Below are 187,012 nucleotides of genomic sequence, written 5' to 3' on the forward strand. Positions count from 1 at the left end.
AACACGGCCTCTCTCGATTAGTAGGCAAGTTTGCTGCGGCAGAAGCTGGCTGGTTAACCACCAAAGCCATTCGCGCTTTCATCAAAGCTTATGATATCAATATGAGTGAAGCGAAACTTAAAAATGCCGAAGACTTTAAAACCTTTAATGATTTCTTCACTCGCGAACTCGATGACGGTGCGCGGACAATTGACAATAATAACTTGGCATTATGCTACCCCGTTGATGGAGCTATTAGCCAACAAGGCGATATTGTTGATGGACAACTAATTCAAGCTAAAGGGTTTAATTACAGTTTAACCAGTTTATTGGGTGGAGACTCAGCTACCGCCGCCCCTTTTCAAGGGGGTAAATTCTCTTGTATTTATCTGGCCCCAAAAGATTATCATCGTATCCACATGCCGATGAGTGGCACATTGCGTGAAATGATATATGTGCCAGGAGAATTATTTTCAGTGAATCCATTAACGGCAAACAATGTCCCAGATTTATTTGCTCGAAATGAGCGCGTGGTAACCATTTTTGATACGGAACATGGCCAATTAGCTATGGTATTAGTTGGTGCCACCATTGTTGCCAGTATAGAAACAACGTGGGCTGGCACTATTACCCCTCCTGCTGGAAAAGATATCTTTAAATGGAGTTATCCTGCAGAAGGCATTGATGCGATTCACTTAAACAAAGGTGATGAAATGGGTCGTTTTAAATTAGGCTCAACAGTGGTCGCAACATTTTCGCCAAATATGATCAACTTCAATGAAACTGCAGGCCCTGAAACAGTGACACGTTTAGGCGAGCATTACGCAGACATCGTGGTTGATAAAAACGTATCATGAAAATAATTGCGCATCGAGGAGCAAGCGGTGAATTTCCTGAAAATTCAATACTTGCCTTTGAACAAGCTATTTTACAAGAAGCTGATGGCATTGAACTCGATGTGCATTTTCACTCCCCAAGCCAACAATTTATAGTGCTACACGATCAATATTTGGACGAAATAACCAATGCTAAAGGCCAAATTAATCAATATTCGCTCGAGCAATTAACACAGTTATCTTTAGGTCAAGAACAGAAACTAATCACACTTTCACAGGCGTTAACAACCATTGCAGGACGAACTTTAGTTAACATTGAAATAAAGTCTGCTTGTAGTGATATTTCAATAGTGAATTTACACTTATCCGCCTTGAAATCACAGATTAATTATGCGATTAAACACTTGGGGTTTTCATCACAACAATTTGTATTATCATCCTTTAATCATCACATCATCAAACAAAGTAAGTTAATATTACCCGATATCGAAACTGCCGCATTAATTGCTCATAACCCGATCGAATATGCTAGTTTCGCGCAAAAGTTAAAGTGTTTAGCGATTAATCCAGCGATAGAGTGCCTAGAACAAGCACTTGTGACAAACGCACAGCAACTGGGATTAAAAGTTTGGGTATATACCGTAGACAGGGAAGAAGACATAAATTTTTGTCGACAAATAAACGTTGATGCAATTTTTACTAATTTTCCAAAAAAAGTGAGAGATTACATAAATAATTGTAACGATAGTTAAACATTGCTCGTCGAAAAACACTGTAACCACCTGATATTCATTGAATTAAATGAATAATAAAATAAATTAATATTTATAGTTGCTCATTTTATCAACACGAGATACGATTAAGTTCGTAATATAATTGTAATAAAGCAATTTATCAGAACATGCATTAAGGAATTTTAATGGCTCGAGATAATAGTGATATCAAGCCAACTGAAGCAGAACTTACTTTACTTAATATTCTTTGGAAGTTAGGACCTGCAACAGTTCGACAAGTACATGAAACCGTCAGTGAGACTCAAAAAACCGGTTATACAACTGTACTTAAAATTTTACAAATAATGCATGAAAAAGCATTAGTTATTCGTGATGAAAGTAACCGAGCCCATGTTTATGCTGCAGCAAATAGTGAAACATTTACTCAATCCTCATTACTGAAAGATTTAGTCAGCAAAGCATTCGGTGGTTCAACCTCAAAACTTGTCATGCGAGCATTAAATAACTCGACCAGTAAAGAAGAAATTGCAGATATTCGTCAGTTACTTAACGAGTTAGAAGAACAAGACCAATAAAGTCATCGAACCCTAGACACAATTCTCAAGGAACATAATGGAAAGCGTAATAAGTAGCCCCTTATTATATAATTTAGCATTAACCCTGATCCATTTTTTATGGCAGGGATGTCTGATTGCGCTGGCATTAAAGTTTCTGTTGATCATCACACCACATCAACAATCAAAAACACGGTATACTTTTTCGGCAATCGCGATGATTGCTTGTTTAATTGTTCCTATCATCACTTATATTGCAATATATCAACCAAGTTACGCACAATTGATAGTGCAACCAGATCAAAATGCTTTCATGTTAGAAACAGCAATTTTAACGAATGATGAGGCAATTAATTGGTATCAAGAGGTGTTCGAAGCACTGCCTTACGTATCAATGGTATGGATTAGCATAGTGACTTTTTTAGCCACTAAATTAATCATTGAATTATACAATGTAAATCAATTACCTAAGCAAGGAACCATGCGAGCAGAAGCTGCTTTACAGCGCCGCTATGAAGCTTTAGTTAAAAAAGTTAATTTACGTAAATCACCGCAATTATTAATTTCTCTGAAAACCGATATTCCTATGGCGATTGGTTGGTTAAAACCAGTAATATTAATTCCTGCAGCGATGTTAACGGGATTAACCCCCACTCAATTAGATATGCTTATTCTGCATGAGCTCGCACATATTCGCCGCCATGATTACTTAGTCAATTTTTTCCAAACCATTATTGAAACTTTATTGTTTTTTCATCCAGCGATCGCTTGGATTTCAAAGCAAATGCGGAATGAAAGAGAATACTGCAGTGACGATATTGCGGTTAATCTAGCAGGTAACCCCATTGCGTACGCTCATACATTAGCAGACACCGCTAATTTATGTCGAAATCATCGTCATCATGCAATCCCTACAATGGCAATGGCAGCTTCCGGTGGCGACTTAAAGCAACGAGTTGTTCGGTTAGTTGACCAACATCACTGTTCGTCCAATGATGATTCGGGTAAATTTTTAGCCTCGGTATTAATTATCTTCTCGGTGTTAATTGTCGCCATAAAACCTTATTTAAATAACACAATCATTGATTTTACATCGGGCCGTATTTCATTCTTTAAAACAGCCAGCGATATCATTAAGCAGCAACCGACAAACGCGGCAAATTTATCTGCAACTTCGGTTGCCCAAATGTTGTTGCAGCAAGAGCAAAAAAACGCCCTAGCACTAGAAAACGAGAGTTCTATTAGCGCCCCAAAGGTTAACAGTCGAGTCACTAAAATAACGGTGCCGACGATGAAATTTACTAATATAACGGCAAAAAAATCACCATCTTTGAATAAAGCTGCGGATGAACGCGAATTAGCAAATGATCATACCGTTCAAGAAAACTCTTATCTTGCAAATAACAAAACAAAAAACGATATTACCACAGCGACATCAAACGCAGCGATGAGTCAGCAAAATAATAGTGAATCACAAACAGAAGCGTTATTAGCGAATCATCAAGAAAAATCTATGTCTGAGTTAGCTTTTGAACGCACGGATTCAAACAATACCCAATCAAAAATGAAAAACCCGTACTCTAATCAAGTAGCGGCATTAAATGATGAACCACGACTAGAACATACACAAACTACGACGTCACAAGCGCGCCCAAACCAAGAACAACCTCGACCGCTATATACTATTACTACGGTAGAAAAAACAAAAACAGCAACAAGCAGACCAAAAAGAAAGAGTGCTGAAATTTTAAGATCTCCCGACCCAAAATACCCTTCTACTGCTACGCGAAGAGGTATTGAGATGGATGTAACAGTTAGTTTTGTTATTGATACTGATGGAATTGTTCAAGATATTACTTTCGAACAAAAAAATCGCGTAAGTTATTTCAGAAGTGCAATTAGAAATGCCATGGCAAAATGGCGCTTTCTACCTGCTCAAGTTAATGGCCGACCGGTAGAAAGTAAGATGACAAAAATTTTCTCATTTAGCTTAGCGAAATAAAGGGGCGTGTAGCCTTTGGTTATTAACGACACAAACACTGCCGTAACACCGAAACTGACTCAAGCCCCATTCATAACGAATAAGCAATTATCTTCTATGTTTTCTATTAAACTTCATAAACTTTTCACGCTGCTCTGCCGTTAATACTTGCATAATTGCGTGTTTGCTTTTTGCTTTTTGTAGTGCCATTTCAGTAAAGCTTGTTTGATACTGGCTATGTAGTTCAATAAACGCTTTTTCATCAAATGTCGGAGCAGACATTAAAGATTTAACTTGCTCTTTAAAGCCTTTCATCGTTTCTTTCTGTTCTTTTGCTTTCAGTTTAGTTTGTTCAAAAATCGCCTTTACTTGAGTTTTTTGCTCATCTGTTAACGCTAAATGTTTCGCCATTTTTTTAAATTGACGCATCATCGGGTGTTTTTTCCCCTTTTTCATATGCTCTGTTTGCGCCGTTTGACCTTCTTTAGCAATAACCTCTTGTACAGGAAGGATTGCTAAACTGCTTACTAAAATGGTGCCGATTAATAACATTCGTTTGATATTCATAATAAATCCTTATTGATTTTTAAAAATTAACTTCATGGTTAGAATACAAAATCCAACGAAAAGAAACGCAAAGCAGTGTAAAGGTTTTGTAAAGTTTCTCAGAAGTAAATTTTTGTCAGTTATGATATATAAGTGGCAGTACTAAACATAAGGCGTGACACACTCATGACAACACCCGTAAAAATATTGATTATCGATGACGATAAAGAATTAACCAGTCTTTTATCTGAATACTTAGCCTTAGCGGGTTATCAATTATTTTGTTGTCATGACGGCTTAAGTGGGCTTGAACAAGCAAGAAGTGATGAGTATTCCTTAATTTTACTTGACGTTATGATGCCTAAATTAACAGGTTTTGAAGTATTAAAAGCATTAGGGGGCAAACATACCACCCCGATATTAATGTTAACGGCCAAAGGAGATGAAGCTGATAAAGTTCTTGGCTTGGAATTAGGTGCCGACGATTATTTAGCTAAACCTTTTCAACATCGCGAGTTGCTTGCGAGAATAAAAGCAATATTAAGACGAATTAACATCACTAGAAATCAACAACAACCATCATCTTTGCAAGAAGTGAATTCTGTTTCATTAAATCATGCAACTCGAGAAGTGCATTGTCACGGACACTTAGTAGAATTAACCGGTACTGAGTACCAAATTTTAGATTTATTAATGAAATCTGCTAGCACGATCATTAGTAAAGCTGAGATTTCAGAACAAATCTTAAAAAGGAAACTTAGCCCTTTCGACAGAAGTATTGATATGCATGTCAGTAACATTCGCCGAAAATTATTACCTTTTAGCCCAAATGATAAACTTAAAACAGTGCGTGGTTCCGGCTATATCTTTTTAACTGGCGAAGGGTAAAGACATGTTAGTTAAAATGAAAAAAGCACTTGCTTCCATTGGGGTAAAATTATTTTTATCTTTTTGGTTGATCACACTAGCATCCATTTTCATTACACGATTAGTTTCTTCCCAACTAGAACATCAAAGTATAATTATTCCGACGGTTCAAGAAGATATTTATAAACTAAAAAAGTACGCAAAACGCATCAATAAAAAATTACCTAAAAGCCCATTAGCAATCATTCAGCGGGCGCCATTTCCACCTGGTATGTCTATTTTGATCAAAGATACTAACACGCAAGAAGTTTTTCATAATCATAAACGAGACTCACAAACCATAGCATCTTTTCTAAGCAAAAATAGCTATAGCAACCTAACGACCGTTCAATTTCCTTTTGCACGTTTAATAGGCCCTGAGCACATTCAAATTAATCAGCAAGACTATCAATTATTTCTTGTTGTAAACTCCAAACATCCTCATTTTGGTTCCTTGTTTATGCAGTTACCTTTCTGGGTACGTATCATCATTCCCCTCTTGATCAGCTTAAGTTTTTGTTGGTTATTAGCTAAGACATTAACCCGACCAATTATCGCCATAAAACATGCTGCCACTGAAATAGGCAAAGGCAACTATCAAGCAAGGGTGATAGATGGGGAAAGTCGCAATGATGAATTAGGTGAAATGGCAAAAAGTTTTAATCAAATGGCTGAAAAATTAACCACGAATATTCACGCACATCAGCGACTATTAGCTGATGTCTCTCATGAATTACGATCACCCATGACACGTTTGCAAATAGCAATAGGGTTAATTGAAAGTTCAGCAGAGCAAGGGAAACCTGTCGATAAACATATCAGTCGATGTGAACGTGAAATAGGCCAACTTGACCAAATGATCAGTAATGTATTGTCATTATCTCGTATGGAAAATACTTTCCAAGAAGCTGATTTTGTCTTGTTAGAGGTCACTTCAATTCTAAAGACAGCCATTGAAGACGCACAATATTTAGCGAATGATAAAAACATTCGTATTGTCAATAAAACGAAGATCACCTGTCAGATGTTACTTGATGAGACACAATTACTCAGTGCGTTAAATAATATTTTAATTAATGCCATTAAGCACAGCGAAGAGCAGAGTGATATTGAAGTACAAGCAACCATTTCAGCAGGCCGTTTATTGATTACCATTGCTGACACAGCCACAGGTGTTCCAGAAGAACAACTCCCCTTACTGTTCAATGCCTTTTATCGAGTCTCAACCGCACGAGATAGAGAAACTGGCGGTACCGGCTTAGGACTCGCTATTGCCAAACAAGCAGTAGCAATTCATCAAGGTACAATTTCTGCAGCAAATAACGCTAGCGGCGGCTTAACTATTACCCTAGAATTACCGATAAATAAGGCTAAAAATGTGTAGAGCATGACAACTAAACCGTGGCTGCTATTTGCTTTAATAATAATAGGTTTCAATAGTATATTTATGACAAACGCTTTCGCTTTCACCCAAGAAGATAAGTTATCTAAATTACTAACAACTGATATTGCTGATTTTTGGCGCACGGGTCACTTTTCTTCATTTCAAGGAATTGATAATAAACGCATTAATTACGCGAGTTTTATTGCTGATCAGCCTATCAACTGTTTAGTCATTTCACCCGGTCGTTCAGAAAGTTACTTAAAATATCAAGAATTAGTTTTTGATTTAGCTAGGCTTAATATGAGTATCTTTGTCATTGACCACAGAGGACAAGGGCTATCGGAGCGTTTACTACATAACCCGCATAAAGGTTATGTCAATAAATTTGATGACTATACAGACGATTTACACACCTTTATTGAAACCGTGGTTAACCCGCACTGTGCCACGAACAAACCACCGCTATTACTTGCCCATTCGATGGGAGGTGCTATTGCGACTCGTTTGATACAGAAATATGCACAATCGGTAAAAGCCGTATTATTATCTTCACCCATGATTGCTATTAATAAAGGAGGTCTACCTGAATGGGTAGCGAAAAGTTTGATAACTACAGGTAATATTCTTAATACTTTAATCTCAGATCAAGCTTGGTATTTTCTTGGCCAAGGTGATTACCAAGCAAAAGATTTCGCCAGCAATCACTTAATGCATTCTCAAATACGTTATCAAACATTTATCGACTTATATCAAGCACAGCCAGAACTCCAGCTTGGCGGAGTCACTTTTAATTGGTTAAAACAAGCAGTGCTAGTTCAACAGAAAATATTTGCTGATCTCGATAAAATTTCCACTCCCATCACGATAATGCAAGCAGGTAATGACACCATTGTAGATAACAGTGCCCAAAATAAATTCTGCCAACAACTCAATCAGTACACACCTAGCTTGTGCCAGCAGTCACAGCCATATGTCATTGAAGGCGCTAAACATGAGCTGTTGTTTGAAAGCGATAAATACCGTAATCAAGCGCTTGCTTTCATTGAAAATTGGCTTTTTGAAAACACTGAATAACAAATCGATCAGCCTTTAGGGTGACTCGTTACCACTGAACTTGGATCATGATGGATAAACACTTCACAAGGCGCTAATGCTTGTTCAATGTCTCGCTCTATTGTCTCACCGATACTATGAGCTGCTAACAGAGTTAAAGTATCATCCAACTCTAAATGAAATTGAATAAAACGCTGATGCCCCGCTTGGCGCGTTCGTAAATCATGTAAACCTAAAGCATTAGGATGTGCAGCAACAATCGCGTTAATTTTATTTATTTCCTCGAATGATAATTCATGATCCATTAAGTGCTGAACACTGAGCCACATTATTTTTGCAGCACCATATAATAAGTAAAGCCCCACTAACAAAGTAAAGATCCCATCTGCCCTTGGCCAATAATCTTGACTCAACAGTAAAGCAGCTAGCACGCCTAGGTTCAAAATCAGATCGGATTGGTAGTGCAAAGAGTCTGCACTAATCGCTAAAGATTGTGTTTTAGCAATGACATATTTTTGGATGAAAACTAGCACTAAAGTGAACACAATGGCGATAACACTTACCCAGACCCCCACTTGTGTTTGTACGATTGCTTTTGGAGTAATCACACGTTCAACACCATTTATCATGAGTAATGACGCAGAGCCAAGAACAAAAGCCGCTTGCACTAATCCCGCCAAACTTTCAGCCTTGCCATGACCAAACTTATGTTCTTGATCGGCCGGAGCTAATGCAAAACGTAAAATAATGACATTCATCACGGAAGCAAATAAATCTAACATTGAATCAGTAGCTGACGCTAACATAGCACTGGCATCTGTCACGAACCACGCATAAAGCTTTATGACCACTAAGATCAGTGCGGTGACCGTTGCACTTATCGCCGCCAATCGTACTAAAAAGTCATAATTTTGTTTCGATGCAGTCATACAATACTTATTTATTAAATCTTAATTTAAATGATAGCAAGACTTTTACCACAACCTAAGCTCAGGGTATAATTAAACAGCAAATTCATTATAGAGAAGACTTATGTTAGATGTGGTGCTATTTCAGCCTCAAATCCCACCCAACACGGGAAATATCATACGCTTATGTGCAAATACGGGTTTTAGGCTTCATTTAATAGAACCATTAGGTTTTGATTTTGATGATAAAAAATTACGTCGAGCGGGTTTAGACTACCATGAGTTTGCTGCAACCAAACGTCATAAAAATTTTGCCGCCTTTGTAGAAAGTGAACAACCGAAACGTATTCTTGCAATAACAACGAAAGCCACCAACTATTATGGTGATGTAAAATTCTCTTCAGGTGATTATTTACTGTTCGGCTCTGAAACGGCAGGACTTCCTGAAGATGTGAGACAACAAATTCCTGATCAAGATAAAATTCGTATCCCGATGATAAAAGATAGCCGCAGTATGAATTTATCAAACGCCACGTCTGTGATTATTTATGAAGCATGGCGACAACTGGGTTTTGAAAATTCCGTTTGATAAGCAAAGAGCAAACAATAACGAGAAAAGCTGGAATTGTTTATAAACTATTTTACAATGCAATATTATTCGTAAGTGCGTTCTCGCGAGAGTAAATCTGAAGCGGCTAATTTTGCATTTTTTCCACAGTACAATACTTGGTAAACTTGTTCGACGATTGGCATCTCAACATTCATGCGCTCAGCAAGCATATACACTTCTTTGGTATTGCGATAACCTTCAACTACTTGACCAATATCTTCCATCGCTTGTTCAACACTGGTTCCTTGACCTAATGCTAAGCCAAAACGACGATTACGAGATTGATTGTCGGTACAGGTCAATACTAAGTCACCTAAACCTGCCATCCCCATAAAAGTGGTCGGTTGCGCATTAAGTGCCTCGCCTAAACGAGTCATTTCCACTAAACCGCGAGTGATCAAGGCGGTTCGAGCATTCGCACCAAAACCTATGCCATCAGCCATGCCTGCGCCAATAGCTATAACATTTTTAACTGCGCCGCCTAATTGCACGCCAATAAAGTCGTTATTGGAATATACGCGAAATGTTTTTTCGCAATGCAGTAAATCGGATAATTCAGCAACAAAAGCATCATCGGTAGATGATAAGGAAATTGCGGTCGGCAAACCTGCGGCCATCTCCTTTGCAAACGTAGGACCGGAAAGCACAGCTAGTGAAATTTCATCACCAAGAATTTTTCGCGCAACGTCTTGCAATAAATTACCTGTTTGCGGATCTAAACCTTTTGTTGCCCAAGCAATTTTTGCACTCGCACGTAGATAAGGTTTGATTTGCTTGAGCATGTCACCAAAGACATGGCTCGGCACCACTACTAAAACATTGTCGCTTGCTTGAATGGTCGCTGCTAAATCATTTGATAAAGATAATGATTCAGGAAATTTACTACCGGGTAAATATTTTTCATTACTGCGTGAAGCAGCCATATTACTAATATGTTGAGGATCTCTCCCCCACAATAAAGTTTCATGACCATTGCGCGCAAAGCATATAGCAAGGGCTGTTCCGTACGAACCAGCCCCTATTACACTAATTTTAGCTGAACTTTTCACGGCTAAATATTGCTCGCACTTATTAGTGCGTTTCTGCACTTGCTGGTGCTTGAGCAGCTTGCTCTTTCGCTTTTTGTACGTAGGAAGCAAATAAAGCGTCAAAATTTACAGGTGCTAAATTAATTTGTGGGAAAGAACCACGATTCACTAAATTTGCCACTGACTCTCGTGCATACGGGAATAAAGTAGTTGGGCAGAATGCTCCAATAGTATGAGCTAATTGTGCTTCTGGTAAATTACCAATAGTGAAAATACCCGCTTGTTGAACTTCCGCTAAAAAAGCGGTTTGTCCTTCAACTGTCGCCGTTACTGTTAACGCTAAAATCACTTCATAAGTGTCATCTGATAACTTTGCAGAACGCGTGTCTAAATCTAATTGTAACTCAGGCTTCCATTCTTTTTGAAAAATAGCAGGAGAATTTGGTGTTTCAAAAGAAATATCTTTCGTGTAAACACGTTGAATAGCAAATTGTGGTGCTTCTTGTTTTTGCTCTGTTGCGCCTTCGTTTGTTTGGTTTTCGTCAGCCATGAGTGTACTTCCTATGCTTCATGCAATCTGCATGTTTAAAAATTAATAAAAAAGTAAAAAAACTTGTTATTTTTACTTTGCTTAAGTTGTTTATACTTCACCTTGCAATAAAGTATCTAATTTGTTTTGAGCGTGTAACGCATATAATTCATCACAACCACCCACATGGTGATCGTGAATAAAAATTTGTGGAACGGTAAATGCGCCTTGACTGCGTTGGATCATTTGTTCTCTTAATTGCGCATCATTATCAATTTTTATTTCTGTGTAGTTCACTTGTTTATGATCGAGAAGCATTTTTGCTCTCATACAAAAGCCACAAGTTACTTTAGTATAAATTTCAACTGCCATGATAAACCTTAAAATTAAGAGACTTTACGTTATTTACTTTTTAACAACCGGTAAACCTGCACCCGTCCATGCGTTCAAACCACCTTTAAGCAAACTCGCTTTAGTAAAGCCTGCTTTTAAAAGTTGATCGGCCGCTTTACTTGCAGTAATACCAGCTGCGCATACAACAATAATGGGTTTATCTTTATATTTTTCAAGGGCCGAAAAATCATTATTCTTTAGTTTTTCAGCACTAATATGTTTCGAATCGATGATATGACTGTTTTTAAAATCTTTCTCAGCACGAATATCTAAAACAATGCCGTTGTCACGATTCATAGTAAAAGTGACCTCCTGCGGACTTAATTGTTTGATAGGTGACATTTTAATACGAATAGTTGTCACGATAATCGCTATAAAGATACCCACCCAAGCAGCACTTAACATCGGGTGACTTGCTAAAAATGAACTGAATTGTTCCATAAATGATCTAATATTTATCTACAAAAAATTTCTCGACAGTATACAGATTACTGGCATTTTTTATAGCGTAAAAACGACATTTTTATCAATTTACAGTTAATTATTGTTTAACTCTCGATATGCAATAGAACAATTTTGTCTAGAGCAGTTAGAGAAATTCCCATTTCACATTGATATAATAAACGGAATCTAATATCTAATTTTCATTTATTTGAACTTCGGGAACAGTATGTCGAACAAAAAATCTACCGTACTTATCATTCTAGATGGCTGGGGCTATCGTGAAAATGAACAGTCTAATGCTATTTTTCATGCCAAAACCCCTGTTATTGATAACTTAATGGCTAATTACCCTAACATGCTTATTCAAACATCAGGCATGGCAGTTGGTTTGCCTGACGGTCAAATGGGTAACTCTGAAGTCGGCCATGTGAATTTAGGTGCGGGACGCATTGTTTATCAAGACTTTACCCGAATCACAAAAGCCATTGACGATAATGAATTTCAACAAACTCCAGCGCTTTGTCAGGCGGTCGATAAAGCCGTAGCCAATAATAATGCGGTGCATATATGCGGCTTAATGTCGCCAGGTGGAGTGCATAGTCATGAAGATCATATACTTGCCATGATCGACTTAGCTAAAGAACGTGGTGCAGAGAAAATATATTTACACGCCTTTTTAGATGGTCGAGATACGCCACCAAGAAGTGCCAAAGCCTCCTTAGAAAAAGCCCAAGATAAATTTGCTGAAATAGGCAGTGGTCAAATTGCTTCTATTATTGGCCGATATTTTGCCATGGATAGAGATCAACGCTGGGATCGCGTAGAAACTTCTTATAATTTAATGACTCAAGGTAAAGGCGAATATCAATTCTCAAACGCCGTTGAAGCTTTAGAAGCGGCTTATCAACGTGATGAAAATGACGAATTTGTTAAAGCGAGTGCTATTACCAATCCACAAGGGGAAGTCATTGGCATTAACGACGGCGACAGCGTAATTTTTATGAATTTCAGAGCAGACCGTGCTCGTCAGTTTACTCGCTCATTTGTTGATACTGATTTTGACGGATTTTCTCGTCAAAAAACGCCAAAACTTGCTGACTTTGTTATGTTGACACAATACGCGGCGGACATTAACACGAGTTGTGCCTTTCCGCCGGCACCATTAAATAATGTTTTAGGCGAGTGGTTAGAAAAACACAACAAAACTCAATTACGAATTTCTGAAACTGAAAAATATGCGCATGTCACTTTCTTTTTCAGTGGTGGTAAAGAAGACACTTTCAAAGGAGAAGAACGCATTTTGATTCCTTCTCCACAAGTGGCGACATATGATTTACAGCCAGAAATGAATTCGACTTTACTGACAGATAAACTCGTTGAAGCCATAGAAAGTGGTGAGCACGATTTTATCGTTTGTAATTATCCTAATGGTGATATGGTTGGTCATACCGGTAAATTTGACGCTGCGGTAAAAGCCTGTGAAGCAGTAGATAGCAGTATTGGTCGGGTATTAAAAGCGCTTGAAAAAACCGGGAGTGAATGTTTAATTACTGCCGATCATGGTAATGCTGAGCAAATGGTAGATAACTCGTCTGGCCAAGCACACACGGCGCATACTTGTGAACCTGTACCTTTAATTTATGTAGGCAGAAAAGCCACGCCAGCATCAACGGGAGCACTGAGTGATATTTCACCAACCATTTTAAATTTAATGGCGATGGAACAACCCGAAGAAATGACTGGTACTAATTTGATGGAGCTTGATTCATAATAATATCGAATTCACTTAATTTTAATAAAAGTCTTTCGATAAAAATGAATATGCTACATAACAGATATAAATTTTCAGCACGTGTCACATGCGGTCTCGTGCTGTTTTTATGCCTGTTATTCATAGAAAGCAGCAACCCAAAAGCTTACGCCCAACAAAGCACAAATGAGAAACTCTCTGACGTTAAAAGCGCCATCAGCAAACAAAAAACAACCATTAAACAAGTGGGTAGCAAAAAGCAAAAACTCTTAACACAACTAAAAAATGATGATCTCGCCATTGCAAAAATCGTCAAAGCACTTAATAAAACTCATGCTTCACTCAAACAAACAAAAAAACGGTTAAACGAATTAGTTAAAGAAAAGAGCCAAATAATTCAAGCAAAAAAACAACAAGAAGCGGTACTGGCAAAACAATTACGTACAGCATACTCAACTGGTCATCATGATTATTTAAAGTTGTTATTGAACCAACAAGATCCGGGCAGTGTTCAACGAAATCTGACTTATTACCAGTATTTAAATAAAGCCCGCATCAATGAAATTCAACAATACAAGCAAACCATTGCTCAATTAATTGAAATTACTAACCAGCAACAGCAACAAGCTGCACAGCTGCAATCACTAGAAAGCACACAGAATCAACAAAAGCTTGCTTTAGAGAAAAACAAAAAGCAACGCAAAGCAACCGTTGCACAACTTAATAAAGCATTATTAACCTCAAAACAAAAACTGGCGAAACTCGAACAAGAAGAAGCCGATTTAGTATCAGCTTTAGCAAGAATGGCGGAGTTAAGTAAACAAGAAATTGATTTAAACGGCTTAAGTAAATTAAAGCGCAAATTATCTTGGCCGGTAAAAGGTAAAATCAATCGAAGCTTTGGCTCAAGAAAGCAAGATTATCTTAAATGGAAAGGTGTGTTATTGGCTGCGCCATTAGGCAGACAAGTGAAAACCATTCATAACGGTACGGTGTTATTTGCCGATTGGTTAAAAGGTTATGGTTTAGTCACCGTCATTGATCATGGCGAAGGCTATATGAGTTTATATGGTCATAACCAAGCCTTATTAAAATCAGTAGGAGAACGTGTTGAAACGGGTGAGCCTATTGCTCTTGTGGGACAAAGTGGTGGCCAATCACAATCAGCGCTTTATTTTGAAATCCGACACAACGGCCAAGCGGTTAACCCTAAACTCTGGTGTCGCTAATTGAAAATTGTCGCTAAACACCCACTGTCGGATCTTTTTACACTGCTTTATAACGCTAAAGCTCGATTTGAAAAAACTTACCTGTTACTCTGAACACAAGAAAACTATTGTCATATTAATTGTGCGTTATATATTCCCCCTACTTTTATTATTGTTCACGAATGTCGCTTTTGCTCAACAAGCAAAAGTTGCCATAATAATTGACGATATTGGCTATCGTAAAACAGATAATGCTAGTTTAAATTTGCCCGGCGCCGTCACTTATGCGATTTTGCCTCATACTCCATTTGGCAAAAAATTAGCCGAGTTAGCCAATGCGAAGCATAAAGATGTGATCTTGCATATTCCGATGGAAGCTGAAAACGGTAAAACCCTAGGACCGGGAGCACTAACGGTTGAAATGGATGAAGCATCAATTAGAAGTAGTTTGGCTGACTCATTCGCTGAAATTCCTTTTGCGATAGGCATCAATAATCATATGGGTAGCAAATTAACCAAGTTATATTCTCCGATGGCTTGGACAATGAGATTCCTAAAAGACAATGGGTTAATTTTTATTGATAGTGTGACAACTGAGAATAGCAAGGCAAGGAAGTTAGCCCGTCATTTTGGTGTACCAAATTTAAGTCGACACTTGTTTCTTGATAATGAGCTTAGCCAAGCATATATCAGTGGTCAATTTGCACAGTTAATTAATCAAGCAAAAAAATACAAACGAGTGGTTGCCATTGCGCATCCACACCCGGAAACTATGACGGCATTACAATATTTAATTCCTCAACTTGCCGAACATGATATTCAACTAGTAGGAATATCAAAATTATTGCCTCAATTTTCCGCTGATAATCAAAAGCGAGTTTCAGAATAACTCTGAAATTCAACCACTAGTTTAATGCCTATAGAAGCAAGCGATAAAATTTTAAATGCTTTGTTATTGATACCAACGACAATAAAAATTAACATAAACTGTATATAAGCAATATTTTAGGGAAATTATGAAAGTTACCGTATTTGGAATAGGTTATGTCGGTCTTGTACAAGCCGCTATTTTAGCTTCTGTTGGGCATGATGTGATGTGTGTGGATATTGATGAACAGAAAATTGACAACCTAAAAAAAGGCATCATTCCAATTTATGAGCCAGGATTAACGCCACTGGTTGAAGAAACCTATCAGAACGGCTTATTAAACTTTACCACTGACGCTGAAAAAGGTGTCTCACATGGTACTATTCAATTTATTGCTGTAGGTACTCCGCCTGACGAAGATGGCTCTGCGGATTTAAAATATGTTTTAGCCGTTACTGAAACTATCGCCACTTATATGACAGATGAAAAAATTGTCATTGATAAATCAACCGTTCCGGTTGGCACTGCAGATAAAGTTGCCGCAAAAATAGCGGAAGTTTTAGCGAAAAGAAAACAGAGTATCCCTTACGATGTGGTTTCAAATCCTGAATTCTTAAAAGAAGGCGCTGCAGTTAGCGATTGTATGAAACCTGACCGTATTGTCGTTGGTACAGAAAATGAAAAATCTCGTGTCGCGATGCGTGAACTCTATGCCCCCTTTAATCGCAATCATGATCGCATGATCTTTATGGATGTCAGATCGGCTGAATTAACCAAATATGCTGCAAACTGTATGCTGGCGACAAAAATTTCGTTCATGAACGAAATGTCTAACCTTGCAGAATTACTTGGCGCTGATATCGAAGCAGTTCGCCACGGCATTGGTTCTGACTCTCGTATTGGTTATCAATTTATTTATCCTGGTTGTGGCTATGGTGGTTCTTGTTTCCCTAAAGACGTCCAGGCACTCGTGCGCACAGCTAATGAAATTGATTACAAACCGGCACTTTTAGAAGCAGTAGAATCAGTAAACTATGCACAAAAACAAAAACTATTTACTCACCTGAGTAATCATTTTAAAGGCGACCTTGCCGGAAAAACTATCGCAATTTGGGGCTTATCATTTAAACCACAAACCGATGATATGCGCGAAGCTTCTTCAATCGTATTAATGAAAGCCTTATGGCAAGCCGGCGCTACCGTACAAGCATACGACCCAGAAGCGATGGAAGAATGTCAGCGAATCTTTAATGATAACGACAATTTAGCCTTAATGGGCACCAAAGAGTCCGCCTTAAAAGGCGCTGATGCCTTAGTGGTTTGTACCGAATGGAGTCAATTTAGAGCTCCAGATTTTGATCTTATTGGCAACGCTTTAAGCACTAAAGTGATTGTTGATGGCCGTAACTTATATGATCCACAGTTATTAAATGAACGCGGCTTTGCTTATTACGCAATAGGACGTGGCGATAGTGTCAAAAAGGTCAACGCATAAAATGAAATACTTAGTCACTGGAGCAGCCGGTTTTATTGGATTTCATGTTACGCAAAAATTATGTGCGCAAGGCCATCAAGTTGTCGGTATCGATAATCTCAACGATTATTATGATGTCTCTCTTAAGCATGCACGCTTAAAAGAGCTCGCTCCTTTTGATTCGTTCCGTTTTATCCAATTAGACCTTGCAGATCGCGAAGGCATTGCAACGTTATTTGCTCAAGAAAAATTTGATCGAGTAATACACTTGGCCGCGCAAGCAGGCGTTCGCTATTCAATCGATAACCCAATGGCTTATGCAGATTCAAATTTGATTGGTCATTTAACGATCTTAGAAGGTTGTCGTCATAACAATATTGAACATTTGATCTATGCGTCATCGAGCTCGGTTTACGGACTTAATAATAAAACCCCATTTTCAACCTCAGACAGTATCGACCACCCTATTTCATTATATGCCGCAACGAAAAAATCCAATGAGTTAATGTCGCATACTTACTCTCATTTATACGATATTCCTACTACTGGATTGAGATTTTTTACGGTTTATGGTCCTTGGGGGCGTCCAGATATGGCGCTGTTTAAGTTTACCAAGGCTATCGTTGAAGGAAACCCTATCGATATCTACAATCATGGCGATATGCGCAGAGACTTTACTTATATTGACGATATTGTGGAAGGAATTTTAAGAATACAAGCCATTGTTCCAGAAAAAAATGCCGATTGGAGTGTCGAAACAGGCTCAGCATCGATGAGCTCAGCACCTTATAAAGTGTTTAATATCGGCAATGGTAACCCGGTAAAATTGCTCGACTTTATCGAATCACTTGAAACGTCTTTAGGCATGAAGGCACAAAAGAATTTTATGCCGATGCAAGCTGGCGATGTATATCAAACGTATGCCGATGTTGAAGATTTATATCAAATAGCTAATTATAAACCTTCTGTTTCGGTACCCGACGGTGTCAGTAACTTTGTAGATTGGTATAAAGGCTTTTACAACGTCTAAAGTCATTATTTAAAATAATGATAAGTGGATTTAAGCTGATTAACTTCAGCTTAAATCTATATTTTCATTTCTTGTATAATCATCATATTACCAATCATTACTGCTAATAATTAATATTACTCATAGTTGATATCATTTTTCTCTAATAACTCAATAACATGTTTGACTGGAATAGCATAAGTGATACCACTTGGGTTGCTAATAACCCCTTCTTTGCTCTGCTGAACAAATACTTTATTGATCACGCCAATCACTTTACCTGTTTCAACTTCATATAACGCACTACCACTATTACCTGGATAAGCCGTAGCATCTAATTGATAAACTAAATAAGGATCACGTAACCGCTTTAACATGGCAATATTAATATTGCCTGCATTATCAACCGGTGTGATAGTGGGTGAAACGCTAGCAATAATCCCTCGATGCGTAACCGGATACAATCCCAAAACTGCGCCAATTGGAAAACCAGTGAAAGCAACATAACTACCTTCTGGAACTAAAGATTCACTGGCTAATTGCATTGCAGGCAAAGGTTTACCTTCAATTTTTAAAATAGCTAAATCGTATCTTTTTGACGAATCTAATAATGTTGCTTTACGAACGCTGGCATGATCCCCTGAGCCAACGAATACCACCACAGATTGTAATAAGTTATCATCTAACACTTCAGGTACAACATGATGATTTGTCACAACATATTGACCATTTCCCACGACAAACCCCGACCCCTGTAGTTTGTTTCTCGGTTTGCCTGTCGGCGTATATACACCAATGCCAACAACCGAAGGTTTAATTTTCGCAATTGTTTCAACTAATTGTGCAGAAAGTGCAGAGCAAGAAATACCAACACTGAACAAAATAACTAAGAACCTAAACATTAGTGCGTCCTCAAAATAAAAGGTAACAGGTAAAAGATTTATTTAAAAATTCGCATAAATAGATTTATCTATCATAATTACAATAAGTTAATTAAGCCTTTTATCTATCAAAAGCATTTTACACTTTCGGATAGTACATGAAAAAACAAAAAATTGTCCCCATTTTCGCCGGTGGTGGCACTCGTTTACCCGCTCATGCAGGAATTTTACAAGCGCTAGGCGAATTTGATGTTGAATTTGACGATATCGTTGGTGTATCTGGCGGTAGTATTATTGCAAGCCTTTTTGCTTCAGGGTTAACTCTGCCAGAGGTTAAGCATATCGCGCTAAATACTGACTATAACCAGTTTCGAGAATTTTCTTTAATCAAATTAATTCGAAACGGGGGTTTAAGCTCGGGAGATGTTTTTGAGCGTTGGGTGGACCGTTTATTAGAAGGAAAAACATTTAAAGAGATGGATTACAACTTACATGTTGTTGCCACCGATGTCGCTCACGGAAAACCCGTTATTTTTAATAAAAAAAATACCCCCGATTTAAAAGTCTCACTTGCTGTGCGGTTTTCCATGTCAATTCCTTTAGTATTTAGCTTTAAGAAGTTTGGTAAACATTTAATGGTTGATGGCAGTATTTTATCTGAAGACGCTTTGCACCGTGATTGGGCTGAAGATGGTACGCCTGTAATTTGTTTTCGACTAAAAGGAGATTACGAATACGATGAAATAAAAATCAAAGGTATGTTTCCTATCGTTCAATATATTAGTTTACTGATCCGAACCTTTATGACGACAATTTCAAGAGAATATATCAATGATGCTTTTTGGCATAATACTGTTGTTGTCAATACAGGTCTTTCCTCCGCGGTGGACTTCACCATGAACCCTGCTCAAAAAGAGGCACTGTATTTTAAAGGTTACCATACCGCAAATAAAATTTTACCAATGAAAGTAAAAGCATTATCGACAAACTAAGCATTGATCAGCCATTGATTTCCCCCTCGACTTTTACCAAGAGAGTTAAACCTTAAAGCTAGAAATCTATTAGTAGTTATATCTAGTTAATTTTCTGTATTATCGATACAATAAAAGTGATGTTAGTATTTTGAATAGTCGAAAAAATTAGCGAAACAAGAATAGTTTAACTAAAAATTGATTTAGGATTAGGTTATGGGACAGTTAGTAAGTGCAAAGGTTGCAGTGATTGGTCTTGGGTATGTAGGATTACCATTAGCAGTTGAGTTTGGTAAAAAATTTCAAACTATTGGTTTTGATATTAACCAATCAAGAGTAACAGAACTTAATGAAGGTTATGATCGCACCTTAGAAGTTGATTCTGCTGAACTCAGTGAAGCAACTTTTCTAAGTTGTTCAAGTGAACCTGCTGACATCACAGGTTGTGATTATTATATTGTGACCGTTCCTACACCTATTGATGAACATAAACAACCTGATTTAACACCACTAAAAAAAGCGTCAGAATTACTCGGCAAAGTAATCACCCAAAATTCTATCGTCATTTATGAATCGACCGTTTACCCTGGTGCAACCGAAGAAGCTTGTGTTCCTATTTTAGAACAAGTTTCAGGGCTTACATTTAACCAAGATTTTTTCGTCGGTTATTCTCCTGAACGGATAAATCCTGGTGATAAAACCCACCGATTGCCGTCCATTTTAAAAGTTACTTCTGGGTCAACACCTGAAATTGCAGAAAAAGTAGATGCGCTATATCGCTCAATCATTACAGCGGGAACTTATAAAGCATCCTCAATCAAAGTGGCTGAAGCTGCAAAAGTAATTGAAAATACCCAACGCGATGTCAATATTGCCCTCATCAACGAGCTTTCAATCATTTTTAATCGCCTCAATATTGATACCATTGAAGTATTAGAAGCAGCCGGAACCAAATGGAACTTTTTGCCATTCCGTCCAGGTTTAGTTGGCGGTCACTGTATTGGTGTAGATCCCTATTACCTAACACATAAAGCACAATCGGTTGGTTATCATCCTGAAATGATTTTAGCTGGCCGTCGCTTAAATGACGGTATGGGTCAATATGTTGTCTCGCAACTCGTAAAAGGCATGTTGCAAAAACGTATCCAAGTTGACCAAGCAAACGTATTAGTAATGGGGTTGACTTTTAAAGAAAATTGTCCTGATTTACGAAACACTAAAGTCATAGATATTGTTCATGAATTAAAAGAATACAATGTTAATGTCGATATTGTTGACCCGCTATGCGCTAGCGAAGAAGCCATGCATGAGTATGGTGTTTCACTTATTGCTGAACCCAAAAACAACAATTACGATGCTATCATTTTAGCGGTTGCTCACGATCAATTTAAAGCCTTAGGCATAGATGCTATAAAAGCTTATGGTAAAGATAGCCATGTTTTATATGATTTAAAATGCGTACTTGATAAAAACAATGTCGATATGCGTTTATAGTGGATCGATACCATATAAAAATTACAGGAAGATCTCGTGTCAAAATTTGAACAAGTAAAAACAGAGTTAATTAATACCCCTAAAACATGGTTAGTAACGGGCGTTGCCGGCTTTATTGGTTCTAACCTATTAGAAATGTTGTTGAAACTCAATCAAACTGTCATTGGTTTAGACAACTTTGCCACTGGCTATCAACAAAACCTCGATGAAGTTAAAAGTTTGGTTACAGAAAACCAGTGGCAGACATTTAGCTTTATTGAAGGTGATATTCGCGATTTTGATACTTGTATAAAAGCAAGCAAGGATGTTGATTATGTGTTACATCAAGCCGCATTAGGTTCAGTACCACGGTCAATTGCAGATCCAATCACAACTAACTCAGCAAACATCACTGGTTTTTTAAATATGCTTGAAGCCGCTAAGCAAAACAATGTTGCAAGTTTTGTTTATGCCGCCAGTAGTTCAACTTATGGCGATCATCCCGCACTACCAAAAGTAGAAGAAAATATTGGCAACCCGTTATCACCTTATGCAGTGACTAAATATGTAAATGAATTATATGCCGATGTGTATTCAAGAACTTATGGTTTTAAATGTATAGGGTTACGTTACTTTAATGTCTTTGGTCGTCGTCAAGATCCAGATGGAGCTTATGCAGCAGTTATCCCCAAGTGGACTGCAGCTATGATCAAAGGTGAACAAGTTTTTATAAATGGCGACGGTTTAACAAGTCGAGATTTTTGCTATATCGAAAACACAGTACAAATGAATATTTTAGCTGCAACAGCACAAGACGATGCAAAAGCGCACGTTTATAACGTGGCAGTTGGTGATAGAACCACACTTAATGATTTATTTAGTTCAATTAAATCGGCTTTAATCGCAAGTGATGTCAATGTTGAACAAGATGCTGAATATCGAGATTTTCGTGCCGGAGATGTCCGTCATTCTCAAGCCGATGTTTCAAAAGCAATAAAGAATTTAGGTTATGCACCAAGTCACCGAATTCAAGACGGAATATCTGAAGCAATGCCTTGGTATTTGAAAAATGTAAATTAATCATTCATAAAAATATTTTCGTTTTATAAATAAAACAAAACTATCCTATACTTTAACTAAACAATATATTCTGGATTAATATTTCTTGTTTAGAATCATAATTATATAGAATGGATTCATAGAAATTTAATTGATTAATTTTAAGAGTTATAAATATGGGCTGGACAAAGAAACTACTGAATACTCCAATGGTTGGTGACGTCACTAAGAAATTGGTGTCGATGAAAGTAAATCACGACGCTAAAAGCATTGCCGAACATTTTACTAAGTTTTTGCAGCCCGAACTTGCAAATACTCAAGCATTAAGAGACCAAGTATTTAAAATTCGCCACAATGTGTATTGCGAGGAATTAGCGTTCGAAGAAATTAAAGAGGAAGGGAAAGAAAAGGATGAGTTTGATGATCAATCTATTTTTACCATGATTAAACACAAACCATCGAATGTATACACTAGTTGTGTCAGAGTAGTAAGAGCACAAAATAAAAACGAATTATTACCGATTGAAAAGTATTGTTTAGCATCCATCCAAGATGAATCACTACACCCTAAAAACTTTAAACGCAACGAAATTTGCGAGATATCTCGATTAGCCGTTAAGTCAGATTTTCGTCGTCGTGCAACAGATAATTTTAAAGGTTCTGCCGTCGGTGCAATCAGTGAAGTCACCTACTCAGAAACTGAATTACGTTGTTTTCCTTTTATTGCTATCGGTTTATATATGGCCGCAGCTACCATGGCTATTGATACAGGTATTAATCATGTTTATGTAATGATGGAACCTCGATTAGCAAGAAGCATGAAATTTGTCGGTATTAAGTTTATCCAAATTGGCGATGCGATTGAATATCATGGCAAAAGAGCACCTTATTACATTAATCCACATATTTTTATAGAAAACTTATCCCCAGGTTTTATCTCACTTTATCAATCAATCCGAGATGATCTCAAATCACAACTGCCAGACAAAGATAATTCAGAGAAAGAATAGTTGTAGGGCACTCAAACTATTGCAATAATTTACTTTTGCTCTATTCTCTCAATTATTCTTAAGGTTTTTATTAATGCAAATTTGCATTATTGTCGGATCTTCCTGAAATTATTCATATGGATACGGTTTTCCGAAAACGTGCAATTCTCGGTTATACTTTAATGACTTGTTAAATAATAATCAGTGTTTCCTGCGAGTGAATCAGCAGAAGTTTGTTAAGAACTTAATGTTGGTGTATATATCTTCCCTGCTCGAAAAGTTAACGACCAAAGACCCATTATTGTCACTAACAAATTACTTGAAAGGTTTTAAAATAGATCAGTCCCCACTAATAAGAATATTAAATGTTGCAAATAAAATGAAACTAGATAATTGTAGATAAACATCAATGAAATCTATCTTTAGACATCTTATAAATTCAGGTGTAGAAGTGAAGTTTCATGAACTACACGCTCAAAGTTGGAAATGTGCTAAAGTTGAAGAATTACAAGAATAGGCAAACATCTGTATCATAGATAATAGGCATAATTGTTATAAAATCTATTTGCTTCATACAAATTTAATGACTTATGTGATGTATTTGATGCTTAAACCTCTATCGATATTTCAAAGTTATAATTAACATGGAAAATAAAATGAAAATAAATAACATATACTTTTTGATCATACTTTTATTGATCTTTATATTAAATGGTTGCTCACAAAATAAAACAGTTGATGATTACATTCTCTCCGCAGAAGAATATGTTGAAAAACATCAGGTTTCTTCGGCCATTGTAGAGTTAAAAAATGCTGTACGATTGGACCCCAGACACCCTAAAGTTAGATTTCTACTTGGTTCATTATATTTAAAATCAGGTGAAGCAGCATCAGCTCAAAAAGAGCTTGCTTTATCTTTAGAATTAAATGGAAATGAGCGGCTAATAATTCCTCAATTACTGAAGTCAATGTACATGCAAGGAAAAAATGATGAATTGATTGAGATGGAAAATCGTATTAAAGAATTCAGCTCTGAAAATCAAGTTGTTGTATATATATATTCTTCCATTGCTTTTATGGAACAAAAAAATGATGTCAACGCTAAAATATCATTAGAAAAGGCACTTGATATTTCTAGTGATAGTATATACAAGAGGCTTGGCAAGGCTTATTTTGAATTACATCAGAGCAATTTATCTGCAGCAACTCAAGTTTTAGAAGAAGTGCTGAATCAAAATGATGATTTTTCTGAAGCCATTTTTTTATTAGGTCAATTACAGTACATGGAAGAAAATTATTATGATGCAATTGAGACCTTAAATAAATATAAAACCATTCAACCTTCTGATTTCAGAGTTAACTTTATTATTGCACAAGCAATGTTAAAAAATCGTAATTATTCAGGGGCAGAAGAACAAATTTTACCGATATTAAGTTTGGCTCCAGATCATGCATTAGGTAATAAGATAAAAGGAATAAGTCGTTATTATTTATCCGACTATGAATTGGCGAAATTACATTTGGATAAATCAATTCAAAATGGTTTGAATGATTCTGAAAGTAAATTGATGGCCGGTATTAGTGCTTATCAACTGGGGAAATATGAATCTGCGTATAATTATTTAAATAGTTTAAGTGATCAATTTGATACACAACATCCAATTTATAAACTTACTCAATCACTTAGCTTAATTCTGAGTTACTCTGATAAAAATAAGCAAGCTTTAGCAAGTATAGCTGAGTTAACTCAAGAAGATGCAAAAATTTTAACTTTGACCAGTATTGAATTACTAAAGATTGGTAAAAAAAATGAAGCAAAGCAAATATTTAAGCATGTGAGTAAAGTTAAGGATTTAAACACCTCACTTATTGATAAACATGCCGTTTTGAAAAAAGTGTTTGATATGCCAGGAGCCGATGATGAATTAGATCGTGTACTAATTGACAGTCCAGAAAATATGACTGTAAATATTTTTCATATAACCACTCTTGTTCGAGAAGGTGATTATGATAATGCAATATTAGCTGCAAAAAAATTAGTAGAAGCTAAGCCTGAAGATTTACTTAGTAATTTACTTATAGCAAGTATCTATCGAAAAACAGGTAGTTCTGAAAATGCATTAAAGTATTACTTAAAAGCAGGAAATATTAATTCTAGTAATGTATCGTATTTTCTGTATGAAAGTGAATTAGCAGAAAATAGAGGGGATATTGGAGAGGCAATTATATATATTGAGAAGGCGCTAGAAAAAAGCCCTGACAATATATCACTATTGGCTACACATTTAGAGTTAAGTGTTAAGTCTGGTAATAGTGATAACTCTTTAAAGCCCATAGCTGAAAGTATGAAACGTAGACCATTTGATCCTCACTTAACATTATTATATTCTAAAGCTTTGTTTATAAATAAAAAATATAGTGAGGTCATTGCTCTATTAGCTGAGACCCCTCCAGAAAAAGGTAATAATTACGACCTTAACTATTGGCTTTTTGTTGGAGAAAGTTACTTACGTTTAAATAAAGTTAAAGAAGCAATTGAATTCTTCACTCTATGGACTAAATATGAGCCTTTTAATGATAAGTCTTGGTTAACACTTTCATTAACGCTTGAACGTTTGAAAAATAACGATGTTTTAGATGTGGTTAATAATGGACTGAAAAGAAATGAGCAATCAACATCACTCAAGTTGATGAAAGTTAAGTTACTGCTAGATGGTAAAGCTTATGAAAGTGCAGAAACTTTATTAAGCACCTTTACTAAAAAACAACAGTCATCTGCTAGATACAAAGGACTCTATGGGAGGTTATTACTGAGTAAGGGGGCTAGTATAAACGCTATTGAAAACCTTAAAGCCTATTATGATGTTTATTCAGAGCCTAAATATGCAGTATTTATAACTGCAGCATATTATAGTTTGAAAAAGTTCGACGTAGGAACTGCATTTATGGAAAAACATTTGGTAGAAAATGAAGCTGACTTATCATCACAAATGTTTTTAGCTATGTACCTAACAAAAATTGATAGAGAGCGTGCAATATATCATTATAATAAAATAGTAGATAATCATCCTAAAAATATTATTGCGATAAACAATTTAGCTTGGATACTTTTTGAAGAAAAGCAATATACTAAAGCAGAAGCTCTTATTGAGAGAGCTATTGAAATCGCACCAAATACCCCAGCTATTTTAGATACCGCAGGTATGATAAAGGTTCAACTTGGCAAAAAAAATGAAAGTATAGACTTATTTCGTAAAGCACACCAATTGGATCCAACTAATTCCGAAATAGAAGCACATTATAGAAATATAACTAAATAATTTAATAATATTAGCAAAGCCAAGTATGTTAATTATTTGGCTTTTTCTATCTAATCATCAATTAAACTCATGTTATAAATATTAGTAATATTTCTTTTTCCACTTAATTTCTGAAGTTGATTGCACCTAAAACCTATTTAGGCCTTTACGATGCGACACTTAAATATATGACATTTATCAATAGTTTTTTTAATCACTTCAAAAATCAGCTTGTAAATTGTCTTCTAGCCTATAGGGCTTTATTTATATTTTTATCTTCTGTGATAAACCCACGCCCGAACTTTTTAGCCTTATCACTTGAGAATAATATAGTGACAAAAATCATCGAAATTTAAACGTACAAATATATGTTAAATCTTCAGTATTTCTTTTTGCTAAACCTACAAATTAATAGAGAAGTCAACATTTGATATTAATTTTATGTGGTTTTCGAAAAATGATACTTTTGAATTTTTTAATAGTTAGTATGACTCTAATAAAATTACTTTGATATATGCAAGTTTAATTATATTAATAAAGATTTATATAAGAATTGGAAGGGTAGTTGTAAAGAGTGATTTAAATATTGAATTCAAAATGTAAAATGCCGTTCACTTAACGTAAACGGCATTTTACAAAACTTCATGCTAATTTTATTAGCTAGTTTTTCTTCTTTTAGCACTTGCTAGACCTAAAAGACCTAACGCTAAAACTGCTATAGAAGTTGGTTCTGGTACGTTTTGTGTTAAACGAGAACCTAGTTCGGTTGTACGAGCAAGAATATCATAGTGATTACCTTGACCATCTTTACCAGCCGCTCTAATTGTGTCACGAACTTCACGCCATTTTTCAGTTACAGGACTGAAAGGGATACCTGAACCACAACCAAAGTTACCGTCAGGACAATCATTAGCTGCTTGTGTAATTTCTTGTGTATTTTGACCATAGTACGCAAGAGGGTCGCCATCTGCAATTCCACCATTCTCTGTCCATTGACCAGGGATAGGATAATTGTCACCATCTAAGTGAAGTTGACTTTTTAAAACACCGTTCCAATTAGCACCACCACTTATAGCATCGTTAAGTTCTGTGCCGTTAGCATAAAACATATCATCAATTGCCCAAAGACCTTCAAGAGCCATATCTAATACAACTCCAGAACCTTGGGTTAAACTTGATACAGTGAAGCTTTGTGCTAATTGTTGATTGCCGGTGTGAACGTCTACTACAAAAAGATTCAATAAACCGTCAAGGATGTTTGCAGAAAGCTGCTCATTAGGTACATCTACATCGCCAAAGATAGGGTGATTTTGAGTAGTAGAACCAAAATCATCATAAGCACCATTAGGAGTAGTTCCTGCACCGTTTTCAGTAACTATCGCGTTACCATAGATTAGATAATCCGCTTGAAATATCCAATCAGTTCCGTACCCAGCAGGATATGCACCTGGGGCAAATCCAACAATATCTACGCCTAATCCGAAATCAAATACAAATTCACCATTATCAACAAAGCCAGAGCCATCTTCATCTATATAATATGATGTAGCATCAAACGTATCTGATACAAACTCGTCAATATTGAAGCCATTAGATGGATCTGCATCTGTATCAATATCAATAGTAATTTCTGTTGCAAATACTGAGCTACTTAATAGTAATGCTGCAATACTGCTTATTTTGAATAATCCTTTCATGTCTTTACCCTTAATTTGAGATTTAACCGTTATATTAACTATCGAAAACAAAGCATCAGTCATGCCAACTTTTTAAGTCATTGTTTTTAGAAACTATTTTAAGTGGTGATTTTATTTGAGCTTATATACTGTAAAAAATATAGACACTTACTTCATTACAATTCTCTTTGCTATTTTAAACATGATTTTCGCTATAATGCTTCTATTTCCAAAAGGCCGCCATGTTTTAACGAACTTATTTCTGTATGCATCAAAGTGCAATCCGTGTGGTGCGCAAAGTACGTCGCCTCTATTAAGTAAAATCTTCAAGGCATAAGTCCCAGCAATACCTGCACATAAATTGACTGCCATAGGCGTTGAAGGCCCTTTTTTTTGTTTAAAACTAACTCGAGTTTCGTCAACCAAATAAGAGCGCTGTAACATAGCGGGAGATAGGCCTATCAAGAATTGAATGAGCTGCTCATCTTCTGTTGATTTATCTTTAAACCGAAAATACTCTTCGTAAGACATTTTACCTGGCATGAAGCAGAGAAATGCACATCCCATACCTAAAGGAGCAGCAGTGACAACCGGTATGTTTTTTTCATAACACTTTTGAAAAACAGTTTTTCGCGCGTCTAAAGCAAAAAAATCAAGCGCATCAACATATAAGTCCACGCCATCTAAAAAATCATCCACATTATGAGAGTAAATACCTTCGGGGAATGATTTAATATCGGCATCAGGATTAATATCTTTGGCCATACGCTCCATGACATCAACTTTTTGCTCACCTAATGTTGAAATAAAGGCCCCTGATTGTCGATTAAAGTTATGTACTTCGAAATCGTCAAAATCAGAAATGTTAAAATTAGCTATGCCTAAACGTGCAAGCGTTAAAAGATGAACTCCGCCAACACCTCCTGCACCGGCTATAGCAACTCTTTTATTTCGTAAGCTTTGTTGTTCTTCATTTGTCACCCAGCCTATGTTTCTGGAAAATGCTTTATCGTAGTCAAACATGCGAGATATCCATTTTATCTTTAGATATAAGTGAGCTAAGTATAATGCAATTATTTGAAAATAATAAAAAAGGCCAATATTAATATTGGCCTTTGGCTGGTTTATCATTGTGATTTTAATAATCCACAAGCATCGAATAATGTACTGTTTGGTTGAATATCTTTATATTCATTATGTGCAGTAATTAATACTTGATAGTCAGCCCAGTTATCCATTTCTTCTAGGGTATTAACACGAGGACAATCCCACTGTGCAACATGAGGATCGTGATAGCAGATATCATACCCTAAGTGTTTTAGTGCTTGATATATTGGCTCTGCAGGCGTTTCTCGACAATCGTCGACATTAGGTTTATAAGCCACACCAAGTAAACCAATTTTTATCACGCCTTGTGTTTTTGCTATCTCATCTACTTTAATCGCTATATTTAGTGGGCGTTTATCATTGATACTTCTAGATAATCTAACTAAATCACCGTTTTGAGTATTTTCAACTAAGAACCATGGGTCAATTGGAATACAGTGACCACCTACGCCTGGTCCTGGGGTTAATACATTTACACGAGGATGTTTATTGGCAAGTTTAATCACTTCATAAACATCTACATTAAGTTCTTCACAAATTTCTGCTAATTCGTTCGCAAAAGCGATACCCACATCACGAGAAGTGTTTTCAACCAATTTAATGCATTCTGCAGTGGTTAAGTCTGTTAAGAACACTTCCCCATTGACGAAGCTCTGGTAAATTGTTTTGACTTTCTGTTGAGCTAACTCGTTTGAAGCACCGATAATTCGGTCATTATTAACTAGCTCATGCAAGGTTTGGCCTGGGATTGCACGTTCTGGACAATGTACTACATCAATCTTTAAGTTTAATGCTTGAAAACGTTTTGCTACTGCTAAACTTGTTTGCGGAGATATCGTCGATTCTATTATCACCGTTTGACCGTCTTTTGCTACTTTCGCAATAGCATCGGCAGCGGCGAACACATAGCTCCGATCACAACGATTGTCTTTGTGGGGAGTTGGCACCGCCACTAGGTAAGTATCACTTGATGGAATATCGATAGAGGCCTTTAAAAAACCTTGTGTAACAACATTATTAATTAACTCTGGTAAGCCAATTTCATCAAAAGGACAAATCGCGTTATTAATACTGTCGACTTTAGCTTGGTTTAGATCTACGCCAGTGACGGAATAACCGGCTTGCGCTAATAAACTAGCAATAGGTAACCCCATATAACCCATGCCGATTACTGCAATCGTTTCGTTTTTAGCAATGATTTGCGTTATTTCAGCTGGTTTATTTTTGCCTTCAATGATATCTAAAATGTATTCAGCAACGTGACCATCACCAAATGGATTTACCCATGAATAACTGTCTTTGCTTAACCATTGTTTAGCTGCTGCAACGGCTTTATCTGCATTACGACCAACAAGTTCACTGGCTCCAGCCTCCACCGCTTCAGGGCGTTCAGTATTTTCACGTAATGTTAAACTTGGCACACCCAGTAAACAGGCTTCTTCTTGGATGCCGCCTGAGTCAGTTAAAATTAATTTGGCATGCTTTTGCAATTGAATAAAATCGAGATAGCCAACCGGTGGAATTAACTGTAAATATCTAGGCAGTTCAATATTAAATTCTATTAATTTAGACTGTGTTCTAGGGTGAATTGGCCAAACGATAGTACCTGTATAGTTTTGATGCATTTGCTCAAATAAATTCAATAACTCTAATAAATTTGATGCAATATCAACATTTGATGCACGATGTGCCGTTACAAGAAAGTATTCACCTGCTGTTAGGTTTAACTCGGACAGTATTTGACTTTTTTGTGCGGAAATCTCTAAATGTTGGAACAAAGAGTCTGAAACTGTATTGCCCACAGTATGAATTTTTGAAGAATCAATGCCTTCAGCTTTTAAGATACGTTCTTGATTTGGACCAACGGCGAATAGATATTCACTAATATGATCTGTCATTATTCGGTTTGTTTCTTCCGGCATTGATTTATCATAACTACGTAAACCAGCTTCAATATGACCGACTTTAATGTTTAATTTCGATGCAGCTAAAGCACCGGCTAAAACTGTATTTGTATCGCCTTGAACTAATACAACGTCAGGTTTTTCTTCTAATAAAATAGGCTCCATTTTTATCAGAATATTACCTGTTTGATTACTGTGTAAGCCAGAGCCTACACCTAGGTTATAATGTGGTGTGGGAAGTTGTAACTCTTCAAAGAAAATGCTGTCCATCTCTTTAGAGTAATGTTGATTAGAATGAATGATAAAATAGTCGATTTTTCTTTTCTCACATTCCCTTATTACTGGCGCCATTTTTATTATTTCAGGGCGCGTGCCGACAATGATTCCAATTTTCATTTTAAGTTCCTAACTTCTGAAGTTGATATTTGTTCAAATAATGTTGAACCATCTGCTCAACACTATAATGGTTTTTAACTAAGTCAAATGCAGCATTAATCTTTTGTTCAATTCTTTCATTTAGCTCGACTAATTCCAGCAATTGATTCGAAAACTCTTCCTTATTTTCCGATTCAATAAGCCAGGCTTCTTTTTCTGAAATAAACTGAGAAATCCCACCAACATCTGTACAAATAACAGGGGTTTTATTAGCCATTGCCTCGAGTATAGTCATAGGCATTGCTTCATAAACAGAAGACAATAAAAATACATCAGATTCATTTAAAATATCTGTAATATTGTCTCTATACCCAAGTAATTTAATCGACTGAGTCAAACCTAAGCGCTTTATATGGCTTTCAAGTTGGTGATAAATAGGGCCATCACCAACAATATTCAAAACATTATTTGAAAAATTCTCATCTTTATTAATTGCTTCACCAAATGCCTCAATCATTAATTGTTGATTTTTTATTCTATCTAATCTGCCAACAGTTACATAAGTATTAAATTTCTTATTGATTTTTTTCGGTTTTAGTGGGATATCAACACCATTAAAAATCAATGTAACCTTCCGATTATTTATCTTAAGGGAATTACAGACCCATTCATATAAATCATATGAAACAACGATATATTCGGTTATGAAGTTGGCTACAAACCTACGAAACAGATTATGTAGTTGGTTTTTACCTTGAGGATGGTCTCCACCACGTCCATGATCACTATGTACTCTTACAGGTACTCCGGCTAATTTAGCGGTCAAATGATATTCAATAGTACCAAAGTTATAAGTATTTATTGCTTTCGGTCGTAATTCTTTGAGCAATTTATATAACTTTTTATGACTGATTAGATCATTACCTGCTCTTTTATCCAAAATAATCACTTTTACAGGTAAAGGGATTTGCTCTCTCATAGTAACATCACCTGTTAATGAAACGATAATGTGCTCAACGTCATATTGAGTAGAATATGTGATTAAATTAGCAATAACTTTTTCCAACCCACCGCAGCCAAAGCTATAGACAATATGTACAATACGATTACTCATTTATGCTATCTAACCCTGTGGTTTATTGAATATACTTTACAATAATGCTCTATCGCAACACAATACAGTAAATCATTATCACTATAGAACTTTTCACCAAAGCCAGTATGTTAACTTAACGGATTGATAAATTGAATTCAAAATACAAACAATCACTTAAAAATAGTATTCAAATTAACACACAGCAAATTTTTCAGGATGATTTTCTTAGCCTTAAAAAAACATGGATGAAAATTGAAAAGCGTGCAAAACCATCATTTTTCTTAAGTTGGAAATGGATCGGAAGCTGGTTAAATATAATCAGTAAAAACAAAACTGTCATACTCGTTACCGCACAACAAAATAACACTATAGTTGGTCTCGGTATTTTTGTTGAAAAACTGACCACCAGACATTGCATCTTAAAAAGTAAACAATGGTATCTTCATCGTACTGGTGACGAAAAAGAAGATCAAATTTGGATTGAAAATAATGACTTCCTAATACAAAAAAAAGATAAAACACTTATAAAAAATGTAATGTGGGAACATTTAGTATCTAAACAAAATCAAGTAGACGAATTTATTGTCAATGTTTCAAAAAAAAGCGAATTTAAAGAACTACCTTCATTTTCTAATTACCAATGTATCAAAGAAAATCGAGATATTGGCTATAAAGTCACACTAAATAAAGATCTTACTACAGAGCAATATTTAAATAGCCTTTCAAAAAATACAAGACAACAATTTAGACGGAGTATAAAAGAATTAGAAAGTATAGGAGAGATAAAATTTGATGTAATTCAAGAAAAAGAACAACAGTTAAAGGTGCTTGAAAAAACTCAATTTTGGCATATAAATAAATGGAAAAATACAAAAACCCCAAGTGGTTTTGAAAACCACTTTTTTACGACTTTTCATTCTCTTTGCATTCAAGAAGAACATCCAAATGCTAAAACATATTTAACAACACTTTCCCTCAACAAGGAAATAATAGGCTGTCTATATTTACTTCAACAACAAAATTGTTTTTATTTTTATCTGAGCAATTTAAAACCTATTATTGATAATAAAATTAAACTGGGAATTACATTACATATTCTAATGATAAATTGGATAATTGAGAAATCGTCGGAGACGGCTTATTATGACTTTCTTGCTGGTGATTCACGATATAAAAAGTCTTTATCAACCTCTAAAGATGAATATTTTAAATTAACATTACAACGAAGTGCTATTAAGTTTAAAATTGAAAAAATAATAAACAGAATATACAAACTTTTTTTCAAATAAATGCCCAAGTATTAATATTTATTGAACACCCCAAATTATTGTTAATTTAATACATGGCATGGTTTTACAGAACAGAAAGAGAACCTAAAGCTAAACCTCCTTTTGAAACATTTCATTATTTTGCTTTTCAACCTCACGGACTTGCGGTTCAAATATAAAACAGATAGCTATAACAATCGAAAACTTTCAGGAAAAACTTTAGGCTAAATAGTAATATCTAGCCTAAGGTAAATTTTTAACCAAAAATGGCCCTAGTGTATTGGCAATTGGCAAGGGCAGTTTTTTCCACATTTTAATGGCTAAATCAAATTTAGCATTGCTCGGGGACAAATTAGGTAGCTCGGCACCCCCAGGCACCCAATGATACCAATAACATTGTTGCGGCTCTGACTTCCATTGCTTCTTAAAGCGATAGGTGCCTTCATCTATTGTTGAACGACCAAAATCAAACTCTGTGCAACCTCTTTCAATTGAATATGACAATATTTGCCAATACAAGTACATATTCACAGATATACGATTAGCATAACTTAACGTGCTAGCCCAAGGTATTTCCATTCGCTCTTTATAGCTAATTAAAAAACCTGCCGAGACTGGCTTACCCTGCCAGTAAACAATACAAATAGAACAATTAGTTTTAAACGTTTCTAAAATATTGACAAAAAAAGCCTTTCCATATACTGGCGTACCTAAATCTCGCATATTTTCACAAAACACTTGATAGAAATCATCAAGCAATTCAGCGTTACCTATTTTATGACTAACCCCTTCCTTTATAGGTCGTTTAATTTGTGAACGCCTCTTAGAGCCAATCAATTTACCAAGTGCTTCCGCTGTTTCAGGTAGTTGTAATATCATATTTACCTTACTGGTAGAGACTGGCAATACGTTATCAGTACGCTCTACTGACTCCCTATACTGAATATGACTAACATTTAATAATGCTGCTTGGGTTTGTAAATGCTCATTCAGTTTATTGACTATATTATTATCATCTGCAAGAGCACCGCCATAATTAAAAAAAGGCATGCTCACAACAAAATTACCAAACAACTGACTCTTTAAATTAACGCTAGGTAAAATACCACAAATTTCACCGTTTTCATTCATTGCATAATAATACAAACATAAATGCCCAAAAGTTTTTTCAATAAGCGGCTTCCATGCAGATAAATGATAAACTGATGCTGATTCATGCTGATTAACATAATCATCCCAACGAAGAAAATCATCTGGTGTAATGGAATGGACAGTAATATTCAATTTTATAAACCTCTAAATTTGTTATTATTTTTATAACAGTGTATCGGAATTAATGCTGCTAGAAAAAACACAAACTATTCTCTTATTCCGACTAGACTTATAGAGCTAATAAGTTGCTTAAGCTCTGAAATTTTAGGTATAAATGGATAAGCTTGCAGTTTCGCATTCTCACGACTGATATACCAAGGGTTTTTCTTACTAAATTCATCAGGATATAAAAAATCCCCAACCATAGTATTATCAACTATTTGAACGGTGTTTGCTTGCTTATAAACAATAATGACATTTGCTTTTTCTCTATCTAACAAAAAAAGATTATTCGTGATTTTTATTCGGTTAACCGCAAATACATTTTTTTTATCTTCTAAACCGTAAGCAATTAACTGACTGTTTGAGCTATTATTACCTTGCTGTAAAATGCTGTTTTGTATTATCAATTCACCATAATTAGCAACATCTATTAACCTACTGTCTTTTGCATCCATTGAAGCCAAAACACTATTTTTTACAACGGTTTTTCTGGACCGCGATTTCAAGCCACTGCCTTCTTTTCCTGTAGCTAATACTTGAGAATAATTAAATATAAACTCGCCCACATTAGCATAAATCGCATGCGCGTAGCCTCTGCCACTAGCTTTTCCTCCTAAGTTTTCAAACTTAGAAAATTCTACATGTAAAAAACCATCGTAATTATGACTTGTCATTATTCCTGACTGACTATCATGAGCATATAAATCACGGACGGTTAAATTAACCCCTTCAAAACGAATACAAGCGCCATTTAAGTCCTTAACATAGATATTTCGACATTCAATACTCTCAACTAAAACATTTTTCCCTGAAAGTACGAGCGCCGCCTTTCCATCAACAGCGGCATCATCAAAAATAACATTTTCCTCTCCAATAATTTCAATATTATTGGCTGAAATGTAAAGACCTTCAGTATATACCCCTGATTTTAAATAAATTTTACTGCCATCTTTAATCGCTAATTTTGCTTCTTGTAAAGAAAAGAATTCATTACCATCAACAAAAACATGTTCTGCAACACAATGATGAGCACTAGCAAAAAAACAAATTACAAAAGTAAGAAACCTCATTAACAACCTGCCTTATTTTAAACAATAAATTAATTTTGATCTCATCTAACTACATTAATAAAGTTAGCTATACCTTTGATTGCCTGTTCAATTTCATTTTCTGTATTATATAACCAAAATGATAACCTTATAGAAGCAGGTAAATGGTAAAAATCATGTAAAGGCTGTGCACAATGGAACCCTGAACGTAAACAAATACCATATCTGTCACTTAATCCACGAGTAATAATATGAGGAGAAATTCCTGGTACTGTTAAACTAAAAGGCCCTTGCTGCATTTTAGCGCCTCCAATAATATTTACCAAAGGTAAGTTATCTGACAAGCATATACGAGTAAAATCAGATAATGCTGTAAAATGTGCTTCAACCTTATCCATTCCTAGTTCCAATAAAAATATTAATGCTGCCTGCAAACCAATAACGCTTTCTATTGCAGGAGTACCCGCCTCAAATTTCCAAGGTGCATTTTTAGCTTCAATAACATGTTGAGTGACACTTTCAACCGTTGCCCCTCCAAGCAACCAATAATCCATTTCCTCTAGCAACTCGGCTTTACCAAATAATACGCCGACACCTGAAGGAGCCCCTAATTTGTGGCCACTAAATGCTAAAAAATCACATCCAATTTCCGCTACATCAATTTGGGTGTGAGGTGCTGACTGCGCTGCATCAATCATTACTTTTGCACCAAAAGCATGCGACATATCAACGAGTTTTTTTAGGTCAATCATATAGCCCGTTATATTCGATGCATGTGCAAGACTAACTAATGCCACATCTCCTTTTGATAATTCCTGCTCTAGTTCAAGCCAATTAATATCGCCATTACTTTCAAGACTTAAGCGATGTATATTGTGAGATTGCCAAGGTAAGTAATTTGAGTGGTGCTCACCAACACTAGAAATTATTCTCCCATTACCTAAAAACGCCTTGGCAACTAAGTTTAATGCTTCAGTTGTGTTCCTTAAAAATACAATCTCATTTGGCTCAGCACCAATAAACGCGGAGGTAATCTCTCGGGTGGTTTCATATAACTCGGTTGCTTCATCACCTAAATAGTGTACTGAGCGATGAATGTTAGCTGTTCTGTTGGTTAAAACATCTGTTACGGCATCTATCACACATTGTGGTTTTAGTGCTGTTGCTGCACTGTCTAAATAAATAAGAGGCAGTCCTGTAGGTGTATTTCGCTCTAAAATAGGAAACTGAGCCCTTATATCTTTAATATCTGCTAAGTTCATCTACGCGGCCCTTTTGATAGTTTTAACAGATAAAAACTTTCCGCTTTGCTCTGGCATAATGAATTCATTAATTTTGATACTAGGTGCTTTTGACAGTTCAAGTAAAGATCGTAGGCTTTCTGTTAGTTCTGTGGTATCAAAGTCATTCAAGTAGACAATAGATACTTTAAATATCTTGGCTGTTATTTGCTCTAATTTAAAGTTAATCACATCAGAAAATTGCAAAAAAACATCCTGTATTTCTATAGGCGTTATACATTTACCAGAAGGTAACTCAATGCATTCTTGCTTTCTTCCTAGTATTTTTATTTTACTCGGAAAACCAGTATCTTCGTCATATTTTATAACTTCAGCAATATCACCAATTTCGTATCTTATAATTGGCATTGCAAAATTGTTTAAATCCGTTACAACTACCTTGCCGAGAGTATCCAACTGCACAGCTTCACCAAGCTCATTAAGCACCTCCAAACAAACCATGTCAGCATAAACGTCAATTGTTTGAGGGTCAGAAATAGCACAACCTATTGACCCTACTTCACCTGTACCATACACATTGGTATATTTTGCCTGAAAAGCATGGGTGATAGTTTTGATTAGTTCCTTCCCAGCTAAACCACCATAAGGTAAAAGTGTTTGTACATTAGGAAATGTCAGCTGTCGCTGCTCTGCTCGCTTAGCTAACCATAAAAGAAAGTGTGGTAAAGCTCTAATTATATGAATCTTATCATCTATAATCTTATCTAAATATGTGTCGAGCTGCTCGCACATTTTTTCCCATGGTGCAGAATCAATAGGCATTAGCACTTCACGTTTAAGCATAATTTGACGCTCAAACCTCCCTCGTAAATCTGACAATGTTGTTTGAGTGAATAAGCAATTATTTTTCAATGCCCACATAACGAATTTAACAATAGATTCAGGGCCTTGATCTGCAAAACCACAAACAACATTACAGGCACTTGGAGGAATATCTACAGACTTATAACCTAAGGCTGAGCCTGTCGCTAACTTAAGGTTTAAATGCTCTGCAGCCCTTAAAAAATCTCGCTTCTCAAAATCAACAATAACGGTCATTCTTCCTGTAGTTCCAGCGGACGATAAGTATTGCCAATCGCCTGTATGTTGTTTAACTGTTATTTGATCAGGAAAACCTTGAGTATAAGTGTTTTTTTGAGTGACAGGGGTGGTTTTGAGTAATTGAAAAGCAGTCTTACCTTCGTCGTTAGGTAATTGACTTGACCAAAAAAGTGTATTATTACGTGCATTTAGTAAGATTTGTTTTAACTTACATTCAACTTTATCCTTGTTTGAATTTAGCAAATTGTAATACATAGTTTTGTACATGCTCCAAAACTGCGTTTTGGAGCATTTTTCAAAAGTTGGGATAAAAATATTAGCTAAAAAAAAATTTAACATGTGATACATCCATTTATTTTTCTAATATTCAAAGTTGACTTCCATATACTGTTTTATTTGTCATAAATAACCAAAATGTCAGCTGAGTATCAAATTACCACTGTGTATATAAAACTACAACAGGGACGTTAACAACATCACCATCAACGATAAATACCATAATAATCTTATTTGTTCACAGCAATTGTAAATAATATTTGATAGATTAAACTGGAAGCCAATAAATATTAGAATTGCCAACATTTAAACAGGAAGTTACCTCACCTATGTTAAATTTTCTTTTGTCGATAATATATTGGCGAACTCGAATTAAACTCAAAGAAAACCCTTTAGCTATTCTTTATTTTCATCATGTATTCGAACATAACAATGAATACCACCCAGACGACATCATTGCCGATGAATTTGATCGAAAAATAAAATTTTTAAATAAACATTTCAATATTTTGACCATGTCAGAAGCAATGGAAAAGCTAGAAGCAAAGCAGCTCCCTCCAAAAGCGTTAGTGATTACCTTCGATGATGGTTACCAAGATAACTTTACCATTGCCGCTCCAATACTCAAAAAGCATAACTGTCCGAGCACTTTTTTTATTTCTACTAGCGGTGTTGATAAAGGTTATTTATGGAATGATGAAGTTGAGCAATTGATTTCAAACACATCCGTTAAAAAAATATCAGCCAAAATCATTGGGGAACAAATTCTAATTGAAAATCAGGATGACAAAATAAATGCATTTCAACAATTACTCAGTAAATTAAAATTCTTAAGTCATAATGAAAGAACAATTCAAATAAAACGGCTAAAAGATGAATTAGGTGATGTTGAATTTCAACGCACAATGATGACACATGAGCAAATAAAGCAACTGCATCAAGATGGCTTCACAATAGGCGCACATACACATAGTCATACTATTTTAACAACAGAAACTATTGATATATGCCGTGAAGAGTTATTGAAAAACAAAAATAGCTTAGAAGCTACCATAAACGACTCCATCAAATATATCGCATTCCCAAATGGCTTATTTGAAAGAGATTACCAACAAAAACACTATGGCATAGCTAAAGAAATGAACTTTCAAGCAGGCTTTTCAACCAATGATGGTGGTGCAATTTCGTTAACAAATACTTATACTATCCCGCGATTTATGCCTTATAGAAAGCAACTTTCCTTATTTGCTTTATCCATTGCTAAAATAGCAGGTGAACATGTCTAAAACAATTTTGATGGTAGCGTTTGAGTTTCCGCCCAGCAATGGTGCTTCTGTACCCAGAATAGCAAGCTTTTATCGTTATTTAAAAGCATGGGGATGGAATGTTATTGTTTTAACAGCAAAACCTCATGCATATGTAAATAAAGATAATACTTACCAGGACAATGCTGATGATTTGATCTATAGAACAACTGCTTTAGATGTTCAACGTCAACTATCATTTAAAGGAAAATACCTTGAAATAATGGCGACGCCAGATAGATGGGGATTAACCTGGATACCATCAGCCATTTCAAAAGGAAAAAAACTCGTAGCAGAATACAAGCCTGATATTATTTGGTCTTCTTCACCTATTCCTAGCGCCCATTATATTGCTAACAACTTGTCGAATAAATTTAATATTCCGTGGGTGGCTGATTATCGCGACCCCTATCATTATATGAATGGTAGTGCGGGTAAATGGTTAGATTATTTTCATAAACGGATTGATCAAAACACACTAACCAATGCTAACCATCTAACTTTTGCAACATCTGCCGTTAGAGACTTGTATGAACATACTTATAACAAGCTTATTAGCGAAAAAAACACTGTTATTGAAAATGGTTATGATGAAGTTAATTTCAAAAAACTTGACACATTAACAGATAAAACAACACCTTTTGACCATAAAAAATTCACGTTATATTACAGTGGCGTTTTATACCCTAATGGTCGCGACCCAGTACCTATTTTTGAAGCAATATCAAAATTAAAAACTCAAGGTGATATTACAGAAAATAATTTTGAATTAATTTTTCAAGGGGCAGGAAATGGCGACGAATTTAAAAGCAACATCAGCCAACTTAATATAGAAAAAATGGTTAAGTTTATTAACCCCGTACCGTTTTTGAACGCTTTAAACAACATGATGAATGCCGATGCCTTACTGTTAATTCAAGATAAACGCTTTAACAAACAAATACCGGGGAAAATATATGAATACTTGAGAACTAATAAGCCATTATTAGTCAAGGCAGATGCCGATGGAGAAACCTGTAAATTAGCAGCCCAGTTTCAAAATGTTCAAGTGGGGAATACGCCAGAAAAGATACAAGCTTCTATATTAACTTTACTACAAAAAAACAATGCCACCTTCCAAAGAAACCTTGATGACTACAATAGGGAAGGAAAAGCTCAAGCATTACAGAGTATTCTACTAGAACAAATTAATTAGTAGGCGGTCTCAAATAATAATCAATTATTTTAATATTACTTGTGGGTGCATCATGGCCATCTCCTTTGTTATATGGCCAATTTGTACCAATATGCTCTCCCTTTACAGATACATCTTTTACAGCAAAAAATACCTTGATGTAGTTTTGAACAATATCGCTGGGCAATTCAAATCTTGTCCATACATTTGAATTCCAACCATTTGGTCGCCGAATTAAATGTTCAGCATTTTCTCCTACATACTTAGCGCCATTATAAAACAAGGGTTTTATAACTGATGCTTGCGAAAAGTTTGCATTGGTAATTGGGGATGTTGACCATCTAATTTCAAAGGTTGAATTATTATCATCATTGTAGGTTTGATGAGATTGATCATGAAACCCTATTTCCCACACATTATTTTCAGGCCAATAACCAACCCAAAGAGAAGAAATGGACTCTTCATTCTGAAGAGGTTCCGCCATATCCGTTGAACTATAAAATTTAAGTTCATCTACCCTAAAATTTGTCTTCTGGCTATTTTGATTTCTTATTTCGAAATAGAATCGGCTCAACTGCTCGAAATAATTTTTATTATATTTATCCTTGGTTGGATTATTAGTTAATGTTCTGGTTTTTCCTCGAATATGTTGAGGGTATTGATCTAACAAAACATGAACCCAAGCACCTGGACTAATCCCAAGGTAATGATAATAATGTTGATTTCCTGGTCCCTCGTAAGGGCAACCATCACCTGTTCCATATGATGGCTCTTCAGTATCCCAACATAAATAAGTACCTATATGGAAGTTAGTACCAATGCTTTCTTTACCCCCATCATCATTTAATGGGTTCATTCCTTCCGCTTTTAGGTAAAAACTCATTCGATCTGTTTTAGCATGAGTGATAGCACGTTCAGATAATGGTTTACCGTCATACCACATCCACCACGTACTTCGATGATCCGTACTATCTTCGGTTTCAAAAACTTGCAAACTACCACCAGAATTGGTTGAGGGGCTACGATCTGTAATATCAATTAATGCAGAATTTTGTTTTCCATAATCACCTTTATTAAACGAACGGCCCCCCCACCCCCACTTATATTGTTCTCCACCACCAAGAGGGCCTTCGTCATTAAGTAACCAGCCGGGATTACCATAAGCAATATCGTCATGCCATGTCCAACCGGCTAAATGTTGATCAGAGCCATCATTCCAATTCAATAATGTGTTAAATTCACTTACGATAGCTATGTCATTGTCATATTTAGGAAGTACATCAATAGTAAACTTTTTACTACTTGCTGTGCCGTCGGTACTATTAGCTTCAATTTCAATTTCATGATTTAAAGCCTCCTGCATATTAATTAGGTTACCATCGACAACAGTAACCACACCAGAGTCATTATCAATATTAAAACGCCCTTCGCCATCGTTTAGTAGTTTATAGGCAACACTATCTTTAACATCTACTGCGTTTGCAGTAATACCAACTTCTACTCCGTTATTTTCACGCTCTATCACTTCATTGGGTAATGTATTAATGTCAGTTATTTCACTAATTGCTACTTTTTCAGTTATAACATCAATAGTAAATTCTTTTGACTTTTCCAAGCCACTTTCACTCACTGCCTTGACATTAATAATATGGCTAGAAAACAAATTTGCGTTGAGCATAAGGTAATCAGCTACTTGAACAATTCCTGTTGTTTCATCTACACTAAATCGACCTTCTGCAGAATCTTGCATTTGATAAGTAACCGGGCCTGCCGTGTCTGCTGCATAAACAGTAATACCTACCGCTACGTTATTTTCCATTATTAAATCGCTTATTTGGTTAGGCGACGAATCTTGGTCAACAACCTCACTTAATAAACCAATATTTGGCGTATCATTATTTACCGTTTCAGTGGTGTTTTCACTGCCGCAGGCTTGTAAAAACACACATAATGCTAAACATGTAGTCTTTAAGGTGATATTACTATTTGGCATGGGATAATCTTTCATTTACTTAATCACTGTATTTAGTTTAGTACATTTCATGACTTCTTTAGCGCACCAATCCCAAGTATATTTTTCAAACGATAACGCCTGTTTTTTACGATCATGATCGCTAGCTAACAAATCAATAAGCCGATTGGTTATTTCACTTTGATTTTCATTCTCAACATAAAAACCGAGGTTCTCTTCACTATTCATGATTTCAGGCACACTACCCACATTTGTTGCTACTGCCGGTGTACCACAAGCCAATGCTTCAGTGAGCACATTAGGGCTTCCCTCTCCCCTGCTAGATAAACAAAACACGTCAGCCGCGTTATACCAAGTAATTAACTCACTATTGGCAACAGCACCAACAAAAACCACATGCTTTTGTAATTTATGTTGTTCAATAAACTGATTAAGCTCCTTTCGGTAATCTCCTTCTGGCCCTTGAGAGCCTAATATATAAAACTTTGTTTGTTCTAAACCGGCAGTTGCAATAATTTTTTCTAAGCCTTGAATGACTAAATCAAAACCTTTGCGATGGATAAGAGCACCAACGCCAAGAATTATTTTTTCATGCAATGGGAGATTTAACTTTCCTCGGCATTCATTTTGCTCTAGGTGATAAAACTTATCCGTATCAACACCATTTCTTATTACGACAGTTTTACTTGCAGTATTGGCCAATTCATTTGACTTTCTAGCCATTTCTTCACTAAGGGAAATAACCTTATCCACTTTTTTAAGATAGTGGCTAACAATGTGCTTACGTAAACCAGAGTCTTGAAGATGAAATGCTTCCATGCCACGTAAAGTAACATGAAAAGGTATATTAAATTTTTTCGACAGCCATGCGCCGGTGGGTAAATCAGGAAAGGTCCAATGTAAGTCAATTAAATCGAAATCAGCAGCAGATAACGTGTTAACAACTGACCATACAGCACGTCGGTAACTAATGACTTCTATTGATTTTATATGCCCTGGAATTGAAAAAAATCGCGGATGATAAACATGAACTCCATGAAGTTCTTCTTCTAATGGAATGTTTTGTAAGCCCTTAAACTTATCAATATGCTTATGCAGTGGCGAGTCAGCGATAGGATTAATTACTGTAATATCCGCATAATTACTCATTGCCTTTAAACGGTTTAACACAAAAATACCGTGATTAGGCTGCTGGCTATTTGGGAATAAATAGCTAATCGCTAATATTTTTAATTTAGTAGGCATTTATTCTCTCGGAGAAATTAAGGCATTAAAAGGCTTTGGTATTAAATTATTTTCTATTAATTGCTTACCAAGCTGCCAAGAAGATTGTATTTCAATATGACTAGAATCGAAGTATATAGGTTTCCCACCTTTGTATGGGCTACAATTTTTTTCACATATTACTGAATTAAAATCAACATATTCGACATTATCTATTGATTTAGAAAAATTTAATAACCTAGTGTTTATAGCATCAATTTCTAATTTATAGCTTTGCTTCAAGTTAAAGCAATCCCTCCATGGATAGGTAATACTCTTTGCTAAACAATGACGATCAAAGTCTTTATAAACTGGTGCCTTACCAATGAGTATCACTTGATGGTTATTTTTAACAAGAGAGTTTACCGTTTGTTCAAAATCATCCATAAAGCCAGGCGATTTTCTCGCGTAAGAATCATAAGCAGCCGATATGAATATCGTTTGATACTGTTTAAGTTGAGATCTTACTAAGTCAACAGAAGCTCGGCAATCATCATACCGCTCTACTTTTACGTATGGCTTAACGTCATTAAATATAGGAGGGCATGCAGCATGTGAAACATTTCTAAATGACCATTTTTGCTCTTTCGCTATACTTCCTAATATTCCGATGTAATGAGCGGCATTAGAGTCACCCCACAATAATATATTCGTTTTTTTGTCACTACTTCCAACAACACAGTCAGAATTTGAAAAATGCTTCTCTTCTATACGCCAATATTGGCAGATATAGTCGTAACGGTTTGTTGTTTTTGCTTCGTTTGTTAAACTTTTTAGTGTCATTTAGTATTGTTCATTAATGCTACGGATACCTATGCCATTTGTTTTAATAACTAAAGTCGACAGCAAGATAATAACAGCAGAGGGTATTATAAACTGCTTAACGGTTAGCTGTGTAAATGTGACGTTTACATACCTGAAACGCTCTTCCACATACTTCCAATTTAACCATGAGAGTATTAAAATACATACAAGCAATACCATTGAAACAATGGGGGTTGGTTCCCCATAGCCATAGCGGTAAAACGCTAAAAGTGGCCAGTGTACCAAATATGCTGAATAAGACACCTTACCCAACCACAATATTGGTTTGGCGGTTAAGCAATTAGACAAAACAGATGATTGATTAAATCCAGACCAAATAAATAAAGCAGCTGACATTGTAGGAATTAAGTACAGCCAACCTGGAAAGATCATATCAGGCGTAATGACAATACTAGATGCAATAATACAAATAGTCGCAACGATAAAAAGCACATTATTATTTTTAGGTTTATTGATTATATTAAAATGCAGTAATGCAGCTAAAAGAGCGCCAACTAAAAGTTCACCTGCCCTTGTGGGCAGCATGTAATAAACAAAAGAATGGTGATCTTTTAATAAAAATTGAGCGATAGTCGCAGAAGTAATAATCGTCATAACTAAAAGACTAATAAGCGCGAATTTATTTAGTCTAGGCATTAATAACAGAACAATAAGCGGCCAAAAAATATAGAATTGCTCTTCTACACCTAATGACCAGTAATGCAGCAGTGGAGTTGTATAGCTACCTGCCGCAAAGTAACTAGTATCCTGAAATTTCCAGAAATATACATTTGAAAGGGAAAATGTAGACCAAATGCCAGAGTCAGCTACTTTTTTAGCATCTTCGGGTAAAAATAGAAATTGCGCTAATAGAATAGTAATAAAAATAACAGAAAAAGCGGCTGGCAATATACGTTTTATTCGCCTTACATAAAATTCCTTAATTGAAAATGTATTACCTGAAACTGATTTGAATAGCTGGCTAGAAATTAAGAAACCAGAAATAACAAAAAATATATCCACACCAACAAAACCACCTGGCAAATAGTCATGGTTTATATGAAAGAGAATAACGGTAAATACAGCGATGGCTCTTAACGAATCAATATGTGAATAGTAACTACTATTTTTTTTACTCATGGTGTTAATCAGTATTTTTCCGTAACCACTCTTCAAGTACCACTAGCTGCCACAATGTTTTATGGTGATCATACTTATCATTGTTATGTTCTTGAATAAGCTGTTCAATACGTGCTTTTTTAAAGAACTGATGCAGTTTTGTTTCATCAGATAATAATAAGTTTTCCGCATAACTTCTTAATTCATTTTGAAACATTAGTTTTAATGGCGTTGGAAAACCCATTTTCTTACGATAAATAATATCGTTAGGTAAAATACCTTCCATCATTTTCTTTAATGGATATTTGCCTTCACCTTTTTTTATTTTATGATGGCTTGGTATTGTTGCTGCAAATTCAACTAACCGATAATCTAAAAAGGGCACTCTAAGTTCAAGAGATGCTGCCATGCTCATGCGGTCAGCTTTAATTAATAAATCATCAACCAACCACGTTTTTGTATCAAAATAGAGCATTTTACTTAAGGTATCTTCACCTTTAGTTTTCTCAAAAAGGCTTTTGGTATAATCACGGCTAGATACTTGTTTGTCTTGCTCTATTTCTGCTTTAATCTTGTTCTTAAACTCTGGTTTGTATAATGCCTCTTTTTGATAGTCTGGGTAGGTAGACATGCCTTTATAGCGTTGCTCGATAGGTAACGTTGCCATAGTTAAATACTTAGACACTTTATGACTTTCACCCAATAGTTTATTTGAAACACCCGCAAAAAAGTTACTACCACTTTGGCCAACTACCGAACGATATTTATCAAGTACATTCATGTATTGATATAAATCATAACCGGCAAATATTTCATCTGAACCTTCACCAGATAAAGCAACCGTTACTTTTTCTTTCGCTAACTTTGAAACGAAAAACAAAGAAATAGCCGCGGCTTCGGTTACGGGCTCATCCATCAATGAAATATACTCAGGAATAAATGCTTTAAATTGCGCGGGGGTGATTTTTATTTCGTGATGATCTGTTTTAAATTTATCGGCAATAATTTGTGCATAGGGCGTTTCGTCAAACCCTTTACCAAAATCATAACCAATCGAAAATGTTTTAAGGGGTTCTTCTACTCTCTCGGCAAGTAAACCTACCACGGCACTTGAATCAATACCACCACTTAAAAAAATACCCAACGGCACGTCACTGCGTAACCTTAAATCGATAGCGCTATCTAATAATTTTTTACTTTCCTTAACGTAATAATCAAAACCTTTGTCTTCATTATTAGAAAACGTTAAATCCCAATATTGAGTTACCTGTAACTGGTTATCTTTGAAGACGGCATAATGGCCAGGCATTAAACGTTTAATTCCCTTATGCAAGGTATTTTCACCAGGAATATAACCAAAGCTCATATAACTATCGATTAGTTGCAAATTGAGTGCAGGCTTTTTATCTAACCCTGCCAAAATTGCTTTTGTTTCAGAAGCAAAAATAAATTCATCGTCATTTTGAAAGTAATAAAGCGGTTTTACACCAAGACGATCACGTGCCAAAAATAATTCTTGTTTATTGCCATCCCAAATAGCAATAGCAAACATGCCATTAAAAAACTTTAAACAATCATGGCCGTATTCTATATAAGCCTTAAGCACCACTTCAGTGTCAGAGCCAGTTTCAAATGTATGCCCTTTTTTTTCCAACTCAGCACGAATTTCAAGATAGTTATAAACTTCGCCATTGTATGAAATAACACAATTGTGAGCCGCTTCTACTCTAGGCTGATGCCCTGCGGGTGTTGGGTCAAGAATACTTAACCGTAAGTGCGCTAAGCCTATTTTTTCAGCATCATCAAACCACAAACCATTACTATCTGGCCCCCTATAAGGCATGGTATCGCGCATGGTTTTAAAACGACTTTGGTCGATTGTCCCGTTAACATTAATTTTTCCTAAAATGCCGCACATGATTTCTCAATTTCCTTTAAACGAGGCTAACTTCAATAATTGTTTTTTACAAATTCTATTCGTTGTGTTTTCTACGTACCTATTAATAATTAATGCGATACTAATACTGACCAAAGTAGCGATGATTACCGATATAATAATTGAATGAGAGTATTTATAAACTGATTCGATAATGACATATCCCACTTCTTGGTGGATCAAATAAAGCGAGTATGATATCGCTCCTAATTTTATAAAAATTCGATTTTTTAAAAATTCGATTTTTTAAAAATTCCAACTTATTATTTATGAATAAATAAAACAATAAAAAATACAAAGAAACTAAAGAAGATGAGGTAAAATTAACTCTATTAATTTCAAATAGACACATTAACCATTGAAATAGTAATAGCAGATATATAAAGCAATATGATGCCATTTGATTTAGGTTATTATCATCTTTTCTATATTCCCACATTTTATAAAAAACAATTCCAGCCCAAAATAAATGCAAATGAGGAAATAGTAGCAAGTATTGCAACTTTACATGCATCGGGTATATAAAATTAGTTATCATAAAGACTACAAAAACCAGAAAGGTTAATAGTAATGGCTTTATAGTAATTTTTCCTGATTTACCAAACATAATGGCTATTATGAAATAAAAAAATAATTCATACATTAATGTCCAATATGAACCATCAATGGGTTCTCGCCAAAAAAACTGAGGAGCCATTGTTAAATTAAAGAGAAACTGATCGAAATCAAAAAAACTATTCTCACGAGAAAAATATAGTACCAAGCTAGTAAAGGCTAAACAAAACCAATAAGTAGGAAACAATCTAGAAAAACGTGATATGGCAAACTCAGTAACATTTCGCCCCTTCTCTAGTGTTAATGAAATAACAAAACCACTAATAATAAAAAACAACTCAACACCATAACGCCCTATACTGATCTCTAGCCATTCAGGTGGATATTTTGTAACCCCATATCCATATTTAATACCATAGACAATGATAAAGTGATGTAACACGACTCCTAGTGCAGCTAAACCTCTTAAACTGTCAAGTACAGATAGCCTTGTAGTAACCTTATTATTTTGATGCGTCATCTATAATAATTTCGAAATAGTATTTAAAATTGATTCGGTTCTTTTTTTCCAAGTATTATTTTGTGCTACATCTTTGCGCTGTTGAACATTTTCAGCAGTATCATTATCCTTTAATAATTGATTGATTTCGGTTTTCCATTCTTCTACCCCATCCTTGATTGCTATTACATTTTTAAACTCAAATGCACTATCAATTGGGGAGCAAATAATTGGCTTACCTATAGTTAAATACTCATGTAATTTCAGAGGATATCCAGCATTTGCAAAAGAATTCGGATCTGTTCGATAAGGAATAATATTTATATCCATAGCATTCATATAACTAGGTACATCGGCTAACTGTTGATTCCCTAAAAAGTACACATTTGGGAGAGCTTTGAGTTTCGCCATATCTTCATTTTGAAAGCTATCTATTGTTCCTTCAGAACCAACAACATAAAAATCACAGTGACTTAACAACTTAAACAACTGATATAAAAGTGAAATATCAATCTTTGCATTAATTGAACCTGTATAACCCACTTTAGATCGATTGTTTTTAAAATTAATACCTTTTACTTTATTATTTACTTTACTGAACAATGAAAAATCTACACCATTTGGAACAAAACAAACATTGTTAGGGCAGTGAAAACGTTCTATATAGTTTTTTTGAAGAAGCTTAGATGTAGTAAACATTACATTGGACTTTTTCAATAAAAGCTCCTCTCCTTCTTTAGCAACGCTATCTGAATACAAACTGTTAAAATCATCGTATGGGTGATAGACAAGAAAATCGTGAGGGATATCATTGATATATTCACCATAAATAGGGTTAAAAACATATAAAATGGTGCGACAATTTGGGTCAATACGGTGTTTAAGTTTTTTTATAAATATTTTTTTTACCAAATAATCCCAGAACCTGAGTTTAGTAATACGTAATAAATATTTAGGAAATTCTATGTTGAATACATTATTAACTTTTTTGTCCTCACCAAAAAAGGGGGCTGCTTCATATCGAGTTAATTTTCTATCCCAATGTTTAAAAGGACCATTTGAATAAATTACATTGTGATCTTCACCTATTATTGAGAACAAATGCTGTCTATTCATCCAGACACCTTTCCACCTGTTTGGTGCAAGAACAATAAAATTATATTTTTCCAATTTGTTCCCCTTTAAATAACTTTTAACTTGCTGAGAATCTGCATTTCTATTCCTTGAGGTTTTCCTGCTGCCCACCACAATAATAATATGCTAATAAAGTACCCTACAACCCCCATAAAAATCAGTAACATCAAATTTAGTATACCCACCTCAATGATAAAAAATGTTTTAGTTATCCATATCACCATACTCATGATTAACGAGGATAAAATTGGTCTATATAACACCGCAAGTATACTTCTATAAGAAATATTGATTTCGAATTTCAACCATGTAAATGAAATGAAAAAATTAATTACTGCACTGCAAAGTAAAGCTAATGCTGGGCTGGATATATTATCAAATGATATAACTCCAAATAACATCACTAACAAAACAATAATTCTTATTCCAGAAATTGCCGTTGTTATTTTAGGTTTACCTATGGCCATAAAAATATAACCATTATTTGATGACAATGAGGTAATAAATGCCGCTAGAGATAACAGTTGAATTACCTCGATCGCTCCCATCCATTTCACACCTAAAACAACAGGAACAAAAAAATCGGCAACACTATAAAGACCTAACGAAGTAGGTAATGCCAATAGAGTGATCATTGAGCATGTGTTGTAAAATAAGCGCCTTAACTCTTTAAAATCATTTTTTGCTCTCGAATACGCAGGGTAAGACGCTTTGTTTATTGGTGCGCCTATTTCTGATACAGGCAAGGTAGCCATTTCTTGGCTGATAGAATACAAACCAGCGGCTTTAGTTGATATCATTTTTCCAACAATTAAATCAATACTCTTATTATTCACGTAATAAAAAATATTATTTAGCATTAGCCATTTAGAAAATTTGAATAATTCTTTTCCACCTGTTATGGATAAGGATGGACGGTAGGGCTTCATTATATAGCTTTGAATTACGTTAAAAAGAGAAAGTATCAACATACCGTAAACTAACGCTAAATAACTTCTTAAAGACCATGCTAAATAAAGCGTAACAAAAAAACTAAAAAGTTTAGGTGCCAGTTGTAATATTAATTCTTTTTTAAATTCCATATCTCTCTGGAAATCAACTACTTTAATATTAATCAATGCATTACATAAAAATAGTAACGCAACCCATCTAAAAACCTCTATCAATCTGGTGTCATCAAAAAATTCAGATAAATATGGAGCCATCAAGAACATTAGGCTTGATGCAATTATACCGAAGCCTAAATTAATCGTAAAAGTGGTATCGTAGTCTGATTTTTTGGGGGCAGTTTTCTGGATGATTGCTGCATTAAAGCCAAACAGCCCAAATAGTTCTATAAATGAATAGATTGACATAACAATTGCAATCACACCAAAATCTTCAGGGGTAAGTAACCTGACCAATATAAGAGAACTAATAATTCCCAGGCTTTTTACTGATAACCGTGTAATTAGCATTAAAACTGCACTACTGGTTAGCTTGGATTCTAAATTTGGCATTTTATAAGACTTATAACTAAAGTTTCAAAAAACTCATACACGATTCAAATTTCGCAATAAGCATGTATGTTTACTTTCGTCCATTGCTAACTAGATTTTATGAGTAATCATAAGTACTGGCTATTATCGCAGCTTCTGTTTTGCTTATAACTAAGCCATTTATTATGATGGTATTATCTTGTTCGAAGTCTTTAATTATTAAGCCCTCAATGTACTCTGGTGAACACCTTGCATCGACCCCATTATTGCATAAAAATGTCGAGGCTAAAGTTAATTCATTTTGTTTCCAATAAATACTAATTTGTTCAAAATCACTTATTCTAAGGTTTTCGTCATTTAGCAAACCTAATAAATTAGCGTTACAAGATGAAGAAGTAACTGCAAGACAACCAAGCGCAGATAGAAATTTCCGTCTATTAAACTCTACCATTTTGCTTTTCCTCTTTTAGTTTTTTAGCTAAACGTAACGTTAAGGCAACAATTGTTAATGTTGGTGGTACATGGCCGCCAGTTGGGAACACTGAACAACCTGCAATATAAAAGTTATTTGTACCAAATACTTTTTGGTCTGAATCAACAACCCCCTGTTCCGGTGAATTAGCCATTCTTGTTGTTCCCATATGATGATGACCAAAACCGATTTGATCGCTAAACATTCGTGAAGATTGTTCTCTTAATAATCGAACTCGTCCTAGTGACATCATGCCTGTATCTTTAGCAAACAGTTCTAATGATTTCCATAATCTTGTGCGATCTTCATTTTTTAATTCCCATTCTATTTCCAGCTTAGCAATACCAAATTTATCTTTAGCATTACCCAGTTTTATACGGTTATTTCTATGAGGTGTTTGTTCCATCATTAATGGTATTTGGTAACCAGCAAAATCATTAGCGCTATCAAAAATTTTTGCATCGAAAGACTTTCTAGCGACAGCCTCCATCACCATATCTATGTCTAAAAAAAAGTTAGAAGCATGTTTGCCAAAATCATCTGGAAGCTCAAAATTGCTTAGTTTATCCTTTAAAATATGAAATGATGAAATACCATCAGACAATACATATTCACTTGCTCTATCTAAGGGTAACCTTAAGTTAGTGGTTTCATGGTCTGTCAGTGCAGATTCTTTCAATTGAAAAAAAGCCAATATGAAACGCTGCTTTTCTTGTAGAGATAAGTGTTCAAAACTTTCATCTTTGCTATATAAATTAGCCGCTCGTAACGTTGGGTGATCCATAAAATAACGACCAACATTATCAAATTGATTGCCTAATTTATTTTCATATTTTTGATTGAAGTGTAATAACATGCGCGCATTTTCTATTCCGCCAAAGCACATGATAAATTGTTTTGCTGAAACTTTATGCTCTATATTGGTGTAACTGTTAAAAGTAACTTGCTCAATATTCTTTGTTTGTTGTGAATATAATATATCGGTTACATTGGCATGCTTATAAATAGTCACATTCTTATGATTATTTATTTTATCTCCATGTATAGCATAAAATCTTGTAGGCGGTAATGACGCTTTAGCAATGCCTACTTCTGTAAAACGGCTATTTTTATAAGGGTTTTTTAGTGCTAATTTAGGTAGCCATAAATCTGTACTATAACCATCTGTTCCTGTTTGGCAATATACAGCCGCTTGCTCATAGAATGGTACAACTTCATCATATTTTATAGGCCAACCGCTATTTTCTATCCAATCACGCTTCTCAAAATCTATTCTGGCTAGCGGGGAAGTATTATTACTCCAGTGATTGCTTGCCCCGCCAAGGTACCTTAAACGTGAGTACATTGGGTTGGGGTAAATACCGTGCTCTTTAGCTGGGGCATACAATTCTTGAATATCTTGGCGGTATTCTTCACTACCTGACTCTAAAATTACAATATTGGCAAAATATTCTTTTAATTCATTTGCCAAAACAATGCCTGCTACACCACCGCCCATAATACAAATATCAGCCTCAATATTCTGCTGGGTATTAAAATCAGAACTATCAACTAACATTTTTTTCTTCCATATTTTTAAGTAACAAATGATAAAGTAAAGGTATAATTGAATATAACCAGATATCTATCTCATTAACTTTATGATTTGAAGCAAGGCCTGAAATCATAAAGCAGAGTAACCCTAGAGTAAATCCCGTAAGCAAAAGTTTTAGCTTCTCTCCCTCTTCTGTAAAAACTACCGTCTTTAATTTTCTTAATATTATTAATCGCTTAAGACAGAGGAATATAATCACCCCATACAAGACAGCACCCACTAGCCCATGATCGACCAACAGTCCCATAATAAAGTTATGCGATGCACGACGTGCTTCTCCATCACTTCCTTTTGATGAGTTTGTTCGATAAGTTGCATCAATATAAAATGGGCTTAATAAAAGTGTGCTTCGGTGACCATAGCCTAATATAGGGCTCTCTTTAAACATTTCTATTTGGGCGTTAATTATAACAAAACGTGATTGCGCACTTTTATCATTTAACTCACCAGATGAGTCTTGTTCAAGACTTGTAAATCTCTCTACAATTTGAGGCCCCAACAGCACAGAGAAAGAGATGGCCCCCAAGGTTACTAAAAAGAGAAATTGTTTTTTATATTTTGGTGGCATATAAAATAACGAAAAAATACCAGTAATGACTATCGCCACAATGGCTCCCCTGCTTTCAGTGAGCATGATGGTATTCAGATTTATTAAAATTAATGGTATTAAAAGTAATATTTTCCAACCTAATTTAAAAAACAATAGGTACGCAGAGAAAAATAGAACTACAGCCAAATGTTGCGCTAACTGATTTGCGGCTTCAATTCCAGGTCCGCCTATACCCTCTAGACGTCCACCTCCTGCACTGGTAGCTAAATAACCAAAATAGGCACAGCCTAGTAAATTAGCAATAATAAAACCCACAGCATCTTTGCTTTTTTTTATGCTGTTTTGGATTAAAAAAATAAGAATTAAAAATTTAATAACCAACATTACATATATCATATGAACATCTATATTTAATGCCCATACGCATTGAGCTATGACAAATATTGTAAAAAATAAAAACAGCTTGGTTTCTTTAAATTTAAACCAAATTAAATCTTTCTTATCTGTTTTTATAAAAATAGCTAATAAAGTCACAAGTGCTGCAACAAACGACCAACGAAATTCAGGAAGAGAGTATCCCCACCATCGTGAAACAGGGTGCGCATAAAAAGCAAACAAGTAAGCGTACAGCCCGAAAATTGGTCGTGATACAAAAGCTCTTAAAAGTAAAAAACAATATCCTCCCAAAAAAATTAAAAGGCTTAGAGACATGGTGTGTTACTCGCCTTAAAAGAAATTATTCGGGCTATTTAGCCATATACGATCTAGCTTCATATAGCCTTTAACTGTGCTTCTTGCATGTATTTCTACTTCAATATTTTCAGTTAAGGCTTCCATTGCGGTATGATAAATAAGTGATGTTAAATAGCTATTATCAGGCGTAATTTCAAGAGCAATAGCTTTGCCTGAACTAATTTTATAATTAAATTTCATGGCCATATCAATAGGAATTTCTTTCTCTAGAAAAATCAAAACTAATCCATCATTATTAATATATATTTGTTCAACTTTACCAACATACTTACAATAAGAAGTACTTGTTGCACTGCTTTTACAAAGTGCGATAGCCGCATGTGCTTGTTCAATAAAAAGAAAATGTGCTGTGAGTAAGATCAATAAATATTTCATGAATTTTCCTTAAAAATTTTAATAACATGCTTAGCATTTTCTTGCCAAACAAATTCCTTTTCAATCACGCTACTTTTTACAGCATTACGTAATTCTTTCATCTCATTAATATTTTCAATTGCCTTTACTAATTGTTCAATAAACGATTCTTGGTTATCTTTTTCAAAAAATAATGCTGTTTTATCTGTCAGTATTTCACGAATATTCGGGCAGTCAGGTGCAATTATCACACTACCTACGGCCATATATTCAAACATTTTAAGCGGTGAAGCATACGCAGTAACATCCGGCTGTAAGGCAATATCGAATTGCTCAACATAATCAAGTACTTTGTCGCGTGTTACTAAGCCAGCGAATTCAATTTTATCGGCTATTTCTAACTCTTTTGCGAGTGCTTTTAGCTCAGGTAATATGTTTCCGTCACCCACACATATAAGTTTAAGTGGTAAATTTTTGTGTTCGGCAATTGCTCTAATTGCTTTATCCATGCCATGCCATGGGTGAACAAAGCCTGTAAAACCTATAACGATTTCTTTTTTTTCATTATTTATCGGTTTTGCTAGCATTTCATCTATGAATACTCGGTTTACACCGTTATGAACAACCGTTATGTTTTCTTCTTTCACTCCGACTTTTCGTAGGTGTTCAGCTAAAACATTAGTAACAGGTAAGGTATGTGTTGCATTTTTCCACGTGTAGTTTTCAATCCATTTAGCGAATTTAACTAACGACAAGCCACTATATCGGCTTCGCTCTTCAACTAAGGGAGCGTTCACTTCAAGGAACAATGGTATATTAAAAAGCTTACTCGCCCATATGCCCGCAGGTTGATAAAGGTTGTAACGTTCGTAAATAAATTCAGGCTTAAATTGTTTTATCGCTATCACTAATTTTATGAAAATCCAAAAACTGTAGGATAATTCTAATAATTCGTATAATGCTCTAGGTAGTTGTTTTTTTAATTTAGTAACAAAGCCACCGTCATGACCAAAATCACTATTTTCATTAAGCGATGGGGCGACAAATTTAAGCTCATGTCTCTGCTCTATAAAAGCATTGGTAAGCTCTTCTACATGCACAAATTGGCCGTCTTTTGAGGCAATGCGGTGATGATATAGTATTTTCATAAGCTGGTATTCGTTTTCCTAAAAAATGCTTCCAATATTAGAATTGCCCATATCAGCACACCATTATTTTTTTTGCGTTTATGATGATCAGACAACAATTGCTTTAGATGCATTACATTAAATATATTTTGAGATAAAAGATGTTCTGACAAAATCTTTTTTTCCAGTGACTCTAGCGGTATTTGTCGTATCCATTCATCAAGTGGGGCAGTAAAGCCCATTTTTTTTCGCTTTATTACAAAGCTAGGAATAATATTTTTAAGTGTTTCACTTAATGCTTTTTTAACTTTACCTTTTTTTAAATTTACTGAAGGAGATAACTTTACCGCATATTCGACCAGTTTATGATCAAGGAACGGTACCCGTGCCTCCAAAGACCCCGACATACTAGCTCGGTCAACTTTTGTTAATATATCGCTAGGTAGGTAGGTTTTAAAGTCTATATATTGCACTTGCTTTAATGCAGGTAAGTTTTTAACCTCGTTTGCCATTTTTTTGAAATAACTTAGTGACGTATATTTATTTAGTCGGTGCGAAAAATCAAAGGAATAAAGTGATGCAACTGTATCAGCGTCAGCCAAACACATTGAGTTATGATGACTACTTATACTGTCTAAACTCAATGCTTTTAATGTTGATTTGGCTTTTAAAAAACGAGGGAAATTATTAAGCGTCGGATATAATTTAGCCAACAGAGTAAAAAGAGGTTTTCTGATAGCGTTAGGAAAGCAGTGACGTAATTTCTCTTCAAAATTTAGCATTTGGTAATTACGATAACCTAAGAATAATTCATCACTACCATCACCTGATAAGGCTACTTTTACATTCCGCCTAGCAGCTTTGCTTAATATTAATGTTGGAATAGCAGAATTATCAGCGAACGGTTCATCAAACACATCGATAAGTAAATCAACTAATGACAAATCATTCACTGATACATTGGTCGCAGAATGCGCAGTATTGAATTCTTTAGCCACTAGTTCAGCAAAAATGGATTCATCATATTGTGACAAATCAAAGCCAATAGCACAGGTGTTAATAGGGGTTGAAGCTTGTTCACTCATTAATGCTACAATAGCTGTTGAATCTACCCCTCCTGAAAGGAAAGCACCTAAAGGAACATCTGCTAACATACGTTTTTTAACAGATTCATTTAATAATGTTAATAAATGATCATGATCTACTTGTTTAAGGTCATCTGATATAAATTCTTTTATATTCCAATAACATATTGGTTTAACCGTAGTGTCATCACCGTTAAGTAAAATAAAGTGCCCTGGCTGCAGTTTATGTATGTTTTTATATATCGTTTTAGGTTCAATGACATAACCTAATGTTAAAAAGTCTTCTATGGATTGTGCATTTATGTCTAACTTAATTTGACAATGTTTCTTAAGTGCTTTTAACTCAGACGAAATCACTAAATGATTATTTTCACTAATAGCCCAATGCAAGGGCTTAATACCTAATCTATCTCTCGCAGCAAATAAACTCTTAGATGACTTATCCCACAATACAAAAGCGAACATACCATTGAACTTTTGAACGCAGTCAGTATTCCAAGCCAACCAAGCGTTAACAATAACTTCGGTGTCACTTTCTGTCTGAAAATTAAACCCTAAAATTTCAAGCTCTTGCTTTAGCTCTTTATAATTGTATATTTCACCATTAAAGGTCACTGCTACGGTGTCGGTTGAATCAACCAGTGGTTGTTGCCCTAATTCGATATCAATAATAGATAAACGTGTATGTCCTAAGCCAACATTTGCATTTATGTAAGTACCACTTCCGTCAGGACCTCTATGATGTTGACTAACATTCATCTGCTCTAACATTTTCTCGCTAGAAAAAATGTTATTATCAAATTCATAAATAGCTGAAATACCACACATATGGCTTAATTAAACCTATGCAGTCGTTTATATAAATTATTTAATCCCCAAAAATACTTATGCTTTGACATTAAATAAATCAAACCTTTTAAGTGTGAAAAATGAAACATCGAAAGTTTAAAACCTCGAGATAACTCTTGAGCATCATGAATCACTTCTACCGTTGGTATATAAGTAATTTTGAAACCGCTCTCCCAAACTCTTAGGCAGTAGTCTACATCTTCTGGTGAATAAAATATTTTCTCATCAAAGAAGCCTGTTTTATCTACTGCGCGTCGTGAGAGCATCCAACAAGCAGAAATTGCATAATCAACTGTTACTGGGGTAGTTGCTGATTGTAGAGCATGTGGTTTTGATTCAATTTTTTTGAGGAATAAAAAACGTTTTAATTTGTGAATTAAGGTTGGAAAAACATCACATGACAATTGAAAGTTTCCACTACCGTATAATAATCGTGGAACTGCCATACCACTATCAGGATGAGAAGATAGGTAGTCTTTTAAACTAACCAATGCTTCATTTGTAACATAAGCGTCGGAATCAAGTATCAATACAAACTCACCTGTAGACAACCTCAAAGCAGAATTTCTGGAGTAAGTGGTACCAGTATTTTGATCGAAAAAAATAGGCTTGATTAATTGCGGAAACTTATCATGATATGATTTGATTAGCTGTACGCTGCCGTCTTTGGAGCCATTATCAACGACAAAAATTTCATTATCACAATCAAATGGCTCTAGAGCAGCCAGTAAATCATCTAGACATCGTTTAATAGGGTTCACTGAGTTATACGATAATATGACGACTGAAAACAACATATTCATTCCCTTAAAAAATTCTTTTCATATTTTTAGTATTTTCTCTTAAAACTTGATCAAACATAATTGAGTCCATATGTTCCGTACCGCTTTTTACATTATCAAAAGAAATAACAATTGCAGTTCCGCCAATATCTTGTATAAATAATTTGCTTAATAATTGCGCAAGTTTTACATAAATTTTATTAGCATAAAAGCTTCCGTTCACAATGTATGTTAACCTGATGATTCGTTCTTGCCCTTTAATATTAACAATTCTATATTCAACATAAGGAACTTCAACTCCTTCTTGATTTACTATAATGCCTTTACTAATACTATCAAGCGACCATATATTTTTATCAAAAAGTACATTTTCGCCACTAATTAATTCTTTATTATCATCTTCAAAGAAAAACTCAAATACAAATAGTTCCGCTCTTTTTGTTTTTATTATTTCTTTATAAAAAGCTCTATCAGCATTTTTAAAGTTTGGTGACCAATTAACATTATATTTCTCTACTTTTTCACTTTCGATTAGCTTTGAATACTGATTCCTAATATTTTCTAATTTTGAAGTGTGAAAGTAATTAACTATTGCTCCAACACTCATTGTTAGTAACAGGATAATAAAAAAAGGTAAATTAAGGTTTTTGAAATGATTGTCACTTTTTATTGTTGTTTTTTCCTCACTATTCCCCTTAGAAATAGGCTCAGCAATGTAGTTACCTATAAAAAATAATATCACCATCACAAAACTAAAAAATACCCAACCATACACTAAATGATCAAACCCTACTGCCGCCTGCATGTCTGAAAGATAACCTATCAAAATCATTAAGAATGCTCTTAAACCATTTGCTAATATAGGGATTAGTAAACACAGGATTATAAAAATTATTCGTCTATTGGTACTAGTGATATTTAAATAAGCAAACAACACACCGATAGTAATAGTTGAAATTAAGAAACGTATGCCACTACACGCTTCTGCCACTAAGAAGTTTCCATTAGGGATTTGAATGAACATACCATCTCGATAAACAGGTATATTTAATAATTCGAGAAAAAACACTGATATATCAGCAGTTATAAATTGTAAATAAGGAATTAGAAAATCGCCGACAGGGACAGAAAAAAGCAAGAAAAATAAAGGAAAAGCTAATAACCTTAAACCCGATAGACCCCATATACTCATAACAACAAACGAAGGAGTTATAAAAACTGCAAATTGTTCAGCAACATTAATACCTGATAACTTTGCTAAAAACCAAAATAAACTGACACCTAGAACACCTAACAAACCGATAAACGAGGTTTTAATAGGTAAAGCTTTTATTTGCTCTTTTTTCTTTGATAATAACCAAAGCACAATAGGTACAATAATAAATCCATGTCCATAAGTATTTGAACTGTACCAAACATTCACTAGTTTAGTGAATGTTTCAAAAGATAAAGTAAAAAAGAGTAATGAGGTAATAACTAAAACTAACTTTAAAGATATTTCCTTGACCATTTTTAAAGTCCTAACTCGTTATTATTACTTTGATTACTGAATATTTTAGAATTGATATCATTTCCATCTAAATATACATCTTTCATTGTTGACCAATTAAAGTCGATCAAAAGCTTTTCTATTTTATTTTCCATTCTAGATAAATTTATGTAATGTCTCACTTTAGATTTAAAAGAAGCTCCCTTGACTTTTGGCTGGTTAGGATCAATTTCCCATGGATGAAAATAAAAGCTATAAGGTTGCTTTTCTTCAGCATGAAACTTTTGTATACGTTTTTTTGATAAGAAATATGGATACAACCTAAAATATCCACCGCCACCGATTCCCGTATTTATATCTTTTGAACGAATAGTCGGAATAGGTATTTCTATAATGCCTTCTTTACGTTTATGTACAAACCTAGGCCACTCAGGTGTCCCATATAAGTCATGGACAACAGGGTATGTACTCGAGCTATACAACAAACCTAAATCTGCTAATAACTCATAAGCCCATTCGTTGCTTTTCCCAATAGAAAAACTAGGAGCTCTATAACCAAGAATTTTATTTCCTGTAGATTGCTCAAGAATATCGATACTTTTTGTTATATCAAGCTTCAATTCTTCTCTTGTTTGTGTTGATGCTCTTCGGTGATTTGTGCCGTGACTAGCTATTTCATGGCCTTTTTCAGCAATATCTCTGACTAACTCAGGGAAAGCTTCAGCGACCCAACCTAAAATAAAAAAAGTTCCTTTGATATTGTACTGGTCAAATAAATCTATTAATCGACGAGTATTATAATCTACGGTTGGTTTACAACTTGACCAATCACTAGGCTGAATAACATTTTCAAATGCAGAAACATGAAAGTAATCTTCTACATCCACTGTCATAGCATTAATTATTGGCGAGTGCATTTATAACTACCTTCCCTTACCAAATAAAACAATTTCAACGGTTCGAATTAAAATGAGCAAATCAAGCATAAAGCTTCGATGCTTAATATAATAAAGATCGTATTTTAATTTTTCTAACGAATCTTCTTCCGTTGAACCGTACGGATATTTAAGCTGTGCCCATCCCGTTAAACCCGGTTTAACGTTATGTCTTTCATTATAATAAGGGATGGTTTTTATTAATTGCTGAACAAATTCTGGACGTTCGGGACGTGGGCCAACAAACCCCATATCACCACGCATCACATTATAGATTTGTGGTAATTCATCAACACGATATTTACGAATGAACTTACCTATTTTTGTCGTTCGGTCATCATTTTCTGTCGCCATTTGCGCGCCATTTTTTTCAGCATCAATGCGCATACTTCTAAATTTATAAATATTGAACGCTTGACCATCAAGGCCAACTCTTTCTTGCAGATAAAAAATAGGCGCTTTTATGCCTTCATCTAACTTAATAAGTATTGCGGTAATCAACATCACCGGCCAAGTTAATAAGAATAAGAAAAAAGCAATGCTGGCATTAAACAACCAATCTAAGGTATTTCTTAAATGATTAGATGAAGCAAAGCCATTGGAATAGATCACCCAGCTTGGGTAAATCAAATTAACGGCGATTTGTCCCGTTTCACGTTCAATAAAATCTAAAATTTCTGTAATTTCAACGCCACGAATTTTACAAGCAAATAGCTCATCAACAGGTAAATTGTTTCGTCGTTCGTCACTAGCGACAACAATTTCATCTACATCATGCTCTAACGCATAATTCACTAAAGAGCCGTCTAACTCGATTTTATTTTCATTAACAATACCATTGTCGGCATCACCTTCCATAACAATAAAACCGTGCATGATAAAACCTTGTCTATCTACGCCTCGTCTCATGCGTTTTTCAATAATAGAGGCCCTATCACCAGCACCTAACACTAAAACTTTTCTTTTGTTAAAACCAAATATATCTAACTTTAAGGTGAAATATCTAAAGACACTTAATGAAAAAAAACTCGCTAAACTAGCAGCAGCTAATAATTCGATAGGTAATGCGTTTATGGTATAGAAAGGATTAATCAGCGTTGCGATAAAGAAGCCAATGGCAACCGCCATTAGAATGCGTCGGATAACACCTCGATAGCTTTCACGTAGTTTAGAATTATATAAACCAAGCGCTAATGAAGATAATTGAATTATTAACGCAAAAACAAGCGAGTATACAAAAAGTATATTCGAAGGTATTACTGAATGCGTAATTAAACCTATAAAATTATTACCATAAAAGACAATAAAAAAAGCACTGACTAAAAGCAATAACTCAATAATAACTAATGACTTACTCCCTGAGGACAAGTCACGAAATTTTGGGCTAGACATAAAAAGTGTAGGTTCCCTTACAAACGATCAAAAAAACAAAATTAATAATTATTTATTATTGTTAATTATTAAGGCTGAGCAGACCTAAAATATGCGCGGATAAATAGTATCAAACATAATATTTTTTTAACAGTAATTAAATAAAGTGCATCATTTAAAAAAATCTAATAGAATCTATTCGTTTATTAAATATTTAAGTCAATAACAACTGAAGGTTGAAGCCATGGAAAACCACTTAATTAATAAAGTCAGAATCACTATTTCACTAGTTTTAATGTACATTTTAGCTGGTTGTAGTAGCCCTACACTTCCTCCGGCAACAATACATCAATCAAATACTATCGATGTAAATAGCTATAAGTATTTAATTGGTGCCGGTGACGTATTAAATATTTTTGTTTGGCGTGAAGCAGAAGTTTCAGGCACTTTTGTGGTAAGACCTGACGGAATGATTACAACATCGCTTGTTGAAGATATTCCTGTCGCTGGAAAAACACCTACCGAATTAGCTCGTAAAATTGAAGAAATATTAAGCACCTATTTAAAAGACCCTGTCGTTACTGTAACTGTGAATAACTTCGTGGGACCATTCAGTGAACAAATCAGAGTCATAGGTGAAGCAGCACAACCTCAATCCATTAATTATAATCAACATATGACGCTCCTAGATGTCATGATTCGCGTTGGTGGTTTAACTGAATTTGCAGATGGTAATTCTGCCACATTAGTTAGAGTTGAAAATGGTGTTCAAAAGCAATATGACATTTATATCGAAGATCTAATTAAAAACGGTGAAATTAAGGCCAATGTTGATGTGCTTCCTGGTGATATTATTGTAATCCCTGAAACTTGGTTTTAAATCATGGCTATGAAACATTTATTTTTAAATCCACCCTGTTTTAGAGGTCAGGAATGCAAGAGTTAATCGATCAAGTTGTAGATTATTTAAAAGGAATTTGGCTTAAGCGTAGATATATTATTATGTCTACTTGGCTAATATGTCCTATCACTTGGCTTTACATCGCACAGATGGACAACGTATATGAATCAGAAGCTAGAGTTTATGCAGACACTCAATCACTTTTAAGACCATTGTTAAAAGGTTTAACGGTAGAAACCAATCCAAATGTACAAATAAGCTTAATGATCAAGACATTATTAAGTAGACCTAATGTTGAACGTATATCTCGTATGACCGATTTAGATATACAAGCAGTAAATGAACAAGAATACGAAAAATTAATAGAATCGTTAAAAACTGAAATAATTATTCAAAAATCAGGTAGGGAAAATATTTTTACCATCTCATATGAAAATAAAGATCCTGAAATGGCTAAAAATGTTGTTCAATCGGCACTAACAGTATTTATTGAAAACACACTCGGTGAAAATCGATCCGACACCGATAGCGCAGGAAAATTTTTAGATACTCAAATCAAAGAATATGAAAACAGGTTATTGTCAGACGAAGCTAAACTAACGGACTTTAAACAAAAATATAGTAATGTATTACCGAATCAATATGGTGGTTATTATAACAAATTAAGTATTTCCAAAGAACAACTTAAATCCATTGAATTAAGTTTATCCGAAGTTGAATCTCAATTAGCAAATTCAAAAAGTCAACTAGAGTCCATTGAAACACCTGATGACAAAATTCAGTCAAATATTCAAGATTCAAATACCATAGTAACAAGCTATGACAGTCGTATAACGGAACTACAATCTTTATTAGATTCATTGCAACTAAAATACACTGAACATCATCCTGATGTTAAAGAGGCTCGAAGTCGCTTAGAACACATACAGGCTCAAAGGGAAACAGAAATTCAAGAATATGTATCTGCACGCTCTAATGGTGACTCAAGTCAAAAAATATCCCAAAATCCCGTCATTCAAAATTTACAAATTCAAATAAATCACTTGGAAAATCAAGTTGCGTCTATTAAAGTTCGACGTGACAATTACGCAAAAGAAGTAAAAAACCTTGAAACTAAAATTCATATTTTGCCAGAGATAGAAGCAGAACTGACTGCACTCAATCGTGGTTATGATATTACCAAGAAAAAATACGAAGAATTGTTGAGTAGAAAAGAGACCGCACAGTTAGCTAAACAAGCAGATAAGACCTCTAGTAAAATTAATTTTCGCATCATAGATCCGCCAAGAGCCCCAACAAAACCCACAGGTCCCAAACGCATACTATTTTTGTTAATTAGTACTTTTCTTGGTTTTGGTGTAGGAGTAGGTTTGTCATTCCTTTTTAGTCAAATTAATCCTGTGGTTACATCCAGAAACCAAGTAACAAAAGAGACTGGTATCCCTGTATTTGGCGTAGTTTCTGCGGCTGAAACTTTAGGTTTACAGAGGTGGCACCGCCAAAAAACCTTGATATTTGTGATATCCAATACTTTATTATTATTACTGTTAACCTTTTTCATTTTATATTCAATATTTCCTGAACAAATCAAGTCTCCATTAAGAGGAATGCTTTAATCATGAGTACAATAGAAAAAGCGTTAGCTCGTAAGGCTGCAAAACAATCTTTAGAGAAGAACGCTGAAAGTTCAGAACAAGCAGCTACAACTACTAAAGATCCAATTGTCCATTCTAACGATAGATCACCTGAGATTGCTGAAGATAGAATAGTGCTAACGGTTGACACTACCAGCTTAAGTGAGCGTGGCTATTTAATAGACACAGGTGAACGAAAAAGCATTAAAGACGAATTTAGGCAAATAAAACGAAAACTATTAAATAATGCTTTTGGTAGTGGTGCAAAACTACTACATCACCCGAACCTGATTATGGTGAGTAGTGCTAAACCTAACGAAGGAAAAACATTCGTTTCTGTCAACCTAGCCTTAAGTATCGCGCTTGAACAAGATAAAAAAGTATTGCTTATCGATGCTGATGTATTAAGACCTAGCGTCAACCGTGAACTGGGTCTTGAAAATACAGAAGGCTTAATAGAGTATCTATTACAACCTGAAAAACAAGTAAGTGATGTTCTTTTTGATACCAACATTAACAATTTAAAAGTGATGCCTGCAGGCCAACCTCATCATTTATCGAATGAATTATTGGCAAGTGAGCGTATGGCTGCATTAGCAACCGAATTAGCAACTAGATACCCTGATAGAGTGGTGATATTTGATTGCCCACCGTTGATTGGCGTTACGGAAACGTTAGTTTTAGCTAACCTTGTCGGCCAAGCCATTATGGTTGTAGAGGAATCAAAAACTACAATCGCTAGCATTAAAGCGGCCACAGAATCGCTAAATGAAGATTTAGCTCTTGGTATAGTAATGAATAAAGCAATAAGATCTCATAAGGATTTGTATGGCTATTATGGCTATGGATACGGTGAAAAAGACTAAATTAACAACAATTTGTGCTGCTACACTTTTTTCACAGTGGGCATGTGCTGGGAATTGGCAATTTCAGCCAAGCTTGTTAATTGAAGAAACTTATACCGATAACGTTGAACTGACTCTTTCTAATGAAATTTCGAGTTTAGTCAGCCAAACGGGTATTGAAATTAATACTGCTTATGAATCTCAATATTTACAGTTTAATTTAATATCAAAAAGTGTTTATGCTTTATATAGTCATGATCATGAGTTAGATGATGACTATCATACACTTGCTAGCGATTTTAATTTAAAGCTTGGTAGACAAGGCCTTTCATTAATAGGTAGTGCTAATATCGACAATCGTGCTCGTAATGGTGCACGAAATTCACTTGCTGATATTGTTTCAGCAGATACTACTCGAGTAGAGAGTTACTCTGGCGGATTAGCCTATGATATGGCAAACAGTGATTTTCATGTTAACTCAAGTATTACTTATAACTTAACTGAATCTGAAGATAATATTGGAAATCAAAACGGTTACAGCGCATCTGTTTCAACTAAAAATGGCAATTCAGCAAGATTGCTATTTTGGGATGTTCACAGTACTTATCAAGAAAGAAAAAATAATAATCAAACCAGCAGAGCATATAGTGGTGAAGTAAAGTTAGGTTTGATTACTGACTGGAAAATAAACCCATTTTTAAGATATTATGATGAAGATAACAAAGGCTCCCTTAATCGAGGACAATCAACTGAATCTAACTCATATGGTGCGGGTATTAGGTGGCAAGTCTCTCCTCGTTTACAAATAGACTTTTCATACAATAAGCCTATTGGCAGTGCATTAGATACTGATGGCAATGAACAGAAAGAATATTTTGATACGAAAATAAACTGGCAACCATCTACAAGAACAACATTCTCGGCGAGTTTATCTCAGCGTTTTTATGGAGACAGTTACGGTTTAAGTATTTCCCATCAAAATAAGCGACTTTCTAACAGTATTAGTTATCAAGAAACCGTTCAAAGCTTTACTAGAAATAATTATAACCTAATCCCATTAGGTGCCTTTTATTGTCCTAGAGGTGATTCCTCAGATCTAAATAATTGTTTTGCAATAGATAATAGTAATATTAATATTGAAAACTTTGAATTGATGAATCTCATTGATTATGAACTTATTGAAGATAACTTTTATTCTTTAAATAAAGACTTATCTTGGAATTCGTCACTTTCTTTATCAAGAACAACTTTTTCTATTAGTCTATCATCTTTAAATCGAGAAAATTTAGAAACCAATATTGAAGACCAAAGAGCTTCAGCTGGCTTTACTGCGTCAAGAAAAGTTAGCGGTCGCTCAAGTCTAAACTTTAACGCGTCATATAATGATAATCGGTTTCAAATAAATACTGAGACTGAAAGACAAGATAGATATCGCAACATATCAATAGGTTATCAAAAATCATTAAATAGTAATCTCCATTTTAATTTTGGTTTAGCGCATATTAATCGAAGTTCAAACGCACAAGAGTTTAACTATGAAGAAGGTCGTTTAACTTTCAAAATTACAAAAGATTTTTAATTATGTATGAAAATTATTATGGTTTTACTGAAAAGCCATTCCAACTAAGCCCAGATCCTCGCTTTTTTTTCGCTTCTGATCATCATCAGCGTGCGCTTTCTTATTTGCAATATGGCTTAGATCAAGGCGAAGGCTTCATTGTTATTACAGGTCCAATTGGCACAGGTAAAACAACGATCGCCCGTAATTTACTCAGTCAATTAGGCGATGAGAGTATCGTTGCTGCTCAATTAGTGACCACAAAACTTGACCCACAAGAATTACTAGCACTTGTCGTTTCTGAGTTTAATATTCAGTCAAAAGGTGACAGTAAAGCGGATTTATTACAAGCAATAGAAAAGTTTCTGATTCAGCTTAATAAACAAGGTAAACGGGCTTTATTAATTGTTGATGAAGCACAAAACTTGCCATCTGAAACCGTTGAAGAATTACGGATGTTATCGAACTTTCAACTGGAAAATAAGCCATTAATTCAAAGTTTCTTACTCGGCCAAGAAGAATTAAAACCGATTATTCAAGCGCCGAACATGGAACAATTTAGACAACGTATTATTGCCTCTGCACATTTAAAACCATTGAGCGTTGCTGAGGTAAAAGAATATATCATTCATCGAATTCACCAAGCAGGTTGTGAAAAAGATGAATTATTTTCTGAAAATGCCTTTGAATTGATCCATGAAAAAACTTTAGGCGTACCGCGTAAAATTAATATTTTTGTCGATCGTTTATTATTATTTGGCTTTCTCGAAGAGTTAGACGTTATCAATTCAGAAACTATCATGACCGTGGCTGAAGAAATGGAGATTGAATTAACAGGATCATTAAATTCTTCTGAATTAACCAGTCAAGAGCCAAATCAAAAAACCAGTCAACAAGTTGTAGTTAATTCTACTGAAAACGTTGAGCACATTAAAGAAGTGCTTAGAGATGTTGAGGAAATTCTTGAGTCATCAATTAAGCAAAAAGTAAAAATGGCGCGTTATGTTGATAAGTTATTAAAACATAAGAGCAAGTTATACGCGGAAGAGCAAATAGATAAATAATGTTATTTACACAATAAAAAAACCAGCATCATTGCTGGTTTTTTTATTAAATGTCGCTGTAAGTCAATACCATCAATTCATTATTCTGAATTAATTGCTAAGCCATACTTCTCAATTAACGTATATAGCGTCGGCCTAGTAATACCAAGCAATTCTGAACATTTAGACATATTCCCTTCGGACAACGCATATGCTTTTTGAATAGCAATTGATTCAGCTTGCTCACGAACTTGTCTCAAGTTTAAATTGAGTTCAAGGCTTTTATCTTCATGATCAAAGAACCCTAAGTCTATTGCAGTGACTTGGGTTCCCGTAGACATAATGACAGAGCTTTTCACCTTGTTTTGTAGCTCACGTATATTACCTGGCCACTTATGCGCTTTAATCGCACTTAACGCGTCTTCTGAAAACCCTTTGACATTACTTTTGTATTCCAGTGCATAACGTTGCAAAAAGAACTGCGCTAAAATCAGTACGTCTTCTTCTCGTTCTCTTAACGGTGGTATATTTAAGGTGATTTCACTAACCCGATAAAATAAATCTTCACGAAACTCTTTATTTGCGACCATTTCTTCAAGATTTTGATTCGTAGCACAAACGACTCGAACATCTACTTCTATTTCTTGTCGACCACCTAAGCGCTCAATTTTTTTCTCCTGTAAAAAACGCAATAACTTGGCTTGCAGATTAAACGGCATATCACCAATTTCATCAAGAAATAGCGTGCCGCCTTCAGCACATTCAATTTTTCCTTTCGTGGTCCGAACCGCACCGGTAAATGCGCCTTTTTCAAAACCAAATAACTCACTTTCTAATAATGTCTCTGGAATTGATGCACAATTAATGGCGATAAAGGGTTTTTTACTACGATCACTGGCAATATGTACTGCATTTGCCGTAACTTCTTTACCCGTACCACTTTCTCCTAATAATAAAGCGGTAATTTGAGTTGGGGCAATACGTTTAACCATCATTCGACAACGTTCAATGGCTTCGCTGTTGCCTATAATACCAATATCGTTACCACCAACTGTTCGCATTTGACGGTTTTCTTGTTCGATGGCCGCCACACTAAACGCTCGCGCAACAATAACGTTAATCACCTCTGAGTCAATCGGCTTTTGATAAAAATCGTAAGCGCCTAATGAAATAGCTTTTAACGCATTGGTTCTATCATCATTACCGGTAATGACAATCACTTTAGTATGAGGAGATATCTTTAGAATTTCTTCAAGTGCTGCTAAACCTTCAGAGGCATTGGCTGAATCTGGCGGTAAGCCTAAATCTAATGTTACCACTTTAGGCTCATAGCGACGCACCGCGGCTATTGCGCCTTCTCTATCTGCCGCTAATACAGCCTCATAATCAGACAAGCTCCATTTTAATTGTTTTTGGATACCTTTATCGTCATCTACAATGAGTAACTTTTCCATTAAGCTAAAATCCTTTCATTCATTTTTATTATTCGTATTCAGGTTTTATCGGTATACGGATATCAAAGATAGAGCCCTGATTTTCTCTACTTGTCACTTTAATTGTCCCCGCGATACTTTCAATAAATTGTTTGGCTTCATATACTCCTATTCCCATGCCCGCATTACCTTTAGTGGTATCGAATGGTTTAAATAGGCGAGTTTTAATAAACTCAGCAGACATGCCACTACCGTTATCTTCAATAGTTATTTGTATAAGATCGGTATTGGAGAGCACATTTACTTTAACCCATCCGTCATCATTTGTCGCTTCTTGCGCATTCTGAATAAGATGATTTAACACAGAATGTAATGTGTCTTTATCAACATCGATTAGACTAGGTTGCAACTGCTCTATTTTAACTTCTGGTTTAATAACATTACGCTGCTCAACCACCTTACGAACTAGATCAGCAATGTCAGTTTCTTTGGTCTTCGATTGGGCCACTTGCTTATTTCGCAATTGTGTTAACACTTTAGCTAAGCGGTCTGTAGCTGACTCCACGGTTTCAAATACATCATCTACAAAATCAGTATTATCACGGTGTTTTTCGGCATTGGTGGTAATTAAAGCAAGTTGAGCTTGTACATTTTTTAAATCATGTACCAAAAATGCTGACATCCGATTAAAGGCATCAAATTGTTTTGACTCTGCCAGTTCATCATTAGCTTCATGTAAAGAGATAAAGTTACCTAGCTGTTTTGAGACAGCGAAGAGCAAATCTCTGTCCTCCCAGTTAAGCTGTTTCTTCTCTGCAATGCTTCCCACCACAAACAAACCGTAAAATGCTTTGCCAATAAAAATAGGTACGATGGTTTCAATATTAAAACTGCGACATAAATCAACATCTAAGTTGAGTTCTGAATACATCGACGGTGTTAATTCATATTCATCAACATCGATAATCCACCCCTTCTGCTGACAATATTGACTGATTAACGTTAATTGCAAATCAAACGCTTCAGACAGCACTAATTTTTTGGAATATTTAACATCGAAGTGCATTTCACTTTGTTTTTTAATGATGGCTCCACTGGTTGCTCCTAATTTCGACATCATAATATTAGTGGCCATTTGATAATAACTTTCTGCACTAGTAGTTTCTATTTTTTCAATTAAATTTAACCATTCATCACGATATTCATACCGATTGGCAAAAAAGTTTTTCGCAATAAACACTTTAAGCTTTTTGCGTAAGCTATCAGTAATTAATAATGTCACTAACACAATGCCACTGAAAATTAAAAAACCTATACTGACAAAGCTGCCCCACTCACCACCAATATAATTAATAACATAGCCCGCAAGCGCCATTACTAATAAGTAGATGCCTGCCATCATTAAAATCGAGCTATAAAAAACCACTTGCCGAGAGACAAAAATACGCACTGAGCCATTTTTAACGCGACGCGTACTAATTAATAATAACGGAACAATCGCTAATGCGATGAACCCGCGGCTATACCAAAAATCGAAATCAATCCCACCGACCATAGTCGCTTGTGCATAGAGGACAAAATCAAAAATAGACACACTGGCAAGTGCGATAACTAATGGCCATATCGCCCAGCGTATTTGATCGTCAGCACTTCGATAAAGTTGTTCGATTAAAACCAAAATCCATAAATTTAAAACGATAAACAGTAAAAATAAATATTCGTAAGAGAAATTAAGAAAGTAGGTTGCTACCCAGCACGATAGCATTAATAAACTGCTAATCACGACATATTGGCGAATATGATAATTAGAAAACAGCTTACGTACTGAAGTGAGCTCAGTATTACAAATAAGTACCATCACAGACCAACAAGCTATTTTAAAGCCGTCAGCTATCATCACCCACTGTAAGCTAAAACCCATTTTAATTTGTAAGAAAGATAAACCACTCGCAAAGGTGGTACTTAAGGCAGAGACTATGGTCCATTTCGCTAAAACTGATTTATTGCGAGCGGCAACTATCAATAACGTGAAAACGAGGTAAGCGATGAAACTTAATGAATAACCAATTTGACCAACAAATTCCATAAACGCTTACTTCCAATTCACTTTTATTGAGCTTTTGAACGCGAAAATAGCTCAGTTAAAACTGGCACCAAGATAAAACTCGCAATGGCTGAGACACAAAGCCCTGAAATAATTACCACACCTAAAGGTTGCCACAGTCCGCCACCTAAGAGCGTTAATGGCATTAAGCCACCTATGGTAGTTAATGTGGTTAACAAAATAGGGGTAAAGCGCGTTTTACTTGCGTCTAATATTGCTAATCGCATATCTTTACATTCTAAGAAATTATGATTGGCGGTATCAATTAAAATAATGGCGTTATTGACAACAATGCCAAACAAACTAATCAGCCCAATAAACGCCATCATCGAAAAAGATAAATTAAAAAGATATAAACCAATAACCGAACCTGCAATCGCAAATGGAATAGAAGTGAAAATAACTAAAGGCTGCATAAATGACTTAAATTGCAATACTAATACCGCAAAAATACCTACTGCGGTAATGATCATAATTTGTGACAAGCCCGCGAAATTTTCTTGTCGAGACTCTTCTTCGCCACCAAGCGTATAATACATACCTTGCGGATATTGATAGTTATCTAAATACGTGACGATTTGCTCTGTTAATGCCGTAACTGAATAACCTTTATCGGCATCGGCGGAAATTTTAGCCATTCTTTGTTTTTGATAATGGAAAAATTCGGTATGACCTTTTGCCAATTTCAAAGAAGCCACTTGATTTAACGGCACTAGTTCACCGGCAATATTGGCTATATAAATATCATCAAAAATATCTAAATCAGCTTTCTTGCCTCGCACAACAATGGGGTAACTTTCACCATTTTTATCACTAAAATTGCCAACATAACTACCGGTTAATACTGTTTGTAATGTTAAATCTAATTGATTAATGTCTATGCCATTCATACCGGCTTTTTCATAATCAATATCGAGTACCACCTCACTGTTTGCTTGGCCAATGGGGTTTTCAATATTTATCACCCCCTTGATTTTCATCATCTGTTGTTCAAGCTCATCTGCAACACGTTCTAAATCACTGAGAGATTCACTCATTAAACGCACTGTAATAGGTTTGTCGGTGACAGGGCCTTGCGTAAATTCTTTAATAGTAATATTAGCTTGATGCCAGTTTGAAAGTTCTTTCCTAAGCGATATCACTAGATCATTGGATTTTTCTTCATTAAATTCATGCAAAACAATTAAAAGCTGTCCGTAATGTGCAACCCCACGCTTTGGAATTTCATTGTAGTAAATTCTAGGATTAGAGTTACCAACATTTAAAGCCACTTCTTTTATTAAATCATACTTTTTCAAGCTTTTAGCAATGTCCTGCATCACTTGGTTGGTATAATGCAAAGATGAATTATCAGGAGCTTCAACATCTATCAATATCATAGGTTTTTCGGCTTTTGGAAATAAACTTAACCCTACTTTACCGAAAAGTGAAAACATAAAAACAAGCGCTGCAATAAACACCATCACAACAATCATTTTTCGATTCATTAATACTGTTAAAAACCGAAAATAACTATTAGCGGCAAATTGATTGACGTAATGTTGTAACGTTTTAATTTTACTGGGTTTAACGGTAAACAATTTACTCGCTAATAATGGCGTAAAAGCCAATGCCAATAACAACGACGCTAATAAAACAAAGACAACCGTCACGGGCATTGAACGTATAAAATCACCGGTATCTGAGGCGATCATTAGCATTGGCAGAAAAGCGAATAAAGTTGTTACAGTACCACTAGTGATCGCCCAACCAACCTTACTGGTTCCTGAAGCAGCAGCTTCTTTTAAACTGGCAAACTTACCTTTCTCTCGATGAATACTCTCTGTCACCACAATAGCGTTATCTACCAATAAGCCAAGGGCAATAATTAAACCAACAATCGACATTTGCTGTAAGCCAAAACCAGCAAAATCTAACCAGCCAATCGCGATTAAAAAGGATAAAGGAATTACCGCTATCACCACTAAAGCTTCACGCAATCCTAAAAATAATAATGACATAACACCAACTAAAATAAGGCCCTGCCATAAATTATTAAAAAAGCCATTAACTCTTGATTCAACACTTTCTGCTTGCTCGAATAACACATCAAGTTTGATTTGCTCAGGCAATTGTTTTTTAAAAGAAGCAATCTCAGCATTTAATTGATCCGTTAAATCAAAAATATTCGTACCTTTACGTTGCTCAAGGGTAATAAAAATAACGGGATGTTCATTAAAATAAGCTAAATAGGAAGGTTTACCATCTGCAAAAGCAATACTGGCAATATCTTTTAATTTAATCACCAGCTGATCATTGGCATAAACAACGGTTTCTTTTAATTGCTCAATTTCTTGGAAATTACCACTTGCTTTAACATTAAAGCGCCGAGTACTAGCATCAACAAAACCTGGTGTAATATTTACTGCTCGTTTTTGTAATACTTGATTCACAGTGGTTACGGTAATGCCATAGTGTTGCAATAAGTCAAGATTAAGATCAATCGCTACCACTTGCTGTGGGTAGCCCCAAATATCGGCTTTTTTAACGCTAGCAATTGCTTCTAATCTTTTTTCCAACTTTTTGGCATAAAACTCCATGGTTTTATAGTCAGTGGGCTCAGTCCATAAGGCTAACTGAGCTACTGCAACACTTGTCGGTGTCGCCTTAAGGACTAATATATCTTGTACGCCATCAGGTAGATTTGGCTCGATAGAGGCAACTGCTTGTTTAATTTCATTGAAAGCGGTTTGAGGATCACTGCCATATAGAAATTTAATTTCTATTCTAGCCCCATCATTTTTAATTTGTGCTTCTATACGTTTTATACCCTCAATATTTGAAAATTCTTGCTCTAAAGGGGTCACTATAGAAGTTTCGATATCGTGAGAGGAAGCTCCAGGGTATATAACTTCAATTAAAGTAATAGGAATATCAAATTGAGGATCTTCTGACCTAGGCATAGTGAAGTAAGACACAATCCCTACGAGTACCATTAAAATAACAATCGTCAGCGTAAATTGGGCATTTTTAATCGCGGAGCGCGCTAACTTCATGCGTTATAACTCACTTATGTTCAGTTGCTGCCAACCATTAACCACAAACTCGATAGCATCATTATGACTTTGCGCCCGTAAATAAATAGATTGCGTATCAATATTTAATACATCAAAGGCTTGGCGCATTAGCTTGCCACTGCTTACCTTGGTAAACAATACCGCAGAGCCTTGATCATCAATTTCTATTAAGGCGCTAATAGGCACTTGATAGACTGAATTCTCAGTTGCAAAATGAATGGTCACTTGCGCTAATTGTCCAGCCACCACACCTTGACCAGCTTGAATATCTTCGAGTAACACTTCAATTAAATATAAAGCGCCTTCGGTATTACTAGTCACAGGAATCTTAGAAATAACGCCGTTTATTCGACCAATATTAGGTAAATCGACGGCGACATTTTGGCCTAATTTAACAAAACTAATTTCTTTATCGGTTAACTTTACTTTCACCACTAAATTTTTATTTATTGCCGCAACTTCTAATACTTCTTGACCTGGTGCCTGAAATTCCGCTAAATCAGTGTATCTTGCTAAAACAACGCCATCAAAAGGTGCGTATATCTCTGCTTTTTCAAGGTTATAATAAGATACTTGATAAGCTTCACGCGTAGTTTCAACATTGGTTTGCGCTAATTCTAATGCCTGCTCTGAACTTAATTCTTGTGCCAGTAATTTTTTCGTGCGATTAACTTCGCGTTTCGCTTGTAATAATTGCGCATAGCGGGAGTTTTTCTCCGCGATAAGTTCTTCAGTATTTAAAGAGGCGAGCAATTGTTTCGCAGAAAAAAAATCACCTTCATCGACCGAAAGTGTTTTTAAATAACCACTACTTTTAAAGGACAACTTTAATGTCCGTTTAAATGCAACCTTTCCTGCTCGCTTGACTGACTTTTCAAAAGGGGTAACCGCAACTTGCGCTAGCTCATAATTTTGAGCAGACACAGTTTGGCCAAGAAAAACACTTGCAACGAATATATACGTAAATATTGATTTCATATAATTACAATGAAACTACCTTGTTGATGTAACTAACATTATTATAGGCACTACTTTAATATTGTATGAATTAAAAGTACATTTTTTTCAACGTGTTTCAACGCTAGAGCAAAGCGTTGCATGAATATTGATAACTTAGAGACAAAAGAAAGGGTTAATGGCGCTCTCGGCAGGAATCGAACCTGCGACTTAGACTCCGGAGGTCCACGTGATATCCACTTCACCACGAGAGCTTCATTAAGAGGTTGCGATTCTAGTCAAATCACCGTCGCTTTACTAGTCGTACTCAATAAATTTAAGTAAAAAAGTTAAAATCACTACATTAGTACGTTGAATTAAAACTGTCAGCTTAATTTACAATAATAGTTTTACAAAATGCCAAGTATAAATAATTACATTAATAATCAAGGCATTAAATTTCAGGCACTTAAAATGCATAGATGTTTTATTATCATTAGCAACGAAGCTAAACACGGATATAAAAATGAACAATTTACAAAAACTTTTTAGTTTATCACTGATCTTAGTTTCTCAGTTTTCATTTGGGCAATTGATTGTAACGGGTGATTGCAATGTCAATAATGCCACATTGACAACGGTACAACTCTCAGATTTAGATATTAATAACAACACAGGTGGCCCTACCGGCGCCAATTTATTACAAAATGGTCCTTATAGTGCATCAGAATGCATTGGCATTTATGCGGGTAATGACAGTCAACTTGAAAGCCATTTAACACCTCACTTAAATATTGGTCAATCTGGGGACGGGTTACTTAATGGCGGCGGTCCATTAACTGGTAACGAATTTATTGACGGTTTAGTTGATGGCGTAGCTAATCCTTGGTTTGATGGTGACAAAATAGATATAGATGGCGATGGTAATGCAACTGATCCTGGTTGGATAAATTTAGCAAAATTTGATGTAGATAATAATTCAACAAGTTATAAATCTATTACCAATTACGATGAGACTATCTCACTCTTAATTTCAGATGTTTTAACGTTTACTTTTGAATGTGTAAATGTTGGCGGTGATTGCTCTTCAATTAATTGGACATTAACGACTGATATAGATATCGCTGAGACAGTAGGAACTGTTTTAAACCGATCAACATTTGATCATTTAGCCTTTGTTACTAAAGCAGGTAGTGGCAACCAAAACGGGCAAGGCAACCAAGATGATAAAGGCTGGGCTGTATATGACTTTAACTTTTATGAAATTTTTGGCAGTGAAGCACCAGGTGCCTTTAATTTTGAAACAGCATATTCACTAGCAGGTTCTATTGATGTTAAACCCGGTGATTTTAGTGCCGGCCTTTCACATTTGACCGTTTGGGCCAGAGACCCAATTAATGAGCCAACCACGACAGTTCCAGAGCCATCAACCATAGTACTTTTTGTGTTTTCATTAATGCTTGTTGCATTTAGAAAAAAACGATTTTAATACTTTTATAAAAGAATAAAAACCATCATTGATATGATGGTTTTTTTAGGTCGTAATACTAATAGCAATTAAGTTAATCTGCTTGAACAATTTTTAAGGCTGACGTAATCTCCTAATTAATTCAATCAATTAGAAAACATACATGCAATCAGAACTTCCTCAAAACCACTTATGTAATATTACTCTATTGGGTAATTTAGTGAATAAACCTGAGATTCGCTATCAGGTAAACCCTGTGATTGCTATTGCGGAATTTGTGGTTGCGACTCATTCAAAATGGTTCGATAAAAGAACCAATCAATTTAAAGAATGGACGCACTATCATACGATTAAGATGATAGGCGATGTGGTGGAACGTTCATTATTGCAAGCAGAAAAAGGCGATGTCATTTTAGTGCAAGGGCATATGGTAAACAGTAAAAAAACCAATCGTGAACTTATACACGCTACCTACGCTCATCGTTATCCAAAAGGTTATTCTCGCTCCATCAATCAATTACAGTGTAGCGGAAAAATATCCAGCGAGATTAAACTAGTAAATACAGAAAACAACAAACAATTAGCGGAATTACGCTTGGCGATAAATTTTTATAGCTTTTCACCAGTAACCCAAGAGTTACGCAGCATCAGTGTTGAGCGAACCGTACATGTTTGGGGCAAACAAGCAGCTTACTTAAAAGATAATGCCAATGTTGATGACGAGTTAATTATTAATGGTAGATTAAGTTACTTAAAAGACGCGACTAAATCTCAATTGATTGATGCACAAGACGTTATTTTACAAAAAATCAATTAATGGATATATAATCAAACTAATTAAGGGAATTCTCTACAAGCACAGAGGCTTTTTAACCACTTTCTATGTACTATTTAAGACATTATTTTAACAATAAAAACTTTCTTAAAGTTTGCTTCTCTCTGACAATTCTACTGACTATGTTAGGAAATGTTCACGCAGAAACGGCAGAGACAACGTTAAAGATTGCTCATACATTTAGCAATCAGTCGAATGTGCTGTGGCATGAAATTAGTAAAAATCCTTTGGATAACGAAAGCTATATTGTCCATGACAAATTAGGAAACATTCATTTAGTTAAAGATAATAACTTACATGCTGAACCAATCATTCATTTAAAAAAATATTTTTCACAACTACATTCATTAAATAAAATTGCGCTTCATCCAAGCTTTAAACTCCAACAAGCATACGGCTATTTAACCTTATATACGGCTCATATTGAACCAATCGATAGCAATAAACCGACAACACGTATTCAAGAAAACAACCCATTAAGTCATCACGAATATGAATGGGTTATTAGCGAATGGCAATTTGATAATGAAAAATTGACCTCCTTTGTTCATACTAAAAATCAGCCAAGAGAAGTACTTCGCTTACCCATTTTTTCAGCAAGTCAAACCATTCTTCAATTAAGGTTTAACCCTTTTATGAAATCTTGGAACGAAAACTATGGAAACCTCTACATTGCATTATCCGCCGATGCTAATTATCCAGATTCAGCGTTATATTCAGGTAGTATTTTAAGCATTAACCCTGAAAAATTCGGTTTCAAAAGCTACTCAATTCCGGTAAGAAATCCGTTCATTAATAGAGAAGATATTAATAATGAGATTATTGCCACAGGATTACATTCGCTTTTAGAGATTCACTGGCCAAAAGATGGCAAACAACAGCTTTTTGTAACTCAAAATACTCCAAAAAAGTTTAGTGTGAATACTATCAAATATGGTGAAGACCTCCGCCAAAACAAATCACAATCTAATACTATTCATGCGCCATTCCCTCAACAAAGTAATAGTATTATTTACCGTGGCATGAAGTTCGCTAAATACAGAAATCATATTTTTTATTTAACTTGGGATAATCACTGGAAGTTAATCGCGATAAATAAAGAACCTCCTTTTGAGGTTTCAACCGTACAAGTAATAGATGATAATAGGCTTACAAAAGATAGTGAACTGGCTTTACTCACGGATGAGCATGATGAATTGCTTATTGTCGACAAATCTTCTCATGTCATTTTTACTATTAACTCCTCCACGCCTGATCATCAAAACTCAGATAATACGGTAGATAAAACAACAGCTAGGCAAAAAAATATGAATTTTGCTTGGATATTACTACTCCCGTTATTTATTGTCAGCCTAGTCATAGTTCGTCGCAAGACAAAAACAAATTTACCCAAAGCGTTTTTGAGAAAACAATTTGCAAAATTTGATCTAGACGCTAAGAAAAAATCGGTATTGCTCTATAAGCGACATGAAAAAATAGTAAACACTGAATTAAAGATTGCTGATATTGCACGAAGTGAAATATTCCTCAATAAAAATTCACTTTATAATTTTACTTATGAAGAGCCAGAGAGTCGCTTTACCAATAAAAAAGAACAAATGCTCAACTTAGCTTTTGCAACCGAAAAAAGAGATAAAATGATCGATGATAAAGTCCGTATTATCGAGATGGTTATCACGGACAAATCTTCAAATATTTATCCTATTTGTCTCTATCTACGAAAAGGCAATCAAAGACTGACCCGTGGAAAATATGAAGAAACTTGTAAGCAATTATCTGATTGGTGTTGGTTGTTATCGCAAACAATATTCCCAGAATTAACTGAAGAGCGCATTATTGTAAAACCCGTAGTTCCAAATACGTCCAACCATAAAAAAACCAATAAAAATGAAGCTATTGCGATTCCTTCATCTAATGAAAGTAGTAAAAACAGAGCGACGCCAGATGTGCCAAAACCTTTACCTATAACGCCTACAGAACAAAATAAAGTAGAGGCAGATAACAACGTCGAATTGAGAGATATTTCCCTGATAAATTCTTTAGATAAATTAGGGAAACTGAAACAACAAGGCTTGCTTACTGAAGCGGAATTTAATCAAGCAAAGGCAAAAGTGTTTAATAATCTTAACAAAAACGATTAATCTAACGGTAGATTAATCGTTTGTATACTTCATTACTTCAAGGTCAATAAATACTTCACTAAGTTATTGAAATCTTCTTCTATGTTCGATTTATCAAGATCGTGCGTATGAATCATGTACTTACCATTAACCACAATACTTGGCACACTTTTTAAATCACCACTGTTTGCCAGTATATCTTGATTACTTTTCATTGCTTCAGCCGCTTTAACCACTTCGTCACTATTAATAAGTTGATCAAATTTCTCACCATCTGCGCCGTTAAAGATAAAAACATTTCGAACATCTTTTACCGAAGTAAAGACAGCTCTATGCACATGAATATATTTGAAAATTGCCGCTATTAGGCTTTTTTCGATACCCATTTTTTGAGCTGTAATTAATGCACGTGTCAGGGTTTGTTGCATTTTCTTTGAAGCGCCACCTAAAAAATCGACATGATTTTTGACGAACTTAACGTTTTCAGGCAAGTTTTTCTCGATAGATTTCGCCATAAATTCAAAGTTATAACAATGGCCACAATAAAAAGAAAAATACTCTCTAACTTCCGGAGAATCTACAGGTAACTCTTGTATTTTAACGTAATGTTTGCCTTCTTGATAATCACTCGCATGTGTAAAAAAAGAAAGCGTTGCCACAACGAGTAGACTCAATAACTTGTTCATTCAATTAACCCTTATAAATTTTAAAATGATAAATTCTATATGATTTGTGCGATTTATGGCATTAAGGTGAGCGGTGGTTGTTGTAATGCCGACATTTGCTCTTTCAGCATCAACACTTGCTCTTCCCAATATCTTTGGGTATTAAACCATGGAAAACTATGCGGAAACGCAGGATCTTGCCATCGCTTACAAAGCCAAGCCATATAATTCACTACCCGCATAGTACGCAAAGATTCGATCAAGGCAAACTGTTTTGTATCAAACTCATAAAACTCTTCATAACCCATTAAAAGAGTATCCAATTGCAAAGTTTGCTGTTGCCGGTCGCCTGAGAGCATCATCCATAAATCTTGAATTGCTGGTCCCATACGACAATCATCTAAATCAACAAAATGAGGGCCGTCATCAGTCCATAAAATATTACCCGCATGGCAATCGCCGTGTAGTCTTATTTCATCGGTTGGTTGATATTGCTGACACGCCAGCTCAATCACTTGGTCTAAAATGGTATAAAACGCATTTTCAATATATTGCGGGACAAATGCTGAATTTTTTATGATTTCCCGAGCTTGAATCAACGACTCTTCTTTACTGTAGGTTGGTCGCGTGTGAAAAGGAGCTTGGCCTGCAACGGCATGTATTCTGCCGATAAATCTTCCCATCCATTCTAAGTGGTCTAAATTATCCACTTCAAATATACGTCCACCTCGACAAGGGTATATAGAAAAGTAATAACCTTGATGTTCAAATAAAGATCGACCTGAAAATTTTAATGGCGCAACTATCGGTAACTCTTCGTCAGCAAGTTCAAATGCAAAGTCGTGCTCTTCTTGAATTTGTGCTTTTGACCAACGCTGAGGTCGATAAAATTTCGTAACATATTTGATTTTATCTTCGTCATGAAATTGATAAACGCGATTTTCATAACTATTTAATGCCAGTAAACCGCTATCTACCTGCAAGCCGATACTTTCTATGCCATCAAGGATTAAATCAGGCGATAACGAAGTAAAATCAAATACGGACATAGGCTCTCAATGAATAAAGTCGTTATGACAAATCAATAACATAAACCTCAAGGATACAGGAGTTAATAAAAGTCGAAAAGCTTAAAGCGATGCAAATGCGAATAAAACGATGTTTTAACCATCAGAATAAAAGACGCGTGATGTTTGTATTAATCACGCGTCCAAATAGATAGCCAGGAAACTAAGAGTTTAACGCTTATTAAAAAAGCGACTTTCTTTATCAAGCTTTACGTCATCGTCATCAGAAATGAGCTCAATAACAAAAGAAATATCTGTCATATATGCACCATTTAGCTCATACGGGTCGACTGAAATACTCATAGGTAAGGTATAAACAGAAGCCGCCTTGACCAATACTTCTTGTTCACCATGCCATGTGGTATTTTCAATCCCATTTACTGATAACCGGTATCGATTATCAGTTTGCGATTTATTAAGAATTTTTAAGGTATATACATTTTCAATTTCACCGTTAAAATTTTCTTTTGCAAGTTCAGTTCTATCCCGAATAATATCTAATGAAACCGGTGCCCTATTGACTATTTCGATGATCAATAAACTGCTCATAATCAATAAAACCACAGCATAACCTAATAGTTTCGATCGAATTAAATGAACTTTTTTACCTTCTAGTTCATGCTCAGTAGTGTAGCGAATCAAGCCTTTTTCGTACTTCATCCGCTCCATAACACCATCACAAGCATCAACACAAGCGCCACAGTTTATACATTCATATTGCAAACCATTACGAATATCTATACCGGTTGGGCAAACTTGCACACATAAATTACAGTCAATACAGTCACCTAAACCTAGTTCTTTGGGATCTTGTTTTCTTGAACGTGCTCCTCGATTTTCACCGCGTTTTGCATCATAAGATACCGTAAAGGTATCTTTATCAAACATCGCCGATTGAAAACGGGCATAAGGACACATATGCAAACACATCACTTCACGCATCCAACCAGCATTGCCATAGGTACACAAGGCAAAAAACCAAATGGTACCAGCAATAGCGAAAGAGCTATTGAAAGTAAAAAAGTCGATAAAAACAGTCTGAACAGGAACAAAATATCCCACAAAAGTTAATGCTGTTAATAACGAAAAAAAGAGCCAACAACTATGTTTAAGGGCTTTTCGCCAGAATTTATTGACATTAAGTTTTTGCGAGTCGAGTTTTTTACGTTGGTTTGCCGTCCCTTCAATTTTTTCTTCAAACCAAATAAAAATAAATGTCCACACCGTTTGTGGGCATAAATAGCCACACCACACCCGGCCTAAAAAAGTAGTAACAAAAAACAATAAAAAGGCACTAAGAATAAATAGCCACGCAAGTAAGGTTAAATCTTGCGGCCAAAGGGTTAATCCCCAAAGGGTAAATCGTTGTTCAACAATATCAAAAAGAATGGCTTGATGACCGTTGTATTGTAACCAAGGTAGTACCGCAAATAAGGTCAAAAAGAAAAAGTTCATTTTACGGCGTAATGTTTGAAATACACCGGTCACTTTTCTGACATAAATTTGATCGCGAGGCTTATAATGTTCAACCTGGGCAGGTTGATGAATTTTGATATTTTTAATCGGTATTTTAACGTTGTGTTCTTTTTCTGATTTCACCGTGAATCCTATGCAATAAAACCCGTGAAAAATCGAACCGCGCCATTAAATTAACGACAAATTACTCGTTAATAATTAAAGATGATGTATTGTTGGCGCAAAATTGATTATTCTAATAACAAGTTAACATTATACGACATACTATGAAGAATTTATTGATCTTAATCGTAGCAATTGCAATTTTTTTGCATTTTTATCCGCAACCTGAACTAGAAAGTTGGTTTGAAGAGCAAAAAACTATGGTGCTATCGGAATTTTCAAACGCAACAGATACTAAAGTTCGATTAAATCCTGAAAAAATTTATAAAGATTTACAGCCAAGTTTTGGACAATTTAATGAAGAAGAGCAGGCATTTGTACGAACCATTACCAGTACAAGAGAATCAGTAAAAGAATTTTACAATAAGTATTGTGAAAATAAACGGCCAACTCCAAAACTTCATCAGAAAAATCAACAGTTAATATGTACTAAAATTAGTGCTTATCAATCATTATTTTAAGCAAAGTTTTAGCTGTACTAATCTTGATATCATTTAATACGAGATGAACATTGGAAGGGACTATCTCTCCTTCCAATGCTTGGTTTTGATGTGCTATAGATACAGTTTTACCGCGCTACATTTGGCTTTCAGTCTAGGCGGAAAGTTTTGCTAACATTTCCACAAACGCTAATTGAGCTTTTTGCTCTTGTTTGTGAGAGCCCGCTTTAACAACCCAGCAACCATTTACCATTACATCTTTAACAACATTGGTTTGAGTGGCAAAAATAACACTATCTAATAAATGTTGTTCATCGTGGGCAAATAACGCTAATTTATTATCATCGAGTACTAATAAATCTGCTTGTTTGCCAACCGCTATTTCACCGGCATTACTGTGAGTGCTTTGCGCACCACCTAATGCTGCGCTTTGCCAAAGGTTTTGCCCTACCGATATTTGTTTTTCGTGCGCTAATATTGCTCGTTGTTGTTTAATTAAACGTTGCGCATATTCCAGCCAGCGTAACTCCTCGATTGGGTTAACCGAAATATGACTGTCTGAGCCAATGGCGAAGGTTCCTTGTTCCGCTAAAAACTCAGTCGTTGGGAAAATGCCATCACCTAAATTGGCTTCTGTCGTTGGACAAATACCCGCAATACTTCGAGCCGCGATTATGCCTTGACGCTCTTGTTCATTGATATGTGTTGCATGAATTAAACACCATTGTTGATCCAATGACATATTGTCTAATAACCATTGCACGGGTCTTTTGCCATAGTGGGCTACACAGTCATTCACTTCTTGTTGTTGTTCAGCAATATGAATGTGAATTGGCGCATTGGCATCTAATGCTCGAACATGTTCCACGGCAACAGCAAGTGAAGTTAAATCAACGGCACGTAACGAGTGAGGTGCTATTCCAACATTGGTATTTTCATAGCTTTCGCTTAGCCTAAAACAATCACTGACTAATTGATTAAACTGCTCAGTATTATTAATAAAACGTTTTTGGCCTTCTGTTGCTGCTTGCTGGCCAAAACCACTGTATCGATATAACACAGGTAACAAAGTCAATCCTATGCCAGAGTCTTTTGCGGCATCAAAAATAGCACTCGCCATTGTCGACAGCTCAGCGTAAGGTTCACCGTTAATATCATGATGTAAATAATGAAACTCGGCGACACGGGTATAACCCATTTTAAGCATTTCGATATAGAGTTGCGTAGCGATCACTTGTGCATTTTCAGGAGTTAATTGCGCTAAAAATTTGTACATGACTTTGCGCCAAGTCCAAAAACTGTCTTGCCCTTCACTACCTTGTTCACTAAAGCCTGCAAAAGCACGTTGAAAAGCATGTGAATGACAATTCACCATTCCAGGAATTACAGTCCCAACTTTTTCAGCGCCCGTTTGTTGACCAGTTTCAATTGCTTTAATTATGCCTTGTTCAATGGTCAGTGTTTGCTGCTTTGCCCAACCATCGGATAATAAAATACGCTCTGCAAAAATTTTCATGACTAATCTCTCGTATCTTGTGCAAATTCAATTAAGCATTCAACTAACGCTTTTAATTTTGGTTTTACTTGTGCGGCAAGCGTTTCGTTATATTCTAAACTCGCTTCATTCATATACGTTATTTGCGAAAGTTCAAGCTGTAATGCATGAACTTTATTAGCAGGTTGTCCATACTCGCGGGTTATAAAGCCCCCTTTAAATCGCCCATTACTAATCATGCTATATGGCGAGAAGTCTAATGATTGCACTTTCTCTAGCATCATTTCACTGCAGCTTTTTCCATCTGCATTACCGAAATTAAAATCCGGTAATCGTCCCTCAAAAAAACGTGGCACGTGAGATAAAATAGAATGCGCTTCTAATAACACCGCTTGACCAAAATGCTGCTTAATTTCATCTAAAGTAATGCTAATAGCTTGATGATATGGCTGCCAATACAGGGCTATTCGACGATTAATTTCTTGATCATCCGGCATATACCCGTCTCGATATAAAGGCGACAAGTCAAATGCAGTTGTAGGACATAGCTCTGTAGAATTAGCACCAGGATATAAATCAACGCCATTTGGATCACGGTTTAAATCAATGACGTAACGATTATATTTAGGGATTAATATGTAAGCTCCCAGCTCAACAGCAAAATCATACAACTTATCTTTATACCAATCAGTATCAGGAACTTGCTTTGCCTGCTCTGTCATTTTATTTGCAATATCTTCGGGAATTTCTTGGCCGTTATGCGGCATGCTAATTAATAATGGAACTCGGCCTTTGATCAGTTGATAACTTGTAGACATAAACCCTCGATTAATTGTATATACAACTTTGTTTCGCTAATTTACCATGCCAGAGACGATCCAAGCAATACTAATTCTAGCTTGAAAATATATTTGCTGGATTAACGGTTATCTAATAAGGTTAGTTCAAGAGATTAACTAATTAAAAATACTTAACTTTATGGACAATACCTGTGGTGAGCGATCAATAAAAGACGTTAAAAGTTTTCCGTTGAACACCACGCTAGTTATTGTGTTAGCTTTGCTTACTTTTCTCTCTCAAGCTTTGGTTAATCTTGCTTTTGCTAATACGACTACAGCCTCAATTGAAACAAATAACGTACTTGAAAAAAATCGTGTGATCCGTATTTCTCTTCCTGATCAAGCCAGTATTGATGCAGCGTCACCCGAACCTGTCCAACAAGTGGTAAACTTTCTCAAGGAGTTTTGGCAAATTTGGGCAATTGATAACGAAATCGATGTAAAATTTTATTTTTTACCAACCGTAGAAGCGCTGAAACAACTTAAAGAAGAAAAAATTGATGTTGTGGCATTTAACATTTATCAACCCGAATATAAAAACGTCTTGTACAGCATTCCCTACGCTAAATTTAAACAAACCCTTTTTCAACGCATAAATCACAATAATTCTGACGGATTTCAATTAGCGATACATTCTGAAGATAAAAATACCCTAAGATTTTTATCCGATACAGTTTCTCGCCAGTTTTTTATCGATTTAAATACACTGCTTGATAAGCAAACGAAATTTGATGCGATTTATTCAACAAAACCTTGGTTATTGAAACAAGCACTAGAATCTCGTTCACTGCAAAATCAATTTTATATCAATCAACAAGACATCCCAGATATCACGTTACATTTTACAACTCGTACCAATGACCGAGCATTACTTTCTCTGATTAACAACAACTTACGACAAGTAAAAGCGGCACAAGCTAAATTATGGCAAGATAAATATTTATCCAATGTAGAGAATAATTTTGAGCTTTCACTGGGTCAATATTCGCAAGGACTGACTGAGCAAGAAAAACAATATGTGATAGATCACAACATTATTCAATATCCCATTACTCATGCTGGATTTCCGCCATATATTATCAGCCAAAGTCACAGCAATATTATTGAACGAGGATTTGCAATCGACTTATTGCACCATGCCTCTGCAAAGCTGGGTATTATTTTCAAACCTGTTTATGTCGATAATTTTCAGGATCTTATAGATAAAGTGACAAAAGGTAACGCTGAATTATTAGTCAACATTGAATATGATAAATCACTCGAACCACAATTTAGCTTTAGTATTCCTTACTTAAAAGCGCATTACAGCATAGTTTACAACCCTACTATTCCCCAAGAACAACAATTTTCAAATTTAAACAATCGCACAATTGCAGCGATCAAAAACTTTCAAGCAACTCAATTACTAAAAAAAGCCTATCCTCAAGCAACATTTATGTTATTTGATACCCTTGAATTGGCACTTACCGCTGTATCTCAGGGCAATGCAGACGTTTTTATAGGTCGTTCTTTGGCGACATCTTATTTAATTAAGAAAAATCATCTGTCTAATTTAACTTCTCAACCGTTACCGGACTTTCACAGAGACGCCCAGTTTACTTTCGCCACCACCAAAGCAGAACAAACCTTAGTTGCTTTACTCAATAGAACAATCAACGCACTACCCGCCACTGAGTTTGAAAATTTATACGCTAAATGGAGCCAAGCTTCTTTTCCCGAAGCCAATGTTCAAGCACAAGTAGATGTCATTTATCGAAAAGCTAGCTATCTATTTATTGTCATTGTCATCATTGCTCTGATTGTTTTTTGGGTATATTACCGTCGACTTCAATTAAGAAAAGCCGCTCAAAAGAAAGTAGAAAATGCTCTTGTCATCGCTGAATCAGCACGAAATGAAGCCGAACAATCTGCGCAAGCTAAAATCACCTTTTTGGCAAAAATGAGTCATGAAATAAGAACGCCAATGAACGGTATATTAGGGATGGCTGAAGCGCTCAATTTTACCCCTTTAAATAAAGACCAAACTGAACTGCTTGATACTCTTGAAGGATCAGCTCGTCATTTACTTGCATTGTTAAATGATGTTTTAGATTTTTCTAAAATGGATGCAGGAAAACTTACGCTAGAATCGGTCCCCGTTAATTTTCATTTACTGGCTAAAAATGCCTTGAAAAGTTTTAGAATGGTGAATGATCAGCAAAATATTCAACTGTTATGTCACGTTGATGATGATATTACCCACAGTTATTTTACCGATCCAACTCGCCTCAATCAGGTGCTTAATAATTTGATCAGTAATGCCATCAAGTTTACCGAGCATGGTTCAATTACTTTATCAATAAAACGTATTGAACAAGCGATTAAAAAAGATGGAATTTACGACACCATCAGAATGTCTGTCACTGATACGGGGATCGGTATTTCTCCTAAACAACAATCACAACTTTTCACACCTTTTATTCAAGCCGATGACGACATTACGCGTAAATTTGGTGGTACAGGTTTAGGCTTAAGTATTTGTCAGGAAATAGTGATGGGAATGGGAGGGAAAATCAATATCCACTCCGTTGAAGGTAGTGGCAGTGAGTTTTATTTTGATCTCACATATCAACAAGCCGAATTTGAAAAGGAAATAACAGAAAGACGAAAAAACACCCGCAATGCCATTAAGCCAGAAGATGAGCGCTTTAAAGGTATTAACGTGCTTATTGCTGAAGATAATTTAGTGAATGTCAAAGTATTAACCTCGCAACTATCACGTTTAGGTATAGAAGCCGATGTCGCTTATGATGGCTTAGAAGCGTTAACAATGTATGAACGTAATTCGTATCAATTAGTCATATCAGATTGTCATATGCCAAATATGGACGGTTTTGAATTAGCGGCCAAAATAAAAGCGCTCGCAAAAGAACCCCTGTGGTTGATCGCCGTAACGGCGGATGCATTAAGTGGTGCCGCAGAAAAATGTATATCGGCAGGTTTTGATGATTATATGACAAAGCCATGTACGCAAGAAGAGATCACCGATAAAGTGAATCATGCTTATCGTGCGATTCAGAAAAAACGATTACTTCATTCGCCCCAAGCAGATGAACAGGCTACCTATTTATTATTTAATGCGGCGATACTGTTATCGCATTTTAACCATGATCGAGAACGTAGCGAGTTAGCCATTCAACCCTTTATCACGTCATGGGAACAAGAAAAACAACAGATACTCTCTGCCCTGACACGTTTAAATTTTTCAGCATTGAATAGCCACTTACAAAATTTAAAGGCTCAAATTGAGGCGTTACATCATCAAGAAATGGAAGCGGTTATCAATAACGTTTTACGTGTCTTACATGATCCCGAGACCTCTTTAACAAAAGCCGCGGTTTTGAACGTGTGTAATAAACTCGATTTATTTTATATAGAAATATTGACTTGGCGAAATCAAAGTGACAATGGTTAATCATCACTTTATATCTCGCCTAATTAATCTTGTGTTTTAAAAAGAATTTACACTTTAAACTTAGCAATTAAGCGATTTAAACCACTAAATTCAGCTTGTAAACTATCACAAGCTTGATCCGTTTGTTGAAGGTTTTCAACGCCTTTTTGGTTTAAATCCATCAGCTGAATAATATCTTCATCAATTGATTTAATCACTTCACTTTGCTGTAGCGTAGCTTCGGCAACGGCATGGTTTTCTTGATCAACTTCTTGTAATGCTTGAATGATGGCTTGCATTTTATCATCTGCAATAGTGGCTTTTTCAACACTTTCTGCGCTATTGCGTTGACTTTCTTCCATGGTACTCACGACAGAAATGGTCCCTTGTTGAAGGTTTTCTATCATTCTTTCAATTTCAACCGCAGCCTCTTGCGTGCGTTGAGCCAAATGTCTGACTTCATCAGCTACCACTGCAAAACCACGACCCGCTTCACCCGCTCGCGCGGCTTCAATTGCGGCATTTAATGCTAATAAATTGGTTTGTGAACTTACCCCTTTGATCACATCTAAAATGCTAGCTATATTCTGAGTTTCAGCATTTAACTTTTCAATATCATCACTCGAATTAGCCATAGTGCCAGACAAATGATGAATGGATTCAATATTATCATTTAATGCCAGCATTCCTGCTTGCGATTGATCTTGCATACTACTGGTTAGCTCTGACGCTTTAGTCGCATTGCAAGATATTATTCCGGAAGCATTATTCAGTTGCGTGATGGCATTAGAGACATTTGAACCCCGACTTAACTGTTGTTCCGTCATTTCAATTCCGTGATGCGCACTTTGGCGTACTTGCTCAATTTGCTCGCTCAAGGTATCAGTAGAGGCTTTAACTTGTTGCATTGAACGATGTACCGTCTCAATAAAGCCATTGAAATTTAATGATAATTGACCAATTTCATCTTTCGTATCAACCGACAGTCGTTGTGTTAAATCGCCATCTCCTTCTGAAATATCTTTAATTGCATCGTTTAAATGATAAATAGGTTTCATTAAGTGGCCGAATAAAAAGTGCAACAAAATTATGGTAATTAACAGGCTCACTAAACCGACTAACACTGCGGTATTTCTTGTTGAAACGAGTGATTGATACGCTTTTTCTTTATCAAGCACTACACCAACGTACCAATTCACTGATGCGATACCATTTATCGGCACAAAAGAAACGATATTTGTATCATCAAGTTCATTTAACGTGGAAGTAAAAGCGGGTTGGCTGCCTAACAAATCGCTGACATTTTTATTGACCATCTTGTTATTGGGGTGACTTAAAATTTTGCCTTCTGATGTCACTAAATAGGCATAGCCTAAATCGAGAAAATCTATTTGGTTTAATATTTCAGTGATGTCATCGAGGACGATATCACCGCCGGCTACACCAACAAACTCACCATTTGGCATCACAGGTGCTACAGGCGAAATCACTAATTTATTAATGGTGACATCTAAATATGGTTCGGTAAATGAAGACTTTTTCGATTGTTTAACTTGGGTATACCACGGACGTTGTCTAGCGTCGAAGTCTGCAGGTAACACAAGTGTTTCATCATCTAAAATAAATTTACCGCTGCGTTCAACACCTACATAGGCATTTTTAAATGCGCCCGCTTTCGCTGCTTGTTGTACAACTTTAAGTACTTTTGCTGTTTCCAAGTTTTCTGAGGTACTTTGGGCAATAGAGTCAACGATACGGAGTTTTCCATTTAACCAGTTTGCGATATTTCCTGTCACTGAGTAGCCAATTTCGTCGATGGCTCTATTGAGGTTTGCTTGCGTGTCATTTTTTATCGATATGTAATTAATTGTTGTCGACACTGACAAAGCGATGATTAGTAGCAAGACACTTACTGCTATGATTTTATGGGCAAATTTAAATTGAAACACTCACAACTCACTTATTATTATTAATCCACTTCTACCATATCATCGCCACTGTGAAGTTCCAATATACGGTGAAAATTACATAGATGAATTTTTGTAAAGTATTAGCAACTCTTAACTGGTAAAATAAATTGTCCAACAGAAAATGAGCAAAAACATTGAATAATCAGCCTTATAATCCATTACACGGCATCACCTTAAAAGTATTAGTTACTGAATTAGTTGAATATTTTGGTTTTAAAGCCTTAGGGAAAGAAATTAAAATTAAGTGTTTCACTCATGATCCAAGCATTAAGTCTTCATTAACTTTTTTACGAAAAACACCTTGGGCAAGAGAAAAAGTCGAAGCTTTTTATATCAAAAACAAGCAAAAGCTCCACAACCTGTAATCTTCACTTGTTAAAAAAATGAATATGCTTATTCATTAGTTTTCTAATTAATTTGATAAATTTGATTGTTTATCCCTTTAAAACTGGCAAACTCTTTTCATCATCCCTAAAAATTAACTTCACATGAGTGAAATCAATCATTACATATTAACTTGGCAGTGCCCCGACACCTCTGGTGTGTTAGCAAAAGTAGCACAAAACTTATTTGAGCATGGTGCGTTTATTACTGAAACTGCGCAATATAGTGATCCTGATACCGATACTTTTTTTTCGCGTATTGCCTTTGATGATCGCAACATGACCGTGCCAATGGAAGAATTCAGCCGAGGTATTGAAGAGCTGGCAACGCCACTACATATGCAGCATCAATTACGTAATGTTGAAGATGTTCCAAATATTGTCATTGCCGTTTCAAAAGACGATCATTGTTTAGTTTCACTTCTGACAAAATGGAAAGCCAATGTTTTGCCCGTTAACATTGTTGCGGTTGTTTCAAATCATCTAGATTGTCAGCCTCTGGTTGATTGGCATGATATTCCTTTTCATTATTTGCCGATGGAAGCTGGAAAAAAAGCCCAACAAGAAGCACAAATGCTAAACATCATTGAGGAAACTCAAGCAGATCTTCTGGTATTAGCCCGTTATATGCAAATACTCTCGGATGATATGTGTGATAAATTACGCGGCCACGCCATTAATATCCATCATTCCTTTTTACCTAGTTTTAAAGGAGCTCGTCCTTATCATCAAGCTCATAAGCGTGGGGTAAAAGTAATTGGCGCGACTGCACATTATGTGACAGCTGACCTTGATGAAGGTCCTATTATTGTGCAAGAAGTAAAGCCTATTAACCACGCTTTCACCATCGAACAGATGGTGCATTTAGGTCATGATTTAGAAGCGGTAGCTTTGTGTCATGCCGTAAAAATGCACGCCGAACAACGTATTTGTTTAAATGGTGATAAAACAATTATTTTAACTTAATATCATTTAGTGAAAATTTTTTTGCTATTTCTCATTATGGCGTTATGAATTTCTTTGGCATTAGGGTATAAAAGCCCTAATGCACAATTAGAGTTTAGTCACAATGACAGTTCAATATAAAATATCTCCTTCAAACCTCAACAGTCATTTATTTGATGTAAGTATTCACTTTCAAAGTGAAGCCGATAAAACCTACACGCTTTCGCTTCCTGCTTGGTTACCCGGTAGTTATATGATCCGTGATTTTGCGAAAAATCTGATTGCGATCAATGCAACGGATGAACAAAATAACCGACTTGAGTTACACGCCATCGACAAACAAACGTGGCAAGTTACAGCAAAAAATAAGCAAACTACACTCAACTATCAGGTATTTGCTTTCGACTTATCCGTAAGAACCGCCTATTTAGATAATCAACGCGGATTTTTTAATGGCAGTTCAACATTCTTGGCCATTGAGGAGCTTAAAGAACAAGCCTGCTCTTTACACATATCTTCTCCAAGTGATCATTCACATTGGCGTGTAGCAACGGGATTACCTCGAAGTAAAAATACCGCTAAGTATGCCTTTGGCGAATATTATGCCGATGATTATGCTCATCTTATCGACTGCCCTGTTGCCATTGGCGATTTCGACAGTTTTGAATTTGAAGTGGAAGGCGTGATTCACCATATGGTTTTCACCAGTAAACATTATGGTGACCGTGCCAGAATTTCATCTGATGTGAGTAAGCTTTGCCAACACCATATTAATTTATTTGGTGAAGTTCCTTTTAAAGAATATTGGTTTATCACCCATTTATTAGCCGATGGATTTGGTGGCCTTGAACATAAAAACTCCACCATTTTACAAGCCAGTCGTTTCGACTTGCCTAATCCCAATACTCCACATGAGTTATCAGATGATTATCAAGCATTTTTATCGTTATGTTCCCACGAATACTTTCATGCTTGGAACATATGCCGGATAAAGCCTAAAGCCTTTATTCCTTATCAGCTAGATAAAGAGTCTTACACGGAACAATTATGGGCGTATGAAGGGATCACGTCGTATTATGATGACTTTTCCCTATTTCGTGCAGGGATCATTACTTTTGAAGCCTATTTAGCCATTTTAAGTAAAGCTGCAACACGTGTGTATCGTGGTAAAGGCGAACTTAAACAAAGTGTCACTCAATCAAGTTTTTATACTTGGACTAAATTTTATCAACAAGGTCCTGACGCCGTAAATAATATTGTTAGCTATTACGTAAAAGGCTCTTTAATTGCATTATGGTTAGATTTAACCATTCGCGAAAAATCATCAGGTCAATACAGTTTAGACCATTTAATGAAAGAATTATGGATACATTTTGGTCGTCCAAATATCGGTACTCAGCAAGAAGATTTTATTAATATCGTGAATATATTGTGTAATGAAGATATCAGTGACGATTTTAAAAATTTACTAAATACTGCCAAACGAGTTGAATTGTCTGAATTATTAAGCAAGGTTGGCGTTTCATTCAATACCAGTAAATTCAAAGAACTGAATAAAATGGAGACCACAATTACCACAAACTATGTACCGTACATAGGCGCCCACTATAAGCCACAGTCAATCGGCTTAAAAGTTAGTCAAGTGATTGAAGATTCTCCTGCCGCCAAAGCCAGTTTAGCCGTAAACGATGTCATTATAGCTGTCGATAATATGCATGCTACGGAGAAGTCGATACAACAACTAGCCAATTATTTACCTGAAAATAGTGAGGTGATTTGTCATTATTTACGTGATGATCAGTTATTAACGAGTACATTGCAGTTTACAGACTCACCGTTAACTGGCGTCACTTTATCTGAAACAGACAAGGCACTTAGTCAAAAATGGCAGGTCATTATTTAACGCTGTCGTTATGACTTTGACACTGAGTGTAAATATTAACGAACAATATCGTCAAGACTATGTGTAGGCGAAAGCCGCACAAATTAGTAACAAAAGTTACTTTATATTACACTTAGCCAAAGTAAGACAATAACAGCAGAGATACTAAAATGATCAAAATTGAAAAAGTGCATCACGTTGCTTATCGTTGTAAAGATGCTAAAGAAACCGTTGAGTGGTATAAAGATAAGCTAAACATGGATTTAGTTCTCGCTATCGCTGAAGATGAAGTCCCTTCAACCAAAGCACCTGATCCTTACATGCATATTTTCTTAGATGCAGGCATGGGCAATGTATTAGCTTTTTTTGAACTACCAAACTCTGATGATATGGACCGTGACCATAATACGCCAGCTTGGGTGCAACATTTGGCGTTAAAAGTTGCTGATGTTGATGCTTTAGTTGCCGCAAAAGAGTCATTGGTTGAAAAAGGTGTCGAAGTATTAGGCCCCGTTCATCATGGGGTGTTTAAATCAATTTATTTTTTCGACCCTAGTGGCCATCGTTTGGAATTAGCCGCGGATATTGGTACGCCTGAGCAATATAAACAATTAAATGACGTTGCACATGCCATGATAGATGAATGGGCAGTGACAAAACGTGCCCCTAAACATGCAGCATGGTTACACGAGCACGATTAACGTTACTCTGTAGCAGTTAATTATTTTTATGATGCATCATTGAAAGCCCATATCCTAGCTATGGGCTTTTTTATTACTTGATCAATCTCGGCTTAAAATTCATTAACTTAGCGATGAAAAGATAGCTTTACTATGGTAGACAATCACTAATCCACGAAAATATTCGTATAAAATTCAAACAAGCCTAGCGTAAGATAATGGCTATTAATCTTGTAAGACATTGACCATTAAATAACAAATACGATAACTATTAATAAATTTGTAACATGAATTTAACAAATAAAAACAGTAAGTTAATAAATAAACATCAATTAAATTGTCAATTAATTTTTATTTATTACTTGCTCCATTCGTTCACTTCGGTAAAGTATTTCCAGCTACAAAGTAGCAATAATAAAAAGGATGATGTTGCACGGACAGCAATATGTATTCAAAGAATATGATAAATTCGAATAGGGATGGTTAACTAAAGTTAAGGAAGATCGTTTATTTCTTGTCCAGGGGGACAGTAGGGATAGCCTAAAAAAGTGTCAAGATGACCAAAAAAAATAAAAGACTAGGGAAGCTTAATAACAATACTGGAACATTGTATAAATTACTCAAAATTACAGGGACTGTGCTAATAGGTTAGGATTACCACTTAAGAATTGGACTATAATATTTGCAGTTTAAGTCAAATTTATAATCTCATGAACGACGGCAATGCCGTCGTTTTTTCTTCTTTAAATCGAAAAAAGCGATATATTTTCATTGAATTTCCCTTTTCCTCGCAAACTAACGTAAAATAGCGTTATTGCTCGTTAACCAACTTCGAAAATTATGTCACGTAAGAAAAAATCAAGAAAACCGGGTATTGCTCCTATTAGCGCCAACAAAGAAGATAGAAAAAAAACCGTAGAAGTGAGCAATAAAAGAGTCAAGAAAAAGCACGGTAAGGCGCCAGGCAACCGTCAACAAGAAGCACAAGTTAAGCAAAATAAAAATGCTGCTTCAAAGACGAATAAAGATCCAAGAATTGGCAGTAAAACGCCCATCGTCTTAACCAAAGCCCCGATGGCGGAAAAACAATCCACACCGAAACAAACTAAAGCCTCGCCAATAGCGGCCATCCGAGTTGTTGATAACCAACAAGCGTTAGAAGAAGAGTTATATGAAATCGAAGCGGATGCTCGTATTCAAGAGATTTTACAAAAACAAGACGATGAAATAGCGCTAAGCGAAGAAGAAATTGACTACTTTAATTTAAAAATGGATCGTCATAGCAACCTAAGAGAGCAACTAGGCTTAGATGATGACGATGAATTAGTGTCAACAGAGCAAGCTAATACTGAAGTTGATGAAGACGCATTGTGGGATAAGTTAGACAATAATAAATTTTCAGATTTCGAGTAAGGTATTTAAATGTTTGCAAATCCATGGAGTTACTTAATCGTAATCGCTGTTCTTATTGTTGCATCCTTAGCGTTTTATGCGATTAAACTCTTACGACAATTAAAAAAACAAACCGCACAGCAAGCGCAAGCAGAGCAAGAACGTCAGCGTTCTCTCAATCAGCATGACAAGAAAATACTCGACAGTATTGTGATTATCGTCAGAGCAATGAAAGAAGAACAATGTGATATTTCTGAAGGTTGCTGGCGACTGTCGGTATTGCTCGACTCCCTCAAAACCAGCGAAAATCATCATCAACAATTTCCTGCTATCTTTGAGCTCTATGAAGCGATAAAACATATGCCGATTTTAGAAGCACGTAAAAAACTTGAAAAACGAGAGCGAATGAAACTCGACTTTGAGCGGGTAAAAATTGAAGCGCGATTAGCCGATGCAGTAAAAGAAAATGTAAACACTTTACATCAATATGCTGCTGAAAGGGTCGCCGCTCTTACTTAGTATGTGAGTTACATTAGCTGATATTTTATTTAAGACAATAGTTCACCTAAAGCTTGAGCGTGATCAATAACACAAGCTGTCACTTCATTATAATAAGCTCATAGTTTTTTAGTTTAGTGAACGCTCATGCAAGCCAATCAATTTTTCGACAGTACACTATTAAATAAGTACAACACCAGTGGTCCTCGCTATACTTCGTATCCAACGGCTTTAGAATTTCATGATGATTTTTCAGATCAAGACTTTATCAAAGCAATAAAAAACTCTCCTAATCGTGAATTATCTTTATATGTTCACATTCCGTTCTGCCATAGTCTTTGTTATTACTGTGGCTGCAACAAAGTAATTACCCGCCATCGCAGCAAAGCTGACACTTATTTAGAGTACCTTGCAGAAGAAATTAGTGCGCGCGCCGAATTATTCACTGAATACACAGTAAAACAATTACATTGGGGTGGTGGTACACCAAGCTTTTTAACGCATCAACAAATCACAAAACTAGTGACGTTATTAAAATCGAAATTTCATTTTGCAGAACACGTGGAAATGAGCATTGAAATAGATCCTCGTGAAATTGAAATGAATTTAGCTGAACACCTCTATGACTTAGGGTTTAATCGCATTAGTATTGGTGTTCAAGACATCGACCAAAAAGTACAAGAAACCATCAATCGGGTGCAATCTACCGAATTTATTAGTGATTTTATCGCTCATGCTAAAAAAGTAGGCTTCAAATCCATAAATATAGATTTAATTTATGGGCTACCTCATCAAACCATAGAGACCTTTACCAGAACTTTACATAAAGCTCATGAAATGGATGTTGACCGTATTTCATTATTTAGCTACGCCCATCTTCCGAGTCGGTTTGCAGCACAACGTAAATTACGCGATGAATGGCTGCCGAATGTACAGCAAAAATTTGCTTTAATGAAACTCGCCATCGAAAAACTGTGCGGCTTTGGTTACGACTTTATTGGTATGGATCATTTTGCCAAACCGAATGATGAACTTTCTATCGCGCAAAGAAATGGCACTCTTCATCGTAACTTTCAAGGGTATACCACTCAAGGCAATTGTGACCTTTTAGGGCTAGGAGTATCATCAATCAGTAATATCGGACACTCTTTTTGCCAAAATATTAAAGAGCTTCAAGAGTATTATAAAGCGATTGAATCAAGAAAAAACGCGCAGATTAAAGGAGTAGAATTAAACCAAGATGATGTGATCCGCGGCGAAGTGATCCGTGAATTAATGTGTAATCTTCACCTCAATAAACATACTATTAGTCAAAAGTACGATATCCAATTTGATGATTACTTTTCAGAAGATTTATTGCTGTTAACACCTTTTATTAATGATGGTCTTATTGAGTTAACGGAAGATGCCATTCATGTCGATCAAAAGGCACGTTTACTGATACGTATAATTTGTATGAGTTTCGACGCCTACATGAAACAACACATCAATCAACAACGTTTTTCACGCGTGATTTAATTAAAAAAATCACTCGTGAAACAGTCGAGGTATTTTTAGATAGCATAAATCAGCCTTTACTCTAAATACCCTAAAATAAACTGCTCACTATCACTGGTGATGGCTAAGGCTACCTCGTTTTCTTGATCAACTTCTTGGGCAAAATTAACCCACTGGTAATAAACATTTCGATGGACTTTTGCCATCAAATTTCGGCGAACGGTGACGTAAAGACCGCCATCGTCAGAGATAGTCAACGGATGCTCTTTAGACAAGATAAACGTATCATCTAAATTGGTAGTTAGTTGCATGACGGTTTGTTCATCATCTAACCAAATCCATTGTGTGATCAACAATGGGGCATCTTCTACGGTAATTTTGACTTTTTCTACCGGGGTAACGAGAAAATATTCATCGGCTTCTTTTTTCAATACCGAAGCAAATAGTTTAACTAGAGACATGCGCTTAAAGGCCGTGCCATTATGAAACCACTGGCCATCCGCTTTTATCTGGAGATCTATTTCGCCACAATATGGTGGGTCCCACAACTCAACAGGCGGCATTTTTTGTGTGGCATTTGATTTAAGTTGTTCTGATAACTTATCTAAAGACATGATTTCACCTAACGGTAATAAGCGGTCATTTATAGTAACAAACGATGAGATTTATTGAAAAATAAAGTCAAAGGTACATCTTTTGGACACTTTGGCGATAAAGCAAAGATTTTTCTTGTCAATCGAGATATAAATGCAATATACTCTCCGCGCTTTTCCTGTCACCTATAGGACAAGGCGCCTCAAGTAATATCAGTGGTGGCTATAGCTCAGTTGGTAGAGCCCCGGATTGTGATTCCGGTTGTCGTGGGTTCAAGTCCCATTAGCCACCCCATTCTCATAGCAAAATAGTTACCTTGCAAATTTACCGAAAATCAAATTTTATATTTATTTGGTAATAAATGCTGACGACTCTTTTTCTAATTCAGTGGCTAACCTAGCAAGCTCAACACTTGATTCTGCAATATTATCTGTGGCATGACTGGTTTCGGTAACACCAACATTTAAGGTTTCTACATTTTGTAGAATTTCTTCAACCACAACGGCTTGTTCTTCTGCTGCCGTCGCAATATGTGCACTTAAGTCAGTGATCTGATGCATTTCACTTTCAACCACTTTATTTAATTCCATCACTTCTTTTGCATGCTCTTGCACATCTGTTGCATGTGTCACACTACTTGACATAATTTCAACGGACGAATTTGCACCATTGACTATGGTGTTGATCATATTATCTATTTCTTTGGTTGAATCTTGAGTTCGCTGTGCTAGTTGTCTTACCTCATCGGCTACCACAGCAAAACCTCGCCCTTGCTCTCCCGCTCTTGCTGCTTCTATGGCTGCATTTAATGCCAGCAAGTTGGTTTGATCAGCAATGCCTTTTATTACATCGAGTATATGAACAACTTGGTCAAAATCACTTCTGACGCGTTTAACACTTTGTTCTGATTCTTGAATTTGAGTCGCCATGCTCATAATTGATTGATAAGTTTCATTGAGTTTATTTGAACCATCGAGTACTTTCCCTTGAATGTTATCTACCGCTGTTGATGTGGTTGCTGTACTTTGGGCAATTTCGTTCACCGTAGACCCCATTTCTTGCATCGCAGTAGCGAGTTGTTCAGAAATAGATTGTTGTTCCGCAACGGTTTTATTCGTTTGTGTGGTGATTGCAGCTAATTCCTCAGAGGTGGAAGCTTGTTGTAAGGAAATTCCTGAAATAGTGCTCACCATACTCGATAGGTTTGCCACCATGTGTTTAATGGCCTTTTGTAATTGACCAACTTCATCAGTTGAGGTTTGCTCAATGGTCATCGTCAGGTCACCACTGGCCACTTTTTCTGCAACAGCGGCCACTTCAATGATTGGTGTTGAAATTCGTTTTGCAAACCACAACCCCGTTACCGCAATAATAAGAGTAAAGATGAGCATTAATCCCATCATAAAATAAGTGTTACTTCTAATTGAAGCGAACGCTTCAGGCTCATCTATCTCAGAAATTATCGCCCAATTAAACGAACCAAATTCAATACGGTCAAATGATGACAACACTGGGTTGCCATTATAGTCTTGTATAATATTCGTATTCTTCTCACCTTGTAATGCTCGTTTAACCGCTTCAGTGTTAACACCATTATTGGCAACAGTGCCTGCAAAACTCGCCTTTACTGAATGACCTTTGGGATCAATAAATGAGTTACTTCGCATCCTCAAATCACTACCAACTAAATAGCTTTCACCGGTTTCTCCCATACCTTCTCTGATACCCATAATGGTTTGAATGCCTTCAAGTGGAAGTTGCAACGCAACAAATAACGAAGTTTCCCCATTCGCGCCAAGTAATGGTTGCGCAATAAAAGCGGCGGGCTCATCATTACTTGGCGCATATGGGGCAAAGTCTATGATGTCATATTGTTTCGTTTGGCTCACTTTCTTGATTAATGTTCCCAAATTTGTGTTAGCGTATGTCCCCTTTAAAATATTGGTATTAAAATCAGCTTCTTTAGAAACAGTATAAAAAATATGGCCATCAGGATTAATCAAAAATAAGTCGTAATAACCGTATTTTTCAATATATGTTTTATAAAATTCTTCATTGTTAGACGTCATCGGATTAAACGCTTCGGCAACATCAATTTCAGAAATAATGGCCCACCGAACACCACTGTTAAGCTGAATATAATCCCAGCTACTCACCACCGGATTATCGTTATAATCCATTATAACTTGCGTGCCTTTTTCACCATTGAGTGCGCTATTTGCAGCTTTAGTTTCAACGGTATTTTTATTAGCAAAAGATGCCATAACAGAATATTGACTAGGATTTAAATAAGAATCAGAGCGCATTAATTTATCTTGCCCTACTAAATAAGACTCTCCTGTTTCCCCCATCCCTTCTCTATGCCCTAAAATAGCATTCAATTTATCAATGGGTTGTTGATAGGCAATATAACCAATGCGTTTTCCATTTACTGTAACCGGTTTGACCGCAAATGCAGCTGGGTCGTTATTACTTGGAGGATAAGGAAGGAAGTCACCAAAATGACTGTCACTACCATCATTGTTACTCGCTAAATTAAACGCTTTCTCAAACGAAGTACCGGATAAATCAACGGTGATCTTTTGACCTAAATCACTTTCTCTTGTAACAGAGTAAATAATAGTGCCGCGTTGACTAATGATAAAAAAATCATACCAACCAAAGTTAGTCAGTAATGATTTATACGCTTTGTCGTATTGATCCAATCGAGATCGCCACTTAGGTTTATTTGAAAAATCTTCGGTTAACACCTTAATTGCATCTTGAAGTTCACGGTTGTTGGCGAGCATTTCTAATTGAACGGTATTGTTTGCAAAGTAATCTTCTACTTGTGTTTTCTTAAGGGTGGTGATTGCCGTTAATTGGTTAAATGCCTGATTTTGCATAGTATCAGCGAAATTAACGAGTACGCCCATATCTCCTTTACGTTCGTCAAAATAGTTTATGATAGTTTGTTTTTTAATTTGATTAATGGCTGTTAGCTGATTATAAACTTTCGAAGAAATATCTTCTGAGCTATTCATGGTAGAAATAACACTAATAACAATAGCGGGAATTAGACCCAATAAGATAAACGCCGAAGTAAATTTATTTTTCAACGTATTAAAGTTAAACATATTTTGGTTGCCTATTGGTTATAAATCCATTTTTGTTTGTTTATTGGTAGAAATTTTTGTTAAAAATCTGCGGTTATTGAAAGCGCTTACTTCATTAATAAAAATATAGTAAGCCAAATTAATTAGATCAATTTTCTCCAATAAAGTTTTAATAACAATAAGTGATTAAAACTTTTCCTTATGTCATAAACTGGCTGCTAGCCATCGAAAATAACAGGAATAATACAAAACAGATAAGGTATTGCCTGTTGTATCTTTCAATTCTCCTCTTGCCTTTCACTTAAATAGCACATGATTGTCACATGCTTGTCATATGGTCTCTTTACTGTGAGCTTATGAACATCATAAATAATGTTTACCGACATGATTGTCGGGTTTTACTCTGGTGTGTAAAGTCACATAGTTATCGCCGTTTCATCATGGCGATCAAATGGCTCTCACGATCAGGTGATGGTTATATGCAGCTTTTGATCCCATTGATTTTACTATGCAAAGATGGCCAAGCTGGGTATGACTTTTTCATGATTGCACTTGCCGCATTTGCTGTTGAGCGAAGTGTATATTTCTCAATGAAAAACACTTTAAAACGTCCTCGCCCTCCTGCGGTTATTCCTTATTTTTTTTCGATGGTTACTCCTGCAGACCAATTTAGTTTTCCTTCAGGTCATACCATGGCGTCATTTCTTTTGGCGACATTAGTTATTGCTTACATGGGCAGCGAAGCTTTTTTAATCGTTATTTGGGCAGCAGGGGTTGGGCTTTCACGCATCATTTTAGGCGTTCATTTTCCTACGGATATTCTAGCAGGAGCCAGTTTAGGCACATTCATTGGTTATTTCGCAAGTTGGTGGTTATGAAAATATTATATGGTATTCAAGGTACAGGAAATGGACACATTTCGCGTTCTCGTGTTTTAGCAAAAGAATTAGAAAGTTGCGGCCTTTCAGTTGACTACCTATTGTCTGGTAGAGCCAAAGAAAAATTTTTTGATATGGACATTTTTGGACAATATCAACATAGGCAAGGCTTTACTTTTATTAGTGAGAATGGTCGTATTAATCATTTTAAAACCGCGTTAAATAATAATATATTCCGTTTTATTAGCGATATTATCCATTTAGACTTGGCGGTATACGATCTTGTCATCACTGATTTCGAACCAGTCACAGCATGGGCAGCAAAAATAAAAGGTGTCCCAGTGATTGGCATCGGTCATCAATATGCCTTTGGCGATAATACACCAAAATCTCAAGATACTTGGTTAACTCGCAGTATCATGAAATACTTTGCGCCTGCAAAATACAATATTGGTCTACACTGGCACCCGTATGACAACTCGGTTTTACCTCCAATTGTAGATGTGGACCTAAAACGCAGTACCAACAAACAACATATTTTAGTGTATTTGCCTTTTGAGAATCAAAAAGAGATCACACGCTTATTGAAACGTTTCCCAGCGACCCAATTTATTCAATACTCTCCTGATTTATTTAATGCACAAGCAGGTAATGTTGCATTAAGGCAAACCAGTCACTTAAGTTTTAAGCAAGATTTAACACATGCCGATGGCGTAATATGTAATTCAGGGTTCGAGCTTATTAGCGAATGCTTGCATATTGGAATTCCTATCTTAACCAAAGCTTTACATGGTCAAATGGAGCAACACTCTAATGCCTTAGCGCTTAAGCAATTAAAATACGCTGATGTTATAGATGAACTTTCTGTCGATAACATAGAACATTGGTTAACCCATAAAGCTTCGGCTAATTTACCACCATTGCCAAATGTCGCAAAAGCGATCGCAACCTTGATTGCAAATAATAACTGGCAGGCATTTAACAATAAAACATTAAATTTATGGCCTGAAGGTTTGCAATGTTCTCGCTCAACTTAAAGGTTAGCACAGAGCTTTTTTTCCTTAAAAAGCAGGTTTTATCTTCGTAAGATCTGCGTTAATTTTGTAGAAATTAATTTAAGTTGGGCCGAGGCATAACTCAATTAACAGGCCTCTGTAGCTTGGCTTGTTTCAGGAAGGTATCTTTGACGCTTTTTATCTTTTAAGTAATGTAAATCTAATAAAACCAAGCCATCGATACAATAATTAAAATCAGGATCAACATTAAAATCTAAAAATTTAACTCCACCCGGTTTGCAAAGATCAGCATATTGCTTATATAAGGTCGGGACTGTTGTTCCCATAGTCGCTAGCTTATGTTTTAGTTCTACAAATTCATCTTGATAATTCAGTACTTGGTTTTTATTGGCAATATCTTGTTCAAACTTAAAAGGGTACATAGCTTTAGCCAAGTTTTCATCACATGAGAAATGCCGCTGATAAAACTGAACAATTAACTCTTTTGCCGCTTGAGGATAACTATTACTTAAACTAACAGGCCCTATCATGTAGCGATATTGAGGATTTTTTTGTAAATATGCGCCAATGCCATACCATAAATAATCTAGGCTTCTTTTCCCCCAATATTTAGGTTGAACAAAACTACGACCTAATTCTAACCCTTGCGAGAAATATTGTTGCATTTGAGGATTATATTCAAACAATGTCGCAGAATAGAGCATATTTTCAGCGTAAACTTTAGATGCATTAGCAAGTCGATAAGCGCCGGCTATTTCTAAATCATCTTTATCCCATAAAATTAAATGAAAATAATGACTGTCATAGGCGTCTATATCTCGGCGTTTATTACAACCCTCACCAACGGCTCGAAAAGAAACTTCTCTCAACCGTCCTATTTCACGCATGATCGAAGAACTTTTATTGTGTTGATATAGGTAGATTATTTTGCCGTCTTGCGTTTCGCCTATTACCTGACAATATTTTTTAATCGCTTTGCGAAGTTTCTGACGACCTTCAGGTAAAGCGATAGCTTTCTGACTTTCAAATATTAACGGCTTATTTGTGCCAATTCGATATAAATGCTTTTTAAATAATTTAACTTGCTGATTAATGTGAATACCGTTGTTGGCATACGTTTGATACGCAATTAATTCACCAATCCTCATAGGAAAATGATTACAGCGTTGTTTAAACATTTCTTTCACTAAGAACATCGTTGATAACGGCTTGTAAATCATTGACATTCCGTAAAATGACGCTGAATTTTTCGCGCTGACTTTAATAGGTAATATAGGCGCCTGCGCTTTAGTTGCCATACGTAAAAAACCTTTATGCCAAACAGTATCTCTTATGCCCTGAGGACGTAATCTAGAGACTTCACCAGCAGGAAATACTATTAATGCACCTTCATTTTGTAGATGCTGATCAATATTTACCAAGCAAGCTTTTGCCGTACCACCTTGCATATTATTAACCGGTAATAAAAGGTCATGCAGCGGTTCAAAGGCCATTAACATTTCATTAGCGACAACTTTAACATCGTCACGTACTTCACTGATCAACTTCAACAAAGCGAGACCATCTAAAGAGCCCACCGGATGATTAGCAATAATCACTACTCGACCATGGCTTGGGATACGTTCTTTTTCAGTGTCTCTGCATGAATAACTTACTTCAAAGTATTCAAGTACTTGCTCAACAAACTCCAAACCAAAACAATGCGGATAATCTTGCTCAAATTGTTGGATGTCTTTTTCATGAAGCAGCTTTTTCAAACAAAACTTCAATGGTGCAGACAGCCAAGGTTTGTTTGACACTTGCGGATAATGGCGATCTATAATTTCATTTACTGTATACATATTTAATACTACTCAACTAAAAATAAAGTTTAAGCCGCGTGATGTGATTGGCATTCTGACGCTTCTTTCGTCGTTGCTAGCTGAATATAAGGCCAATAAACTAATTCAATATCGCCTTTTTGGTTTTCAACCAAAGCCGAACAACTTTCAAGCCAGTCACCATCGTTTAAATATCTAATACCATCTACCATGGTTATTTCTGGATGATGAATATGACCACAGACAACACCGTCATAGCCTTTATCTTTTGCTGCTTGACAGGTTGCTTGTCGATATCGCGATATCGCTTTTTGAGCACTTTTTACATGACGTTTTATATAACGTGCCAATGACCAGTATTTACGCTCGTTTCGAAGAAATGTTTTGTGAAACCACCGATCTAAAAACAACAGAAAGTCATAGCCCTTATCACCCATCCAACTATGAAATTTACCTAAACACACTTCTTGATCAAATTGGTCACCATGCAGAACTAATAACTTTTCATTTTTAGCTGTGATATGGACATATTGACGATGAATTTCTACATCGCCAAAATGCATTTGATCAAATTTTTGAATGGGCTCATCATGATTTCCCGGCAGGTAAATCACTTGGGTGTTTTGTTTAGATAACGCTAATAGTTTATGTAAAACATCATTATGAGATTGTGGCCAGCGAAATTGTTTCGACATCGCCCACATATCAATAATATCGCCAACCAAATAAAGCGTCTCTATCTCAACATTATTAAGAAAATTTAGCAGATACTCAGCTTTGCAATCTTTACAACCTAAGTGAATATCAGATAACCATACTGTTTTATATCGGTGTTTAATTGTCATGTTAAAACCCCATGAATAGTCAACACAATTAAACTTAAGCAATTTAAATGGCAGTAATATGACAAAAATAGAATTTATTAATTATTTAGAGCAGTCAAAGCACTGGCACTTGCTATTCCGTAGATAAAATTCTCACGTGAGTTGAATTATTGAGCACCTCAACTCATACTTAACTTCATAATAGAAAGAAGTGGATTAATTTGATTCTCTCAGAATCGTGTGCGCAAAAAATAATAAACTTTTATCTTCTAATGACTTCAAAGGCCGGATGCTTTGCTGAAAGAAATAAAACATAATCTTTACCAAGAAATTCCATATAAGCCGTCGATTATTTTACTGTTCTCTAAAATAGGAATGCTCATATGCACAAGCATGGCTCTTTTAGCGCTTTTCACCAAAAGCTTTTTCCTGTCAGCTATGCTTTTTGTTGCAACTTTTATTTATTATTTAGGATTTTATGTTTGTAAAAAACATCAAAATATTCAGCTTAGTTCAGCCATTGTTCTTTATTCGCTTTATTTATTGATGTTTTTTCTCGTTTTTACTGGGGGCGTTGCCAATACGGGGCCTTTATGGATTTATATTGTAGCGCCTGTTTCATTATCTATTCATGGGTTTAGACGAGGATTAATCGATATAGCTGTGTTTACTACCTTGATCATTTTGATAATGTTTATACCGTCCAACATTGCATATCATGCTATTTATCCAATTGAATTTAAATTGAGATTAATTTACTCATTTTTGACGGTGTCTTTTTTAACGACTTTGTATGAATACACCAGAGATCATGCATTAAAGAAAACTCTCGAGTTAAAACATAAATATCAGAAGCTTGCAAACTTCGATCCTCTAACAAATCTATCAAATCGACGTGTCGCTTATGATATTTTAAAGCAAGAACAATCTCACTTAAGTAGAAACAAAGAAAAGTTATCGATCTTAATATGTGATGTCGATGAATTTAAGCGAGTGAATGACCAATATGGCCATAATGCAGGAGATGCGGTATTAATAGAGTTAGCCAAACTATTTAATGAACAAATTCGAGAACAAGATTGTGTAGCTCGATGGGGCGGAGAAGAATTTTTATTTATACTCCCGCAAACCTCTGCAAAAAATGCCGCGATCATCGCAGAAAAAATACGGAGCAAAGTCGAAAATCATGTCATCAATTACCAAGAACATAACATTCAAATTACCATCAGCATGGGTATTGCTCAGTTTGAAATGGACGCTGGTATCGATGAGGTGATCAATCATGCCGATAAATGTTTATATAAAGCAAAAGATTTAGGTCGAAATCGTATTCAAGCATCGAACGAAAACTAATTTTGTTTTTCTTCCTATCAAAAACGTGCGATTAAAACATAGTTTGATTTGCTTTCCCTTGTAATTTAAGTGTTTTCACATATTCTTATTCACATAATAAACATTGCATTAGCAATAACTAATAATAAGGATTGGCATGTCTATACTGTCCAAAAAATTGTTTTATCTCACGTTCATCCTGTGTTGTTTTATACCTGCATCATATGCGGCGAAATCCATAAAACCATCTTACAACGATCAATTTAACGGCTTAGAATTTAGATCTATCGGCCCTTATCGGGGTGGGCGTTCCGCATCAGTAGAAGGGATCATTGGTGATGAAACAACGTTTATTATGGGCACAACCGGCGGTGGTGTTTGGCGCACAAAAGATGGTGGACAAAGCTGGAAAAATATTTCGGATGGTTTTTTTGGCGGTTCGATCGGTGATATAGCTATTGCCCCTTCAGACAACAACGTTATTTATGTCGGCGGTGGAGAAAAAACCCTACGCGGTAATGTCTCTCATGGTGAAGGTCTTTGGAAAAGTACCGATAATGGCAAGACATGGAGTAATATCGGGTTAACAGACACACGTCATATCCCGCAAATTCAAGTGCATCCTACTAATCCAGATATTGTATATGTAGCCGCGTTAGGTCACTTATATGGGGCAAATGAGCAACGCGGTGTTTTTCGCTCTGTTGATGGTGGCAAACAATGGAAAAAAGTCCTCTATGTCAATGATGAAGTTGGTGCCGTTGATGTAAAAATGGACCCTACTAACCCAAGAGTTTTATATGCATCGACTTGGCGAGTTAAACGAACCCCTTATAGTTTGTCTTCAGGCGGAGAAGGCTCAGGACTTTGGAAGTCAGTTGATAGTGGAGAGACTTGGGTAAACATCTCAAACAATAAAGGCTTACCCCGTGAAGTGTTGGGTATCAGCGGTTTTTCTGTTTCTCCGGTAAATTCAGATACCGTTTGGGCAATGATTGAAGCAAAAGATGGCGGATTATTTCGCTCTAATGATGCCGGCAAAACCTGGAAGCGAGTCAATAAGGAGAATAAATTACGTCAACGCGCTTGGTATTACACGCGTGTTTATGCAGACCCGCAAGCGATAGATACCGTTTATGTATTAAATGTAAATTTTCATAAATCAACTGACGGTGGAAAATCATTTACCGCGATTAAAACCCCTCATAGCGACCATCATGATTTATGGTTAGATCCCCATAACCCCAATAGAATGGCAATTTCAGATGATGGGGGTACGCAGATTTCATATAATGGTGGTAAAAGTTGGTCCACTTATTTCAATCAACCTACCGCACAATTTTATCGCGTCACCACAGATAACCATTTTCCTTACCGTATTTATGTTGCTCAACAAGATAATTCCACTTTACGGATAAACCATCGTTCAGATGGTGGTGGTATCGATTTATATGATTGGGAACCAACGGCGGGCGGAGAAAGTGGCCATATTGCGCCAAAACCCAGCAACCCAGATATTGTTTATGGTGGCTCGTACATGGGCTACATGACTCGTTATGATCATAAAAGTAAAGCGAGTCGAGCTATAAACGTTTGGCCAGAATCTTATATGGGCTCTGGCGCCCAAGCCGTTAAATATCGTTTCCAATGGAATTATCCTATCTTCTTTTCCCCTCACGATGACAACATTTTATATACGGCCGGAAATCATTTATTTAGATCAGATAATGAGGGGCAAAGTTGGCAAGTGATCAGTCCTGATTTAACCCGTAATGATCCGAACACGCTCAAATCTTCAGGAGGACCAATTACACAGGACAACACCAGTGTTGAATATTACGGGACAATTTTTGCCGCAAAAGAGTCACCCCATGAACAAGGGGTTATTTGGACAGGATCCGATGATGGCTTGCTGCACATTAGTAAAGATGATGGTAAAACGTGGAAAAATGTCACACCTCGTAAACTCCCAAAATGGGCACAAATTAACAGCATTGAAATTGATCCGTTTAATAAAGGGGGGTTATTTGTCGCGGCAACGCAATACAAACTAGATGATCTCACGCCTTATTTATTTCATACCAAAAACTATGGAAAATCATGGCAACGTATTGATAAAGGTATAGACCGAAATCACTTCACCCGTGTGATTCGCGTCGATACTAAAAAGCAGGGTTTGCTATATGCAGGAACTGAAAATGGATTATATATTTCCTTAAACCATGGCAAAAATTGGCAGCCTTTTAAACTGAATTTACCCCAAGTACCCATCACAGATTTAGCGGTTAAAAATGATGACTTAATCGTAGCGACACAAGGTCGTTCTTTATGGTTATTTGATGATTTAACAGCAATTCGGACATTTAACAGTGCTGATTTTGATAAGAATATTCGCCTAATTAAACCGCGTGATAGTTATCGCTTAGATGTTTCCGCCTCATCAGCACCGGGACCAAAAGGCAAAAACCTAAGCAAAGGCGTTCAAGTCAGTTTCTATTTACCCCACGAGCCTTTAACCAAGTCGACGCATGAAAAAGATAAAGCCGGCAAGCAAGCACTAACGCTCAGCTTCATAGATATGAACGGTAGGTTATTAAGAAAGTTTTCAACAACGGCAAAAGAAAAACACAATAATATCAACGTGACAAAAGGCTTTAATCGCTTTACTTGGGATATGCGTACCACTCCTCCTCGTCGATTTGATGGCATGATGCTATGGGCAAATCGCATGATTGGCTATAAAGTGATCCCAGGAGAATACCTTGTTGAATTAAGTTACGGTGAAGAGAATGCCGATAGTTTTATCAAACAAAGCCAACGTTTTAACGTATTAACTGATCCAAGAACTCAAGCAACTTCAGCAGACTTTGAACAACAATTTAGTTATGCGCAAGCGGTATGGCAGACCTTAGAAGACACCCACAAAGCAATAGGTAATATTCGCGCCTTACGAGAATCTATCAAAACAATTCAAGCCAAGCTCAAAGACGATAACAGTTATCAGGCATTAAATGAATTAGCTGCTAACATGCTTGAAAAAATGAACAAGATTGAAAACACTTTATACCAAACCAAAAGTAAGGCGCGACAGGATCCGCTTGGCTTTCCTGTAAAATTAAATGATAAGCTTAATTCCGTATATGGTTCAGTTGTTTATGGAAATATGCGACCAACGAATCAACAGTTAGAAGTTACTAAAATTGTCACGGATAAAATTTTAGCTCAGTTAGCGTTATTTGATGAATTACAACAAACACAATTACCTCGGTTTAATCAATTAATGATCGATCTTAAGGTCCCTACTTTATCCGTAAATATCTAATGGAATTTGGAATGAATCGCGGAAAGTGCTTCATTGCTTCAATGGACCTTTAACTTATTAAAAAGTGCTTGAGAGAATAGCAGCACTTTTTAATTTCAGTTATGCTAACGATTAAAAGAATAATTGACGTATTGATGACTACACTCGCATTAAAAATTCCACCGCTGTTGCTGGTATTAATTTTCGCTACTTTAATGTGGCTTTGTCAGTTAGCGCTGCCACTCACCTTATATGATAGAAATATCGCACAGCCGTTAATGGTATTGTTTGTGCTCATTGGTGGCACCATAATCTTAACTGGCGCATTCGCTTTTAAACAAGCACAAACGACCGTAAACCCAACAAAACCGGAAACTACAACGGCTTTAGTGAAAAACGGCATTTACCAATATACCAGAAACCCAATGTATCTTGGTATGCTTTGTTGTTTACTGGGTTGGGGATTTTATTTGGCCAACCCAATGACAATCTTCTTGATTCTTGGCTTTATTTTTTATATCAATCACTTTCAAATCAAACCTGAAGAACAAATGCTAACTCAACTTTTTCATCAAGAATTTATTGATTATTGTGCGTCTGTTCGTCGATGGTTATAGGTAAAGTTTATGCGAATCTACCTTGTATTATTCAGTTTATGCTTGATTGTTTCGTGTTCCGAACACAATATTCAAACGTCTTTAGCCAATAAACAACAGCACTACAGTGATAAAGTATTGAAAGCGGCTGATATTTCTGACGATGGTCACTATTCACTCACTAGCGATAATCAACAAATATGTTTATGGAACAATGAAACAAACACTAAAAAATACGATTGTTTACAAGGGTTAGAAGCTCAACTTATTGAGTTATTGGGCATATCAAAAAATAAGCGATATTTTTATACCTCAAATCGTGTCAATGTACATCTATACGATTTAGCCAGTGGCCGACTGATAACCGTTTGGACAGCCGGAGATAATATCATCAATGATATTGCTATGTCAGACGATGAGCGCACATTAGTTTTTGGTTTTCGAAGTGGTCAAGCAAGTATTGTTTCTATTGAAAACAATACTATTAAAACGTATACACCACATCGACTCGACATAAACAGTGTTAGTATTTCTGCTGATGGCACTAAAGTTCTCACCGGTTCTAGTGATAAAACCGCTGCTTTTTGGCAAGCAAGCACTGGCAAAATATTACAAACATTTAGCCATGCCTCTAGGGTAAATCATGTCGTGATGAGTGCAGATGCTAAAGTCGCTTTTACTTTAGACGCCATTAAAGATCGTTGGTTTTGGCTCTTAAGAATTGGTAAAAAATTCTCAGAATTAGCGAGCAACATTAAATTTATCGAATTTAATGATTCAATCATCACGCATAATAATCAATGGTTACTTACCGCTTCCCCTAAACAATTGTTACAATTATGGCAGGTGAAGGATGGTGCTTTACTTGGTGAATGGCACGCTTTTAAATACAAAGATAAATATCGTTCATCGGTTCTCAACATTAAATTAATCAAGCCAACTGAAATAGCCACAATCACGAGTGACGGAGTCTATGAAACTTGGCCAATCAAAGCGATAGAAAAACCTTAATGTCATTTATTCGTACTAATCGTAAAATTCATAAATGGGGCAGCATCATTGCAGCACTTCCTCTACTTGTTGTGATTATTTCAGGTATTTTATTATTAGTGAGAAAAGAATTTGCTTATTTGCAACCTGAAACTAAAGTGGGGCTTGAAAAGATACCCTCTATTAGTTTTGAACAGATTATCACGCAAGTAAAAACTGTAACGCAAGCCAATGTTAATAGCTGGCAAGATATCGACCGCTTAGACGTAAGACCCAATAAAGGGGTTATAAAAGTCCGTACGAATAGCCAATGGGAAATTCAACTCGACAGTAACACCGCGGATATCTTACAAGTGGCATATCGACGTTCTGATTTTATTGAGAGTTTGCATGATGGAACTTATTTTCAAGATAACGCCAACCTTTGGCTAATGCTTCCCAGTGCTCTGATTTTATTGACGTTACTAATTACGGGCCTTTTCCTCTTTTTCTATCCTTATTATAAAAGGCGTTAAACAATGAGTACAGCAACTACTTTCACCGTAGATCAACAAATTGATACGTTATTAGCGCCGGTTGCTGAACTCTTTACTCAAATCATTTTCTACTCGATATCAATTAACTCAATCGATATTCCATTGATTGTTCTCTGGTTAATCATCGCCGCGATTAGTTTTACCTGTTATTTCGGATTCCTTAATTTTACTGGGTTAAAGCATAGCGTTAAAATAATTAAAGGTGATTACTCTTCACCAAGCGATAAAGGTGAAGTTAGTCATTTTCAAGCTCTCACCACGGCACTTTCAGGTACCGTTGGTTTAGGTAATATAGCTGGCGTTGCCATCGCAATCTCTATTGGTGGACCCGGTGCGACTTTTTGGATGATGTTAGCTGGTTTAATGGGCATGTCAGCTAAATTTTTAGAATGTGCTTTAGGGGTAAAGTATCGTCAAATCGATGCGAATGGTATCGTTCGCGGTGGCCCAATGTATTATTTAAGTGAAGGATTATCGGATTTAGGACATAAAAAACTTGGCAAAGGTTTGGCGATCTTTTTTGCTATTTGCTGCATGACTGCATCATTGTGCGGCAGTAATATGCTCCAGGCTAATCAAGCTTATAGCCAATTTATGATTGCCTTTGCCCAAGACAGCAGTTTTTGGCAAAACAAAGGCTGGTTATTTGGTTTAATACTTGCCTCGATTATCGCCGTTGTTATTATTGGCGGGATCAAAAACATTGCTAAAGTTACCTCGAAAATTGTCCCGTTAATGGCGACAATTTATTTAGTCTCTGCCCTCTTTATCATTTGTTATCACATAGAAAAAGTCCCCTCCGCTTTTTATTTAATTTTCACAGAAGCCTTTCATCCACAAGGTGTGGTTGGGGGGATAATAGGCGTCATGATACAAGGCTTTAAGCGGGCCACGTTTTCTAGCGAAGCTGGTGTTGGAGCTGCCGCTATTGCTCATGCCGCCGCCAGAACCAATGAACCGATTAGAGAAGGTTATGTCGCGCTGCTCGAACCGTTTATTGATACCGTCGTTATTTGCACTATTACTGCTTTAGTGATTGTTATTACTGGCGCATACACTTCGGTTGAAGGGGTTGATGGCGTAGCGTTAACATCTAGAGCGTTCGCCAGTGTAATTTGGTGGTTTCCTTATCTATTAAGTATAGCCGTGTTACTTTTTGCCATTTCAACAATGATTTCATGGGCATATTACGGGTCAATTGCTTGGCAATATATTATGGGGACCAATAAATATTTAGACCTATTATATAAATGTATTTTTTGTACCTGTACCATCATTGGCGCATCGATTAGTTTGAATTCTGTCATTGCCATTTCTGATTCAATGTTTTTCTCCATGGCGATCGCCAATATTATTGGTTTATATATGATGGCGCCTATGATGAAAAAAGAACTTTTCAGCTATAACCTAAAATATCGCCCATAATCCCATCTACAAAAGCGCGTAATCACCTAATAATTTAACCTTACTTTCAACGTCATTACCAGTTATGGCATTGATGTTACTTGTTGTTACAAAGATCCTCAGATAAATATTTGCCAAACACTCAAAGTGATATCATAATGATATCATCTTGTTTAAACATTCATGGAGAATAACATGATCACAGAAAAAGAAATAAAAGCACCGAATGGAATTATGTTCATCTTTGTTTTACTGGCATTACAAATAGGCACCATTGCCATTGCGATTAATGGTTTAATGAATCAATCAGCAGGCCAAGCTATTGTAGGGTTTATCGCGGCAATATTAGTGTTTATTTGTTGGTTTGGCTTTTTTATGGTGAATCCAAAAGAAGCGAGAGTACTTCAGTTATTTGGAAAATATTCAGGCACAGTACACAGCTCTGGCCTTCGATGGGCTAACCCTTTTTATACAAAAGCCCGCGTTTCAATGAGAGTAAGAAACTTTGAAAGTGGTAAGCTTAAAGTCAATGATAAAAATGGTAACCCTATTGAAATTGCCGCAGTTATTGTTTGGGAAGTCATTGATACTGCCGAAGCAGTTTTTCAAGTTGATGACTATGAAGATTTTGTATCCATTCAAAGTGAGTCTGCTCTAAGAAACCTTGCGACAAGTTATGCATACGATCATCATGAAGATGAAGACATTTCATTGCGCAGTAATCCGAATGAAATATCCAATGCATTAAAAACCGAAGTACAAGAACGACTAGAAAAAGCAGGTGTGCGCGTCATTGAATCAAGGATCAGTCATTTAGCTTACGCCCCCGAAATCGCTAATGCCATGTTACGTCGCCAGCAAGCAATGGCAATAATATCAGCAAGAAGAACCATAGTAGAAGGTGCTGTAGGTATGGTTGAAATGGCGCTTCATAAATTAGAAGAGCGTGAGATTGTTGAGCTTGATGCTGAACGCAAAGCTGCCATGGTCAGTAATTTATTGGTGGTCTTGTGTAGTGATGAAGCTGCACAACCTATCGTTAATACGGGTACTTTGTATTAATGACATTCATCCTTAATTTTAATTTAGAACAGAGGTAATCGTGGCTAAAAAAGCTTATCCGCTGAGAATTAATGAAGAAATTCTTAATGCCATGCAACAATGGTCTGATGATGAGTTACGTAGTTTAAATGCTCAAATTGAATATGTATTACGCGATGCACTAAGAAAAGCGGGGCGAAGTAAACCTCGCCCGATTGAACCAATTATTGATCCTGTTGATGAATAAAACAGCACATATAGATATTCAATTTCATAAATGAAATTATGTTACATATTTGGCGCTTAACTCATATTGTTATATACATATTTTTGGCATAAAAAAAGCCGATAACACTGTTATCGGCTTGTTAGCTATGAGGAAGCTAGAATATACAAATTATTACAACAAGCGTCCGTTAAGGAACGAAACAAAGTATAGATTAACTCTATATTCTTTGTAAAGCACTTTTTGTAATAAAATTACACAATATGTAATAAAACATTCAAAATATTAAATGGCTTAATGTGCTTGCTCCCAGTTATCTCCTTCACCAGCTTCGGCGATTAATGGTACTTTTAGTTCAACAGCAGCATTCATAATTTCGACTAATTTAGCGGTGGTTTCTGCAACAATATCCTGATGAATTTCAAAAATTAACTCATCATGCACTTGCATGGTCATTTTAATACGGTCATCATTTTGCGCTTCAATCCATTCATCAACCGCTAACATCGCTTTCTTTATGATATCAGCAGCTGTACCTTGCATAGGAGCATTGATAGCAGCTCGTTCAGCACCTTTTCTACGCATAGCATTTTTCGATTTTATTTCCGGTAAATACAGTCGGCGTCCGAATAAAGTTTCAACATAACCCTGCTCTGTTGCTTGTTGACGAGTGTCTTCCATATAAGCGAGCACATTGGGGTAACGCTCGAAGTATTTATCCATATATTCTTGGGCACGATGGCGAGGAATATCTAATTGCTTCGCTAAACCAAAAGCTGACATGCCATAAATTAAACCAAAGTTAACCGCTTTCGCACTGCGGCGTTGATCGGCAGTAACATCAGCTAAATCTACACCAAAAATTTCTGCCGCCGTCGCTTTATGTACATCTCGACCGTCTGAAAATGCCGACACTAATCCTGGGTCATCTGATAAATGCGCCATGATTCGCAGCTCTATTTGAGAATAATCTATCGCGACAATTTTATGATCTTTTGGTGCAATAAAAGCAAGACGAATTTTACGCCCTTCTTCGCTACGAATTGGGATATTTTGTAAGTTTGGATCGGTTGAAGATAAACGCCCTGTTGCAGCAACTGCTTGTTGATACGATGTATGCACACGTCCTGTATTACTAACCAGTAACGGCAATTTGTCCGTATAAGTCGATTTTAATTTACTTAAACCACGATTTTCTAAAATGACTTTGGGTAAAGGATAATCTAGTGCTAACTCTTGTAACACTTCTTCTGCTGTAGAAGGGGCTCCTTTAGGCGTTTTTTTAATGACCGGAATTTTTAACTCTTCAAACAATATTTTCTGCAATTGTTTTGGTGACGATAAGTTAAATGTTTGACCCGCAATATTATGTGCTTCAACTTCTAATTCTTGTAACCTCATGCCGATCGAGTGGCTCTGTTCGTTCAATAAATCACTATCAATCAACACGCCATGTTGCTCCATCCGTGCAAGCACTGGCACTAACGGCATTTCTATTTCATTAAAAACGCTAAGTTGTGTGTTGCTTTTCTCAAGTTTAGGATAAATAGCTTGATGTAAACGCAAAGTTATATCGGCATCTTCGGCGGCATAATGGCCCGCTTTTTCAATGTCAATTTGATTGAAAGTTAACTGTTTAGCGCCTTTTCCGGCAATGTCTTCAAAATGAACGGTTTTATAACCCAAATATTTTTCAGCTAAGGCATCCATATTATGGCGCGTGGCAACGCTATTTAAACAGTATGATTCGATCATAGTATCAAATTTAATACCTTGCATTTGTACACCGTAATGAGAAAGCACATTCGCGTCATACTTTAAATTTTGACCTACTTTTTGACGATCACTATCTTCAAGTAATGGTTTAAGTTGGGCAATAACCCAGTCTCTATCTAACTGATCTGGCGCGTCGATATAGTCATGTGCAACGGGGACATACGCTGCTTTACCAACTTCCACAGAAAATGATAAGCCAACTAACTCGGCCTTCATATAATCAACGCTGGTGGTTTCGGTATCAAAAGCAAAAAGATCCGCTGCGGTTAATTTAGCTAACCAGCTAGCAAAGTCTTCTTTATTGAGAATAATGTCATACTTAGTTTCAATAACCTCTGCAGGCACTGACTCTTCTTCATTCTCCTCTTCGCTAATAATTGTCGTCGCTTCACTATTAGAACCTTTTGTTAAATCCGCCAATAAACGACGTAATTCAAATTTAGTGTAAAGCTCGGTTAATTTCGCGACATTTGGCTCTGTCGGTTGCAGTTGCTCAACAGATTTATCAAGTTCTACGTCTAATTTAATAGTTGCTAATTCATAAGATAGAGGTAAAAACTCTAATGCTTCTCGAAGGTTTTCACCAATTTTTCCTTTTACGCTATCGGCATTTGCGATGACATTGGCCAGAGTTTCATGTTCAGTTAACCATTTAACAGCCGTTTTAGGGCCACACTTATTTACACCGGGTATGTTATCGACTTTGTCGCCCATCAAAGCAAGATAGTCAATAATTTGATCAGCACGTACCCCAAATTTTTCTAAGACGCCAGCTTGGTCCATTTTTACATTCGTCATCGTGTTATAAAGCGTGACATGCTCATTTACTAACTGAGCCATATCTTTATCGCCGGTTGAAATAACTGTTTCAATACCTGCTTTAGTGGCTTGCGCTGCTAATGTACCGATAACATCATCCGCTTCCACTCCCTCAATAACGAGTAAAGGTAACCCCATTGCTTCAACTATTTCATGAATCGGTGCTATTTGTGTGCGTAAATCATCAGGCATTGGAGGACGATTGGCTTTATATTCAGGATACATATCATTTCTAAACGTTTTACCTTTCGCATCGAATATCACGACAACGTTACCATTGGGGTAATCTTTTTTCAGGCTATTGAGCATATTTAATACGCCAGTAATTGCTCCTGTAGATTGACCATCTTTGGTTGATAACGCTTGCAAATAAGGCACATGATAGGCACGAAATAAATAAGAAGAACCATCAACTAAAATGAGCGGAGATAATGAAGATTTGGACATGATGATTTGTATCGCTAGTAAGAAATTTGGCTAAGCATGCCATAAAGCCTGAATACTCTCTAGCAATTAACCATTAATGTATGAAAAAAATGAGTGAAAATGTGGATAACTTTGTTGAAAAGCAGCATAAGATTCCATAGAGATGAAGTATCAAAATGGGTCAAATATGGTTAAGCTTTTGTTTTATATGGAAAAAGGTAAGAAAAAATCCTTTTATCTATATTATTATTATTATTTTATAAATGTGGATAAGTATTTTTTATCTCTTATTGATTGCTCAAAAAGAGACCAACCATCCTCACTAAGGGAATAAGAGATTACCAGAATTTTCTGTCATTACCAGTCTATTATTAAATTATTTTTAAAGAAATATGACACATGCAAATAACAAAAAAATATAAGTGAGAAAGGGTGCCTGACAGCGCTTACTTTAGTTGGATAATTATTTTAAAAAAAGACTATTATTAATAATTAATTTATGGCGAATATATTACTGACGATATTGAAACCGTTTCATCAATCGAGAATTTGTATGGACTTATCGACTTACCTAAAAAATATACCAGAACAAAGAATGGCGCGCTTTAATGCCATCTATTCTTTAATCATGAAATTATTTCCTGATGCAGAGCCATCAATGAAATACAAAATGCCAACTTTTACATTGGGTGATCATTGGATCGCTTTAGCTAACCAAAAAAATTACTTATCAATTTATACGTGCAATGCACAGCATTTAGCTGAATTTCAACATCAGTATCCAAAGATAAAAACAGGCAAAGGTTGTATTAATATTAAAGATAACGACACGTTTGAACTGAATGATTTAGACTCGGTCATTACTAGTGCGTTAACAAAAAGTCTAAAATAAACAGTTGGAATTTAATCCCGTGACAAACGGTTTAAGTTTCAGCTAGGTTTATGAAAATATTCTCTTTTAGGCAAGTTTAAAGGTAATTTCAAAGCAAGCGCCAGCACAATAATTTGGGTTATATTGGATCTGCCCTTTTAATGATTGAGTGACTAAATTATAAACTATATGCATGCCTAATCCTGTGCCCCCTTTACCACGTTTAGTGGTTAAAAATGGTTCAAAAATATGCTCAACATTATCTGCTTTAATCCCTTTACCATTATCCGAATAAATAATAGAAACCTGTTCACCCGCTTGTGCTATTTCAATATCGATATGACCTTCTTCCATACCCGCAAAGCCATGAATACATGAGTTGCTATATAAGTTAGTAAAAATACGGGTTATCGCATCAGGGTCATGAGTGATAAAAATAGCTTTATCACCAAAAATATCCGCAGTGACTTTTTTATGCAGCGTTTTATTGTGCGCTACAATAGTTTGCAATATTTCAAATAAATTAAATGTTTTGACTCGTTCATCACTTTGTATCACTGCCGCCTGTTTAAAATCAGCAATTAAAGTTGCCGCTCTTTTTAAATTGCCCTGCACCATATCAATACTTTGTTCGATTTCCTGTACATAAGTTGATAAGCCAGATTTAGTGACAGTATTTTTATCTAAGGTTGATTTTAATTCTATTGTACTGTCCTGAATTAATGAAGATGCCGTTATGGCAATACCTAAAGGCGTATTAATTTCATGTGCCACACCAGCAACTAACCTACCAAGCGAGACCATTTTTTCAGCTTCTACTAATTCGGTTTTTGCCTCTGTTAGGCTATTAATTGATTCTTGCAGTTGTTGCGTTCTATTAACGACTCTTTGTTCTAATTCATTCTGATATTCTAATAATTTTTTATTTGCCGAAGTGAGATCTGAGCCTAACAATTTTATACTGTAAGTAACTACCGATAAGATAATAACGATCATAATCGCTGATTCTATACCTGTCCCAATGACGATATGTTTATAAAGCTCAAGCTCATTTACTAAACCCATTAACATTACACTACATGCGATTAACGCATAAATAGTCCATAAAAATTTATCGGTCCCGGTTAGTACCGCAAAACTAATTAATGCCGGAAAAACTAATAATGCCTCGTCTCTAATGCCCTGATTAAAAACACAAAGTGTTAAAATTAAGATGGTTATCGATAAATTGACTAAATTGGAGCCATATTGAACTAGATCTTTTTTTACCAGATATCGACCAATAGAAAGGCAGATCAGAAATATAAACAGTAGGGTTAAATTAAACCAATCTTTGTACATCAGTGGAAAAAGAGCAGCTAAAATTGTTGCAGATTGGGTTAACCAAGTGACTTGTATAATACGTTTCTTTCTGAACAATTCAGGATTTAATTTATTCGCTTCTGTCGTCAAGAAAATCTCCTTTAAGCTAATAAAAAGCCTAAATATCCCATTGAATAGGCACGATATTAACTATAGTGCTTATTTATAATTTAGCTAAAAGTCATTTAATTGGCTAGGTAAAAAGCCTAATTTCACATGGAAGAAAGGCATTTTCCGTGATTTTGTATGCAGTTTATCTATAGATGCAAGATAGGTAGATTCATAAAGAGAATCAATAGGTTTAAATTTCCTAATAACATCCTGAACGAAGAGTTAAGAATAATGGTAGGGTTGATTATGAATAATAAGCGTTATGCCAACTGTTTGACAAAACGCCTATTTATTTTATCAAATGAGCTTTAATGACTAAAACTCATCGTGAAATCCTTACTTTTTTTAAGAAGTAAGAACAATACTAGTGCAGTACAATCACTTCATTTTGATCTAAGCTCAATGACGCTTGACCTCCAGTAACCGATACTACATCACCGCCGGTTAGACTCGTATAAGTACCGTCGGCAAGACCTAGTGATGAAACCGAAATAGTTGCTGCAGCACCTTTGTTCATTGCAACAACTACGGTGTCTGTCCCTTCTTTTCGTTCAAACACTAAAATATCAGCATTCAACCATTTTTGTTGGTAGCTACCTGTGGCAATGGCGGCACTTGAAATTCGTAAATCAGCCAATGATTTTATCATAGTAAAAGCAGCAGATGTTTCAGAAAAAGACGGCATTTGCTCTCGGTTATAAGGGTCATGACCGACTTCACCATCACCATTTGCAGTGAACCATGTCGAGTTTTGCTCGGTACCATAATAAATTGTTGGAATACCTGGTAACGTCATCACTAAGGCCATACCTAGATTTTGTCTTGCTTCCGCAAATGCTTTTGCAAAACCTTTACCTTGTCGCCCTTTATTGACAACACCGTTTGTTTGTAAGTAAACACTGGTACGTGTGGCGTCATGGTTATCAAGGAAAATTGGCTGCCAATCTTCACGATTACCCATAGCACCTGCACGGCTTTCAATATGAGCATTAAGATCAATCATTGAAATATTATCAGCAATAACATTTTCAATATTATCCCGTAGGTTGAAATCTAATAATTCAGACCCTCTACCTTCACTTAAAAAAGCCATTGAATTAGCATCTGACGCGCCGGCATCCATCCATTCACCAAAAATATAAACATCGGGGTTTACGGCTCTCATTTCAGCAGTAAAGCGATTAATAAAATTAGGTTCAATATGTTTTATTGCATCAATTCTAAACGCATCAACACCGTGTGCTAACCATTTTTTCGCCGCTTCAATCAGGTAAGTATCAGAAACCGAATTACTATTAACGCCGTGATTAAAGTCGGTTAAATTAAACAAGGTTTTATTACGATACGCCCATGGGTCTGACCATTCATTACCACAGGTTGTACTAGGGTCTGAATCGTAACAGTCAGCAATTGCGCCATTTTGATGAAACCAAGTTGAATTTGCTTCATCCGCTTGAAAGACACCTTCTTTATACACAGCACCATATTCATATTTATCATTTTGACTACTATGGTTCGGAGCAAAATCAAGCACAAGCTTCATACCACGCGCTTCCATCTCTGCATCTAATTGATCAACTAACGCCCAACTCCCTAAGTGCTCATCCACTTCATAAAAGTCGCGCCCCCAATAACCATGATAAGCACCAGCAGTGCCAGAGTTATCAACATTATCATTTAAAGGGGTCACCCAAATAGCCGTAATCCCTAAGTTTTGAAGGTAATCAAGTTTATCGATAAGCCCTTGAATATCTCCACCCCAGTATTTTTTCCATTCATCTAAATTACCGCTACCACCAACGCTCGATGTCGCGCTGGCATTATTACCATTATCATTGCTCGTATCACCATTAGCGAATCGATCTAGGAAAACAAAGTACATGGTACGATTACGAAAATCATTTGTTGCGGTGACAGGAGAACAATTTGCCCCTAAACCGTCAGATACTGACTTTATCGAGTCATTGCTACTATCAACGACAATATGGGCAAAGCCTTGGGCGACAGAAACATCTGCTGAAGGAAAAGCATCGCTTCCCCAGCCACCATTTTTATCTATCTTAAATCTTGGCCCACCAGAAGCATCACCACCGTTAAATTCAATACAGATTTCATAATCTGAAGTTGTTCCCACTTGTGTTAACAATGTGCCTTCGGCCCAACCATTCGGGGTGCCACGCAAATGATAACCTGTTCCACCACCTGTCGACCCGCCATGTGTTGATGAAGGTAAAATAGCCCAACCTTTCGTATCTGTATAAAATTCAATATCCCAAGTTCCCGCTGAGACTGAAATATTACCGCCACCTTGACCACCCGTACCGTAGTTTTCACTCCAGTCACCAAAACGATCAAATTTTATCTCCCCAGCTGAAGTAAACTCTACGTCATCAGCTAACATTGTGTTATTACTGATATCAGCCATTTGATCAGCTGCCCAGCTATTATGCGTGCCGCGGATAAACCAATCGGCATTCGCTTGAAATGCAAGTGTCGAACTTGCTGCAAGCAACATCAATACTCGTTTCATATTATTTTCACCTTTCTATTAAGTTTTATTTTTTATCAATTATTAATCTTTAATAGAGGTAACTACCAAAAAAGATAACCTCATGTTTTCACTAAAAAATTCATTCTAACTTTGCAATTAAACTATTTTAGCTAGTCTTCACTATTTCACTGGCAGTTAAACTTCACAAAGTGAATACGTATGCAAAAAGACTGCATACGTATTCATCAACTGATCGTTATCGGTCTAGTCAAACAGGTTGAACCAGTACGAAATTGACACGACAACTGTTCGAAAAGAAAACAACCTTTTATGTCATCATTAGCAGTATCGGTTAATTCTGGCGCAAAATGGTCATAAAAGCATCATCGGCAATTTTTGGAGAATTCTGCGCACTATCGCTAAAGTGCCATTTCGACGGTGTCTCATTGATCAAACGATAATCTCCCCCTTCGTCTTTATCCCAAGTGGTTAAATACAAATCAACCGCTAACCAGTCATCTATACCTAGTTTATCAGCGTGATAAATCATCTTAATTTCTTTGGATTGATGGTTTACTGTTATGATGGGTGTGTAATTTAAAATAGTACCTTCTTGAGTTGAAGAAGCACCATCTGTTGCAAAAACATAGTTTCCCCAACCAAAGGCTGAATGAGCAACATTCCATGTGCCTTGTTGAGGCATTGCGCTATTTAACAAAGGCAGAGCTTTGAGCCCTGAGGCCTTTTTATCATTAAAATAAATGGTTAGCGCTAAGTGATCGAAACCATTGGGTGGTGCCCAAGCATTTGAGATATCGCACATTTTAATCGTTAATTCTAGAATATTACCGCCGGTTCTCGCTTGAACTGAATCTATGTCTAAATAGCAGTTATCGGCTTGATAACCAGGTTTTATATATTGATCTGCTGGCCCTTTATCATCGCCAATAAGGTCATCGACAGCAGCCATGCCAGAAACAATGGTCGAATTCATCGAGTAAGTAAATTTGTTCGTTACATAATTTTTTTCCGGCCAAAAAATTTCTACGGCATGTTGATGATTGCCTAAGCCATCTAAAGGTAAATTGGTACGCCATTTTCCTTGAGCATCGGACGAAAATTTTTCTGCCTGTTCAATATTACCATCGATAATTTTGATTAATTCGGCATGCGGCGCCGTCGTCATACCTTGGATTATCGCAGACGTTACATTGTTAAACTCCGCAGGTATTGGGGCAACGCTAATCTCTTGTGTCATTGACTTAGATGGTTGACTAGCTCGACTATTGCCAATAAGCACTAAAATAGAACGCGCTGGCATTTCCATAGTCAATGTACCGTCTTCGGCAAAAGGCAAAGTTTTATCAATATTCTCAGCCAGTAAAATAGTCGGTTGATTATCCTCATCAAAACTGGTTGGCAAGCGGCTTAACAACGCGGTTTGCTCGGCACTATTTAAAATAACATAGGCTGTTTTACCGTTATATTCGCGCTTGTAGGCTAGTATTCCTGGCCCTGATGCATTTTCTTGAATAAATTCAATACTACCGCGACTAAACACTTTATGTTGAGTTCTAATTTTTGTCAGCGTTTGAATAAAACGAAACATATCAGACGCTTGATTAAATTGATCTTGCTCAGAGCCATACCCACCAGCAAACATCGCTTGGCGGCTTAAAAGATGCGCTTGCTCATCCCCTTGATAAATAACTGGAATGCCCGGAATCGACATCATAAAGGCATACGCTTGCTTGAAACCACTTAACGTACCATTCGCTAAAAAACGTTCAACATCGTGGTTATCAATAAAATTTACCGCTCTAAAGGGGTCTTTATACCATTTCATCGCCGCATCAACGCGATATGACAAATATGAAGTTGGACGCCCGCCGGCAAACACTTGCTTAATTTCATTATAAAGTGGAAAACTTAACGGCGCGTCAATACGAGGGTTCTCATCTGTGCCTAAATAATCGGTGATTTTCTTTTCCGCACGATCTGTAAAGGGTTGTGACATTTCAAAAATTTCACCGAAGGTAAAAAAATCGTTTCTACCCGTTGATTTAGCCGTTGTCACAATGCCATCATCGCCATGAAGAAAATCTTCATAAAATTCTTTTTCGACGTATTTTGCCGTATCAATACGAAATGCATCGACGCCAGCTTCTTTAATCCAATAGCCAAAAGAGTCTTTTAAGGCATTTCTCACCACGGGATTTTTGGTATTCATATCATCAAGACCCGAGGTTTGATAGGTTGTCTCTTGTTTATGTACCGTGATATCGAGTATTGAAGGAGTCCAGTTAAAAATATTCGCTTGTTGATGCTCCACTTTGTTAACGTCATGTTGAGTAAAAGGAAATTGACTGGCTGAAACGCTTGGAATTGAACCGGTATTTATTTTGAAATTCTGTTTAACATTCTGCTCATCATAATCACCATCATAATAAAAGAAGTTGCCGGTATGATTGACAACAATATCTTGAATTAAATACATGTTTTTAGCATGAAGTGATTTGGCTAATTGTTGGTAATCTTCAAGTTTACCGTAATGCTCATCAACGGACTTAAAATCTCTTGCCCAATAGCCGTGATATCCCCAAAATTCGGCAACAGGGTCCCACCATTGATTGGCAACTTGAGGCGTTGTCCAAACAGCTGTAGCTCCAAGCTGTTTGATATAATCTAGTTTATCGATAACCCCTTGTAAATCTCCGCCATTATACTTGTCTTTTGCTCCGCGTTCATAAACGCCAACGCCCTGATCACTATTATGTAAATTGCCATCATTAAAGCGATCAATCATTAAAAAATAGATGATTTGATCTTGCCATTTTGGCGATGCCACATGGAGCGGTCCTAGTTCAGCGGATGTTGACTTATCACTAGTAACCTTTTGATTCACTGTCGTTTTCGACAGTATATTTTTATCACTTTGTTTGGCTTCATTACATGCAAACAGTAAAGTAGTCGCCGCTACGGTTGCGATAATCTTTTTATTCAATAGCATCGTTTAGGGTCCATTAAAGATTGTTGACTCAAAAAAATCGACACTTTTTTGAACCATTGATTGTTAAATTTTTCTTTACCGATTAATGCAATATTGCCTGTGCCTTTCGCAATCTACTTTCACATGACAAATGCACTGTCCCGACTGAAAAATCACACTTATGGCACAAACGGCTTTCACGGTTTAAAAGTTAGTCCAATATCAGTTCCGGTAAAGGTGACATCGAGTGTTAATGTATTTAACTTGCTGTCATAAACACTAGTTAACTGTTTTTTCCCTTGATAAGCGTTTTCTAAATGTGAGGCATTATGAACAACTATTTTTAATTGTTTGTTTTCTTTAAGTTTTACTTCACCATTCTCGATATTGATATCAAAATTCACTTGCTCTTGATTTAACGCAGCTGTGAAATTAATTTGCTTAAAATCACCTTGTAAATATTGAGTACTGAGGCCGTCATCCTGATAAAGTTGAAAACTAGATTGTGGCGCACTGGCGTCAAACCAATAATGAATGACCAATTCATTGCCTGTATATGCTTGGGTATTTAACATATTAGGAGCATGAGGAATAATAGCCCCCGCTTTCACAAATACCGGAATTGTTTCTTTATTTACCGGTAACACCTGTTTACCCGCCGAGTATTTTCGATCCTGCCAATAATCAAACCACACGCCTTTCGGGAAAGTATATTCTAGTTGCTTAATACCAGGCTCTGTTACCGGAACAACCAAAAGATTGGGTCCCCAAAGATAAGCATCCGTATCTAAAAAGTTATCATCATTCGCATCATCGATAAAAAAACGTGGTCGCATCAAAGGTGTGCCTTGAGTGTGATTTTGATACGCAATGCTGTAGTTGTATGGCAATAACTGATAACGCCAGCTTAGCGCCGTTTTGATCAATTGACTTACTTCTTCACCATGAAAAACGGGCTCAGGTAGGGTTGCATCTTGTGAATGTGGTCGAAACACCGGTTGAAATGCGCCAAATTGTAACCAACGCACGTACAACTCTTCATCAAATTTTTCTGATTCGACAAAGCCCCCTAAGTCGGAATGAGTATAACCTAATCCTAACAGCCCCATTTGCAATGATAATTCGACCTGAGCACTCAGGGCTTGCCATGTTTTACTGACATCACCCGTCCATGGGATCATGCCGTAACGCTGACTGCCTGCAAAGCCCGAACGCATCATAATAAACGGTCGTTGTTGGGGACTCGCTTCACGAAAACCAGTGAAAAGCGTTTTCGCCCATTGATGGCCATAGACATTATGCACTTCATCTGCATAAGCATGTTGTCCTGTTTCGCTTAATTGATGAATAGCGTGTTGTGGGTGTACTTCAGGCTCACCAAGATCGCCCCAAAAACCTGCCACGCCCCAATCTAATTGCTTTTGATAGAATGACCAAAACCAACTTTGTCCATTCTTTGAAAAAACATCAACTAACGAGGTATTACCGAAATAAAAATCAAAGGTCACCGGTTTACCTGCTTTGTCGATAGCAAACGCTTGGTTTTCAGCACCAGATTGCCAATTCTTAGAAGTAGTAAGAATAAAAGGTTCACTTATCAGTATGGTATTGATCCCAATCGCTTTAAAATCTTCAATCATTTTTTCGCCGGTTGGAAACGTTGTCCTGTCCCAATCAAGGTTTCCCATGTGCCCTTTAACATCGGCACCAAACCAAAATAAATCAAAAATTATCGCATCCAAGGGCATCTGTTGCCTTTGATATTCAGCAACCACTTCTCTTGCTTGTGCTTCACTGCGGTAACCAAAACGTGAAGCCATGCTACCCAGTGCCCAAATAGGCGGCATCGGCTGCTTTCCGGTTGCATGGGTATAATGATTAATCAGCGATTGATAACTATCTGACATGGCAACTAAGTATGCCGACCGTCCTGCTTGTGAATCAAATTGTAAAATGTCTGATTGACTCGCGCCTAAATCAAGATACGCTTTGGCACTATTATCAAACATTAAAATATATTTATCGCTAGACATGACGCCAGGTAAACCAAAATACATTTGTTCAGAATGGTCTTGGTAGCCATAATGCGCTTGATTATATAGGGGTAATCTATGCCCTCTACGATCCATACCTAACACACGTTGACCACCACCAAAGAGCTTTTCTTCTGGTCTTAATTTAAAACGAAACCCTTGCGTTGTGTCTTGTTCAAAATAGCCAAGCTCTTCTGCTAACATTAATTTATTCTGATGAAAAAATGACAGCCTGACAGGAGATTTATCAATGACAACCGTTGCACTGCCACTGGTTAATGTTAAAGACTTTTCTTTATTCTCTAGGGTTGTGACAATTTTTTTGTTGTGCTTTTCGTCGAGAAGATAACTCGGTAATGGCTGAGCATCATTCAACACATAGTTAACATAAACGCTATTTTCGGTGACAAATTCAAGCGAAATCGTTCCTTGCTCAGTCGTTAACATGAGTTTATTGTCATGATGTTGGTAGTCAACTAATTGAGTAAATCCACTACGCACAGCAGGCGATTTTAACGGCGCCTTTATTAGTTGTTGTTCTTTATCAACCACCGCTTTATCAGAAGCAGTCATCATGTTTTCAACAGGATTATTTAAGTTACTAGGTAACGTTTGTCCTTTTGAAAATCCACTTACAAGGTAAATGGCTAACAGTAAGCCTGTCATGTTAATTTTTCGAATCATCGACTTTTTCCAACGGTTATTATGGTATTCATGCTGTTATCATAACGGCGTATTCTCACTGACATTTTATCGAATGCATAGAGCTTGGAGCCCGCCATCACTTATGTATTATTCGTTCAATATGCCCAGATAACACGCATAAATAAAGGTTGCCACTTCATGAATACGTATGCAGATACTTGTAATAAACATTCCCAAATCAATAAGATATCTGCTAATTAATTGACTTTATAAAATTTCTGTTGGCTTTTATTCCTAAGTGTTTCACATTAATTGTGAGACCAATACGGATGTTATCCAACCGCTATAAATTGGATAACCTAACGATGAAATTAACGCGCGTATTTACTTACACAGCAATCACTACCGTTTTATCTTTGACTTTTTTAGGCTGCGCATCGTCTTTCGATCAACCAGCACAACTCACCACCTTGGAAAATCATTCCAACACAACGTTTTATGGGACATTAGAGCCATACGCTGCTGAATCGGTATATTTTTTATTAACGGATCGTTTTGTTGATGGCGATAAAAGCAACAATCACGAAAACCAAGGTGGGAAATACCCCAGTTTTAACATTCCACTTATTGGCCCTGATGGACAAGAAGCAAATGTCGGCTACCTAGGAGGCGATTTTCAAGGAGTACTTAATAATGCCAAGTATATTCAAGATATGGGATTTACTTCGGTGTGGCTGACGCCTATTTTTGATAATCCCGATCAAGCATTTAGTGGCGGTGAGCAAGTGACATTTGGTGCTTATTACAAAGACGGCGGTAAAACGGGTTATCATGGTTATTGGGGCAGTAACTTTTATGAAGTGGATGAGCATTTACCCTCTGTAAATTTATCGTTTGCTGAGCTTACCTCGCAACTTAAAGAAGATTATAACCTTAATTTCGTGTTAGATATTGTTGGAAATCACGGTTCTCCCTCTTATAGCATGGTGGAAGATCAACCAAAATTTGCCGAAATTTATGATCAAAACGGCACGTTAATCGCCGATCATCAAAATATTCATCCCGAGAAACTCGATCCTACTAATCCGCTGCATAGCTTTTTTAATACCCATACAGGCTTAGCGCAACTTTCAGACATTAATGAAAATAATGAAGCCGTACTCGATTATTTTGAAGGTGCCTACCTTAAATGGTTAGCACAAGGCGCGCATGCCTTACGTGTTGATACGATAAAAGAAATGCCACATCATTTTTGGAAAAAATTGTTTGATCGTATTCGTCAACACCACCCCGATATTTTTATTTTTGGTGAAAGTTATTCCTACGATGCCGAGTTTATCGCCGAGCATACTCGACCGGAAAACGGTGGCGTTAGCGTGTTAGATTTTCCTGGTAGAGCAGCGATTACCAGCGTCTTTGAAAACCAAGACAGCAATTTCAAAGATATTTTGTCTTATTTACATTTAGATGATGGTGTTTATCAAAACCCGTATGAACTAATGACCTTTTACGATAACCACGATATGGCAAGAATGAATGCCAGTGATGAAGGTTTTATCGATGCCAATAATTGGTTATTTACCGCTCGCGGGATACCGGTAATTTATTATGGCTCTGAAATCAACTTTATGACCGGTTTACCAGAACACAAAGGCAATCGAAATTATTTAGGTCAACAAAGAATTGAACAAGCCAAAAAACACATCATTCACAATGAATTAACCCGTATTGCTCATATCAGAAAGCAGTCAGTTGCCTTGCAACGTGGTTTACAAATTAATCTCGAATTTTCCGGTGATCAAGCTAGCTTTTATCGTGTCTATCAGAACGAAGAAGAGAGCCAAACCGCGTTAGTGTTGTTAAACAAAGGGGATGACGACGCGGTATTTAATATTCAATCAATGTTGAGTAATGGTTTATGGGTTGATGCAATAAGCAACGAACAATTTGACGTAAATAGTAACCAGCCTGTTATCAAAACCCGAGTAAAAGGACATGGGGTAAAAGTACTCTTATTGAATAGTCTTATCGATCACCCGGAGCTGAAAGCACAATTAACTGCACAACAAAATAAGCTTCATCAAGTGCCGTTGTTGAAGTAACTTCGCTTATAAAATAAAAGGGTGACACTAAGCCAAGTGTTACCCTAAAAGGATAAAGTAATATCAAGTCAATTCTCACGACTTAACTAACAATGAAAGCCTTGTTGTTATCCCTTTCAAAACTCTGACCTACATGGTAACAAACTCTTCGGCAGAAGTTGGGTGGATAGCGACGGTATTATCAAAGTCAGCTTTCGTCGCCCCCATTTTCATCGCAACCGCAAATCCTTGTAACAATTCATCACTGCCAAAACCGATTGAATGAATACCAACAATTTTTTCTTCTTTACCAATACAGATTAATTTCATTCGCGTAGGGTCGCGATAATCTTCAGTGATCGCTTGATATAAAGCGGTAAATTGTGAGTTATAGACTTTAACTTGCTCTTCACCATATTCAGCAATAGCTTCTTTTTCCGTTAAACCAACCGTGCCAATAACCGGATGACTAAAGACTACGGTTGCAATATTTGAATAATCAAGACACTCATAAGGTTTATCATTGAATAATCGTTCACATAATCTGCGCCCAGCCGCCACCGCAACGGGGGTTAATTGTGCGCGTCCTGTGTTGTCACCCACCGCATAAATACCTTTTACATTGGTATTTTGATATTTGTCGGTTGGAATAAAACCTCGTTCATCTAATTCGATGCCGGTTGATTGCACATTAATATTATCCGTCGCTGGCTCACGACCAATCGCCCAAATTAATGTCTCTACCGGCCCCACAGATTTACCGTTTTCAAGGTGCACAGTAAGTTCGCCGTTTTCATGTTTTTCAATGTGGCTAGGCGTACTATGGTTATGAAGCGTCGGGCCATGTTTTGCCATCTGCTCAACCAAAGTATCACTGAGCATGTCGTCAAAACCACGCAAGGGTTTTTCTTTACGTACTAATAAATGTGCTTCTGAACCAAGGGCATGAAGCACGCCGGCAAGTTCAACGGCAATATAACCCGCACCAACTACTGCAACACTTTTTGGTTGTTCGGTTAAGGCAAAAAAACCATCTGAATCAATACCAAATTCAGCTCCTTTAATGTTTGGAATACTTGGGCGACCGCCTGTGGCAATAACAATATGATCAGCAGTGATTTGCTCGCCATTTACCTCTACGGTGTTTTTATTGATAAATTTGGCAAAACCATTAATCACAGTAACATCGTTACTGGCAAAGCCACGTGCATAAGCCGCATGAATTCTTTCGATGTATGCTTCTCTATTTTTAACAAGTTTTGCCCAATCAAAATTTTGTAACGGTGCTTGAAAACCATAATCAGCAGCATAATGTAAAGCATCGGCAATTTGCCCTGCATACCACATTGCCTTTTTCGGTACACACCCTACATTTACACATGTACCACCAATGTGTTTAGCTTCAATAACGGCTGCTTTTTTACCAAGCTTTGCAGCACGGTTTGCCGAGGCAATTCCACCACTACCTGCCCCAATGGCGAGAAAATCAAAATGTTGTGTCATGTGTAAGTTCCTAAATAAGTGTCATTTAATATATAAGACTCGATCAAATAAGATTCAAGTTCATCAATATGACGAAAAAGGGAAAATCATCTATCTTGGCAAGACTTCATCCGATGATATTAACAATAAGGCATGCCTTAACGCATTATTCTTTTACTAAATTTTCACGCCTTTTGCTGGCCTATCGGAAAAAATTATTAAACGAGCTGATTACTTTTGTTTCTTCTCTTGAATATCTAAACAAATGCACTTACATCTATAATTAAGATATTCAAAAATGTAGATAACCATGAGCAACCCACTTTTAGCGCAAGATAAACTACCCGCATTTTCTTTAATTAAACCTGAGCACGTCAAACCAGCCGTCGAAAAAGCGATTTCTGATTGCAAAAAAACCATTGAAGATGTTTTAACTCAAGCATCATTCACCTGGGATAATTTAGTCACACCTATTGATGAAGTGGATGATGTGTTAGGCAAACTATGGTCGCCGGTTTCTCATATGAATTCTGTGGTAAATAGTGATGAATTACGTGAAGCATATGAGTCTTGTTTACCTTTGTTATCTGAATACGGCACCTTTGTTGGTCAACATCAGGGCCTGTTCGAAGCTTATCAAAGCCTTGCAAATAGCCAAGAATATAAAACATTAGAGACTGCCCAGAAAAAAGTTATTGATAATGCCTTACGTGATTTTAAATTATCAGGCATTGCCCTTAACGATGAAGACAAAAAACGATACGGCGAAATTGTGACTCGCTTATCAGAGCTCAGCTCAACTTTTGGCAATAACCTTTTAGATGCAACACACGCTTATAGTGTAAATATTACCGATGAAGCAGAACTTGCTGGTTTACCAGATAGCGCCAAAGAAGCGGCGGCGGCCTTAGCAGCAGAACAAGAAAAACAAGGCTGGTTATTTACCTTAGACATTCCAAGCTATCTTCCCGTCATGATGTATTGTGATAATGCCGAACTGCGAGAAAAACTCTATCGTGGCTATGTAACACGCGCTTCTGATCAAGGGCCAAATGCCGGTGAATTTGATAACAGTGAAATTATGAATGAATTATTGGCGCTACGTCATGAATTATCTCAATTGCTTGGCTTTAATAATTTTGCAGAAAAGTCGATTGCCACCAAAATGGCAACCTCAACCGATGAAGTGTTGGGATTTTTAGAAAACTTAGCTGAAAAATCAAAAAAACAAGGACAACAAGACCTTGATGAAGTGAAAGCATTTGCACAAGCTCAATTTGGCCAAACAGAGCTGCAAGCTTGGGATCTGCCTTATTACAGTGAAAAATTGAAACAAAACCGTTATGCGATTTCAGATGAAGAATTACGCCCTTACTTTCCAGAAAACAAAGTCGTCTCAGGGTTATTTGAAGTGGTACATCGCTTGTTTGGCTTAACCATTCAAGAAAAATCAGGTATTGATACTTGGCATAAAGATGTCAAATTTTATGAAGTCTTTGATGAAAGTCAGCAACTGCGCGGCAGTTTTTATCTAGATTTATACGCACGTGCTAAAAAACGTGGCGGTGCTTGGATGGATGATTGTGTAGGACGTCGAGCATTAGCCAATGGCGATATTCAATATCCTGTTGCTTACCTCACCTGTAATTTTAATAAACCCGTAGGTGATAAACCGGCATTATTTACTCATGATGAGGTGGTTACATTATTTCATGAATTTGGCCATGGTATTCATCATATGCTTACACAAATAAACGCCAGCGGTGTTTCGGGCATCGATGGTGTGCCTTGGGACGCGGTTGAATTACCCAGCCAATTTTTGGAAAACTGGTGTTGGCAGCCTGAAGCACTCGCCTTTATTTCAGGACATTTTGAAACCAATGAGCCATTACCTCAAGCAATGCTTGATAAAATGCTAGCGGCTAAAAATTATCAATCAGCAATGCAAATGCTTCGACAGCTTGAGTTCAGTATTTTTGATTTTACCATGCATGCCGAATATAACCCCAATAATAACAACAGCGAGTACATCCAAGAAATATTAAACAAAGTACGTGATAAATATGCCGTGATCACCGCCACTGACTTTAATCGCTTTCAACATAGTTTTAGTCATATCTTTGGTGGCGGTTATGCCGCTGGCTATTATAGCTACAAATGGGCAGAAGTGTTATCTGCTGATGCCTTTAGCCGCTTTGAAGAAGAAGGAATTTTTAGTCGCGCCGTAGGACAAGACTTTTTAGAAAACATTCTTGAAAAAGGCGGTTCGCAAGAACCCAGTGAGTTATTTAAAGCGTTTAGAGGGCGTGCGCCTCAAATAGACGCACTATTACGTCATTGCGGAATAAATGGTTAAGCTTTACCACCATGAGATTTAGATAAAACCCATCTCATTTAGACGGGTTTTATCTAACGGCCATTCTCAAAAAAATTCTATATAGGATATAATAAGGTTAATTAATTAAATTAAACCAATCAGCACCCTGGAAGTGAGCATTGCAAGAATATCTAATCAGCATGTCATATTTTTCTGCACTTTCAATTGTGTGTATTGTGCTATATGCCTTTACCTATTTTCTTCCTACGCCTGAAAATCAGAACAAAGCCCGCTCAACTTTTTATTTTAGGTTGTTGTTGTTATTTACCATTGCCGCCTTCGAAGCCATTTTATTGCGCTTTGAATATTTGCCTATCGCCTCTGCAATAGTAACTAATTTATTTATTTTATTGATTTCATATTTATTAATGTTCGCTATATATACTCGTTACGATTGTGAAATAACGTTGCGACATTATCTAGCGTGTACCATTCATAGCGTATTTTTTATTGGCTTAATATACTTAGCACAAATATATCTCAATGCTGGCTATTTAAGGTCAGCTTTGGTTTTAATGAATATCTTCATTCCGTATGCATTAACCCTTAGAAAATGTAATCAACAATTTAAAATGCATCGGGTGGGTGACCGTATTTTATATGGTTCGTTATTACTCACTTTACTTATTTTTGTCGTTTATGTTGTTTTTTATGCTTTATTTTTCTCTGATGAAAAACATGTGCCGCTTTCCTTATATTTTACGGCACTGTTGAGTTTTATTTGTATTCTATTTTTTGGATTTGCCTTAAGTATTATCTACTCGCTAGTTGGCAAATTAAGAAAAGAAATTATCACGGATAAATTAACGGGGGCAAAAAATAGAAATTACCTCACCGATGTTGCAGAAAAAATGTATTCATTGGCAAAACGTCGTCAAGAACCTCTTTCGGTCATTTTATGCGACATCGATAGTTTTAAAAAGATCAATGACAGTTATGGTCACTCTGCTGGCGATAAAGTGTTAGTCAGTTTTTCTCATGTTATTGAATCATCTTTGCGCACTGAAGATATCTTGATCCGGATTGGTGGTGAAGAATTTATTATTTTATTACCCTACAACGATATTGACAAAGCGTTGCTTACCGCAGAAAGATTGAGGAAGGCAATCAATGAAGAAAACATCGATATTGGTGGCAAGAATATTCAAATATCCGCCAGCTTTGGTGTCGTGCAAGTAGATACTACGAAAAGTATTGACGATAATATTAATCATGCTGATATCGCTTTATATGAAGCAAAAAGAAGTGGCCGTAATAAAGTGATCGCGTATAGTCGCTAAAATTCATCGTTAAACTACACAATAAAACAATCAATAAGACATTCAATAAAAAACAATAATAAGAGTATTTCATGGAATCATGGCAAAAAATTTATCAGCGCGCTTGTCAGCGTAAAGGCGGCGAACAAGCATTAACGTTATTACTCGGTGAAGGTAATCATGACCAGCGGTTAAAACAGTTAACGGATGATCGCCTTTTATCCGCGTTCACCAAAAAAATATTCCAAAGTGGTTTTGTCTGGCGAGTTGTTGAAAATAAATGGCCCAATTTTGAAGAAAGTTTTTTTAATTTCGATATTGAAAAAATATTGATGATGCCGGAAGAAATGCTCGAAAGAAAAGCGGCCGACCCTAAAATCATTCGAAATTTTAATAAAGTAAAAACAATAAAAGCCAACGCGCAAATGATATTTGAGCAACAAAATAGTGATGAAAATTCGCAACCAAGCTTCTCTGCCTTTATTGCCGATTGGCCAACAGAAGATATCATTGGCTTATGGGCATACCTTAAAAAACATGGTCAACGTTTAGGTGGAAATACCGGTCCGTATGCACTGCGCGCATTAGGAAAAGATACTTTTATACTTTCTCGAGATGTGGAAGCCTATTTCCGCGCACATGATTTAATCAGTGGCGGTATCCAAACAAAGTCAAGCCTCGCCACTATTCAACAATGTTTTAATCAATGGCAGCAAGAATCTGATTTATCCCTGAGTCAGTTGAGCCGATTAATCGCCTTTGCAACGGGCGACAATAATGTTCAGGTAGAGTAGTCACTAAAAAACATGAGCAAAGCGCATTATCTAAAACTTGGCTTTACTCATGTTCCCTTACTGTATAAAAATAATTCTATCACTAAACGCGAATCATTGGGTTATGGACAAGTTCCTTCTTCAAAGTAATTCGCACTTGTTTCCGCTAAAGTAGACGTATAATAAACGTTATATAAGCCTAAATTCGTGCCTGAGCCAATGGCAAAAACATAAGAGCCATTAGTCGTTGCTCTATTAGCTTGAACATGAGCATAGTTACTTGATGTCGTTTCATTGCAGCTAAAATTACCATTTGGCGTGCTATCACACACATTGCCTATGCCATCATTGTCATTATCCGCTTGATCCGCATTAGCAACTGCGGGGCAATTATCGACATTATCAGCAACGCCATCATTGTCACTATCGGTTGGCTCTCCATTTGGCGTGCTATCGCACACATTGCCTATACCATCATTGTCATTATCCGCTTGATCCGCATTAGCAACTGCGGGGCAATTATCAACATTATCAGCAACGCCATCATTGTCACTATCGGTTGGCTCTCCATTTGGCGTGCTATCGCACACATTGCCTATACCGTCATTGTCATTATCCGCTTGATCCGCATTAGCAACTGCGGGGCAATTATCAATATTATCAGCAACGCCATCATTGTCACTATCGGTTGGCTCAACAATAGAACATGCCTGTTGAGGTCCAGCACAACTTGGTTCTCCATCGGCAATCCACTGACATTGATTGGTACCTGCAGCATATTCACGCATCACAAAATCTGAGCTACCAAATGCCGTATAACACGCAGAATATCCTACTCCCCAAGTAATATGGCCTTGGTTAATATGTAAGTTATAATCCCCCTCAACTCCTGCATCGATAGTAAATTGCGCATTGTCGGTACTAGATAATGATGTGGTATCAGTTGCTGTTACAGTCGCCGTTTGATTCCCCCCAGATAAACCACAACTTTCGGCTAAATATTCATTTCCATTAAGTTGTGCTGTTACCGTACCATTACTGAAACTGACCCCAACACTCGCTAAGTTTTGATTTTCATCAAAGACATTGCCAGACACCGTTGCACACTGACCCGCAGTAATCACATTAATATTCGATAATGTTGGCGCTGTTGCTGGTGGCTCAGGGCCAATACGTGTTGTAACCTTAGCAATATCACTGGGTTTACCTTCATTATCTGTTGCCGTTGCCGCTACTTGGTATAAACCATCAGCGAAAACACCTGATAAAAAGTTATATTCATCATTCGTATTAACTGAACCATTGATGCTTGAAAGCCAAGTCATGTTGCCTGATTCGATAACGCTAATGTCTACTTTGATATTGCTGACACTCCCGTCTTCATCGGTTGCTACTCCAGAAATATCAAGCTGACTGTTATTGTCTACCGCAGTATGGCCTGCGATTACAGGAGCCTTATTTCTATTGACTCGTTGATTGTTTTGCGCAAAAAAATTTCCTAAATACGTAGCAAAATTAATACTCGTTGATGCAATATAATCTCCTGAAGCTCCTACCCCGCCAGACCATGAATGATCTAAGTTATCAAACCATAACATTGATATTCGATTATTCGTCCACAAGCTTTCAGAAGCCGTATGACCGGCACCTTCACTGATATTTGTTGTCCCAGCCAGTTGTGTTTCGCCATAAACAGCGGCAAAGCCATTAGCATTTTGCTGGTTATAACAAGTATTTACCGTTGTATCAGCGGTACCATGTCCAATTACCGCAATTTGTGTATTTAAATGACTTGCCGCCGATCCCGCATAGCCTTCACAACGTGATTTAAAAGTATTAGGCGATACTGTCTCACAGGTTGATATTGCTCCATTAGAACTTGTACCTATTGTTGGGCCTGCACTCGGAGCTACACCGGCAAAAACATCGGGTGCTAAACAAGCCGTTTGAGCAGACATGGCGGCGCCAGATGAAAGGCCAGCGATATACACTTGTTGTGCATCAATATTACGAGTTGCATCACCACTCATGGTATTGGCGAGATTTATCAAGTTTTTATAATCCCCAGATGTTCTTGATACGGCGCCTTGCCAATAAGACCAACAACTATAACCCGCTTTATTCATGGCATCTGGAATAGCGACAACCATGCCATAAGATTCAGCCGCACTTTCCAATTGTGCTGTTAAGTAATTATTAATGGGTTGTACACAGCCATGTAGAACAATTAACAATGACTTACCATCCCCAACAGGTGACAGAGAGTCGGGTGTGTAAATGTGTACTGTGTTGAATCCCCCAATATTTACGTTTTGTTGCCAAGATCCCGCGACGGACGCTTGTACAAAACAAAAAAAACTTAATAAAATAGCGAATACGCTTTGTATTTGTTTGATGTAATAATGTTTTCTAACGTTCATTTTTCTTTACCTTATTTTATAAACTTTCCCTAAAAATTCATCCCTATTGTTTATTTTTTGAACTGAGGTAACACTAGACAACTTAGTAATAAAATGAAGTAGTACTTTAGTACTGCGGCTTATTTAATACGCAATAACGGCAGGGTATAACAGAGATATCGCAGGTTTGTTTAACATAGTTAAATGACTTACTTGCCAATTTTGTCACCCGCTAAAGTAGTAGAGATATTTTATTCGCTTTAATTGTTTTACAATTACTCTCATATTCATCACATTTAGCCATGATGATGAGCTGACGAGGAATCTAATATTTCTATGAGTAAGTACGACATGACACAAATAGCGGTGGGTTATATAGACAAAACCGATATCGATTTAGCAAAAAAAGTCGCTCAACAATGGCAACTCCAATACATAGGTGATGTTGCTTCTGTCAATAAAGAGTCAAATTTACTATTTTTACTGCAGGTCCATTTTCAACAAGTAGAACTCATTAAGCTAGATGAGCCTAAGCTAGGTGCAATAAAAGTAGATTTTGTCGAAGGTCCTGTTGCACATCGACGGAAATTTGGTGGTGGCAGAGGCCAAGATATTGCAAAAGCTATCGGCTTGAAACACGGTTTTACGCCCCATGTTTTAGATGCAACGGCAGGCTTAGGAAGAGATTCTTTTGTACTCGCCTCACTTGGCTGCCAAGTCACTATGATGGAACGCATGCCAATTGTGGCGGCATTACTTGAAAATGGTCTAGCACGAGCAAAAATACATCAAGAAGTAGCCGATATTGTAGATCGTATGAGCTTGATTTATGCCTCTTCTATCGATGATATGACACTAGCAAACGCTCCAGATGTTATTTATTTAGATCCTATGTACCCGCACCGCGAAAAATCCGCTGCCGTAAAAAAAGAAATGCGCGTGTTTCAGGCATTAGTTGGCGAAGATTTAGACGCTGATAACTTATTAATACCAGCCCTTAAACTCGCTAAATATCGAGTGGTGGTGAAACGCCCTTCATATGCGGAGCCACTAAACAATAAAGCGCCATCAACCAGTATTAAAATGAAAAAAAATCGCTTTGATGTTTATGTAAATCAGGCAATACCAAAAGCGATGACTTAAACATGACAACGAACATCGTTGTCATAAAAGTGTCATAAAGCTGTCGTAAAACCTTCACAAAACCCACATAAACTTTAGCCTCAATCGTCTGTCGAGTAAATTATTTTGCGGGTTTCAAGTTTTTCTAAGTTATCAGTTATAGCTATCAGTATTTTTGCCATCATATTTTTAGCCACTATGTATCAAGTTGGTGAATCATTAACCAAGAGTCAAATTCAATATAGCGGTTATCAAACACTGAAATCTCATACGACTATTAAGTTTAATCGTACTATCAATAAATACCTACAAAACGGCGATGCAAGCCTACTCAATGATACCGAAGCACAACTTGACGAAATGATCGCTATCACCAAGAATTTGGGCATTAAAACCCTCACTGAAGAGATTAGCGCTCAAGCAACGCTACTTAAAACAGATATTTCAACGAAATATCGTGCATTAGGAAAATTAAGTGGAGACCCTTTAGCGCTTATTCGCAATGGTGAACAAGCCATGGCAGCAATCACTGCTAGCCTGGCAAAATATGCTGTTCAATCTAATGCGCTGGATCCTCAACAAAAACCAGCTTACTTAAAACTTACCAATGAAATATCTAAAACGCTTTATGACTTAGTGAATAGTCGAGAAAAAATGTTTAATGATAGTCAGCTGAATAACCAATCGGTCGCAATTGCCTTAAATGATCTGCGAACATTAGTAGATACAATTTCCGCATTTCCCGAACTTGAAGTATTCCCTGAAACAGATGAAGACGAAGATGACTTTTTTGCAGATGAAGACGATCTGGAAGATTTAAGTGTTGAAGCGTTAGACGAACTAAAGTCATTGGTTAGTCGCTATCAAAGTGAGTTAGACAATACATTATCTTTGCAAGAACAGCGTAAAAAAGGCTTACAACGATTAGCGGCTCAAGTTGATGAATTAGAAAATATCATTGTTTCAGGTGAAATTACCGTTACACAAGAACAAGCTAAAATAAACAAATCACTTACCAATGTAGTGGTCGGTTTATTAACGTTTTTAATTTTATTTTTAGCCGCTAATTATTGGTTGATGCGCAGTGTTATTTTGAACCCACTTCGAAAATTACGCGATAGTTTTGTGACGCTAGTCAGTGAAGGTCGAGTCGATAACATCACAGGTATTTCACCTAAAACAGAACTTGGCGAAATATCACATAGCTTTAATCAAATGGTGTCAAAACTTGCCGAAGAAGATAAGCAAAAAGCGAATCAACTAAACCTAGTGTCGAATGCCATGAAAACAATGGAAAGCCAAGCACGCAACATTCTTGATTCATCGTCAACAACGAGTGAGCACTTGCTAGAAGTTGGCGATATTATGCAAGCACTTTCGAATGTTACCGAAAACGTTAATACGCTTTCTCAACAAGTAGTTGATAGTGCAAAAGCGACACAAATGGCGATGAATGATAGTCAAAATCAAGTCAATGAAGTACTAAATGCCAGTGAAGAAACCAACTCAGCTGCAACAGCAGGGAAAACATCAATTGAGTCTTTAAGCTCTTCCGTTGAAAGTGTTGGTACTATTGTCGATGTGATCAGCTCAATAGCTGATCAAACAAATTTACTTGCTTTGAACGCCGCCATTGAAGCAGCTAGAGCAGGTGAACACGGACGTGGATTTTCCGTGGTGGCTGATGAAGTAAGACAACTCGCTGGCAAAACTCAAGACTCGTTAAAGCAAGTTAGCCAACGACTAGAACAGCTTAATCAAGCAAGTTCAGCGCTCGCCGATAATATTTACGGCATTGAAAGCGCCTCAAATAAACAAAAAGAAATTGCCGAATTATTAAAAGGCAACGCGGTAAACGTAGTTGAGCAAGCGATAACCTCGGCTAATGTCGCTGAAAGTACGTTAGAACAAATTAATCAGCAACGCTTACATTTTTCTGACTTTGAACAGGCCATGAACAGTGTGACGACTGAAGTAGATCAGTCACGCGAATTAGCCACTCATATTTCAAAAGATGTCGGCGAACAGGTTAGAGACATCAATCAAACCTTACATTTAGTCACTAAATAGCGTCAATTTAGCAACAAGCAATCTGTAATTATTCGCTTGTTGCTAAGCTATTCTCTTATTTTAAAACCAAGATCGAGAAAAATTCACCTCAGTTTTTACATCTTTTCTCAACAAAATCGTGCGCGAACTCTCCCAATATCCTAAAATTAACCTTAGGTTTTATTGGAGATTAGTTTATGGCTAAATCTTTGTGCAAATGGAAGAAAAAAGACATCGAGAAAGGTTTGCACGAGCTCGCACATATTGTCGACAAGCCGCGATATATTTGTAAAGATTGTGCGCGCAGTGCACATGATAAAGGCTTTTTATGTAAAGCCGTCAAGTTACCCCTATCACATCCATCTTAAGGTAAAATAATGATTCAAGAAAATATGAAAATGCCAACCGGTGAATTACAACAATTATCAGGCGGCAATATGGTTTGTCACAATACTGATGAGTTATTCGCTAACAAAAAAGTCGTCCTTTTTGCCGTCCCAGGTGCGTTTACCCCCACTTGTTCTGCTGCTCACCTACCAGGTTATGTTGTGTCAGCTGATGAGCTTTCAGCAAAAGGTGTGGATGCGATAATTTGTTTATCGGTAAACGATGCGTTTGTAATGAATGCGTGGGGAGAGGCACAAAATGCAGAAAATATTATGATGCTTGCTGACGGCGATGGCAGTTATACCAAAGCATTAGGTTTAGGCATGGAAACAGCAGGTTTCGGTGGTTTTCGTTCTCAACGTTACGCCATGATTATTAATAATGGCACTGTCACAAGCTTACATGTTGAAAAACCGAAAGAATTTGAAGTGAGCAAAGCTGAAGTGATTTTAAATTCACTTTAATGGAATCGAAACGAAAACAATTAGCATTAGTAATACATTGTTTTTATTAGGATTTTTTCAAATCCTCTTGAAATCAAAGGCTAGCTAAGGCAAAATTCTCAGATATTCACTGCGTTATCGCACGAAAAATTTAATAGGAAAAACCATGCTAAAACCTGAAATGGTCAAACAATTAAACCAGCAAATAAATTTAGAGTTTTATTCGTCGAATTTATACTTACAAATGAGCGCTTGGTGTGAAGAACAAGGTTTTGAGGGTGCTGCTGAATTTATGCGTAAACATGCGCTAGAAGAAATGGATCATATGACACGTTTATTTACCTACGTCAGTGAAACTGGGGCATTACCTATTTTAGGCGCAATTGATGCTCCCCCACATGAATATGAATCATTAGCGGATGTTTTTGAAAAAACCTATCAACATGAATGTGAAATAACTGAACAAATCAATACCTTGGCTCATCAGGCATTTACTAACCAAGATTATTCTACTTTCAACTTCTTGCAATGGTATGTAGCTGAGCAGCATGAAGAAGAAACGTTATTTAAAAGCGTCTTGGATAAAATTAATTTGGTTGGCCATGATGGTCATGCATTATTTTTTGTCGATAAAGACTTAGCTGAAATGGCGAAAACATCACCAACCAGTATTATGTCAAATCCACCAGAATAAAGCTTATTTTCTGCTCATAAAAAACAAGGCTTCTCATTTGAAGCCTTGTTGCTTTTACAAGGGTGATTTTTCTACGACCAGATAATATCCTTGCCCACGCATAGCTTGAATACTCAGGCCGCTCGAATAATGTTGCAACTTTTTTCGCAGATTAGAAATATGTATATTTATAACCTGTTGTTTATGTTCAGCCCCATGAAATAGCTGCTTAATAATGCTTGCCCTTGGCAGCAGTTCTGGGGAGTGCTTCATTAATAAATACAATAAGTTAAACTCTAAACTCGTTAAATTAACTTCTTGCTTGTCGACCTTTACTTGTCGAGAGCCTTTACATATTGAAAGGCTCCCCATCACCGTAACTTGTTGCTTTCCTTTATGACGTTGTAAGCTCATATGACTCTCTAGCGCTACAGTTAACAGTTAGTCTGAACTGCGACTAAACATATTTGCTTTATAACCAGTGCCGGAAGTTAAATCGTTTTCTATGACGATAAACTGATCCGTTGACTCTTCATCGAGTACTAATTCAAAGGAATCTAAAATGATGTTGCTGCTATTTTCTTTCGCCACAACATACACTTGATATGTATTGTTCGTTAAATACAAGGTTTCATGCTCTGCATAACCAAAAGAACGATTATAGTAAGCACTATCAATGGTTTCATCACTTCTGACAAAGTAGATATTTACTAAATTAAAGTCTTCGTTATCGGCTAAGTTCACCGCAGTGATTTCATGACCATAAATACTGGTATTGTCACTACTATCAATCACTAATGAATGAATAGTCACTTCTTTTTCATCAACAACACCGTCACCGTCTTCATCAACATTGCCATCTCCGTCTTCGTCGACGTTTTCTTCGTCGGCATAAAAGAACACTGTTTTATTGGCATTTTCTGATAATGAAAGTAAATGATGACTCACTAATGTGATGTCGTTATCACTGGCTAATAAAGACAAGCTATAATCACCACTTTCAACGTTTAACGGTTCACTCAATTGTCCAAAAGTTAACTGCTCTATTTCTGGCGAATCATCAATATCATTGACATAAACCGTAACCTCGCCTTGGTAATCGGGTAATAAATCGTTCATTTGAATCGCGTTATAAATACGAAAACGCGCTTCAGCGTTATAATCGATGTATTCAACTTGAGTAGAATTAGACACTTTATCCAAAATAAAAGGAGAAGAGCCTACACCAGTATTCTCTCGTATCACCATTATATATTGGGCAGAGTAGTAATAATCGACAGCATCTGATTGATAGATCACTTCATCACTACCAGAATAAGTGATGTAAAAAATATAGCTGCCTTGGTCAAATTTATGGTTGTCTGAAATCTCTTTATTTTGATAGCTTCCTAATAATTGCGCTTCATTAAATGTTTCATCCGACTCAGAAACATAAACATCTATGGCATTGTTATTAGTACTTACATTGAGCACATTAAAATTAAATAACGAATACGTATCATCATCTTCTTCATCAATAACAGGAATGTCATAAACAACAACATCAGGAGCGGTAACATCATCATTAAGCACCACTAACTTTAAAGAATCTTTCTCAATGGAGAGTTCACTTTGATAGATCATTTCCAGTTCACTACGCACGGAACTATCGCCATCTTGCCAAGCTAACTCAAAGAAGTAATCATTGATGTCAATTTCATAAGTTCCTAATGCAGCAGCATAACCCACACTTGAGAAAGTTATTTCCGTTTCATCATCTTCACTAGTATCAAGGTCTTCATCAATAGTGAGATAAATATCAGGCGCATTTTTAGAAGCATTGTAGAATTTAATATAGCCTTGATTACTATCATCATCACTATCGCTCGAGTTACACGCCGATACCCCCAAAACAACCAGCGCCGCTAGCCAACCTTTTAAAAACTTTTGCTGGCCTGATCCAAATCTTACTTTCATATACTACCTATCTATTATTAATAAATTTACGATGGAGCAATAGAGGCATATCAAAGTAATAAGTTCTTATCTTTACATAACCTTTGCACTTCTTTAGTTTTCTTTGCGTAGATTGGCAGAACTTTACTTAACCTTACATAAATTGGCGAAATGCAACGGTTCAGCCTAGTTATTTCTCCTCTGGTTCATCGTCCGTAAAACTTCTATAATGCCGAGAAATAAACAGTTAAGGTTAGATGTGCAACAAATAGATACGTTAATTATTGGTGCGGGCGCGGCGGGATTAATGTGCGCTGCCACAGCCGGATATAGAGGTAAGTCTGTCGTCGTCGTAGATATGGGGAAAAAACCTGGCCGAAAAATATTGATTAGCGGCGGTGGACGTTGCAATTTTACCAATGAAAATGCACAACCCGAAAACTACCTATGTAAAAATCCACATTTTATTAAATCGGCCTTAAGTCGTTATTCTTCACAAGACTTTATTGAGTTAGTAGAACGACACGGCGTTGAATATCACCATAAAACTTTAGGGCAATTATTTTGTGATGATAGCGCGCAAAACATTGTCGATGTATTAATGACGGAATGTGAATGGGCTGGCGTTGATGTAATAATGCGTAACGAAGTGCTTTCAGTTAGCAAGCAAGATGAATCCTTTCACGTGCAAACCACCGAAAATACTTATCAATGTAAATCGTTAGTTATCGCCTCAGGTGGTTTAACAATGCCGAAATTGGGTGCAACACCTATTGGTTTCAATATTGCTAAACAATTTGGTTTAAATGTGCTACCAACAACCGCAGCCTTAGTGCCATTTACCTTACATGATCACGATAAACAACGCTTTGACGGCTTATCTGGTATCAGCATCCCAACAAAAATTACCAGCAAATGCGGCACTGAATTTAAAGAAAATATATTATTTACCCATCGCGGATTATCTGGCCCAGCCATTTTACAAATTTCTTCATTTTGGCAAGCAGGACAAGCGGTGACCATTAATTTATTACCCGATTCACCTATTCAAGACCTTATAACAGAATGGCGGGAGCAAAACTCACAAAAATCCCTCAAAAATATGTTAAGTACAATTTTGCCGAAACGCTTTATTGAAGCTATGGTCAGTCATGCAGAAATTATTGATAAGGCTGTCAATCAATTAAGCAAAGATGATGTTTATCAATTGGCAGAATATCTACACCAGTGGCAAATCAAACCTAATGGTACAGAAGGTTATCGCACGGCAGAGGTCACCCTAGGTGGTGTTGATACTGACGAGCTATCTTCTAAAACCTTTGAATGTAAAAAAGTCGCTAACCTATATTTTATTGGTGAAGTGATCGACGTAACCGGCTGGTTAGGTGGCTATAATTTCCAAGCCTGTTGGGCACAAGGAGTAGCGTGTGGACAAGCGGTTTAGTGAAAGGTTTTTTGCTTGTTAATAACGGGGTTATTGATGTTTCACTACGGATCACCTAGTGTACAAGTTGTGATTTTTTAGTTAATCGTGTTGTAAAATCCGAAGGTATTTTAGCTTTATGACCCATATTTTAGTTGTCGATGATCGTGCAGATATTCGGATGAGCTTATCCATTTTACTTGAAGCACATCAGTATCAAGTTATAGAAGCCGAAAATCCTCAAGTTGCGCAACAGAAACTACAAAAAACAACTATTGCTTTAATTATCTTAGATATGAATTTCCGTTTGGATTCTACTTCGGGAGAAGAAGGCTTACGATTTTTAGCTTGGCTAAAAAATAACCAGTTCTCTGTTCCTGTTATTGCCATGACCCCATGGAATAATCTCAAACTAGTTACAGAGGCAATGAAGCTAGGTGCAACCGACTTTATTGACAAACCCTGGCGCAATAAACATCTAATACATAAGGTAGAACAGCAGCTTACTTTAGCTAGTTTACAAACAGAAAATAACAAAATTAAACAACAATCAAACGCACACATCACCGAGCATTATTCATGGCGTTCAGCTTGTATGTTGCAATTATTTGACAAGATAAAAACCATTGCAGCTACTGACACTAATATTTTATTAGCTGGTGCCCATGGCACAGGTAAAAATACATTAGCCCGATTCATCCAGCAACAAACTTCACAAACATATCAGCCTTTTGTATCAGTAAATATGCAGTCTATTACTGATCCTCGTTTTGATGTTGAAATGTTTGGACAGTTTAACGCTAGCTGTAATGATACAAACACAGACCAATTTGGCTATTTAGCTTTAGCTGATAAAGGAACCTTATTATTCCAAAACATCGACAGAGCCTCTAATAATCAACAAACTAAATTGTTGCAGGTATTAACAAACGGTACCTTTAAAAAGCTAAGTTCTAGCAATACCGAACGTTTAAATTGCCGAATAATAAGTACCACTAGCGTTGATTTAAAACAACTCATTAAAAATAACCAATTTAATCAAGAGCTTTATAAGCAATTAAATACAACCCATCTCACCGTACCTGCCCTTCATGAAAGAATTCAGGATATTATTCCTTTGACGCAATATTTTATTGCAATGTACAGTCAAAAGTATCAACGAGATTATTGTCAATTAACCCAAGGCGCTCAACAGGCGTTACAAGAATATCATTGGCCTGGTAATATTCGAGAATTGAGCCAACTTATAGAAAGAGCGGTATTATTAAATAACAACCAAGCGCTTGATTGCGAAGATCTAAGATTAAGCGCAAGTAATCCTAAAATTGAGCTGCCAATAATGACGTTACGAGGTGCAGAAATCACGTTAATTCAAAAAGCACTTTTACAAACTGACAACAATATCCCGCAAGCAGCAAAATTGTTAGGGTTAACTAAATCTTCAATGTACCGCAGAGTTGAGAAATACGATCTTGCTAAAAATTAATTCGTTAGAAAAATTCTTATCGATAAAGCTCCTTATCCTGGCATCTCCCAGTTTAATTTTACTCGCTTTATATCAATGGCAAGCAGGTATTCACTGGCAATGGATAATTGTGTCACTTTTTGCCCTTTCACTCTTTATATTTTGGTCCATTGCAGTTATTAAATTTCGCGTGATGCGCACTTTTACCAGAGCAGAATTGCATATAGATGCGATAAAGCAAGAAGATTATAATCAATTCGCCAAACCTTCTTTTTCACAAGGCAAAGTCAAAGCTTTCCACCAACAATTGAATCAATTAAGCGATCATTTACTCAAAAACAAATTAAACTATGACCAACAAGTTTTACGTGTTTATCAACTAATTAATCAGCTTGATGTTCCCATTTTACTTTTTAATCAAATGCAAAAACTCAGCTTTGCCAACGACGCCTGTACTTCTTTATTTGAAAAACCATGGCACAGTTACTTACATGCTTCTGCAGAGCAATTAGGGCTGAGCTTTGATGGTACGAATTGGCATTACCGTCTTGGTATTCATCGTTGGCAGATAAAACACAGCCAAATTCAAGAACAAGGCCAAGTACATCAATTATTACTGTTTTTAGATAACACGACCCCGCAACGAGAAGGACAATTAATTGCTTGGCAAAAAATTATTCCTGTATTAAGTCAAGAAATCAAAAATTCATTATCGCCGATATCATCTATGTCAGAAACTTTAGCGGATCAATCTTTACTTAACAGTGATAGACAAATGTTGCAAACCATCACAGAAAGGTGCCAACATTTGCATAATTTCATAGACAGATACTCTTTACTTAATAAAGATATAGAGATTAACAGACAAAATATTTCTGTTGCTGAGCTTGCTGATTCGCTTAAAAACACCTTTCACGCATTATCTTTGACGTTCGATATTGCGGTTAAAACTATCTGGGTTGATCTCGCTTTATTCGAGCAAGTGTTTATCGATTTACTCGAAAATGCTCAAGAAGCTGAAGCTAAAAATGTCCAAATTATTATGTCGAATCACGAACAACATTTACTTATTGAAGTGATTGATGATGGACACGGATTTGACCATTTAGATAATTTATTTATCCCTTATTACTCTACAAAATTTGACGGTCAAGGCATAGGTTTAAACTTTTGTAAAAATGTAATTGAGCATCATCAAGGTGTCATTGAACTTCATAATAATGAAGTAAAAGGGGTAACGATTATGATCATTATACCGCTGACTTCTGCCGACAATTAACTAAAAAATCACCAGTTCGAAAATGGGATATTTTGGTTCGATATTGAAACCAATAAACAATCAAAACTCATAAGCTGTTGTTTTAAAGTAACTTACCGCAAAAAAAGCAAAGCTATTATTTTTATTGTTTTAATCGAATTTATCGATAAAAGCGTAAGTATTGTTGCCTTTTATAAAGAGAAAATGCGATGATTAAGCCATTAAATAATGCCAATTACATTTAATTTTCAATTTACTTTAATTATTGTAAAGCTATTACTAACTAGGATTATACTTAAGGAAAAACCATGAATTTGATAAAGAAAACATCGCTCGCTTGTGCTTTAATTTTATCGACGACAATTGCAACCGCAGAACCTGCAAAATCAGAAAAACATGCTAAGAAAGCCACCGAATTACGCCAGTCAATCTTCGCATTGATGGGGAGTAATATGGGACCACTAGGTGGCATGGCAAAAGGTAAAATGCCGTTTGATGTCAAAGCGATTGAAAAACACGCCTTAAGAATTAATCAACTTTCTTTCATGATTGCTGATTACACTAGTACCAACACTTCAAAGTTTGAAGTAAAAACAGAGGCATTAAATAAAGTGTGGCAAGAAAGAGATTTATTTGTTGAAAAGATTGCAGACTTGAATAAATCGTCGGCACATTTAATGGCGGTAGTAAAAACAGGCGACGAAGGCGCAATTAAAAAAGCCATTGGTGGCGTAGGTAAAACATGTGGCGGATGTCACGATGTATTTAAAAAAGATTAGTTAACCGTAAATCGCTGAGGCATTTTTCGCCTCGGCGATATCAATTAACAATAAGTACACTAAGCTTAATCAAACTGACGAATCAATAATAATACTCTTCAATGACTGGTGCATTAATAACAACTAACCAGTAAACAAACAAAACAACCCCTAGCGCTACGATGATAGCTTTAATTAATTTTGAATGCTTAATGCCATATTTGCTATCGCCATTATCAAGTAATTTTTTTCCGGTAAACATAGGTTTTATCAAATTTTGTTTTTTGATGATTAAATAGTAAAAAACCGCAAAAATATGAATCACAGACAATGTCGCTATTATATTAAATCCATTGGTGTGAACCATTTTAAGTAACTTTTCAAATTCTGCACTTAACACACCATTGTATGGGCCCGCAGAAAATATATCATCGCTTATAAATAATCCGCTTGTAGCTTGTAGTAGCACTGCTATTAAGATAAAAATTACCATAAGGCTACCCAAAGGGTTGTGACCAATATAGCTTTTAACTTTGCCAGCTCTTAGTTGTTGAAAATAAATTTTTAGCTGATGAGGCCGTGGAATAAAATTAACAAATTTAGCGTGAGTAGTGCCAACAAAGCCCCACAATATTCTAAAAAGGGTTAACCCTAACGCGGTGTAGCCAAGTTTAATATGAAGCTCAATCAAACCACTATCTTGATCTGATGTGTACCAAAGTGCAAGAAGCACGCCTACAAAACACCAGTGAAAAATTCTGACGGGTAAATCCCATACAAGTTGTTGTTTAGCCATTATCACCATCCAAAAAGTTACCCACAAACTTTATGCTTTAATAAAGGGATTTTATAGCGGTTTTCGATAAGTGGTTAATTTTTCACGCTATAACTATTAATATTAATTGAAAATGCTATTAACTAAATAAATTCTTGCACCATGACAATAAACCTGTCGCGGGTTTGATACTATTATCATAACTCTGTTCTAACACTTTTAACCGCAATGAAAAAGTGCCACCATGATCCCAAGGCCACCATAATGCAACGATGGCAGGGCAAGATTCTTGTGCGGGTAAAGCAAGAATTTTTTGATTTTTACTCAGTTTAGCTAAGTTACCTAATTGCGTTTTTAATTCTTTAGGCATTTTTTTAACGGTTTTGCTGTGCCATTCATCCGTTAATGTATTTCTTAATTTAGCTAAAACAACATCGGATTTATTTTGCGCGAATTCACTGAGCATCATCGCTAACTTTTCTTCGTATTGCCAAGGGATATTATCCCCGAGTGAATGTCTGAGTTCAGCGGTTAAGTGTGCTATTTGTTCAGGTGTGTACAAGGTTAATACCTTAATTATTATTATTTTCGATGATATGAGTTAGTTTAGTTGGCTTGAGCTACACAGTTACCCTCTTTTTATGTAACACAGTCAGTTCAATACTATGATCTATCGTGCTTTGATTTGCAAAACTATACTAGGGCGTGTTGATCTTTGCTGTTTGAATTTTGTTGAAAGATCAACACGCCCTTGTTTCTCTCGACTAGTTTTTTACCCGTTCTAAAGGTTGCACCGAAGCTTGTTCTTCTTCTTGAACTTCTTCAACAGTATCTTCACCTAACCAATCAACTAAGAAGCTTTGGTGAGTATCAAGTAGTAATTCATCATCTAATTTAGTGACTTTTAAACTTGGATCGCTGATAAACGCGATTTGTTTTTTAACGGTTTCGCCCCGTTGAATGTATTCTATAGTCGTTACATCGCCTGGTGAAAACTGTGCTAACGCTTTATCCCATAACTCACTATTACGAATAGTTCTTCGGCCTAATTTAACAATTTGATCGCCACGTTCAACCCCTGCTCGGTATAGCGGGCTACCAACGAGTATTGTATTATTAACTATTGCATCTTCACCACGGAAATTGAAATTCACTTTACCGAGAAATGCACTTTCATCGTCTTTTTGCTCCAGCTTTAAACCAACAGGCGCTAACAAAGCGGTAAAATCAGGTTTGGTTTGACCATAAATATGCTCGGCAAAGAACTTATCCGCAAATAGTGGGTCACCGGTAATTTTGACTAGTGTAGCAAGTGCATCCTCACGAGAATAAGGAGTTTCTGTTTTGCCAAAATCAAGCCACAGTTGACGCATGTAGTCATCTAGTGATTTGCCCGGAAACTGTGCACGTAAAGCTAAATCTAACGCTAAACCCATTGCTCGACCATAGGAATAATAGCTAAAAAAGATATTATGATAATTGGTTCTATCTTTTGACACGCCAGCATCGGTAAATGTTGCTAACTGACTTGCGCCTTCAGGGGTAAAATATAATCGACCACGCATGTTGTATGCTTGGTTAATAATGCTTGCGACTTTATCTAGGTACTTATCTTCGTCCCATTCCTGCGTTCTTTTTAAAATAAGATCGCCATAATAAGTAGTAAACCCTTCCGCCAACCATAAGCTTGGCGTCATATTCGCATCAATGTATTTAAATGGCTCTAACTCTTTAGGACGAATACGTTCGACATTCCACGCGTGAAAAAATTCATGAGATAAAGTGCCTAGCTGACTATATTCAGCTTCATCTAACGAGGTTGAATTAGTTAAAATGGTGGAGTTACGATGTTCCATACCATCGCCACTAACATGTGGAAGATAACATGCAATAAAGATATATTCGCCATAATCAAATGTCGGTAATTCACCAAACACTTTAATTTGCTCTTCAACTACCGCTTTGGCTTTTTCAGTGTATTTATCTAGATCTTCATCAATACCGTCGTGATGAACAGCCAACTTAATGGTTTGCGTTTTGCCGCCAGAATTGACTTGCCAACTGCGTACTTGATGATCGCTTAATTCTGTTGGGCTATCTAAAAAATATTGTAAATTTGGCGCTGTAAATGAATATTTTCCTTGGTCTTTTACTAATTGTGTCGCTACTTTCCAACGTGGATCGAAAGGTCGAAACTCTACGTTTATTTCTCGATCTTCGTGGTTTGTCGCCCACACAAAAGTCGCTGGCATATTTAGATGGGCATGCGTGCGATCAATTTGATTATAAGTACCATCAGCCCTATCACCAAATAAGGTATAACTAAACGTGACTTCACCATCATGGCCCGCAATGTGCCATTGATATGGATTAGGTCGAGTAATCTCTAATGGCTGCCCTATACTATTCACCGCCCTAACTTTGTAGACATTTTTAATAAATTCATGCATCGCATATCGACCAGGGGACGAACGGCTCATTTGCACTTCTAGCACTTGGTTTTCAATACCGGTAAATGTTGCAGAAATCTCTGCTTCATGATGCACAGCATTATCAAACGACACTTGATATATCGTTTCCCCATCGGCGAATACCCAATGGCTTGCCAATGCTAATGACCAAGTTAAACAACGGGCGATTTGCTTCCTCATTTTTTATCCTATGAGTTATCTTTTTTTAGAATTTGTTAAAGTGTAATTACTATTGTCTATTGAATACAATCACTTTTTAAACTTTATTATGTGAACAAATAGTAGTTTTTATCCCCAAAACTTGAATTTTTGCCTATTATGACAAAAACTTAACGTCAGTATTAAGAGAGTTTTATAAAGACTGTAGATGAAATGACAATTGACTCAAACCTAGAAACTTTACCTCCTATTTCGGTACTCCATCGTGAAATACCAGCACTTGCAGGTATCAATAAATATCAACATCATCAAACGCAATGTATCTATGTGCATTCAGGTGTACTTGCCATTATTACTGAGCATGGTCGATATTTTATTCCGCCTCAGCAAGCGATTATTATTCCTGACGAACTGATACATGAATTGCTTGCTAAAACCGAAGTAAAACTGAGTATTTTTTATTTTATCGCTGAAGAATCAACGCACTTACCAACTCATCCACAAGTTATAACTGTTGATCCTTTATTAACAGCGTTAATGAATGAAAGCTTGCAAATTTCAAACGATTATTTGTGGGAATCTAGTGATGGCCGTTTATTACGCCTTATACGTGATAAGTTATCTCAAGCAAAGGTATTAGATACGTTTTTGCCTTATCCAAAAGATTCTCGATTAACGAATATCACTGAGCGTTTATTAAAACATCCATCCCTTAAAAGTGATTTAAATTTTTGGGGCAAATTCGTCAATGCTTCACCACGAACCTTAAGTCGTGTTTTTAAAAAAGAGACCAATATTACTTATAGTGAATGGCGACAAAGATTAAACATTCAAATTGCAATCAAACATTTGTCCCTTGGTGATAGTATTAATAGCATTGCTGAGCTTTTAGGATACGAATCAAGTTCCGCATTTATTTATATGTTTAGAAAGCAGATGGGCGTTTCTCCCAGCCAATTTTTAAAAAATTAACGCTGCTCTGTTATCTCCAACCACTTTACGAAAGGCATGAAAAATGAAAACCATCAACTTAGCATTAATATCACTCTGTTTATTTTTAAGTTTTAGCAGTATTGCTCAGACCCAATATACTGGGGATAAAGCCCAAGCTGCAGCGGTGGAGAAAGCGGTAAATTATTACCTTGAAGGGAGCTTGTTGGGTGATCCTAACGTAGTTGCTAAAGCATTTCATCCAGATGCTAGGGTTCAAGGGATTAGAAACGGAAAGCATGCGGTTTATGACATGAAAACTTTTCTTGGCTTTTTTAGTACCGAAAAACCAGGAACACACACTACACATATTATTTCAGTAGATATTGAGGAAAATGCTGCATCAGTTCGCGCTGAATGGGATATGGGCACTTGGAAATATGTCGATTATCTTTCTTTATTAAAAAATAATGGTGAATGGAAAATCGTAAATAAAATATACACAGTCGTAAAAAAAGCAGCAAAACCTTAATTATTACAACAAAGCGTTATTTAACTTCTTTTATATTAGCGGTTGCCAGATTAAATTTTTCGATACAAGCTTTGCATATACATGATTTATTAACATATTCATCACTGACTTGTTCAATCAGTTCCGCTGGCACTTTTTCTTTTGTACACCAACAAGGCTCAGCTGCATTCACGCCACATTGGTTGTTTGCCTGGCATAACGGGCAAACTGTACTATCAACCTGTTCAGCCATATTAAGAGAATTCAGCCACAGAATCACGCATGATCAAACTTGGTTCAAACAGCTGTTGTATATCATGCTGTTCTTGTTGATAAACATCCTTAAGTACTAATTTAGCCGCCATCGAACCCATTTTATTCACAGGGTTATCCACAGTTGTTAGTTTAGGATATAAATGTGGTGCAAAGACGACATTATCAAAACCGATCACGGATAAATCTTTCGGCATGTGTAAATTATGCTCTCGTGCATAAGTCATGGCACCTGAGGCCATTTCATCATTAGCACAGACAAGTGCTGAAAACGCAGCTTTTCCTTGTAAAAAATACCGTAAACCTTCAATACCGCCTTGCTCTTTAAATTCAGCTTCAAAGATTAACTGCTCGTTAATGGCAATATTGTTTTCAGACAAAGCACGCTTATGCCCCTGTAAACGTGCAATTGCATCGGCTTTATATTGAGGACCTGCTAGATAAGCGATATTACGATGTCCTTTCTCTATCAATGATTGTGTAGCAATAAAGCCACCGAGTTCATTATCTAAGCTAATACAATTGTCTGGAAGTTCGCCTACATGACGACTAATGAGATAAATAGGTGTTTTGCCTTTGCTCAATTCCACTAAATATTCATCTGAAACCGCCTCAACATGTAAAATAATCGCATCGCAATTTCGGCTGATCAAAAATTCAATACCGTCTTTTTCTTTATCTTCTTCACTATGGCCTGTCGTTATAATCACGTGCTTTCCTGCGGCGCGTAATTCAGTTTCTACACCACTCATCATTTGCCCAAAAAAGGGACCATGAATTTCAGACACTAACAAGCCAATACAATTACTACGATTAGACGCTAAGGACTGAGCAATTGAGTTTGGACGATAATCTAGCTCTTTCATTGCACAAAGCACACGATCACGCGTTTTCTCGCTGACCCGTGTATTACCATTCATCACTCGAGAAACTGTCGCCAGTGATACTTTGGCTAATTCAGAAACTTCATAAATAGTTGCCATATTTTCCCTATCGAAAAATTTGCCTTAACGGTACTTAAATAAAAGACTCACAATATATAGTGTTAATTGCGAACAGTAAAAATTAAATACCGTATTTTACATGATTTATCATGCAGTAGCTGCTCTTCTTTCAACCAGCTCATCACTGACTTGTTGATTTAATTGCGTGGTTAACGGATAAAATAACATTAACGCAGCGCCAGCAAAGGCAAAAGCAGCAGGTATCCAACTCATTAATAATTGCATGCCAGGTAATGACGCTTCTACGGTGGTTGGGTCCATGCCGTTATATCCGTATCCTGCTAGCACGACAAGTACCAAAGCACCGGCAAAACCACCTCCGGTTTTTTGCACGAATGTACCTGCTGAATAAACTAAACCTGTTGCACGTCGGCCATTTTTCCATTCAGAATAGTCTGCTGAATCACCTAGCATGGTAAAAAATAAAGTAGGCATCATAGCCGCAAAAAACTCTGCCGCGCAACCAAGGGTAAAAATGAACACCACATCGCCTTTTGGTGCCCAATAAAGTGCTCCGGTGAGTAATCCGCTTAACATTAATGCCACAATAAATAACTTAATTTTACCTAACTTTTTGGCTAAATAGCTTGTACACAAAGCGCCTGCGATTGAAACAATTAATAACGCGACAAAATATTTTCCAGCCATTAATTCATCGGCAACATGGTATTTAAAGTAGTACGCGACCACGCCATATTTAATACCGTTAAACATCATGGTTAAAAATCCCATTCCTAATAAGATCAACCAAGGTTTATTCGTCAGTAAATCCACCATATCACGCTGAGTACCTGTCATATTTTCTGTCGATTGACTGGTTAAACGTTTGATCACAATATACATACCTGTCATTACAACAAAGAAAAATATCCCGCTATAAAGTTCACGATAATAAAAGAACAGTGTCATCGCTAATAATGGTAAGACGATAAAGGGTAAGTTTTTAGATAAATCGAGTAGCTCTGTTTTTAGGCAAGAGGTCGTATCGATAGTCGGTGTGATGCGCTCTTTCGTTGAAGCAAAAGTGATCACCATTAAACCAATCAATAACCCGGCAAATAAATACATGGTGTATTGATAGCCAACTGCGTCATCTCCCGCACCAAAGTAGGCAACTAATTCAGGTAAAAAGCCCATCACTAATAAACCACCAGCAAAAGCGCCAGCAAACCTAAACCCTGACAAACTAGTACGTTCTGTATCACTAGGTGTCATCACGCCCATCAAAGCTGAATAGGGAACATTATTGATGGTATAAGCGAGCGTTAAACCGATATAAGTGACATAGGCATAGATTAATTTACCGTTTTCAGAAAGGTCGGGCGTGGTAAAACATAACACCATAAACAAACCGAGGAATGGCGCTGACCAAATAATCCACGGACGAAACTTCCCCCATTTAGTATCCGTTCTATCAGCTATCATGCCCATAATTATGTCGGTAACACCATCAGAAAGTCTTACAACTAAAAACAGCATAGCAGCGGCGGCAGCCGTTAAGCCGAAGGTGTCGGTATAAAACACAGCTAAATAAGCTAATGCACCTCGCCATACTAAGTTTGCTGCCGCGTCCCCCGTTGCGTAACCAACTTTTTCAACCACCGAAAGCTTATGCATTGTTTTTCCTTTTTTATAATTATTTAATTTAGAATTTCATTCTATTTTACAATCAACTACGCTCACTCAGTAACTTTTTATACGCTAAGCCGCTGGCTTTAACTGTACGTACTTGTGTTTGATAATCAACATAAACGATACCAAAACGTTTTAAGTAACCTTCGGCCCATTCAAAGTTATCCATTAAGCTCCACGCAAAATACCCTTGGACATTAACACCTAGACTGATCGCATCATTCACTGCATTTAAATGTTTATTATAATAGTCAATTCTACGCACATCATTGACTACTCCTGACTCAATTTCATCATCAATGGATGCACCATTTTCAGTGATATAGACAGGCGGTAAATTATATCGAGTATTAAGATCAACTAATAACTCAGTAAAAGCCTTTGGATAAACTTCCCAACCAATATCAGTTCGTTCAACCCCTTCAACAATAATCTCTTCAAACATTTCTGTTGGGTGAGCTTGATATCGTGCACGGGTATAAAAGTTGATACCTAAAAAATCCATCGGCTGGGAAATAATTGCCATATCATTGTCATGAATTTCTGGACGATTTTCAGCAGGTAATTCGTTGATTAATTCTGGGTATTCACCATCAAAAATGGGCTTTGAATACCAGTAATTAAAATATTCGTTGGCTTTTCTAGTCGCTTCTTGATCGGCAGGAGAGTCTGACATAGCGTAACCAGGCGTAAAATTGAGAACAATACCGTTTAACGTATTGGGGCTAAATTCGTTGAGTACTTGCATAGCTAAACCATGTGCTAGCAATAAATGATGAGCCGCTTTTTTGCCATATTCTTTCCCCACTAACCCAGGGGCATGAATGCCCGCTTCATAACCTAAATAAGCACTACAGAAAGGTTCATTGAGGGTGGCATACGCATGTACTCTTTCGCCAAGCGCTTGTACTACATGTTTGGTATATTCTTGGAATTTATATGCTGTTTCTCGATTTAACCAGCCGCCATTGTCTTCAAGGTATTGCGGAAGGTCCCAATGATATAAGGTGACAAAAGGTTTTATTCCTTGAGCATTTAATTCATCAAGCAAATCGATGTAAAACTTCATACCTTCTTGATTAACGGTACCGTCTTGTTTAATAACACGTGGCCATGAAATGGATAAACGATAAGCATCTACACCAAATGAGCTGATTAACGCTACGTCATCTTGCCAACGATTGAAATGATCGCAGGCAACGTCACCATTTGAACCATCTTCAATTTTTCCATCTGTCGCACAAAAGGTGTCCCAAATACAAGGTAACCGGTGTTCAACTCCGCCTTCAATTTGAAATGACGCTGTTGCCACTCCGTATAAAAATGACGATGAGCGCATCGGTGAGTTTTTTGGTAGAGAAAAAGCCATATTATCTCAAGTTTCCTTTTCAACAGTTAAACAAGGTTCTTTACGTGTTTTGTATAAACATACGTATGTATTTTGTTGCACTTTTATTTTAACGTGGTATAAATGAAAGCGCTTACATTTTACAATATTAGATTGAATTAAATAAAAGATCAACAGCTAATTAATAATGAGATAGTCTATGTTCTAATCTCATCAGATATTGGGCTTTTGATTATTCGAGATTATTTTTACAGCAGTTTTTTGAGTATTTTACAAGGCCATGTCTTTATTACGTGGTTAGATCACATAAAAAGGCAATAACGCCAAAAAACAATAATTAAACCAACAAAAAAAAGTAGATAAATTAGGAGAAATTATGGCGGCTGGTATCGCTGGGGTAGCGCAAGAAAACAACAATCAAAGTGAAGGTGGTAACTATACGTTTGCTTTAACTTCACTGACTTCTTTATTTTTCATGTGGGGATTTATCACCTGCTTGAATGATATTTTAATTCCTCATTTAAAAGGTATATTTGACCTATCATACAGCCAAGCAATGTTAGTACAGTTCTGCTTTTTTGGCGCGTATTTTATTGTTTCTTTACCGGCCGGTAGTTTAATCAAAAAAATCGGCTATCAAAAAGGCATTGTGCTCGGTTTAATTATCGCTGCTGTTGGGTGTATGACCTTCTACCCTGCGGCGTCAATGCAAAGTTATCCAGTTTTCTTATTTGCTTTATTTATTCTTGCCAGTGGTATCACCATTTTACAAGTTTCTGCAAATCCATATGTCAGTATTCTTGGTAAACCTGAAACTGCTTCATCTCGATTATCACTTACTCAAGCATTTAATTCATTAGGTACCACAATCGCACCATTTTTTGGTGCTTTGTTAATTCTAAATGAAGCAACGGAAGTAATGACAGCAGCACAAGAAGCTGAATCAGTACAAATGCCTTATTTATTTTTAGCCGGAATGTTACTCGTTTTGGCGGCAATCTTTGCTTATTTAAAATTACCAACAGTTAAAGAACATACCCCAGAGGTAACAGACATAACTGGCAGCGCATGGCAATACAACCATTTAGTGCTAGGTGCTGTTGGTATCTTTGTTTATGTGGGCGCAGAAGTCGCTATTGGTAGTTTATTGGTGAATTTCTTTGCTGAGCCAAATATTGCCGCGATGGAAGAATCAGTCGCAGCAAAATACATCGCTTATTACTGGGGTGGTGCTATGGTTGGTCGTTTTATTGGTGCTGCTGTCATGCAAAAAATACCCGCAGGAAAAGTACTTGCCTTTAATGCCGCCACCGCAATTGTGTTACTACTCATAACAATATTCGCTTCAGGTGCTCTTGCAATGTGGGCTGTATTAGCGATTGGCTTGTTTAACTCAATTATGTTCCCAACAATATTCACCCTAGCGATTAATGGTTTAAAACAACATACCAGTCAGGGTTCAGGTATTTTATGTTTGGCTATTGTTGGTGGTGCTATTGTTCCTTACATCCAAGGTCTTTTAGCAGATACAATTGGTTTACAATTATCATTTCTTTTACCAATCATCTGTTATGTATTTATCGTTCATTACGGCTTGAAAGGCTCCAAACCTAAAAACGTTTAAGATAATTTTTCTTATTTGAATTAAGCCCCTATCAAGGGGCTTTTTTATTTGTACTCCAAATATGATCACGAAGTACTTCAAGCTCTTCCTGAGTAAAGCTAACCATAAATACAGGGCTGACATGCATAGCAATAAGATATGTTTGAGCTTGCAAATTATCTGTCGCCAATACTTTATTGAATGCTTGTTCTTTCTTACCTGCTAATAATAAAAGTTCTACTTCTTGGTCGATCACGATTTCAGATAGCATGTCGAGTAATTGATTTGAAACATCAGCATAGCCAATTTCTTCAAGTCGACTTTCTAACATCAGCGCTTCATTTTCGCTAATCTTCCCAATAAATTGATAATAACTAAGCCAGTTGATGATCGCTTTCTTCGGTTGATTTTGTGCTTGAGCAAGCATGGCACGAAATAAGAAACTTGTTCTCCCTAAAAACTGTTCAGCTTCTTCAATTCTAGTGAGTGTTCGCTCAAAATTTCCGGCCATGAACTGGCTCCATGCTCTTTCCCATAAATAGGTCGCATGGTTCGGTTGTGCTTGATAAGCCTGCTCCGCGTATTGAATGGCTAACTTTGACTGGTTAAATATTGGCAATCAATAGGCGTGAAAAAAATTACATTTATGATCACAGGTTAATCCTTCAATAACCTGTTGGTGGTATTGCTTTACCCCCTCGTCATTTCGTAAATAGAAATAATCAAGCATCGCTTTAGATAATAATGTATCAGGGTGTTCAGGTGCTAATTCAATCGTTTTTTGGATGTACTCAGTCGCTTTAGCGATTATTTGCTGATCGCTAAGCCCTAAATGCCGACTCATTTTATATGCATATAATTGCGATAATGTATGATATGCCGCAACAAATTTCGGCGCTTCTTGTATTGAGTTTTCTAATAATTGAATCGCTTGAGGTAAAGATTCTTCATTTTTCTGAGCTAATAAGTGTATCGCTTGTCGGTAACTAATCGGGGGTTCTATTGATGGTTCAACGCTTAACTTCCAGTACAAAATGCTCGTAAGAAAAATCAACAATATACCAATAATTTTTAAACGGTAATATTCAGAATAACCCGAGGATACTATTGGTTTTACATCATTTTCATTCTTAACAATAACATTCAGCTGATAACCCACTTTCGATATTGTTTTTATATATTCTTGCGTGTCATCTAATTCAGTAATCGCTTTTCGAACTCGGCGTATAGCACTTGTTATTGCTGCATCTGACACATATCGATTTTGCCAAATATGAGAGATTAACGTTGCTTTACTTACAGGACTTTTTGTTTCAATAAGCAGTAGCAAAATATCACTCGTTTGTTTATCGAGTGATATTTTTTTGTCTTCAAGCTGTAGATAGTTTTCATTGGTATGAAAAGCAATCTGATCAATGAAATACATGTTTGAAAATAAGACTTGAGCTAAAGTTATTAGCCTTTAATCTTATAACTACGCTCTATAAAAGTGAACGTAAATTCTTACGCTTGATAATGTGTAAGCAATTGCTGTTCTCTTTGACGACTCAATCCTGACTTTGACTCCCCAACACCGAATTCATAACGATTAGATTCATGCTGATAAAAGCCTGCAAGCACGTCTGAAAAAGTATGTGATAATGGCCGAAATGTTAACCCTGCTTGAATTGCCTTTTCACTTGAAATGGTAAATGTACCTTTCACAACTTGTCTTGCTGCCCACATCGGCATATCCACATAATGGCGAATATTGTTTTTATATAAATATTCATGAGAAAGCCATGACAACTCACTACGATTAGAGCTTAACGATTTTAAGCCATATAAATATGCGTCAAAACGTTCGGTAGTGAATGTATTGTACGTGCCGGTATACCGCTTTTCGATGCAAGTTAAGATAAAAGCAGCGAGATCTTTTACATCAATATATTGGGTTGTATCGCCGCCGTCACCAGAAGCTGCTATTTCTCCGCCTCTTTGTAGGCGAACTGGCCAATATCTTTGGTTATCTGAAATATTATCTAAGGCAATTCCACAAATGGAATGTGGTCGAAGTACACACCCTTTAGATGAGTGGTTTACCAACTTATCAGCAATACGTTTGTTTAACCCATAATTTAAAGAATCATTATAATTTGTTGGGATATTATCTGTAGGCAGTTTTGCTTTTTCAGTAATACCTGATTGTGTACTTAACAACTGATCTGGGTAAACAGCCATACTCGACGTATATATATACTGCTTACATCTATTTTGTAGTAATGAAAGGGTATCTTTAACGCACAATGGGTTTTCTGCCCATGTATCAATAATTACATCCCATTTTCTCGAAGTCTTTAACGCCGTTAATCCTTTACCATTTGCTGGATATCTATCCCCTCTTAGCTTTTCTATATTTGGAAATAAATGTGGATTCGTTAAACCGCGATTAAATAAGGTGACTTCATAACCGGCTTCAATCAATTGTTCCACAATAACAGGGCCAATAAATTTTGTTCCGCCAAGAATTAGAATCTTACCTTTTTTGCTTAAATTTACCGTTTTTGTAAATACTGTTGGTGAAAGGCTTAATGTTGAAATTGCCCCTACCGATTTTATAAAATTACGTCGTTCCATTGCTGTTTCCTCAATTGTGACTTAGCAATAGAATGAATATAAATAGTAATAAAGACTTGTTATAAACCTGACAATTCGCTGACATTTTTCTGACAAAATGATAAATGCTATGTATTTACAGGCATTACAGCGAAGCAAAGCTCCTTATGTATTTTTTCATTCACAATAAATTCATCTAGTCACTAATGAGTTCAATCAAGTTTAAGACATAAAAAAACGCCGCAATCAATGCGGCGTTTTCGTTTCGCGATAACTTTCTAGGGGGAGTTAGAAAGTTACACGAGCACCCACGGTCCAACGAGCTTCATATATATTTTGGAAAGCTTTTTGCTTTTCAAATTCAATGTAAGTCTGTTGAATTTCTTCCGTAATGTTTGAACCGTTCACGTAAAAACTCACTGTTTCGTTGAAGTCATACGTGGCATTGAAATCAAGTTGTGAATAATCATCTTGATAAAGTGCTTGATTACCCGTATTAGCATTTCCGCCAGACATTAAGCGTGGACTACGAGAGTTCCATGCTAAACGTGCTGAGAAAGTATCATTTTCATACCATACCACTGCGTTGTAAGTATCTTCAGACATACCGCCAAATGGTAAGTCTTTACCATTAATATCTTTACTTTCTTGAGAACTGTCAGCATACGTATAGTTAACATCCATACCAACATTAGCTAAGACACTGTCTTCACCTAAGAAGTCACTAAAGGCAACTTTACCGCCGACTTCGTAACCTGATACATCACCACCAACGCCTTGAACGTTTGCAGAGAAAGGATGAGGACCACGACGAACACCATCAGAATCCGGCTCATCAACCAAGATAGTTGCACCTTCAGTAAAGCTTTCAATATCAATGCCGTAGGTTGAGATAAAGAACATTGATGCATCGCCAGCATACCACTCAGCAGATAATGAGTAGTTTTCTGAACGCCAAGGGTCAAGCTCAGGGTTACCATTGAGTGAACCGTTTTGAACACGCATACAATTACAATCATTGTTAAATACTGAGCCGACAGTTTTTCCTGCGCCCCATTGACTTAAATTCAATGCCTGCATATTTTCAGAGTAAGCAGCACGTAATACCACGTCATCAGTTGCTTGATACGCTAAGTTCATTGATAACAATTCATCTGTATAACTACGTTCAGTCACGACATCACCAATATCTGGACCTAAACCTGAATGAGGTAAATTAGGACCAACAAGGTTTTGTTTTACAAATAAATCAGTTTGAATCACTTTAAGGCCAACGTTACCGCTTAATGCTTCGTATTCAAAGTTAACTTGAGTGAAATAAGAAATTTCATCTAAGCCAACATCATAAGTAGCACCGCCATTTTCAGTACGTTGAACATTACCGAAAGTATCTTTATGCCATTGTTTTGGATCGCGGAAGTTTTCTGGATCAATGACCCAAATACCAGGAATACCTGTTACACCACCAAAATCTGTCTGCCAAGAAACCGTAGTGTATTGATCAAGCGCAGTAGGCGCTAATAAAGTATAAGGCGTCCATACTTCGTTACCTTCTTCATCAGTTACGTATTCACCTGTACCTGCTTGCCCTTCACAATCTGCACCATATTGCTGATCAACGGCTTTCCATTGAGCGATATCGCAACCGTTTCCAAAAGTAGAAGTATAAGTGAATTGGTCATGATCAACTTTACGTTGGCTATAACGAACACCAAAATCAACGCTTGTGATGAAGTCATTATCATCTAACGCATAATTCCACTTAGTACTAAATGTTGATAACTCACCGGTATCATCAGTATTACCTTCAGATGAGAATGCGCCAATATGGTATGAATCAAGATCAGCCATGTAATCAGCAACAGACATCATGCCTTTACCGCCCATGACTTGTTGGTCGAAACCACCAAATGCTGGATGATCACCACTTGCATCATAGGTTAATTGGAAATTAGGATCTTCAATACCCGTTGAATATTGAGCGTTACAACCACCTTCAGAACCGATGATTTCTTCACCGTTTGTACAATATTGAGCTGGGTTAAAACCACCTGGGCCTAACACTCTTGAGCCTTCATCAATACTAAGTAAATCACCTTCGCCGTATGCATGACGCATTTTAGCAGTTGCACGAGCATGAGTTGCCCGTACTGTACCTGTTAAATTACCGCCATTATCGAAGTCTAATTGTAAGTTAAAGTTTTGTGATTTCTCTTCATTCACGTTTACCTGTGTGAATGTTTGCATACGGTATGGATTCATTTTGTATGCATCAACACCTTTCCATACTTCGCCGTTAGCATCTGTGTATGAATCGCCTGTATAATTTGTTGCATACGCGTATTCGTTGTAGTTCTGCCATCGGTTATTATGGTTGAAACCTGAACGATTGTTAAAGCGATCTTGATGCGTGTAGAAATAATCAGCCGTTAAAATAAAACCTTCACCTAAATCGGCTTGAACAGAAAGTTGTAACGCGTCACGTTCACGCTCTTCTGTTTTGTTAAAGGCTGTAAAACCATGAGGAACGATTGTGTAAACATCACCACCTTCACTTGGCTCACCCCAAGCATGGTTGTTTTGAGTCCAACCGATACCGCCATTTTCAGACGTATCGTTATGTCCGTTATAATCGGTTGCTAACGTGGCTTCTTGAGTAACCGCAGAAATTAATACACCAATTTTGCCGTTATTGTATGACGCTAACCCATGTAAAGTAGGATCTGTTTCCTCAGTAATTGAGCCACGAGTCGCTTCAATACCACCAGCGAATGTCCAACCTTCATCCATATCAAACGGGCGACGTGTTTTAAGATCAATTGAACCGGCGATACCTTGAGCAACATTTCCTGCTGTCGCTGATTTATAGACATCAACACCACCAAATAATTGTGCTGGTAAATCACCTAAATCAGCAGCTGCAGTATCTATGGTAGTGGCTGATAAGAAAGTTTCACCATTCATGGTTGTGTCTACTTGAGGTAGACCACGAATTTGTACCGGTCCACCTTCCCCAGCAACACGTTCAACTTGAACACCTGAAATACGTTGCAATGAATCAGTAATTGTTACATCTGGTAATTTACCAATATCTTCTGCCGCGATACCATCTACTTGCGAATCAGCAAAACGTTTACCGTTAATACTCGCTTTAGTAGAGCCGCGAATACCTGTTACTTCAATAACTTCAATTTCTTGCTCTGCATTTTCTGCTGCATAAGCAACCGGAGCTTGAGCTAAACTCAATGCCCCCATACCTAACACTACCGATAAACTGGTAGCGATCTGAGATTTTTTAAATGTTTTCATTATGTTCTCCCTCGATACTTTTTTTTGCGTAAACTTACCGCTATTTTTATAATTTTTTCTTGTAAGCGCTTACAAAGCAATTGAAAATTTTTACCGTGTGTAAGGGAAAAAAGATCCGACACACCCTGTAAGCGCTTACATTAAGTTAGATTATGTTCATATTATCGTCAATCATTATTTTACTGATTATTGACAAATCAATCGTAACTAAATGTAATTTATAAATAAAATAAATAAACATAAAATATGTGATTTATGAATTTACTGTGCCTTTTAAGAAAATGGTCTCATTTTTTAATTATCATTTGTAAGCGCTTTCATTTTAAGATAGTTTAATAATAAGGCTAAAAACTAACAAAAACGAAAAGGTCTATTGCCATGGAAAAATTAACATTAAAGGAAAAAGTCGGTTATGCATGCGGGGATGTTGCCTCTAATTTTTACTGGCGTGTATTCGATGTTTTTCTCTTTATTTTTTATACCGACGTCTTTGGTTTACATCCTGCTGCCGTTGGTTCCATGATGTTAGTAACGCGACTCATTGATGCTTTTTCTGATCCGTTAATGGGGGCATTAGCCGATCGTACTCAAACTAAGTTTGGTAAATTTCGCCCATATCTGCTGTGGGGTATCATTCCCATTGCCGCAGCAGGCGTTTTAACCTTTACCGTCCCAGATCTCGATGACAGTGGTAAATTGATGTGGGCGTATGCAACCTATATTTTTATGATGTTAGCCTATACCTTTATAAATGTCCCTTATGGCGCATTATTAGGCGTTGTAACGGGCAACAGCCAAGACAGAACCACGTTAACAAGCTTTCGTTTTATTGGTGCTTTTTCTGGCGGAAGTTTAGTTGCTTACCTGACACCAAAATTAGTGGAATATTTTGGTCAAGGTAATGAAGCATTTGGCTGGCAATTAACCATGGGACTTTATGGTGGTGTAGCAGCGATTTTATTTTTTATCACTTTTCTAAGCACTAAAGAGCGTATCGCGCCAATAAAAGAACAGAAAACGCCTATTTTACAAGACATAAAAGATTTAACTCAAAATAAGCCTTGGTTAATTTTATTCAGTCTTGCTCTTATCATCATGATGACAATTACGCTTCGAGGAAGTACCGGCACTTTTTATTTTAAATATTTCGTTGAACGAGAAGATCTCATCGGCAGTTTTTCTTTTGCTTACATGATTGCCTTAGCCGTCGGCGCTGCTTCAACACCGCTTATGACTAAGTTTATCGATAAACGCCGACTGTTAATGATCTTAATGAGTGTTGTCACTGTACTGTCAATTGCGTTTTATTTTGTCCCGAAAGAACAAATTATGTTGATGTACATATTACAAATCGCCATAGGTTTTACCTTAGGACCAAAGTCGCCACTAGTATTTTCTATGTATGCAGACACGGCAGATTTTTCTGAGTGGAAGCATGGTAGACGTGCCACCGCGATGGTTTTTTCTGCCGCAGCATTCGCACAAAAATTAGGAGGAGCAATCGCAGGAGCCATGATTGGTTGGTTACTAGCATCAATGGGCTATATTGCTAATCAAGTACAGAGTCATGACTCTCAAACCGGCATTATTTTATTAATGACGTTAATTCCTGCGGGATTTGCCGCCCTTTCTGTGTTTGTCGTCAAGTTTTATGCCTTGTCTGATAGCGCAGTCATCGATATTCAACACGGTTTAGCACAACGTAAATCAATGACCAAAGTAAGTGAGTAAGAGTAACAATGTTCCAACATGATTTTGTCAACCAACGTGTTGATATTCGCGACCCTATCGGCATGTCAAAAGCCAGTGGCTTTTTGTGGAATAAAAATATGATGATTCACATGAATTGTCGCGGTTATGCTGTTGCCCAGTTTATGCAACCAGAGCCGAGTAAGTACTCTCACGCACTGAATATGGAAGCAAAAACATTTATGCAACCTGAGCAAAGTTATTTTGCTCATCATAGCGGTCGATTTTTTTACATTAAATGTTTAGATTCTGGCGAGCTTTTCTCCATTCCCTACGAACCTGTTCGCGCTAAACTTGATTCTTTTAATTTTTCTGTGGGTAAAGACAACCTAGTTTGGCGGATTAATCATTTAGAGCTAGAAATTCAGCTAACGCTTTCTTTGCCAAAAAATGATGTTACAGAGATGTGGGAACTTAGCGTTATTAGCCATAGCAATAAAACTAGAAACATTGCTATTTATCCATATTTTTCTGTTGGTTATATGTCGTGGATGAACCAATCAGCTGCATTTGATACTAACCTAAATGGCATTATTGCCAGTAGTATAACGCCGTATCAAAAAGTTGAAGATTACTTCAAAAACCAACATTTGAAAGACAAAACCTTTTTATTATCTAAACATCAACCAACTAGTTGGTGTGCCAATCAACCAACTTTTGAAGGCGAAGGCGGTTTACATAATCCAGATGCCTTACAATTAAAGCAACTGCCGCAACGAGACGCACTTTACCAAACCCCTGTAGCTTCGTTGCAATTTAATCATCAAATAAATTGCCAGGAGCAAGTCCAACATCAATTTCTATTTGGTCCAGCAAAAGATGATACTGAAATCGCTCAAATTAAAGAAAAGTACTTTGGACAACAAGATAGTTTCAACAAAGCACACCTTGATTACCAAAATTACTTAGCGCAAAGTCATGGCAGTATTCAAATAAACTCGCCGGATAAAGCATTCAACGAATTTATAAATCATTGGCTACCAAGACAAGTATTTTATCATGGTGATGTAAATAGGCTATCTACAGATCCGCAAACGAGGAATTATTTGCAAGACGCCATGGGCATGGCGTTTATTTCGCCAGAAAAAACAAAACAGGCATTAATTACAGCCCTGTCTCAACAAACAATTTCAGGCGCAATGCCCGACGGCATATTACTTCATGAACAGGCGGAACTAAAATACATTAACTTAGTACCACATAGCGACCATGGTATCTGGCTAACCCTTTGTTTAAACTGTTATTTAAATGAAACGAACGACGCTGATATTTTAACAACGGTTATTCCTTTTGCCGATTCAGCACAATGTTTACCGCTGATTGACCATATCAACCTAACACTGGATCATTTACTCAATGCCCGAAATGAATTGGGGTTAAGTTATATCGAACAGGGTGATTGGTGCGACCCTATGAATATGGTAGGTTACAAAGGCAAAGGGGTTTCTGCTTGGCTAACCGTAGCTACCGCATATTCTTTAAAAGTTTGGTGTGATATTTGTCAACATCACCAAATCAATCAAACAAAAATACCAGAGTATTTAGCGGCGATAACTAAGTTAAATACCGCCATGAACACCCATTTTTGGGATGGTAAATGGTATGCCAGAGGCATTAATGACGAAGGCATTGCTTTTGGTGTGTCAAACGATGAAGAAGGCAAGATATATTTAAATCCTCAAACGTGGGCCATGTTAAGTGGTGCCGCTGATCAAAAACAACAGCAAGCCATGATAACGGCAATCGACGACAACTTAGCAACCCCCTTTGGTATCATGATGCTAGCGCCAAGTTATACCAAAATGAACGAAAACATCGGTCGCCTCACTCAAAAGTTTCCTGGAGTCTCTGAAAATGGCTCGGTTTATAATCATGCTGCCGCATTTTACGCTTATAGTCTTTATCAAAATAATCAATCCGATAAAGCCTTCGATGTTTTAAAAAAAATGCTTCCTTCTCAAGATGATGCTACTGAGCGCCAGCAGTTACCTACTTTTGTTCCTAACTACTATCGCGGTGCTTACTATCAATTGCCTGAGGTTGCGGGTAGATCGAGTCAATTATTTAATACCGGTACAGTGGCTTGGTATTATCGCTGTATTATTGAAGAACTCTGTGGCTTAAAAGGTCAAGCGGGTACGCTTATTATCACACCTAAACTGCCTGCTCATTGGGCAACATTAACAGTAAGACGTGAATATTTAGGCGCCACTTTTGTTGTCGATTACACCAAAAGTGATCAAGCGAATAGCACGAAAATAGTCATTGATGGCCAACCATCGCCAAGCAATATTGTGTCTAATATTGCGAAAGGTCAAACGTATCACATCAAGGTAATTATAGGGAATAGCGAGAATTAATATGCCAGCACAATTAATATTAGTGATGGGTGTCAGCGGTACTGGAAAATCAACCATTGCTAAAGCATTGGCTGAACAATTCGATTTTACTTATCTTGATGCCGATGATTTTCATAATGAGCAAGCTAAAAAAATGATGGCTGATGGACAACCAATTAATGATGACATTCGACAAGCATGGATCACTCGTATATTGTTATTTCTAGCCGATGAGCATCATAGCAAAACTCGTTTTGTGCTTGCTTATTCAGGCTTGAAAAAATCGCAACGACAACGTTTTCAGCATTTAGAAAGCCAATTAAATGGCATTTTTTTATATGGCGATTATTCCGTGATAGCTCAACGATTATCGAATCGTTCTGGGCATTTTTTTTCAACCACGTTATTAGACAGTCAATTTGAAGCACTTGAGTTACCTGTTGAAAATAGCGACGAAAATATCGCACTCATCGATATTAACCAACCAGTCGATAATATTATCAACCAAGCAAAACGCGTTATTGCTTTACAACAAGTGACACCACAGAGAAATTCCGCATGAAATCAATACTTGCCTTGATCACACTCATTTATTTATTTACTTCACCACAGGCTTTAGCGATGAAAGTGCCAAAAGCTAAAACCTCTGTGGTGATAGACGGACAATCATCAGATCTTGCCTGGCAACAAGGTCAATGGCATGCATTGTCTGAACTAATTGTTGGCAGCCAACCAAGTAAAACAGACTTTTCAGGGCGCTTTAAAATGGTGTGGGATAAGAAGAAGCTCTATCTTTTAGTTGAGATCACAGATGATGTTCTTTTTGATCAACACGCGAATCCATTGCATTTTTATTGGGACGATGACTGCATAGAAATATTTATTGATGAAGATGCCTCCGGTGGTGATCATCAATTTAATTTCAATGCATTTGCATATCACGTGGCATTAGATAACCAAGTCGTTGATATTGGTTATAAAAAAGCAGATGGTTCACCAGACTTTTTAACACTAAATAACCATATATCAAATAAATGGCAAAGAAATGCACACGCGCCATATGTAATGACTTGGGAACTTGCCATAAATGTTTATGATGATAGTTTTACTTACCAAACCATTGGTCATAAGAAAGAACTTATTGGAAAGCCAGTTAAATTATTTAACGGTAAGAAGCTCGGTTTTATGCTCGCATACTGTGATAACGATGGCAGTAAAGTACGGGAACACTTTATCGGCTCGACCCCGATAACCCCCGTAAACGGTGATAAAAATTTAGGTTATATTACGGCTGATGTTTTCGAGACAATTGAATTAGTTGAAGAATAAAGATTACGAACTAAAACTATATGGCTCAAAATCATTATTTTGAGCCATTATATATATTTTCAGATAATTTTATTCGCCCTGATTACTACCGCCAATTTGCGGAGCATGTTGAATAATACGATCGGCTAAACGAGAAAACGGTAAACTTTGGATCCAAACACTGCCATGACCACTTAACGTCGCCATAAAAAATCCTTCACCACCAAAAAACATACTTTTTAAGCCTTTGGTCATTTCTATGCTGTATTCAATTCCGTCACTAAAAGCAACTAAGCAGCCCGTATCTAAACGTAGTGTTTCACCATTGAGTTTTTTTTCAACCACTGTTCCTCCAGCATGAACAAAAGCCATACCATCGCCAGATAAATGCTGCAAAATAAATCCTTCGCCACCAAAAAAGCCACTACCTAAACGTCGATTAAAAGCGATATCCACTTGAGTACCTAAAGCTGCACATAAAAATGAATCTTTTTGGCAAGTGATACTACCACCCATTTCAGCTAAATTAATCGCAATAATTGACCCTGGAAATGGCGCAGCAAAAGCCACTTTTCTTTTACCGGGCACTTGACTCGTGAAGTGTGTCATAAATACAGACTCACCCGTGAGCATGCGTTTTCCAACTGAAAATAGTTTGCCGACAAAACCTTGATCTACTTTAGAGCCATCTCCCATTTTTGCTTCAAAATCAATGCCGTCTTCCATGTAGTTCATCGCACCCGCTTCTGCTATCACGGTTTCGCCTTGATCAAGTTCTACCTCAACCATTTGCATTGATTGACCAATTATTTCGTAATCTATTTCATGGCTTTTCATGTTATTTCCTTATTATTGAATCAACATTAATGTAGCAGAATAAAGTCATTTGAACACAAGCAATATCACCAGATAATAATTTTTTACAATTTCAATCGAACTGTTCAGCGAGTATTAAGGTCTATTGTGACAATAATAAACGCGCTTGATAATGTTACTTATTTATTTAAGGTGATATCATCAAGCCAACATTTAAGCTCGCATGCATATCGAGTGAAAACAGAACGAATACCAAATTAATACCAAACTACAACAAAGAGTAATTATTTTATGAAAAAACTTTTCATTGCCTTTTTTGCCATCGCCTTTATGCCTTTATTAGCTAATGCTGCTAAATATGAGGAAGGTAAACATTATCAAGTGATCCCTGGACAAGCGACAAACAAGCCAGAAGTTCGCGAATACTTTTCATATTACTGCCCTGCTTGTCGTGGTTTTGAAGCTTATTTAGGCGACATTGAAAAAAGCTTACCGACTGGTACTAAATTAAATAAAACCCACGTTGATTTTATGGGCGCGTCTTCTCCAGACATTCAATTTATGTTGAGTAAAGGATTAGTTGTGGCAGAAAAAATGGGCATTGCTAAACAATTTAATGCGGAAGTCTTTAACTATATTCAAACCAAACGTGAAGTAGTAACTAGCGAAGCCGATGTACGCAAAATATTTATTGCTGCAGGTGGCGACGGCGCTAAGTTTGATAAAGGCATGAAAAGCTTCTCTCTTGTCAGTAAAGCAAAGCGCAATAAGAAAATACAAGACAAATTATCTCAAGGCCGTTATGTAAAAAGTGTTCCTACTTTTGTTGTAAACGGTAAATATGTGATCAATTCAAAAGAACTGGATCCTAAAAACTTCCTTGAAGAATATAAAAACATTATCGCGTACTTATTAACATTGAAATAAGGCCACGAAAATTCCTGATAAAAACGCCAGAGCTTATCTCTGGCGTTTTTGTTTGACTAACTACTTTTATCAATTTTTATTGAATTAAAAAGCAGCAAAACATTCTATTTCAACTTTGGCATTTAACGCTAAGCCGCTAGCAGCAAAAGCACTTCGAGTAGGTAAAGATGTTGTGAAATATGACTTATAAATATCACTGGCTTTCGACCAATCATTAATATCCGCTAACATTAACGTACATTTTGTTAAATCGGCCATGGTTAAATTGTATTCTTGTAGAACATAACCTATGTTTTTCATGGTTTGATGCATTTGCGCATCAATCGTTTCACCTGCCAATGCCATTGTGCCGGGTAAATTACCAATTTGCCCCGACATCCATAACGTGCCCGCAGCTTTTTTTGCCGGAATAAAAGGCAGTCTAGGATCTGCTCCTCGATAAATAAATTGACCGTTTTTTATCACATGGGCAATTGAATTCAATGCCGATAAATCTTCGCTTGGATTTTCGTGATAAATAACTAAGTTCGCTATTTTATTTTTTTCAATAGAACCGTATTCATTTTCAATACCAATTACTTCAGCACCGTGAATCGTTGCCGCTTGTAAAGACTCAAACGGCGTTAAGCCTGCATCTTTAACTAATAATGTTAGTTCGTGATAAAGCTGTACTTCATCATCGCTAAACGCGTCAGTTCCTGCCGCAATTTTAATGCCTTTTTCATGTGATAAACGGGTCAGCATTTTTGCATGTTGATAACGTTTTTCATTATTTTTAGATGCATTTTTTCGTTTTTCAAAGACCGTAAGAGTTGCATCCAAAATAGTTTCTTTAAGCTTCATGTGTGTTAAAAGCGCAGTATATGCATCAGCATTATTTGAGCGTTTTTCTTGTTCTTTATTAGGGTCAATATTCTTTCGGCGCCAATTTTCGTAATTATCGATAATTTCTGCGGCTAAATCGGGCGCATGCGAAATAGTTTCAACTCCGCCAGCAATGGCTTCACTTGGTTTAGCAGGACCAACATAAGCGTGAGACCACACTTTTAACTGATATTTTTTTGCTGCTTTTGACAGTTTATTCATAAGGTGACCGGGCACTTTTGCATATATTTTTATACCCGTAGCCCCCGTACCTTTCGCCATCAACATTACTTGGTCAAGATCAGTGTCATCATCAACCGCTTTCATCCAAGGTGTATTTCCAGATTCCATACCTTTTGCAGAAGAAACCGTACGCGGATCAGCAAAAAATTCAGCGCCACCAATAATGACAGAGTAGTAAATATCAGGGGATTGTATTTGATCGAGCATTGCTCTACGCGCAAGTGAATTTAAAGCTCGGGTATCACCTCCCATATCACGTACTGAAGTCACACCACCACGAAGAAGTGTTCTTAATCTTTTTCTCGAGTCTCTATCATTATCAAAACCATCAGGATCAGTTGCATGATGAACATGGCTATCAATCAACCCCGGTGAAATATATTTATCTGTCATATCAAAAACAATCGCATGCTCAGGAAGAATTAACGAGCCTTGCTCACCGACATTGACTATGTGCTTATCTATGATAACTATGGTTTGTTGGTGTTTGACAGCAAGTTTTTTTGACATCGAGGACATTAATATTTTTTAATACTATTGTTTGAGAGATAGCTTGATGTGTAATGAAAAGTAACACAGCACTAATAAATCGATTCATATGTATTCCTATCTTAATTATTTTTATACGTTTTAATGTCTCGGGAATTTTTTATCGACGCTGAAAGTTACGCTTTTTATGGGCTTTTTTATCTGAAGATTTATCGCCAAAAGCTTTCTTTCTCGCGCGTTGCTTTTCTTTGCCTTTACTGAGCTTTTTCATCACCGCTTCGGTTTTCGTTAAATCGGGTTCATAACCTGGAAACCATTGTTGTAATAGGCGTCCATCTAACACCTCTTCAACGGCTTTTAACAGCCATTCTTCACTTGGCGCCATTAACGAAATAGCAAGTCCTTCTTTACCTGCTCTACCCGTACGGCCTATGCGATGAATATAGTCTTCTGCAACGTAAGGCAATTCAAAATTGATCACGACATTTAAGTCATGAATATCAATACCTCGAGCGGCAACATCGGTAGCCACTAATGCTCTAGTTTTTCCGGCTTTAAATTCAGCTAAAGCACGCTCTCTTGCCCCTTGCGATTTATCACCATGAATCGATTGCGTTTTAATACCGTCTTTGCACATTTCTTTGGCAAGCTCGTCAGCACCTTGTTTGGTGCGCGTAAATATAAGCACTTGTTGCCAATTTTTTGAACCAATTAAAAAAGAGGTTAATTCACGTTTTCGATCTAAATCTACGGTATAAACTATTTGTTCAACTTTAGCAGCTGCTTGATTTCGTTCACCTATTTCTATGCGTAAAGGATCGGTCAATAAATGTTTACTAAGTGTATAAATGGCATCATCAAATGTGGCTGAAAACAATAAAGTTTGTCGTGTAATTGGCAGACGATTTAGAATCCGATCTATTTCATCTTTAAAGCCTAAATCAAGCATGCGGTCGGCTTCATCAAAGACGATGCACTCAAGCTCAGTGAGCGCTAATGACCCTTTTATGAGATGATCAAGCAAGCGTCCGGGTGTCGCCACTAATACGTCTGCACCTTTATTAAGCGCATCAACTTGCGGATTAATACTGACACCACCATAGGCAACGGCAATATTTAATGAAGTGTTTTCAGCATAGCCAACAAAACTTTTATACACTTGTTGTGCAAGCTCACGCGTAGGCGTTAACACTAAAGCGCGAACAGGACGATGTTCGGGCACATTTTCACTGAGTATTTGCAAAATTGGCAAAGCAAACGCGGCTGTTTTACCTGTGCCGGTTTGCGCTCCAGCCATAATATCTTTTTTCGCTAAGATTGCTGGAATAGCTTGTTGTTGAATTGGAGTAGGCGAACTATACCCTAATGATTTAACGGCATCAGTGAGGGTTTTATCTAAGGCAAAATCAGAGAAATTCATTTGCTTACTTTGACCTTTGCTGAGCTTGTTTTTGCTGTTGTGTTTTTAAAGCATCTTCAAGTTCATCTGGGTAAAACACTAAACCTTGTTCATCTTGGTTTGGAAACACCACAATAGCTAATTCGTCATCGGCCAAGCCATGCGACCATCGACTAAACCATTTATTTAACGAAATAGCTTCAGTTTGACAATCTTGCCATTCTTGAGATATCCAAGAGGCGGCAAAGGCTTCATTCGGCCAAACAGGAATACAGTCTTCATCATCAGTGGTGAGCATCACACAACCATGCTCATCTTTTAAAATCCAAATTTGCTGATTAGCAACCGCTTCCTTTATAAAATATTTTGCGCGTTGTTCGTCGTCATATTTTAAAATACTTTCAATTTGATTTTTATCTATCGCCTGTGCCATCGGCTTTCCTAAAGTGGCTGAATTACTCAACGGCTATTCTACAAAAATTTGCATCTCTTCGCCGATTTGTTTGCGCATTTCCATCAATTTTTTTGCTGACTCGTGTTGTTTAATGTCAGCGGCAGTCTCTGGGATCCACTCTGGAATAGCTATTTTTTGTCCGTGTTCATCAACAGCAACCATAATGACTATACAATGAGTTGTTTTTCTTCGATTTAATGATTTTGGATCACAAGCGTTTACTTCTAGGGCGATATGCATTGAAGAATTACCCGTTAAAATAACTTTTGCTTCTACTTCTACTAAACTGCCAACATGAATAGGTGAAACAAAACGAATGCCACCTGCATACGCGGTAACGCAATAACGACCACTCCAGCCTGCCGCACAAGCGTAAGCGGCTAAATCAATCCATTTCATTACCGCGCCACCATGGACTTTGCCGCCAAAATTTACATCTTGTGGTTCGGCTAAAAATCGTAAAGTGACATCACGTTGTGGTTTATTCATCTTGTTTTCTCTTTTTAGTTAATCTAATCAAATAATACTAGTAGCTCTGTACAGCACAAACTATTCCAACAGTCTTATTAAATTGGTATCGTGATATCCGCTAGATAAATCAATAACATTTAGAGTAAACTATCAAATATCAACAGATAATCACAATTCTTTAAGCACCAAGACTGTGCACTTGCAACAATTCGGACTTATCAATGAAACGATTCACCTACATTACGCTAAAAGTGTTAGCGGCTTTTCTCTTTATTCTTTACCTTTCCGTGTGGCTTGTTTCACCAATAGTTAGTAGCCATTTTATCCAAAAAAACATCAACCAATTCGATTTAATATTAAATGAAAACAGTAGTGTTCGTTATAACCCTTTTATTTCGCAAATCAAAATTGAAGATTTTACGTTAGAGAAAGCTAATAAAACGGTGTTAGCAATCGACAAATTAACGATTGAAATGAACCTATTGCAATTAATTTTCGATAAAGTGCATATCAAATCCGTGATCGCCGATGGTATAAATGGTGGCATATCCGTCGATGGCGAGAACGTAACAATCGCAGGAGTGTCATTATCACAAGCAGCTGATAAACCTTCTGCTGAGCAACCTTCTGAGCCTCAGAGTCCAAAGTCATCAAGCTCTAATACAGCAAAAGCCTATCAGTTAGTGATGCCGCTTTTATCAATCAAAAACAGTAACATTGATGTTTTGTATAATAATCAAGCATTAGAGTTTGAAATCAATGACCTTAAAATTGAGGATTTAGTAGCAGATCAACAAGCACAATCGGCTAGTTTAGTTGCTGACATTAGCTTTGCTGATTCAAAAGTAAACATTAACGCAGATGCTCAGTTAATTAATGGCCAAGGTGAAATCAACAGTGATCTTGATATTTCAAAATTCGACTTATCGTCCGTTCAACCTTGGCTGCCTGAAAACATTGAAAATTTAACAGGGTTAATCTCGTTTAAAAGTCAACAAAAGTTGTTAATTAATGATAATAATCAACAACTTGAACTTGCAGATATTACCCTCACGCTGACTGAACTTGCTACGGTAAATAACAAAGTACAACTTTATGTAGAGCATTCATTAGCTCAATTTTCAAATATTGATGTGAAGTTATCCAATGACCAGCCACCAACAGTTACTGCGAAGGGCCAGTTTGAAGCAGCGAATATCGAGATTATCAATGCTGAGCACCCTCAGTTATTAGTTGCTTCAGTGACAAATATTGCTATTAACACCATTGATCTCGCTACACTTGAAGCCATTCCAACTGTCACACTAAATGCGATAACGGTGAAAGACGCTGTTATTTCTCAAGATAATCAAATTGACTTACCGCCATTAACGCAATTTAGTCAACTATTTGTCGATAACTTGATAGTGTCTCAGCAGGCTGCTGATATAAATACGATCACCTTGTCAGATTTAAAAGTCGACGCCCAGATAAACGCTGACAAAGTATTAACAAGCTTATTACCAATTCAGAGTGTCCAAGCAGTTGAAAAATCGGCAACGGATAGCGATACACCACCAGAAGTAGAATCAACAGAGCAAAGTCAAAAAACAGTCTTTGATTTTAGTTTAAATGATTTTCATTTGATGAATAACGCAAAAATCAATTTTAAAGATCACAGCGTCAAGCCTGCTTTTCAACAAGAATTTACAATAGAAGAATTACAGTTTAATCAGTTAAATTCTCGTCACCCTGAACTTGAAAGTACGTTAAAACTACGTGGCAAAAATAATCGATATGCACACTTTGATTTTAACAGCGTAATGCAACCATTTGTTGAACAGCCCTACTATGCTTTAAAAGGTGGGATCAACGAAGTCAGTTTACCTGCGGTCTCGTCATATATTAAAAATGCGTTGAGTTTTGAAATAAAAACTGGCCAGCTAGATTTCAACATAGATACTAAATTAACCGGCGACAAAATTTCCGGTAACTCGAATATCTTATTACGTGGTTTTGATTTTACCGCCGCTGATGATCATGAAGCAGACTCACTTAAAGATCAAACGGCAATCCCTTTTTCAGTCGCATTAGGCATGTTGAAAGACAGTAAGGGGAATGTCGATTTATCATTGCCGATTTCTGGTAATACTAATGACCCTTCGTTCGGGCTCTCTGGATTCATGTCGTTATTAGTGAAGAAAGCAACTATGATGGCTGCTAAAGATTATCTGATGACCACCTTTGTACCTTATGCCAATGTGGTTAGTGTTGCGATGACTGCCGGTAAAATGTTACTGAAAGTGCGTTTCAATGATTTACCTTTTACGGCCACTCAATCTGAGATATCAAACGAACAGCAAACTTTCATCAAACAATTCGCGGCATTATTAAAAGATAAATCAGACACACAAGTGACTTTATGCCCTGTTGCAACTCCTGTCGATGTAGGTTTGAATGTTGGAGATAAAATAACTGATAGCAAACTCATAGATAAGCTACATCAACTGTCATTATTACGTGTTGAAAATTTTAAGCAGACAATCGTCGACGAATACAATATTGCCAGTTCAAGGTTGTTATTATGTACTCCGCAAATTGATAGTGCTAAAAATGCCCAACCACGCATTACGTTTAACGTAAATTAACAAGGATTATTATGAAAATTTGGGTAGACGCAGATGCTTGTCCGGTGGTGATTAAAGAAATCCTGTTTCGCGCCGCTGAACGAACGAACACGCCGACGACTTTACTAGCGAATCACTACTTAAAAACTCCGCCTTCTAAAGTTATAAGCTTTATTCAAGTCAGTGCTGGTTTTGATGTTGCCGATGATGAAATTGTTAAGCGTGCAAATAAAGATGATTTAGTTATTACTGCAGACATTCCGTTAGCGGCAGAAGTTATCGAAAAAGGCTGTACGGCTTTAAACCCAAGAGGTGAGCTTTATTCTACCAGTAACATTAAGCAAAGACTAAATATGCGTGACTTTATGGATACACTACGGTCAAGTGGTATTGAAACAGGAGGCGTTCCACCTATTAGCCAAAGCGATCGCCAAGCATTTGCTAATAATCTAGACAAGTGGTTGGCAAAACGAAAATAGCATCCTACGTGTTTTTAACGACTAGCCTTATATGGGTCAACCTTCTTTTTAACCGAGTTAGTTGCCGGTTTAGACGTCGATTTAGTTGATGTTTGCTTGGCAGACTGTGGTTTTCTTCGACCTGGTTTTGTATTGCTATTTTCTCGCTTACTTGTATCAGTATGCTTTTTATTCTTACTTGGCGGCTTATTTCCCTTAGCGTTTGCCGCCGAACGTTGACCATCTTTATGTTCTGATTTATTCGCTTTTATTTTCTTAGGCTTTTTAGCTTTTAACGGTCGAATAGCTCGCGATGGTGGTAATTCATTTATTGCTTCAAATCCAGGTTCAACTTTACGGGTTATATGCTGTTGAATAACATATTCAATGTCTTGTAATTCTTTATGTTCATCCGCACACACTAATGAAATGGCATGACCTTCTGCTCCTGCACGACCTGTTCGGCCAATTCTATGAACATAATCTTCAGGTACGTTGGGTAATTCAAAATTAACGACCTGTGGAAGTTGGTCTATATCTAAGCCACGAGCAGCAATATCTGTAGCAACTAACACCCTTACTTCACCCGATTTAAAATTCGCTAAAGCCTTGGTGCGCGCGCCTTGGCTTTTATTGCCATGAATTGCCGCAGCATTAATGCCTTGCGATTCTAGATCACGGGTTAATTTATTCGCGCCATGCTTGGTTCGTGTGAAAATCAGTACTTGTTGCCAATTATTTTCTTTAATTAAATAACTGACTAACTTAGCTTTCTTCTTTTTATCCGTTGGAATAACGATTTGCTGTACTGTTTTTGCTGTAGTATTTTCAGGGCTCACAGAAATTTCAACTGGGTTATTGACTAACCCTTTGGCTAACGCTCTAATGTCGGGAGAAAATGTCGCAGAGAATAATAGATTTTGACGTTGTTGAGGCAGTAGTGCGATTATTTTTTTAATATCACGAATGAAGCCCATATCAAGCATTCTGTCAGCTTCATCAAGGACAAACATTTCAATTTGAGAAAACTTAATGGCATTTTGATTATATAGATCTAACAAACGACCGGGGGTAGCTACTAAAATATCCGTGCCTTGCCTCAAGCGCATCATTTGAGGGTTAATTTTTACTCCACCAAACACTACCGCAGAAGTTAATGGTAACTCAGCACCATAAGTAGCGACACTTTCTGCGACTTGTGCCGCTAACTCTCTTGTGGGTGTCAATACTAATACTCGTGTGTGATTAGCTTTGGCTTTTTGCCCTTTTATCAATAACTGTAAAATAGGTAAGGTAAAACCCGCTGTTTTTCCTGTACCTGTTTGTGCTGCAGCCATGACATCTTTACCCGATAGAACCGCAGGAATAGCTTGCGCTTGAATAGGTGATGGCTCTGTATAACCTTTCTTTTCAATGGCAGATAAAATTTTACTTGATAAGGCTAATGAGGAAAAACTCATATTGGTTCTCTTAGATGTTTAAATCGGTTGATTTTTTGCGGCGGTGAAGAATACAGTATAGTGTATTTAACTGCAATTTAATGTACTGGGTAGTTAAATTGATAGCCCTTAGATCTAACAGATTTAATTATTTGTTCAGATAACCCAACTCGCTTTAATTTCCGGCGAATTCTCGCTATTTTAATATCTATCGAGCGATCAATTCCATTATAATCAGCCCCTTTTAATACTTTTAAAATCAATTGTCGTGAAACTATCTCACCTCGCTTTGTCGCAATAAAATAGAATAGTTCATATTCTTCTTGGGTCAGACGTAATGCTTGCCCTTCATAATAACAATCCGCATTATTTGGTTGAAATTCTATATCATCAAAAAGTATTACTTGATTCACATCAATCGCTTTAGGTCGCACACCTAACCGTTTAATTCGTTGATAGAGTATTTCAAAAGGAGCTTTTTTATTGACATAATCATCAGCCCCTAAACCAAATGATGTAACTTCAGCTTCAATAGAATCAGACGCGGTTAAAAAAACAATGCCTCCTTGGTAGAACTCTCTAAGTTCTTGGCAAATTTCAAAACCATTTTTATCCGGTAAATTGATATCTAATAGAATAATATCGGGATTAATACTGATAACTTTTCTTATCGCAGCAGAGCCATTAAAAACCTGTGCAACTTCAAAACCTTTATTTTCTAATTGAACTTTTAAAGAAAAGGAAACCAAATTATCATCTTCAATGATGAGTACTTTTTTCATAAGGCATTATAGTAGTTATTTTATTTAGCCATTTATTCTTTAATCTTATACAGCTTTATTAATTGATCAATCTTTTCTAGTTAAATCCCAATATGTACTCGTTGAATTATCAGGTTTTTATTAAGTTAACTTACTGATAAGTTTATATTCTTAATAAATACATACTTTAAATTAAATGTATAAATTAAAGATAATATTCTATATATGAAAAAGCCCGCAGCTGTTGCTACGGGCTTTAGAATGATGGTGGAGGGAGGTGGATTCGAACCACCGAAGGCGGAGCCGTCAGATTTACAGTCTGATCCCTTTGGCCACTCGGGAACCCCTCCACAGGGACGAAAAGCCCGACATAATAGTCGAGCTTTTCTA

Annotated in this window: 145 protein-coding genes and 3 tRNA genes (1 of these 148 running past the window's edge); 72 read left to right on the forward strand and 76 right to left on the reverse strand. The window is 36.6% G+C overall.

Annotation, left to right across the window (positions count from 1 at the left end; genetic code table 11):
* The 4 genes from asd to ABXH06_RS08045 all read left to right on the forward strand — a co-directional run.
* Positions 1-836: the 3' portion of an archaetidylserine decarboxylase gene (asd, locus tag ABXH06_RS08030; protein ID WP_503012488.1), read on the forward strand. Its footprint begins 46 nt before the window's first position; 836 of the gene's 882 nt are visible here — the last part of the coding sequence; its start codon lies off the left edge, out of view; it ends in the stop codon at positions 834-836.
* Positions 833-1,567, forward strand: a complete 735-nt coding sequence (locus ABXH06_RS08035) for a glycerophosphodiester phosphodiesterase (RefSeq protein ID WP_353517871.1) — start codon at positions 833-835, stop codon at positions 1,565-1,567. The genes asd and ABXH06_RS08035 overlap by 4 nt, the downstream gene beginning before the upstream one ends.
* A gap of 167 nt (positions 1,568-1,734) precedes the next feature.
* The gene (locus tag ABXH06_RS08040) at positions 1,735-2,124 is read left to right on the forward strand and encodes a BlaI/MecI/CopY family transcriptional regulator (RefSeq protein WP_311580626.1); all 390 of its coding nucleotides are present in this window, start codon (positions 1,735-1,737) and stop codon (positions 2,122-2,124) included.
* 37 nt (positions 2,125-2,161) lie between these two features.
* Entirely contained in the window at positions 2,162-4,105 is a 1,944-nt protein-coding gene (locus ABXH06_RS08045; RefSeq protein WP_353517872.1) for a M56 family metallopeptidase, read from the forward strand.
* Between the two features lie 87 nt (positions 4,106-4,192).
* On the opposite strand, the gene ABXH06_RS08050 is transcribed toward ABXH06_RS08045, so the two are convergent.
* On the reverse strand, positions 4,193-4,651 hold the full coding sequence (locus tag ABXH06_RS08050) for a Spy/CpxP family protein refolding chaperone (RefSeq protein WP_353517873.1): 459 nt from the start codon (positions 4,649-4,651) through the stop codon (positions 4,193-4,195).
* Positions 4,652-4,816: 165 nt separating this feature from the next.
* Here ABXH06_RS08050 and ABXH06_RS08055 point away from each other — a divergent pair, with 165 nt between their 5' ends.
* The 3 genes from ABXH06_RS08055 to ABXH06_RS08065 all read left to right on the forward strand — a co-directional run bounded on the left by ABXH06_RS08055 (position 4,817) and on the right by ABXH06_RS08065 (position 7,994).
* Positions 4,817-5,518: a response regulator gene (locus ABXH06_RS08055; RefSeq protein ID WP_311580636.1), complete on the forward strand. Its 702-nt coding sequence runs from the start codon at positions 4,817-4,819 to the stop codon at positions 5,516-5,518.
* Between the two features lie 4 nt (positions 5,519-5,522).
* Entirely contained in the window at positions 5,523-6,920 is a 1,398-nt protein-coding gene (locus tag ABXH06_RS08060) for an ATP-binding protein (protein ID WP_311580639.1), read from the forward strand.
* A gap of 63 nt (positions 6,921-6,983) precedes the next feature.
* Complete coding sequence (locus tag ABXH06_RS08065) at positions 6,984-7,994, forward strand: alpha/beta fold hydrolase (protein WP_353517874.1); 1,011 nt, start codon at positions 6,984-6,986, stop codon at positions 7,992-7,994.
* Between the two features lie 8 nt (positions 7,995-8,002).
* Here the strand turns inward: ABXH06_RS08065 and ABXH06_RS08070 are convergent, their stop codons facing one another.
* Complete coding sequence (locus ABXH06_RS08070) at positions 8,003-8,902, reverse strand: cation diffusion facilitator family transporter (RefSeq protein WP_311580645.1); 900 nt, start codon at positions 8,900-8,902, stop codon at positions 8,003-8,005.
* Positions 8,903-9,005: 103 nt separating this feature from the next.
* Here ABXH06_RS08070 and trmL point away from each other — a divergent pair, with 103 nt between their 5' ends.
* Positions 9,006-9,470: a tRNA (uridine(34)/cytosine(34)/5-carboxymethylaminomethyluridine(34)-2'-O)-methyltransferase TrmL gene (gene trmL / locus ABXH06_RS08075; protein ID WP_353517875.1), complete on the forward strand. Its 465-nt coding sequence runs from the start codon at positions 9,006-9,008 to the stop codon at positions 9,468-9,470.
* Between the two features lie 65 nt (positions 9,471-9,535).
* Here trmL and gpsA read toward each other — a convergent pair whose 3' ends face one another.
* The 4 genes from gpsA to ABXH06_RS08095 all read right to left on the reverse strand — a co-directional run bounded on the left by gpsA (position 9,536) and on the right by ABXH06_RS08095 (position 11,882).
* The gene (gene gpsA, locus ABXH06_RS08080; protein WP_353517994.1) at positions 9,536-10,540 is read right to left on the reverse strand and encodes an NAD(P)H-dependent glycerol-3-phosphate dehydrogenase; all 1,005 of its coding nucleotides are present in this window, start codon (positions 10,538-10,540) and stop codon (positions 9,536-9,538) included.
* Between the two features lie 22 nt (positions 10,541-10,562).
* The gene (gene secB / locus ABXH06_RS08085; protein ID WP_353517876.1) at positions 10,563-11,069 is read right to left on the reverse strand and encodes a protein-export chaperone SecB; all 507 of its coding nucleotides are present in this window, start codon (positions 11,067-11,069) and stop codon (positions 10,563-10,565) included.
* 90 nt (positions 11,070-11,159) lie between these two features.
* Positions 11,160-11,420, reverse strand: coding sequence for a glutaredoxin 3 (grxC, locus tag ABXH06_RS08090; protein WP_432280231.1), 261 nt, complete (start codon positions 11,418-11,420; stop codon positions 11,160-11,162).
* Between the two features lie 33 nt (positions 11,421-11,453).
* Positions 11,454-11,882: a rhodanese-like domain-containing protein gene (locus ABXH06_RS08095; RefSeq protein ID WP_311580655.1), complete on the reverse strand. Its 429-nt coding sequence runs from the start codon at positions 11,880-11,882 to the stop codon at positions 11,454-11,456.
* Positions 11,883-12,111: 229 nt separating this feature from the next.
* On the opposite strand from ABXH06_RS08095, the gene gpmM reads away from it, so the two are divergent.
* The 5 genes from gpmM (at position 12,112) to ABXH06_RS08120 (ending at position 18,215) form a co-directional block, all read left to right on the forward strand.
* Positions 12,112-13,656, forward strand: coding sequence for a 2,3-bisphosphoglycerate-independent phosphoglycerate mutase (gene gpmM, locus ABXH06_RS08100; RefSeq protein ID WP_353517877.1), 1,545 nt, complete (start codon positions 12,112-12,114; stop codon positions 13,654-13,656).
* A 98-nt stretch (positions 13,657-13,754) separates the two neighbouring features.
* The gene (locus ABXH06_RS08105) at positions 13,755-14,864 is read left to right on the forward strand and encodes a murein hydrolase activator EnvC family protein (protein ID WP_353517878.1); all 1,110 of its coding nucleotides are present in this window, start codon (positions 13,755-13,757) and stop codon (positions 14,862-14,864) included.
* 67 nt (positions 14,865-14,931) lie between these two features.
* Entirely contained in the window at positions 14,932-15,732 is an 801-nt protein-coding gene (locus ABXH06_RS08110) for a divergent polysaccharide deacetylase family protein (protein ID WP_353517879.1), read from the forward strand.
* Positions 15,733-15,859: 127 nt separating this feature from the next.
* Positions 15,860-17,206 (forward strand): UDP-glucose dehydrogenase family protein, encoded by a 1,347-nt coding sequence (locus ABXH06_RS08115; protein WP_353517880.1) that lies wholly within the window; start codon positions 15,860-15,862, stop codon positions 17,204-17,206.
* A 1-nt stretch (position 17,207) separates the two neighbouring features.
* The gene (locus ABXH06_RS08120) at positions 17,208-18,215 is read left to right on the forward strand and encodes an NAD-dependent epimerase (RefSeq protein WP_353517881.1); all 1,008 of its coding nucleotides are present in this window, start codon (positions 17,208-17,210) and stop codon (positions 18,213-18,215) included.
* A gap of 116 nt (positions 18,216-18,331) precedes the next feature.
* Here ABXH06_RS08120 and ABXH06_RS08125 read toward each other — a convergent pair whose 3' ends face one another.
* Positions 18,332-19,096, reverse strand: coding sequence for a S1 family peptidase (locus tag ABXH06_RS08125; protein ID WP_353517882.1), 765 nt, complete (start codon positions 19,094-19,096; stop codon positions 18,332-18,334).
* Positions 19,097-19,233: 137 nt separating this feature from the next.
* On the opposite strand from ABXH06_RS08125, the gene ABXH06_RS08130 reads away from it, so the two are divergent.
* The 5 genes from ABXH06_RS08130 to prsT all read left to right on the forward strand — a co-directional run bounded on the left by ABXH06_RS08130 (position 19,234) and on the right by prsT (position 26,887).
* Complete coding sequence (locus ABXH06_RS08130; RefSeq protein ID WP_353517883.1) at positions 19,234-20,067, forward strand: patatin-like phospholipase family protein; 834 nt, start codon at positions 19,234-19,236, stop codon at positions 20,065-20,067.
* A 195-nt stretch (positions 20,068-20,262) separates the two neighbouring features.
* Positions 20,263-21,540 (forward strand): Vi polysaccharide biosynthesis UDP-N-acetylglucosamine C-6 dehydrogenase TviB, encoded by a 1,278-nt coding sequence (gene tviB, locus ABXH06_RS08135; RefSeq protein WP_353517884.1) that lies wholly within the window; start codon positions 20,263-20,265, stop codon positions 21,538-21,540.
* A 36-nt stretch (positions 21,541-21,576) separates the two neighbouring features.
* On the forward strand, positions 21,577-22,599 hold the full coding sequence (locus ABXH06_RS08140; protein WP_353517885.1) for an NAD-dependent epimerase/dehydratase family protein: 1,023 nt from the start codon (positions 21,577-21,579) through the stop codon (positions 22,597-22,599).
* A gap of 155 nt (positions 22,600-22,754) precedes the next feature.
* On the forward strand, positions 22,755-23,588 hold the full coding sequence (locus ABXH06_RS08145) for a PEP-CTERM/exosortase system-associated acyltransferase (RefSeq protein WP_353517886.1): 834 nt from the start codon (positions 22,755-22,757) through the stop codon (positions 23,586-23,588).
* Positions 23,589-24,223: 635 nt separating this feature from the next.
* Positions 24,224-26,887, forward strand: coding sequence for an XrtA/PEP-CTERM system TPR-repeat protein PrsT (gene prsT, locus ABXH06_RS08150; protein WP_353517887.1), 2,664 nt, complete (start codon positions 24,224-24,226; stop codon positions 26,885-26,887).
* A gap of 635 nt (positions 26,888-27,522) precedes the next feature.
* Here prsT and ABXH06_RS08155 read toward each other — a convergent pair.
* The 4 genes from ABXH06_RS08155 to ABXH06_RS08170 all read right to left on the reverse strand — a co-directional run bounded on the left by ABXH06_RS08155 (position 27,523) and on the right by ABXH06_RS08170 (position 33,042).
* Positions 27,523-28,563: a PEP-CTERM sorting domain-containing protein gene (locus tag ABXH06_RS08155; RefSeq protein WP_353517888.1), complete on the reverse strand. Its 1,041-nt coding sequence runs from the start codon at positions 28,561-28,563 to the stop codon at positions 27,523-27,525.
* A gap of 147 nt (positions 28,564-28,710) precedes the next feature.
* Complete coding sequence (locus ABXH06_RS08160; RefSeq protein WP_353517889.1) at positions 28,711-29,565, reverse strand: ThiF family adenylyltransferase; 855 nt, start codon at positions 29,563-29,565, stop codon at positions 28,711-28,713.
* A 104-nt stretch (positions 29,566-29,669) separates the two neighbouring features.
* Complete coding sequence (gene wecB / locus ABXH06_RS08165) at positions 29,670-31,949, reverse strand: non-hydrolyzing UDP-N-acetylglucosamine 2-epimerase (RefSeq protein WP_353517890.1); 2,280 nt, start codon at positions 31,947-31,949, stop codon at positions 29,670-29,672.
* Position 31,950: 1 nt separating this feature from the next.
* Entirely contained in the window at positions 31,951-33,042 is a 1,092-nt protein-coding gene (locus ABXH06_RS08170; RefSeq protein WP_353517891.1) for a glycosyltransferase, read from the reverse strand.
* Between the two features lie 131 nt (positions 33,043-33,173).
* Between ABXH06_RS08170 and ABXH06_RS08175 the strand changes: the two genes are divergently transcribed.
* The gene (locus ABXH06_RS08175; protein ID WP_353517892.1) at positions 33,174-34,313 is read left to right on the forward strand and encodes a GNAT family N-acetyltransferase; all 1,140 of its coding nucleotides are present in this window, start codon (positions 33,174-33,176) and stop codon (positions 34,311-34,313) included.
* A 222-nt stretch (positions 34,314-34,535) separates the two neighbouring features.
* Here the strand turns inward: ABXH06_RS08175 and ABXH06_RS08180 are convergent, their stop codons facing one another.
* The 4 genes from ABXH06_RS08180 to ABXH06_RS08195 all read right to left on the reverse strand — a co-directional run bounded on the left by ABXH06_RS08180 (position 34,536) and on the right by ABXH06_RS08195 (position 39,336).
* Entirely contained in the window at positions 34,536-35,576 is a 1,041-nt protein-coding gene (locus ABXH06_RS08180) for a FemAB family XrtA/PEP-CTERM system-associated protein (protein ID WP_353517893.1), read from the reverse strand.
* 74 nt (positions 35,577-35,650) lie between these two features.
* The gene (locus ABXH06_RS08185) at positions 35,651-36,676 is read right to left on the reverse strand and encodes a hypothetical protein (RefSeq protein ID WP_353517894.1); all 1,026 of its coding nucleotides are present in this window, start codon (positions 36,674-36,676) and stop codon (positions 35,651-35,653) included.
* Between the two features lie 41 nt (positions 36,677-36,717).
* Positions 36,718-37,917 carry an aminotransferase class V-fold PLP-dependent enzyme gene (locus ABXH06_RS08190; protein ID WP_353517895.1) on the reverse strand — a complete coding sequence of 400 codons (1,200 nt, stop codon included), beginning with the start codon at positions 37,915-37,917 and terminating at the stop codon, positions 36,718-36,720.
* On the reverse strand, positions 37,918-39,336 hold the full coding sequence (locus ABXH06_RS08195; protein ID WP_353517896.1) for an acyl-CoA synthetase family protein: 1,419 nt from the start codon (positions 39,334-39,336) through the stop codon (positions 37,918-37,920).
* Positions 39,337-39,602: 266 nt separating this feature from the next.
* On the opposite strand from ABXH06_RS08195, the gene ABXH06_RS08200 reads away from it, so the two are divergent.
* The gene (locus ABXH06_RS08200) at positions 39,603-40,559 is read left to right on the forward strand and encodes a polysaccharide deacetylase family protein (protein WP_353517897.1); all 957 of its coding nucleotides are present in this window, start codon (positions 39,603-39,605) and stop codon (positions 40,557-40,559) included.
* The gene (locus ABXH06_RS08205) at positions 40,552-41,772 is read left to right on the forward strand and encodes a glycosyltransferase (protein WP_353517898.1); all 1,221 of its coding nucleotides are present in this window, start codon (positions 40,552-40,554) and stop codon (positions 41,770-41,772) included. Before ABXH06_RS08200 ends, ABXH06_RS08205 begins: the two co-directional genes overlap by 8 nt.
* Here ABXH06_RS08205 and ABXH06_RS08210 read toward each other — a convergent pair.
* From ABXH06_RS08210 to ABXH06_RS08295, 18 genes are all read right to left on the reverse strand, one after another.
* Positions 41,765-43,744 (reverse strand): cadherin repeat domain-containing protein, encoded by a 1,980-nt coding sequence (locus tag ABXH06_RS08210; RefSeq protein ID WP_353517899.1) that lies wholly within the window; start codon positions 43,742-43,744, stop codon positions 41,765-41,767. The two genes, ABXH06_RS08205 and ABXH06_RS08210, sit on opposite strands and share 8 nt — an antisense overlap.
* 15 nt (positions 43,745-43,759) lie before the next feature.
* Complete coding sequence (locus ABXH06_RS08215) at positions 43,760-44,968, reverse strand: glycosyltransferase (RefSeq protein ID WP_353517900.1); 1,209 nt, start codon at positions 44,966-44,968, stop codon at positions 43,760-43,762.
* Complete coding sequence (locus tag ABXH06_RS08220; protein WP_353517901.1) at positions 44,969-45,769, reverse strand: SGNH hydrolase domain-containing protein; 801 nt, start codon at positions 45,767-45,769, stop codon at positions 44,969-44,971.
* The gene (locus ABXH06_RS08225; RefSeq protein ID WP_353517902.1) at positions 45,770-46,930 is read right to left on the reverse strand and encodes an acyltransferase family protein; all 1,161 of its coding nucleotides are present in this window, start codon (positions 46,928-46,930) and stop codon (positions 45,770-45,772) included. It lies immediately after the preceding gene.
* Between the two features lie 4 nt (positions 46,931-46,934).
* Entirely contained in the window at positions 46,935-48,827 is a 1,893-nt protein-coding gene (gene asnB, locus ABXH06_RS08230) for an asparagine synthase (glutamine-hydrolyzing) (RefSeq protein WP_353517903.1), read from the reverse strand.
* A 154-nt stretch (positions 48,828-48,981) separates the two neighbouring features.
* Complete coding sequence (locus ABXH06_RS08235) at positions 48,982-49,920, reverse strand: acyltransferase family protein (protein ID WP_353517904.1); 939 nt, start codon at positions 49,918-49,920, stop codon at positions 48,982-48,984.
* On the reverse strand, positions 49,921-51,069 hold the full coding sequence (locus ABXH06_RS08240; protein ID WP_353517905.1) for a glycosyltransferase: 1,149 nt from the start codon (positions 51,067-51,069) through the stop codon (positions 49,921-49,923).
* An 11-nt stretch (positions 51,070-51,080) separates the two neighbouring features.
* Complete coding sequence (locus ABXH06_RS08245) at positions 51,081-52,532, reverse strand: lipopolysaccharide biosynthesis protein (protein WP_353517906.1); 1,452 nt, start codon at positions 52,530-52,532, stop codon at positions 51,081-51,083.
* Positions 52,533-52,629: 97 nt separating this feature from the next.
* On the reverse strand, positions 52,630-52,962 hold the full coding sequence (locus ABXH06_RS08250) for a hypothetical protein (RefSeq protein WP_353517907.1): 333 nt from the start codon (positions 52,960-52,962) through the stop codon (positions 52,630-52,632).
* Entirely contained in the window at positions 52,949-54,541 is a 1,593-nt protein-coding gene (locus ABXH06_RS08255) for a GMC oxidoreductase (protein ID WP_353517908.1), read from the reverse strand. The genes ABXH06_RS08250 and ABXH06_RS08255 overlap by 14 nt, the downstream gene beginning before the upstream one ends.
* On the reverse strand, positions 54,531-55,838 hold the full coding sequence (locus ABXH06_RS08260; protein ID WP_353517909.1) for an O-antigen ligase family protein: 1,308 nt from the start codon (positions 55,836-55,838) through the stop codon (positions 54,531-54,533). Before ABXH06_RS08260 ends, ABXH06_RS08255 begins: the two co-directional genes overlap by 11 nt.
* A 15-nt stretch (positions 55,839-55,853) precedes the next feature.
* Positions 55,854-56,255, reverse strand: a complete 402-nt coding sequence (locus ABXH06_RS08265; RefSeq protein ID WP_353517910.1) for a hypothetical protein — start codon at positions 56,253-56,255, stop codon at positions 55,854-55,856.
* On the reverse strand, positions 56,252-57,382 hold the full coding sequence (locus ABXH06_RS08270) for a glycosyltransferase family 4 protein (RefSeq protein WP_353517911.1): 1,131 nt from the start codon (positions 57,380-57,382) through the stop codon (positions 56,252-56,254). The genes ABXH06_RS08265 and ABXH06_RS08270 overlap by 4 nt, the downstream gene beginning before the upstream one ends.
* On the reverse strand, positions 57,379-59,274 hold the full coding sequence (gene asnB, locus ABXH06_RS08275) for an asparagine synthase (glutamine-hydrolyzing) (protein ID WP_353517912.1): 1,896 nt from the start codon (positions 59,272-59,274) through the stop codon (positions 57,379-57,381). Before asnB (ABXH06_RS08275) ends, ABXH06_RS08270 begins: the two co-directional genes overlap by 4 nt.
* 5 nt (positions 59,275-59,279) lie before the next feature.
* Positions 59,280-60,092, reverse strand: a complete 813-nt coding sequence (locus ABXH06_RS08280) for a glycosyltransferase family 2 protein (protein WP_353517913.1) — start codon at positions 60,090-60,092, stop codon at positions 59,280-59,282.
* Between the two features lie 10 nt (positions 60,093-60,102).
* Positions 60,103-61,587: an exosortase A gene (xrtA, locus tag ABXH06_RS08285; RefSeq protein WP_353517914.1), complete on the reverse strand. Its 1,485-nt coding sequence runs from the start codon at positions 61,585-61,587 to the stop codon at positions 60,103-60,105.
* Positions 61,588-61,589: 2 nt separating this feature from the next.
* Positions 61,590-62,483, reverse strand: coding sequence for an XrtA system polysaccharide deacetylase (locus tag ABXH06_RS08290; RefSeq protein WP_353517915.1), 894 nt, complete (start codon positions 62,481-62,483; stop codon positions 61,590-61,592).
* Between the two features lie 6 nt (positions 62,484-62,489).
* Positions 62,490-63,893, reverse strand: a complete 1,404-nt coding sequence (locus ABXH06_RS08295) for a TIGR03013 family XrtA/PEP-CTERM system glycosyltransferase (RefSeq protein ID WP_353517916.1) — start codon at positions 63,891-63,893, stop codon at positions 62,490-62,492.
* 223 nt (positions 63,894-64,116) lie between these two features.
* Here ABXH06_RS08295 and ABXH06_RS08300 point away from each other — a divergent pair, with 223 nt between their 5' ends.
* From ABXH06_RS08300 to ABXH06_RS08320, 5 genes are read left to right on the forward strand one after another with little or no spacing between them, the layout of a single operon-like run.
* Complete coding sequence (locus ABXH06_RS08300; protein WP_353517917.1) at positions 64,117-64,752, forward strand: XrtA/PEP-CTERM system exopolysaccharide export protein; 636 nt, start codon at positions 64,117-64,119, stop codon at positions 64,750-64,752.
* Between the two features lie 53 nt (positions 64,753-64,805).
* Positions 64,806-66,389 (forward strand): XrtA system polysaccharide chain length determinant, encoded by a 1,584-nt coding sequence (locus ABXH06_RS08305; protein WP_353517918.1) that lies wholly within the window; start codon positions 64,806-64,808, stop codon positions 66,387-66,389.
* Between the two features lie 2 nt (positions 66,390-66,391).
* A complete protein-coding gene (locus ABXH06_RS08310; protein WP_353517919.1) occupies positions 66,392-67,273 on the forward strand; it encodes an XrtA-associated tyrosine autokinase in 882 nt (293 codons plus the stop codon).
* Positions 67,236-68,831, forward strand: a complete 1,596-nt coding sequence (locus tag ABXH06_RS08315; protein WP_353517920.1) for a TIGR03016 family PEP-CTERM system-associated outer membrane protein — start codon at positions 67,236-67,238, stop codon at positions 68,829-68,831. The genes ABXH06_RS08310 and ABXH06_RS08315 overlap by 38 nt, the downstream gene beginning before the upstream one ends.
* Before the next feature lie 2 nt (positions 68,832-68,833).
* Positions 68,834-69,874 carry an XrtA/PEP-CTERM system-associated ATPase gene (locus ABXH06_RS08320; RefSeq protein ID WP_353517921.1) on the forward strand — a complete coding sequence of 347 codons (1,041 nt, stop codon included), beginning with the start codon at positions 68,834-68,836 and terminating at the stop codon, positions 69,872-69,874.
* Between the two features lie 80 nt (positions 69,875-69,954).
* On the opposite strand, the gene prsR is transcribed toward ABXH06_RS08320, so the two are convergent.
* From prsR to ABXH06_RS08345, 5 genes are all read right to left on the reverse strand, one after another.
* On the reverse strand, positions 69,955-71,307 hold the full coding sequence (gene prsR / locus ABXH06_RS08325; protein ID WP_353517922.1) for a PEP-CTERM-box response regulator transcription factor: 1,353 nt from the start codon (positions 71,305-71,307) through the stop codon (positions 69,955-69,957).
* Positions 71,308-71,335: 28 nt separating this feature from the next.
* Positions 71,336-73,372: an XrtA/PEP-CTERM system histidine kinase PrsK gene (gene prsK / locus ABXH06_RS08330; RefSeq protein WP_353517923.1), complete on the reverse strand. Its 2,037-nt coding sequence runs from the start codon at positions 73,370-73,372 to the stop codon at positions 71,336-71,338.
* 23 nt (positions 73,373-73,395) lie between these two features.
* Positions 73,396-76,425 (reverse strand): efflux RND transporter permease subunit, encoded by a 3,030-nt coding sequence (locus tag ABXH06_RS08335; protein WP_353517924.1) that lies wholly within the window; start codon positions 76,423-76,425, stop codon positions 73,396-73,398.
* A gap of 3 nt (positions 76,426-76,428) precedes the next feature.
* Positions 76,429-77,424 carry an efflux RND transporter periplasmic adaptor subunit gene (locus ABXH06_RS08340; protein WP_311580799.1) on the reverse strand — a complete coding sequence of 332 codons (996 nt, stop codon included), beginning with the start codon at positions 77,422-77,424 and terminating at the stop codon, positions 76,429-76,431.
* Between the two features lie 158 nt (positions 77,425-77,582).
* Positions 77,583-77,657 (reverse strand) — tRNA-Arg (locus ABXH06_RS08345).
* A gap of 251 nt (positions 77,658-77,908) precedes the next feature.
* On the opposite strand from ABXH06_RS08345, the gene ABXH06_RS08350 reads away from it, so the two are divergent.
* From ABXH06_RS08350 to ABXH06_RS08360, 3 genes are all read left to right on the forward strand, one after another.
* On the forward strand, positions 77,909-78,871 hold the full coding sequence (locus ABXH06_RS08350; protein ID WP_353517925.1) for a PEP-CTERM sorting domain-containing protein: 963 nt from the start codon (positions 77,909-77,911) through the stop codon (positions 78,869-78,871).
* A gap of 142 nt (positions 78,872-79,013) precedes the next feature.
* On the forward strand, positions 79,014-79,667 hold the full coding sequence (locus ABXH06_RS08355) for a single-stranded DNA-binding protein (RefSeq protein WP_353517926.1): 654 nt from the start codon (positions 79,014-79,016) through the stop codon (positions 79,665-79,667).
* Positions 79,668-79,807: 140 nt separating this feature from the next.
* Positions 79,808-81,826, forward strand: a complete 2,019-nt coding sequence (locus ABXH06_RS08360; protein ID WP_353517927.1) for an SHOCT domain-containing protein — start codon at positions 79,808-79,810, stop codon at positions 81,824-81,826.
* 32 nt (positions 81,827-81,858) lie between these two features.
* On the opposite strand, the gene ABXH06_RS08365 is transcribed toward ABXH06_RS08360, so the two are convergent.
* The 3 genes from ABXH06_RS08365 to ccoG form a co-directional block, all read right to left on the reverse strand.
* Positions 81,859-82,491, reverse strand: a complete 633-nt coding sequence (locus tag ABXH06_RS08365; protein WP_353517928.1) for a DsbA family protein — start codon at positions 82,489-82,491, stop codon at positions 81,859-81,861.
* Positions 82,492-82,544: 53 nt separating this feature from the next.
* Positions 82,545-83,519 carry a serine/threonine protein kinase gene (locus ABXH06_RS08370; protein ID WP_353517929.1) on the reverse strand — a complete coding sequence of 325 codons (975 nt, stop codon included), beginning with the start codon at positions 83,517-83,519 and terminating at the stop codon, positions 82,545-82,547.
* A gap of 189 nt (positions 83,520-83,708) precedes the next feature.
* Positions 83,709-85,136 (reverse strand): cytochrome c oxidase accessory protein CcoG, encoded by a 1,428-nt coding sequence (ccoG, locus tag ABXH06_RS08375; RefSeq protein WP_311580817.1) that lies wholly within the window; start codon positions 85,134-85,136, stop codon positions 83,709-83,711.
* A 143-nt stretch (positions 85,137-85,279) separates the two neighbouring features.
* Here ccoG and ABXH06_RS08380 point away from each other — a divergent pair, with 143 nt between their 5' ends.
* Positions 85,280-85,636: a hypothetical protein gene (locus tag ABXH06_RS08380; protein WP_353517930.1), complete on the forward strand. Its 357-nt coding sequence runs from the start codon at positions 85,280-85,282 to the stop codon at positions 85,634-85,636.
* Between the two features lie 133 nt (positions 85,637-85,769).
* Here ABXH06_RS08380 and ABXH06_RS08385 read toward each other — a convergent pair whose 3' ends face one another.
* Together ABXH06_RS08385 and hutG are read right to left on the reverse strand one after the other, a co-directional pair.
* On the reverse strand, positions 85,770-87,131 hold the full coding sequence (locus ABXH06_RS08385; RefSeq protein WP_353517931.1) for a formimidoylglutamate deiminase: 1,362 nt from the start codon (positions 87,129-87,131) through the stop codon (positions 85,770-85,772).
* A 2-nt stretch (positions 87,132-87,133) separates the two neighbouring features.
* A complete protein-coding gene (gene hutG, locus ABXH06_RS08390; RefSeq protein ID WP_353517932.1) occupies positions 87,134-87,928 on the reverse strand; it encodes an N-formylglutamate deformylase in 795 nt (264 codons plus the stop codon).
* Positions 87,929-88,088: 160 nt separating this feature from the next.
* Between hutG and ABXH06_RS08395 the strand changes: the two genes are divergently transcribed.
* The gene (locus ABXH06_RS08395) at positions 88,089-91,403 is read left to right on the forward strand and encodes an ATP-binding protein (protein WP_353517933.1); all 3,315 of its coding nucleotides are present in this window, start codon (positions 88,089-88,091) and stop codon (positions 91,401-91,403) included.
* 47 nt (positions 91,404-91,450) lie between these two features.
* Here the strand turns inward: ABXH06_RS08395 and ABXH06_RS08400 are convergent, their stop codons facing one another.
* Positions 91,451-93,331, reverse strand: coding sequence for a methyl-accepting chemotaxis protein (locus ABXH06_RS08400; protein ID WP_353517934.1), 1,881 nt, complete (start codon positions 93,329-93,331; stop codon positions 91,451-91,453).
* 155 nt (positions 93,332-93,486) lie between these two features.
* On the opposite strand from ABXH06_RS08400, the gene ABXH06_RS08405 reads away from it, so the two are divergent.
* The 7 genes from ABXH06_RS08405 to hemN all read left to right on the forward strand — a co-directional run bounded on the left by ABXH06_RS08405 (position 93,487) and on the right by hemN (position 100,650).
* Positions 93,487-93,717, forward strand: coding sequence for a VF530 family protein (locus ABXH06_RS08405; protein ID WP_311580839.1), 231 nt, complete (start codon positions 93,487-93,489; stop codon positions 93,715-93,717).
* 123 nt (positions 93,718-93,840) lie between these two features.
* Positions 93,841-94,701 carry a formyltetrahydrofolate deformylase gene (gene purU, locus ABXH06_RS08410; protein WP_311580844.1) on the forward strand — a complete coding sequence of 287 codons (861 nt, stop codon included), beginning with the start codon at positions 93,841-93,843 and terminating at the stop codon, positions 94,699-94,701.
* 103 nt (positions 94,702-94,804) lie between these two features.
* Positions 94,805-96,583: a M61 family metallopeptidase gene (locus tag ABXH06_RS08415; RefSeq protein ID WP_353517935.1), complete on the forward strand. Its 1,779-nt coding sequence runs from the start codon at positions 94,805-94,807 to the stop codon at positions 96,581-96,583.
* 149 nt (positions 96,584-96,732) lie between these two features.
* Positions 96,733-97,263 (forward strand): VOC family protein, encoded by a 531-nt coding sequence (locus tag ABXH06_RS08420; protein WP_353517936.1) that lies wholly within the window; start codon positions 96,733-96,735, stop codon positions 97,261-97,263.
* A gap of 819 nt (positions 97,264-98,082) precedes the next feature.
* Positions 98,083-98,655 (forward strand): Der GTPase-activating protein YihI, encoded by a 573-nt coding sequence (gene yihI / locus ABXH06_RS08425; RefSeq protein ID WP_311580861.1) that lies wholly within the window; start codon positions 98,083-98,085, stop codon positions 98,653-98,655.
* Positions 98,656-98,664: 9 nt separating this feature from the next.
* Positions 98,665-99,153, forward strand: coding sequence for a DUF2489 domain-containing protein (locus tag ABXH06_RS08430; protein ID WP_353517937.1), 489 nt, complete (start codon positions 98,665-98,667; stop codon positions 99,151-99,153).
* A gap of 126 nt (positions 99,154-99,279) precedes the next feature.
* Positions 99,280-100,650 carry an oxygen-independent coproporphyrinogen III oxidase gene (hemN, locus tag ABXH06_RS08435; protein WP_353517938.1) on the forward strand — a complete coding sequence of 457 codons (1,371 nt, stop codon included), beginning with the start codon at positions 99,280-99,282 and terminating at the stop codon, positions 100,648-100,650.
* A 56-nt stretch (positions 100,651-100,706) separates the two neighbouring features.
* Here the strand turns inward: hemN and ABXH06_RS08440 are convergent, their stop codons facing one another.
* The gene (locus tag ABXH06_RS08440) at positions 100,707-101,243 is read right to left on the reverse strand and encodes a DUF1285 domain-containing protein (RefSeq protein ID WP_311580874.1); all 537 of its coding nucleotides are present in this window, start codon (positions 101,241-101,243) and stop codon (positions 100,707-100,709) included.
* Between the two features lie 198 nt (positions 101,244-101,441).
* Here ABXH06_RS08440 and ABXH06_RS08445 point away from each other — a divergent pair.
* Positions 101,442-101,517 (forward strand) — tRNA-His (locus ABXH06_RS08445).
* A gap of 53 nt (positions 101,518-101,570) precedes the next feature.
* Here ABXH06_RS08445 and ABXH06_RS08450 read toward each other — a convergent pair.
* A complete protein-coding gene (locus tag ABXH06_RS08450) occupies positions 101,571-104,339 on the reverse strand; it encodes a methyl-accepting chemotaxis protein (RefSeq protein ID WP_353517939.1) in 2,769 nt (922 codons plus the stop codon).
* 335 nt (positions 104,340-104,674) lie between these two features.
* Here ABXH06_RS08450 and ABXH06_RS08455 point away from each other — a divergent pair, with 335 nt between their 5' ends.
* Complete coding sequence (locus ABXH06_RS08455) at positions 104,675-105,196, forward strand: phosphatase PAP2 family protein (protein ID WP_311580880.1); 522 nt, start codon at positions 104,675-104,677, stop codon at positions 105,194-105,196.
* Complete coding sequence (locus tag ABXH06_RS08460; RefSeq protein WP_311580883.1) at positions 105,193-106,233, forward strand: MJ1255/VC2487 family glycosyltransferase; 1,041 nt, start codon at positions 105,193-105,195, stop codon at positions 106,231-106,233. The genes ABXH06_RS08455 and ABXH06_RS08460 overlap by 4 nt, the downstream gene beginning before the upstream one ends.
* A 104-nt stretch (positions 106,234-106,337) precedes the next feature.
* Here ABXH06_RS08460 and olsF read toward each other — a convergent pair whose 3' ends face one another.
* Together olsF and ABXH06_RS08470 are read right to left on the reverse strand one after the other, a co-directional pair.
* Positions 106,338-108,053, reverse strand: a complete 1,716-nt coding sequence (gene olsF / locus ABXH06_RS08465; RefSeq protein ID WP_311580886.1) for a bifunctional ornithine lipid synthase OlsF — start codon at positions 108,051-108,053, stop codon at positions 106,338-106,340.
* Between the two features lie 29 nt (positions 108,054-108,082).
* Positions 108,083-108,877: a UDP-2,3-diacylglucosamine diphosphatase gene (locus ABXH06_RS08470; RefSeq protein WP_311580888.1), complete on the reverse strand. Its 795-nt coding sequence runs from the start codon at positions 108,875-108,877 to the stop codon at positions 108,083-108,085.
* 372 nt (positions 108,878-109,249) lie between these two features.
* On the opposite strand from ABXH06_RS08470, the gene ABXH06_RS08475 reads away from it, so the two are divergent.
* From ABXH06_RS08475 to ABXH06_RS08510, 8 genes are all read left to right on the forward strand, one after another.
* A complete protein-coding gene (locus ABXH06_RS08475) occupies positions 109,250-110,209 on the forward strand; it encodes a GGDEF domain-containing protein (protein ID WP_353517940.1) in 960 nt (319 codons plus the stop codon).
* A gap of 136 nt (positions 110,210-110,345) precedes the next feature.
* Positions 110,346-113,510, forward strand: coding sequence for a WD40/YVTN/BNR-like repeat-containing protein (locus ABXH06_RS08480; protein WP_353517941.1), 3,165 nt, complete (start codon positions 110,346-110,348; stop codon positions 113,508-113,510).
* Positions 113,511-113,644: 134 nt separating this feature from the next.
* Positions 113,645-114,106, forward strand: a complete 462-nt coding sequence (locus ABXH06_RS08485) for a methyltransferase family protein (RefSeq protein ID WP_353517942.1) — start codon at positions 113,645-113,647, stop codon at positions 114,104-114,106.
* Between the two features lie 9 nt (positions 114,107-114,115).
* Entirely contained in the window at positions 114,116-115,096 is a 981-nt protein-coding gene (locus ABXH06_RS08490) for a WD40 repeat domain-containing protein (RefSeq protein WP_353517943.1), read from the forward strand.
* Entirely contained in the window at positions 115,066-115,590 is a 525-nt protein-coding gene (locus ABXH06_RS08495) for a PepSY domain-containing protein (RefSeq protein ID WP_353517944.1), read from the forward strand. The genes ABXH06_RS08490 and ABXH06_RS08495 overlap by 31 nt, the downstream gene beginning before the upstream one ends.
* 3 nt (positions 115,591-115,593) lie before the next feature.
* Positions 115,594-117,036, forward strand: coding sequence for an alanine/glycine:cation symporter family protein (locus ABXH06_RS08500; RefSeq protein ID WP_311580906.1), 1,443 nt, complete (start codon positions 115,594-115,596; stop codon positions 117,034-117,036).
* A gap of 174 nt (positions 117,037-117,210) precedes the next feature.
* Positions 117,211-118,077, forward strand: a complete 867-nt coding sequence (locus tag ABXH06_RS08505; protein WP_311580909.1) for an SPFH domain-containing protein — start codon at positions 117,211-117,213, stop codon at positions 118,075-118,077.
* Between the two features lie 40 nt (positions 118,078-118,117).
* Positions 118,118-118,303 carry a type II toxin-antitoxin system antitoxin gene (locus tag ABXH06_RS08510; protein ID WP_432280232.1) on the forward strand — a complete coding sequence of 62 codons (186 nt, stop codon included), beginning with the start codon at positions 118,118-118,120 and terminating at the stop codon, positions 118,301-118,303.
* Positions 118,304-118,576: 273 nt separating this feature from the next.
* Here ABXH06_RS08510 and polA read toward each other — a convergent pair whose 3' ends face one another.
* The gene (polA, locus tag ABXH06_RS08515; protein WP_353517945.1) at positions 118,577-121,324 is read right to left on the reverse strand and encodes a DNA polymerase I; all 2,748 of its coding nucleotides are present in this window, start codon (positions 121,322-121,324) and stop codon (positions 118,577-118,579) included.
* A gap of 478 nt (positions 121,325-121,802) precedes the next feature.
* On the opposite strand from polA, the gene ABXH06_RS08520 reads away from it, so the two are divergent.
* Positions 121,803-122,195: an iron chaperone gene (locus ABXH06_RS08520; RefSeq protein WP_353517946.1), complete on the forward strand. Its 393-nt coding sequence runs from the start codon at positions 121,803-121,805 to the stop codon at positions 122,193-122,195.
* Between the two features lie 66 nt (positions 122,196-122,261).
* On the opposite strand, the gene ABXH06_RS08525 is transcribed toward ABXH06_RS08520, so the two are convergent.
* The 4 genes from ABXH06_RS08525 to ABXH06_RS08540 form a co-directional block, all read right to left on the reverse strand.
* Positions 122,262-123,626, reverse strand: a complete 1,365-nt coding sequence (locus tag ABXH06_RS08525; RefSeq protein WP_353517947.1) for a sensor histidine kinase — start codon at positions 123,624-123,626, stop codon at positions 122,262-122,264.
* Between the two features lie 385 nt (positions 123,627-124,011).
* Positions 124,012-126,177 carry an alpha-amylase family glycosyl hydrolase gene (locus ABXH06_RS08530; protein WP_353517948.1) on the reverse strand — a complete coding sequence of 722 codons (2,166 nt, stop codon included), beginning with the start codon at positions 126,175-126,177 and terminating at the stop codon, positions 124,012-124,014.
* A gap of 313 nt (positions 126,178-126,490) precedes the next feature.
* Positions 126,491-129,148 (reverse strand): alpha-amylase family glycosyl hydrolase, encoded by a 2,658-nt coding sequence (locus tag ABXH06_RS08535; RefSeq protein WP_353517949.1) that lies wholly within the window; start codon positions 129,146-129,148, stop codon positions 126,491-126,493.
* Positions 129,149-129,324: 176 nt separating this feature from the next.
* Positions 129,325-131,844 (reverse strand): glycoside hydrolase family 31 protein, encoded by a 2,520-nt coding sequence (locus ABXH06_RS08540; protein WP_353517950.1) that lies wholly within the window; start codon positions 131,842-131,844, stop codon positions 129,325-129,327.
* Positions 131,845-132,170: 326 nt separating this feature from the next.
* On the opposite strand from ABXH06_RS08540, the gene ABXH06_RS08545 reads away from it, so the two are divergent.
* Positions 132,171-133,907, forward strand: a complete 1,737-nt coding sequence (locus ABXH06_RS08545) for an alpha-amylase family glycosyl hydrolase (protein ID WP_353517951.1) — start codon at positions 132,171-132,173, stop codon at positions 133,905-133,907.
* Between the two features lie 129 nt (positions 133,908-134,036).
* On the opposite strand, the gene gorA is transcribed toward ABXH06_RS08545, so the two are convergent.
* On the reverse strand, positions 134,037-135,389 hold the full coding sequence (gene gorA, locus ABXH06_RS08550; protein WP_353517952.1) for a glutathione-disulfide reductase: 1,353 nt from the start codon (positions 135,387-135,389) through the stop codon (positions 134,037-134,039).
* 289 nt (positions 135,390-135,678) lie between these two features.
* On the opposite strand from gorA, the gene prlC reads away from it, so the two are divergent.
* From prlC to ABXH06_RS08565, 3 genes are all read left to right on the forward strand, one after another.
* Positions 135,679-137,724, forward strand: a complete 2,046-nt coding sequence (prlC, locus tag ABXH06_RS08555; RefSeq protein ID WP_353517953.1) for an oligopeptidase A — start codon at positions 135,679-135,681, stop codon at positions 137,722-137,724.
* Positions 137,725-137,864: 140 nt separating this feature from the next.
* Complete coding sequence (locus ABXH06_RS08560) at positions 137,865-139,025, forward strand: GGDEF domain-containing protein (RefSeq protein ID WP_353517954.1); 1,161 nt, start codon at positions 137,865-137,867, stop codon at positions 139,023-139,025.
* 71 nt (positions 139,026-139,096) lie between these two features.
* Positions 139,097-139,798, forward strand: a complete 702-nt coding sequence (locus tag ABXH06_RS08565) for a DNA-3-methyladenine glycosylase I (protein ID WP_311580943.1) — start codon at positions 139,097-139,099, stop codon at positions 139,796-139,798.
* Between the two features lie 101 nt (positions 139,799-139,899).
* Here the strand turns inward: ABXH06_RS08565 and ABXH06_RS08570 are convergent, their stop codons facing one another.
* On the reverse strand, positions 139,900-142,197 hold the full coding sequence (locus tag ABXH06_RS08570; RefSeq protein ID WP_353517955.1) for an extracellular catalytic domain type 1 short-chain-length polyhydroxyalkanoate depolymerase: 2,298 nt from the start codon (positions 142,195-142,197) through the stop codon (positions 139,900-139,902).
* Between the two features lie 330 nt (positions 142,198-142,527).
* Here ABXH06_RS08570 and ABXH06_RS08575 point away from each other — a divergent pair, with 330 nt between their 5' ends.
* From ABXH06_RS08575 to ftnA, 4 genes are all read left to right on the forward strand, one after another.
* Positions 142,528-143,319, forward strand: coding sequence for a class I SAM-dependent methyltransferase (locus ABXH06_RS08575; RefSeq protein ID WP_503012489.1), 792 nt, complete (start codon positions 142,528-142,530; stop codon positions 143,317-143,319).
* A 105-nt stretch (positions 143,320-143,424) separates the two neighbouring features.
* Positions 143,425-145,368 carry a methyl-accepting chemotaxis protein gene (locus tag ABXH06_RS08580; protein WP_353517957.1) on the forward strand — a complete coding sequence of 648 codons (1,944 nt, stop codon included), beginning with the start codon at positions 143,425-143,427 and terminating at the stop codon, positions 145,366-145,368.
* Between the two features lie 356 nt (positions 145,369-145,724).
* A complete protein-coding gene (locus tag ABXH06_RS08585; protein ID WP_353517958.1) occupies positions 145,725-146,198 on the forward strand; it encodes a peroxiredoxin in 474 nt (157 codons plus the stop codon).
* Between the two features lie 145 nt (positions 146,199-146,343).
* Entirely contained in the window at positions 146,344-146,871 is a 528-nt protein-coding gene (ftnA, locus tag ABXH06_RS08590) for a non-heme ferritin (protein ID WP_311580957.1), read from the forward strand.
* Positions 146,872-146,925: 54 nt separating this feature from the next.
* On the opposite strand, the gene ABXH06_RS08595 is transcribed toward ftnA, so the two are convergent.
* Entirely contained in the window at positions 146,926-147,264 is a 339-nt protein-coding gene (locus ABXH06_RS08595; protein ID WP_353517959.1) for a winged helix-turn-helix domain-containing protein, read from the reverse strand.
* Positions 147,265-147,291: 27 nt separating this feature from the next.
* Positions 147,292-148,806 (reverse strand): hypothetical protein, encoded by a 1,515-nt coding sequence (locus ABXH06_RS08600; RefSeq protein ID WP_353517960.1) that lies wholly within the window; start codon positions 148,804-148,806, stop codon positions 147,292-147,294.
* A 238-nt stretch (positions 148,807-149,044) separates the two neighbouring features.
* Here ABXH06_RS08600 and ABXH06_RS08605 point away from each other — a divergent pair, with 238 nt between their 5' ends.
* The 4 genes from ABXH06_RS08605 to ABXH06_RS08620 all read left to right on the forward strand — a co-directional run bounded on the left by ABXH06_RS08605 (position 149,045) and on the right by ABXH06_RS08620 (position 153,710).
* Positions 149,045-150,229, forward strand: coding sequence for a BaiN/RdsA family NAD(P)/FAD-dependent oxidoreductase (locus tag ABXH06_RS08605; protein ID WP_353517995.1), 1,185 nt, complete (start codon positions 149,045-149,047; stop codon positions 150,227-150,229).
* 118 nt (positions 150,230-150,347) lie between these two features.
* The gene (locus ABXH06_RS08610; protein WP_353517961.1) at positions 150,348-151,694 is read left to right on the forward strand and encodes a sigma-54-dependent transcriptional regulator; all 1,347 of its coding nucleotides are present in this window, start codon (positions 150,348-150,350) and stop codon (positions 151,692-151,694) included.
* The gene (locus ABXH06_RS08615) at positions 151,681-152,952 is read left to right on the forward strand and encodes a sensor histidine kinase (RefSeq protein ID WP_353517962.1); all 1,272 of its coding nucleotides are present in this window, start codon (positions 151,681-151,683) and stop codon (positions 152,950-152,952) included. Before ABXH06_RS08610 ends, ABXH06_RS08615 begins: the two co-directional genes overlap by 14 nt.
* Positions 152,953-153,239: 287 nt before the next feature.
* A complete protein-coding gene (locus ABXH06_RS08620; protein WP_353517963.1) occupies positions 153,240-153,710 on the forward strand; it encodes a c-type cytochrome in 471 nt (156 codons plus the stop codon).
* Positions 153,711-153,792: 82 nt separating this feature from the next.
* Here ABXH06_RS08620 and ABXH06_RS08625 read toward each other — a convergent pair whose 3' ends face one another.
* The 3 genes from ABXH06_RS08625 to ABXH06_RS08635 all read right to left on the reverse strand — a co-directional run bounded on the left by ABXH06_RS08625 (position 153,793) and on the right by ABXH06_RS08635 (position 157,115).
* Positions 153,793-154,485, reverse strand: a complete 693-nt coding sequence (locus ABXH06_RS08625; protein WP_353517964.1) for a cytochrome b/b6 domain-containing protein — start codon at positions 154,483-154,485, stop codon at positions 153,793-153,795.
* 118 nt (positions 154,486-154,603) lie between these two features.
* A complete protein-coding gene (locus ABXH06_RS08630) occupies positions 154,604-155,026 on the reverse strand; it encodes a hypothetical protein (protein ID WP_353517965.1) in 423 nt (140 codons plus the stop codon).
* A gap of 202 nt (positions 155,027-155,228) precedes the next feature.
* Positions 155,229-157,115 (reverse strand): M61 family metallopeptidase, encoded by a 1,887-nt coding sequence (locus ABXH06_RS08635; protein ID WP_353517966.1) that lies wholly within the window; start codon positions 157,113-157,115, stop codon positions 155,229-155,231.
* A gap of 192 nt (positions 157,116-157,307) precedes the next feature.
* On the opposite strand from ABXH06_RS08635, the gene ABXH06_RS08640 reads away from it, so the two are divergent.
* Together ABXH06_RS08640 and ABXH06_RS08645 are read left to right on the forward strand one after the other, a co-directional pair.
* The gene (locus tag ABXH06_RS08640; protein ID WP_353517967.1) at positions 157,308-158,066 is read left to right on the forward strand and encodes a helix-turn-helix domain-containing protein; all 759 of its coding nucleotides are present in this window, start codon (positions 157,308-157,310) and stop codon (positions 158,064-158,066) included.
* A gap of 43 nt (positions 158,067-158,109) precedes the next feature.
* The gene (locus tag ABXH06_RS08645; RefSeq protein WP_311581103.1) at positions 158,110-158,556 is read left to right on the forward strand and encodes a nuclear transport factor 2 family protein; all 447 of its coding nucleotides are present in this window, start codon (positions 158,110-158,112) and stop codon (positions 158,554-158,556) included.
* Between the two features lie 16 nt (positions 158,557-158,572).
* Here ABXH06_RS08645 and ABXH06_RS08650 read toward each other — a convergent pair whose 3' ends face one another.
* The 4 genes from ABXH06_RS08650 to ABXH06_RS08665 all read right to left on the reverse strand — a co-directional run bounded on the left by ABXH06_RS08650 (position 158,573) and on the right by ABXH06_RS08665 (position 162,813).
* On the reverse strand, positions 158,573-158,788 hold the full coding sequence (locus tag ABXH06_RS08650; protein ID WP_353517968.1) for a cysteine-rich CWC family protein: 216 nt from the start codon (positions 158,786-158,788) through the stop codon (positions 158,573-158,575).
* 1 nt (position 158,789) lies between these two features.
* Complete coding sequence (locus ABXH06_RS08655) at positions 158,790-159,791, reverse strand: LacI family DNA-binding transcriptional regulator (RefSeq protein ID WP_353517969.1); 1,002 nt, start codon at positions 159,789-159,791, stop codon at positions 158,790-158,792.
* A 108-nt stretch (positions 159,792-159,899) separates the two neighbouring features.
* A complete protein-coding gene (locus ABXH06_RS08660) occupies positions 159,900-161,429 on the reverse strand; it encodes an MFS transporter (RefSeq protein WP_353517970.1) in 1,530 nt (509 codons plus the stop codon).
* A gap of 52 nt (positions 161,430-161,481) precedes the next feature.
* On the reverse strand, positions 161,482-162,813 hold the full coding sequence (locus ABXH06_RS08665) for a GH1 family beta-glucosidase (RefSeq protein WP_353517971.1): 1,332 nt from the start codon (positions 162,811-162,813) through the stop codon (positions 161,482-161,484).
* 355 nt (positions 162,814-163,168) lie between these two features.
* On the opposite strand from ABXH06_RS08665, the gene ABXH06_RS08670 reads away from it, so the two are divergent.
* Positions 163,169-164,416: a sugar MFS transporter gene (locus tag ABXH06_RS08670; protein ID WP_353517972.1), complete on the forward strand. Its 1,248-nt coding sequence runs from the start codon at positions 163,169-163,171 to the stop codon at positions 164,414-164,416.
* A 31-nt stretch (positions 164,417-164,447) separates the two neighbouring features.
* Here ABXH06_RS08670 and ABXH06_RS08675 read toward each other — a convergent pair whose 3' ends face one another.
* The 4 genes from ABXH06_RS08675 to ABXH06_RS08690 all read right to left on the reverse strand — a co-directional run bounded on the left by ABXH06_RS08675 (position 164,448) and on the right by ABXH06_RS08690 (position 170,299).
* Positions 164,448-165,014 carry a hypothetical protein gene (locus tag ABXH06_RS08675; protein ID WP_353517973.1) on the reverse strand — a complete coding sequence of 189 codons (567 nt, stop codon included), beginning with the start codon at positions 165,012-165,014 and terminating at the stop codon, positions 164,448-164,450.
* The gene (locus ABXH06_RS08680) at positions 165,015-165,821 is read right to left on the reverse strand and encodes a winged helix-turn-helix domain-containing protein (protein ID WP_353517974.1); all 807 of its coding nucleotides are present in this window, start codon (positions 165,819-165,821) and stop codon (positions 165,015-165,017) included.
* Positions 165,822-165,898: 77 nt separating this feature from the next.
* On the reverse strand, positions 165,899-167,011 hold the full coding sequence (locus ABXH06_RS08685) for an NAD-dependent epimerase/dehydratase family protein (RefSeq protein WP_353517975.1): 1,113 nt from the start codon (positions 167,009-167,011) through the stop codon (positions 165,899-165,901).
* Between the two features lie 267 nt (positions 167,012-167,278).
* On the reverse strand, positions 167,279-170,299 hold the full coding sequence (locus ABXH06_RS08690; protein ID WP_353517976.1) for a TonB-dependent receptor: 3,021 nt from the start codon (positions 170,297-170,299) through the stop codon (positions 167,279-167,281).
* Between the two features lie 378 nt (positions 170,300-170,677).
* Between ABXH06_RS08690 and ABXH06_RS08695 the strand changes: the two genes are divergently transcribed.
* From ABXH06_RS08695 to ABXH06_RS08710, 4 genes are read left to right on the forward strand one after another with little or no spacing between them, the layout of a single operon-like run.
* Entirely contained in the window at positions 170,678-172,030 is a 1,353-nt protein-coding gene (locus ABXH06_RS08695) for an MFS transporter (protein WP_353517977.1), read from the forward strand.
* 8 nt (positions 172,031-172,038) lie between these two features.
* Entirely contained in the window at positions 172,039-174,408 is a 2,370-nt protein-coding gene (locus ABXH06_RS08700; RefSeq protein ID WP_353517978.1) for a GH36-type glycosyl hydrolase domain-containing protein, read from the forward strand.
* Between the two features lies 1 nt (position 174,409).
* Positions 174,410-174,949 (forward strand): gluconokinase, encoded by a 540-nt coding sequence (locus ABXH06_RS08705; RefSeq protein ID WP_353517979.1) that lies wholly within the window; start codon positions 174,410-174,412, stop codon positions 174,947-174,949.
* Positions 174,946-175,716 carry a sugar-binding protein gene (locus ABXH06_RS08710; protein ID WP_353517980.1) on the forward strand — a complete coding sequence of 257 codons (771 nt, stop codon included), beginning with the start codon at positions 174,946-174,948 and terminating at the stop codon, positions 175,714-175,716. Before ABXH06_RS08705 ends, ABXH06_RS08710 begins: the two co-directional genes overlap by 4 nt.
* Positions 175,717-175,785: 69 nt before the next feature.
* Here ABXH06_RS08710 and ABXH06_RS08715 read toward each other — a convergent pair whose 3' ends face one another.
* The gene (locus ABXH06_RS08715; protein WP_311581143.1) at positions 175,786-176,532 is read right to left on the reverse strand and encodes a TIGR00266 family protein; all 747 of its coding nucleotides are present in this window, start codon (positions 176,530-176,532) and stop codon (positions 175,786-175,788) included.
* Positions 176,533-176,802: 270 nt separating this feature from the next.
* Here ABXH06_RS08715 and ABXH06_RS08720 point away from each other — a divergent pair, with 270 nt between their 5' ends.
* Positions 176,803-177,438, forward strand: a complete 636-nt coding sequence (locus ABXH06_RS08720) for a thiol:disulfide interchange protein DsbA/DsbL (protein WP_311581146.1) — start codon at positions 176,803-176,805, stop codon at positions 177,436-177,438.
* An 84-nt stretch (positions 177,439-177,522) separates the two neighbouring features.
* Here the strand turns inward: ABXH06_RS08720 and ABXH06_RS08725 are convergent, their stop codons facing one another.
* The 4 genes from ABXH06_RS08725 to ABXH06_RS08740 form a co-directional block, all read right to left on the reverse strand.
* Positions 177,523-179,055: an amidohydrolase family protein gene (locus ABXH06_RS08725; RefSeq protein WP_353517981.1), complete on the reverse strand. Its 1,533-nt coding sequence runs from the start codon at positions 179,053-179,055 to the stop codon at positions 177,523-177,525.
* 139 nt (positions 179,056-179,194) lie between these two features.
* Positions 179,195-180,454, reverse strand: a complete 1,260-nt coding sequence (locus tag ABXH06_RS08730; RefSeq protein ID WP_311581152.1) for a DEAD/DEAH box helicase — start codon at positions 180,452-180,454, stop codon at positions 179,195-179,197.
* Between the two features lie 4 nt (positions 180,455-180,458).
* Complete coding sequence (locus ABXH06_RS08735) at positions 180,459-180,866, reverse strand: DUF2750 domain-containing protein (protein WP_353517982.1); 408 nt, start codon at positions 180,864-180,866, stop codon at positions 180,459-180,461.
* 33 nt (positions 180,867-180,899) lie between these two features.
* On the reverse strand, positions 180,900-181,376 hold the full coding sequence (locus ABXH06_RS08740; protein ID WP_311581155.1) for an acyl-CoA thioesterase: 477 nt from the start codon (positions 181,374-181,376) through the stop codon (positions 180,900-180,902).
* A gap of 203 nt (positions 181,377-181,579) precedes the next feature.
* Here ABXH06_RS08740 and ABXH06_RS08745 point away from each other — a divergent pair, with 203 nt between their 5' ends.
* Together ABXH06_RS08745 and ABXH06_RS08750 are read left to right on the forward strand one after the other, a co-directional pair.
* Entirely contained in the window at positions 181,580-183,985 is a 2,406-nt protein-coding gene (locus ABXH06_RS08745) for a DUF748 domain-containing protein (protein ID WP_353517983.1), read from the forward strand.
* A gap of 11 nt (positions 183,986-183,996) precedes the next feature.
* Positions 183,997-184,443, forward strand: coding sequence for a YaiI/YqxD family protein (locus tag ABXH06_RS08750; RefSeq protein WP_353517984.1), 447 nt, complete (start codon positions 183,997-183,999; stop codon positions 184,441-184,443).
* Between the two features lie 14 nt (positions 184,444-184,457).
* On the opposite strand, the gene ABXH06_RS08755 is transcribed toward ABXH06_RS08750, so the two are convergent.
* The 3 genes from ABXH06_RS08755 to ABXH06_RS08765 form a co-directional block, all read right to left on the reverse strand.
* A complete protein-coding gene (locus ABXH06_RS08755) occupies positions 184,458-185,882 on the reverse strand; it encodes a DEAD/DEAH box helicase (RefSeq protein WP_353517985.1) in 1,425 nt (474 codons plus the stop codon).
* A gap of 77 nt (positions 185,883-185,959) precedes the next feature.
* Positions 185,960-186,643: a response regulator transcription factor gene (locus ABXH06_RS08760; RefSeq protein ID WP_353517986.1), complete on the reverse strand. Its 684-nt coding sequence runs from the start codon at positions 186,641-186,643 to the stop codon at positions 185,960-185,962.
* Positions 186,644-186,887: 244 nt separating this feature from the next.
* Positions 186,888-186,972, reverse strand: a tRNA-Tyr gene (locus ABXH06_RS08765).
* Positions 186,973-187,012 lie beyond the last annotated feature (40 nt).

Origin of the sequence: Thalassotalea sp. SU-HH00458, assembly GCF_040362795.1 — a bacterium.
Taxonomy (GTDB): Bacteria; Pseudomonadota; Gammaproteobacteria; order Enterobacterales; family Alteromonadaceae; genus Thalassotalea_H; species Thalassotalea_H castellviae.

What these genes read in the sequence shown, in the direction of transcription:
- ABXH06_RS08035 (WP_353517871.1), top strand. Translation starts at nt 833, where the DNA reads ATGAAAATAATTGCGCATCGAGGAGCAAGCGGTGAATTTCCTGAAAAT.
- ABXH06_RS08040 (WP_311580626.1), top strand. Translation starts at nt 1,735, where the DNA reads ATGGCTCGAGATAATAGTGATATCAAGCCAACTGAAGCAGAACTTACT.
- ABXH06_RS08045 (WP_353517872.1), top strand. Translation starts at nt 2,162, where the DNA reads ATGGAAAGCGTAATAAGTAGCCCCTTATTATATAATTTAGCATTAACC.
- ABXH06_RS08050 (WP_353517873.1), bottom strand. Translation starts at nt 4,651, where the DNA reads ATGAATATCAAACGAATGTTATTAATCGGCACCATTTTAGTAAGCAGT.
- ABXH06_RS08055 (WP_311580636.1), top strand. Translation starts at nt 4,817, where the DNA reads ATGACAACACCCGTAAAAATATTGATTATCGATGACGATAAAGAATTA.
- ABXH06_RS08060 (WP_311580639.1), top strand. Translation starts at nt 5,523, where the DNA reads ATGTTAGTTAAAATGAAAAAAGCACTTGCTTCCATTGGGGTAAAATTA.
- ABXH06_RS08065 (WP_353517874.1), top strand. Translation starts at nt 6,984, where the DNA reads ATGACAAACGCTTTCGCTTTCACCCAAGAAGATAAGTTATCTAAATTA.
- ABXH06_RS08070 (WP_311580645.1), bottom strand. Translation starts at nt 8,902, where the DNA reads ATGACTGCATCGAAACAAAATTATGACTTTTTAGTACGATTGGCGGCG.
- trmL (WP_353517875.1), top strand. Translation starts at nt 9,006, where the DNA reads ATGTTAGATGTGGTGCTATTTCAGCCTCAAATCCCACCCAACACGGGA.
- secB (WP_353517876.1), bottom strand. Translation starts at nt 11,069, where the DNA reads ATGGCTGACGAAAACCAAACAAACGAAGGCGCAACAGAGCAAAAACAA.
- grxC (WP_432280231.1), bottom strand. Translation starts at nt 11,420, where the DNA reads ATGGCAGTTGAAATTTATACTAAAGTAACTTGTGGCTTTTGTATGAGA.
- ABXH06_RS08095 (WP_311580655.1), bottom strand. Translation starts at nt 11,882, where the DNA reads ATGGAACAATTCAGTTCATTTTTAGCAAGTCACCCGATGTTAAGTGCT.
- gpmM (WP_353517877.1), top strand. Translation starts at nt 12,112, where the DNA reads ATGTCGAACAAAAAATCTACCGTACTTATCATTCTAGATGGCTGGGGC.
- ABXH06_RS08115 (WP_353517880.1), top strand. Translation starts at nt 15,860, where the DNA reads ATGAAAGTTACCGTATTTGGAATAGGTTATGTCGGTCTTGTACAAGCC.
- ABXH06_RS08120 (WP_353517881.1), top strand. Translation starts at nt 17,208, where the DNA reads ATGAAATACTTAGTCACTGGAGCAGCCGGTTTTATTGGATTTCATGTT.
- ABXH06_RS08125 (WP_353517882.1), bottom strand. Translation starts at nt 19,096, where the DNA reads ATGTTTAGGTTCTTAGTTATTTTGTTCAGTGTTGGTATTTCTTGCTCT.
- ABXH06_RS08130 (WP_353517883.1), top strand. Translation starts at nt 19,234, where the DNA reads ATGAAAAAACAAAAAATTGTCCCCATTTTCGCCGGTGGTGGCACTCGT.
- tviB (WP_353517884.1), top strand. Translation starts at nt 20,263, where the DNA reads ATGGGACAGTTAGTAAGTGCAAAGGTTGCAGTGATTGGTCTTGGGTAT.
- ABXH06_RS08145 (WP_353517886.1), top strand. Translation starts at nt 22,755, where the DNA reads ATGGGCTGGACAAAGAAACTACTGAATACTCCAATGGTTGGTGACGTC.
- prsT (WP_353517887.1), top strand. Translation starts at nt 24,224, where the DNA reads ATGAAAATAAATAACATATACTTTTTGATCATACTTTTATTGATCTTT.
- ABXH06_RS08155 (WP_353517888.1), bottom strand. Translation starts at nt 28,563, where the DNA reads ATGAAAGGATTATTCAAAATAAGCAGTATTGCAGCATTACTATTAAGT.
- ABXH06_RS08160 (WP_353517889.1), bottom strand. Translation starts at nt 29,565, where the DNA reads ATGTTTGACTACGATAAAGCATTTTCCAGAAACATAGGCTGGGTGACA.
- wecB (WP_353517890.1), bottom strand. Translation starts at nt 31,949, where the DNA reads ATGAAAATTGGAATCATTGTCGGCACGCGCCCTGAAATAATAAAAATG.
- ABXH06_RS08170 (WP_353517891.1), bottom strand. Translation starts at nt 33,042, where the DNA reads ATGAGTAATCGTATTGTACATATTGTCTATAGCTTTGGCTGCGGTGGG.
- ABXH06_RS08185 (WP_353517894.1), bottom strand. Translation starts at nt 36,676, where the DNA reads ATGAGGTTTCTTACTTTTGTAATTTGTTTTTTTGCTAGTGCTCATCAT.
- ABXH06_RS08190 (WP_353517895.1), bottom strand. Translation starts at nt 37,917, where the DNA reads ATGAACTTAGCAGATATTAAAGATATAAGGGCTCAGTTTCCTATTTTA.
- ABXH06_RS08195 (WP_353517896.1), bottom strand. Translation starts at nt 39,336, where the DNA reads ATGTTAAATTTTTTTTTAGCTAATATTTTTATCCCAACTTTTGAAAAA.
- ABXH06_RS08200 (WP_353517897.1), top strand. Translation starts at nt 39,603, where the DNA reads ATGTTAAATTTTCTTTTGTCGATAATATATTGGCGAACTCGAATTAAA.
- ABXH06_RS08205 (WP_353517898.1), top strand. Translation starts at nt 40,552, where the DNA reads ATGTCTAAAACAATTTTGATGGTAGCGTTTGAGTTTCCGCCCAGCAAT.
- ABXH06_RS08210 (WP_353517899.1), bottom strand. Translation starts at nt 43,744, where the DNA reads ATGCCAAATAGTAATATCACCTTAAAGACTACATGTTTAGCATTATGT.
- ABXH06_RS08215 (WP_353517900.1), bottom strand. Translation starts at nt 44,968, where the DNA reads ATGCCTACTAAATTAAAAATATTAGCGATTAGCTATTTATTCCCAAAT.
- ABXH06_RS08220 (WP_353517901.1), bottom strand. Translation starts at nt 45,769, where the DNA reads ATGACACTAAAAAGTTTAACAAACGAAGCAAAAACAACAAACCGTTAC.
- ABXH06_RS08225 (WP_353517902.1), bottom strand. Translation starts at nt 46,930, where the DNA reads ATGAGTAAAAAAAATAGTAGTTACTATTCACATATTGATTCGTTAAGA.
- asnB (WP_353517903.1), bottom strand. Translation starts at nt 48,827, where the DNA reads ATGTGCGGCATTTTAGGAAAAATTAATGTTAACGGGACAATCGACCAA.
- ABXH06_RS08235 (WP_353517904.1), bottom strand. Translation starts at nt 49,920, where the DNA reads ATGACGCATCAAAATAATAAGGTTACTACAAGGCTATCTGTACTTGAC.
- ABXH06_RS08245 (WP_353517906.1), bottom strand. Translation starts at nt 52,532, where the DNA reads ATGCCAAATTTAGAATCCAAGCTAACCAGTAGTGCAGTTTTAATGCTA.
- ABXH06_RS08250 (WP_353517907.1), bottom strand. Translation starts at nt 52,962, where the DNA reads ATGGTAGAGTTTAATAGACGGAAATTTCTATCTGCGCTTGGTTGTCTT.
- ABXH06_RS08255 (WP_353517908.1), bottom strand. Translation starts at nt 54,541, where the DNA reads ATGTTAGTTGATAGTTCTGATTTTAATACCCAGCAGAATATTGAGGCT.
- ABXH06_RS08260 (WP_353517909.1), bottom strand. Translation starts at nt 55,838, where the DNA reads ATGTCTCTAAGCCTTTTAATTTTTTTGGGAGGATATTGTTTTTTACTT.
- ABXH06_RS08265 (WP_353517910.1), bottom strand. Translation starts at nt 56,255, where the DNA reads ATGAAATATTTATTGATCTTACTCACAGCACATTTTCTTTTTATTGAA.
- ABXH06_RS08270 (WP_353517911.1), bottom strand. Translation starts at nt 57,382, where the DNA reads ATGAAAATACTATATCATCACCGCATTGCCTCAAAAGACGGCCAATTT.
- asnB (WP_353517912.1), bottom strand. Translation starts at nt 59,274, where the DNA reads ATGTGTGGTATTTCAGCTATTTATGAATTTGATAATAACATTTTTTCT.
- ABXH06_RS08280 (WP_353517913.1), bottom strand. Translation starts at nt 60,092, where the DNA reads ATGTTGTTTTCAGTCGTCATATTATCGTATAACTCAGTGAACCCTATT.
- xrtA (WP_353517914.1), bottom strand. Translation starts at nt 61,587, where the DNA reads ATGGTCAAGGAAATATCTTTAAAGTTAGTTTTAGTTATTACCTCATTA.
- ABXH06_RS08290 (WP_353517915.1), bottom strand. Translation starts at nt 62,483, where the DNA reads ATGCACTCGCCAATAATTAATGCTATGACAGTGGATGTAGAAGATTAC.
- ABXH06_RS08295 (WP_353517916.1), bottom strand. Translation starts at nt 63,893, where the DNA reads ATGTCTAGCCCAAAATTTCGTGACTTGTCCTCAGGGAGTAAGTCATTA.
- ABXH06_RS08300 (WP_353517917.1), top strand. Translation starts at nt 64,117, where the DNA reads ATGGAAAACCACTTAATTAATAAAGTCAGAATCACTATTTCACTAGTT.
- ABXH06_RS08305 (WP_353517918.1), top strand. Translation starts at nt 64,806, where the DNA reads ATGCAAGAGTTAATCGATCAAGTTGTAGATTATTTAAAAGGAATTTGG.
- ABXH06_RS08310 (WP_353517919.1), top strand. Translation starts at nt 66,392, where the DNA reads ATGAGTACAATAGAAAAAGCGTTAGCTCGTAAGGCTGCAAAACAATCT.
- ABXH06_RS08315 (WP_353517920.1), top strand. Translation starts at nt 67,236, where the DNA reads ATGGCTATTATGGCTATGGATACGGTGAAAAAGACTAAATTAACAACA.
- ABXH06_RS08320 (WP_353517921.1), top strand. Translation starts at nt 68,834, where the DNA reads ATGTATGAAAATTATTATGGTTTTACTGAAAAGCCATTCCAACTAAGC.
- prsR (WP_353517922.1), bottom strand. Translation starts at nt 71,307, where the DNA reads ATGGAAAAGTTACTCATTGTAGATGACGATAAAGGTATCCAAAAACAA.
- prsK (WP_353517923.1), bottom strand. Translation starts at nt 73,372, where the DNA reads ATGGAATTTGTTGGTCAAATTGGTTATTCATTAAGTTTCATCGCTTAC.
- ABXH06_RS08335 (WP_353517924.1), bottom strand. Translation starts at nt 76,425, where the DNA reads ATGAAGTTAGCGCGCTCCGCGATTAAAAATGCCCAATTTACGCTGACG.
- ABXH06_RS08340 (WP_311580799.1), bottom strand. Translation starts at nt 77,424, where the DNA reads ATGAAATCAATATTTACGTATATATTCGTTGCAAGTGTTTTTCTTGGC.
- ABXH06_RS08350 (WP_353517925.1), top strand. Translation starts at nt 77,909, where the DNA reads ATGAACAATTTACAAAAACTTTTTAGTTTATCACTGATCTTAGTTTCT.
- ABXH06_RS08355 (WP_353517926.1), top strand. Translation starts at nt 79,014, where the DNA reads ATGCAATCAGAACTTCCTCAAAACCACTTATGTAATATTACTCTATTG.
- ABXH06_RS08360 (WP_353517927.1), top strand. Translation starts at nt 79,808, where the DNA reads ATGTTAGGAAATGTTCACGCAGAAACGGCAGAGACAACGTTAAAGATT.
- ABXH06_RS08365 (WP_353517928.1), bottom strand. Translation starts at nt 82,491, where the DNA reads ATGAACAAGTTATTGAGTCTACTCGTTGTGGCAACGCTTTCTTTTTTT.
- ABXH06_RS08370 (WP_353517929.1), bottom strand. Translation starts at nt 83,519, where the DNA reads ATGTCCGTATTTGATTTTACTTCGTTATCGCCTGATTTAATCCTTGAT.
- ABXH06_RS08380 (WP_353517930.1), top strand. Translation starts at nt 85,280, where the DNA reads ATGAAGAATTTATTGATCTTAATCGTAGCAATTGCAATTTTTTTGCAT.
- ABXH06_RS08385 (WP_353517931.1), bottom strand. Translation starts at nt 87,131, where the DNA reads ATGAAAATTTTTGCAGAGCGTATTTTATTATCCGATGGTTGGGCAAAG.
- hutG (WP_353517932.1), bottom strand. Translation starts at nt 87,928, where the DNA reads ATGTCTACAAGTTATCAACTGATCAAAGGCCGAGTTCCATTATTAATT.
- ABXH06_RS08395 (WP_353517933.1), top strand. Translation starts at nt 88,089, where the DNA reads ATGGACAATACCTGTGGTGAGCGATCAATAAAAGACGTTAAAAGTTTT.
- purU (WP_311580844.1), top strand. Translation starts at nt 93,841, where the DNA reads ATGAGTGAAATCAATCATTACATATTAACTTGGCAGTGCCCCGACACC.
- ABXH06_RS08415 (WP_353517935.1), top strand. Translation starts at nt 94,805, where the DNA reads ATGACAGTTCAATATAAAATATCTCCTTCAAACCTCAACAGTCATTTA.
- ABXH06_RS08420 (WP_353517936.1), top strand. Translation starts at nt 96,733, where the DNA reads ATGATCAAAATTGAAAAAGTGCATCACGTTGCTTATCGTTGTAAAGAT.
- yihI (WP_311580861.1), top strand. Translation starts at nt 98,083, where the DNA reads ATGTCACGTAAGAAAAAATCAAGAAAACCGGGTATTGCTCCTATTAGC.
- ABXH06_RS08430 (WP_353517937.1), top strand. Translation starts at nt 98,665, where the DNA reads ATGTTTGCAAATCCATGGAGTTACTTAATCGTAATCGCTGTTCTTATT.
- hemN (WP_353517938.1), top strand. Translation starts at nt 99,280, where the DNA reads ATGCAAGCCAATCAATTTTTCGACAGTACACTATTAAATAAGTACAAC.
- ABXH06_RS08440 (WP_311580874.1), bottom strand. Translation starts at nt 101,243, where the DNA reads ATGTCTTTAGATAAGTTATCAGAACAACTTAAATCAAATGCCACACAA.
- ABXH06_RS08450 (WP_353517939.1), bottom strand. Translation starts at nt 104,339, where the DNA reads ATGTTTAACTTTAATACGTTGAAAAATAAATTTACTTCGGCGTTTATC.
- ABXH06_RS08455 (WP_311580880.1), top strand. Translation starts at nt 104,675, where the DNA reads ATGAACATCATAAATAATGTTTACCGACATGATTGTCGGGTTTTACTC.
- ABXH06_RS08460 (WP_311580883.1), top strand. Translation starts at nt 105,193, where the DNA reads ATGAAAATATTATATGGTATTCAAGGTACAGGAAATGGACACATTTCG.
- olsF (WP_311580886.1), bottom strand. Translation starts at nt 108,053, where the DNA reads ATGTATACAGTAAATGAAATTATAGATCGCCATTATCCGCAAGTGTCA.
- ABXH06_RS08470 (WP_311580888.1), bottom strand. Translation starts at nt 108,877, where the DNA reads ATGACAATTAAACACCGATATAAAACAGTATGGTTATCTGATATTCAC.
- ABXH06_RS08475 (WP_353517940.1), top strand. Translation starts at nt 109,250, where the DNA reads ATGGCTCTTTTAGCGCTTTTCACCAAAAGCTTTTTCCTGTCAGCTATG.
- ABXH06_RS08480 (WP_353517941.1), top strand. Translation starts at nt 110,346, where the DNA reads ATGTCTATACTGTCCAAAAAATTGTTTTATCTCACGTTCATCCTGTGT.
- ABXH06_RS08485 (WP_353517942.1), top strand. Translation starts at nt 113,645, where the DNA reads ATGACTACACTCGCATTAAAAATTCCACCGCTGTTGCTGGTATTAATT.
- ABXH06_RS08490 (WP_353517943.1), top strand. Translation starts at nt 114,116, where the DNA reads ATGCGAATCTACCTTGTATTATTCAGTTTATGCTTGATTGTTTCGTGT.
- ABXH06_RS08500 (WP_311580906.1), top strand. Translation starts at nt 115,594, where the DNA reads ATGAGTACAGCAACTACTTTCACCGTAGATCAACAAATTGATACGTTA.
- ABXH06_RS08505 (WP_311580909.1), top strand. Translation starts at nt 117,211, where the DNA reads ATGATCACAGAAAAAGAAATAAAAGCACCGAATGGAATTATGTTCATC.
- polA (WP_353517945.1), bottom strand. Translation starts at nt 121,324, where the DNA reads ATGTCCAAATCTTCATTATCTCCGCTCATTTTAGTTGATGGTTCTTCT.
- ABXH06_RS08520 (WP_353517946.1), top strand. Translation starts at nt 121,803, where the DNA reads ATGGCGAATATATTACTGACGATATTGAAACCGTTTCATCAATCGAGA.
- ABXH06_RS08530 (WP_353517948.1), bottom strand. Translation starts at nt 126,177, where the DNA reads ATGAAACGAGTATTGATGTTGCTTGCAGCAAGTTCGACACTTGCATTT.
- ABXH06_RS08535 (WP_353517949.1), bottom strand. Translation starts at nt 129,148, where the DNA reads ATGCTATTGAATAAAAAGATTATCGCAACCGTAGCGGCGACTACTTTA.
- ABXH06_RS08540 (WP_353517950.1), bottom strand. Translation starts at nt 131,844, where the DNA reads ATGATTCGAAAAATTAACATGACAGGCTTACTGTTAGCCATTTACCTT.
- ABXH06_RS08545 (WP_353517951.1), top strand. Translation starts at nt 132,171, where the DNA reads ATGAAATTAACGCGCGTATTTACTTACACAGCAATCACTACCGTTTTA.
- gorA (WP_353517952.1), bottom strand. Translation starts at nt 135,389, where the DNA reads ATGACACAACATTTTGATTTTCTCGCCATTGGGGCAGGTAGTGGTGGA.
- prlC (WP_353517953.1), top strand. Translation starts at nt 135,679, where the DNA reads ATGAGCAACCCACTTTTAGCGCAAGATAAACTACCCGCATTTTCTTTA.
- ABXH06_RS08565 (WP_311580943.1), top strand. Translation starts at nt 139,097, where the DNA reads ATGGAATCATGGCAAAAAATTTATCAGCGCGCTTGTCAGCGTAAAGGC.
- ABXH06_RS08570 (WP_353517955.1), bottom strand. Translation starts at nt 142,197, where the DNA reads ATGAACGTTAGAAAACATTATTACATCAAACAAATACAAAGCGTATTC.
- ABXH06_RS08575 (WP_503012489.1), top strand. Translation starts at nt 142,528, where the DNA reads ATGACACAAATAGCGGTGGGTTATATAGACAAAACCGATATCGATTTA.
- ABXH06_RS08585 (WP_353517958.1), top strand. Translation starts at nt 145,725, where the DNA reads ATGATTCAAGAAAATATGAAAATGCCAACCGGTGAATTACAACAATTA.
- ftnA (WP_311580957.1), top strand. Translation starts at nt 146,344, where the DNA reads ATGCTAAAACCTGAAATGGTCAAACAATTAAACCAGCAAATAAATTTA.
- ABXH06_RS08595 (WP_353517959.1), bottom strand. Translation starts at nt 147,264, where the DNA reads ATGAGCTTACAACGTCATAAAGGAAAGCAACAAGTTACGGTGATGGGG.
- ABXH06_RS08600 (WP_353517960.1), bottom strand. Translation starts at nt 148,806, where the DNA reads ATGAAAGTAAGATTTGGATCAGGCCAGCAAAAGTTTTTAAAAGGTTGG.
- ABXH06_RS08610 (WP_353517961.1), top strand. Translation starts at nt 150,348, where the DNA reads ATGACCCATATTTTAGTTGTCGATGATCGTGCAGATATTCGGATGAGC.
- ABXH06_RS08620 (WP_353517963.1), top strand. Translation starts at nt 153,240, where the DNA reads ATGAATTTGATAAAGAAAACATCGCTCGCTTGTGCTTTAATTTTATCG.
- ABXH06_RS08625 (WP_353517964.1), bottom strand. Translation starts at nt 154,485, where the DNA reads ATGGCTAAACAACAACTTGTATGGGATTTACCCGTCAGAATTTTTCAC.
- ABXH06_RS08635 (WP_353517966.1), bottom strand. Translation starts at nt 157,115, where the DNA reads ATGAGGAAGCAAATCGCCCGTTGTTTAACTTGGTCATTAGCATTGGCA.
- ABXH06_RS08640 (WP_353517967.1), top strand. Translation starts at nt 157,308, where the DNA reads ATGACAATTGACTCAAACCTAGAAACTTTACCTCCTATTTCGGTACTC.
- ABXH06_RS08645 (WP_311581103.1), top strand. Translation starts at nt 158,110, where the DNA reads ATGAAAACCATCAACTTAGCATTAATATCACTCTGTTTATTTTTAAGT.
- ABXH06_RS08650 (WP_353517968.1), bottom strand. Translation starts at nt 158,788, where the DNA reads ATGGCTGAACAGGTTGATAGTACAGTTTGCCCGTTATGCCAGGCAAAC.
- ABXH06_RS08655 (WP_353517969.1), bottom strand. Translation starts at nt 159,791, where the DNA reads ATGGCAACTATTTATGAAGTTTCTGAATTAGCCAAAGTATCACTGGCG.
- ABXH06_RS08660 (WP_353517970.1), bottom strand. Translation starts at nt 161,429, where the DNA reads ATGCATAAGCTTTCGGTGGTTGAAAAAGTTGGTTACGCAACGGGGGAC.
- ABXH06_RS08665 (WP_353517971.1), bottom strand. Translation starts at nt 162,813, where the DNA reads ATGGCTTTTTCTCTACCAAAAAACTCACCGATGCGCTCATCGTCATTT.
- ABXH06_RS08670 (WP_353517972.1), top strand. Translation starts at nt 163,169, where the DNA reads ATGGCGGCTGGTATCGCTGGGGTAGCGCAAGAAAACAACAATCAAAGT.
- ABXH06_RS08680 (WP_353517974.1), bottom strand. Translation starts at nt 165,821, where the DNA reads ATGTATTTCATTGATCAGATTGCTTTTCATACCAATGAAAACTATCTA.
- ABXH06_RS08685 (WP_353517975.1), bottom strand. Translation starts at nt 167,011, where the DNA reads ATGGAACGACGTAATTTTATAAAATCGGTAGGGGCAATTTCAACATTA.
- ABXH06_RS08690 (WP_353517976.1), bottom strand. Translation starts at nt 170,299, where the DNA reads ATGAAAACATTTAAAAAATCTCAGATCGCTACCAGTTTATCGGTAGTG.
- ABXH06_RS08695 (WP_353517977.1), top strand. Translation starts at nt 170,678, where the DNA reads ATGGAAAAATTAACATTAAAGGAAAAAGTCGGTTATGCATGCGGGGAT.
- ABXH06_RS08700 (WP_353517978.1), top strand. Translation starts at nt 172,039, where the DNA reads ATGTTCCAACATGATTTTGTCAACCAACGTGTTGATATTCGCGACCCT.
- ABXH06_RS08705 (WP_353517979.1), top strand. Translation starts at nt 174,410, where the DNA reads ATGCCAGCACAATTAATATTAGTGATGGGTGTCAGCGGTACTGGAAAA.
- ABXH06_RS08710 (WP_353517980.1), top strand. Translation starts at nt 174,946, where the DNA reads ATGAAATCAATACTTGCCTTGATCACACTCATTTATTTATTTACTTCA.
- ABXH06_RS08715 (WP_311581143.1), bottom strand. Translation starts at nt 176,532, where the DNA reads ATGAAAAGCCATGAAATAGATTACGAAATAATTGGTCAATCAATGCAA.
- ABXH06_RS08720 (WP_311581146.1), top strand. Translation starts at nt 176,803, where the DNA reads ATGAAAAAACTTTTCATTGCCTTTTTTGCCATCGCCTTTATGCCTTTA.
- ABXH06_RS08725 (WP_353517981.1), bottom strand. Translation starts at nt 179,055, where the DNA reads ATGTCAAAAAAACTTGCTGTCAAACACCAACAAACCATAGTTATCATA.
- ABXH06_RS08730 (WP_311581152.1), bottom strand. Translation starts at nt 180,454, where the DNA reads ATGAATTTCTCTGATTTTGCCTTAGATAAAACCCTCACTGATGCCGTT.
- ABXH06_RS08735 (WP_353517982.1), bottom strand. Translation starts at nt 180,866, where the DNA reads ATGGCACAGGCGATAGATAAAAATCAAATTGAAAGTATTTTAAAATAT.
- ABXH06_RS08740 (WP_311581155.1), bottom strand. Translation starts at nt 181,376, where the DNA reads ATGAATAAACCACAACGTGATGTCACTTTACGATTTTTAGCCGAACCA.
- ABXH06_RS08745 (WP_353517983.1), top strand. Translation starts at nt 181,580, where the DNA reads ATGAAACGATTCACCTACATTACGCTAAAAGTGTTAGCGGCTTTTCTC.
- ABXH06_RS08750 (WP_353517984.1), top strand. Translation starts at nt 183,997, where the DNA reads ATGAAAATTTGGGTAGACGCAGATGCTTGTCCGGTGGTGATTAAAGAA.
- ABXH06_RS08755 (WP_353517985.1), bottom strand. Translation starts at nt 185,882, where the DNA reads ATGAGTTTTTCCTCATTAGCCTTATCAAGTAAAATTTTATCTGCCATT.
- ABXH06_RS08760 (WP_353517986.1), bottom strand. Translation starts at nt 186,643, where the DNA reads ATGAAAAAAGTACTCATCATTGAAGATGATAATTTGGTTTCCTTTTCT.